Annotated in this window: 191 protein-coding genes, 3 tRNA genes, 5 pseudogenes and 1 riboswitch (1 of these 200 only partly in view); of the genes and pseudogenes, 124 read left to right on the top strand and 75 right to left on the bottom strand. The window is 67.1% G+C overall.

The window, feature by feature from the left end; all coding sequences use genetic code 11:
- From ACVWYS_RS03940 to ACVWYS_RS03970, 7 genes are all read right to left on the bottom strand, one after another.
- On the bottom strand, nt 1–393 hold the beginning of the coding sequence (locus ACVWYS_RS03940; protein ID WP_456510274.1) for a CpaF family protein. 921 nt of this gene lie to the left of the window's left edge; 393 of the gene's 1,314 nt are visible here — the first part of the coding sequence; the start codon lies at nt 391–393; its stop codon lies off the left edge, out of view.
- A gap of 152 nt (nt 394–545) precedes the next feature.
- Nucleotides 546–1,751 (bottom strand): AAA family ATPase, encoded by a 1,206-nt coding sequence (locus ACVWYS_RS03945; RefSeq protein WP_456509361.1) that lies wholly within the window; start codon nt 1,749–1,751, stop codon nt 546–548.
- Nucleotides 1,748–2,530, bottom strand: a complete 783-nt coding sequence (cpaB, locus tag ACVWYS_RS03950; RefSeq protein ID WP_456509362.1) for a Flp pilus assembly protein CpaB — start codon at nt 2,528–2,530, stop codon at nt 1,748–1,750. The genes ACVWYS_RS03945 and cpaB overlap by 4 nt, the downstream gene beginning before the upstream one ends.
- Before the next feature lie 20 nt (nt 2,531–2,550).
- On the bottom strand, nt 2,551–3,582 hold the full coding sequence (locus ACVWYS_RS03955; RefSeq protein ID WP_456509363.1) for a pilus assembly protein TadG-related protein: 1,032 nt from the start codon (nt 3,580–3,582) through the stop codon (nt 2,551–2,553).
- Nucleotides 3,570–3,977, bottom strand: a complete 408-nt coding sequence (locus tag ACVWYS_RS03960; protein WP_456509364.1) for a TadE/TadG family type IV pilus assembly protein — start codon at nt 3,975–3,977, stop codon at nt 3,570–3,572. The genes ACVWYS_RS03955 and ACVWYS_RS03960 overlap by 13 nt, the downstream gene beginning before the upstream one ends.
- 110 nt (nt 3,978–4,087) lie before the next feature.
- Entirely contained in the window at nt 4,088–4,291 is a 204-nt protein-coding gene (locus tag ACVWYS_RS03965) for a Flp family type IVb pilin (protein WP_456509365.1), read from the bottom strand.
- Nucleotides 4,292–4,562: 271 nt separating this feature from the next.
- Nucleotides 4,563–5,264, bottom strand: coding sequence for a prepilin peptidase (locus tag ACVWYS_RS03970; protein WP_456509366.1), 702 nt, complete (start codon nt 5,262–5,264; stop codon nt 4,563–4,565).
- Between the two features lie 316 nt (nt 5,265–5,580).
- Here ACVWYS_RS03970 and rplM point away from each other — a divergent pair, with 316 nt between their 5' ends.
- The 3 genes from rplM to ACVWYS_RS03985 all read left to right on the top strand — a co-directional run bounded on the left by rplM (nt 5,581) and on the right by ACVWYS_RS03985 (nt 7,310).
- Entirely contained in the window at nt 5,581–6,024 is a 444-nt protein-coding gene (gene rplM / locus ACVWYS_RS03975) for a 50S ribosomal protein L13 (RefSeq protein WP_015937805.1), read from the top strand.
- A 36-nt stretch (nt 6,025–6,060) separates the two neighbouring features.
- Complete coding sequence (rpsI, locus tag ACVWYS_RS03980; protein WP_018773707.1) at nt 6,061–6,570, top strand: 30S ribosomal protein S9; 510 nt, start codon at nt 6,061–6,063, stop codon at nt 6,568–6,570.
- A 257-nt stretch (nt 6,571–6,827) separates the two neighbouring features.
- Nucleotides 6,828–7,310, top strand: a complete 483-nt coding sequence (locus ACVWYS_RS03985; protein WP_456509367.1) for a hypothetical protein — start codon at nt 6,828–6,830, stop codon at nt 7,308–7,310.
- 132 nt (nt 7,311–7,442) lie between these two features.
- On the opposite strand, the gene ACVWYS_RS03990 is transcribed toward ACVWYS_RS03985, so the two are convergent.
- The 7 genes from ACVWYS_RS03990 to ACVWYS_RS04020 form a co-directional block, all read right to left on the bottom strand.
- The gene (locus ACVWYS_RS03990; RefSeq protein WP_456509368.1) at nt 7,443–8,531 is read right to left on the bottom strand and encodes a hypothetical protein; all 1,089 of its coding nucleotides are present in this window, start codon (nt 8,529–8,531) and stop codon (nt 7,443–7,445) included.
- Nucleotides 8,455–8,793, bottom strand: coding sequence for a hypothetical protein (locus ACVWYS_RS03995; RefSeq protein WP_456509369.1), 339 nt, complete (start codon nt 8,791–8,793; stop codon nt 8,455–8,457). Before ACVWYS_RS03995 ends, ACVWYS_RS03990 begins: the two co-directional genes overlap by 77 nt.
- 8 nt (nt 8,794–8,801) lie before the next feature.
- Nucleotides 8,802–9,467 carry a hypothetical protein gene (locus tag ACVWYS_RS04000; RefSeq protein WP_456509370.1) on the bottom strand — a complete coding sequence of 222 codons (666 nt, stop codon included), beginning with the start codon at nt 9,465–9,467 and terminating at the stop codon, nt 8,802–8,804.
- Nucleotides 9,468–9,484: 17 nt separating this feature from the next.
- On the bottom strand, nt 9,485–9,889 hold the full coding sequence (locus tag ACVWYS_RS04005; RefSeq protein ID WP_456509371.1) for a hypothetical protein: 405 nt from the start codon (nt 9,887–9,889) through the stop codon (nt 9,485–9,487).
- A 6-nt stretch (nt 9,890–9,895) separates the two neighbouring features.
- Entirely contained in the window at nt 9,896–10,180 is a 285-nt protein-coding gene (locus tag ACVWYS_RS04010; protein ID WP_456509372.1) for a hypothetical protein, read from the bottom strand.
- 143 nt (nt 10,181–10,323) lie between these two features.
- The gene (locus ACVWYS_RS04015) at nt 10,324–12,246 is read right to left on the bottom strand and encodes an ArnT family glycosyltransferase (protein WP_456509373.1); all 1,923 of its coding nucleotides are present in this window, start codon (nt 12,244–12,246) and stop codon (nt 10,324–10,326) included.
- 62 nt (nt 12,247–12,308) lie between these two features.
- A complete protein-coding gene (locus ACVWYS_RS04020; RefSeq protein WP_456509374.1) occupies nt 12,309–13,547 on the bottom strand; it encodes a glycosyltransferase in 1,239 nt (412 codons plus the stop codon).
- A gap of 208 nt (nt 13,548–13,755) precedes the next feature.
- Here ACVWYS_RS04020 and glmM point away from each other — a divergent pair, with 208 nt between their 5' ends.
- Nucleotides 13,756–15,117 carry a phosphoglucosamine mutase gene (gene glmM, locus ACVWYS_RS04025; protein WP_456508475.1) on the top strand — a complete coding sequence of 454 codons (1,362 nt, stop codon included), beginning with the start codon at nt 13,756–13,758 and terminating at the stop codon, nt 15,115–15,117.
- Between the two features lie 153 nt (nt 15,118–15,270).
- Here glmM and ACVWYS_RS04030 read toward each other — a convergent pair whose 3' ends face one another.
- Nucleotides 15,271–15,765, bottom strand: a complete 495-nt coding sequence (locus ACVWYS_RS04030; protein ID WP_456509375.1) for a M15 family metallopeptidase — start codon at nt 15,763–15,765, stop codon at nt 15,271–15,273.
- Nucleotides 15,766–15,826: 61 nt separating this feature from the next.
- On the opposite strand from ACVWYS_RS04030, the gene ACVWYS_RS04035 reads away from it, so the two are divergent.
- Nucleotides 15,827–16,243: a hypothetical protein gene (locus tag ACVWYS_RS04035; protein ID WP_456509376.1), complete on the top strand. Its 417-nt coding sequence runs from the start codon at nt 15,827–15,829 to the stop codon at nt 16,241–16,243.
- Between the two features lie 10 nt (nt 16,244–16,253).
- On the opposite strand, the gene coaA is transcribed toward ACVWYS_RS04035, so the two are convergent.
- The gene (gene coaA, locus ACVWYS_RS04040; RefSeq protein WP_091252054.1) at nt 16,254–17,219 is read right to left on the bottom strand and encodes a type I pantothenate kinase; all 966 of its coding nucleotides are present in this window, start codon (nt 17,217–17,219) and stop codon (nt 16,254–16,256) included.
- 189 nt (nt 17,220–17,408) lie between these two features.
- On the opposite strand from coaA, the gene glmS reads away from it, so the two are divergent.
- The 8 genes from glmS (at nt 17,409) to ACVWYS_RS04080 (ending at nt 30,364) form a co-directional block, all read left to right on the top strand.
- Nucleotides 17,409–19,301 carry a glutamine--fructose-6-phosphate transaminase (isomerizing) gene (glmS, locus tag ACVWYS_RS04045; protein ID WP_456509377.1) on the top strand — a complete coding sequence of 631 codons (1,893 nt, stop codon included), beginning with the start codon at nt 17,409–17,411 and terminating at the stop codon, nt 19,299–19,301.
- Between the two features lie 4 nt (nt 19,302–19,305).
- Nucleotides 19,306–19,653: a holo-ACP synthase gene (locus ACVWYS_RS04050; RefSeq protein ID WP_024366340.1), complete on the top strand. Its 348-nt coding sequence runs from the start codon at nt 19,306–19,308 to the stop codon at nt 19,651–19,653.
- Nucleotides 19,654–19,726: 73 nt separating this feature from the next.
- A complete protein-coding gene (locus ACVWYS_RS04055) occupies nt 19,727–21,253 on the top strand; it encodes an NAD(P)H-hydrate epimerase (RefSeq protein ID WP_456509378.1) in 1,527 nt (508 codons plus the stop codon).
- Nucleotides 21,254–21,344: 91 nt separating this feature from the next.
- On the top strand, nt 21,345–23,810 hold the full coding sequence (gene glgX, locus ACVWYS_RS04060) for a glycogen debranching protein GlgX (protein ID WP_456509379.1): 2,466 nt from the start codon (nt 21,345–21,347) through the stop codon (nt 23,808–23,810).
- Complete coding sequence (gene treY, locus ACVWYS_RS04065; RefSeq protein ID WP_456509380.1) at nt 23,807–26,134, top strand: malto-oligosyltrehalose synthase; 2,328 nt, start codon at nt 23,807–23,809, stop codon at nt 26,132–26,134. Before glgX ends, treY begins: the two co-directional genes overlap by 4 nt.
- 77 nt (nt 26,135–26,211) lie before the next feature.
- Entirely contained in the window at nt 26,212–28,038 is a 1,827-nt protein-coding gene (gene treZ, locus ACVWYS_RS04070; protein ID WP_456509381.1) for a malto-oligosyltrehalose trehalohydrolase, read from the top strand.
- Nucleotides 28,039–28,053: 15 nt separating this feature from the next.
- On the top strand, nt 28,054–29,091 hold the full coding sequence (gene mgrA / locus ACVWYS_RS04075; RefSeq protein WP_456509382.1) for an L-glyceraldehyde 3-phosphate reductase: 1,038 nt from the start codon (nt 28,054–28,056) through the stop codon (nt 29,089–29,091).
- Nucleotides 29,092–29,278: 187 nt separating this feature from the next.
- Entirely contained in the window at nt 29,279–30,364 is a 1,086-nt protein-coding gene (locus ACVWYS_RS04080; protein ID WP_116765062.1) for an inositol-3-phosphate synthase, read from the top strand.
- A gap of 104 nt (nt 30,365–30,468) precedes the next feature.
- On the opposite strand, the gene ACVWYS_RS04085 is transcribed toward ACVWYS_RS04080, so the two are convergent.
- Together ACVWYS_RS04085 and mshA are read right to left on the bottom strand one after the other, a co-directional pair.
- Nucleotides 30,469–32,214 carry a formate--tetrahydrofolate ligase gene (locus tag ACVWYS_RS04085; protein WP_456509383.1) on the bottom strand — a complete coding sequence of 582 codons (1,746 nt, stop codon included), beginning with the start codon at nt 32,212–32,214 and terminating at the stop codon, nt 30,469–30,471.
- 77 nt (nt 32,215–32,291) lie between these two features.
- Nucleotides 32,292–33,557 (bottom strand): D-inositol-3-phosphate glycosyltransferase, encoded by a 1,266-nt coding sequence (gene mshA / locus ACVWYS_RS04090; RefSeq protein WP_116765060.1) that lies wholly within the window; start codon nt 33,555–33,557, stop codon nt 32,292–32,294.
- Between the two features lie 207 nt (nt 33,558–33,764).
- Between mshA and ACVWYS_RS04095 the strand changes: the two genes are divergently transcribed.
- On the top strand, nt 33,765–34,292 hold the full coding sequence (locus tag ACVWYS_RS04095) for an N-acetyltransferase family protein (RefSeq protein WP_456509384.1): 528 nt from the start codon (nt 33,765–33,767) through the stop codon (nt 34,290–34,292).
- 73 nt (nt 34,293–34,365) lie between these two features.
- Here ACVWYS_RS04095 and ACVWYS_RS04100 read toward each other — a convergent pair whose 3' ends face one another.
- Nucleotides 34,366–35,811: a family 4 glycosyl hydrolase gene (locus ACVWYS_RS04100; RefSeq protein ID WP_456509385.1), complete on the bottom strand. Its 1,446-nt coding sequence runs from the start codon at nt 35,809–35,811 to the stop codon at nt 34,366–34,368.
- 207 nt (nt 35,812–36,018) lie between these two features.
- On the opposite strand from ACVWYS_RS04100, the gene ACVWYS_RS04105 reads away from it, so the two are divergent.
- From ACVWYS_RS04105 to tsaD, 6 genes are all read left to right on the top strand, one after another.
- The gene (locus ACVWYS_RS04105; RefSeq protein WP_456509386.1) at nt 36,019–37,110 is read left to right on the top strand and encodes a carbohydrate kinase family protein; all 1,092 of its coding nucleotides are present in this window, start codon (nt 36,019–36,021) and stop codon (nt 37,108–37,110) included.
- Nucleotides 37,111–37,423: 313 nt separating this feature from the next.
- Nucleotides 37,424–38,644, top strand: coding sequence for an alanine racemase (gene alr / locus ACVWYS_RS04110; RefSeq protein WP_456509387.1), 1,221 nt, complete (start codon nt 37,424–37,426; stop codon nt 38,642–38,644).
- The gene (gene tsaE, locus ACVWYS_RS04115; RefSeq protein ID WP_456509388.1) at nt 38,641–39,312 is read left to right on the top strand and encodes a tRNA (adenosine(37)-N6)-threonylcarbamoyltransferase complex ATPase subunit type 1 TsaE; all 672 of its coding nucleotides are present in this window, start codon (nt 38,641–38,643) and stop codon (nt 39,310–39,312) included. Before alr ends, tsaE begins: the two co-directional genes overlap by 4 nt.
- Nucleotides 39,312–39,983: a tRNA (adenosine(37)-N6)-threonylcarbamoyltransferase complex dimerization subunit type 1 TsaB gene (gene tsaB / locus ACVWYS_RS04120; protein WP_344368284.1), complete on the top strand. Its 672-nt coding sequence runs from the start codon at nt 39,312–39,314 to the stop codon at nt 39,981–39,983. The genes tsaE and tsaB overlap by 1 nt, the downstream gene beginning before the upstream one ends.
- A 53-nt stretch (nt 39,984–40,036) precedes the next feature.
- The gene (rimI, locus tag ACVWYS_RS04125; RefSeq protein ID WP_116765330.1) at nt 40,037–40,504 is read left to right on the top strand and encodes a ribosomal protein S18-alanine N-acetyltransferase; all 468 of its coding nucleotides are present in this window, start codon (nt 40,037–40,039) and stop codon (nt 40,502–40,504) included.
- Nucleotides 40,501–41,619 (top strand): tRNA (adenosine(37)-N6)-threonylcarbamoyltransferase complex transferase subunit TsaD, encoded by a 1,119-nt coding sequence (gene tsaD, locus ACVWYS_RS04130; protein ID WP_456509389.1) that lies wholly within the window; start codon nt 40,501–40,503, stop codon nt 41,617–41,619. Before rimI ends, tsaD begins: the two co-directional genes overlap by 4 nt.
- Nucleotides 41,620–41,716: 97 nt before the next feature.
- Here tsaD and ACVWYS_RS04135 read toward each other — a convergent pair whose 3' ends face one another.
- A complete protein-coding gene (locus ACVWYS_RS04135) occupies nt 41,717–42,868 on the bottom strand; it encodes a glutamate--cysteine ligase (protein ID WP_116765052.1) in 1,152 nt (383 codons plus the stop codon).
- 329 nt (nt 42,869–43,197) lie between these two features.
- Here ACVWYS_RS04135 and ACVWYS_RS04140 point away from each other — a divergent pair, with 329 nt between their 5' ends.
- On the top strand, nt 43,198–44,031 hold the full coding sequence (locus tag ACVWYS_RS04140) for a shikimate 5-dehydrogenase (RefSeq protein ID WP_456509390.1): 834 nt from the start codon (nt 43,198–43,200) through the stop codon (nt 44,029–44,031).
- A 15-nt stretch (nt 44,032–44,046) separates the two neighbouring features.
- Here ACVWYS_RS04140 and ACVWYS_RS04145 read toward each other — a convergent pair whose 3' ends face one another.
- Nucleotides 44,047–45,279 carry a THUMP-like domain-containing protein gene (locus ACVWYS_RS04145; protein WP_456509391.1) on the bottom strand — a complete coding sequence of 411 codons (1,233 nt, stop codon included), beginning with the start codon at nt 45,277–45,279 and terminating at the stop codon, nt 44,047–44,049.
- A 66-nt stretch (nt 45,280–45,345) separates the two neighbouring features.
- On the opposite strand from ACVWYS_RS04145, the gene ACVWYS_RS04150 reads away from it, so the two are divergent.
- The 4 genes from ACVWYS_RS04150 to ACVWYS_RS04165 all read left to right on the top strand — a co-directional run bounded on the left by ACVWYS_RS04150 (nt 45,346) and on the right by ACVWYS_RS04165 (nt 50,910).
- Nucleotides 45,346–45,858, top strand: a complete 513-nt coding sequence (locus ACVWYS_RS04150; protein WP_456509392.1) for a hypothetical protein — start codon at nt 45,346–45,348, stop codon at nt 45,856–45,858.
- Nucleotides 45,859–46,587: 729 nt separating this feature from the next.
- Nucleotides 46,588–46,884, top strand: coding sequence for a co-chaperone GroES (gene groES, locus ACVWYS_RS04155; RefSeq protein WP_028275747.1), 297 nt, complete (start codon nt 46,588–46,590; stop codon nt 46,882–46,884).
- A gap of 80 nt (nt 46,885–46,964) precedes the next feature.
- Nucleotides 46,965–48,575 (top strand): chaperonin GroEL, encoded by a 1,611-nt coding sequence (groL, locus tag ACVWYS_RS04160; RefSeq protein WP_091252087.1) that lies wholly within the window; start codon nt 46,965–46,967, stop codon nt 48,573–48,575.
- Between the two features lie 280 nt (nt 48,576–48,855).
- On the top strand, nt 48,856–50,910 hold the full coding sequence (locus ACVWYS_RS04165) for an acyltransferase family protein (protein ID WP_116765049.1): 2,055 nt from the start codon (nt 48,856–48,858) through the stop codon (nt 50,908–50,910).
- 108 nt (nt 50,911–51,018) lie between these two features.
- Here ACVWYS_RS04165 and ACVWYS_RS04170 read toward each other — a convergent pair whose 3' ends face one another.
- Nucleotides 51,019–51,981 (bottom strand): DUF389 domain-containing protein, encoded by a 963-nt coding sequence (locus ACVWYS_RS04170; RefSeq protein WP_344368293.1) that lies wholly within the window; start codon nt 51,979–51,981, stop codon nt 51,019–51,021.
- A 203-nt stretch (nt 51,982–52,184) separates the two neighbouring features.
- On the opposite strand from ACVWYS_RS04170, the gene ACVWYS_RS04175 reads away from it, so the two are divergent.
- The 3 genes from ACVWYS_RS04175 to ACVWYS_RS04185 all read left to right on the top strand — a co-directional run bounded on the left by ACVWYS_RS04175 (nt 52,185) and on the right by ACVWYS_RS04185 (nt 58,010).
- The gene (locus ACVWYS_RS04175; protein WP_456509393.1) at nt 52,185–54,269 is read left to right on the top strand and encodes an acyltransferase family protein; all 2,085 of its coding nucleotides are present in this window, start codon (nt 52,185–52,187) and stop codon (nt 54,267–54,269) included.
- 217 nt (nt 54,270–54,486) lie between these two features.
- Complete coding sequence (guaB, locus tag ACVWYS_RS04180) at nt 54,487–55,998, top strand: IMP dehydrogenase (protein WP_116765047.1); 1,512 nt, start codon at nt 54,487–54,489, stop codon at nt 55,996–55,998.
- Nucleotides 55,999–56,159: 161 nt separating this feature from the next.
- The gene (locus ACVWYS_RS04185; protein WP_456508493.1) at nt 56,160–58,010 is read left to right on the top strand and encodes an ABC transporter ATP-binding protein; all 1,851 of its coding nucleotides are present in this window, start codon (nt 56,160–56,162) and stop codon (nt 58,008–58,010) included.
- On the opposite strand, the gene ACVWYS_RS04190 is transcribed toward ACVWYS_RS04185, so the two are convergent.
- Nucleotides 57,997–58,617 (bottom strand): hypothetical protein, encoded by a 621-nt coding sequence (locus ACVWYS_RS04190; protein ID WP_456508494.1) that lies wholly within the window; start codon nt 58,615–58,617, stop codon nt 57,997–57,999. The two genes, ACVWYS_RS04185 and ACVWYS_RS04190, sit on opposite strands and share 14 nt — an antisense overlap.
- 86 nt (nt 58,618–58,703) lie before the next feature.
- Between ACVWYS_RS04190 and ACVWYS_RS04195 the strand changes: the two genes are divergently transcribed.
- From ACVWYS_RS04195 to ACVWYS_RS04230, 8 genes are all read left to right on the top strand, one after another.
- Nucleotides 58,704–59,840: a GuaB3 family IMP dehydrogenase-related protein gene (locus ACVWYS_RS04195; RefSeq protein ID WP_091252098.1), complete on the top strand. Its 1,137-nt coding sequence runs from the start codon at nt 58,704–58,706 to the stop codon at nt 59,838–59,840.
- A gap of 111 nt (nt 59,841–59,951) precedes the next feature.
- Nucleotides 59,952–61,703 carry a glycerol-3-phosphate dehydrogenase/oxidase gene (locus ACVWYS_RS04200; RefSeq protein ID WP_116765044.1) on the top strand — a complete coding sequence of 584 codons (1,752 nt, stop codon included), beginning with the start codon at nt 59,952–59,954 and terminating at the stop codon, nt 61,701–61,703.
- Between the two features lie 89 nt (nt 61,704–61,792).
- On the top strand, nt 61,793–62,281 hold the full coding sequence (locus ACVWYS_RS04205) for a PTS sugar transporter subunit IIA (protein ID WP_456508495.1): 489 nt from the start codon (nt 61,793–61,795) through the stop codon (nt 62,279–62,281).
- 428 nt (nt 62,282–62,709) lie between these two features.
- Nucleotides 62,710–65,064, top strand: a complete 2,355-nt coding sequence (locus ACVWYS_RS04210) for a DUF222 domain-containing protein (protein ID WP_456508496.1) — start codon at nt 62,710–62,712, stop codon at nt 65,062–65,064.
- A gap of 527 nt (nt 65,065–65,591) precedes the next feature.
- Complete coding sequence (locus ACVWYS_RS04215; protein ID WP_456508497.1) at nt 65,592–66,563, top strand: SURF1 family protein; 972 nt, start codon at nt 65,592–65,594, stop codon at nt 66,561–66,563.
- A complete protein-coding gene (locus ACVWYS_RS04220) occupies nt 66,560–67,069 on the top strand; it encodes a DUF3817 domain-containing protein (protein WP_116765042.1) in 510 nt (169 codons plus the stop codon). The genes ACVWYS_RS04215 and ACVWYS_RS04220 overlap by 4 nt, the downstream gene beginning before the upstream one ends.
- Nucleotides 67,070–67,201: 132 nt before the next feature.
- A complete protein-coding gene (gene guaA / locus ACVWYS_RS04225; protein ID WP_344362539.1) occupies nt 67,202–68,791 on the top strand; it encodes a glutamine-hydrolyzing GMP synthase in 1,590 nt (529 codons plus the stop codon).
- 356 nt (nt 68,792–69,147) lie between these two features.
- Nucleotides 69,148–73,467 carry an AAA family ATPase gene (locus tag ACVWYS_RS04230; RefSeq protein WP_456509129.1) on the top strand — a complete coding sequence of 1,440 codons (4,320 nt, stop codon included), beginning with the start codon at nt 69,148–69,150 and terminating at the stop codon, nt 73,465–73,467.
- 224 nt (nt 73,468–73,691) lie between these two features.
- Here the strand turns inward: ACVWYS_RS04230 and ACVWYS_RS04235 are convergent, their stop codons facing one another.
- The 3 genes from ACVWYS_RS04235 to ACVWYS_RS04245 form a co-directional block, all read right to left on the bottom strand.
- Entirely contained in the window at nt 73,692–74,321 is a 630-nt protein-coding gene (locus tag ACVWYS_RS04235) for an RcpC/CpaB family pilus assembly protein (RefSeq protein WP_456508498.1), read from the bottom strand.
- 500 nt (nt 74,322–74,821) lie between these two features.
- On the bottom strand, nt 74,822–75,079 hold the full coding sequence (locus ACVWYS_RS04240) for an FmdB family zinc ribbon protein (RefSeq protein WP_344362545.1): 258 nt from the start codon (nt 75,077–75,079) through the stop codon (nt 74,822–74,824).
- A 148-nt stretch (nt 75,080–75,227) separates the two neighbouring features.
- Nucleotides 75,228–75,866 carry a 5-formyltetrahydrofolate cyclo-ligase gene (locus ACVWYS_RS04245; RefSeq protein WP_456508499.1) on the bottom strand — a complete coding sequence of 213 codons (639 nt, stop codon included), beginning with the start codon at nt 75,864–75,866 and terminating at the stop codon, nt 75,228–75,230.
- A gap of 106 nt (nt 75,867–75,972) precedes the next feature.
- Here ACVWYS_RS04245 and galU point away from each other — a divergent pair, with 106 nt between their 5' ends.
- The 10 genes from galU (at nt 75,973) to ACVWYS_RS04295 (ending at nt 83,790) form a co-directional block, all read left to right on the top strand.
- Entirely contained in the window at nt 75,973–76,890 is a 918-nt protein-coding gene (gene galU / locus ACVWYS_RS04250; RefSeq protein ID WP_344362549.1) for a UTP--glucose-1-phosphate uridylyltransferase GalU, read from the top strand.
- A gap of 5 nt (nt 76,891–76,895) precedes the next feature.
- Nucleotides 76,896–77,516, top strand: a complete 621-nt coding sequence (locus ACVWYS_RS04255) for a GNAT family N-acetyltransferase (RefSeq protein WP_344362552.1) — start codon at nt 76,896–76,898, stop codon at nt 77,514–77,516.
- A gap of 118 nt (nt 77,517–77,634) precedes the next feature.
- A complete protein-coding gene (locus ACVWYS_RS04260) occupies nt 77,635–78,657 on the top strand; it encodes a hypothetical protein (protein WP_456508500.1) in 1,023 nt (340 codons plus the stop codon).
- Nucleotides 78,658–78,777: 120 nt separating this feature from the next.
- Entirely contained in the window at nt 78,778–79,641 is an 864-nt protein-coding gene (locus tag ACVWYS_RS04265) for an SDR family oxidoreductase (protein WP_456508501.1), read from the top strand.
- A gap of 46 nt (nt 79,642–79,687) precedes the next feature.
- Nucleotides 79,688–79,760 (top strand) — tRNA-Ala (locus ACVWYS_RS04270).
- A 134-nt stretch (nt 79,761–79,894) separates the two neighbouring features.
- Nucleotides 79,895–80,263: a hypothetical protein gene (locus ACVWYS_RS04275; RefSeq protein WP_456508502.1), complete on the top strand. Its 369-nt coding sequence runs from the start codon at nt 79,895–79,897 to the stop codon at nt 80,261–80,263.
- Between the two features lie 25 nt (nt 80,264–80,288).
- Complete coding sequence (locus ACVWYS_RS04280; protein ID WP_116767292.1) at nt 80,289–80,759, top strand: GatB/YqeY domain-containing protein; 471 nt, start codon at nt 80,289–80,291, stop codon at nt 80,757–80,759.
- Nucleotides 80,756–82,348, top strand: a complete 1,593-nt coding sequence (locus ACVWYS_RS04285) for an ABC-F family ATP-binding cassette domain-containing protein (protein ID WP_456508503.1) — start codon at nt 80,756–80,758, stop codon at nt 82,346–82,348. Before ACVWYS_RS04280 ends, ACVWYS_RS04285 begins: the two co-directional genes overlap by 4 nt.
- Nucleotides 82,349–82,543: 195 nt before the next feature.
- Nucleotides 82,544–83,308 (top strand): hypothetical protein, encoded by a 765-nt coding sequence (locus tag ACVWYS_RS04290; RefSeq protein ID WP_456508504.1) that lies wholly within the window; start codon nt 82,544–82,546, stop codon nt 83,306–83,308.
- A gap of 158 nt (nt 83,309–83,466) precedes the next feature.
- Nucleotides 83,467–83,790, top strand: coding sequence for a hypothetical protein (locus ACVWYS_RS04295; RefSeq protein WP_456508505.1), 324 nt, complete (start codon nt 83,467–83,469; stop codon nt 83,788–83,790).
- Between the two features lie 28 nt (nt 83,791–83,818).
- Here ACVWYS_RS04295 and corA read toward each other — a convergent pair whose 3' ends face one another.
- A complete protein-coding gene (corA, locus tag ACVWYS_RS04300; RefSeq protein ID WP_456509394.1) occupies nt 83,819–84,814 on the bottom strand; it encodes a magnesium/cobalt transporter CorA in 996 nt (331 codons plus the stop codon).
- A 7-nt stretch (nt 84,815–84,821) separates the two neighbouring features.
- Nucleotides 84,822–85,361, bottom strand: coding sequence for an Lrp/AsnC family transcriptional regulator (locus ACVWYS_RS04305; RefSeq protein WP_456509130.1), 540 nt, complete (start codon nt 85,359–85,361; stop codon nt 84,822–84,824).
- Nucleotides 85,362–85,536: 175 nt separating this feature from the next.
- On the opposite strand from ACVWYS_RS04305, the gene ACVWYS_RS04310 reads away from it, so the two are divergent.
- Complete coding sequence (locus ACVWYS_RS04310; RefSeq protein ID WP_456508506.1) at nt 85,537–86,778, top strand: MFS transporter; 1,242 nt, start codon at nt 85,537–85,539, stop codon at nt 86,776–86,778.
- An 87-nt stretch (nt 86,779–86,865) separates the two neighbouring features.
- Here the strand turns inward: ACVWYS_RS04310 and ACVWYS_RS04315 are convergent, their stop codons facing one another.
- Entirely contained in the window at nt 86,866–87,369 is a 504-nt protein-coding gene (locus ACVWYS_RS04315) for an Lrp/AsnC family transcriptional regulator (protein WP_091248924.1), read from the bottom strand.
- Between the two features lie 150 nt (nt 87,370–87,519).
- Between ACVWYS_RS04315 and ACVWYS_RS04320 the strand changes: the two genes are divergently transcribed.
- Nucleotides 87,520–88,665: a trans-sulfuration enzyme family protein gene (locus ACVWYS_RS04320; protein WP_456508507.1), complete on the top strand. Its 1,146-nt coding sequence runs from the start codon at nt 87,520–87,522 to the stop codon at nt 88,663–88,665.
- Between the two features lie 18 nt (nt 88,666–88,683).
- Here ACVWYS_RS04320 and ACVWYS_RS04325 read toward each other — a convergent pair whose 3' ends face one another.
- Nucleotides 88,684–90,054, bottom strand: coding sequence for an MFS transporter (locus tag ACVWYS_RS04325; protein ID WP_456509395.1), 1,371 nt, complete (start codon nt 90,052–90,054; stop codon nt 88,684–88,686).
- A 120-nt stretch (nt 90,055–90,174) separates the two neighbouring features.
- Here ACVWYS_RS04325 and ACVWYS_RS04330 point away from each other — a divergent pair, with 120 nt between their 5' ends.
- Nucleotides 90,175–91,239, top strand: coding sequence for a LysR family transcriptional regulator (locus ACVWYS_RS04330; RefSeq protein ID WP_344363108.1), 1,065 nt, complete (start codon nt 90,175–90,177; stop codon nt 91,237–91,239).
- Between the two features lie 152 nt (nt 91,240–91,391).
- Here ACVWYS_RS04330 and ACVWYS_RS04335 read toward each other — a convergent pair whose 3' ends face one another.
- Nucleotides 91,392–92,483 carry an NAD(P)H-dependent flavin oxidoreductase gene (locus tag ACVWYS_RS04335; protein WP_456509396.1) on the bottom strand — a complete coding sequence of 364 codons (1,092 nt, stop codon included), beginning with the start codon at nt 92,481–92,483 and terminating at the stop codon, nt 91,392–91,394.
- A gap of 36 nt (nt 92,484–92,519) precedes the next feature.
- On the opposite strand from ACVWYS_RS04335, the gene ACVWYS_RS04340 reads away from it, so the two are divergent.
- From ACVWYS_RS04340 to ACVWYS_RS04380, 9 genes are all read left to right on the top strand, one after another.
- Nucleotides 92,520–93,512, top strand: coding sequence for an N-acetylglucosamine kinase (locus ACVWYS_RS04340; RefSeq protein ID WP_456508511.1), 993 nt, complete (start codon nt 92,520–92,522; stop codon nt 93,510–93,512).
- Between the two features lie 50 nt (nt 93,513–93,562).
- The gene (locus ACVWYS_RS04345) at nt 93,563–94,018 is read left to right on the top strand and encodes an NUDIX hydrolase (RefSeq protein WP_091248929.1); all 456 of its coding nucleotides are present in this window, start codon (nt 93,563–93,565) and stop codon (nt 94,016–94,018) included.
- A 404-nt stretch (nt 94,019–94,422) separates the two neighbouring features.
- Nucleotides 94,423–95,607 (top strand): ribosome small subunit-dependent GTPase A, encoded by a 1,185-nt coding sequence (gene rsgA, locus ACVWYS_RS04350; protein ID WP_456509131.1) that lies wholly within the window; start codon nt 94,423–94,425, stop codon nt 95,605–95,607.
- A gap of 240 nt (nt 95,608–95,847) precedes the next feature.
- Nucleotides 95,848–96,951 carry an ABC transporter ATP-binding protein gene (locus ACVWYS_RS04355; protein WP_344362583.1) on the top strand — a complete coding sequence of 368 codons (1,104 nt, stop codon included), beginning with the start codon at nt 95,848–95,850 and terminating at the stop codon, nt 96,949–96,951.
- Entirely contained in the window at nt 96,951–97,685 is a 735-nt protein-coding gene (locus ACVWYS_RS04360; RefSeq protein WP_344362585.1) for an ABC transporter permease, read from the top strand. The genes ACVWYS_RS04355 and ACVWYS_RS04360 overlap by 1 nt, the downstream gene beginning before the upstream one ends.
- Nucleotides 97,682–98,428 carry an ABC transporter permease gene (locus ACVWYS_RS04365; RefSeq protein ID WP_456508512.1) on the top strand — a complete coding sequence of 249 codons (747 nt, stop codon included), beginning with the start codon at nt 97,682–97,684 and terminating at the stop codon, nt 98,426–98,428. Before ACVWYS_RS04360 ends, ACVWYS_RS04365 begins: the two co-directional genes overlap by 4 nt.
- Nucleotides 98,425–99,369 (top strand): ABC transporter substrate-binding protein, encoded by a 945-nt coding sequence (locus ACVWYS_RS04370; protein ID WP_456508513.1) that lies wholly within the window; start codon nt 98,425–98,427, stop codon nt 99,367–99,369. The genes ACVWYS_RS04365 and ACVWYS_RS04370 overlap by 4 nt, the downstream gene beginning before the upstream one ends.
- Before the next feature lie 237 nt (nt 99,370–99,606).
- Nucleotides 99,607–100,827, top strand: a complete 1,221-nt coding sequence (locus tag ACVWYS_RS04375) for a pyridoxal phosphate-dependent aminotransferase (RefSeq protein WP_456508514.1) — start codon at nt 99,607–99,609, stop codon at nt 100,825–100,827.
- A 71-nt stretch (nt 100,828–100,898) separates the two neighbouring features.
- Nucleotides 100,899–101,753 (top strand): polyphosphate kinase 2 family protein, encoded by an 855-nt coding sequence (locus ACVWYS_RS04380; protein WP_456508515.1) that lies wholly within the window; start codon nt 100,899–100,901, stop codon nt 101,751–101,753.
- A 25-nt stretch (nt 101,754–101,778) separates the two neighbouring features.
- Here the strand turns inward: ACVWYS_RS04380 and ACVWYS_RS04385 are convergent, their stop codons facing one another.
- Nucleotides 101,779–102,009, bottom strand: coding sequence for an exodeoxyribonuclease VII small subunit (locus ACVWYS_RS04385; RefSeq protein ID WP_116767306.1), 231 nt, complete (start codon nt 102,007–102,009; stop codon nt 101,779–101,781).
- A 158-nt stretch (nt 102,010–102,167) separates the two neighbouring features.
- Nucleotides 102,168–103,454 (bottom strand): exodeoxyribonuclease VII large subunit, encoded by a 1,287-nt coding sequence (gene xseA / locus ACVWYS_RS04390; protein ID WP_456508516.1) that lies wholly within the window; start codon nt 103,452–103,454, stop codon nt 102,168–102,170.
- Nucleotides 103,455–103,700: 246 nt separating this feature from the next.
- On the opposite strand from xseA, the gene ACVWYS_RS04395 reads away from it, so the two are divergent.
- Together ACVWYS_RS04395 and ACVWYS_RS04400 are read left to right on the top strand one after the other, a co-directional pair.
- Entirely contained in the window at nt 103,701–104,561 is an 861-nt protein-coding gene (locus tag ACVWYS_RS04395; RefSeq protein ID WP_456508517.1) for a hypothetical protein, read from the top strand.
- Nucleotides 104,562–104,570: 9 nt separating this feature from the next.
- Nucleotides 104,571–105,659 (top strand): 4-hydroxy-3-methylbut-2-enyl diphosphate reductase, encoded by a 1,089-nt coding sequence (locus ACVWYS_RS04400; RefSeq protein ID WP_091248953.1) that lies wholly within the window; start codon nt 104,571–104,573, stop codon nt 105,657–105,659.
- A gap of 39 nt (nt 105,660–105,698) precedes the next feature.
- Here the strand turns inward: ACVWYS_RS04400 and ACVWYS_RS04405 are convergent, their stop codons facing one another.
- Nucleotides 105,699–106,937: a DNA recombination protein RmuC gene (locus tag ACVWYS_RS04405; protein ID WP_456508518.1), complete on the bottom strand. Its 1,239-nt coding sequence runs from the start codon at nt 106,935–106,937 to the stop codon at nt 105,699–105,701.
- A gap of 242 nt (nt 106,938–107,179) precedes the next feature.
- Between ACVWYS_RS04405 and ychF the strand changes: the two genes are divergently transcribed.
- On the top strand, nt 107,180–108,265 hold the full coding sequence (gene ychF, locus ACVWYS_RS04410; protein ID WP_091249401.1) for a redox-regulated ATPase YchF: 1,086 nt from the start codon (nt 107,180–107,182) through the stop codon (nt 108,263–108,265).
- 136 nt (nt 108,266–108,401) lie between these two features.
- Here the strand turns inward: ychF and ACVWYS_RS04415 are convergent, their stop codons facing one another.
- Genes ACVWYS_RS04415 through ACVWYS_RS04425 form a run of 3 tightly spaced genes read right to left on the bottom strand, consistent with a single transcriptional unit; the run spans nt 108,402 to nt 112,971 of the window.
- Nucleotides 108,402–109,877: an aldehyde dehydrogenase family protein gene (locus ACVWYS_RS04415; RefSeq protein WP_456508519.1), complete on the bottom strand. Its 1,476-nt coding sequence runs from the start codon at nt 109,875–109,877 to the stop codon at nt 108,402–108,404.
- 42 nt (nt 109,878–109,919) lie between these two features.
- A complete protein-coding gene (locus tag ACVWYS_RS04420; protein ID WP_344362603.1) occupies nt 109,920–111,374 on the bottom strand; it encodes a carotenoid oxygenase family protein in 1,455 nt (484 codons plus the stop codon).
- A gap of 25 nt (nt 111,375–111,399) precedes the next feature.
- The gene (locus ACVWYS_RS04425) at nt 111,400–112,971 is read right to left on the bottom strand and encodes an FAD-binding oxidoreductase (RefSeq protein ID WP_456509397.1); all 1,572 of its coding nucleotides are present in this window, start codon (nt 112,969–112,971) and stop codon (nt 111,400–111,402) included.
- Between the two features lie 198 nt (nt 112,972–113,169).
- Between ACVWYS_RS04425 and ACVWYS_RS04430 the strand changes: the two genes are divergently transcribed.
- The gene (locus ACVWYS_RS04430) at nt 113,170–114,459 is read left to right on the top strand and encodes a PucR family transcriptional regulator (RefSeq protein WP_344362607.1); all 1,290 of its coding nucleotides are present in this window, start codon (nt 113,170–113,172) and stop codon (nt 114,457–114,459) included.
- Nucleotides 114,460–114,843: 384 nt separating this feature from the next.
- On the opposite strand, the gene ACVWYS_RS04435 is transcribed toward ACVWYS_RS04430, so the two are convergent.
- Nucleotides 114,844–115,758, bottom strand: a complete 915-nt coding sequence (locus ACVWYS_RS04435) for a DMT family transporter (protein ID WP_456508521.1) — start codon at nt 115,756–115,758, stop codon at nt 114,844–114,846.
- Nucleotides 115,759–116,190: 432 nt separating this feature from the next.
- Between ACVWYS_RS04435 and ACVWYS_RS04440 the strand changes: the two are divergent.
- The 5 genes and pseudogenes from ACVWYS_RS04440 to ACVWYS_RS04460 form a co-directional block, all read left to right on the top strand.
- Nucleotides 116,191–116,601, top strand: a pseudogene (locus tag ACVWYS_RS04440) (IS110 family transposase); the annotation flags it as partial.
- A pseudogene (locus ACVWYS_RS04445) lies at nt 116,584–116,950 on the top strand (cupin domain-containing protein). The pseudogenes ACVWYS_RS04440 and ACVWYS_RS04445, both read left to right, overlap by 18 nt.
- Nucleotides 116,951–117,433: 483 nt before the next feature.
- Nucleotides 117,434–119,215, top strand: coding sequence for an ABC transporter family substrate-binding protein (locus ACVWYS_RS04450; RefSeq protein WP_116767310.1), 1,782 nt, complete (start codon nt 117,434–117,436; stop codon nt 119,213–119,215).
- 177 nt (nt 119,216–119,392) lie between these two features.
- Nucleotides 119,393–120,939 (top strand): annotated as a pseudogene (locus tag ACVWYS_RS04455) (ABC transporter permease).
- A 26-nt stretch (nt 120,940–120,965) separates the two neighbouring features.
- Nucleotides 120,966–122,096, top strand: coding sequence for an ABC transporter permease (locus ACVWYS_RS04460; protein WP_456509132.1), 1,131 nt, complete (start codon nt 120,966–120,968; stop codon nt 122,094–122,096).
- 27 nt (nt 122,097–122,123) lie between these two features.
- On the opposite strand, the gene ACVWYS_RS04465 is transcribed toward ACVWYS_RS04460, so the two are convergent.
- Nucleotides 122,124–122,753 carry a PH domain-containing protein gene (locus ACVWYS_RS04465; protein WP_116767313.1) on the bottom strand — a complete coding sequence of 210 codons (630 nt, stop codon included), beginning with the start codon at nt 122,751–122,753 and terminating at the stop codon, nt 122,124–122,126.
- Nucleotides 122,754–122,832: 79 nt separating this feature from the next.
- On the opposite strand from ACVWYS_RS04465, the gene ACVWYS_RS04470 reads away from it, so the two are divergent.
- The 5 genes and pseudogenes from ACVWYS_RS04470 (at nt 122,833) to ACVWYS_RS04490 (ending at nt 130,459) form a co-directional block, all read left to right on the top strand.
- A complete protein-coding gene (locus ACVWYS_RS04470) occupies nt 122,833–124,659 on the top strand; it encodes an ABC transporter ATP-binding protein (RefSeq protein WP_456508523.1) in 1,827 nt (608 codons plus the stop codon).
- A gap of 292 nt (nt 124,660–124,951) precedes the next feature.
- A complete protein-coding gene (locus ACVWYS_RS04475; RefSeq protein WP_116767315.1) occupies nt 124,952–126,592 on the top strand; it encodes a peptide ABC transporter substrate-binding protein in 1,641 nt (546 codons plus the stop codon).
- Between the two features lie 224 nt (nt 126,593–126,816).
- On the top strand, nt 126,817–127,746 hold the full coding sequence (locus ACVWYS_RS04480; protein ID WP_116767316.1) for an ABC transporter permease: 930 nt from the start codon (nt 126,817–126,819) through the stop codon (nt 127,744–127,746).
- The gene (locus ACVWYS_RS04485; RefSeq protein ID WP_116767317.1) at nt 127,736–128,728 is read left to right on the top strand and encodes an ABC transporter permease; all 993 of its coding nucleotides are present in this window, start codon (nt 127,736–127,738) and stop codon (nt 128,726–128,728) included. The genes ACVWYS_RS04480 and ACVWYS_RS04485 overlap by 11 nt, the downstream gene beginning before the upstream one ends.
- An 11-nt stretch (nt 128,729–128,739) precedes the next feature.
- A pseudogene (locus tag ACVWYS_RS04490) lies at nt 128,740–130,459 on the top strand (dipeptide ABC transporter ATP-binding protein).
- A 210-nt stretch (nt 130,460–130,669) separates the two neighbouring features.
- On the opposite strand, the gene ACVWYS_RS04495 reads toward ACVWYS_RS04490, so the two are convergent.
- Nucleotides 130,670–131,560: an SGNH/GDSL hydrolase family protein gene (locus tag ACVWYS_RS04495; RefSeq protein ID WP_116767319.1), complete on the bottom strand. Its 891-nt coding sequence runs from the start codon at nt 131,558–131,560 to the stop codon at nt 130,670–130,672.
- Between the two features lie 293 nt (nt 131,561–131,853).
- On the opposite strand from ACVWYS_RS04495, the gene typA reads away from it, so the two are divergent.
- The 3 genes from typA (at nt 131,854) to ACVWYS_RS04510 (ending at nt 135,303) form a co-directional block, all read left to right on the top strand.
- Nucleotides 131,854–133,782: a translational GTPase TypA gene (gene typA, locus ACVWYS_RS04500; protein ID WP_116767320.1), complete on the top strand. Its 1,929-nt coding sequence runs from the start codon at nt 131,854–131,856 to the stop codon at nt 133,780–133,782.
- Between the two features lie 27 nt (nt 133,783–133,809).
- The gene (locus ACVWYS_RS04505) at nt 133,810–134,187 is read left to right on the top strand and encodes a hypothetical protein (RefSeq protein ID WP_456508525.1); all 378 of its coding nucleotides are present in this window, start codon (nt 133,810–133,812) and stop codon (nt 134,185–134,187) included.
- Between the two features lie 306 nt (nt 134,188–134,493).
- Entirely contained in the window at nt 134,494–135,303 is an 810-nt protein-coding gene (locus ACVWYS_RS04510) for a type IV toxin-antitoxin system AbiEi family antitoxin domain-containing protein (RefSeq protein ID WP_456508526.1), read from the top strand.
- 589 nt (nt 135,304–135,892) lie between these two features.
- On the opposite strand, the gene ACVWYS_RS04515 is transcribed toward ACVWYS_RS04510, so the two are convergent.
- The gene (locus ACVWYS_RS04515) at nt 135,893–136,141 is read right to left on the bottom strand and encodes a putative acetyltransferase (RefSeq protein WP_344362635.1); all 249 of its coding nucleotides are present in this window, start codon (nt 136,139–136,141) and stop codon (nt 135,893–135,895) included.
- A gap of 153 nt (nt 136,142–136,294) precedes the next feature.
- Here ACVWYS_RS04515 and fdxA point away from each other — a divergent pair, with 153 nt between their 5' ends.
- The 5 genes from fdxA (at nt 136,295) to ACVWYS_RS04540 (ending at nt 140,849) form a co-directional block, all read left to right on the top strand.
- Nucleotides 136,295–136,621, top strand: a complete 327-nt coding sequence (fdxA, locus tag ACVWYS_RS04520) for a ferredoxin (protein ID WP_091248992.1) — start codon at nt 136,295–136,297, stop codon at nt 136,619–136,621.
- Between the two features lie 12 nt (nt 136,622–136,633).
- Entirely contained in the window at nt 136,634–137,782 is a 1,149-nt protein-coding gene (dapC, locus tag ACVWYS_RS04525; protein ID WP_456508527.1) for a succinyldiaminopimelate transaminase, read from the top strand.
- Nucleotides 137,783–138,010: 228 nt separating this feature from the next.
- Nucleotides 138,011–139,294 carry a citrate synthase gene (locus tag ACVWYS_RS04530; RefSeq protein WP_116767324.1) on the top strand — a complete coding sequence of 428 codons (1,284 nt, stop codon included), beginning with the start codon at nt 138,011–138,013 and terminating at the stop codon, nt 139,292–139,294.
- Between the two features lie 217 nt (nt 139,295–139,511).
- On the top strand, nt 139,512–140,189 hold the full coding sequence (locus tag ACVWYS_RS04535; protein WP_456508528.1) for a TetR/AcrR family transcriptional regulator: 678 nt from the start codon (nt 139,512–139,514) through the stop codon (nt 140,187–140,189).
- Between the two features lie 48 nt (nt 140,190–140,237).
- Nucleotides 140,238–140,849, top strand: coding sequence for a hypothetical protein (locus ACVWYS_RS04540; protein ID WP_116767326.1), 612 nt, complete (start codon nt 140,238–140,240; stop codon nt 140,847–140,849).
- A 15-nt stretch (nt 140,850–140,864) separates the two neighbouring features.
- Here the strand turns inward: ACVWYS_RS04540 and ACVWYS_RS04545 are convergent, their stop codons facing one another.
- Together ACVWYS_RS04545 and dapD are read right to left on the bottom strand one after the other, a co-directional pair.
- Nucleotides 140,865–141,716 carry a hypothetical protein gene (locus tag ACVWYS_RS04545; RefSeq protein WP_456508529.1) on the bottom strand — a complete coding sequence of 284 codons (852 nt, stop codon included), beginning with the start codon at nt 141,714–141,716 and terminating at the stop codon, nt 140,865–140,867.
- 108 nt (nt 141,717–141,824) lie between these two features.
- Nucleotides 141,825–142,847, bottom strand: coding sequence for a 2,3,4,5-tetrahydropyridine-2,6-dicarboxylate N-succinyltransferase (dapD, locus tag ACVWYS_RS04550; RefSeq protein WP_344367178.1), 1,023 nt, complete (start codon nt 142,845–142,847; stop codon nt 141,825–141,827).
- Between the two features lie 139 nt (nt 142,848–142,986).
- Between dapD and dapE the strand changes: the two genes are divergently transcribed.
- The gene (dapE, locus tag ACVWYS_RS04555) at nt 142,987–144,153 is read left to right on the top strand and encodes a succinyl-diaminopimelate desuccinylase (RefSeq protein ID WP_456508530.1); all 1,167 of its coding nucleotides are present in this window, start codon (nt 142,987–142,989) and stop codon (nt 144,151–144,153) included.
- 109 nt (nt 144,154–144,262) lie between these two features.
- On the opposite strand, the gene ACVWYS_RS04560 is transcribed toward dapE, so the two are convergent.
- The 4 genes from ACVWYS_RS04560 to ACVWYS_RS04575 form a co-directional block, all read right to left on the bottom strand.
- Nucleotides 144,263–145,096 (bottom strand): amino acid ABC transporter permease, encoded by an 834-nt coding sequence (locus tag ACVWYS_RS04560; protein ID WP_116767330.1) that lies wholly within the window; start codon nt 145,094–145,096, stop codon nt 144,263–144,265.
- On the bottom strand, nt 145,093–145,743 hold the full coding sequence (locus tag ACVWYS_RS04565; RefSeq protein WP_091249013.1) for an amino acid ABC transporter permease: 651 nt from the start codon (nt 145,741–145,743) through the stop codon (nt 145,093–145,095). Before ACVWYS_RS04565 ends, ACVWYS_RS04560 begins: the two co-directional genes overlap by 4 nt.
- Nucleotides 145,744–145,842: 99 nt before the next feature.
- Nucleotides 145,843–146,727 (bottom strand): glutamate ABC transporter substrate-binding protein, encoded by an 885-nt coding sequence (locus ACVWYS_RS04570; RefSeq protein WP_116767331.1) that lies wholly within the window; start codon nt 146,725–146,727, stop codon nt 145,843–145,845.
- 63 nt (nt 146,728–146,790) lie between these two features.
- Nucleotides 146,791–147,546 (bottom strand): amino acid ABC transporter ATP-binding protein, encoded by a 756-nt coding sequence (locus ACVWYS_RS04575; RefSeq protein ID WP_091249018.1) that lies wholly within the window; start codon nt 147,544–147,546, stop codon nt 146,791–146,793.
- Nucleotides 147,547–147,763: 217 nt separating this feature from the next.
- Here ACVWYS_RS04575 and ACVWYS_RS04580 point away from each other — a divergent pair, with 217 nt between their 5' ends.
- The 4 genes from ACVWYS_RS04580 to ACVWYS_RS04595 all read left to right on the top strand — a co-directional run bounded on the left by ACVWYS_RS04580 (nt 147,764) and on the right by ACVWYS_RS04595 (nt 150,818).
- The gene (locus tag ACVWYS_RS04580; protein WP_237563450.1) at nt 147,764–148,663 is read left to right on the top strand and encodes an LOG family protein; all 900 of its coding nucleotides are present in this window, start codon (nt 147,764–147,766) and stop codon (nt 148,661–148,663) included.
- A 48-nt stretch (nt 148,664–148,711) separates the two neighbouring features.
- Nucleotides 148,712–149,068 (top strand): DivIVA domain-containing protein, encoded by a 357-nt coding sequence (locus ACVWYS_RS04585; RefSeq protein ID WP_456508531.1) that lies wholly within the window; start codon nt 148,712–148,714, stop codon nt 149,066–149,068.
- Nucleotides 149,069–149,169: 101 nt separating this feature from the next.
- On the top strand, nt 149,170–150,351 hold the full coding sequence (locus ACVWYS_RS04590; protein ID WP_456509133.1) for a hypothetical protein: 1,182 nt from the start codon (nt 149,170–149,172) through the stop codon (nt 150,349–150,351).
- 299 nt (nt 150,352–150,650) lie between these two features.
- A complete protein-coding gene (locus ACVWYS_RS04595) occupies nt 150,651–150,818 on the top strand; it encodes a DUF3117 domain-containing protein (RefSeq protein WP_079550332.1) in 168 nt (55 codons plus the stop codon).
- A gap of 126 nt (nt 150,819–150,944) precedes the next feature.
- Here ACVWYS_RS04595 and ACVWYS_RS04600 read toward each other — a convergent pair whose 3' ends face one another.
- The gene (locus ACVWYS_RS04600; RefSeq protein ID WP_091249026.1) at nt 150,945–151,577 is read right to left on the bottom strand and encodes an O-methyltransferase; all 633 of its coding nucleotides are present in this window, start codon (nt 151,575–151,577) and stop codon (nt 150,945–150,947) included.
- 292 nt (nt 151,578–151,869) lie between these two features.
- Between ACVWYS_RS04600 and sigE the strand changes: the two genes are divergently transcribed.
- The 3 genes from sigE (at nt 151,870) to ACVWYS_RS04615 (ending at nt 154,388) form a co-directional block, all read left to right on the top strand.
- Nucleotides 151,870–152,523 carry an RNA polymerase sigma factor SigE gene (sigE, locus tag ACVWYS_RS04605; protein WP_116767334.1) on the top strand — a complete coding sequence of 218 codons (654 nt, stop codon included), beginning with the start codon at nt 151,870–151,872 and terminating at the stop codon, nt 152,521–152,523.
- An 8-nt stretch (nt 152,524–152,531) separates the two neighbouring features.
- Nucleotides 152,532–153,911 carry a hypothetical protein gene (locus ACVWYS_RS04610; RefSeq protein ID WP_456508532.1) on the top strand — a complete coding sequence of 460 codons (1,380 nt, stop codon included), beginning with the start codon at nt 152,532–152,534 and terminating at the stop codon, nt 153,909–153,911.
- Between the two features lie 81 nt (nt 153,912–153,992).
- Nucleotides 153,993–154,388, top strand: a complete 396-nt coding sequence (locus ACVWYS_RS04615) for a twin-arginine translocase TatA/TatE family subunit (RefSeq protein ID WP_116767336.1) — start codon at nt 153,993–153,995, stop codon at nt 154,386–154,388.
- 106 nt (nt 154,389–154,494) lie between these two features.
- On the opposite strand, the gene ACVWYS_RS04620 is transcribed toward ACVWYS_RS04615, so the two are convergent.
- Genes ACVWYS_RS04620 through ACVWYS_RS04630 form a run of 3 tightly spaced genes read right to left on the bottom strand, consistent with a single transcriptional unit; the run spans nt 154,495 to nt 157,716 of the window.
- Nucleotides 154,495–155,622 (bottom strand): Mrp/NBP35 family ATP-binding protein, encoded by a 1,128-nt coding sequence (locus tag ACVWYS_RS04620; RefSeq protein WP_456509398.1) that lies wholly within the window; start codon nt 155,620–155,622, stop codon nt 154,495–154,497.
- A gap of 11 nt (nt 155,623–155,633) precedes the next feature.
- Nucleotides 155,634–156,440: a DUF1003 domain-containing protein gene (locus ACVWYS_RS04625; RefSeq protein WP_456509399.1), complete on the bottom strand. Its 807-nt coding sequence runs from the start codon at nt 156,438–156,440 to the stop codon at nt 155,634–155,636.
- The gene (locus ACVWYS_RS04630; RefSeq protein WP_091249035.1) at nt 156,433–157,716 is read right to left on the bottom strand and encodes a magnesium transporter MgtE N-terminal domain-containing protein; all 1,284 of its coding nucleotides are present in this window, start codon (nt 157,714–157,716) and stop codon (nt 156,433–156,435) included. Before ACVWYS_RS04630 ends, ACVWYS_RS04625 begins: the two co-directional genes overlap by 8 nt.
- A 77-nt stretch (nt 157,717–157,793) precedes the next feature.
- Here ACVWYS_RS04630 and ACVWYS_RS04635 point away from each other — a divergent pair, with 77 nt between their 5' ends.
- Nucleotides 157,794–158,681, top strand: a complete 888-nt coding sequence (locus ACVWYS_RS04635; protein ID WP_456509400.1) for a general stress protein — start codon at nt 157,794–157,796, stop codon at nt 158,679–158,681.
- Between the two features lie 156 nt (nt 158,682–158,837).
- Here ACVWYS_RS04635 and ACVWYS_RS04640 read toward each other — a convergent pair whose 3' ends face one another.
- Nucleotides 158,838–160,421: an aminopeptidase P family protein gene (locus tag ACVWYS_RS04640; protein ID WP_456509401.1), complete on the bottom strand. Its 1,584-nt coding sequence runs from the start codon at nt 160,419–160,421 to the stop codon at nt 158,838–158,840.
- A gap of 135 nt (nt 160,422–160,556) precedes the next feature.
- On the opposite strand from ACVWYS_RS04640, the gene ACVWYS_RS04645 reads away from it, so the two are divergent.
- Nucleotides 160,557–161,402 (top strand): PHP domain-containing protein, encoded by an 846-nt coding sequence (locus ACVWYS_RS04645; protein ID WP_456509402.1) that lies wholly within the window; start codon nt 160,557–160,559, stop codon nt 161,400–161,402.
- Nucleotides 161,403–161,506: 104 nt separating this feature from the next.
- Here ACVWYS_RS04645 and ACVWYS_RS04650 read toward each other — a convergent pair whose 3' ends face one another.
- The 3 genes from ACVWYS_RS04650 to ACVWYS_RS04660 form a co-directional block, all read right to left on the bottom strand.
- A complete protein-coding gene (locus ACVWYS_RS04650) occupies nt 161,507–162,388 on the bottom strand; it encodes a DNA-methyltransferase (RefSeq protein WP_116767341.1) in 882 nt (293 codons plus the stop codon).
- Between the two features lie 8 nt (nt 162,389–162,396).
- Complete coding sequence (locus ACVWYS_RS04655) at nt 162,397–164,163, bottom strand: DEAD/DEAH box helicase (RefSeq protein WP_456508537.1); 1,767 nt, start codon at nt 164,161–164,163, stop codon at nt 162,397–162,399.
- Nucleotides 164,164–164,466: 303 nt separating this feature from the next.
- Nucleotides 164,467–165,963 carry an RNB domain-containing ribonuclease gene (locus ACVWYS_RS04660; protein ID WP_456508538.1) on the bottom strand — a complete coding sequence of 499 codons (1,497 nt, stop codon included), beginning with the start codon at nt 165,961–165,963 and terminating at the stop codon, nt 164,467–164,469.
- 41 nt (nt 165,964–166,004) lie between these two features.
- On the opposite strand from ACVWYS_RS04660, the gene ACVWYS_RS04665 reads away from it, so the two are divergent.
- Nucleotides 166,005–166,676 (top strand): ferritin-like fold-containing protein, encoded by a 672-nt coding sequence (locus tag ACVWYS_RS04665; RefSeq protein ID WP_456508539.1) that lies wholly within the window; start codon nt 166,005–166,007, stop codon nt 166,674–166,676.
- 36 nt (nt 166,677–166,712) lie between these two features.
- On the opposite strand, the gene thiE is transcribed toward ACVWYS_RS04665, so the two are convergent.
- Nucleotides 166,713–167,420 carry a thiamine phosphate synthase gene (thiE, locus tag ACVWYS_RS04670; protein ID WP_456508540.1) on the bottom strand — a complete coding sequence of 236 codons (708 nt, stop codon included), beginning with the start codon at nt 167,418–167,420 and terminating at the stop codon, nt 166,713–166,715.
- A gap of 26 nt (nt 167,421–167,446) precedes the next feature.
- A riboswitch (TPP riboswitch) is annotated at nt 167,447–167,567 on the top strand.
- Between thiE and thiO the strand changes: the two genes are divergently transcribed.
- The 3 genes from thiO (at nt 167,561) to ACVWYS_RS04685 (ending at nt 169,985) form a co-directional block, all read left to right on the top strand.
- Nucleotides 167,561–168,922, top strand: coding sequence for a glycine oxidase ThiO (gene thiO / locus ACVWYS_RS04675; protein WP_456509403.1), 1,362 nt, complete (start codon nt 167,561–167,563; stop codon nt 168,920–168,922). (Overlaps the previous riboswitch by 7 nt.)
- A complete protein-coding gene (gene thiS, locus ACVWYS_RS04680) occupies nt 168,919–169,155 on the top strand; it encodes a sulfur carrier protein ThiS (protein WP_116767347.1) in 237 nt (78 codons plus the stop codon). The genes thiO and thiS overlap by 4 nt, the downstream gene beginning before the upstream one ends.
- A gap of 5 nt (nt 169,156–169,160) precedes the next feature.
- Complete coding sequence (locus ACVWYS_RS04685) at nt 169,161–169,985, top strand: thiazole synthase (RefSeq protein ID WP_116767348.1); 825 nt, start codon at nt 169,161–169,163, stop codon at nt 169,983–169,985.
- Nucleotides 169,986–170,274: 289 nt separating this feature from the next.
- Here ACVWYS_RS04685 and ACVWYS_RS04690 read toward each other — a convergent pair whose 3' ends face one another.
- The 4 genes from ACVWYS_RS04690 to ACVWYS_RS04705 form a co-directional block, all read right to left on the bottom strand.
- Nucleotides 170,275–172,221, bottom strand: a complete 1,947-nt coding sequence (locus tag ACVWYS_RS04690; RefSeq protein WP_456508542.1) for a DUF222 domain-containing protein — start codon at nt 172,219–172,221, stop codon at nt 170,275–170,277.
- 321 nt (nt 172,222–172,542) lie between these two features.
- Nucleotides 172,543–172,845 carry a cytochrome c-type biogenesis protein gene (locus tag ACVWYS_RS04695; protein WP_344367210.1) on the bottom strand — a complete coding sequence of 101 codons (303 nt, stop codon included), beginning with the start codon at nt 172,843–172,845 and terminating at the stop codon, nt 172,543–172,545.
- A gap of 58 nt (nt 172,846–172,903) precedes the next feature.
- Entirely contained in the window at nt 172,904–173,128 is a 225-nt protein-coding gene (locus ACVWYS_RS04700) for a DUF3107 domain-containing protein (RefSeq protein WP_091249068.1), read from the bottom strand.
- 61 nt (nt 173,129–173,189) lie between these two features.
- On the bottom strand, nt 173,190–173,909 hold the full coding sequence (locus ACVWYS_RS04705; RefSeq protein WP_425547217.1) for a TetR/AcrR family transcriptional regulator: 720 nt from the start codon (nt 173,907–173,909) through the stop codon (nt 173,190–173,192).
- A gap of 81 nt (nt 173,910–173,990) precedes the next feature.
- On the opposite strand from ACVWYS_RS04705, the gene moeB reads away from it, so the two are divergent.
- Both moeB and ACVWYS_RS04715 read left to right on the top strand, forming a co-directional pair.
- Nucleotides 173,991–175,214: a molybdopterin-synthase adenylyltransferase MoeB gene (moeB, locus tag ACVWYS_RS04710; protein WP_456508543.1), complete on the top strand. Its 1,224-nt coding sequence runs from the start codon at nt 173,991–173,993 to the stop codon at nt 175,212–175,214.
- 98 nt (nt 175,215–175,312) lie between these two features.
- Complete coding sequence (locus ACVWYS_RS04715) at nt 175,313–176,335, top strand: SDR family NAD(P)-dependent oxidoreductase (RefSeq protein WP_456508544.1); 1,023 nt, start codon at nt 175,313–175,315, stop codon at nt 176,333–176,335.
- Between the two features lie 158 nt (nt 176,336–176,493).
- Here the strand turns inward: ACVWYS_RS04715 and ACVWYS_RS04720 are convergent, their stop codons facing one another.
- Nucleotides 176,494–177,867 (bottom strand): glutamyl-tRNA reductase, encoded by a 1,374-nt coding sequence (locus tag ACVWYS_RS04720; RefSeq protein WP_344367217.1) that lies wholly within the window; start codon nt 177,865–177,867, stop codon nt 176,494–176,496.
- A 302-nt stretch (nt 177,868–178,169) separates the two neighbouring features.
- On the opposite strand from ACVWYS_RS04720, the gene hemE reads away from it, so the two are divergent.
- From hemE to hemL, 10 genes are all read left to right on the top strand, one after another.
- Complete coding sequence (hemE, locus tag ACVWYS_RS04725; RefSeq protein ID WP_456510275.1) at nt 178,170–179,207, top strand: uroporphyrinogen decarboxylase; 1,038 nt, start codon at nt 178,170–178,172, stop codon at nt 179,205–179,207.
- 4 nt (nt 179,208–179,211) lie between these two features.
- On the top strand, nt 179,212–180,753 hold the full coding sequence (gene hemG / locus ACVWYS_RS04730; protein WP_456509404.1) for a protoporphyrinogen oxidase: 1,542 nt from the start codon (nt 179,212–179,214) through the stop codon (nt 180,751–180,753).
- A gap of 417 nt (nt 180,754–181,170) precedes the next feature.
- The gene (locus ACVWYS_RS04735; protein ID WP_456508546.1) at nt 181,171–181,857 is read left to right on the top strand and encodes a hypothetical protein; all 687 of its coding nucleotides are present in this window, start codon (nt 181,171–181,173) and stop codon (nt 181,855–181,857) included.
- Nucleotides 181,858–181,978: 121 nt separating this feature from the next.
- A complete protein-coding gene (hemQ, locus tag ACVWYS_RS04740) occupies nt 181,979–182,725 on the top strand; it encodes a hydrogen peroxide-dependent heme synthase (protein ID WP_456508547.1) in 747 nt (248 codons plus the stop codon).
- Nucleotides 182,722–184,008, top strand: a complete 1,287-nt coding sequence (locus tag ACVWYS_RS04745) for a ferrochelatase (protein ID WP_344367224.1) — start codon at nt 182,722–182,724, stop codon at nt 184,006–184,008. Before hemQ ends, ACVWYS_RS04745 begins: the two co-directional genes overlap by 4 nt.
- On the top strand, nt 184,005–185,003 hold the full coding sequence (gene hemC, locus ACVWYS_RS04750) for a hydroxymethylbilane synthase (protein WP_116767359.1): 999 nt from the start codon (nt 184,005–184,007) through the stop codon (nt 185,001–185,003). Before ACVWYS_RS04745 ends, hemC begins: the two co-directional genes overlap by 4 nt.
- A 38-nt stretch (nt 185,004–185,041) precedes the next feature.
- Complete coding sequence (locus tag ACVWYS_RS04755; protein ID WP_344367226.1) at nt 185,042–185,959, top strand: uroporphyrinogen-III synthase; 918 nt, start codon at nt 185,042–185,044, stop codon at nt 185,957–185,959.
- Nucleotides 185,956–186,939: a porphobilinogen synthase gene (gene hemB / locus ACVWYS_RS04760; RefSeq protein WP_344367228.1), complete on the top strand. Its 984-nt coding sequence runs from the start codon at nt 185,956–185,958 to the stop codon at nt 186,937–186,939. The genes ACVWYS_RS04755 and hemB overlap by 4 nt, the downstream gene beginning before the upstream one ends.
- Nucleotides 186,936–188,042: an LLM class flavin-dependent oxidoreductase gene (locus ACVWYS_RS04765; RefSeq protein WP_344367231.1), complete on the top strand. Its 1,107-nt coding sequence runs from the start codon at nt 186,936–186,938 to the stop codon at nt 188,040–188,042. The genes hemB and ACVWYS_RS04765 overlap by 4 nt, the downstream gene beginning before the upstream one ends.
- Nucleotides 188,043–188,072: 30 nt before the next feature.
- Nucleotides 188,073–189,404, top strand: a complete 1,332-nt coding sequence (hemL, locus tag ACVWYS_RS04770; RefSeq protein ID WP_456508548.1) for a glutamate-1-semialdehyde 2,1-aminomutase — start codon at nt 188,073–188,075, stop codon at nt 189,402–189,404.
- A 96-nt stretch (nt 189,405–189,500) separates the two neighbouring features.
- Here the strand turns inward: hemL and ACVWYS_RS04775 are convergent, their stop codons facing one another.
- From ACVWYS_RS04775 to ACVWYS_RS04790, 4 genes are all read right to left on the bottom strand, one after another.
- Complete coding sequence (locus ACVWYS_RS04775; RefSeq protein ID WP_344367235.1) at nt 189,501–190,238, bottom strand: amino acid ABC transporter ATP-binding protein; 738 nt, start codon at nt 190,236–190,238, stop codon at nt 189,501–189,503.
- Nucleotides 190,235–190,999, bottom strand: a complete 765-nt coding sequence (locus ACVWYS_RS04780; RefSeq protein WP_344367237.1) for an amino acid ABC transporter permease — start codon at nt 190,997–190,999, stop codon at nt 190,235–190,237. Before ACVWYS_RS04780 ends, ACVWYS_RS04775 begins: the two co-directional genes overlap by 4 nt.
- Nucleotides 191,000–191,002: 3 nt before the next feature.
- The gene (locus ACVWYS_RS04785; RefSeq protein WP_456509135.1) at nt 191,003–191,938 is read right to left on the bottom strand and encodes an ABC transporter substrate-binding protein; all 936 of its coding nucleotides are present in this window, start codon (nt 191,936–191,938) and stop codon (nt 191,003–191,005) included.
- A 383-nt stretch (nt 191,939–192,321) separates the two neighbouring features.
- Nucleotides 192,322–193,032, bottom strand: a complete 711-nt coding sequence (locus tag ACVWYS_RS04790; RefSeq protein ID WP_116767366.1) for a 3'-5' exonuclease — start codon at nt 193,030–193,032, stop codon at nt 192,322–192,324.
- Between the two features lie 107 nt (nt 193,033–193,139).
- On the opposite strand from ACVWYS_RS04790, the gene ACVWYS_RS04795 reads away from it, so the two are divergent.
- The 3 genes from ACVWYS_RS04795 to ACVWYS_RS04805 all read left to right on the top strand — a co-directional run bounded on the left by ACVWYS_RS04795 (nt 193,140) and on the right by ACVWYS_RS04805 (nt 200,646).
- Nucleotides 193,140–193,556: an MGMT family protein gene (locus ACVWYS_RS04795; RefSeq protein WP_456508549.1), complete on the top strand. Its 417-nt coding sequence runs from the start codon at nt 193,140–193,142 to the stop codon at nt 193,554–193,556.
- A 125-nt stretch (nt 193,557–193,681) separates the two neighbouring features.
- Nucleotides 193,682–196,990 (top strand): ATP-dependent helicase, encoded by a 3,309-nt coding sequence (locus ACVWYS_RS04800; RefSeq protein ID WP_456509136.1) that lies wholly within the window; start codon nt 193,682–193,684, stop codon nt 196,988–196,990.
- Between the two features lie 110 nt (nt 196,991–197,100).
- The gene (locus ACVWYS_RS04805) at nt 197,101–200,646 is read left to right on the top strand and encodes an ATP-dependent helicase (protein ID WP_456509137.1); all 3,546 of its coding nucleotides are present in this window, start codon (nt 197,101–197,103) and stop codon (nt 200,644–200,646) included.
- A gap of 483 nt (nt 200,647–201,129) precedes the next feature.
- On the opposite strand, the pseudogene ACVWYS_RS04810 reads toward ACVWYS_RS04805, so the two are convergent.
- Nucleotides 201,130–202,320: pseudogene (locus tag ACVWYS_RS04810) on the bottom strand (macrolide 2'-phosphotransferase); the annotation flags it as partial.
- 210 nt (nt 202,321–202,530) lie between these two features.
- Here ACVWYS_RS04810 and nudC point away from each other — a divergent pair.
- The 3 genes from nudC (at nt 202,531) to ACVWYS_RS04825 (ending at nt 206,511) form a co-directional block, all read left to right on the top strand.
- The gene (gene nudC, locus ACVWYS_RS04815; protein WP_456508550.1) at nt 202,531–203,622 is read left to right on the top strand and encodes an NAD(+) diphosphatase; all 1,092 of its coding nucleotides are present in this window, start codon (nt 202,531–202,533) and stop codon (nt 203,620–203,622) included.
- A gap of 130 nt (nt 203,623–203,752) precedes the next feature.
- Nucleotides 203,753–205,891 carry an ATP-dependent DNA helicase UvrD2 gene (locus ACVWYS_RS04820; RefSeq protein ID WP_456509138.1) on the top strand — a complete coding sequence of 713 codons (2,139 nt, stop codon included), beginning with the start codon at nt 203,753–203,755 and terminating at the stop codon, nt 205,889–205,891.
- Nucleotides 205,891–206,511: a M48 metallopeptidase family protein gene (locus tag ACVWYS_RS04825; RefSeq protein ID WP_344367245.1), complete on the top strand. Its 621-nt coding sequence runs from the start codon at nt 205,891–205,893 to the stop codon at nt 206,509–206,511. The genes ACVWYS_RS04820 and ACVWYS_RS04825 overlap by 1 nt, the downstream gene beginning before the upstream one ends.
- On the opposite strand, the gene ACVWYS_RS04830 is transcribed toward ACVWYS_RS04825, so the two are convergent.
- Nucleotides 206,512–208,008 (bottom strand): zinc-dependent metalloprotease, encoded by a 1,497-nt coding sequence (locus ACVWYS_RS04830; RefSeq protein ID WP_456508551.1) that lies wholly within the window; start codon nt 208,006–208,008, stop codon nt 206,512–206,514.
- Between the two features lie 295 nt (nt 208,009–208,303).
- Here ACVWYS_RS04830 and ACVWYS_RS04835 point away from each other — a divergent pair, with 295 nt between their 5' ends.
- The 4 genes from ACVWYS_RS04835 to ACVWYS_RS04850 all read left to right on the top strand — a co-directional run bounded on the left by ACVWYS_RS04835 (nt 208,304) and on the right by ACVWYS_RS04850 (nt 213,205).
- On the top strand, nt 208,304–209,452 hold the full coding sequence (locus ACVWYS_RS04835; protein ID WP_344367249.1) for a YlbL family protein: 1,149 nt from the start codon (nt 208,304–208,306) through the stop codon (nt 209,450–209,452).
- A 214-nt stretch (nt 209,453–209,666) separates the two neighbouring features.
- Nucleotides 209,667–212,666: a UPF0182 family membrane protein gene (locus ACVWYS_RS04840; RefSeq protein WP_456508552.1), complete on the top strand. Its 3,000-nt coding sequence runs from the start codon at nt 209,667–209,669 to the stop codon at nt 212,664–212,666.
- 177 nt (nt 212,667–212,843) lie between these two features.
- Nucleotides 212,844–212,917: transfer RNA gene (locus tag ACVWYS_RS04845), tRNA-Met, on the top strand.
- Nucleotides 212,918–213,128: 211 nt separating this feature from the next.
- A tRNA-Met gene (locus tag ACVWYS_RS04850) sits at nt 213,129–213,205 on the top strand.
- A 130-nt stretch (nt 213,206–213,335) separates the two neighbouring features.
- Here the strand turns inward: ACVWYS_RS04850 and ACVWYS_RS04855 are convergent.
- The 3 genes from ACVWYS_RS04855 to ACVWYS_RS04865 form a co-directional block, all read right to left on the bottom strand.
- Nucleotides 213,336–214,760 carry a cryptochrome/photolyase family protein gene (locus ACVWYS_RS04855; protein WP_456509405.1) on the bottom strand — a complete coding sequence of 475 codons (1,425 nt, stop codon included), beginning with the start codon at nt 214,758–214,760 and terminating at the stop codon, nt 213,336–213,338.
- Between the two features lie 170 nt (nt 214,761–214,930).
- Nucleotides 214,931–215,719 carry a PspA/IM30 family protein gene (locus tag ACVWYS_RS04860; protein WP_344367256.1) on the bottom strand — a complete coding sequence of 263 codons (789 nt, stop codon included), beginning with the start codon at nt 215,717–215,719 and terminating at the stop codon, nt 214,931–214,933.
- 147 nt (nt 215,720–215,866) lie between these two features.
- Nucleotides 215,867–217,909 (bottom strand): TPM domain-containing protein, encoded by a 2,043-nt coding sequence (locus tag ACVWYS_RS04865; protein WP_456509406.1) that lies wholly within the window; start codon nt 217,907–217,909, stop codon nt 215,867–215,869.
- Between the two features lie 294 nt (nt 217,910–218,203).
- Here ACVWYS_RS04865 and ACVWYS_RS04870 point away from each other — a divergent pair, with 294 nt between their 5' ends.
- The 6 genes from ACVWYS_RS04870 (at nt 218,204) to ACVWYS_RS04895 (ending at nt 224,791) form a co-directional block, all read left to right on the top strand.
- Nucleotides 218,204–219,925 (top strand): trypsin-like peptidase domain-containing protein, encoded by a 1,722-nt coding sequence (locus ACVWYS_RS04870; RefSeq protein WP_456509407.1) that lies wholly within the window; start codon nt 218,204–218,206, stop codon nt 219,923–219,925.
- A gap of 257 nt (nt 219,926–220,182) precedes the next feature.
- Nucleotides 220,183–220,983, top strand: coding sequence for an electron transfer flavoprotein subunit beta/FixA family protein (locus ACVWYS_RS04875; protein WP_456509139.1), 801 nt, complete (start codon nt 220,183–220,185; stop codon nt 220,981–220,983).
- A 16-nt stretch (nt 220,984–220,999) separates the two neighbouring features.
- Nucleotides 221,000–221,953, top strand: coding sequence for an electron transfer flavoprotein subunit alpha/FixB family protein (locus ACVWYS_RS04880; protein WP_456508555.1), 954 nt, complete (start codon nt 221,000–221,002; stop codon nt 221,951–221,953).
- A 3-nt stretch (nt 221,954–221,956) separates the two neighbouring features.
- Nucleotides 221,957–222,736, top strand: a complete 780-nt coding sequence (locus tag ACVWYS_RS04885) for a PIG-L deacetylase family protein (protein WP_456508556.1) — start codon at nt 221,957–221,959, stop codon at nt 222,734–222,736.
- Between the two features lie 75 nt (nt 222,737–222,811).
- Nucleotides 222,812–223,342 (top strand): gluconokinase, encoded by a 531-nt coding sequence (locus ACVWYS_RS04890; protein ID WP_456508557.1) that lies wholly within the window; start codon nt 222,812–222,814, stop codon nt 223,340–223,342.
- A gap of 45 nt (nt 223,343–223,387) precedes the next feature.
- Nucleotides 223,388–224,791, top strand: coding sequence for a GntT/GntP/DsdX family permease (locus ACVWYS_RS04895; protein WP_456509140.1), 1,404 nt, complete (start codon nt 223,388–223,390; stop codon nt 224,789–224,791).
- 109 nt (nt 224,792–224,900) lie between these two features.
- On the opposite strand, the gene ACVWYS_RS04900 is transcribed toward ACVWYS_RS04895, so the two are convergent.
- From ACVWYS_RS04900 to ACVWYS_RS04915, 4 genes are all read right to left on the bottom strand, one after another.
- Nucleotides 224,901–225,785 (bottom strand): anti-sigma factor, encoded by an 885-nt coding sequence (locus tag ACVWYS_RS04900; protein WP_344367262.1) that lies wholly within the window; start codon nt 225,783–225,785, stop codon nt 224,901–224,903.
- A 10-nt stretch (nt 225,786–225,795) separates the two neighbouring features.
- Complete coding sequence (sigK, locus tag ACVWYS_RS04905; protein ID WP_091249146.1) at nt 225,796–226,401, bottom strand: ECF RNA polymerase sigma factor SigK; 606 nt, start codon at nt 226,399–226,401, stop codon at nt 225,796–225,798.
- A gap of 337 nt (nt 226,402–226,738) precedes the next feature.
- The gene (locus ACVWYS_RS04910; protein WP_344367396.1) at nt 226,739–227,206 is read right to left on the bottom strand and encodes a tRNA (cytidine(34)-2'-O)-methyltransferase; all 468 of its coding nucleotides are present in this window, start codon (nt 227,204–227,206) and stop codon (nt 226,739–226,741) included.
- Nucleotides 227,207–227,228: 22 nt separating this feature from the next.
- Nucleotides 227,229–228,215, bottom strand: coding sequence for a J domain-containing protein (locus tag ACVWYS_RS04915; RefSeq protein WP_456508558.1), 987 nt, complete (start codon nt 228,213–228,215; stop codon nt 227,229–227,231).
- Nucleotides 228,216–228,356: 141 nt separating this feature from the next.
- On the opposite strand from ACVWYS_RS04915, the gene ACVWYS_RS04920 reads away from it, so the two are divergent.
- Complete coding sequence (locus ACVWYS_RS04920; RefSeq protein WP_456508559.1) at nt 228,357–229,340, top strand: diacylglycerol/lipid kinase family protein; 984 nt, start codon at nt 228,357–228,359, stop codon at nt 229,338–229,340.
- Nucleotides 229,341–229,357: 17 nt separating this feature from the next.
- Here the strand turns inward: ACVWYS_RS04920 and ACVWYS_RS04925 are convergent, their stop codons facing one another.
- Complete coding sequence (locus ACVWYS_RS04925) at nt 229,358–229,789, bottom strand: hypothetical protein (RefSeq protein WP_456508560.1); 432 nt, start codon at nt 229,787–229,789, stop codon at nt 229,358–229,360.
- A 91-nt stretch (nt 229,790–229,880) separates the two neighbouring features.
- Here ACVWYS_RS04925 and ACVWYS_RS04930 point away from each other — a divergent pair, with 91 nt between their 5' ends.
- Entirely contained in the window at nt 229,881–230,651 is a 771-nt protein-coding gene (locus ACVWYS_RS04930; protein WP_344367265.1) for a helix-turn-helix domain-containing protein, read from the top strand.
- The last annotated feature ends 35 nt before the right edge of the window (nt 230,652–230,686 follow it).

Consider the following 230,686-nt stretch of genomic DNA (forward strand, 5'->3'; position numbering starts at 1 on the left):
GCGCTCGATGACCCGCCGGAGCGCTTCGTCCGAGGTGAACTTCGTGTCCGTCAGGAACAGTTGGCCCTCGCGCTCCACGTAGATCTGGTCGAAACGGTTGACCATGACTTCCGTGACGGCGGGGTCGTCCAGAAACCTCTGGATGGGCCCGTGCCCCAGGACATCATCGATGATCTCGCGAATCAGCCGTTGGCGTTCCTGGCCGGAGAGAGGAATCTGCTCCTCATCGACGACGGCCTTGAGTTCGTCTTTGACCGACTGATGGAGTTCAGCCTCGCCGATCGACGAATCGGTGATCCTGGACCCGAGCCGCTCAAACAGAGCCTGGCTGGCTCGCTCCTTGAGCGCATTGAGGGCCTCACTGGCGATCGAGGCGGTCTGCTGGACGTCCACGACGTCGCTGCGCGATTCCGCAGAGGTCTTTGCCTCGTGGATGCGGCCGAGTGTCGATGGGGCCTGGAAGACGTCGACCTGGGCAGGCTGCAATTCGGGTGACTTTCCTGCGGGGGACTCCCCCCGCAGTTGTGCGAATCTGTCCGTGAGGCTCACTGGAAAACCGCCCTTCTGTGCAGTTGCTTGTGTGGTCTTGCTTCCCACCCGGGTTTGAAGCGTTCCACCAGTTGTCGCAGTCCCTTGGACGCCGCATCCTTGCTTCCGTCCTGGAGAACGGGGACTCCCTTGTTGGTGGAGTAAGGAAGGTTTTTGGAACGCGGCAGCACCACATCCACCGGGGCACCGACTGTTGCTTCGACATCCTTTAGGGTCAGGCCGGCCCGTCGGTCCGCCATGTTCAAGACGATGTGACGGCGTTCGGGGGCCAGATTGAGCTCTTCCAGGATCTGGAAGCCGGTCCGCATTCCCCTGATGCTGGGAACGTCCATTCCGCAGATCCAGACAGCGTCCGTGGCCTGTTCGAGCGTCGCAAGGACGTGTTCTCCCAGACCCGGCGCCGTGTCCACCACGATGTAATGGAACTCCTGCCTCAGCTGATCCAGCAGGTGGGAGACATGGGCGGCCGTGATCCGATCCATCTCGATCGGACTTCGTGGGGCGCACAGGGCGTAGATGCCGGCCGGGTGAACGGTCAGGTAGGTCTTCAGGACCATCGAATCCTGGCTGGCAGCTCCCATCACGGCATCCGTGATGGTGAAATCCGGCTCCAGAAGCAGGCCGCTGGCCACATCACCGAACTGAAGGTCGAGATCGACGATCACTACGCCCATCGGAGACGTCTTGCCGAGCCCGACCGCGAGGTTGGTCGCCACCGTGGTCTTGCCGACGCCGCCCTTGGGTGACATCACAGCGATGACGCGGCCTGCGCCGCCGTGGTCAGCGTGTTCCGACGCCTGCGGGGCGAGCCCACGCCGCCGGCCTGCCGCTGCAAGGCTGGCCCGCTCAAGCATGACGCGGATCGTGTCGGTATCCGCGCCGGGATCCAGGAAGTCCCGGACGCCTGCCCGCATGGCCTGCAGCACCGTCTCAGGGTTGGCAGCAGCGGCCAGGACAACGCTGATTTCGGGATACTGGAGGTCCATCACTGAGGCCAGTTTGAGGGAACCTTCCACGGGAAGGCCGGGTCCGAGGATCAAGACCTCCGGAGGTTCTCCCTGCATCTGGCGAATGATATCCGCCGGGCCTTCCGGCAAATAGTCCGCTTGGAAGACGTGAAGTGCGCCGTGCATTCCGGTTACGGCCAGCCGGACCAGACGCTCGAAGTCGCCGTTTGGGGTGATGAGTACGTAGCGGCTCATCGGAACAGCCCTGCTGTGTCTACTGTGCCCGTGTTGGATTCGACTGCGTCGCCCGGCTCTTTGGACAGGTAGATTTTGCCGAACTCCGCGGCGAAGACAATCCGCTCCGCATCGGCGGAGTTCCTGGCCACGGTGATGAGGTAACTGCCGTCGCCCTGGGGCTTGCTGTTGGTCGTGGACGAGACCTGGCTGGCGCCGGATGCGGTGTCCGATGTGCCGGTCTGGGTGGCTGCGCCGTCGCTGAACTGCGCCGCCGTCACGAGTACCTTGTGGAAGCTCAGCTGGGTCTTGCTGGCTTTGCCTCCGGCCTGGCCGGCGCCGGTGTCTTCCACTGAGAGGAAGATACCCACGGTGTCCCCGGCCTTCAGGACGCCGCCGGCAACGCGCTCAATGGGAAGCTTCAGCGTGAGTTCCTGGAGCCCCGTGGGAACCTGGACCCGCGACGGGCCGAGGAAGGCGGTTTGCTCCACCAACCGCGAGGAAAGCAGTTGCTCTCCCGGCATGAGAGCTACGGCAGAGACCTTGGAGCCAAGGGACGAGAGGTCCGTCACGCTGTTTTCGGCAATGGCGAGCTTCGGTACGGACTTCTCTACCACCGAGCCGGCGATCGTCTCCGCGGAGGCACCGGCAGGAATGGTTTTCTGGACAACATAGACGTTTTCAGTCTCAGTACTGCCCAGCGCGCGTTTATCAGCATTTTGAACGTAGGTGACCAGCAATACGGTTCCAACAATTGCCACAAGTAATGCGGCGATGCCCCCCAGCAGGCGTGTCTTCATGATATCCCCTTAGAAATTTCCTATTTAATCAATTTGATTTCAACGGTTCCGAGATCTGTGCCTGTTCCAGGAGGGCCTCCAAAGGAATCAATGGATTCAAACTTGACGAACTGGCCGATAATGCAGCGATCACTTCCTGATGCACAGGCGAGTGACGCCGTCATTCCGGGGTCGCTGGAGGTGTTGCGGAACTCGTAGGAGTGGTTGTTGCCGAACTTCCAGCCCCAGATCTTGAAGGTGGCGTAGCCGATGATGTGGAAGGTGCCGTTCTGTCCCTGGTTGGTGGCGTCGTCGAAGATCGGGAAAGCTACGTTGACGTCGCCGCCGGCAAGGATGGTGGCTTTCCAGCCGTCAAGGATCGTGGCGCAGCCGCTCGGCGGATTGTTGCCTGGATCCGATCCCATGTTGTTGCTGCCGGTCTGCGTTGTTGCCTGGCAAGCGGAGCTTTGGTCCAACCAGCCCCAGCCGCCGGGGATCGCTGTTCCGGACGGGCCGGTGCAGGTGCCCCCCGGCTTGTATGAAATCTTCTGCACCGGGCCAGTAGGGCTCGCGCCCGAGAGGTTGTAACAGTTATCCGAGATCGCCAAGGGGAAGCCGGACCCGGCGTTCGGAGGGGCCATGGACGCCGTCGCGCCGGCCCGAACCGTCACCGGCGGGGCGTTCAGCGCACTCGCGAACATCTTGGTCAAGAACCCTGCCCCGTTGCTGCCGTTGACGGTGGACGTCACCACCGTGACTTGGCCCGGAACCGACAGATCTACGGAATCGACGGCGGTGGCTCCATCGTTGGAGTTCGCCCCGCTGAGTTCTTCCGCCCATAGCTTTGCCTGCGTGACAGTGCAAGTGCCGGCCTTGTGACACTGTTGCGCGGCGGCCATAGCGCCTGCATCTGCGGCGTTTTGGAGTTGTGCCCGCTCGGCGTAGATCTGTCCGGTGTCGACTGCCAACGCTCCGGCGCCGATCAGCACCAGCATCATGACGGCGACCAGGACGCCGGCAGCCCCGCGCTCGCGGCGGTCCGCTTGAGTCACTGATGTCCTTAGCCGCCGCATCGCATGGCTCCAGTCCCCTGAATGGTGACGGAACTGCCAAAAATCCCGGTCAGGGAGTTGGCGGTGTAGCCGACGGTGACCTGGGCGTTGCCAGTGGTTCCTTTCGGGCACGCGCCCGTAAAGGTGTACGTAAACCCGGCCGGACTCAGCCCCGGTGCTCCGGCCACGGCGGCCGCCCGCGCCAAGCCCTGATCGTTGCTGATGACCATTGACCTGGCTGCTTCGCGGGCAGCCTGGGTCACGGAAATCTGCAGGTTGTAGGTGTAGGAGAATTCAATGATCCCGCCAACGAGGGCGAGGAGAACGGGGGCGACGAGTGCGAACTCGACGGCTGCCGCACCACGCTGCCGGCCCTTACCTCGAGACCGGGGCGACGGTAAACTGCTGCGCTTCATGTGATCCCCCCAGGGATAGATGCAGCTGAATGATTAAGAGTGTGTGCCGCGTCCGCGAGACACGGACGCGGCACATTGGGTGTTGCTGAGACCTGCGGTTGACCTCGGGGTTACTTCCACCCTGCGACGGTGGTGCCGAGGTTGGTGAACCAGGTGTTGAGGGCGCCGCCGAAAGCGCCGACGCCGACAACGATGCCGAGAGCAATGAGCCCCACGAGGAGAGAGTATTCCGTCGCGGTCGCTCCCTTTTCGGATTCGAGCTTGTCCTTGACGCCGGCGACGAAAGCGAGCATTGAGACCATGAGACCAGTCATTTTAGTTTTTCCTTTTCCAGAGTTATGAGTGGTAAACGAATTTCCGGCAAATCCCCGATTGCTTATTTGCTGGAGCTTCGTTGGAACAACATTTGCACGGGCGCAAACGGCACGGCAATGAGGTTCGATACTCGACTTTCTGGAGGGAATTCATGGGTATCACCTAGCCCCAAACGGGGGTGTACTCACTTTCCAAGTAGGGGCATGGCTCTACTACTTGGTTTGATAAGCGGCCTTACTTAATCTGCGCGCGTGGTGGGGTGGTTGACACTTAGGGGAGCAGCAGGATCACGGCGAAGCCGGCCGCCAGCATCGAGGGCCCGTAGGGCACTTCCTCCGGCTTGTTTCCGCGGTTTTTGAGTACCAGGAGCATGGAAGCGACGCCACCTGCGACGAAACCCAGGGCACCCCCGTAGAACAAGTGGGACCAGCCTAGGTAGCCCAAGTACAGTCCAAGTGGTGCCGCAAGCTTCACATCCCCCATTCCGAGCCCATTTCGGCTGGTCAAAGCCAAAATCAGGTAGGAAATGAAGAGAATTAACCCACCGGCGACCGCCCGCAGGAGGTTTCCGGCCTCGCCGGCCACTCCCGCGGCGACCCCGAGCAGCACCAGCCCGGCGCCCAGGAGGGGCAAAACCACCCGGTTTGGCAGCAGATGGTGGATTAAATCGATCCGCGCCAGCTGGATGCCGGCCATGGCCAGCAGGACGTACGCGGGAAGCTCGGGCGAAAGTCCGAAGCGCCAAGCCAGCAGGGCGGACAATGCAAAAGTGACCGCCGCCGTCGCAAATCTGGTGCGTACCGCTGGGCTGCCGCCAAGGTGGGGGAGTGCGCGCTTGATGAAGAAGTCGGCCAATAGGCCAAGGCAAGCGCCCGCGAGGCCCACGCCCGCTATGAAGAAAACGCCAGTAGAGCGTCCGAGTGGCTGCGCGAACAGCAGTGAGACGGTGCCGGCAGCGGCGGGATCGAACACGGTTCCTCCAGTGATGCGACGGTCCGGCACGGGACAGTGTGCGAAACAGTGCGCACACAGGATGCATCCGGACACCCCATTTTGACCCAAGACCCCGTGGCAGGCTATTCTTGGTAGTCGTTGTGCGTGTCCTACTCGATGGTGCGTGCCCGCTTGAGAATCCGGTTGCAGGATAGCTACTCAACGTGCACATTCGAGACCTCAGGATGACTGGTTACATAGAGCCCTCACCTCTGTTCCGGTAGCGCATAGATAGTAGGTGCACCTTGAGTGACGCCTAAAACAAGAACGCCAGAACAAGAACGAGGCAAACACCGTGCGTACGTACACCCCGAAGCCCGGCGATATCAACCGCCAGTGGCACGTCATTGACGCCACCGACGTTGTCCTTGGTCGTCTCGCCAGCCAGACCGCAATCCTGCTGCGCGGCAAGCACAAGGCCACCTTTGCGTCCCACATGGACATGGGCGACTTCGTCATCATCATCAACGCTGAAAAGGTTGCCCTCACCGGCGCCAAGCTGGAGCAGAAGCGCGCATACCGCCACTCCGGTTACCCGGGCGGCCTGACCTCCGTCAACTACGCGGAGCTGCTGGAATCCAACCCGGTCCGCGCCGTGGAGAAGGCCATCAAGGGCATGCTCCCGAAGAACTCCCTCGCTGCACAGCAGCTGGGCAAGCTGAAGGTGTACCGCGGTGCCGAGCACCCCCACGCCGCCCAGCAGCCCAAGACTTTCGAAATCACCCAGGTCGCCCAGTAGTCCTGGCCACCAACCAACTTTTAATCAAGGAGAATCGTGGCTCAGAACGAAGAACTGACCACCGAGGCCGTCGAGGCTGAGGAAAACCTGACCAGCTACACCTCGGAGAGCGGTGCTGCAGAAGCAGCTGCGCCGAAGAAGGAACGCCCGGCACTGACCGTTGCCGGTGCTGCAGTTGGCCGTCGCAAGGAAGCCGTTGCGCGCGTTCGCGTTGTCCCGGGCTCCGGCAAGTGGACCATCAACGGCCGCGAGCTGGCGAACTACTTCCCGAACAAGCTGCACCAGCAGGATGTCAACGAACCCTTCAAGATCCTCGATCTTGACGGCGCTTACGACGTCATTGCCCGCATCCACGGTGGCGGCATCTCCGGCCAGGCCGGTGCCCTGCGCCTCGGCATCGCCCGTTCGCTGAACGAGATCGACACCGAGAACAACCGCGCCACCCTGAAGAAGGCCGGTTACCTGCGCCGCGACGCTCGTGTGATCGAGCGCAAGAAGGCCGGTCTCAAGAAGGCCCGTAAGGCTCAGCAGTACTCCAAGCGCTAATCCCGCTTCAGGCGCCAGAAAGCGCCTCTCCGAAAGCCCGTTCCGCCACTTGGCGGGGCGGGCTTTCGCCGTTCGGGTCCTAGTAGTCGTCGTTCAACCCGCCGCGTCGGACGAACGGTGCCAGAGCACCTGATTCATGGATCCTCATCCCGGGGCTTCTTGACCAGCGACGTCCTGAGGCCGACGAAAAACGCCCCGACGTGCTACGTTGACGCTGACTACGAGCAGTTCCGAGTGGCACTTATCAAGGGGACAGCATGGCAAACGTGACGGTCGATCCGGACATTTTTGACAGTCAAGGCGAAGCGTATGAGGAGCCCCTTGATGGCTGGTGGGGACCCTCGCCGTTTTTCCTGGTTATCTCGGAGGAAACCGACAAAGCAGCCGAGGCACTTCACGTTGCCGTAGGGCGGTGCATGCGCGTTGACGGCAACGGCAATGAGCTGACCGCCGCGGAGATGGCCGTCACCGGAGAGTACACAGCGAACTACTATTCGCCTGTCTACCTCACAGGCGATGGTCCAGTCGCATATCTGGATACGAAGGGTGAGCTGCCACGGGCCATGGCCGAGACAATGCTTCGCATCCTCGTGGAGGAAGTCCAGGCGCGGGGCATTACCGCCTATCTGACCACCCCGCCCCGAGGCGCCGAGTCAATGCAGGGCTATCCCGAGTGGGAGGCCTCTGAGGCGGGACTCGCCCGGCTGGCTTTCGAGAAGTCCAATATTGATCCGATCTAGGTTTGCGCTGCACCGGGTCGCGTAAAGTTGCCTCGTTAGACGCGGATTGTGAATCGCAGAGCTATTTGGCAGTGAATTCGCACTCGTTGCAGCCAGTAGGCTCACTCCCGCACCATGGTTTGCCGGAAGGGATTAGCCCTTTGATCTGACTTCTTCGGCCTGTGCGGTTGTCATGAGGAGGGGGTTGATGGATCTGCGGGCTTCCTCCAGTGTCTCGGGCTCGGGAAGAGGACCTTCAAACCAGGCCGGGAGGTCCGTGTGCTGAAGGATGGTTGAAGCGGCACCCGCGGGTTCGGCCTTCCAGATGGGCGCCAGCGGTGCGGGCAAACGGTGTCCGGGGCCGAGTAGCTGGACACCGAAGGCACCCGGAACAAGGCTCTTCATCAGGACGCGGCCGACGCTCGCGTACCTGAGGTGCGGCCGGGCGGGCCAGTCGTAGTCGTGGAAGACGTCCCAGAGCGCAGTTCCCAGCCTGGATCGTTTAATGCAGCCGTACTCTGCCTGATCCGCCAGGGATGCGAGGAGCTCTGTCAGATCAGCGACCGCCGGTTCCCATCTGCGGTCCGGATCCAGACGTCCGAAATAGACGGTGCCGCGATCGCCGAACTTAACACTTCTGATCTCATCCGGTCCCGTGACGCGGGCCGTCGAGTCCAAGTTGATGGGAGTCGTGCCCGTAGCCAGGAGGGCCTTGCGTTGTTCCGCGGTGCACTTCACATAAGACCAGGCGGTGCCGACGTAATGCGTGCCCGACGGCAGCCTGCACCATTCAAGCGCAGTGTCAATGACGGCATCCAGCACCTCCGGCGGGACGATGCGTCGGCTGATCTTTTCCGGGCCTGTCTGTCCAGGCAAACACACCCCGGCGGTGAATCCGAACATATCCAGACCAGGATCCCCCACGAGCGGGTCCTCATCGGGAGGAGGCTGAAGGGAGCCATGGATACCCTGCGCTTCCAGGCCGGAAGCCAGCGCGGCAAGAAGGCCCCGTGCCTCGGCCGCCGACGCTACTCCGTGGATCGCGACGACGGTCCCCAAGGGGCACGGCGCCACACCGCCCAGTCCCGTACCGGCGGCCGGCAGTTCCAGGGAAGCCCTGGCCCGCTCCAGAACCTCCACCGCAGCGGCTTCGGGCAGCTCCGACTCAAAATAGGCCCGTAGCACGCCGATCTTCGCCCAGGAACGCACGATGGGCTTGGCGAATAACCGTATAGATTCCATAGCACCAGCTCAAATTGAAGGAGTAGGGGCCGGAGGCATTGTTGCTCCCGGTCCATTCCAGCACGTACTGGCCCGCGGGCAGGTTGTTGATCTGCTGGTTCCCGTAGTAGCAGTAACCCGTTGCCGGAACTGCGCCCGTGGGCGTGTTGGTCAGGGTCCATTTCAGGTAATTGGGGCAGCCCTGGTCTGCCAGGAACACCGACTGGCCGCCGGCCTGGACGGTGACGCTGTGAGAGCCAGCTACAGGACGCCACAAGGTCATCGCGAGCCTTACTTCAGGCCCCGGGCGGCAAACACCTGCTCGGTGGTTATAAGGAGGGGACCAAGAGATCTGCGGGCCTCATCGAGGGTGTCCGGGTCGGGAAACTGATCTTCAAACCAGGACGGAAGATCCCTGTGTTGCAGAATGGCCGATGCGGCCCCGACTTTTTCTGCCGTCCATATGGGTAGGAGTGGATCTGGCAATTGGTGGCCGGGACCAAGGACCTGGATACCGTAAGCATCCGGTACTTTCCGCGGCAAAAAGAATGTTGCGAATTGAGAATCACTGAGGTGTGGCCGCGCAGGCCAGTCATAGTCCTGGAATATCTGCCATGAACCAGCCCCGAGTCTGGCCCGCTTAACGCACCCATACTCGATCTGATCGGCCAGGGACGCCAGCAGGTCGGCCAAGTCAGCCACCGCGCGCTCCCAACGACGATCCGGATCAATACGACCAAACTGAACGGTCCCCCAATCTCCGAATTCAACACTCCTGATTTCGTCAGGCCCGTTGACGCAGGCAAGGCAACTCGACGTGTAGGGGTCCCACCCGGTTTTGAGTACAGCTTTGCGCTGGCCGGCGGTGCATTTCACGTGGGACCAGGCCGTGCTCACATAATGTGTTCCGGAGGGTAGCTGGCACCATTCAAGAGCCACGTCGATCAAAGCGTCCATCAGTTCAACCGGCACAATCAGCCGGTTGATCGCCTCTGGGTCGGTTCCCCGATCAAACGCACCCCGGCCGCGAACCCAGCCATATTCAACCCAAGGCGGCCGACGATCCGGTGCTCCCGCGGAAGAGCCCGGAGGGCTCCGGTAGCGCCTTCGGCCTCGATGCCCGCGGCCAGCGCTTCCAGAAGGGATCGCGCTCTTGCCGTTGAGTCTGCACGGTGGATGGCAACGATGGGCCCCAAGGGGTATGGTGCGATACCGCCCTGGCCGGCCCCGGCAGCAGGCAAGTCCATTGTGGCCAGAACCCGTTCGAGAAGTGTCACTGCTTCGGGTTCGGGAAGGTCCGATTCAAAATAGGTCCGAAGGATCGGAACGTCCGACCACGACTTGAGGATGGCCTTGGTGTACACCTGAACAGATTCCATGAAGCCTCATCCCATATCAAAGGAGTAGGTGCCGCTGTTGTTGTTGGTTCCGACCCATTCCAGCACATAGGCGCCGGCCGGAAGGTTATTGATCTGTTTGTCTTCGCCGAAGCCGTAACCGGTGGCAGCAGTAGAACCGGTGGTGGCGTTCTTTAGTGTCCATTGGAGATAGCTGGGGCAAGTTTTCAAATGCAGCAGGACTGACTGGCCTCCTGCCGGCACGGTGAACCGGTACTGGTCATGGGCTCCCACGGTCTCCATATTCGCCGCACCGGCCGGCTGCTGGAACACCGTTGGACACCGACTCCGACTCTAGGAGTGGGACGTCGAAGGCGTCCACTCCGACGGGAATGAGTTGGAAAGAACACGGTCCCGAGGCATTGCTCGTGCCTGAAGATGTCGCCATCCCGAACTGTTAGTCACAGTCCAGCGCATCATTTGACGAGCCGGTATACGGTGACCCCGTCCATGTCCTCGGGCGCGAAGTTCCCGCGGACCCAGTTCCGGATAGCCAGAAGATCGGCACCGTTACCCGGAATTTCGAGTTGCGCCGGCTGCTCGACCAGATAACAGACACGCTTTGCTGCTACCAAGCGCTGAAACTGCTCGAGGCTGGGGCTCGGATCAACCGCTGCGAATCCGCCCACCGCCAAGATTGCCCGACCCGTTTCCAGCTGGAAGCGAGCCGCAGTCTGGCCCGGATACGTAGCGGCGGCCCAAGTGCAAGCCGGATCGGCTGACGTCAGGGCTTTGGAAAGTTTCACGCTCGGCGCGTTGCCGATCGCTATCCCTTTGGCCCATGCGGGCTCCCCCTGTTTGACGTCTCCCAGGAAGTGGCTGAGCGTATTTTCGGCCCTGGTGGCGCTGCCTGACAGCGGGTTGGAACCTGATTGCGGGGTCCCGGCCGTGACGAGAGCGGCGGACACCGGTCCAATCAGAAGGCCTGCCGCGGCGAGCCCGCCAGCTATCAGCTCAAGTCGCGGCCACGGGGCGGGGACCGCCAACATGGCAGCAGAAAGTAGGACGAGGACCAGTATCTCGTTTCCTATTGTCAACGGCATGGCGACGCTAAGCCCCCACATAGCGTAGGAACACGCTGCGCTGAGAACCAGCCCAAGCACAACGAGGATACGGCCTGGCGCCTGCTTCCGCAGGTCGACGGCCACGTGGGCGCCGATGCCGATGCAGAGTGCCAGCGGCGGAGCGAGGGAGGAACTGTAATACGAATGGAAGCTGTTCCCCATGAAGCTGAGCATGGCGTAAGTAGTGAACATCCATATGGCAGCAGCTCCGGCAACGATGGATTGTTGTCTGGTGAACTTCCGACGGAAGAGCTGCCACGAGACAGCAAGGAGGCTGACGAGGCCCGGAACCAGTAGCCAGCCAATTTCCTGGCCGTAATTCATGTTCAACAGCCTGAGGAAGCCAGCGTCGGATGCCGTTCCCCGAAGGCCCGCGGGGAGCAACGTAGCGGCTGGGTCTTCCTCGGCCTGAACCACGCGATTGATGCCGTTGTAGCCCAAGGTCAGCTCAAGCATGCTGTTATGCGTGGATCCACCCACGAACGGACGCTGATCGGCTGGTGTTAGATCAACAGCCAATGGCCACACCAACGAGACGCCCAGGAGGATGGCGCCGGCGGCGCCGACGGTGAGCAGCCGTCTCCGCAATGGAACACGGGCGAAGGCGAGAAACACTAAGACGAGCGCCGGGAGAACCAGGAATGCTTGGAGCTGTTTTGCCAGGAATCCCAGGCCCAGCAGGAACGCTGCAAGAAACAATAATCTGGGCGTGGCCCGTTCTGTTGCTCGGACACCGGCGTAAAGGGCCGACAACATCAGGAAGATCATCAAAGGATCGGGGTTGTTGTAGCGCGCCATCAGCACGGTAACGGGTGTGAACGCCATGATTCCGCTGGCCAGAAGTGCAACATGGGCGGGAAAGGACCTGCGGAGCAACGCATAGACAAGGCAGGTACTTCCAAGCGTCAGGAGGGCTTGCGGGAGCAGAAGTGCCCAAGAGTTCAAGCCGAACAGCCAAACAGAGACCCCCATGACCCACAGGCTGAGTGGCGGCTTGTCCACGGTGATTGAATTGCCCCAGTCCAAGGAACCGAAAAAGAAGGCAGCCGGATTATGTTGTCCGGCCTGGACCGCGGCTGAATAGTAGGCGTTGGCCCAGCCGTTTTGATCGAGCTTCCAGACATACACCAGTGATGCGCACAGCAACAGCACGAGGAGGGCCGGGCGCTCCCAGCGTGGATGCTCGGCCGGCCCCCGCCAGATGCTTCGAGTCGCGGCTTGGATTTGTGCAGGAAGTGAGGAAACGCTGGGCTCGGAATCCAGTGATACCCGCATGGTTGCGTCAGTGCCGCCCCGCGCCGGCCCAACTATCGCAGTCCAGAACCCCGTCAAGAGCGTCACTGGGCTGGCCCCCTGACCGGGGTGAAAGGAAGGCCGAAAGATGGCTCGTCGCTGCGGCGGACCCTGAACACCCAGACACGGAGGAGGACAAATCGTAGCAGGGTAGACAGCACGTTTGCTCCCGTGAGGACCAGGAGTTCCTGGCTGGGAGTGGCGTCAATATTGACGGCGTGGAGAATGGCCAGCGACGAAGACGTAATACTCCACGACAGCAGGAAGACCATTAGCCCTTGGAACTGCTGGGTGAACAGCCGCGCCGGGCCACTGATGCCAAAGGTGAACCGGCGGTTGGCTGCGGTGTTGCCGACGGCGGTCAGAAGCAGCGCCAAGAAGTTCGCCTGTTGGGCGCCGAAAGGGGCTTGAAGGACTAAGTAGAGCAACGCGAAGGCGATGGTGGAAGCCGCGCCGACCAGCCCGAACCGCAGCACCTGGCCAAAGAAGCTCGGCCGGCCCGGGGCAACGATGGGCCTGCGTCCCAGCTCAGCGTAAATCGCCTGAACTGGAATGCTCCCCTTCAACAGCGAGCCCGCAACGCGGACCAAACCGCGGAGATCATCCACCGCCGTCTGTCTGATATTGACCCTGCTGTCGGGGTCGTCGACCCAGTCCACGGGGATTTCATGAATCCGCAGACCGGAACGCTCCGCGATAATCAGCAATTCTGTGTCAAAGAACCATCCGTTGTCCTCGACGTGGGGAAGGAGCCTCCGGGCTACGTCGGCGCGGATCGCCTTGAACCCGCATTGCGCATCCGAGAACTTTACCTGCATGGTTCTCTTGAGCAGATAGTTGTATGACCGGGAAATGAACTCGCGCTTGGGGCCGCGGCTGACCCGGGAATTCTGCCCGAGTCTGGTCCCGATGGAAATATCCGAATGTCCGGATAGCAGAGGAGCTACCAGCGGCGGCAGTGCCGCCAAATCCGTCGAGAGGTCGACGTCCAGGTAAGCAAGCACTTTGGCCGACGATGCGGCCCAGGCATCGCGCAAGGCGTAACCGCGTCCTTTGATGTCAAGCCTGCGATAAACCACGTTAGGCAATTGGGCAGCCAAGCGCGTCGCAATAGCGGCAGTATTATCACTACTCGCATTGTCCGCTATTGTGATTTGCCACGTCGATGGCATTTCTTGCGTTAAGTACGTCGCGAGCTTAGTGATGCTGTTTTCGAGTACCAATTGTTCGTTAAAGACCGGTACAACGATTTCGAGCGCCAAGCCCCCAGAGCTAGGTGTCATGTCTCGAAGCATAAATGGACGCTGGAAGCGAGGCGAGAGCTTTCGGAAAAGTAGAGTACACGGATGTGCAAAACCAAGTAGTCGACCGGCGCCTCCAGCCGGACGTGGGCTGGTCCAGCCCTCCAGCCCGCCCGCACATGTGGGCCGACAAGGGGATCGAAACTGGCGCACCACCGGCTGCGGCCACCTATCGACTAAACTTGACCCGATGTCTAGATTATTTGGAACAGATGGAGTCCGGGGCCTGGCGAACGGCTTGCTGACCGCCGAGCTCGCTTTGCAGCTGGCGCAGGCCGCCGCCGTCGTGCTTGGCCACGACCGCAATACGAGCGGGGAGCGGCCGCGCGCCGTGGTGGCACGGGACCCGCGGGCCAGCGGTGAGTTCCTCGCCGCCGCCGTGGAGGCGGGGCTGTCCAGTTCCGGGATCGACGTCTACGACGCCGGCGTGCTTCCCACCCCGGCCGCCGCCTACCTCGTGGCGGACCTCGACGCCGACTTCGGCGTCATGATCTCCGCCTCACACAATCCCGCGCCGGACAACGGCATCAAGTTCTTCGCCCGCGGCGGCCAGAAGCTGCCCGACGACGTCGAGGATGCCATCGAAGAGCAGCTCGGCAAGGAACCCTTCCGGCCTGTCGGCGGCGAGGTGGGGCGGATCCAGCGCTTCTCCGACGCCGAGGACCGCTACATCGTGCACCTGCTCGGCACGCTTCCGCACCGTCTGGACGGCCTGAAGGTAGTCCTCGACTGTGCCCACGGAGCAGCCAGCGGCTGTTCCCCTCAGGTGTTCAAGGACGCCGGCGCTGACGTGATCCTCATCGGCGCCGAACCGGACGGACTCAACATCAACGACGGGGTGGGCTCCACCCACCTGGGCCCGCTCCAGCGGGCCGTCCTGGACCACGGGGCAGACCTTGGCATCGCCCACGACGGCGACGCCGACCGCTGCCTCGCCGTGGACCACGAAGGCAACGAAGTGGACGGTGACCAGATCATGGCGATCCTGGCCGTGGCCCTCAAAGCCTCCGGAAAGCTCAAGGACGATGTGCTGGTGGCCACCGTGATGAGCAACCTCGGCCTGAAGATCGCCCTGCGCGAGGCCGGAATCAGCCTGCGTGAAACCGGCGTGGGGGACCGCTACGTCCTCGAGGAAATGCGCAACGGCGGTTTCAGCCTGGGCGGCGAGCAGTCCGGGCACGTGATTTTCGCCGACCACGCCACCACCGGCGACGGTGTGCTGACCGGCCTGCAGATTGCTGCCCAGGTCGCTCTCACCGGGCGCCCGCTCAAGGAGCTGGCCACCGTGATGACCAAGCTGCCGCAGGTCCTCATCAACGTCCGGGGCGTGGACCGCACCCGCGTGAAGGGCGACGAAGCAGTGGCTGCTGCCGTGGCCGTCGCCGAAGCCGAACTTGGCGACACCGGACGCGTGCTGTTGCGCCCCTCCGGCACCGAGCCCGTGGTGCGCGTGATGGTCGAGGCCGGAGACCACCAGACAGCCCAGGACGTCGCGGAACGCCTGGCCCAGGTGGTTCGGACCGAGCTGGCCCTGGAACTCGTCGCCGACTAGGCCGCCGGAATGGTTCTGGCGCTGGGTTTCCCCACTTGCCCGGGTTTCGACGGCGTGTCGGCCGATAGCGCCGGCGTGTACCGCCGTCGTAGTGGCAAAGGTGGGGAAAATCGGCGCGGCCGTGTGCTGTGTCGGCAATCGTTGTAGATACCCCTAGAGATACCCCGGTGCGGCTTCCAGGCCGAAATACTGCTCCAAGGTGGCAATTCCACGGGTGGACATGTCCGTTGCAGCCGCGACGCCGATGTAGCGCAGGTGCCAGGGCTCGTAGTAGTAGCCCGTGATCTCGTGGAGCATCCACGGGTAGCGGACCACGAAGCCGAAGCGGTGCGCGTTGGCCTTGGCCCAGACCGCCGCCTGCTGCTGGGCGAAGCAGGGCTGGAAGCTGCATGCCCCGCCGCCGTCGCCGATGTCGAAGGACCAGCCGGTCTGGTGTTCGGAGTAGCCCGGCCGCGCCGAAGCGGTGTCGGCCTCGGCCCGGCCCCGGGTGCGCACGTAGCTGCCGTATGTTGCCGTTTGCGTCCTGAACGAACGGTACCCGCTGGCCAGGGTGATGATGACGCCGTCGGCAGCCGCGGCAGCGAACATCTTCTCCGCCGCTGCCGCCGTCGTGCTATTCAGCAGTGCCGCCTCGCCGGAAGTGGCCAAGCGGACGGCCGGCCGGACGAGGTCCGGCGGCACAAAGGTGGCGGGGAAGAGCGGCCGGTGCTTGTTGACGATTACCCACGGGCTGGCGGGGTCCGTCAGTGAATGCTGCGGCCCCCGCGCTGAGGCCGACGGCGGTGCCTTCGACGGCGCTGCCTTCGACGACGGTGCTGCCGCCGGCGTCGGAGGCGTGGCCGCCGCCGTCGTGCTTTCCGGAACGGGTGCCGCCGACGGCGCATTTGGCGACGGAGAGCTCGACGTCGCAGCTGTCGGCGCCCCGGTGCCGATGCCCGGGCTGAGCCCCGGCGTCGGTGCCGGTATGCCGGCCGGTGCTGAAGCGGGCGCGGATGCCGGGGCCGGAGTGCAGGCGCTCAGGGCCGTGAGGCCGGTGCCTGCCATCAGGAGGCGGTTGAACGCCCGGCGGCTTGGCGAATCCGGTCCGGCCGATTGCCGTCCGATCGATTCGCCCCCGCCGTCGTAGCACATGTGTGCTAGACCTTCCTCAGCAGCATCCGCCGGATGGAGTGGTCGGCATCCTTGGTCAGAACCAGTTGCGCCCGGCCCCGGGTCGGGAGGACATTTTCCTCGAGGTTGGGCTCGTTGATGCGCTTCCAGATCTCGCGCGCGGTCTGTTCAGCCTCGGCATCGGAGAGCGTGGCGTAGCGGTGGAAGTAGGATTCCGGCTGCGCGAAGGCGGTGCTCCGCAGCTTGCGGAAGCGGTCCACGTACCACTCCTCGATATACGAGGTCTTGGCGTCTACGTAAATGGAGAAGTCGAAGAAATCACTCAGGGCGAGGCCCTGCCGGCCGTCCTGCCGTGCCCGGGCCGGGGCCAGGACGTTCAGCCCCTCGACAATCAGGACGTCCGGCCGGCGGACCACCACTTCCTTGCCCGGGACAATGTCATAGGTCACGTGGGAGTACCACGGCGCCCGGACTTCCTCGGCGCCGCCCTTGATTTCGCTCACGAAACGCAGCAGAGCGCGGCGGTCGTACGACTCCGGGAAACCCTTGCGCTCCAGCAGCTGCCGGCGCTTGAGCTCGGCCAGGGGATAGAGGAACCCGTCCGTCGTGATGAGCTCCACGTTGGGGGTGCCCGGCCAGCGCCGGAGCATTTCCCGCAGCACGCGGGCGATGGTGGACTTGCCGACGGCCACCGAACCGGCAACGCCGATCACGAACGGCGTGCGCTGGGTGGTCTCGCCAAGGAACGTTGTGGTGGCGGCATGCAGTTGGCCGGCGGCCTCCACATACAGGTGCAGGAGCCTGGAGAGCGGCAGGTAGACCTCGCGCACTTCCTTGATATCGAGGGGGTCCCCGAGGCCACGAAGGCGGACCACGTCCTCTTCATTAAGGGGCTGCTCCATCTGGGCAGCGAGCCGGGACCAGGTCTGCCGGTCCAGCTCCACGAACGGGGAGACACCTTCCCCGGTCGCTTCATTGCGTTGCAAAGTCACCCTAGAGATTCTGCCCCTCACGACGCCGAGAGCGAAATGGACGGGCCGGTGGGAGCCGGAACGGGGCCGCCGCGGGCCCGCGGCGGCCCTGCCACGGCGCACCACCGGCGCAGCACCGGCCCCGCGTCGAAGCGTCCACACGGCCCTGTCCCACGTCCTCCCTCCCGGAAACCCGCTAGGCTTGACCCCATGTGTGGAATCGTTGGATATGTGGGCCACTCAGATGGCCGGGTAAATGCTGGACACAATGCCTTGGACGTTGTCCTTGAAGGATTGCGGCGCCTGGAGTACCGCGGCTACGACTCAGCGGGAATTGCAGTGGTTGCCGACGGCACCATTTCTTCCCGGAAGAAGTCGGGCAAGCTGAGCAACCTGATTGCCGAGCTCGAGACCAGCCCGTTGCCCGAATCGCTGACAGGCATCGGCCACACGCGCTGGGCAACGCACGGCGGCCCGACGGACCAGAACGCCCACCCGCACCTGTCCGACGGCGGCAAGCTGGCACTGATCCACAACGGCATCATCGAGAACTTTGCCGAACTCAAGCAGGAACTCCTCCGCAAGGGCGTCATCTTCCAGTCCGAGACCGACACCGAGGTGGCCGCCGCGCTGCTGGGCGACATCTACCGGAACCAGATCGGCGGTGACGCGGCCAAGGGCGGCCTCACCCGTGCCATGCAGCTTGCCTGCCAGCGGCTCGAAGGCGCCTTCACCCTCTTGGCCGTCCACGCCGACCAGCCGGACGTAGTGGTCGCAGCGCGCCGCAACTCTCCGCTCGTGGTGGGCCTGGGCGACGGCGAGAACTTCCTCGGCTCCGACGTCTCCGGCTTCATCGACTACACCCGGCGCGCCGTGGAACTCGGCCAGGACCAGATCGTCACGATCACCGCCGACTCCGTGGAGATCACGGACTTCTATGGCGCCCCCGCCGAAGGCAAGGAATACCACGTCAACTGGGACCCGGCCTCCGCGGAAAAGGGCGGCTTCCCGTCCTTTATGGAAAAGGAAATCCACGACCAGCCGGACGCCGTGCTGCAGACCCTGCTGGGCCGCTCCGACATCCACGGCCGGCTGACGCTCGACGAGCTCCGGGTCGACCCGGAACTGCTCAAGAACGTCAACAAGATCATCGTGCTGGCCTGCGGCACTTCCGCCTACGCCGGGCAGGTGGCGAAGTACGCGATCGAGCACTGGTGCCGGATCCCCACCGAGGTCGAACTCTCGCACGAATTCCGCTACCGGGATCCGATCGTGGACGAGAACACCCTGATTGTCTCCATCTCCCAGTCTGGTGAGACTATGGACACCCTCATGGCCGTCCGCTACGCCAAGGAACAGGGCGCCAAGACGGTCTCCATCTGCAACACCAACGGATCCACCATCCCGCGGGAATCGGACGCCGTGCTCTACACGCACGCCGGACCCGAGATTGCCGTGGCCTCGACCAAGGCCTTCCTCGCCCAGATCACCGCCGCCTATCTGCTGGGCCTTTATTTGGCACAGCTGCGCGGTAACAAGTTCCAGGGCGAGATCAAGGACATCCTGGCTGACCTCGGCAAGATCCCGGCCAAGATCCAGCGCATCCTCGACAACGAGGCAGAGATCAAGGAACTCGGCCGGTCCATGGCCGATGCCAAGTCCGTGCTGTTCCTGGGCCGCCACGTCGGCTTCCCGGTAGCGATGGAAGGTGCCCTGAAGCTCAAGGAGCTCGCCTACATCCACGCCGAGGGCTTTGCCGCCGGCGAGCTCAAGCACGGCCCGATCGCACTGATCGAGGAAGGCCAGCCGGTCTTCGTGGTGGTCCCGTCCCCGCGCGGCCGCGACTCGCTGCACTCCAAGGTGGTCTCGAACATCCAGGAAGTCCGCGCCCGCGGTGCCCGGACCATCGTGATCGCGGAAGAAGGGGACGAGGCCGTTAAGGCGTATGCCGAGCACGTCTTCTACATCCCGGAGACCCCCACGCTCCTGGCGCCGCTTCTCGCAACGGTTCCGCTGCAGATCTTCGCCCTCGCACTCGCCTCAGCCAAGGGATACGACGTGGACCAGCCGCGCAACCTGGCCAAGAGCGTGACCGTAGAATAACGCCATGATCGTTGGCATTGGCGTAGACGTCGTAGACATTGAGCGGTTCGGGCGGCAGCTCGAGCGCACCCCCGGGCTGCGCGACAGGCTGTTCGTTCCGGCCGAGCGGGAACTGAACACGCGGTCCCTCGCCGCACGGTTCGCCGCCAAAGAAGCCGTGGCCAAAGTGCTGGGGGCACCGGCCGGCATGAACTGGCAGGACTGCTGGATCGGGCTGGACCAGAACGGCCCCACGGTCCAGGTCAAAGGCACCGTGCTGGCCGTGGCGGAGTCGAAAGGCGTCAAGCGCTGGCACCTGTCGATGAGCCACGACGGCGGGATCGCCACTGCGACCGTAATCGCGGAAGGCTGAGCCGGCCGCCCGGGCAGCACCAGCCTGAGCGCCAGGCATTCCCCAGCGACCGCACCGCGAACGGACTGAAACCATGATCAGCGCCTACACCGGAACACAGGTACGAGAAGCCGAGAAACCATTTCTCGACGACGCACTGGGCCCCGGTGCGGGCGCTGTTCTCATGCAGCGGGCCGCCTACGGGCTCGCCAACGCCGTCATCAGCGCATTGCGCGGCCGCGGTCAGCGGCTGTACGGCTCCAGGGTGGCCGTGCTGGCGGGCAAGGGCAATAACGGCGGCGACGGGCTCTTCGCCGCCGCCCTGCTGGCCGGCCGCGGCATGCGGACGACGGCAGTGCTCACCGCCGGCGACGCCCACGACGCGGGGCTGGCGGCCTTCCGGAAGGCCGGCGGATACGCCGTGACCCTCACCGGGGATAACGCGGCCGAACTCGCCGCGATGGCCGGCGGCGCAGACGTCGTGATCGACGCAATCCTGGGAACCGGCGCCCAGGGCGGACTGCGCGGCCCGGCCGCCGCGCTGATCGAGGCCCTGAGCCGCTCCCGGCCGGACCTCGTGGTGGCCTGCGACATCCCCAGCGGCGTCGACGCGGGCTCCGGAGAGGCGCACGCGCCGGTCCTGGCCGCCGATCTGACGGTCACGTTCGGTGCCGCCAAGGCCGGCCTGCTCGCCGACCCCGGTGCCGACTTCGCCGGCCGCGTGCAGGTGATTCCGATCGGAATCGAAGGAGCGCTGCCATGGCCGGCCCTGCGACGGCTTGAGGCCCGAGACCTTTCCGCTCTCCTCCCGCGCCCGGAGCGGCGGGCCCACAAGTACTCCAGGGGAGTGCTTGGGGTGGTCGCAGGCTCCAGCGCCTACCCCGGCGCCGCCGTGCTCGCTTGCAAGGGCGCCCTGGCTGCCGGCGTCGGAATGGTGCGCTACCTTGGGCCGCCGGACGTCGCCGACCTCGTCCGGCAATCCTGCCCCGAAGTGGTGTGTAGCGCCGGAGCCGTGGCCGACACCCACGTTCAGGCATGGCTCGTTGGCTCCGGACTGGATGACTCCGATGAACAGCAGCTGCAGCGGGCCCGCGACGCCGCAGACTCGGGCCTGCCGACGATCGCCGACGCCGGCGCGTTGCCCGCCCTGCCTGAAGTGCTGGCCCCGCAAGTGATCCTCACACCCCACGCCGGCGAACTGTCCGCATTGCTTGAGCGCCTCGGGGTTTCCTTGGACCGTGCCGCGGTAGAAGCATCCACACTCAGCGCGGTGCGGCGGGCTGCGGGTCTGACCGAAGCCACGGTGCTGCTCAAAGGCGCCACGACCCTTGTTGCCTCCCCTTTCCAGGACTTCTTCAGTCAGGCGGAAGGCACCCCGTGGATGGCCACGGCCGGCAGCGGGGACGTGCTGGCGGGAGTTATCGGCGGGCTGCTGGCCCAGGTGGGTGCCGACGTCGGGCGATTCGGTGACTATGGCATCGATCCTGACGCCAGATGGGCCGCGATCGCGGCGATGGCGGCCAGCATCCACGGCCGTGCCGGCGTGCGTGACTCCGGCGGGGGACCGGTAACGGCCAGCGGCATTGCCGATGCGGCGCGGGAGGTGATGCGGGAGCTGTAACAATCGGGCGCGTTCAGTGCGCCCGGACAAATACTAATCTTACTTACAAGTAGTCTGTCTAGAGAATATTCGTCACGCACGAGGAGTACACATGGAAGTCTGGCCCGGAACGGCTTACCCGCTGGGAGCCACTTTTGACGGCACTGGCACCAACTTCGCCCTTTTCAGCGAGCGCGCCGAGCGCGTGGAACTGTGCCTCCTGACTGACGACCTGAGCGAAACCCGGATCGAACTGACCGAAGTGGACGGCTACGTGTGGCACTGCTACCTGCCGCAAGTCCAGCCCGGACAGAAGTACGGCTACCGGGTGTACGGAGAATACGATCCTGACAAAGGCAACCGGTTCAACCCCAGCAAGCTGCTGATGGACCCGTACGCCAAGGCCATCCAGGGCCAGATCGACTGGGACCCGGCACTGTTTTCCTATAACTTCGGTGACCCCATGTCCCGCAATGACACCGATTCGGCTCCGCACACCATGCACGGCGTCGTCATCAACCCGTTTTTTGACTGGGACGGCGACCGCCAGCTGCGCATCCCGTACCACGAATCGGTCATCTACGAAGCCCACGTCAAGGGCCTGACCGAGCTGCACCCGGAGGTCCCGGAGGAGCAGCGCGGCACCTATGCCGGCGTGTCCCATCCCGCCGTGATCGAGCACCTCAAGAAGCTCGGGATCACCGCGATCGAGCTCATGCCCGTGCACCAGTTCGTCAATGACGGCACCCTCGTGGAGAAGGGCCTCACCAACTACTGGGGCTACAACACCATTGGTTTCTTCGCCCCGCAGAACACCTACAGCTCCTCCGGCGACGTCGGACATCAGGTCCAGGAGTTCAAGGCGATGGTCCGGGACCTGCACAAGGCCGGCATCGAAGTGATCCTGGACGTGGTCTACAACCACACGGCAGAAGGCAACCACCTCGGCCCCACGCTGTCCTTCAAGGGCATCGACAACGCCGCCTACTACCGGCTGGTGGACGGCGACCTGAAGCACTACATGGACTATACCGGCACCGGAAACTCGCTCAACGTCCGGCACCCGCACTCCCTGCAGCTGCTCATGGACTCCCTGCGCTACTGGGTCACGGAAATGCACGTGGACGGGTTCCGCTTCGACCTCGCGTCCACCCTGGCCCGCGAGTTCTACGACGTCGACAAGCTCTCCACCTTCTTCGAACTGATCCAGCAGGATCCGATCGTTTCCCAGGTCAAACTGATCGCCGAACCGTGGGACGTGGGGCCCGGTGGCTACCAGGTGGGCAACTTCCCGCCGCAGTGGACCGAATGGAACGGCAAATACCGCGACACCGTCCGTGACTTCTGGCGCGGCGAACCGGCCACGCTCGGTGAGTTCGCCTCGCGGCTGACCGGTTCGGCCGACCTCTACGAGAGCTCTGCCCGGCGCCCGGTGGCTTCCATTAACTTCGTCACCGCCCACGACGGGTTCACAATGCGCGACCTCGTGTCCTACAACGAGAAGCGCAACGACGCCAACGGTGAAGGCAACAACGACGGCGAATCGCACAACCGCTCCTGGAACTGCGGCGCGGAAGGCGAGACCGAGGACGACGCCGTACTGACCTTGCGCGCCCGCCAGCAGCGGAACTTCATTGCGACCCTCCTGCTGTCCCAGGGCGTTCCGATGATCCTGCACGGCGACGAGCTGGGCCGCACCCAGCAGGGCAACAACAACACCTACTGCCAGGACTCGGAACTGAGCTGGGTGCACTGGGATGACATGGACCAGCCGCTGGTGGAGTTCACCGCCGTGGTCAACAAGATCCGCCGCGACCACCCGATCTTCCGGCGCAGCCGCTTCTTCGACGGCCGCCCCGTCCGCCGCGGCGAGGGCGAGAAGCTCCCGGATATCGTCTGGCTCAACACCGACGGCAAGGAAATGCTGCCGGAGGACTGGGACAGCGGCTTCGGCCGGACCATCGGCGTGTTCTACAACGGCCACGGCATCCAGGAACAGGACTCCCGCGGACGCCGGATCACTGACGACAGTTTCCTTCTGGCGTTCAACGCCCATGACGACCACGTCGACTTCCTGCTCCCGGCCGAGGAGTACTCGCCGTTCTGGGACGTCGTGGTGGACACCGCCGACCAGGCAGACACGGACCAGCCGCTTAAGGCCGGATCCGCACTGAAGCTGGCGGCGAAGTCCCTCGTGGTCCTGCGCGCCTACTCGGGCCCGGAGGTAGAGGTGGATTACTCCGCCGCGGCATCCCTGGCCGCCCGGGCCGAGGCCCCCGCGGAAGCGGCTCCGGCTGCACCCGCTGCTGCCCAGGTTCCGGCTCCGGAGGTTCCGGCGGCGCCTGCTGCTCCCGAGGCTCCGGCCGAGGAAGTCGCGGCCGCGCCCGAGCCTGAGGCCTCGCAGGCTGATCCGACGCCTGAGCCGGACCCGGCGCCCGAGCAGGATCCCGCTCCGGCCGAGCCCGATCCCGCACCGGCGAAGGCGGCCCCGGCCAAACGCGGCTCGTCCAAGGCGGCAGCGAACCCCAAGGCGGCCCCGGCCAAGAAGCCGCGGTCCAGGAAGGGCCCTGCCTCATGAGGACGCCCGTCTCGACGTACCGGCTCCAGATCCGTCCCGGCTTTACCCTGCAGGACGCCGCGCTGACCGTTCCATACCTGAAGTCCCTGGGTGTGGACTGGATTTATCTTTCGCCGATCCTGACGGCGGAAAAAGGTTCGGACCACGGCTACGACGTCACGGATCCTTCCGCCATCGATCCGGACCGGGGCGGCGCGGCCGGCCTGGTGGCGGCCTCCGCCGCGGCCCGGGAAGCCGGCATGGGCGTGCTCGTGGACATAGTGCCCAACCATGTCGGCGTCGCGACCCCGGCCCAGAACCCATGGTGGTGGTCCCTCCTGAAGGAAGGGCAGCAGTCCCGCTACGCCCAGGCGTTCGACGTCGACTGGGACTTTGGCGGCGGCCGGGTCCGGATCCCCGTGCTCGGGGAGGACTCGGACGTGGACGCGCTGGAGATCCGTGACGGTGAACTGCGCTACTACGACCACCGCTTCCCGCTCGCCGAGGGCAGTTACACGGAGGGGGATGATCCCCGGGAGGTCCACGACCGGCAGCACTACGAGCTGATCGGCTGGCGCCGGGCGGACAAGGACTTGAACTACCGCAGGTTCTTTGCCGTCAACAGCCTGGCCGGGATCCGGGTGGAGCTCCCCGAGGTCTTCGATGAAGCCCACGCTGAAGTTGTGCGCTGGGTCCGGGAGGGACTCGTTGACGGGCTGCGGATCGACCACCCGGACGGCCTCGCCGACCCGGAAGGCTACCTGCACCGGCTGCGCAAGGCCACAGACGGCAGCTACCTCCTGATCGAGAAAATCCTGGAACCGGGCGAGGTGCTGCCGGCAGGCTTCGAGTGCGAAGGCACCACCGGTTACGACGCCCTCGCGGACGTGGACCGGGTGTTCGTCGACCCCGCCGGCCAGGGGGCGCTCGACGCGCTCGACACCGAACTGCGCGGCGGGCAGGCTGCCGACTACGACGACATGATCCGCGGCACCAAGCGCAGGATCACCGACGGGATCCTGCACTCGGAAATGCTCCGGCTGGCGCGGCTGGTTCCGGCTGCTGCAGGGCTGGCCCAGGATGCCGCGGCGGATGCTCTCTCCGAGATCATCGCGGCGTTCCCCGTCTACCGCAGCTACCTGCCCGAAGGCGCCGACGTGCTCCGGGAGGCCAGCGAGCTGGCTGTCCGGCGCCGCCCGGACCTCGGAGACGCCGTCGGAATCCTCCTTCCGCTGCTGCTGGAGGCCGGCCCTGAACCCGACGCCGAGCTCGGCCTCCGCTTCCAGCAAACCTCCGGCATGGTCATGGCCAAGGGAGTGGAAGACACCGCGTTCTTCCGCTACACCCGGCTGGGAACCCTGACCGAAGTGGGCGCCGACCCCACGGAATTCGCCGTTGCCCCGGAGGAGTTCCACACCCGGATGGCCCGCCGCCAGGCCGAGCTCCCGCTGTCCATGACGACGCTCAGCACCCACGACACCAAGCGCAGCGAGGATACCCGCGCCCGGATCTCGGTCCTGGCGGAACTGGCGCCAGAGTGGCAGGCCTCCCTGAAGCGGCTGCAGAAGCTGGCGCCCCTGCCGGACGGGCCCCTGGCCAACCTGCTGTGGCAGGCCGTCGCAGGCGTATGGCCCGCGGACCGCGACCGTTTGCAGTCCTACGCGCAAAAAGCCGCCCGCGAAGCCGGTAACTCGACCAACTGGATCGATCCGGACGAGGCGTTCGAAGCGAAGCTGGCCGCCGCCGTCGACGCCGCGTTCGACACCCCGGAGGTGACGGCTGAGCTGGAGTCCCTGGTGGCGCTGCTGGCGCCGTACGGTGCCGTCAACTCGCTGGGCGCCAAACTCGTCCAGCTCACCATGCCCGGGGTGCCGGACGTGTACCAGGGCACCGAGTTTTGGGAGCGGTCGCTGACGGATCCGGACAACCGGCGGCCGTTCGACTTCGGTGAGCGCCGGCGTGCCCTCGCCGCCCTCGACGCCGGTGACCGGCCGGCGTCGTTCCTGGACGACGCGGCGAAACTCCTCGTCACCTCCCGGGCCCTGCGCCTGCGGCGGGACCGGCCGGAGCTGTTCACCGGGTACGTGCCGGTCACGGCCACCGGCGCCGCAGCAGCGCACCTGCTCGCCTTTGACCGCGGAACCGCCTCAACCCCGGGTGCCCTCACGCTTGCCACCCGGCTGCCCCGCGGACTTGAGCAGCGCGGCGGATGGCAGGACACGTCCGTCCGGTTCGCCGCCGCCATGACCGACGAACTGACCGGCAGGACCTTCGGCCCCGGCCCCGTAGCGGTGGGGGAGATCCTGCGGGACTACCCTGTAGCTCTGCTGGTGCCGGCGGCCTGACGTATTACTGCGACGGTATTCCTGAAAACGATCTTCCCGAAAAGCTGATTCCCCGGACAGCGGAACGGAGCATGACGATGACCTTGCCTGCACACGGAAGCGCGCGCTTCGACCTCTGGGCGCCGGAAGCGGGCACGGTGACGCTGCTTGCCGATGGTCGGGAGTACCCCATGACCCGGCGGCCCGGCGGCGGCACTGACAGCGGCGGCGGCACTGCCGGTGACGGGTGGTGGACCGTCCCCGGGGCGCCCGCCTCCGGGGACGTGGACTACGGGTACCTACTGGACGGGGACTCCATTCCGCTGCCGGACCCGCGCTCCCGCCGCCAGCCGGAGGGCGTGCACGCACTCTCGCGCACGTTCGACGCCGGCCATCACCAATGGGCGGACGGCCAGTGGGCGGGACGGGAGCTCAAAGGCGCCGTCATTTACGAACTCCACGTGGGCACCTTCACCCCGGAAGGAACGCTGGACGCCGCGGCAGGAAGGCTGCAGTACCTGGCGGAGCTGGGCATCGACTTCGTGGAACTCCTGCCGGTCAACGGGTTCAACGGCACCCACAACTGGGGCTATGACGGCGTTCAGTGGTACGCCGTGCACGAAGGCTATGGCGGACCCGCGGCGTACCAGCGCTTCGTGGACGCCGCGCACGTCGCCGGCCTTGGCGTTATCCAGGACGTGGTCTACAACCACCTCGGACCCAGCGGAAACTACCTCCCGCGGTTCGGGCCCTACCTGAAGTCGGGGGAGGGCAACACGTGGGGCGACTCCGTCAACCTGGACGGCCCGGAGTCCGACGAGGTGCGCCGCTACATCCTGGACAACGCCGCCATGTGGCTGCGCGACTACCATGTGGACGGCCTGCGGCTGGACGCCGTGCACGCCTTCAAGGACGAGCGCGCCGTGCACCTCCTGGAGGACTTCGGCGCCCTCGCGGACGCCGTCTCGGCGGAGACGGGCCGCCCGGCCACCATGATCGCGGAATCGGACCTGAACAACCCGCGCCTGCTCTACCCGCGGGACGTCAACGGCTACGGGCTGGCCGGGCAGTGGAGCGACGACTTCCACCACGCCGTCCACGTCAACGTCAGCGGCGAAACCACGGGCTACTACGCGGACTTCGACTCGCTGGGAGCGCTCGCCAAGGTTTTGGAACGCGGGTTCTTCCACGACGGCAGTTTCTCCAGCTTCCGCGGCCGGCACCACGGACGGCCCATCAACCCGGCCCTGGTCCACCCCGCTGCGCTGGTGGTGTGCAGCCAGAACCACGACCAGATCGGGAACCGGGCCACCGGGGACCGGCTGTCCCAGACCCTGGGCTACGGGCAGCTCGCGCTCGCCGCCGTCGCCACCTTGACGTCGCCGTTCACGCCCATGCTCTTCATGGGCGAGGAATACGGGGCCAGCACCCCGTGGCAGTTCTTCACCTCCCACCCGGAACCGGAACTGGGCAAGGCGACGGCCGAAGGCCGGATCAGGGAGTTCGAGCGCATGGGGTGGGACCCCGCCGTCGTGCCCGATCCGCAGGATCCGCAAACCTTCACCCGGTCCAAGCTCAACTGGGCCGAGGCCTCCGAGGGGGACCATGCCCGGCTCCTGGAGCTGTACCGGGCGCTTATCGCGCTGCGCCGCACGACGCCGGACCTGACGGAGCCCGGATTCCAGGACACCGTCACCGTAGTCAGCGAGGAAGAGGGCTGGCTGCTGTTCCGGCGCGGCGGCACCGAGGTGGCGATGAACTTCTCCGGCGAGGCGCGGCGCGTCCCGGTCAGCGCGGGCGCCATCGCCCTGGCGACCGACGACGGCGTGCGGCTGGATCCGGGTGCCGACCCGACTTCGGGCGGGGAGCCGGCCGCCGGACGCCTCCACCTCCCCGGCCACAGCGCCGCGATCCTTACAAACTAGGGCAGGATATGACGTATGACTTATTTGGCAGCTGATACCCGCTATGACTCCATGCCTTACCGCCGCGTGGGGCGCAGCGGCCTGAAACTCCCGGCCATCTCCCTGGGCTTGTGGCACAACTTCGGCGATGACAAGCCGTTCGAGATCCAGCGCGCCATCCTGCGCCGCGCCTTCGACCTCGGCGTCACCCACTTTGACCTCGCCAACAACTACGGGCCGCCCTATGGCAGCGCCGAGACCAACTTCGGCCGGCACTTCAAGGACGATTTCGCCCCGTACCGGGACGAACTGATCATCTCGAGCAAGGCCGGCTACGACATGTGGCCCGGCCCCTACGGTAACTTCGGCTCCCGCAAGTACCTGCTGGCCAGCCTGGATCAGTCGCTGGGCCGGATGGGCCTGGACTACGTGGACATTTTCTACAGCCACCGCCCGGACCCGGAGACGCCGATGGAGGAGACCATGGGCGCCCTGGACCAGGCCGTGCGCTCCGGCAAGGCGCTCTACGCCGGCATTTCCTCCTACACCCCGGAACAGACCCTAGAGGCAGCGCGGATCCTGAAGGAGCTGGGCACGCCGCTGCTGATCCACCAGCCCAGCTACTCCATGCTGAACCGCTGGACCGAGAACGGCAGCCCCAACCTCTTCGAGGCGCTGGAGCAGGTGGGCGCGGGTTCCATCGCGTTCTCGCCCCTGGCCCAGGGCATGCTCACCGACCGCTACCTCACGGGCATCCCGGCCGGCTCCCGCGCTGCCCAGGACAAGTCCCTGGACGAATCCATGATCACCACGGACAAGCTGGACCGCGTGCGCGGCCTCAACAGGATCGCCGAGGGCCGCGGCCAGACACTCGCGCAGATGGCCATCGCCTGGATCCTGCGGGAACAGGGCAAGGGCTCGCCCGTCACATCCGCACTCGTCGGCGCGTCCAGCGTCCGGCAGCTCGAGGACACCCTGGCCGCGATCAACAACCTGGATTTCGCGGCCGATGAGCTGGACGCGATCGATGAGTTCGCCGTCGAATCCGACATCAACCTGTGGGCCCAGAAGTAGCCCGGCCCGTCATGTAATCATGCGGACCAGTCCGCTCCGCCGGGGCCGCGGGAACAACCGCGGTCCCGGCGGTGTTGATTAGACTACTAAGGGCGCCTTACGGCGCCGTGTCCGCCTGCCGCCCGCACAACTGATGCAGTACAACAGAGTGCGGCCGCGCCGGTCACCCTTTCCTCAAAGGAGTTCCGTGTCTTCACATCCGATTCGTGTTGCAATCGTCGGCGTAGGTAACTGCGCCACTTCGCTGGTTCAGGGCGTCCAGTACTACAAGGACGCCGACCCCAAGGCCACAGTTCCCGGCCTCATGCACGTGCAGTTCGGCCAGTACCACGTGGGCGACGTGGAGTTCGTCGCCGCATTCGACGTCGACGGCAAGAAGGTCGGCCAGGACCTGTCCGCCGCCATCTTGGCCAGCGAAAACAACACCATCAAGATCGCCGACGTCCCGCCGACCGGTGTCACCGTCCAGCGCGGCCCGACCCTGGACGGCCTCGGCAAGTACTACCTCGAGACCATCGAGCAGTCCCCGGAGGAGCCGGTCGACGTCGTCCAGGCCCTCAAGGACGCCAAGGTTGACGTCATGGTCTGCTACCTCCCGGTCGGCTCCCAGCAGGCCGCCGAGTTCTACGCCCAGTGCGCCATCGACGCCGGCGTGGCGTTCGTCAACGCCCTTCCCGTGTTCATCGCCGGCACCAAGGAGTGGGCGGACAAGTTCACTGCCGCCGGCGTGCCGATCGTGGGCGACGACATCAAGAGCCAGATCGGCGCCACCATCACGCACCGCGTCATGGCCAAACTGTTCGAGGACCGCGGCGTCACGCTGGACCGCACGTACCAGCTGAACGTCGGCGGCAACATGGACTTCAAGAACATGCTGGAGCGCGACCGCCTCGAGTCCAAGAAGATCTCCAAGACCCAGGCCGTCACCTCCAATGTCGAGGCTGAGCTCGCAGCCAAGGACGTCCACATCGGCCCGTCGGACTACGTCCAGTGGCTCGATGACCGCAAGTGGGCTTTCGTCCGCCTCGAGGGCCGCAACTTCGGTGACGCCCCGGTGTCCCTGGAATACAAGCTCGAAGTCTGGGACTCGCCCAACTCCGCCGGCGTGATCATCGACGCCATCCGCGCCGCCAAGATCGGCCTGGACCGCGGCATCGGCGGCCCGCTGGTTTCGGCGTCGAGCTACTTCATGAAGTCCCCGCCGGAGCAGTTCAACGATGACCTCGCCCGTGAAAAGGTCGAGGCCTTCATCCGCGGCGACCTGGAGCGCTAACCCCTCCCGCACCTCCCCGTCCCCCGTTGCCCTATCACTTATGGCCCTTAAAACCCCGGTTTAGCCGCCATAAGTGATAGGGCAACAGGCGTTTAAGGGGCGGGTTAGAAGAGGCCGACGGGGTTGCCGGCGTCGTCGACGTCCATCCGCATCGCTGCCGGGACCTTGGGCAGGCCCGGCATGGTCATCACCGCGCCGGTGAGGGCCACGATGAAGCCGGCACCGGTCTTGGGGATGAGGTCCCGGACGTGGACGGTGAAGCCTTTGGGGGCGCCGAGCCGGGTGGCGTCGTCGGTGAAGGAGTACTGCGTCTTCGCCATGCACACGGGCATCCCGGACCAGCCGTTCTTCTCGATCTCGGCCAGCCGTTTGAGCGCCGGCACCGAGAAGTCAACGCCGTCGGCCCCGTAAACCTCCTGCACGATGGTCCGGATCTTGTCCTCGACGGACATGTCCAGCGGGTACAGGTGCCGGAAGGCGTGCGGGGCGTCCAGCGCGGCCGCCACCTTCGCCGCGAGCTCATCCCCGCCGTCGCCGCCTCCGCCGCGGCCCCAGACATCGGCCACCGCGGCCTGCACACCCTCCGCGGCGCACCACTCAATCAGCCAGTCCAGCTCCTCGGCGGTGTCCGTGGCGAATTTGTTGACCGCCACGACGGGCACGATGCCGAACTTCTCCACGTTGCGGATGTGGCGCTGGAGATTGGCGACGCCGGCGGCCAGCGCCTCCACGTTGGGCTCCTTGAGCCGGTCCTTCGCCACGCCGCCGTGCATCTTGAGCGCCCGGACGGTCGCCACGAGGACGACGGCGGACGGGGCGACGTCGGCCATCCGCGCCTTGATGTCCATGTACTTCTCGGCACCGAGGTCCGCGCCGAAACCGGCCTCGGTGACCACGATGTCCGCCAGGCTGCGGGCCGTCTGGGTGGCGATGAGGGAGTTGCAGCCGTGGGCGATGTTGGCGAAGGGTCCGCCGTGCACGAGTGCCGGTGTGCCGGCGATGGTCTGCACGAGGTTGGGCTTGATCGCGTCCTTGAGCAGCATGGTCAGGGCGCCCTGGACACCGAGATCGGCCACGGTGACGGGCTGGCGGTCGTAGGTGTACCCGAAGGTGATCCGGCCCAGCCGCTCGCGCAGATCGTTGAGGTCCGTGGCCAGGCAGAACACCGCCATGATCTCCGAGGCCACGGTGATGTCAAAGCCGTCCTGCCGCGGGATGCCCTGGGCCGGCCCGCCGAGGCCGATCACCACTTCGCGCAGGGAGCGGTCGTTCATGTCCAGGACCCGCTTGAAAGTCATCCGCCGCGGGTCGATGTTCAGTTCGTTGCCTTGGAAAATGTGGTTGTCCACGAGGGCCATGAGCGCGTTGTTGGCCGAGGTGATGGCGTGGAAGTCACCCGTGAAATGCAGGTTGATCTGGTCCATCGGCAGCACCTGGGAGTAGCCGCCGCCCGTGGCGCCGCCTTTCATGCCAAGGATGGGCCCGAGCGACGGTTCGCGCAGCGCGATCATCACTTGGTGCCCGGCCCGGGCCAGGGAATCGGCGAGCCCGACGGTGGTGGTGGATTTGCCCTCGCCGGCCGGGGTGGGGGACATCGCCGAGACGAGCACGACTTTTCCAGGGGTACGTGCGGGGGTGCGCAACTGAGTTCCAGCGGTTCCAGGGGCAGCGCCCGCTGCGACGTTTAGCTTCGAAGGGTCGATCTTGGCCTTATAGGGTCCATAGAGCTCCAGGGCCTCGGGGTTGATTCCGGCAGCCGCCGCGATCTCCCCGATGGGCTTCATGACGGCCCGCTGGGCAATTTCCAGATCGCTGGGTACGTTGTTCCCGGCAGTGGTGGTCTCAGACATCGTTGTCCTTCGGCTCGTGGCGTCGGCGGGTGTCCCGGCCCGGTGTTGCCGGCCCGGGTTCGGCGGAGGGGTCCGGTTCAGGGTGTGTGGCCCACCGGGATGGTCAGGGTACCAAAATACTGGCTCACTGCGGTGTGGTAGCTCTCCAGCGTAATCGCGGCGGTGCGCTGCCAGCCGAAATCCTGCGCATGGATCGCGGCGGCGCGCCCCATGTCGGTGCGCGTCTGGGGGTCGTCATAGAGAGCTTCAAGGGCATCCGCCCAGTCGCTGGCTTTGTGGCCCTCGACCAGCATCCCCGTGCGCCCGTCCTGCACGGCGCGGGACAGGCCGCCCACTTTCGTGGCAAGCACCGGTGTCCCGCAGGCCTGCGCCTCCAGCGCCACCAGGCCGAAGGATTCGCTGTAGGAAGGCATCACCACGACGTCGGCAGACCGGTACCAGCCGGCCAGCTCCGGTGCGTTGACCGGCGGGTGGTGGGTGGCGACGTCGTCCATTCCGGCGGCGCTGATCAGCGCTTTGAGATTGAAGTCCTTCGCGCCGCTGACGGCCCCCAGGATGGTCAGCTGCAGGTCGATGTCGGGGCGCCGGGACCGCAGGAGGGCGGCCGCCTTGATCAGGACCTGCGGCCCTTTGAGCCGCTGGATTCGTCCCGCGAACAGGAGATGGAACTTGCCCGGGGCCACGCCATGCCCGGCCCTGTCGCGGTTCCGGAACGCCGGCGTGAAGACGGCCAGGTCTACGCCCGGCGGCGCGACGTCGATGCGGTCGATGTCCGCGTTGTAGTGCGAGACCAGCTCCGCGGCTTCGGTGCCGGTATTGGCGATCAGCCGGGCGGCGCCGTCGACAATCTGCTGCTCGCCGTCCTCGCGCCGTCGCGGTTCGGGCTGTTCGCCGGACTCGAGGAGCTGGTTCTTGACCTTGGCCATGGTGTGCATGGTGTGGACGAGGGGGAGCCTCCACAATTCCGCGAGCTCGAGACCGGCCACACCGGAGACCCAGTAGTGGGAATGGACGACGTCGTACCGGCCGTGCGGCTGCAGGTGCCGGATGCGGTCGATCTCGGCGACCATGCTGTGCAGCAGTTCCGGGAGTTCCTCTTTGGGCAGCTTCCGCGGCGGCCCGGCCAGGACGTTGTGGACGCAGACGCCGGGGGAAGGATGTTCGACGGCGGGTTGCCCGGCTGCGGTGGACCGCGTGAAGATCTCCACTTCCACGCCGGTCTCGGCAAGGGCCGCGGCCAGCGCCCGGACGTACACGTTCATGCCACCGGCATCACCCGAGCCGGGCTGCTCCATGGGCGAGGTGTGCAGGGAAAGGAAAGCGACGCGGCGGATCAGCGACACGGTTCCCCTTTCCTCTGCAGATTTCTCTCTGCCAAATGCATGTCGATAAAACATTACTCCTGAAGTGGCGGCGGGTTCACAGCTCGTTTTGCGGCCCGGTTTCACAGTTCCTTTCGCGGGCCCGGTCAGGGGACGGTTCCGGGTTCCGTTCACCGTCCGGTTCACTGCCCGGTCCCCAAGTCACGGCCTCCTGCTAACGTGGCGGCTGTGAGCGCAACCACAGAACACGATGCTGCAGGCAGCTGGACAATCCGGCAGGCCCGATCGGAGGACTGGCCGGGCATCTGGGCGATCCTGGAGCCCGTCATCCGGGCGGGGGAGACCTTCACGTGGGACCGGGACACCACCGAGGACGAAGCCCGCGGGCGCTGGTTCAAGCAGGCGCCGGGGCAGACGTTCGTCGCGGTCGCCTCCGACACCAGCGCCATCCTGGGCACCGGCGAACTGCACCCCAACCAGGGCGGCGGCGGCAGCCATGTGGCCAACGCGGGCTACATGGTCCATCCCGACTCTGCCGGCCGCGGACTGGCCCGGGCCCTCTGCGCCTACTCGCTCGGCGCCGCACGCGACGCCGGCTTCCGGGCCATGCAGTTCAACGCGGTCGTGGAAAGCAATGTCCGGGCCGTCGCCGCCTGGAAGTCCATGGGCTTCGAGGTGCTCGCCACCATTCCCGAGGCCTTCAACCACCCGAAACTGGGCTATGTGGGACTCCACGTGATGTATCGGAAGCTCTAGCCGGGCTGGCCGTAGAAACCGGGCTGAACGGCCGTGCCGGGCTGCCAGCGGGTCTTCACTTACGGTGCGGTCGTCACGGCCCGCGGTGCCACAGGCGGCCCAGCTCCGGGAATGCGGTCTCGTACCCGGAGAGCAGTTTGCCGGCGAGGACCTCCGAATCCACGAGCGGATGGCGGGCGAACGCGGCGAGGGCTGACTCCCGGCGGCCGGTCGTCGCCGCCTCCACCACGAGCCGTTCGACGTCCTTGACCCGCCGCATCAACGCCAGCTGCTCCGGTCCCGGAAGATCCTGCGGAACCGGTACAGCGCCGTCGGGGGTCACCGTGCAGGGAACCTCGACGACGGCGTCCGCCGGCAGCCCCGGCACGGCCGGCACTGCGGACCCGGCCGCGCGGCCGGCGGCGGGGCTGTCCGGGGCCAGCCCAGCGACAGTGTTGACTGCGGTGTCGGCCGGGAGGGTGTTGACCGTGTTGAGGATCAGCTGGGCCTCGCCGCCCCCGGACAAGGCGCGCATGGCCGCCAGGGCCACCCGTTCGTAGCCGCCGCCGGCGAGGTCGGTCTCGTCACGGCGTTCGCCCCCGGTGCGGGCTTCCGCGAGATAGCCCTCTTCGCGTGACCGGCGGGCGGCCTCCCAGAGCGCAAAGGCCCCGGGCCCAGCGGCTGCGAGACGGGGATAGAGCTCGGCCTGCTGCCGGGCGATTGATTCCCCCCGGGTCAGGGCCGCGCCGCGCATGCCGGCCACTGCGCGTTCGGTGTCGTAGTAGTAGAAGAGGTACTCATTCGGTAGGCAGCCAAGGCCCCCAAGAAGCCCGGGCGCGAACAGCCGACCCTCTTCGAACTCCGCCAGCGCGGCCGGGTTCGCCAGGAGTTCCGCGAGCACATCGCGGCCCCCCGACTCCAGACGGCACAGCCAGCCGAGGTGGTTCAGGCCGTAGTAGCCCACGCCGTCGAGCCTGCCCTCGGACAGCGTGACTCCGGCAGCCCGGGCCGCGCGGTGCACCAGGCCGCCGGCGGAATCACAAATCCCGATCACCCTGTGCCCGAGTACCGGGACCAGGGCCTCGGTGACCATGCCGGCGGGATTGGTGAAGTTCAGCAGCCAGGCTTCGGGGCAGCGGTTCCGCATTTCCTCCGCGAGCTTCAGTATGGGCGGAATGGACCGCAGGGCATAGGAAATGCCGCCTGCACCGGTGGTTTCCTGGCCCAGGATGCCCAGGTCCAGGGCGATCCGCTCGTCCGCAGTCCGCCCGGCCGTGCCGCCGGGCCGGATCGCGGCGAAGACCATGTCGGCGCCGTCGAGGGCTTCGGCGAGCGACGATGCGGTACGGACCTGCGGCCCGGAACCGGGCGGACCCTGCTGTGCAAGGGAGGCCAGGACCGCTTCGATGGCGGCCAGCCGGCCGGCATCGACGTCGTAAAGCACCAGCTCCCGCACCAGCCCCGCGAAGGGGCCGGCAGAGAGCGCCCGGTAGACCAGGGGGACGCGGAACCCGCCCCCGCCGGCGATCGTGAGCCGCATGCGGACAGTCTATTCTCCGCGCTATTCTTCGCACGTCCCGGCGCGGCCGGTGTGGGCCAGTGCCGGCGGGTGTGGCGCGGGCCGGGGGCGCCACTGAGGTGCTGGACATGGCGCCGTCGGGCCGCTGCTGGCGGTCCGGTCATGCCGCCGTCGGGCCGCTGCTGCCGGCGGTTTCGCTCGGCTGCGGTACGGCGTAGTGTGCCGTATATGGACGCGATCCCGACGCGGCGCTTTGACCCGCTGTCTGCCGTCCGCAGCTCGGCCGCGGACGGGTTCGACCTGCTCCTGACCGGCACCGTATTCCAGGACATCATCTTCACCGGGCTGCCGCACGCACCCCAGCCGGGAACGGAAATCTGGAGCGACGGGATGGGCAGTTGCCCCGGCGGTGTCGCGAATCAGGCGATCGCCGCCGCCCGGCTGGGGCTGCGGACCGGGCTGGCCGCCGCGTTCGGCGACGACGGCTACGGCGACTACAACTGGAAGATCCTAGCCGGGCAGGAACATGTGGACCTGTCCCTGTCCCGGCGGGTGCCGGGCTGGCATTCGCCCGTCACGGTATCCCTGAGCGTGGAGAAGGACAGGTCCATGGTGACGCACGGCCACCCGGCGCCCGTCTCCGCCACCGAGCTGATCGGCTGTCCGCCGCCGGCGCTCGCGGCCGTGGCGGAGCTGGGGGAGGAACTCGAGCCCTGGGCCGTCGATGCGCATAAGAACGGCGTCCGGCTGTTCGGCGACGTCGGCTGGGATCCGTCCGGCGTCTGGTCCTCCACCCGGCTGGACAACCTGCAGTACTTCCACGCTTTCATGCCGAACCAGCACGAGGCGATGGCTTTCACTGGCCACGACAACCCGTGGGCGGCCCTCTACGCGCTGGCCGACCGGGTGCCGGTCGCCGTCGTGACCCTTGGACCCCAGGGGGCCATGGCCGTGGACTCCGAGACGGGCGAAGAGGAGTGGGTGCCGTCGCTGCCGGTGTCCGCCTACGATCCCACAGGCGCGGGGGACTGTTTCGGGGCCGCCTTCATCGTCGGCTGCCTGGCCGGCTGGCCGCTCGGGGACCGGCTGCGGTTTGCGAATCTCTGCGCGGCTCTGGCCGTTCAGGAGGTTGGGGGCTCGCTGGCGGCACCCGGCTGGGGGGACATTGCCGACTGGTGGCAGCGGGCCAACGCCCGGAAGGAGCGGCAGGCTAGTCAATGGCTGCGCCGCTACCGCTTCCTGGAAGAGATCGTGCGGGATGTTCCGCCCGAGGCGCAACGGCGGGCGACGGCGACCATCGCGCACCTGTCCGACGCGTAGGGGCTGCGGGAGGTGCCGGTGCGGGCGGTTGCCGCCACTGGACATGTCCTCCTCCCGGATCGTGGCGTGGACATAGACCCGGTGTGCCCGGTCCTGGGCGCGAGGAATGGGCATGTCCCATGGGCAGTGTCCGGTAGGTTCTCGTTGGCCACCGGACATGTCCTCCTCCCGGATCGTGGCGTGGACATAGACCCGGTGTGCCCGGTCCTGGGCGCGAGGAACGGGCATGTCCCGTGGGACGGGAGGACATGTCCAGCGGTGGGCGTGGCCCCGCGGATTATCCGGCCCGCGGCGGCGCCCCTAGAATCGTTAAGTGACTTACCAAGCAGCAACAGGCGATCTCCTGCCCGAATCGGCGGCAGTGCCGGCCCGCGCGGAGGAACGCTCCGCAGTAATCGACCTCGAGGCCATCCGGCACAACGTCCGCCACCTCGCGGCGGTGGCCTCACCGGCGAAGATCATGGCCGTGGTCAAAGCCGACGCCTACGGGCACGGCGCCGTCCAGGTGGCCCGGGCGGCCCTCGGTGCAGGAGCCAGCTGGCTGGGCACCGCCCACATCTCCGAAGCCCTGGCCCTCCGCGCCGCCGGCATCGAGGCGCCGCTGCTGGCTTGGCTGCACACACCGGACAGCAACTTCGCCGCCGCCGTGGCCGCCGGCATCGACATCGGCTGCTCGGGCTGGGAACTCGACCGGATCGTGGCCGCCGCCCGGGAGCAGGAACGGCCGGCCCGCATCCACCTGAAGGTCGACACCGGGCTCGGCCGCAACGGCGCGACCCTCGACGCCTGGGACAGCCTGGTGGGTGAAGCCATGGAGTACCAGGACCAGGGCCTGCTGCGGGTCGTGGGCATCTTCTCCCACCTCGCCGTCGCCGACGAACCCGAACGGCCCGAAACTGACGAACAACTTGCCGCGTTCCGCCAGATTCTCGCCGTCGCCCAGGACGCCGGCGTGGACCCGGAGGTCCGCCACCTGGCCAACACCCCCGCCACCCTGTCCCGTCCGGACACGCACTTTGACTTGGTCCGCGTGGGGCTGGGCCTGTACGGGCTGTCGCCCTTCGAAGGACAAAGCCCGGCCGAGCTCGGGCTGCGTCCGGCCATGACGGTCCGCACGGTGGTGTCGCACTGCAAGGACGTGCCCGCCGGGCAGGGCGTTTCCTACGGACTGAACTACCGCACGGACGGCGTCAGCACCCTCGGGCTCATCCCGCTGGGCTACGCGGACGGCGTCCCGCGCATCGCGACCGGAGGCCCGGTCCGCGTCGAAGGCGTCAACTACCCCGTGGTGGGACGCATCGCGATGGACCAGATGGTGATCGACCTCGGACCCCGCAACGTCACAGCCGGAGGGCCGAGCATCCTTGGCGCCGAGGCGGTGCTGTTCGGCGACGGCGCCGACGGCGGACCCACGGCCGACGACTGGGCCCGGGCCGCCGGCACCAACAACTACGAGATCGTCACCCGGATCAGCCCGCGGGTGCCCCGCCGCTACATCAACGAAGAGCCCTCGACCGTCGAAGAGCGGCCGTGAGCGGGCCCGCATGGGAACGGAGCGTTGAGGTCCGGACGGCGGCGGAGACGCACGCGCTCGCCTCGGCCCTCGGCGCCGACCTGGAGACCGGCGACCTGCTCATTCTCACCGGCGAACTGGGCGCCGGGAAGACCACCTTCACGCAGGGGCTGGGCGAGGGCATGGGCGTCCGGCCCGGCATCATTTCCCCGACATTCGTCCTGGTGCGCATCCACCCCAACCTGCCCGAGGGACCCCGGCCGGGCGGTCCGGACCTGGTGCACGTGGACGCCTACCGGCTGGAATCAGCCGCCGAAGTCGATGACATCGACCTTGAAAACACCATGGACAGCGCCGTGACCGTGGTCGAATGGGGCCGCGACCGGGTCGAACACCTGAGTGACAGCCGCCTGGAGGTGGAACTCCACCGCACCCGGGGAGGATCACCGGGCGCCCCAGGCGCCCCCGCCCCTGCCGCCGGTGTGCCCTCCGAAGCCGGCGCCGACCGCACGGCCGCTGACCCCGCCGTCGAACCCGGCGTGCTGGATTTCGACACGGACGACGACGACGAGCCCCGGACCGTCGTGATCCGCGGCTTCGGCCCGCGCTGGGCAGAACCCCCGGCGCTGCCGGGCTTCGAAGCGACGCCCGCCGACCCACTGCCCCAGACCCCGGAACGGAACTCCTGATGCTGATTCTCGCCATCGACACCTCGGCCGTCGCGAGCGCCGCGCTGGTCTCCGATGACGCGCCGGAGTCCGTGCTGGCCAGTTTCGCCACCGAGGATACGCGCACGCACGCGGAAGTCCTGGCCCCGGGAATCGACGCCCTCCTGGCCGAGGCCGGCGTCAGCGGCCACGACGTCGACGCAATCGTCACCGGCGTGGGTCCCGGACCGTTCACGGGACTGCGCTCCGGGATCGTCACCGCCCGCACCCTCGCCTTTGTCTGGGACAAGCCGCTGTACGGCGTCATGAGCCTGGACGCGATCGCCTTGGAAGTCGCCGAATCCACCGACTCGGCCGCGGAGTTCATCGTGGCCACCGATGCGCGCCGCAAGGAAGTGTACTGGGCCCGGTACACGCTCTCTGACGCCCAGTTGCCGCACCTTGCCGGCGGCCCGCACGTCGGATTCGCCGCGGATCTTCCGGATCTGCCCGTCTACGGCGCCGGAGCGGGAATTTACTCCGACGTCGTCAAAGCTGTCGCCGAATTCAGCACACGGCAGCCCGAGGCCCTCTCGCTGGGCCAGTTCGCGCTCGCGCGGCTCGCGGCGGGGGAGCAGCTCCTGGACTCCACCCCTTTGTACCTCCGCGAGTCCGATGCCCAGGTGCCCGGACCCCGGAAGCGTGCCCTGTGAACGCTGACCACACCACACCGCGCACTCTGCCCGGCGAGGTCACGCTGCGGGAGATGGACGCCGCGGACATCCCCGCCGTCCACGAGCTCGAATGCCGGCTGTTCCCGGTGGACGCATGGCCGCTGCAGATGTTCCGCGACGAGCTCGCGCAGACGGATACCCGCCGCTACCTCGTCGCGGAGTTCCACGGCCGGATCGTGGGATATGCCGGGCTGATGTGCATTGAACCGATCTCGGACGTCCAGACGATTGCCGTCGTGCCTGAACAGGAGGGCAAGGGCATCGGCTCGGCCCTGCTTACCGAGCTGATCGCGGAAAGCCGGGTCCGCGGCGCCCAGGATGTGCTGCTGGAGGTCCGGGCGGACAATCCCCGGGCCCAGCAGCTCTACCGGCGCTTCGGCTTCGAACAGATCCACATCCGTCCCCGCTACTACCGCGACGGCGTCGACGCCCTGATCATGCGGCTCCAGCTGCCCCGCGAACCACTCAGCCCCCAGCCCAAGGAAGCAGGCCGACCATGAACCGCACCCAGCCGCTCGTGCTCGGCATCGAGTCTTCCTGCGACGAAACCGGCGTCGGCATTGTCCGCGGGACCGAACTGCTGACCAACACCGTGTCCTCCTCCATGGAGGAACACGTCCGCTTCGGCGGCGTGATTCCCGAGATCGCCTCCCGCGCCCACCTCGACGCCTTCGTCCCCACCCTCCAGGAGGCGCTTGCGGAGGCGAACGTTCAGCTGGCGGACATTGACGCCATTGCCGTCACCTCCGGACCCGGCCTGGCCGGAGCGCTCATGGTGGGCGTCTGCGCGGCCAAGGCGCTCGCCGTCGCCACCGGAAAACCCCTCTACGCCATCAACCACCTGGTGGCGCACGTCGGTGTCGGGCTCCTCCAGCAGGGCACCGGCACTGCGACGTCGGTGTCGACGCCGCCCGCCGGGTCGCCGCCGGAAACCCTCCCGGACAACATGGGTGCGCTCCTGGTGTCCGGCGGCCACACCGAGATCCTGCGGATCCGGAGCATCACCGACGACGTCGAGCTGCTGGGCTCCACGATCGACGACGCCGCCGGCGAAGCCTACGACAAAGTGGCGCGGCTCCTGGGCCTGGGCTATCCCGGCGGCCCGGCCATCGACAAGCTCGCGCGCACCGGCAACGCCAAAGCCATCCGGTTCCCGCGCGGCCTCACCCAGCCGAAGTACATGGGCACCGCCGAGGAACCCGGCCCGCACCGGTACGACTGGTCCTTCAGCGGACTCAAGACCGCCGTCGCCCGCTGCGTGGAGCAGTTCGAGGCCCGCGGCGAGACGGTTCCCGTCGCGGACATCGCCGCGGCCTTCCAGGAAGCCGTGGTGGATGTGATCACGTCCAAGGCCGTGCTCGCCTGCCGCGAAAACGGCATCACGGAGGTCCTCCTGGGCGGAGGCGTTGCCGCGAACTCGCGGCTGCGCCAGCTCACCGAACAGCGCTGCAGCGCCGCCGGGATCCGGCTGACGGTGCCGCCGCTCTCGCTGTGCACGGACAACGGCGCCATGGTCGCAGCCCTCGGGGCGCAGCTGGTGATGGCCGGAGTGGAGCCGAGTGGGATCGGTTTTGCCCCTGACTCCTCGATGCCGGTCACCACTGTCTCCGCCTGAGGCGGCGTCCGACTGACGTTGGTGCGGCTGGGGCGCCGTTAGCGCCGGCGTCGCCTGCGATTGTCCGCTCCCGTGGACGCCACGCCCCGCGCCGGAGCTAGGCTTCCGGACCCTGCCGCATCTGCTTGACGAGGTCCAGGACGACGGCGCGCAGGTCCCCGCCGTGCTCGGCAGCCACCCGGCGCTGGCGCTGGTAGCCGGCGCCGCGCTGGATGATCTTCTCGACGTCGGCCAGTTCGGCGCTGCAGCCCAGTTTCGCTGCGACGGGTTCGAGCCGCTTGAGCGTCTCGCGGAGGTGCTCTGTGACGAGCTGCTCGTTGCCCTCAGCGTCGAGGATGATGATCGCGTCCAGGCCGTACCGGGCCGCGCGCCATTTGTTTTCCTGGACATGCCACGGCGGCATAGTGGGAATGGTGCCGCCGTTGTCCAGTGTCGTGGAGAATTCGTCGACCAGGCACTGGGTCAAGGCGGCGATGGCCCCGACTTCCTCAAGGGTGGCCAGGCCATCGCAAATGCGCATCTCGATGGTGCCGAAATGCGGGACGGGACGGATGTCCCAGCGGATCTCGGACAGGGTGTCGATCACCCCGGTGGTGAACATGTCCTGGACGTAGGCCTCATAGTCCTCCCAGCGGGCGAACTGGAACGGCAGCCCCGCGGTCGGCAGCTGCTGGAACATGAGGGCGCGTTGCGAGGCGTAGCCGGTGTCTTCGCCGCCCCAAAAGGGGCTGGAGGCGGAAAGGGCCTGGAAATGCGGGAAGTAGTTGACCAGGCCGTCCAGCACCGGAAGGACCTTGTCCCGGCTGTCCAGTCCGACGTGGACGTGGACGCCGTAGATGACCATCTGCCGGCCCCACCATTGCGTCCGGTCGATGAGCTTCGCGTAGCGTTCCTTATCAGTCACGGGCTGCAGCTGGGGCGGGCTGAACGGATGACTCCCGGCGCAGAAGACCTCCACGCCCATGGGGTCGGTGACCTCGCGGACCGCGGCCAACGAACTGTTCAGGTCGGCTTTCGCCTCCGCCACGGTGGTGCAGACTCCGGTGACGAGTTCCACGGTATTCAGCAGCAGCTCCTGCTTGATGTGCGGGTGCTCGTCGTCCTCGTTGAGTTCGGGATGCCGGGCAGCGACTCCGCGGAGCACCTGGTTCGCCACGGAGGCCAGTTCACCGGTCTCGGCGTCGACGAGGGCCAGCTCCCATTCCACGCCAAGAGTCGACTGCCTGGATGAAGCGAACTCGATCTTCATGTGGTCCCTTCACTGTTCTGCTGTCCTGGCCGTCGTCCTGGCGGGAATGCGCTGGCAAACACCCTCGGACGTGCCCCTGCACGCGGCACCGGCGGTGTCGCGTGCCATTTCCCGCCACAGCGCCGGGCGGGCGGCTGGCAGGGCTACGGGTGGTCCAAGTCTAGTGCAGGGGCTGGGCCCGGACGGTGCCAAAGTTACCGCTGATGCGTGAGTGTATTCACAAACGGCGCTGGTCAGGGGAGGCTCCGGCGCCGGGCGTCGTTGAGGTTCGGGCCCGGGCCCAGGCGGGGCTGCGGGGGAGCGGGCCGCTCCTGGCGTTTAATGGAGCTGTGCCCATTCTGAACAAAGACATGACCCTGTGCATCTCGCTCTCGGCCCGGCCGAGCAACAACGGGACACGCTTCCACAACCATCTGTACGAACAGCTGGGCCTGAACTGGATCTACAAGGCCTTCGCCCCCACCGACCTCGCCCAGGCCGTCGCCGGAGTGCGCGGACTCGGCATCCGCGGCTGCGCGGTGTCCATGCCCTACAAAGAGGACGTGATCGCCCTGGTGGACGTCATGGACCCCTCCGCGAAGGCCATCGATTCGGTCAACACCATCGTCAACGACGGCGGCCGGCTCACCGCCTACAACACCGACTACACGGCAATCGAGCAGCTCCTGCAGCGCAATGCCGTCCCGACGGACTACTCGGTGCTGGTCCTGGGCTCCGGTGGCATGGCCAAGGCCACTGTTGCCGCGCTGCGGGATGCCGGTTTCAAGGACGTGACGGTCGTGGCCCGCAACGAGGACACCGGACGCGGCCTGGCCGAGCTATACGGGTTCGCCTGGAGCCCGGATCTGGGCTCCGCAAGGTCCGGAACGGGCACGGCCGACATGATCATCAACGTCACCCCAGTGGGCATGGCCGGGGGCCCCGACGCGGAGGCGCTGTCCTTCCCGCAGCAGGCCATCGACGCAGCAAAGGTGGTGTTCGACGTCGTCGCCCTCCCGGCCGAGACGCCGCTCATCAAGGCAGCCCGCGCGGCCGGCAAGACCGTGATCACGGGAGCCGAGGTGGCCACGATCCAGGCGCTGGAGCAGTTCGTGCTCTACACCGGGATCCGGCCGACCGACGAGCAGGTCAAGGCCGCCGAAGAGTTCACCCGGGCTCAGTAGCCCCGGCCGCCCGAGTTAGACGGGCTCCACCGAGATGGCCACCCGGTCCTCGCCGATCCTGGTGAGGACCAGGGTGGCCGCTTTCTTGGCCTTGCTCTTGGACCCTGCCGGTTTTCCGCCGGGCAGGAGCTGCTTGCGCAGTTCTTCCGGGGTGACGGCCGTGCCGCGCTTCTTTATGTCCAGGACGCCGATCCCTTGGTCCTTGACCCAAGCCTTGAGCGCTTTGACGTTGAACGGCATCACGTCCAGGACCTTGTAGGCCTTGGCGAACGGGGTCTCGCGCAACTCCGGGGCGCAGATGTAGGCGATGTGCTCGTCCACGAGGTGCCCGCCCAGCTGGAGGGCGACGTCGGCCACGAGTCCGGCGCGGATGACCGCACCGTCGGGCTCGTACAGGTAGCCCTCCACCGGGCCCACGGGCGCCGCCGGGCCGCCCCCGAAGTCCTCGCCGCTGGTGAGTTCAGCGGCACCGAGCGGCCCGAGCACCAGGGCAGCACGCCGGACGCCGGGGCGCCGGACGGCGTTGAACCACAGCGCCACCTCGGTGACGTCCCCGCCGACGGAGACCCACTGGGCTTCGCAGTCCGCCGGCACGGAATCGTGCGGCATGCCCGGCCCCATCTTGACGCCGACGGCGCGCCCGGAGCCGGCCAGCGACTCGACGAAGGACAGCGGCGGGGAAAAGTCCTCCGGATCCCAGATCCGCTTGGTTCCCGAAGTGGACGTGGTGCGCCGGGCAGGGTCCAGCCAGACGCCGTCGACCCCCTCAAGGGAAACCGCGGTGGCATCGGAGTGGACCACGGTGGCGTTGCGGAAGGGGATCAGGTTCATCGTGGCGCAGGCAGCCGTGGTCTCGTCCATTTCCACCGCGGTGACCATGAGATCCATGGACGCCAGGGCCATGGCATCGGCTCCCAGCCCGCAGCCGAGGTCCGCGACATGGCTGATTCCGGCCTCGACGAACCGCTGCGCGTGCCGGGCCGCCACCGTGAGCCGGGTGGCCTGCTCCAGGCCGGCCTTGGTGAAGACCATCTGCCGGGCGAACTCACCGAACTTGGCCTCGGCCTTGGTCCGCAACCGGGACTGGGTGAGCACCGCCGAGACCAGCTCGGGGGAGTGGCCGGCCTTGCGCAGCGCCGCGGTGAGGCGGAAGGCCTCGTCCTCGCGGTACGGGCCCAGCGACGCCAGCAGCTCCCAGCCCTCGGGCGTGAGGATCGGGGCAATGTGTTCCTGCGGTGCGTCAGTCATGCCTTCCAGCGTAGTTCAGCGCCGCGGGCACGCTGCGACCGGACCACGGGGACTAGGCTTGACGACATGGAAGACAGCGGTACAGGCGGCAGCACGTCAGAGGAAACATCCGGGCAGAACACGGGCGGTCAGAATACGGACGGGCAGGACGACGCTGGGCAGGACGACGCTGGGCAGGACGTGGACGGGCAGGACGACGGCGGGCGGGACGACGGCGGGCGGGTGCGCCATAGCCATCAGCAGGGACTGGCCCGCTACGCACGGCCGGCGATCATCGCCGGAGCGGTGATCGCCGTCGTGTGTATCGCGTTGCTGGTGATCATCTTCTTCCTCGATTCCTTCAACGCGACGGTCTATTCCGTCGGCGGCAAGAACGTACAGGACGCCACGGACGAGGCCCGGGCCATCCGCGACACCTATGCCACGGCCAGGCTCGGTGGCATCATCTTCCTCATCGCCGGCGTCCTGCTGGCCGGCGGCGGAGCCCTGGTGATGTACCGGCATCGGAACGACGAAGGCAGTGACCGCGACGACGAAGAAGGCGAAGACGTGGACTTCGAGGACCTCGCCGGCGAGTAGGGCACGCGCCAGGCCCCATGGACCCAGCAGGCCCGGATGGACATGCCCCTCGCTTGGCGCGGGCAGGGAGCATGATGCCGAAGTGTCCGCTGGCTGCAGCAAAGAATGGGCATCTCCCACTGAGCAGCCTTCATCCGTTGGACATGTCCTCTCGGGCAGCCCGCATGCACTGGACATGCCCTGAGTGCCCGCTACCCGTTGGACATGCCCCTCGCTTGGCGCGGGCAGGGAGCATGATGCCGAAGTGTCCAATGAACGGTGCAGAGAATGGGCATCTCCCACTGAGCAGCCTTCATCCGGTGGACATGCCCCCCTTGGGCAGCCAGCATGCGCTGGACATGTCCCTTGCTTGGTGCAGACAGAGAGCATGATGCCGAAGTGTCCGGTGGCGGAAGCAAAGAATGGGCATGTCCTCCTGGGTAGCCGCTACCTGTTGGACATGTCCCTCGCTTGGCGCGGGCAGGGAGCATGATGCCGAAGTGTCCGCTGGCTGCAGCAAAGAATGAGCATGTCCCGCGCGGGGGAGCTGTTCACCCGAGATGAATTTCTGGCACTCGCCTTGACCGAGTGCTAACCATTTACATAGAGTCGTCATTAGCACTCTCCCTAGGAGGGTGCTAACACCTGAAGCTTCACAGCCAGGCTGCTGCCGGCACCGCGACGACGGTCTGTACGCCATGGCATCACCGCTTCATAGTCCACGAATTTGCTGACGAATAGGAGAGGTCCTTGTCGGTCTCTATTAAGCCTCTTGAGGATCGTATTGTTGTCCGCCCGCTCGAAGCCGAGCAGACCACGGCTTCAGGCCTGGTTATCCCGGACTCCGCACAGGAGAAGCCGCAGGAAGGCGAAGTTGTTGCAGTAGGCCCCGGCCGCTTTGACGACAACGGCAACCGCGTTCCCGTTGACGTTGCCGTCGGCGACGTCGTTATCTACTCCAAGTACGGCGGAACCGAAGTCAAGACCGGCGGCACGGAGTACCTCGTACTCTCCGCCCGCGACGTTCTGGCGATCGTCGTAAAGTAACTCTCTTGGTCCCCCGCGCAGCCGATCCTTCGCCATGAACGGATCAGTTGCGCGGGGTTCTGTCTTGAAAGGACAAAACCATGGCAAAGCAGCTTGCGTTTAACGACGCTGCCCGCCGGTCGCTTGAAGCCGGCATCGATAAGCTCGCCAACACCGTCAAGGTCACGCTGGGCCCGCGCGGCCGCAATGTCGTGCTGGACAAGAAGTGGGGCGCTCCCACGATCACTAACGATGGTGTGACCATCGCCCGTGAAATCGAGCTGGACGACCCCTACGAAAACCTTGGCGCGCAGCTTGCCAAGGAGGTCGCCACCAAGACCAACGATGTTGCCGGCGACGGCACCACCACCGCCACCGTGCTGGCCCAGGCCCTGGTCAAGGAAGGCCTGCGCAATGTTGCGGCAGGCGCCGCCCCGGGCGAGATCAAGCGTGGCATCGAGGTTTCGGTCGAGGCCGTCGCTGCCCGCCTGTTGGAAAACGCCCGTCCGGTCGAAGGCACGCAGGTTGCCAACGTTGCCGCCATCTCCGCCCAGAGCGACGAGGTCGGCGAGCTCCTGGCCGAGGCGTTTGGCAAGGTCGGCAAGGATGGTGTGATCACCATCGAGGAATCTTCCACCACACAGACAGAACTGGTCCTCACCGAGGGCATGCAGTTCGACAAGGGCTACCTGTCCCCGTACTTTGTCACGGACGCGGAACGCCAGGAAGCTGTCCTCGAGGACGCCCTGATCCTGATCAACCAGGGCAAGATCTCCTCGGTGCAGGAATTCCTGCCGCTGCTGGAAAAGGCGCTGCAGAGCTCCAAGCCGCTCTTCATCATTGCCGAAGACGTCGAGGGCGAGGCCCTGTCCACGCTCATCGTCAACCGCATCCGCGGCACCCTGAACGTCGTCGCCGTCAAGGCCCCGGGCTTCGGCGACCGCCGCAAGGCCATGCTGCAGGACATCGCGACTCTCACGGGTGCACAGGTTGTCTCCCCGGAGCTGGGCCTGAGCCTGGATTCCGTTGGCCTTGAGGTGCTCGGCACCGCCCGCCGCATCACGGTCACCAAGGACAACACCACGATCGTCGACGGCGCCGGTTCGGCCGAGGACGTCGCCGCGCGTGTTGCCCAGCTGCGCGCCGAGCTGACCCGCACGGATTCCGACTGGGACAAGGAAAAGCTGCAGGAACGCCTGGCCAAGCTGGCCGGCGGCATCGGCGTGATCAAGGTTGGCGCTGCCACCGAGGTTGAGCTGAAGGAAAAGAAGCACCGCATCGAGGACGCAGTGTCCTCGACCCGCGCCGCCCTTGAAGAAGGCATCGTCGCCGGTGGCGGGTCCGCCCTCATCCACGCGCTGAAGGCCCTCGACGAGGACGCAGCCGTCCAGGCTCTCGAAGGTGACGCGGCTGCCGCCGTCGGCATCGTCCGCCGGGCCCTGACCCAGCCGCTGCGCTGGATCGCCCAGAACGCCGGCTTCGACGGCTATGTGGTTGTTGCCAAGGTGGCAGAATCCGCCGTCAACCAGGGTTTCAACGCCAAGTCCGGCGAGTACGAAGACCTGATCGCCGCCGGCGTGATCGACCCCGTCAAGGTGACCCGTGCGGCCCTGCGCAACGCGGCTTCCATCGCTGCGCTGGTCCTCACCACGGAAACCCTCGTGGTGGAGAAGCCGGCCGACGAAGACGAGCACGCAGGCCACCAGCACTAATTTCGGCCCGCACAGGGGACGGCCCGGCAACTTGCCGGGCCGTCCCTTTTTTGTGCCCGGGTCCTGCTTTTGCGCCCGGGGACTGCCGCGAAAATGCTCCCGAAGTGCGCCAAGTCCTGGCGCGACTCAGCCGCGACGTGCTGCCTTCATGCTGACAATTCACTGGAAACTCACACCTTGGCATGACTGAATAGAGTTCTATGCCCGCCGCGACGATTGGCCATGAACATTACGGTTGGATAACATAGACGTTTTGGTTACCGGTTTGAGGGGTTTTTCTATGACACAGCAAAGAACCCTACCCGCACCTGCCCGATCCGACGGCGCGCCCCAGGCCGGCCGAAAGTCCACCTTCAGGCCCGAAATTCAGGGGCTCCGGTCCTTGGCCGTGCTGATGGTCATGAGCTACCACATCTGGTTGGGGCGGGTCTCCGGCGGTGTGGACGTGTTCTTGCTGATCTCGGCGTTCCTCATGACGCTGCAGTTCGTCGGCCGTTACGAGCAGGGCCGACCCATGGCCCTGCTCAAGCATTGGCTGCACCTCTTCCGGCGCCTCGTCCCGGCTGCCGTCACCGTCATCGTGGCCGTCATTGCCGCAAGCATCCTGTTCCTTCCCCGGACCCGCTGGCTGGAAGTGATCTCGCAGGGCTGGGCCTCCCTGTCCTATGTCGAGAACTGGCTCCTGCAGTCCCAGGCCACGGACTACTACGCCTCGGACCACAGCCAGGCCAGCCCCTTCCAGCACTTCTGGTCCCTCTCGATCCAGGGGCAGATTTTCATCCTGTGGCCGCTCATCTTCGCGGGAGCCGCACTCGTCGCCAGGCGCTTCCGGCTCCGCTACCGCGTGCTGCTGTGCTACATCTTCGCCTTGATTTTCCTCGGTTCGCTGATCTACTCCATCCTCTTCACCAAGGCGGAGCAGACGGAAGCGTACTTCGATACCGGCGCGCGGCTATGGGAGTTTGCGCTGGGCACCCTTGTGGCTCTGGCCCTTCCCTCCCTGCGGCTTCCCCGGAGCTGGCGCTTGGCGCTCGGCTGGCTGGGCATTGTGGCCATGCTCAGCTGCGGCCTCCTGCTCAATGTCCAGGCCTCCTTCCCCGGGTTCGTGGCACTCTGGCCCACCTTGGCCGCGGCCTGTGTGATCGTCGCCGGACAGACCGGCAGCAAGCTTGGCGTTGACCGGTTCCTCAGCTCGGGGCCTCTGGTCCGGCTGGGAGACATGTCCTACGCTTTGTACTTGTGGCACTGGCCGGTCCTGGTCATCTCGCTGACCGCGACGGACAAGGACCGCGCGGGGCCGATCACGGGCAGCATCATCGTGGCCGTTTCGATGGTTCTCGCCTACCTCACCACCCGCTTCGTTGAGAAGCCCTGGCGGGGGTGGAAGTGGCCGGAGCTCAAACGCCGCCGCGCCCTCATCGCCATTGCCGCGGCCGCGGCCATCGCCGCCGTGCCGCTGGCGGCCTGGCAACTCCAGATCAACTACGCCCTTGCCGCGGCGTCAAGCCAGGCCTGGGTCAATAATCCGGGTGCACGTTCGCTGGACCCGGCCTACGTCGGCGGGGCCGACAAATCCGCTCCTCTCCTTCCCACCCTCGCCACGGCGGCTGATGAATGGCCCCGCTACGCGGGCGGCTGCACGTCGGATGAGAAGGCCCTCACCAACATTTGCACCAACGGCAAACAGAACGCCGCCAAGACCGTGGTGATCATCGGCAACTCGCACGCCCACGTCTGGGCGACCCCCATTCTCACTCTGGCCGACAAGTACGGGTGGAAGGTCGAAGCCATCACCAAGGGTTATTGCCCTGTGACGGTCGGCCCGGCCCCGGGGCTCTCGGAAGGCTGCCTGGACTTCAACAAGGACACCCTCAAGAAGGTGCTGGCCATGAAGCCGGACCTTGTGGTGACAACCAGCACCCGGACCGACCCGGATCCGACGTCCACGGAGTTCATGGACCCGGGGTGGGTTCCGCCGATCAAGTCCATCAACGACGCCGGCATCCCCGTCGTGGCGTTGCGCGACACCCCGCGCATGCACGAGGCCGTCCCGGCCTGCCTGGAGAAGAACCCCAACAACTACGCAGCCTGCGGATCGAAGACGGCGGAGAACTACCAGCCCGCGTCGCCCGATGCCTCCGTGGCCGCGCAGTTGCCGGCCACCAAGTTTCTGGACTTCAGCCAGTACTTCTGCCAGGACGAGGTCTGCCCGGCCGTCATCGGCAACGTGATGGTCTACAAGGATGACAACCACGTCACCAGGACCTACATGGAGAGCCTCACGCCCTACTTTGAGGCCCAGTTCCTGGCGGCTACCGGGTGGGCCGCCGAGTGAGGAACCTGCTGCCGTTGCCTAACTGACTGGCTGACCCCGGCCCGGCCCGGCCCGGCCGCCAGCCAGTCTGGCGGTCAGTCCGTCAGCACCGGGCCGTCAGCCAGTCCGTCAGCGGCGGGTGCCCGCAGACTTGCGCCGCAGCGTAGCCTCCGGCGGCCGCCGTTTGGCCACCACCCGGTAGAAAAGCAACACCCCGACGCCGGACACCACAATCCCCACCAGGTTCAGGAACAGCTGAAGGGCGGAACCGGCCGCCTTCTGATACTCGCCCAGGACCAGTGCCACGGCCACAAACCCCGCCGCCGGCACCGTGGTGACGGAGATAAACACGCCAATCAGCGCCGCCGAGCGCCGGCTGATCACCGACAGCATCCCGGCCGTTCCAGCCAGCACCGCGACAATCAGCGAGTATGGCCCCGGATGGTAGATGAATTCAACCGCAGAACCGTGGTCCAGCGCGTCCTTGGGAAACAGTCCGAGCGGGACGGACAGCCACGCGGTCAGTGCCGCGGCCAGCATCGCGACCGGAAAGCCGACGCCGAGGGCCAGCGCCGCGTCGCGTCCGAGCCGTCGCTCGCGCCGGACCAGAGCCACAGCCAGCGCAGCCAGCGGGCCGAACTCAGGGCCCACGGCCATGGCGCCGACAATCGCGATTGTGGAGTCCGTGACGATGCCGATGGCCGCCAGCTGGGTGGCCAGGACCAGGAATGCCAGAAAACTCCACGTGAGGCGCGAATCTTCGCCGCTCTGGCGCGACACCTCTTCCCAGATGACCGCGTCTGCGCCCTCACCGGGGGCCTCGGCCTCCGCCCGGTCGGCCCGGTCCGAAAGCACAAGATCCGGCAGGTTGACCGAAATCGATCCGCGCTTCTGGATGTCGAGGACCTGGAGCTTCTCCATGAGCGTCTCCACGGATTCGCGGGCGAGCAGGACCTGGACAACGTCCCCGGGCGGCATGACCGAGGCGCCCTTGTCCACGGCGATTTCCGCGACGCCGAGATGATCGGCACATCTTTCGACAACAACTCCGGACAAATCACCCGGAACACAAATGCGCAGCTGCACAATCACTAAGCGGCCTCCTCAGACTCGCACCAGCCTAGCTTCCGCGCCGCGGCCGGTGGAGTCCAACGCCGCCCGCAGCCGCCCCAGGACTCCAACGAAGCACCCCGTGGACGCCCCCGCCGGCGCTCCCACTAGCGCCCTGTGACTGGCAAAGAAAGTTACGGTTCGGTAACATTGATCTTTTGGAAGCCGGCCTGAAGGGTTTTTTAGTGTCGAACGAGCGAACCATAGCCACCCCGCCATCAGCGGATGCGGGTTCTCCGGCGAGCCGAAAAGCCAGCTACCGACCCGAGGTCCAGGGCCTTCGCGCCCTTGCCGTCCTCATGGTGGTCACGTACCACGTGTGGCTGGGCCGGGTCTCCGGCGGTGTGGACATCTTCCTTCTCATTTCAGCATTCCTGATGACCCTCAGCTTCACGCGGAAGGTCGAATCCGGCGCCCCCCTGCGGCTCCTGAGCCACTGGCTGCACCTGCTCAAGCGACTGCTGCCCGCCGTCGTCGTGGTGGTGCTCGCCGTACTCGCCGGCACCTGGGCCATCCTGCCTCAGAGCCGCTGGCCGGACATCCTCGATCAGGCGTGGGCCTCCCTGCTATACCGGCAGAACTGGCTCCTGGCCGACAGCGCAGTCGACTACTACGCCCAGGACCATTCGGGCGCGAGCCCGCTCCAGCACTTCTGGTCGCTGTCGATCCAGGGACAGGTGTTCGTGCTCTGGCCCCTCGTATTTGCCGGCACGGCTCTTCTTTCCCGACTACTCCGGCGCTGGACCGGCGACGACCGCGCCCTGCTTAGTTACCGGTCCCTGCTGACCGCTGCCTTCGGCGCCATCTTCGCCGTGTCGCTCGTCTACTCGATCCAGCAGACCACCACCAACCAGGCCCACGCCTACTTCGACACCGGCGCCCGACTCTGGGAATTCGCCCTCGGCTCCCTCCTGGCCCTCGCCCTGCCATATCTGAAGCCCGGCAGGATCCTGCGCGTCGTGCTGGGCTGGGCCGGCTTGGTGGCCATGCTGTCCTGCGGGTTGCTGCTGACCGTGGACCGTTCGTTTCCCGGCTTCATCGCGCTGTGGCCCACGCTGGCCGCCGCCGCGATCATTACCGCCGGACAAAGCGGCAGCCGCTTCGGCGTGGACCGTCTCCTGACCTGGAAGCCGCTGGTGTCGCTGGGAGACAACTCCTATGCGCTGTACCTCTGGCACTGGCCGCTGCTGGTCCTGGCCCTTGCCGGGGCGGGCATCACGGCGCCGAACCTTGTCCAGGGGCTGTGCATCGTCGGCGTGTCCATCGTTTTGGCAGTTCTCACCACCCGTTTCGTCGAGAAGCCGCTGCGCGAATGGCACTGGCCGAAGCGCCGTGCCTGGCGCACCGCCGTCGTGATTGCCGCCTGCGGTGCCCTGCTGGCAGGTCCGGTCGCGGTCTGGCAGAGCAGGCTCGTGGCCGACGAGGCCGCGGCGGCGTCCCAGCCCAAGGAACTGACGCCCGGGGCGGCCGCCCTGGCGCCGGAGAACGCCGGCAAACCCACCCCGGACGCGAAGATCATCCCCGCGCCGGCGGCGATGAAGAATGAGTGGGCCGACATCGACGGGCTATGCACGGACGAGAACGTCCCCAGCGACCCCCTGCTGCAGGGCTGCCTGCAGAACAACAAGCCCGAGAAGGTCACGAAGCGGATTGTGGTGCTTGGCGACTCCCATGCCCAGCAGTACATGGCGGCGCTGGGCCCCATCGCGAAGAGCCACGGCTGGGAAGTCGTCACGCTCCTGAAAGGCAACTGCCGCTTCGGCGGGGAGTCACCGGAGCGGGACGCGGACTGCAACGCCTTCAACAAGGCCAGCGCGCAGTACGTCCTGGACCACCACCCCGACGCCGTCTTCACGGTTGCGTCCCTGACCCACAAGGAAGCGCCGTTCGAGACCGAGGTGCCGCAGTACCTTGAAGGCATCAAACCCTTCACCGACGCCGGCATGGACGTCGTGGGGATCCGCGACAACCCCCGCTTCAACATCAACATGCCCGAATGCGTCCAGAAGAACGGCGAGGGTGCCGCGGAGTGCAACGTGCCCGAGCAGGAGTCGCTCGCGGGGTCCTCGCCGTTGGACGCCTACCGTGGCAAGGTGCCCGGCCTGCACCTCATGGACATGAGCGATTTCATCTGCGCGAACGGGGTCTGCCCCGCGGTCGTCGGCAACGTGTACGTCTACAAGGACGACAACCACCTGACCAAGACCTACGTTCAGACCATGATCCCCATGTTCGAACAGCGGCTCCTGGCTGCCACCGGCTGGAAGTAGGGCCCCGCGCCGGGCCGGCACCGGGAGCCTCCGGCGGCCGCCCGGCATGGGGCGGCTCACATTGAGGCGCACATTACCGCCCCGGAATATGGCTATCGCCGCCAAGGTTCTACTATTTATTCAACCCTTCTGCACAGACCAGACCCGTAATGACTGGCTGGTCATCTGTTGCAACCCCTACCCGTGAACCCCGTAACCCAAGGTAAGAGGCGCACTCATGACCCAGCCCGAACACAACCCCTTCGGCTTTATCGGCCTGACGTACGACGACGTCCTGCTCCTGCCCGGCCACACCGACGTGATCCCCTCCGAGGCGGACACGTCCTCCCGGATTTCCAAGCGCATCACGGTCCAGACCCCGCTGCTGTCCGCCGCGATGGACACCGTCACGGAGTCCCGGATGGCCATCGCCATGGCGCGCCAGGGCGGCCTCGGCGTCGTGCACCGCAACCTTTCAATCGCCGATCAGGCCGACCAGGTGGACCGGGTCAAGCGCAGCGAATCCGGCATGATCACCAACCCCCTGACCATCGGCCCCGAAGCCACGCTGGCTGAGCTCGACGAGATCTGCGCACGCTACCGCGTCTCAGGGCTCCCGGTGGTGGACGAAGGCAACAGGCTGCTGGGCATCGTCACCAACCGCGACACCCGGTTCGTGCCGGAGTCGGACTTCCCGCTCCGGCTGGTCAGTGACGTCATGACCAAGATGCCGCTGGTCACCGGGCACGTCGGCATCAGCCGCGAGGAAGCCTCGCACAAGCTGGCCACGAACAAGATCGAGAAGCTCCCGCTCGTTGACGAGCAGGGCCGGCTCCAGGGCCTCATCACCACCAAGGACTTCACCAAGGCCGAGCAGTACCCGCTCGCCACCAAGGACGAGGCAGGCCGCCTGCGCGTCGGTGCGGCCATCGGCTTCTTCGGCGACGGCTGGGAGCGTGCCATGACGCTCGTTGACGCCGGCGTGGATGCCCTCTTCGTTGACACCGCAAACGGTCACTCCCAGGGCGTTCTGGAGATGATTCGCCGGCTCAAGGCAGAGCCCGCGGCAGCGCACGTGGACATCATCGGGGGCCAGGCCGCCACCCGCGAAGGTGCCCAGGCTCTGATCGACGCCGGTGCCGACGGCATCAAGGTGGGGGTCGGTCCCGGTTCCATCTGCACCACCCGCGTGGTTGCAGGCGTCGGTGTCCCGCAGATCACCGCCATCTACGAATCGGCGAAGGCGGCCATCCCGGCCGGCGTTCCGCTGATCGCCGACGGCGGCCTGCAGTACTCGGGCGACATCGGCAAGGCGCTGGTCGCCGGCGCCGACACCGTGATGCTTGGCTCCCTCCTGGCCGGCTGCGATGAGTCCCCGGGCGAGCTAATCTTCGTCAACGGCAAGCAGTTCAAGAGCTACCGCGGCATGGGCTCCCTGGGCGCCATGCAGACCCGTGGCAAGAACACTTCCTACTCCAAGGACCGCTATTTCCAGGCCGACGTGTCCGGCGATGACAAGCTCATCCCCGAGGGCATCGAAGGGCGGGTCGCGTACCGCGGTCCGCTGTCCTCGGTGGCGTACCAGCTGGTCGGCGGCCTCCGCCAGACGATGTTCTACACCGGCGCCCCCACCGTCGCCGAGCTCAAGGCCCGCGGCAAGTTCGTCCGCATCACCGCGGCCGGACTCAAGGAATCGCACCCGCACGACATCCAGATGACCGTCGAAGCCCCGAACTACGGTTCGCGCTAGGACTCTCCGCTGTGAAACGGGTAAGCCCGCCGAAACTGCAGTTTCGGCGGGCTTACCCGTTTGTGGGCGCCCGGCTTCACCCGGGGCGGCGCCGCCCCACCGGTGCCGCACCCGCAGTCTCCGTACCCGCCACCTCCGGGTCCCGGAACTAGGCTGGAGGCATGTCTGAACTCCTGCCCGCACGTGAGCCGAAACGCAAGCTTGCGCTGAAGCCCTACGCTCGCGCCGTGGCGCAGGTTCTGCGGGTGAGCTTCCAGGCCTCACCGGCCGCCGTCGTGATGAAAGTCCTCGGCTCGCTGATCTCGGCGCTCCTGCCGCTCGTCACGACCTACTTCGCCGCCCTGACCACGACGGCGCTGGCTGCCGCCTACGCGGGCAACACCGACGCCGGGCGGCAGGCCATCATTTACGTCATCATCACTGCGGCCCTCGGGCTCTTCTGGGGCGCGTTCAGCAGCGTGGACCGATACATCCAGCAGCTCATGAGCTTCCGGGTCGGCGCGATCGTCGGTGATCTGATGTACGAGCGATTCCTCACCCTGGACTTCTGGCGCTACGACGACAAAGAGACGGTGGACCTGTACGACCGTGCCAAGCGCTTCTCCGATTCCTACGCACGGGTCCTTGACCGGATCGCCGCGATCTTCACCCAGCTCGTCTCGGTGCTCCTCGCCATCGGCGCGCTGCTGCTGGTCAGTTGGTGGATAGCCGTGATCGTCCTGATCGCGATCGTCCCCAGCGTCTACCTGCAGTTCAAACTCTCCCGCGAACAAATCGCGCACTGGAACACGCAGGTGGACTCGCGCCGGCAGCGCAGGATGATTGAAACCAACCTCCTCCGCCCGCAGCACATCGCCGAGATGCGGCTCTACGGAATCGTCGGCTACCTGATGGGGCTGCGCTCCAGGCTCCGGGACGCCGACGAGAAGCGCCGGCTGGACTTCCAGAAGCGCTACATCCCCAAACAGCTCGCGGCCGATGCCCTCCAGTACGGTGCGGAAGTCGTTTCCCTGATCTGGGTAGTCGGCCAGATCATCGCCCACGCCCAGCCGGTGGGGCAGTTCCTCTATGTCCAGCAGATTGTCAGCCGCGCCCTGTCCACGGCCAACAGCCTGGTCTCCTCGCTCAGCTCGATCGACGAGGACCTGGCGAACCTCAAGGACTACGAACTGTTCATGGCACTGCCCGTGCATTCCAGCCACGCCCGGCCCCTGCTGGAGGCGCCGAAGAGTGTGGAACTGCGGGACATCCACTTCACGTACACCGGCAGCGACCTTGAAGTCATCCGCGGAATTTCAATGACCATCCGGCAGGGCCAGCACGTCGCCATCGTGGGGGAGAACGGCGCGGGCAAGTCCACCCTGATCCGCATCCTGGCTGGCCTCTACCGGCCCGATTCCGGGCAGGTGCTGCTCGACGGTGTCGACCTCGCCGCCGTCGACGTCAAGTCCTGGCACCGGCACCTGGCGGTGCTCAGCCAGGAATTCCTGAAGTACGAGTTTGCCACGGCGGCGGAGAACATCTTCTTCGGCGACGTCGATTCGCCCCGCGACGACGGCATGATCCGCCGGGCCGCCGCGGATGCGGAGGCCCTGGAGTTCATCAACAAACTGCCCAACGGCCTGGACAACCACGTCAGCAACTGGATGGAGGATCCGCGCGGACGGAAGGGAAGCGGGCTGTCCGGCGGGCAGTGGCAGCGCCTGGCGATGGCACGGAACTTCTACCGCAACGCCTCATTCATGGTGATGGACGAGCCGACGTCGGCCATCGACGCGCTGGCCGAACACCGGATCTTCACGAGGCTCTTCGCGGACCGCGGCAGCACCATCATCGCCATCAGCCACCGCCTGGCCACGATCGAGAAGGCCGACGTCGTCTACATGCTCGAGGACGGCCGGATCGTGGAACAGGGCACGCACCGCGAGCTCGTGGCCCTGCGCGGCCGGTATTTCCGGATGTTCGAATCCCAGCTGACGGTCCCGGACACGGAGGACATCAGCGGAGAGTGACTGGGGCGCCTTCCACAGTGGTGCGCACCCGGGCTATGCCCGGTTCGGGCGGGACGCTGCTGAAGCCGAAGCCGACGGCGGGCAGGACCTTTGCCAGCGCGCCGGCGTCGACCCCGTCCCAGCTGACCGTCGCCGCGTCGATGCGGTGGAGATCGGTGACGCCGTAGTACTCGCGCCGACCGCCCCCGGCGGTGCCGGCAGTGCGCACCCCGGGGCTGAGAAGTCCCGCGAAGGGGCTGACGGCGCGCAGCCAGCGCGGGTGCACGGCCAGGGGCCGGGGGATGAGCCGTGCCGCCGTGCCGAGCGCGGTCCGGGCGCCGAGGGCAACCTCCAACAGCAGGTGCCCGGCGTCCACCGTCAGCGTTCCGCCGGCGTGCCGAACGGCAATGTCCACCACACGGGTTTCATCGAAGCTGTAGACGGCGGCGATGAATCCTGCCACCTCTGCCGTCGGGGCCAGCAGGATGCGCCGGCCCGAGGGCAGTTCCACCATGGCGTCGGCGAAAGTGCCGAACGGGGACTCCTGCCAGAGCCCCACCACGGCACGAAGTCCCGACGTCGTGCCGATCCCGGCGATGTGCCCGTCGAAGATCCACCGCATACCCATGCGGCCACCTTACGTCGGCAGCGGTCGCTGCGCTGCCGTACGGTCACGTTCACGGGGAAAACCGCGCCCTGGGATAACCTAGAGCAGTGACTTACGAGATTGAGATTGGCCGAGGCAAGCGTGGGCGCCGTGCCTACTCCCTGGATGACATTGCGATCGTCCCCAACCGTCGCACGCGTGACCCGAAGGACGTATCCGTCTCCTGGCAGATCGATGCCTACAAGTTCGACATGCCGGTCATCGCGGCACCGATGGATTCGGCCATGTCACCGGAAACCGTCATCGCCCTGGGCCGCCTCGGCGGCCTCGGCGTCCTGGACCTCGAAGGCCTATGGACCCGGTACGAGGACCCGCAGTCCGTCCTGGACGAAATCGCGGTCCTCGCGGACGAGACCAACAGCCCCGCCGTCACCCGGCGCATGCAGGAGCTCTACCAGGCACCGATCCAGCCCGAGCTGATCACCTCGCGCCTGGCCGAGATCCGCGCCGCCGGCGTCACCGTCGCAGGCTCCCTCACCCCGCAGCGCACGCAGGAACACTACAAGACCGTGGTGGCTGCCGGCGTCGACATCTTCGTCATCCGCGGAACCACCGTCTCGGCCGAACACGTCTCCAAGGACCACGAGCCGCTGAACCTCAAGCAGTTCATCTACGAACTCGACGTTCCCGTGATCGTCGGCGGGGCGGCCGGCTACACCCCGGCACTGCACCTCATGCGCACCGGCGCCGCCGGCGTCCTGGTCGGCTTCGGCGGGGGAGCCACCACCACCACCCGCCGCGCGCTCGGCATCCATTCGCCCATGGCTTCGGCCATCTCCGACGTCGCGGCCGCCCGCCGGGACTACATGGATGAATCCGGCGGACGCTACGTGCACGTGATCGCCGACGGCGGCATGGGCACCTCCGGTGACATCGTCAAGGCCATCGCCATGGGCGCCGACGCCGTGATGCTGGGCAGTGCCCTGGCCCGCGCCGAGGAAGCACCCGGCAAGGGCTGGCACTGGGGCCAGGAAGCCCACCACCTCGAACTGCCCCGCGGCGACAGGGTCAACGTCGGAACCGTGGGTCCGCTCGAGGAAGTCCTGTTCGGGCCGGGCCACCACACCAACGGCACCTCGAACCTGATCGGTGCGCTGCGCCGTTCGATGGCGACCACCGGCTATTCGGACCTGAAAGAGTTCCAGCGCGTCGACGTCGTCGTCTCGCCGTACGCCGGTAACTGAACCCGGCGCCGGGAACTGAACCCCACGCTGGCAGGTGATTGGCCCTGCCCATCCGGAAGACTTGGACGTAGTCTGGTGCCCTACGAGGTTTGATCCGGATGGAGGCGTGACATGAACAGTTTTCCCGGCGGTTCTCCCGTGGCCGGAGGTGCTCTTGGCCCCGCAGAGCGCGATGCTTCGATCGCGCTTCTGAAGGGCACGGGCGACCCGGGCAAGGAACTTGACATCCTGATCGTGGGCGGAGGAATCGTCGGCGCCGGCGCCGCGCTGGACGCCATCACTCGTGGGCTCAGCGTCGGCATCGTCGAAGCCAACGACTGGGCGGCCGGCACCTCCTCCCGGTCCTCCAAGCTCATCCACGGCGGCCTGCGTTACCTGGAGATGCTGGACTTCGCCCTGGTCAAGGAGGCGCTGCACGAGCGCGGGCTCATCCTTTCCGTCCTCGCCCCGCACCTGGCCCGGCCGGTGCCGTTCCTCTACCCGCTGACCAAGCACTTCGTTGAGCGCCCGTACGTCGGTGCAGGGATCGCGTTGTACGACGTCATGTCCATCACCGGCGGACACAGCCGCGGCGTTCCGTTCCACAAGCACCTGACCCGCCGCGGCACCCTGCGGGCCGCGCCGAGCCTGAAGGATGACGCCTTCGTAGGCTCCATCCGGTACTACGACGGCCAGGTGGACGACGCTAAGTACGTTGCCAACCTCGTCCGGACCGCGGCATACTACGGCGCACACGCGGTCAACCAGATGTCAGTCGTGGCCTTCCTGCGCGAAGGTGAGCGCGTGGTCGGCGCCAAGGTGGTCAATCACGAGGACGGCTCGAGCTTCAACATCCGGGCCAAGCAGGTCATCAACGCCACCGGGGTCTGGACCGACGAGACCCAAGCCATGGTGACGGACCGCGGACAGCTCAAGGTGCGCGCCTCCAAGGGCATCCACCTCGTGGTACCCCGTGACCGGATCCAGTCCACGGTGGGGCTGATCCTGCGGACCGAGAAGTCCGTGCTGTTCGTCATCCCCTGGGGCCGGCACTGGATCATCGGAACCACGGACACCGACTGGCACCTCGACAAGGCGCACCCGGCCGCCTCCAGCAAGGACATCGACTACCTGCTGGAACACGTCAACAAGGTCCTCAAGCGGCCGCTGACCCGGGAGGACGTCGAGGGTGTCTACGCCGGACTACGCCCGCTGCTGGCCGGGGAAAGCGACTCCACCGCCAAGCTCTCCCGCGAACACGTAGTGGCCCACCCCGTGCCGGGGCTTGTAGTAGTAGCCGGCGGGAAATGGACCACCTACCGGGTCATGGCCAAGGACGCCGTCGACGAGGCAACGCGCAGCATGGACGAGCGTGTCCCGCCGAGCTGCACGGAGTCCATTCCGCTGCTTGGAGCCAGCGGTTTCAAAGCCGCATGGAACAAGCGGAACCGGATGGCGGAGGAGACCGGCGTCCACGTGGCCCGGATCGAACATCTGCTCAACCGTTACGGCGCCATGGCTCCAGAGGTGCTGGCCCTCATCGCCAGCAACCCGGAACTGGCCGAGCCGCTGCCGGGCGCGGATGACTACCTCGCCGCCGAGGCCGTCTATGCCGCCACGCACGAGGGCGCCCGCCACGTCCAGGACGTCCTGACCCGCCGCACCCGGATTTCGATCGAGGCGTGGGACCGGGGTGTGTCCGCCGCTCCGGTAGTCGCTAAACTAATGGGAGACGTTCTCGGCTGGAGTGATGCGCAGCGCGAGGGCGAAATCAAGCACTATCTGGCCCGGGTTGATGCCGAGCGCCTGAGCCAGCAGCAGCCGGACGACGAATCCGCCGATGCCGCACGGTTGGGTGTGGAGGATATCGTCCCCTTGCGCTGAGACTCAGCTCCGGCCGGCTGTGCGGACCACAACGCTAGTCATATGACTGCCGGCCGGCGTGCACTGACGCCACTTCGAAGGGACATCTCTTGGCGGAACCACTGGACCGGTACGACGCCGAGCTCACCACGCCCGAGATGGTGATCCTCGAACTGGACGCCACGGACAAGCTCGACGCCACGTCCCAGCTCGCAGGGCGCATGTATGAGGCTGGGCGCATTTCCGATCTGGAGGGCTTCCTCAAGCAGGTCAACGCCCGTGAGCACCAGCTCGCCACCGGGCTGCCCGGCGGGGTGGGACTGCCGCACGCCCGCAGCGAGCTCGTCTCGCAGACCTCCATCGCCGTCGGCATCACGAAATACGGCAGGGCACTCGACTTCGGCGCCGCTGACGGCCCGGCCACCGTGATTCTGCTCATCGCCACTCCGGCGAGCTCCTTTTCCGACCACCTCGAAGTGCTCGCGACCCTGGCACGCTCACTGTCGAAGGAATCCTTCCGCGAGTCGCTCCGCCGGGCTTACGACCCCGAAGTGATCGCCGAACTGATCAATTCGAGCCTGGTGTTCTTCGACCACTAGGGATTGGGGCGGGCTCTTGCGTGTCGATTCCGTCGCCACGCGGGGATTCGGCTGCCCCACTGTGGGGGCGGGCTCTTGCGTGTCGATTTCGTCGCCGCGAAGGGACCCGGCAGCCCCGCTAGTTTTCCAAGGGCACGGCGCATGGCCGTTGCACCGGTCGCGAGTGACCCGGCTGGAGGATCAGTTGGTGCGCGCTGCCGGCATTGAAGTCACCGGGGCGCCGGAGTCCGTGCTCTTCTCGCCCGGAGTGCGCACGTAGTTTGGCCGGCCGCGGGTCCTGACCCGCGCACCCTGACCCGCGCCTTTGACCCGAGGGCGTTGACCCATGTGCCGTGAGAACTTGGTGGCCGGGCAACCACTTCGCGGCGGCAGTTGGCTCGCGCACGGTTCCCGCTAAAACTGTCAGACCCCCGGAGGAGACTGGTGTCATGGAAGCCGCCAGGGATTTCATTGAGTTCGGGGACGACGGGCACGGCACGGACCGGTGCACCGGTCGCGCTGCAGGCTGCGGCGCGGATCCCGGCACGGACCGCGACGCAGGCGGCGGCATGGGCCCGGCCCGGTGGTCGGGTGTGGATGTTGCGCTGGCCGCGTTGGAGGCTGTGGGTTCGACGGTGCTTCAGGATGCGGCGTTGTGGGATTTCCGGGCCGCGTCGGACTTCGCCGGGCGGGTGGAGGAGCTCTCGCGCCGGGTGGAGTTTTTGCAGCTGGTGGCGGCCGGCGCGGTGGACCGGACCCGGAAGCAGGCCTCCGCGGCGGCGAGGACGGCGGCGGGGGCCGGCACGTCGTGGACCACGGGCTGGCGCGACGACGCCCCCGGAATCTCTGCGGCTGAGGCGTCGCCCGGTTCAGCGGCTTCGCCCGATGCGCTGTCCGGGGAGGGTGTGCCGTGGGATGCGGCCGGTGACGCGGCGGTGGTCGATGACGGGTACCGGAACACGGCGGAGTTCCTGCGGGCGCGGCTGCGGATCAGCGCCCCGGAGGCCAAGCGCCGGCTCGCCCTCGCCGGGGGCCTGCTGCCCCGCCGGGGACTCACCGGCCAGCCCGTCCCGGCCGTGCACGCGGAGCTCGGTGCGGCGGTCGCGGCCGGGCAGGTCGCGTCCGGGGCCGCGACGGTCATCACGGCGGCGCTGGAGAAGGTCCGGCACGCCTGTGACGCCGGGGCCCTGGCGCGGATGGAGCACGCCCTGACGCGCACGGCCGCGGAGAACGACGCGGACTTCGTGGCCCGGGTGGCCCGGGGCTGGGCGGATGCGCTGGATCAGGACGGTGCCGAGCCCTCCGAGGAGCTGCTGCGCCGGCTGCAGGGCGCCTTCATCCGGCGCCGGCGCCACGGCCTGCACCATCTTGAGATTTTCGCGACCACCGAACAGTTCGAATACGTCCTCACCGTCATGAACACCGGCACCAACCCCCGCACCGGCACCACGGACACCGCCGCCGCCGGGACCACGAAAGCCGCCGCCTCTGAGGGATCGGCCGCCGGCGCCGCTTCTGAGGACCCCACGGCCGGCGCTGAGGGCTCCGCCACCGGTGTCGCCGCCTCTGATGGCTGGGCCGCAGGTGCAGAGACGGTCGCCGGCCACGGCTGGACGGTTGATGCCACCGGCGGTGCCGCCGCTTCTGCTGGCTGGGCCGTGGGTTCCGGGGCTGCGGCCGTTCACGGCTGGGCAGGTGATGCCACCGACGCTGAGGCCACGCCCGTTTCTGCTGGCTGGGCCGCCGAGCCCGCCGGCACGGCTTTCGCCGTGGGGTGGGCTCCCAGTGCGGCCGCCGGCGAGCGTTCGAGCCTCGGACACGCCGACGCAGCCGGTGCCGGCGGTCAGTGGCCGGTCACGGATGCCGGGGCCGGCGTGTCGGCCTGTGATGCCCGGGCCGCGGGCGTGTCGACTCCGGCGGATGCCCAGGCTCCCGCCCCGGGGAATCATGCCGTTCCAGATGACGCCCCCGCAGCAGCGGGCCAGCCGGTCCCTGAGGAGGATCCGGGGGCGGCGGGGCTGGATCATCGGTCCCGGGCCCAGCGGCTGCTGGACGGCCTGGTCGGTGCCTGCGAAATCGCCCTCGCCACCGGCGGCCTGCCCGCCGCCGGCGGGCTCCGCCCCCAGGTCATGGTCACCATCGATTACCGGGACCTGCTGAACCGGCTCGGCACCACCCCCGACGCCCAGACCGGCCCGACAGAAGGTCAGGAAACGGCGGCTGGGGCGGGCGAAGCCGGTGAGGCCGCCGGCCAGGCCGGCCCGGCGGAAGCTCAGGAAACGGCCGGCGCGGGCGGCACCGCGGCCGCGGCGGCCGGCGTGGAGCCGGCCGGTTCGGTGTTCCGGCCCGCGGGAGGGGTGCGGGAAACGGGTGCGCTGCTGTTCACCGGTCCCGTCACGGCCTCCACGGTCCGGAAGATCGCCTGCGACGCGGACATCATCCCCGTCCTGCTCGGGGGTGAGGGACGGATCCTGGACATCGGCCGGGCCTCCAGGATCTTCCCGCCCCACCTCCCCAAGGCCCTCATCGCCCGGGACCGGGGCTGCGCGTTTCCCGGCTGCACCATCCCCGCGCCCTGGTGCGAAGCCCACCACATCACGTACTGGTCCCGAGGCGGGACCACGGGCACGGAGAACGGGGCCCTGCTCTGTTCCCATCACCACCACCTGATCCACAAGGAAGCGTGGACCATCCGGCTGCGGACCGGGGTTCCCTGGTTCATCCCGCCACCCCACATCGACCCCGGCCAGAAGCCCCGCCGCAACCACTACTTCACACCCGCCCGACTTGCCCGGGCCGCATGACCGCGGCCCGGAGAGTGGCACCGCAGCACCTCAACGCGGCCTATGGCGGCAGACCGGTCAGTGGCGGCGTCATCCGGGCTAACGTGCCGGCCGTGTAATCACGGAGCCGGCGGTGGCGGCGTGATCCGGGCTAACATGCCAGCCAAGTGGACCAGGCAGTGACGGCGTGATCAGGTCGGCGAAGGCGGCTCCCCACGAAGGACGCATAACCGAGTTCCGTGTTGTGGCCAGTGAACATGACCAGGACTTACGACAGTGGCCGGGACAGAGACGACGGCTCCTCATGACGGCCCTACGACCGAGTCCCAACCGGTGCCAGGGAACCTGACGACGGCCTACGACCGAGGCCCGGTTGGCGACGGCGGCTCCTCATGACGGCCGCATATCCGAAGCGCGGGGGACGGCAAGCGCGGCATCACCTCAACTAGGTCCGGTTGTCTCTACCTCGTCGTTGCCGGGTCAGGGAGGGGTGGGTCCGGCGTCGGCCCGTTTCGTTGTTCTACAGGGGGACGAAGTACGGTTAGGAGGTGCTGAAAACTGCCCTCAAACCCCGCTGGATCGCAGGACTCGTGTTCGCGATCGCCATTTCCGGGGTCTTTGTGCTGCTGAGCCAGTGGCAGTTTGGCCGCTCAACACAACCCGAAGCCCCGGTCTCCACCACAACCGAGGAAACTCGCCAGCTTACGTCGGTCCTGCAGCCGGGCGGATTTTTCCCTGGTTCGGTGGCTGATCAGATGGTCTCGGCCACCGGAAGTTATGACCCCCAGAAACAGGTCCTCGTCCCGGGGCGACTGAATGACGGGGCCAAGGGCTACTGGATCGTTTCCGCCTTCGCCGTCAAGGATGCTCCTGTCCTGAAGGGCGGCGGGGCCACACCGCAGACCTGGATTCCGGTCGCCCGCGGCTGGATCGCTGATCCCTCGGACGCCGTCGCGCCGCCGTCGGGCACCATCGCACTGACCGGGCGGCTACTGCCGTCCGAATCGCCGCTGGCGAATACCGACCCCGGACCCGGCCGCGCGAGTGCCGTTTCGGTCGCCGAACTCATCAACGACTGGAACGTCAGCAGCTACCCGGGATTTGTCGCGGCAAAGACGGAACTCTCCGGCAGCACCGACGTCGGTGCGCTTGCCACCGGAGGCGACGTCAAACCCCTTCTGATTGGCCCGCAGCCGCCTGCGCAGCAGGTCAACTGGCTAAACCTGTTCTATTCCGTGGAATGGGTGGTCTTTGCCGGGTTCGCGTTGTTCATCTGGTGGCGTCTGGTCAAAGACGACTACCGCCGCGACCTCGAAGACGCCCTTGACGCGGAATCAGCCGCGGAATCGGCCGCGCAACCGGACAAGGATCCGGTGGCGCAACTGGACTCGGACCCGGCCGAGGAGTCGGTCAAGGAACGGGCCGGACAGGTGCCCGGCACCTCCAAAGACCCGCAGCCGCCGGCAGCCGAAGCGCATCGCACAGCCCCCAATCCCACAGACCCGAGAGTGCAATCATGATCGAGCCCCAACCCGCCATCCAACCCCAGCCAACCAACGGCACGGGGACAACCGGCAAGAAGCGTCGCTTCGGCGGCACCGAGGCCCAAATCCGGTCCGCCCTGAAGTTCTACAAAGTGCTCGCCTACCTGACGGGCTCGATGCTACTCCTGCTGTGCGCCGAGCTGATCGCCCGGTACGGCTTCGGGCAGTACCTCTACGTCGGCGGCACCGACGCCGTCACCGGCCAGCCGTTCGGCCTGGGCTTCGCCGACGCCGAGCCGCCAGGAGTGATCGGGGGCGTCAACCTCTCCATAACGGTGCTGATCGTGCACGGCTGGATGTATGTCGTGTACCTGATTTCCAACTTCCGGCTGTGGTCGCTCATGCGCTGGCCGTTCAGCAAACTGGTGATCCTGGCCCTCGGCGGCGTCGTGCCGTTCCTGTCCTTCTTCGTCGAGAAGAAGTTCCACGCAGAGGTCGAGGCCGAACTCGCGGCGAACCCCCAGGCTCCCCAGCGCTACTGAGCCGGGGAGACGCCGCGAACAGCGGCAGCAGCCGCCGTCGGGCGTGTGAGTTCGCTTACCCGGGGCTTGATTCGAGGCCCACAGCGGCTTCTCAATGTGCGGGCGGGTAGCGGCGCAAAGTAGGCTAGTGGGGTGACTACTCCCACTGCATCCCAGACGTCCCACAGGCCGGTTCTGGTTGTTGACTACGGTGCCCAGTACGCGCAGCTGATTGCCCGCCGCGTCCGGGAAGCGAATGTGTATTCGGAAGTGGTTCCGCATACCTTCACCACCGAGCAGCTGCTGGCCAAAAACCCCGCCGCGATCATCCTCTCGGGCGGACCCGCAAGTGTTTACGCCGAAGGCGCCCCGAGCGTTGGCGCCGATCTCTTCGAAGCCGGTGTCCCCGTCTTCGGCATCTGCTACGGCTTCCAAGCCATGGCCAACGCCCTCGGCGGCAAGGTAGCCCAGACGGGTCTTCGCGAGTACGGTGCCACCGAGACCACCACCTTGGGTGAAGGCCGGTCCATCCTGGCTGGCATGCCTCAGCACCAGAGCACGTGGATGAGCCACGGCGACTCCGTCCATGAGGCCCCTGAAGGCTTCGAGGTTCTCGCGACGACGGCAGGCGCCGAGGTGGCGGCCTTCGCCAACGAAGAGAAATGCCTCTACGGCGTGCAGTGGCACCCCGAGGTCAAGCACTCGGCCTACGGCCAGCAGGTCCTGGAGAACTTCCTGTTCAAGGGCGCCAAGCTGGAACCGAACTGGACTGCAGGCAACATTCTCGAGGAACAGGTTGACCGGATCCGTGAGCAGATCGGCGATGCCCGGGTCATCTGCGGACTGTCCGGCGGCGTCGACTCTGCAGTGGCTGCCGCCCTGGTGCAGCGCGCGGTCGGCGACCAGCTGACCTGCGTTTTCGTGGACCACGGCCTGCTGCGCGAGGGCGAGGCCGAACAGGTCGAACGCGACTTCGTGGCCGCAACCGGCGTCAAGCTCTACGTCGCCAACGAGCAGGAGCGGTTCCTGAGCGCCCTGGCCGGTGTCAGCGATCCCGAGACCAAGCGCAAGATCATCGGCCGCGAATTCATCCGCGCCTTCGAGGAAGCCGAACTGGCGATCATCGCCGAGGCAGCGGCGCACGGCGAAAAGATCAAGTTCCTCGTCCAGGGCACCCTGTATCCCGACGTCGTCGAATCCGGCGGTGGCGAAGGTGCAGCCAACATCAAGAGCCACCACAACGTGGGCGGCCTGCCCGAGGACCTGCAGTTTGAACTCGTTGAGCCGCTGCGCGCCCTGTTCAAGGACGAGGTCCGCGCGGTCGGCGCTCAACTCGGCCTCCCGCAGGAAATCGTCGGCCGCCAGCCGTTCCCCGGACCCGGCCTGGGCATCCGGATCGTCGGCGACGTCACCAAGGAACGCCTCGACCTGCTCCGCAAGGCCGACGCGATCGCCCGCGCCGAGCTGACCGCGGCCGGACTCGACAACGAGGTCTGGCAGATGCCCGTCGTGCTGCTGGCGGATGTCCGCAGCGTAGGCGTCCAGGGTGACGGACGCACCTACGGACACCCGATCGTGCTCCGTCCCGTGTCCTCCGAGGACGCCATGACGGCGGACTGGTCGCGGCTGCCCTACGATCTCCTGGCCCGGATCTCCAACCGGATCACCAATGAGGTGGACGGCGTCAACCGTGTGGTGCTGGACGTGACCAGCAAGCCGCCGGGAACCATCGAGTGGGAATAGCAGTGTGAATGGCCGGCCTTTCGAGGCCGGCCATTTCATTTTGTTTCTGGCAATTCGGGTTGAATTTCGCACCGCTCAGTGTTGCGGCCCCGCAGGTGCCCCTGATTCGGGCTACCCTCGAAGGCATGCCGGTATGGTCCAAGGCGTCCCGCGCGAGCCAGGCAACCGCGAGCACACAAAACGCGGCCATGGAAAGCGCGGACGCAACACAGACACGCGTTGACACGTCGAACGCGCTAAAGGCGAGCCCGCCGCGGTCCGGCATGGAGGAATCCGGCCGGGAGAAATCCAGCCCGGAGAAGTCCGGCATGGAGACATCCAGCACAGAGAAGTCGAGCATAGAAAAGAAGGCAGCAGTGTCAGTTGGTCAAGGCCACCCCGAGGGCTCCGAGGAGTTCAGGAAATGGCTGTCGGGGCTCAAACCCGTCACCGGAGCAGATACGATGCTGCGCTTCACCAAGACGCCCGAAGGCTCGATTGACCTGACCCATGCCCATCCGTCGGGGCTTGCCCAGCTCATGGCAGGCCGGCGCACCCGGCTCTCAACCCTGATCCGGGACCGCCAGCAGTACGTGATTGCCGCCAGGGCCTCGCGCAACCTGCGCTCGAAAATCTTCGAACTCGCCAACGACCGCGGCATTGACGCGGGCTATTTCTCGGCCGGCACGGTCGTCTGGACGTCCGCCGTCGGAGGTAAACCGCAGCGAATTTCCGCCCCGGTCATGCTCACCGCCATTTCCCTCACGGTGCGCCCCGGCGAGGACGACTACGAACTGCAACTCACCGAACAGGCGCAGATCAACCCCGCACTGGTCCGGCACCTCAAGTCAGTCCACGGGATCGTCTTTGACGTCAGCGCGGTCACGCGGATGGCCTACAGCACGGCGCGTTATGACCCCCAGCCGGTCCTGGACCGCCTGGGCACGCTGATCCAGCCGATTGCCGGTGCCGAGATAGAGCACAACCTCCTCGTCTCCACGTTTGCCGACCTCTCCGGCAACCTGGATGACCCGTGGATCAACCCGAACAACCCCCTCGTCACCGCCCTGGCCCGGTCCGGTTCCGGCGAATTGGTCGAGGTGCCCGTGCTTGAACCTGGGCGTTTCCCCAGCACGGATAAGCGGGACCCCGCCGATGAGCTTCTGCTGCTCGACGCCGACACGGACCAGCAGTACGTCGTCGACGCCGTTCGGGCGGGCGACTCGCTGGTGGTCAGCAGCCCGCCGGGCACCGGCCAGACCCAGACCGCCATCAACACCATCGGCGCCCTCGTCGACGAGGGCAAAACCGTCCTGGTAGTGGGCGACAGGCGCGCCAGCCTCGCCGAAATCTCCGCCCAGCTGGAGAGCCTTGGCCTGGATTCCGTACTGCTGCAGCTCGCCGGCAATGCCAGCCCGCTGCAGCTCAAGGGCCAACTGGTCCGGGCGATCGTCCGCAACGAGAAGTCGCTCCAACCGCAGCTAAGCAACCTGCACGCCACGCTGACGGGGCACCGGCACGCCCTGATGGACCATGTTGCCTCGCTGCACAACGTCCGGGAACGCTGGGGCTGTTCCCCGTACGAGGCCATGCAGTCGCTGGCCGAACTGACCTCCATCCAGCCGGCGCCAGCCACGACGGTCCGGCTCAAGCGCAGCGTGCTGGATAACATCCGGGACCGCGAGGAGCTCGCCGGCAGGCTCCGCCGCGCTGCCGAACTCGGCGGTTTCAGCCGTGCGTCGACCACCAGCCCCTGGCACGGAGCACGGCTCCTGACCCGCAAGGAGACGCAGGAAGCGCAGGCGGTTGCACGGTCCGTCGCGGAGAAGCTGCCGCTGCTGCGCGGGCGAATGGACGAGGTGGCAGAACACGCCGAGATTCGCCTCGGCGGGACTTTCACCGAATGGGGCGAACAGATCGAACTGCTCGTGGCCGTCCGCGAAAGCCTGGACAAGTTCACTCCCGACATCTTTGACCGGCCCGTCCATGACCTCATCTCGGCCACGGCGCCCTCCGCCTGGCGCCGGGAACGGGGGATCGAGATGCCCTCCATGCAGCGGTCCCGCCTGCGCCGGGTGGCCAAGGAATATGTCCGTCCCGGCGTGCACATCGCGGACCTGCACAGCTCTCTGGTCCTCGTGCAGGAGCAGCGCGCCGCGTGGGCCGGGTATGCCACGACGCAGCGGCACCCTGCCGTGCCGTCCGGGCTGGCCGAAATCTCCGGCCTCTACCGGGAGCTTGAGTCAGAACTGGCCGAACTGGGCCAGGCAGTCAAGCACACCGCCGCAGGCGGCGATCTGGACCGCGTGCCCTATGCCGATCTCCTAACCCGCGTTCAGCGACTCGTCGCCGACACCGCGACACTCGAAACCCTCCCGGAGCGTACGCTGTTGGTCGAGAGCATGCGCGAGCACGGGTTGGGCGAGCTGCTCGCCGACCTGGCCGAGCGTGAGGTCCCCGAGGGATCTGTGACCGCAGAACTCGAGCTGGCCTGGTGGCAGTCGGCCCTGGAAGCCATGATTAGCGGCGATGACTACCTCGCCATGTCCGACGGCGACGCCCTGCGCCAGCTGGAAGCGGAGTACCGGCTCGCTGACAACGCCCATATCGCCAGCGGCGCTGCCCGGCTCCGGTGGAACCTGTCCGAGCGCTGGCGCACGGCCATCGAGGCATACCCGCGCCAGGCCGAGCTGCTGCGCAGTCTGCTGAAGGACGGCAGGGTTACCCTTGCGGCACTCAGCGGCCAGGCGCAGGAGCTGCTGCCCACACTCGTTCCTGTATGGTCCGTCAGCCCGTACCTCATGACGGGCCTCCTGCCGATCGAGCAGACCTTTGATGCCGTAGTGATCCTGGACGCCGAGACAACATCGCTGCAGGCCGTCCTCCCGGCTATCGCCCGGGCCCGGCAGGTCATAGCTTTCGGCGATGACCAGATCGCCAGCCCACGAACCTTCACCGTGGGGGTCGAACGGCTCGCCGCAGGGGAGAGCTCCTACCAGAGCGTCGAGAGTGCTTACCGTGCGCTGACTGCCGTACTGCCCGTGTGGAACCTGAGGACCGTGTACCGCGCGGTCGATGAAGACCTGGTGCGCCAGCTCAGCAAGGGATATTACGGCGGGGAACTCACACGGCTCCCGGAAGGGCAATCCGCCACAGGCCTCGACCGTGCCCTCAGCGTGGAATACCTTCCCGATGGCACAGGGCTGCCCAGCGCCGACCACGACGGCGTTGAATCGGTGGTTGCCGAGGTGAACCGTGCGGTGGAGTTAGTCTTCGAGCACGCCCGGCTCCGTCCCCGGACCTCGCTGGCTGTGGTGACCGGCAGCCTCCGTCACGCCGCCCGGATCGGCGAAGCCATCCGGGCCCAACTGCCCAACTACCCGATGCTCGGCAGTTTCTTCACAGCAGGGGAGGAATCCTTCCGCGTCGTGGATCTCGAACGGGCCCAGGGGCTAGTCCGCGACCACGTCATTTTCTCCCCGGGCTATGGGCGCACGCCGCACGGGCGCACGCTCCACAGCCTTGGCCCGCTCTCCGCCGACGGCGGACGCGCTAAATTCGCCTTGGCGATGACGCGTGCGCGGCGATCCCTGCACGTGCTCAGTTGCTTCCGCCCCGAGGACCTCGACGTCAGCCGCCTGAGCCATGGTGCCGTGGATTTCTACGAACTACTGGACCGCGAGATCGCGGGGAATACGGATCTGGGCAGCCCCGCATCCCGGGCGGCCGCCAGCGAGCAGGCGCTCGGCGCTGATCCGCTCGTGGCAGACCTGGGCGACCGGCTCCGGGCCCGCGGTGCGCGCGTGTGGCACCAGTACGACGGCGTCCTCAACATGGTGGCCGCCGCCGATCCGATGACCACGATCGGCCAGGAGGATGCGGAGATTCCCCGTCCAGTGGCGATTGAGTCCGATGGCACCGGCCACTACCGGCGAATGAGCGTCCGCGAACGGAGCCGGCTCCGGCCGCAACTGCTTGAGCGGCTTGGCTGGCGTTATATGCCGCTGTGGACCATCGAGGTCTTCACTGATCCTTCGGCCTGCGCCGACCGGATTGGCGGCTACCTCGGGTTGGAGAAGCCTGCCGTGTCCAGTCGGCTCCGGGCATCCCACGGGTTCTTCGACGACGACATTGAAAACCTGGCGATCAACGACGCCCGGGGCCAGGAAAGCCACGTCTTCTCAGGGCACGCACCGGCGGGAGATGATTTTCATGGGCGCGAGACCGCGTCCACTCAGTCTGCAGCGCGGCCGGGGGATGCGCACGAGTCAGGTGCTACGCCCCTGCTGAGGCCAGAGGCTGGGACCATAAACGGTGCAGCCACGACCGGCAACAATGGTATGACAGGCAGTACAGGCAGTAAGGAGTCCGGCGCCATGAGTGCAGACGGCGACATCCAGAACAGCAGCGGCGCTACCGCGGCTGAAGCGAACGGCGACTCCGGGTCGGCGGCCCGGGAACCGGCGGCGGGGGAGTCGGCAGCGGGGGAGTCGGCAGCGGGGCAGCCCGCCGGAGAAGCGCGGGAGCAGGCGACGCCAAAGGAGAAGTCCCGGCGCGCGGCGGCGCCAGCAACGGCTGCCGGGGCAGTGCTGCCGAACAAGGCGGCCGAAGACGACCCGCGGCGCTGGGGCGACCAGCCCGAGAACTACGACCACGATGCGTGGCTCCAGGAGCAGAAGCCTCCGCACTGGGGTTGAGATGTAAGGCCGGTGCCGAGTAGCCGGCGGCGCCGGCGACCGCAATCGGTCTCAGGGACTACCGGCCGGCGGTCGGGGACTTAGCCGGGCGCTCGGTTAGGGACTTAGCCGGGTGCTCGCCCTGAAGCCTGCGGTAATCCGATGCAAGGACTACCGCGCCGGCGGTCAGGCTCTTAGCCGGGCGCTCGCCATGGCGAGAGTGTGCACGCCAGTCACCCAGCCACTCACCCCGGCGCTGCCGCCACAAGCACGAAGAACAGCTTGCCTTGGGTTGATGCGCCGGCCAATCGCCGCGCCTGATCGGCCGCGGCTGCCACGACGATGAGCCCGTCCGCGTCAGCGTCCGCTGCGGGCAACCACTGGCCCGTCTTGCCGCCCTGCACGGAGGTCCACAGTACAGGGACGGCTTCGGCCAGGATTTGGCCTTCAGCGGCTTGTTCGAAGCCGCTGCCGACGGTGAGCACCACGTTGACGAGTTGTCCGGGGGAGAGCAGCCGGATAGACGCAGGATCCGCCATCCTGAGCGGTACGGCTGCGGAACCGGGCGGGCTTCCGGCCAGCAGGCCAGGGCCAAGGATCTGGGCGTCGGTGAGGAGCTGGCCTTGGCGCAGCGGTGCGGCCAACTGCTTGCCCTCGAACGCGTTTTCGCCGCCCGGGCTGCCGGCCGGCACTAGGCCGGGCGGGATGCTGATCATGCGGACGTCGCCTGGTTCCAGGGTTTTTCCGGCGGGAAGATCCGCTACGGCTGCGAACGCAGTGGCGGTGTCGGCGGGCGCAGGAGTTAGCTGCTGAACAGTCAGGCCAGCGGCGATGCACAACATGAGCGCCGCCAGTAGCCGGCGGTTCCGGCTCAACCAGTTGCCCAGGCGGCGTCGCGGCGGCCTGCCGCGCGGCAACCGCTGCCGGGGCGGTCTCCCGGGCCGGGTGTAATTCCGGATGGAGCTGCCGGCAGAAGGAAACGTGGGCGGAAGGAGGCCAGCGGAGCGGATCCCGGAGCGTGCCCAGCTGGCGGGCATCGCTCCGTTCCCGGGCCGGGGCGGCAGCGAAGAGGCCTTGAAAGACGGCCAGGAAGCCGGGTTGAGTGAGGGTGCCATGGCCGCCACGCTACGGACTCTGGCATGCTCGCGGGAGTCGCGGAACTGCTTATGTGGACAACGGGAGGCAGGAAGGACTGTGTAGGCTGCGGCATGCCGGCATTAGTGCGCGATTGCACGGCACAGGGACTGCGGCCACGGTGCTGCCTTGGCAGCGGTGTCTTTCGCGAACAACGCTCCGGGGCGGCGGCCGGAGGCTAGGCGGACGGTTCCGTCCGGAGACGGTGCACCAGGGCTGCACGGATGGCAGCCTTGGGACCCTAGCTGGCGGCGGCCGGGGCAGGCGCCGTTGCGGGTGCGGGAGCCGCAGCGGGGGCCGGGGCAACTGTGCTGCCCTTGGTGTCGCGCGAATCGGTCCGGTAGAAGCCGGATCCCTTGAATACAACGCCGACGCTGTTGAACTTCTTGCGCAGCGTGCCCTGGCACTCGGGGCAGGACGTCAGGGAGTTGTCGCTGAACGACTGCACGATCTCGAAGGCGTGGCTGCAGTCCTTGCAGGCATATGCATACGTGGGCACTGGAAATCCTCCTCTGGGACAAACGAGCAGGTCCCGTGCTGTCGAGTCGGGACCGGTCGATATATCTATCGATATACCTGTCGGCGGGTTCCGTCTTAGCAGTCGCAGGGCCTGAGTGCTAATTCTATCACCCCCGCAGGACCCCCGATCAGCGGAGCCGGATGATCCCGCCCGGTGTCAGCGCCGCGTCGACCTTCCGGTCGAAGGACTCGGCGGGAATACTGCCCGCGGGCAGTACCTCAGTGTCGTAGACGACGGCGACAGTCGGCAGCGGTACGGCGTCGGACGCCCTGCCGGCCGCGGACGAGCCGGACGCGGAGGACAGGGCGGCCAATGTGGCAAGGAACTTGTCGTAGTAGCCGCCGCCTTGTCCGATGCGGTTGCCCGAGAAATCCACTGCAGTGGCCGGCAGGAAGATTGCGGTGGCGTCCAGCGTCACCGCGGTGCTGTGGCGCTCGCCAACAGGCTCCTGGATGGGGGCGAACCGGCTGCGGACAAACCCGGATTCCGGAGTCCAGTACACCCAGCTGAGTTCGAGTTCGGGTTCGCAGACGGGAAGGAGCACCCGGTGCCCGGCATCGACCAAGGCTGACAGCAGCGGCAGCGTGGGCGGTTCGGCGCCCACGCCCAGATACGCGGCGAAGGTAGCCCGGCGGCCGCCGGTCAGATCGGATGCCCACTCGAGTCCGTGGCGGGTGATGCCTGCCGCTGCGGCATCGAGCGCGTCCAACGGGAGCGCCGCACGCCTTGCCCTGTGGCTGGAGCGTATTTCGTCTTTTGACGCCATGACTGGTCCGTCCTCTGCATCGTGCAGCCTGCTCCGCAACGTCAGGGGGCCCGCGGGGCAGGCCGAATAATTACGCAATGATTGGTCCCTCCGTTAGATTAGTCGAGTGAATACACCCAATGCTTCCGTCCGCAAGGCCGTCATCCCCGCCGCGGGCCTTGGTACCAGGTTTCTTCCGGCCACGAAGGCCATGCCCAAGGAAATGCTGCCTGTCGTTGACAAGCCGGCCATCCAGTACGTGGTCGAGGAGGCCGTGAATGTCGGCCTGAACGACATCCTGATGATCACGGGCCGCAACAAGCGGGCGTTGGAGGACCACTTCGACCGCGTTCCCACGCTCGAAGCCACCCTCCAAGCCAAGGGTGACACGGCAAAGCTCGAGTCCATCCAGGCCGCCAGCAACCTCGGCGACATCCACTACGTCCGCCAGGGCGACCCCATGGGCCTCGGCCACGCGGTCCTCCGGGCCAAGCAGCACGTCGGCCAGGAACCGTTCGCCGTGCTCCTGGGCGATGACCTGATCGACGCCCGCGATGAGCTCCTCAGCACCATGATCGAAGTACAGGCCAAGACCGGCGGGTCGGTGGTCGCGCTGATCGAGGTGGACCCGTCCCAGATCAGCGCCTATGGCTGCGCCGACGTCGAGGCGATCGCCGGTGAGGAGTACGTCCGCGTCAAGCAGCTCGTGGAGAAGCCCGACGTCGAGGACGCCCCGTCAAACCTCGCGGTCATTGGCCGCTATGTCCTGCACCCGGCCGTCTTTGAAGTGCTCGAGCGCACCGCGCCGGGCCGCGGCGGCGAAATCCAGCTGACGGATGCACTGCAGGAACTCTCCACCGGCACCGGCGAGGGCTACGGCGTGTACGGCGTCGTCTTCCGCGGCCGCCGCTACGACACCGGCGACAAGCTCAGCTACCTCAAGGCCTGTGTCCAGCTCGCCTGCGACAGCGAGGACCTCGGCCCGGGCCTGCGCGAATGGCTGCCCGGCTTCGCGTCCAGCCTTACCCCCAGCCTCGCCAAGTAATTCCCGTGGGGGGCAGCTTCACCTGGCCGGTGACTCTGGAGAGCGGCGACATCGTGTTGCGCCCTATCCGGTACCGGGACCGCAAAGAGTGGACAGCGCTTAGGTCACGCAACTGCGAGTGGCTTGCCCCTTGGGAGGCATCAAACCCGGTCCCCGGCGGCGGCCTGCCGGATTACCGGCAGATGGTGCGGTCGCTGAAGGCCCAGGCCGCACAGGCCACGGCCCTGCCGTTCGTGATCGCCGAATGGAGGCCTGGGCACGAGAAGCCAGTGATCGTGGGACAGCTGACCGTGTCCTCGATCGTTTGGGGATCGGCCATGATGGCGACGTTGGGCTATTGGGTCGATCAGGACCGGGCCGGCCGGGGGATTGCCCCCACCGCCGTGGCCATGGCGACGGACTACTGCTTCGGAACCCTTGGCCTGCACAGGATGGAAATCAACATCAGGCCGGAAAACGGGCCGAGCCTGCGAGTGGTGGAAAAACTCGGGTTCCGCGACGAAGGATTCAGGCCCCGATACCTGCACATCAACGGTGAATGGGCCGACCACCGCACCTTCGCGCTCACGGCTGAGGAAGTGCCGGAAGGCCTTCTCGCCCGGTGGTTGCGGAGCCGGCCGGCGTGAGCCCTTGATAGCCGCCTGACCAGCCACTACGCCCCGGCCCCCACCAATTGCCGGCGCGCCCGCGACACACCCCTGACAATGCGGCCTAGCACCCCATATACCTCATACGGTTTTGAGTGTGGACTTCCCTCTTAGCAGCTCTGTGATCCTTGTCATTGCTGTTGCGCTCTGGATCGTGTGGGTGGCACCCTACGTTCTGCGGAACGGGCGCCACCAGCTGCAGCCTGCAGGCGAATTCCTGGCGGACGTCATCGACATAGAACCAGTAGACCCACAAGCGGGGAAGGTTATGAAAATGGCGGCGCAGCAGGACAAGCCCATGAATATCACCCGGCGCGCAGAACCTGCCGGCGGCACCGCAGGGCCCCGGGATACGCCAAGGGAGACACGCGGTGCAAGCCCGCTGCCCGCAGCAGCCTCCCCGGCGTTCAGGATTCGCTGGGGCCGGCTGGTGCTTGCGCTGGCCGGGATGCTCTCCCTGCTCACCGGCGTGGTGTCTGCACTCCTTCGACTGTTCGGCGTCGGATCCGGCTGGCTGCCGGTGGCAGCCCTGGTGGGCGCCGTCGCGTCCGTGGCAATGCTTCGCCGTCTCGCTATCCGCGACCGCCGGCGGAGGATGAACGCCGCATTCCGTGCAGCCATGGGCAGCCCGGCGCAAAGGCCTGTGCGGCCGTCGGTGCCCGAAGAGACCCCGACCCTTCCTGCGGAGCGCCCCGGCGTGCGGCCCGAGAATCCGCTCTTCGACGCCGAAGCGGACCGCTCCACACCGGAACCTTCGCCCAAACCGCTCACCGCACTGGATCTCCGCCAGGCAGCCCTGGCCGAAGCGGCAGCCTCGGGCGACACCGCGGCAGCTGTGGCAGCCGCACCGGCGGCACCTGCGGAAGGCTCCAGCTGGGAGCCCGTGGACGTTCCCAAACCCACGTATGTCGAAGCGCCGAAGGCCGAACGCGCGGCCCCCAAGCCGCTGGACCTGCCCCAGGCACCGAAGGCCGTTGGCAAGCCGTCGCTCAAGCAGGCCTCGGCTCGGCCGGCCGCCTCCGATCCCCGGATCGCCGACGATCCCGAGACGAAGCAGCTCAGCAAGGCCCAGAGCGCGTTGAGCAACCTCGATGACGTTCTTCAGCGGCGACGCGCCTGACCCGTTCCGATCTTCCGGAGTCTTCGCCCCGGGCAGCCAGTGATGGCTGTCCGGGGTTTTGCATTCCCCGCAGCGCCCCGGCAGGGAGCGCTGCACGGGCCGCTGCGGTAGCCTCTGGTCATGACAAGGATCTGCGTCGCCGGTGGAACCGGCCAAGTGGGCCGTGAGGTGGTGCGTCAGGCTCTCGACGCCGGGCATTCCGTGGCCGTGCTGAGCCGCCGCCCGCCGGCGGCCGGCACCGGCGGCAGCGGCGGGGGAGCGGAGTACTTCCGCGCGGACGTGACGACGGGCGAAGGGCTCGCGGCCGCTGTGGCCGGGGCCGACGTCGTGATCGACTGCCTGGAGGGACGCTCCGGGAAAGCGCGCAAGAACTTCGCCGACGGCGGCGCGCGGCTCCTGGCCGCCGCCCAGGAGGCGGGCACGGCCAGGGCCGTGATGCTCTCCATCGTGAACTGTGATCACAGCAGCTATGCCTTCTACCGCTCGAAGGCGGCGAAAGAGCATGTCTACGAGCTGTCCGGGCTCGAGACGGTGGTGGTGCGGGCCACCCAGTTTCACTCGTTGCTGGCGATGATGTTCGGCGCCGGATCAAGGATCAGGGTCATCCCCGTGGTGAGGGGCGCCCGGTTCCAGCCCGTCTCACCGGCCGACGTCGCTGCGATGCTCCTGGAGGCCGCACTGGAGCCGGCACCGGATTCGGGGCGCGGCCCGGCGCCGGAGCCGGAGACGGCGACGGCGCCGGTGCCCGAACCGGCGCGCCCGCGGCACCGCGTGCTGACCATCGGCGGCCCGGAAGCCAAGGACATGGCCGACTTCGCCCGGGAATGGCAACGGGCCACCGGCGCGAAGGGCCGCCTGGTGCGCCTGCCGCTGCCGGGAGCGATGGGCCGCTACCTGCGCGCAGGGCTCAATCTGGTGCCGGAAGCGCGACACGGCACCGAGACATTCCGTCGCTGGCTGGCAAACCGCGCAGATAGTTTGTAGCCTAGGGACACCGGCAACGCCGTTCCGACAGGACCGGCGTTGCTTCGGGGCTATAGCTCAGTTGGTAGAGCGCTTCGTTCGCATCGAAGAGGTCAGGAGTTCGAATCTCCTTAGCTCCACAGCTTGTAAGGGGCCCGGCGGAACAGCTGCCGTGCTGGCCCTGTGAACGTTGCAGCCCGCGACAGCCACGCCAGTGCCGGAATCCAGTGCCGCAAACCAGGACGGAAATCCACTGTAGACAAGGCCACGAACCATGAAGAACACCCTCTCGCTCGCTCTGGTTCTGCTGACTCTTCTGTTGGCCGCCTGCTCCGTCGCCCCCACTTCAGAACCGACCGCCGGCAGCCCGTCCACGGGGCTGGCGGCGTCGCTTCCCAAACCGAACCCGGCCCAGCAGGATGCGCTCCTGGCCGCCTTCGCCCAGATCAACCCGCGCCTGTCGAACGATCACGCAGTCGAGACGGCCCGCGGCCTCTGCGGCCGGCTGCTGGGGCAATCGTCGGCGGACCAGCTCATCGCCGCGGCGAAGGCGGCATTCACTAACGGCGACGTCCCGGTTGTCTCGGACGAGGAAGCCCAGCGGATTCTCTCGGCGATCGGGGCCAACGGGTTCTGCCGTTAGCCTTGTAGGTGACACGAGGAGAACAATGACCACCCTGAAAGAACGACTGCACGCCGACGTCGTGAGCCACATGAAGGACCGTAACAAGGTTGCCCTCACCACTGTGCGCAACGTCCTGGGCGAGATCGAAACCCGGGAGAAGTCGGGCAAGACGCCGATCGTCCTGGACGACTCGCAGGTGACTTCCCTCCTGCAAAAGGAAGCCGCCAAACGCCGCGACACGGCCCGCATCTACACCGAAGCCGGAGAAACCGAACGTGCCGCCGCCGAGATCGCCGAGGCCGAAGTCATCGAGGCCTACCTGCCCAAGGCACTCACCGCGGCGGAGGTCGAGACGATCGTGGACGAGGCCATCGCCGCGCTCAAGGCCGAGGGCGTCGAACTGTCTCTTCGCCAGCTCGGGGCAGTCATGAAGCCTGTCACCGCCAAGGTGGCCGGACGTTTTGACGGCAAGGCCGTCAGCGAAATCGTGCGCAACCGTCTCGCGCAGCAATGAGCCTGATCCGCCTGCACGACGTCGGGGTCCGCTTCGAGAACGCACAAATCCTCCGCGAGGCGTTCTTCCGCCTCGAGCCGGGAGACCGGGTGGGCCTGATTGGCAAGAACGGCTCCGGCAAAACGACCATCCTCAAGCTGATCCTGGACCAGGTTTCCCCGGACACCGGAACGGTCACCGTGGAACAGGGAACCAGGGTGGGGTACTTCTCCCAGTTTTCCGAGCTCGACGGCGAGGCAACAATCCTTGAGGTGCTTGACGGCCTGTTCGTCGACATCAAGGCTGCCGAGGCCGAGCTCGCGGCCATTGACGCTGCCATTGCCGCGGATCCTGACGGCGCCGAACTCGACCGGCTGATCCGGCGTCAGGCCGAGCTGTTCGAGGACATGGACCGCCTCGACGGATGGGACTACACGCGGCGCATCGACACCGTCCTGACCACGCTGGGGTTCAGCGAGGCCCACCGCACCTGCTCGATTGACGAATTGTCCGGCGGCTGGCGAAACCGCGCCGCCCTGGCCAAGATCCTGTTGGAGGGCCCGGATGTCCTGCTCCTCGACGAGCCCACCAACTTCCTGGATGTGGCCGGCGTCGAATGGCTGGAAAGCTGGTTCCGCGACTTCAAGGGCGCCGCGATCATCGTCTCCCACGACCGGAAATTCCTTGACGCCGTCGTCACCCGGATCATCGAGGTGGAGAACTTCCACCTGCACGAGTACCCGGGAAATTTCGCCGAGTACGTTGTCCAGAAGCAGTTCCGGCTCAAGACGCTTGAGGCGCAGTTCGTCCATGAATCCGAGCTTCTGGCCTTCGAAGCAGAGGGCATCGCCGACCGCCGCGAGGCCACCAAGGCCGCCAGCCGCGGGCTTGGGAACCAGTTGGCCAAGATCAAGAAATCGCGCACGCCCCGGCCGGTTGACCAGATCGTCACGGAGATCTACGGCGGCCTGCACGTGAAGGATGTCCTTTGCCGTGTCGAAGCGCTGGGCAAGTCCTACGGCGACAAAGTGTTGTTCGAAGACCTGAGCTTTGAGATCCGCCGCGGCAACAGGATTGTGGTCCTGGGCTCCAATGGCAGCGGCAAGTCAACGCTGCTCAAAGTCCTGGCCGGCGAGGAACAGGCGGATTCCGGCGACGTGGCCTGGGCCAAGGGGCCGGGTTTTGTGTCATACAACCAAATGCTGGATGAGCTCGACGACGCCGACACCGTGTCCCACGCGGTCAACGCGCTGCCGGACAGCCTCGCCTTCAGCGCCACGAAGAAGTCCGTCAACAGGTTCCTCGCGATGTTCCAGTTCTCCGAGGCCGACCTCAACCAGAAGATCGGGAATCTCTCCGGTGGACAGAAAGCACGCGTCGCCATGGCTCAGTGCCTTCTGTCCGGGGCCTCGGTGCTGCTCCTGGATGAGCCCACCAACCACCTCGACATGACCAGCACCCAAGTGATGGAGCGGGCACTGCTCCACTTCCCCGGGGCGGTGGTGGTGGTCAGTCACGACCGCTTCTTTAGTGAGAAAATCGCCAACCGTCACCTGGTCTTCGGCAGTGACGGCTCGCAGCCCGGCGAGGTTGACGTCCGCGCCGCCTGAGTGGACGCCGGCTAAAGAACGCGACTTAAAGAACGCGGAGATGAACGGAAGCTCAGCGTTTGCCCAGCATTGGCTCAGGATGGGGCAGAAGTGGCTGATGAGCCGCAAAACGGCTGATTCTGAAGGGTAATGTGGCGCTGGCTGCCGGTGGGGGACCGGCAGCGGTCTCACTATCCGTTGTGAAAGGAATCTCCCATGGCAGGAATTTTCGGCTGGCTCAGCGCACTGGGCACCACCGGCAAGGCAGTAGTAGTTGCATCCGTCGTCGTCACCGGCGGGGCAGGCGCGGCGGCTGCTGCCGCGACCGCCGATTTCCCGGCTGACCCCACGTCGACGACGTCGACCGACTCCCCGACGGCGGAGCCGAGCGACAGCCCGACCGACACCCCGACGTCCGAGCCGAGCGACAGCCCGACTGCGGAGCCCAGCGACGGCCCCTCATCTGAGCCGAGCGACACCCCGACGTCCGAGCCCAGCGACACCGCGACCTCCGAGCCGAGCGATCCGGCCGGGTCGCAGACGCCTGGGGCCGACGGCCAGGAGTCCGCCGCGCCGAGCGATCCCACTGACTCGGAAACCCCGGCAGCGGATGACCAGGGTACGGACCAGAGCGGGAACGAGGGCAGCGACGACCAGGGCGAAGACCAGCAGAATTCCGCTGCGCCGAGTGCACCCGCCTCTGCTCCGGCGGCCCCCGCCACTCCCGAGTCGCCGGCTGCCCCGGCACCTGCTGCTCCCTCGGCACCGGCCGAAGATGACGGACAGGGTTCCGCCGACGCTCCGGAATCTGACGGTTCCCACGAAGGGAACGGCAACAGCGGATGGGCACACCAGAACGCTGACGCACACCGCGCTGCTGGCCAGGCCAACGCTGACGGACACCGCGGCGACGGTGGCGGCGACCACGCCGGCACGTCCAACGAACACGGCGGCTCCGGTAGTCACGGCCACGACGACTAATTAGAAAGCCCTGCAAAGCGGGGGCCCGGACCAGTGGTCCGGGCCCCCGCCGTCGTGACGGCCCGAAAACGCCACGGCCCGAAAACGACACCGCGGAAAAATGACACCGCAGGCCCGCCGCCGGGCGCGCGGTGCCGGGTCCGCGGGATAATGGAAGCATGACCGACCAGCAGCAGGACCGCGATCCGTGGGAGGAGTTCGACAGCCTCAAGCCGGCTGGCCCGGACCGCGTTGCCGGCTACCCCGGCGGGGAACCCCAAGGCTTCGGCTTTCGGACGGGCGTCCGCAGCGCCCGGGTGGCCTTCGGATTTGCCGTCTACTCCCTGGCGCTCGGCAGCATTCTGGTCCTCACCGGAGCCATCGTCTTCATCGGCAGCGGGAAGTGGCTGTTGCTCGGGCTCATGGCGGTGATAGAGGTCATCTTCGTCCTGGCGTTCCGCCGGCTCGTGGCCCAGGCTCGGAACCGGCGGACTTCGGGTTAGCTCCGGTCGTTCGCGGAACCGGATCGTCCTAGAGCCAGCCCTTCTTCTTGAAGATGGCGTACATGAGCGCCGCCGTGCCTGCCATGAGAGTGACTGCCATCGGGTAGCCCAGCGCCCAGTGCAGCTCCGGCATGTGGTCGAAGTTCATGCCGTACAGTCCGGCCACGAAGGTCGGGGCGAAAAAGATCGCGGCCCAGGACGAGATCTTCTTGACCTGCTCGTTTTGCTCCGCGCTGGCTTCATTCTGCCGGTTGGCAGTCAGGGTCCCGTCCAGGGTGAGCGCGTTCTGCAGCAGGTCCCGGAAGGAATCGGCGCGGGAAATCAGCCGCTCCACATGGTCCTCGACGTCGCGGAGGCTGTGCTGCAGTTCCGTGTCCACCCGGTACTTTTCGAAGCCCCGCCGGAGTTGCTGCATCATTGCCGGCAGCGGATGGATGGCGCGCTGGAAATGGATAACCTCCCGGGCAAGTTCGTAGATGCGCCGTGAGACCAGAGGGTCGCCGCTGAAGAGCTGGTCCTCGATCTCGTCGATGTCGTTTTCCAGTCCGGCGACCACGGGGCCGTAGTCATCCACCACCTGGTCCATGAGCGCGTACAGGACCGCCTCCGGGCCGTGGCACAGCAGGTCCGGGCGGCGTTCCATCCGGCGCCGGACCTGACCCACCACCCCCGTCTCGGCGTGCCGGACGGTGACCACGAAGTTACGGCCCGTAAAGACGTGCAATTCGCCGAACTCCACGGTTTCGGTCTCATCCAGGTACCGGGCGGGCCGGAGCACCGTGAACAGGTTGTCGTCATAGCGCTCCAGTTTGGGCCGCTGGTGCGCCGAAATCGCGTCCTCCACCGCCAGGCCGTGCAGGTCGAACTCCGCCGCGACGGCGGCCATCTCCTCCGGCGTGGGCCGGTAGAGACCAATCCAGGCCATGCCGCCGTGCTCGGTCAGGGTCTCGAAGGTCTGCTCGAGGTTCCGCGGCTCGACGGCACGGATACCGTCAACGTAGACGGCGTTGTCGATGATAGTCACCGGGACATTATCCAGTGTTCACCTGGAGTTCGTCGGCACCGCCCCGGCGCGACGCGGATCGGCCGGGAGCCAGGGCGCTGCTTTGGACAAGCCGGCTGATCAGCGGCTCGGTCCGGTAGGGGATATGGGTGTGCAGCGCCAGCACGGTTTCGGTGCGGATGACCCCCCGGATCCGCAGGATCGACCGCAGGGCTGCCTGAAGGTTATGCGTATCGGTCGCCACCACGCGGCACCAGACATCGCCCCGCCCGGAGATCTCATGGACTTCCAGCACCTGTGGAATCAGCCGCAACGCGCCTACGACGCCGTCGAGTTCCCGGTGGTTGACTTCGATCGTCACGAAGGCGACGACGTCGTAGCCCACCGCTTCGAGGTCGATCTCGCGGCCGCCGTCGTGGAGTATGCCCGAGCGCAGCATGCGCCGCACCCGCGACTGGGCGGTGTTCCGCGCGATGCCCAGGGCGTCACTGAGGTCACCGATCTGGATCCGCGGATCCCGGATCAGTTCCAGCAGGATTTTCAGGTCGGTGGGGTCCAGACTGTTCAAATCATCACTCCGGTTCACTTCGACAGCCTGAGAATGACTGTTTTGCTCAATTCTGGCACAAAACTTGGCCATGCAGCTCACTGGTGTCGCATCCTATAGATACCAATCTTCGACCGGGCCGGGCTGTTCCCCCACAAAGGGAAAGCCTGGCCCGATATTTTGCAAGGGCACGGACATGACAGTCTTCAGTGAACTCCGCATGCGCCCGGCCACAGCTGACCGCTGGGGCTGGGACGCGTCCACCACCGCACGGCTCGTGATGGCCGGAGTCGTGATTTTCACGCTGCTCGTCGGCGCGAATCTTGCCACGCCGTTGTACCCCCTGCTGCAGGCAAAGCTCGGAATTACGTCACTCGATGTCACGGTGGCGTTCTCGGCCTATGTCCTGGCGCTCGTGGCCACGCTCGTCCTGGCCGGCCACTGGTCCGACCACATCGGACGACGCGCCGCACTGATGCTGGCGGTCCTGGTGGGCCTGGCCGGCGGCTTTGTCTTCGCCACCGCGGGCAGCCTGGTGGCGCTCTCCGTCGGGCGCGCGCTGCAGGGCATCGCCGTAGCGCTTGCCACCGGCGCGAGTTCTGCCGCGCTCCGCGAACTCCTGCCCAGCAGGCCCGAGTGGGCCTCCCGGTTCACGCTCCTGGCCTCGGCGGGTGGCGTTGCCGCCGGCCCTGCGATCGGTGGAGTGCTGTCGCTGCTGCCCGGGCCGACCTCGACGCCGTACTACGTGCACTCCGTGGTCCTCGCCGCCGTCCTAGTGCCGCTCTACCTGCTCAAAGCGCGGCCCGCCATCAGCCTGCATGCGGGTCCTCAGCCGCTGCGGGTCCTGGCGCCACGGCGTCCGTCCGTCTCCAGCGAGGCGCGGGGCGCTTTCTGGCTGGCCTCGTCCGTGGGCTTCCTGAGCTTCACCGTCTTCGGCTTTTGCCTCTCGCTCGCGCCCGGTTATTTTGCCCAGATTGTCCACGCGGATTCACGGCCGCTGATCGGGCTGCTGGCCGGACTGACGCTGGGTTCCTCAGCCCTGAGCCAGCTGCTGGCGGTCCGGGGCAGGTTCGCCGTGCCCGCGGGCCTGGCCGTCCTGGGCATTTCAGTCCTGATGATCGCCGCAGCCGCCGCATGGAGCAGCCCGTGGCTGCTCATTCTGGCCAGCATCACTGCCGGCGTGGGGCAGGGCGTGGCATTCCGGACCGTCTTCAACGATGTTGCCGGCAAGGTGGAGGCCGCCCGGCATGCCCAGATCATCAGCACTGTCTACGTCATCACGTACCTCGGGAGCGCCATCCCGGTGATCGGTTTGGGACTCGCGACCGGGATGGTGGGGCTGCAGAGTGCCGTCGCCGGCTTTGTCGTGGTGTGCGCTGCCGCTGCGCTGACCCTGGCGGCGGTTACCCTGCGGAGCGCACTGCGCCGGCGGGCCTAGCGGCCAGGGGTCGGCCCGGAAACGGGCCCGGAAACGGGCCCGGAGAAGGCCCCGGAGAAGGCCCCGGCAACCCGGGAGGCAGCCAGCTTACGGCAGCGGGCCGTGGTTGCCCTGGATGTGGTCGAACACCAGGGTGGTCTCGGTGTGCCCCACGACGGGATCGGTGGCAAGGTTATCCAGCACCCAGTCCCGGAGGTCCTCGGTGGTGGCCACGGCGATGTGCAGCAGGTAGTCCACTGATCCGGAGGTGTGGAAGGTCGAGAGCACTGCCGGGAGCTTGGGGACCCGGGCCGTGAAGCGGTCGATCTGTTCGCGGTCGTGGGCGCGGAGCCGGACGGCGATGAGGGCCTGGACCGAGCGCCCGATCGCGGACAGGCTCAGCTTGGCCTCAAAGCCCTCGATGATGCCGCGCTCCGACAGGGCGCGGGTGCGCATCAGGGCCGTCGACGGCGCGATCCCCACGAGCTCTGCCAGTTGCTTGTTCGAGATGCGCGCATCCGCGACGAGGGCAGCTAGCAGGCGCTCGTCGATCGCGTCCAGCGGCTCGCTGGCACCCGCTCCCGGCCGAACATTCTTCGCACTGCTGCTCACGGATCCTCCTTGAAGTGTTGTCAGTTCATCATAAGCGGCACAATCCAACAGTTCCATTCAGAACCCCTACTAAACCTCGAATTATTGCCAGATACTTGCGGCATTCAATGGTGAATATTCGTAAGGAGTAAGGTGCTCTCTCAAGATTCAATGGCGGTACATGCAGGCCGGGACGGGCTCACCGAACTGGGCGTGCATGCGGTGCCGATCGATTTGTCCACGACCGCGCCCCTTCCCTCCGTGCACGACGGCGGCCTGGCTTACGAGCACATGGCCACGGGCGGCTCGCACGTGGAGGGTCAAAGTACCGTTTACCAGCGGCTGTGGAATCCCACGGTGGCAAGGTTCGAAGAGGGCGTCGCCGTCCTGGAAGGCACCCCCGAGTCCGTCGCCTTTGCCACCGGCATGGCGGCGCTGAGCGCGGTGCTCCTCGCCGTGGTCGCGGCCGGCAAGAAGCACGTCGTGGCCGTGCGGCCCCTATATGGCGGCAGCGACTATTTGCTCGCCTCCGGGGTCCTCGGCAACGAGGTCACTTTCACGACGCCCGATGGCGTTCGTGCGGCCCTCCGTCCGGACACGGGCCTGGTGATCCTGGAGACGCCGGCCAACCCGACCCTGGAGCTCGTCGATATTGCCCGGGTGGTTGCCGCTGCCGACGGCGTGCCGCTCCTGGTGGACAACACGTTCGCCAGCCCGGTGCTGCAGCAGCCCTTCAGGCACGGTGCCGCCATGGTGCTGCACAGTGCGACGAAGTTCCTGGGCGGCCACGGCGACGCCATGGGCGGCGTGGTGGCCACGGCCTCCGATTGGGCGGTGCGTCTGCGCCAGATCAGGGCCGTGACCGGCGGAATCCTGACCCCGTGGCCGGCCTATCTGCTGCACCGCGGACTGGCGACGCTTCCCGTCCGGGTCCGCGCCCAGCAGGCCAGCGCCGGAAAGGTCGCGGTTGCCCTGGCAGGGCACGGGCTCGTCAATCGGGTCTACTACCCGGGCCTGGCCGAATGCGACCCGCGGGGCCTCATCGGCACCCAGATGTCCGGCCCGGGATCGCTCATGGCCTTCGAGCTCGCCACCGCCGAGCACGCCGAGCGGATCCCGGCCGCCGTCGCCATGATCACGCACGCCGTCTCCCTCGGCGGCATCGATACCCTCATCCAGCACCCGGCCGGACTCACCCACCGTCCGGTCGAAGCCTCGGCCAAGCCCCACGCGAGCCTGCTGCGGATCTCCGTGGGGCTGGAAGACCCGGCGGATATCATCGCCGACCTCGTGCAGGCGATCGAGGCAACGCGGTAGGGTGCGGCCTTCTGGTGCCTACCGGGGTACGGCCGCCTGGCCGCCGACCGCGGCCGTCCCGCCGGGTGCCTCCGTGCTCCCGGCTGGGGCGGCTCCGGTTGCGGCGTCCACGGTTGCCGCGCCTCCGGGTGCCGGGGCCTGCGCAGGATGCGCGACGGCGGTGATCACCGCCGTCGCGCCGGCCAGTCCGATGACGGCCAGTGCCAGGGCCGTCCAGCCGAGTCCCTGGAAGAGCAGGCCGCCGGCCCAGCCGAGCACGCTGGAGCCGAGGTAGTACGCGAGGTTGTACAGCGAGGCCGCCTGCGCCCGGCCTGTCGTGGCGATGAGTCCGGTCCAGCCTGAACCGATGCTGTGCGCCGCAAAGAAGCCGCCGGTGAACAGCAGCAGCCCGATCAGGATCGGGACCAGCAGTTGCGTGAGCGTCAGGGCCAGGCCGCCGGCCATTAGCGCCGTCCCGGTGATCAGGACGGTGCGCCGGCCGAACCGCAGGGTCAGCCCTGCCGCCCACCTCGCCGAAACAGTTCCGGAGAGGTAGGCCAGGAAGATCAGGCTGATCGCCGTGGCCGGCAGGCTGAATGGTTCCCCCGAAAGCCGGAACCCGAGGTAGTTGTACACGGCCACAAAGCCACCCATCAGCAGGAATGCCTGGGTGTACAGGGCCAGCAGCCGGGGATTGCGGGCATGGCCGGCCAGGGTCCGGACGGCCCCGCGGAAGCCGCCCGCAGCCGCGGCCGTGAACCCCTGCGCCCGCGGCACGAGCACGAGGAACAGGACGGCGGCAGCGGTGGCCAGTACGGAGACGGCCAGGGCCGCGGCCCGCCACCCCCACAGTTCGCCGACCGGGCCCGCGACCAGCCGGCCGGCGAGGCCGCCCAGGGTGGTCCCGGCGACATAGCTTCCGGCGGCGAGCGCGGCATGGGCCTTGTAGACCTCCTCGTTGAGGTACGCGATGGCGATGGCCGGGATGCCGCCCAAGGCCATACCCTCAAGCATCCGCAGGCACAGCAGCATGGGGAAGCTGGAGGCCAGCGGGACCAGCAGGCCCAGGACCGTGGCCGCGGAAATGCCCCACATCATGGCCCGGACGCGGCCGATCCGGTCGGCCAGGAAGGACCACGGGAGCACCGTTACGGCCAGCCCCACGGTGGCCAGGGAGATCGTCAATGCGGCTTCGGCGGCCGCGACCTTCAGATCCGCCGCCAAAATGGGGAGGACCGCCTGGGTGGAGTAGAGCTGGGCGAACGTTGCGACGCCGGCGAAGGCAAGTCCGGCGAGGATCCGGCGGTAGGCCTCGGAGCCTTTCGGGTGACCCGCCCACGGGGCAGCCTTGGCAGCAGAGATGGCCGCGGGAGTGGGACCGGCTACGGAAGCCGCGGAAACGCGAGGCATGCCTTCAGGGTAGAACGTGCCTGAGGGATGCTTCCAATGCATGATTTCCATAGGATAGATAGCAAATATGGAACATTTATGGCAGAAATCCCGAAGAGAGCGGAAGAAGGCGGGCAGGGCGTGGATGTAGAACACAGGCAGTTGGTGCAGCTGCTGCCCCTCCTGCCGTTGCTGGCAGAACTCGGCCGGACCGAGCACATCACCGAGACCGCCGAGATCCTAGGGTTGCCGCAGTCGACCGTGAGCCGGGCGATTGCCCGCGCCAGTGCCATCGTGGGTACGGACCTGGTGATCCGGGACGGCCGCGGGGTGCGGCTGACTCCTGCCGCGAAGGCCCTCCTGCCCCACATCGATGCCGCCCTGGCAGAATTCCAGACCGGGCTGGATGTTGTCCGGCACGAATCGGAAGTGGTCCGTGGCAGGATTGCCGTGTCCTTCCAGCACACCTTCGGCGAGGCGATGCTGCCGCTGCTCATCAGTGCGTTCCGGAGCCGGCATCCGCAGACTGCCTTTGACCTCAGCCAGGGGGCCCGGGACGGCTGCCTCGCGGAACTGGCCGCAGGCTCCGCCGACCTGGCGCTCACGGCCCCGGTTGCCGCACCGGGCAGGAGCATCGGCTCGGCTGCCCTGTACCGGGAACCGCTGCGCCTGGTGGTGAACCACCGGCATCCGCTGGCCCGCCGCCTTCGGGCACGGGTTGCCGACATCCGGCACGAGCCGTTCGTGGCGATGGGAACCGGCTACGGCATGCGCTCGCTGACCGACGCGCTGTTCCGGGAGGCAGGATTCCGTCCCCGTATCGCCTTCGAGAGCCAGGACTCGCACACCGTCCGCGGGCTGGTCTCGGCCGGGCTCGGCGTGAGCATCCTGCCCCCTGGCGGCTCCGCGCCCGGGCGGCGCTACCCGTCAGACGGCAACGGCCAAGGCAACGGCGCCGACGACGGCGGTCGGGGACCCGCGCCGCACGTCCCCTCCGCGGGCAACGGCGTCGACGACGGCGGCCCCGGGTGGGTGGAAATTCCCCTGGATTCGGCCCTGGCGTTCCGCGAGATCGGCCTTGCCTGGCGGGAACGCCGTGGCGGGGCCGACGCCGAGCCGGACCCCGTGCGATTGTTCCGCGAACTCGTGCTGCGCGACGGGCCCGCCCTCCTGGCCGGTTTCGTGCGGGAACGCTCGGAAGGCTGAGCCTGGCCGAGGGGTGCCCGGCCGCCGGGTGCCGGTCCTGCGGGCGCGAGTTCGCCGGAAGGCTGCGAAGTCGCCGAAAGGTTACGGCGAAATGGGGCGCTTCCGGCGAATTCGGTGCGAACTGGGGTGACCTCGGCGCTGCGGCGGCCCGCTCAGCCCAGAAGACGCGCCAGGACCCCGGCCACCGGTCCGGCCTCTGCCTGCTGCCAGCCCGTGCCCGCCCACAGGTTCACTCGTTCCGCATCCCCGGCGGCGGCCGCCGCAGCCCGGAGGGGCGCCGTGAGGTGGTGGACAGCCGGATAGGCCTCCGGCGCCCCGGGATGGTCGCGGATAAATTCGTTATCCAAGGCCCGCGCCGCCCGGCCGGTGAAGGCACGCGTCAGGCGGGTCCGGGTGAAGTGCGGATCCGCCAGGGCATCCTTGTGCAGCTGCCGGGCCCCGCTTTCGTCCGTGCGAAGAAAGGCCGTGCCCAGCTGGGCCGCGACGGCCCCGGCGCGCAGCACGGCGTCGAGCCCTGCCGCGTCCATCACGCCGCCGGCCGCCACGAGCGGCAGGTCGACGGCGGACCGGACCTCCGCGAGCAGCTCCGCCGTCGTGCCGCCCTGCCGGGAGAAGTCATGCAATGACCCGCCCTGAGATGAGCCGAGAAGCGGGGAACCGGCCGGCCGCGCTGGCGGCGCCGGCGCCGGAAGGAACGCCGAGCTATGTCCGCCGGCGCTCGCGTGCTGCACCACCAGGGCGTCCACACCCTGTCCGGCCGCCTGCCGTGCCTCGGCCGCGGTGGTGACAGTGGCCAGCACCGCCGACCCGGCCCGCCGCAGGGCCCGGACCACGTCCGGGCCCGGGAGCCCGAAGGCGAAACTGACCAGCTCCACGGGATCTGCCAGCAGGGCATCAATCTTTGCCTGCCACTCGTCGTCATCATCCAGCCGCAACGGAGGGAGTTCCACACCGTACCGCAGAGCCTCGGTACGCAACTCCCGGCGGTACTCCTCAAGCTCCGCCACCACCGCCGCGGACGGCGTCAGCTGGCCCGGATCCGGGACAAACACATTCATGCCGAACCGGGCGCCGGATTCCCGGGTGGTGCGGACTTCCGCCTGCATGGCCTCTACGCTCTTGTAGCCTGCCGCCAGGAAGCCGAGGCCGCCGGCCCGGTGCACGGCCCCAACGAACGCGGGCGTGGACGTACCTCCGGCCATGGGCGCCGCAATGACGGGGGTGCCGAAAAGGTCGTGGGGCATTGCGGGCTCCTTGCAGCGATTCAGTACTCTGTTCCAGTGACTAACACTGACAACCCGCCGGCGGCGGACTCCGTCCCATCTTCCACCACCTCGACCGGCACTGCGGCCGGTGCGACCGTTCCGGCAACGGACGCCGCCCCGGCGGCGAAGGGTGCCGTGATCGGGCTGGATATCGGCGGGACCAAGACCCGGGGTGTCCGCTTCGAGGACGGCATCCCCGTCGCTGACGAATCCGTGGGCAGCTCCAACGTCCAGAACGTCACCCCCGAGGAAGCCGCCCGCAACCTGGCCGAACTCTTCGCCCGGATCGGCGGGGGAGAAGTCGCCCAGGTCTACGCCGGCGCCGGCGGCATCGACACCGACGACGACGCGGCGGCGCTCGCCGCGCTGATTGCCCCGCACGTGCCCGGGGCCCGGGTCACGGTGGTCCATGACTCCCGGCTGCTGCTCGCGGCAGGCGGGGCCAGCACCGGTGTCGCTGTGATCGCCGGCACCGGCTCGGCGGCGTGGGGCAGGAACAGCCGCGGCGAGGAAGCCCGGGCCGGTGGCTGGGGCTACCTGCTCGGCGACGAAGGCAGCGGCTACTGGCTGGGCCGGGAGGCCGTCCGGCACAGCCTGCGCCGGATGAACCAGGGGCTGGAACCGGACGAACTCACCAAGGCCCTCCTGGCATCCTGCGGGGTGGACCACCCGAACAAACTGATCGCGTTGTTCCATTCACCGGAGACCGGACGCCGTTTCTGGGCCCAGCAGGCCCGGCTGGTGGTGGAGGCCGCGGATGCCGGCCATCTGCCGAGCCAGGCATTGATGGACCAGGCCGGGCGCGACCTCGCCGACCTGGCGGAGCAGACCGTCAGGCAGCTCGGCATCGACGGACCCGTCATCCTGGGGAGCGGACTCGGCATGAACGTGCCACGGCTGCAGGAGTCGTTCCGCACGGCACTGGCCGCCGCCGGAATCACCGATGTGCGGGTCCTGCAACAGGAACCCGTGTTCGGGGTGCTGCAGCTGGTGGCAGAGCAGGACTAGGCAGAGCAGCGGTCGGCCGGCGGAAAACCGGCGGCTACTACGCTGGAGGGATGAGCATGCAATTCGATACCCGGCCCGCCGCCTACGCCGTCATCATCCGCGACGCCGAGATCCTGCTGGCGTACTGGAAACAGGACGGACGAGAGGGCTGGACACTGCCCGGCGGGGGCCTGGACCTGGCCGAACATCCGGTCGACGGGTGCCGCCGGGAGATCCAGGAGGAAACCGGCTACGACGCCGAGATCGGCGCCATGCTGGGGATCGACGTCGGGCACTGGCCTTCCGAGGTCCGGCTCGACGGCGGCGAGCGGGACTTCCAGTCGCTGCGGCTCGTTTACGACGCGACGATCACCGGCGGAGAACTCCGCCACGAGGTGAACGGGAGCACCACCCACGCGGCATGGATTCCGCTGGATGAGGTGGCAGAGCTGAACAGGGTCTCGCTGGTGGATGCCGGACTGCGCCTTTACCGCGAGCGGCCCTTGAACGGCAAACTTTCCGGCTGACTCCCTAGCCAGGCGCGGGCCCCTTGGCTATTGTGTAGAAATCGCCGGGCGGCCCTTGGTCCGGGAACTAGCCAGAATGGTTGGCCCGATTGACTGGCCGGAATAAACAGCCGCAGACAGCCGGCAAAGGACGGGGAGGTGGAAGCAATGAACGCGATATTTCTGAGCGCACAGCGCGCCGATACAAGCCATGTCATTATTCCTGCCCCGTCCCACGGCGCAGCCTAGCCGTTCCCGCTAGTCTCCCACGCATGCTCGGCTCCGCACGCCGCAGCGAGCGCCCATGTGCCGTACCACGGGGCCCCATCAAGGGTTTTTCGTTGACCAATCCTGCTGCATTCCCGGGCGCCCGTGGCGCCCTTGACACCAACTCATTCGGCACCACGTCGCTTGACACCACTTCACTGGACACCACGTCACCGGACACCACGTCACTGGACACGGGTCCTGTCCGCTACGGCTACACGGCCGGCGTCGCGGAGCGGTACGCGGCCCATCCCGTGCCGGGAGGCCGCCGCCCGGGCCGCGTCATCCGGGTGGACCGCAACCTCGTCCTGGTGGCCGAGGCTGGCGGCACCGCCCATCTGGCCTACCCCCGCGGCGGGGAGCCTCCCGCCACGGGGGACTGGGTCTGGATCGGTCCGAACACGGCGGGGGAGCCCGCCATCGTGGGCATCCTGCCGCGTCATTCGGAGCTGAGCCGCAAGCGTGCCTTCGAGTCATCCTCCGACGCGCAGGTGCTGGGCGCCAACATCGACGTGGTGGGCATCGTCGTCCCGCTGGATCGGCCATTAACGCACAACCGGCTGGAACGCACTCTCGTCGCGGCCTGGGACTCGGGGGCCACACCTCTGGTAATCGTCACGAAGGCGGACCTCGCGGACGTGGCGGACGACGTCGTGGGGACGGTGGTGCGCCAGGCGGCCGGCGTCGACGTCGTCACCACCTCGGCCGAGCACGGCGACGGCCTCGACGAACTGCTCGGCCATGTGCCGCCCGGCGGCACCCTGGTGCTGCTGGGGCCCTCGGGGGCCGGAAAATCCACGCTCATCAACGCCCTCGCCGGCGTTGCGGCCCAGGAGACCGGGGAAGTCCGGGCGGGCGACGGCAAGGGCAGGCACACCACCACGTCCCGCGAGCTCGTTCCCCTGCCCGGCGGCGCGGTTCTGATGGACACGCCGGGAGTGCGCGGCTTCGGGATCTTCGACGCCGGGGATGGAATGGAGGAGATGTTCGGCGACCTCGAGGAGCTCTTCGGGCAATGCCGCTTCTCAGACTGCGCCCACGGCCGGGAGCCCGGCTGCGCCGTCCAGGCCGCGCTCGTCGACGGCGTCCTCGATGACCGCCGCTGGTCCAGCTACCTCAAGCTGCAGCGCGAACTCGCCGCCCTCGCCCGGCGCCACGACGCGGCCGCGCGGCGGGCCTACCAGCGTGAATGGCACCAGAAGATCGCGACGGCGGGCAAGAGCCAGCGGTCGGCCGAACGGGACAGCCACGAGCAAGCGCGGGACCGCAGCGGCAAGAGCGCCCGCGGCAAGGACGGCACTGTCAGCAGTAAGGGCGGCAAAGCTGGCCGGCGCCCCCGCTGACGTGCACCGCGGCTTGCCGCCGCGGACCGGGTGGCGGGCCGGAAGCTTGTGCGGCCCGCCACCCATCCGGCGCCGCTGTGGTTCCGAAGCCTTACAGGAGCCGCTGCGCCGCTGGCCACATTTCCATGACTTTGTCATGAGTGCTGGTTAGTCTAAGTGCTAACTGCTTTATGGCCGGCACACTGACGAACAGTAGGCTGGTCCGTTCGATGTTGCGCCAACAGTTAGGTAAGCCCGGAAATGGCCGAAGCCATGATCGAGTTCCAAAACGTCACGAAGCAGTACCAGGGCGGCCAGGCCGCCGTTGACGGGCTGACCATGTCCATCGACAAGGGCGCCATCACGGTCTTCGTCGGACCCTCCGGCTGCGGGAAAACCACCTCCCTGCGGATGATCAACCGCATGGTCGAGCCCACATCCGGCACCATCACGGTCGACGGCGCCGACGTCACCTCCGTGCCGGCCGCTCAGCTGCGCCGGTCCATGGGCTACGTCATGCAGTCCTCCGGCCTGATGCCGCACCGCTCAGTGCTGGACAACATCGCCACCGTGCCCCGGCTCAACGGGGTATCCAAAACGGAGGCCCGCAGGCGCGCGCAGGAACTGCTCGACGTCGTCGGGCTGGCCTCCTCACTCGGCAAGCGCTACCCCTCCCAGCTGTCCGGCGGCCAGCAGCAGCGCGTCGGCGTCGCGCGGGCGCTGGCAGCCGATCCGCCCGTGCTGCTCATGGACGAGCCTTTCAGTGCCGTGGACCCCGTGGTCCGCGACGAGTTGCAGCAGGAGCTCCTCCGGCTCCAGCGCGACCTCGCCAAGACCATCGTCTTTGTCACCCACGACATCGACGAGGCCACCGTCCTGGGCGACAAGGTGGCCGTGTTCGGCATCGGCGGCAAGCTGGCACAGTACGCCGCCGCGGAAGAAATCCTGCGCGCCCCCGCCAGCGACTTCGTGGCGTCCTTCGTGGGCCGGGACCGGGGATTCCGGCACTTGGGATTCAGCCCGTCCGACGGCGTCACCATCCACCCCATCCGCACAGTCACGCCGGACCAGCTCCGGCAGGAGGGCAGCTCCGACGACTGGCAGTTGGTGGTCGACGGCGAGCTCCGTCCCCTTGGCTGGGCCGGCCCCCGCACCGGTGCCGGTGCCGCCCCGGCGATGGTGCCCGGCGGCTCGCTCTTCCGCAAGGGCGAGACCCTCCGCCGGGCCCTGGACGCGGCCCTGTCCTCCCCGTCGGGCCTTGGCGTCGCGGTCGACACCGACGGCCGGGTAGCCGGGGTCATCGCCGCAGCCGAAGTCCTCGCCGTGATCGAGTCCGACCGCAATGTCCGGCACGGAGGGCTCTGATGGAGTGGTTCCTGGCCAACAGCGCGGAGGTCTTCACGCTCGCAGGCCAGCACCTTGTCCTCGCGGTCCTGCCGATGATATTTGGCCTGGTGATTTCCATCCCTCTGGCCCAATTTGCCCGGCAGAACCGGGGACTCCGGTCCGTGGTGCTCACCGGGTCCTCGCTGCTGTACACGATCCCCTCGCTGGCGCTCTTCATCATCCTGCCCACCATCCTGGGAACCCGGATCCTGGATCCGGTCAACGTGGTGGTCGCCCTGACCATCTACGCGGTGGCGCTGCTGGTCCGCGCCGCCCTGGACGCCTTTGATTCGGTGGACGAGGACCTCCGCCAGGCCGCCGTCGCTATGGGCTTCACGCCGGTTGCACGGTTCTTCCAGATCGACCTGCCGCTGTCCTTGCCGGTCATGTTCGCCGGATTGCGCGTGGTCTCGGTCAGCAACATCTCGCTGGTCAGCGTCGCCGCCCTCCTCGGCATCGGGAACCTGGGGATGCTGTTCACCTCGGGCCTGCAGCGGGACTTCGTCACCGAAGTCGTGGTGGGCATCATCGCCATCCTGGTCCTCGCGCTCCTCATGGACTCGGTCCTGGTGCTGCTGGAACGGGTGCTGACGCCGTGGACGCGGGCGGCCGGCCCGGCAGGAGCCGCCAAACCCGGAGCCGGCGATGAAGCGCCGGGGCGGCGGGGCGTCGCGCGGCGCTTCTCTGAGTCCAAGGCCGGGGGCACCGCATGAGCAACGTCGTCACGGACACCTTCAACTGGCTCACCGATCCCGCAAACTGGAGCGGCAGCAACGGGATTCCGGTGCGGCTTGCCGAGCACCTGGCGTACACCGGGCTCGTCATGGTGATCGCCATCGCGATCGCTGTGCCGGTGGGCCTGTTCGTGGGCCATACCGGCCGCGGGCGGGTGGCCATCGTTGCCCTCGCCGGTGCGCTGCGTGCCCTGCCCACCCTCGGCCTGTTGACCTTGTTCGTCCTGGTCGCCGGGATCGGGCTGATGCCGCCGATCTGGGCACTGGTGATCCTGACGGTCCCGCCCCTGCTGGCCGGCACGTACGCCGGGATCTCCAGCGTCGACGCCAACGTCGTTGATGCCGCCCGTGCCATGGGCATGACCGAGATGCAAGTGCTGTTCCGTGCGGAATTCCCCAACGCGCTCCCCGTGATGTACGGCGGCTTCCGGACCGGCGTGCTCCAGGTGATCGCGACCGTCTCGGTGGTGGCCTACATCAATCTGGGCGGCCTGGGCCGCTACCTGTTCGACGGGCTGGTGCTCTCCGACTTCCCGCAGATGCTGGGCGGGTCCCTGCTGATCGCGGCCCTCGCCATCGCCGTCGACCTTGTCCTTGCCCTGATTCAGAGGCTCTTCCTGTCACGGGGCGCCTTTTCCCAGCCAGACCGCAGCCAGCAGGCTGCGGTTGATCTCACAGACCCCGTATTCGCGGGGACTGTTGTTCAAGGAGGTATGTCATGAAGGAATCCCGCCAACGAGCCCTCGGCCGGCGCGCATTCGGCGGCCTGGCCGCAGGCGTGGGCTTGGCCATGGCCCTGTCCGCCTGCGGAGGCTCATCCAATCCGCTGAGCTCGGCCCCGGCCAGCAGCGGCGCCTTGGTGATCGGCTCCGCTGACTTCCCCGAGAGCCAGATCCTGGGCGAGGTCTACGCCGGCGCCCTGAATGCCGCCGGCGTCACGGCCAGCACGAAGCCGAACATCGGCTCGCGCGAGGTCTACATCAAAGCGGTCCAGGACGGATCCGTGGACGTCGTACCCGACTACAGCGGCAACCTGCTGCTCTACGTGAACAAGGACGCCACCGAGGTCTCCGCCGAGGACATCGCGAAGGCACTCCCGACCAAGCTGCCGCAGGGCCTGGCGGTGCTCGACGCCTCCAAGGCCGAGGACAAGGATGCCATGGTGGTCACTAAGGCCACGGCCGAGAAGTACCAGCTGAAGTCGATCGAGGACATGGCGAAGGTCTGCGGAGACCTTGTCATCGGAGCCCCGGCAACCTTCGCCGAGCGCGCGTACGGGCTGCCCGGCCTGAAGAAGAACTACAACTGCGTGCCCAAGAGCCTTGAGCCGTTCAGCGACGGCGGCGGCGCGGTGACGCTCAAGGCGCTGCTCTCGGACCAGGTCCAGGTTGCGGATATCTACACCACCACCCCGTCCATCCCGGACAACGACCTCGTGGTGCTGGAGGACCCGAAGAACAACTTCATCGCCCAGCAGGTCCTGCCGCTGTACAACTCGGCCAAGATGACGGACAAGGCCAAGGAAACCCTGAACGCTGTGTCCAAGGTCCTCACCACGGATGACCTCATCAACCTCAACCGTGCCGTCAGCGGCAGCCAGAAGCAGAACCCGAAGGACGCCGCGGACGCGTGGCTGAAGGAGAAGGGCTTCGTCAAGCAGTAGCCGGCACGGCAGGGAATCGAGGCAAGGGGAGCGCGGCGGCAACATGCCGGAAGCGGACCCGCCCGACCCCCGCCGGGCCGTCGACGAACTGACGGCGACTTGATGCCGACGTGATGACATACCGGCGACGCCGGTGGACGGGCCAGAAGCCCGGCCACCGGCGTCGTTGTTACCGCCGGGGCCGGGTGTGAGTCATGTCTCAGCGGAAGTACATCCTCCATATGGCATATTTGATGGATGGCAGAATTCAAGCAGTCCACCAAGCTTCATAATGTCCTTTACGACATCCGTGGACCGATTCTTCAGGCCGCCCAGCAGATGGAGGCAGAGGGTCACCGGATCCTCAAACTGAATATCGGAAACCCGGCCCCGTTCGGGTTTGAAGCGCCGGACGCGATCCTGGTGGACATGATCCGCCACCTGCCGCATGCCCAGGGCTACAGCGACTCCCGCGGCATTTTCTCCGCCCGCACCGCGGTCTCGCAGTACTACCAGACCCGCGGGATCCAGAACATCCACGTTGATGACATCTATTTGGGCAACGGCGTCAGCGAACTCATCACGATGTCGCTCATGGCCCTGCTCGACGACGGCGACGAAGTCCTGATCCCTACCCCGGACTACCCGCTGTGGACTGCCTCGGTCGCCCTGGCCAGCGGCAAGCCCGTGCACTACCTCTGCGACGAGGAGTCCGGCTGGCAGCCCGACCTCGAGGACCTGGAAGCGAAGATCACGCCGCGCACCAAGGGCATCGTGGTCATCAACCCCAACAACCCCACGGGTGCGGTGTATCCGGAGGCGACGCTGAAGAAGATCGTCGCCCTCGCCGAGAAGCACGGGCTGGTTCTCTTTGCCGACGAAATCTACGAGAAGATCCTCTACGAAGACGCCGTGCACGTAAACCTCGCCTCGCTCACGGGCGACGACGTCCTGTGCCTGACGTTCAGCGGGCTCTCCAAGGCCTACCGGGTCTGCGGCTTCCGGGCCGGCTGGATGGCCATCTCCGGGCCGAAGAAGGCCGCGGCGGACTACCTTGAGGGCATCAACCTGCTCGCCAACATGCGCCTCTGTGCGAATGTTCCGGCTCAGCACGCGATCCAGACCGCCCTCGGCGGTTATCAGAGCATCAATGACCTGATCCTGCCCGGCGGGCGGCTCCTGGAGCAGCGAAACAAGGCCTACGACATGCTCAACGCCATCCCGGGCGTCAGCACCCAGCAAGCCCGCGGTGCCATGTACCTGTTCCCGCGGCTGGACCCTGAGGCCTATCACATCCGCGACGACGAGAAATTCGTCCTGGACCTGCTCCGCGAGCAGAAGATCCTCCTCTCCCACGGCAGGGCGTTCAACTGGGTCCGGCCTGACCACTTCCGGATGGTGACGCTGCCCAACGTCAAGGACCTCGAGGAAGCGATTAACCGGATGGCGGACTTCCTGAGCCGGTACAAGGGGAACTAGGCTTCGGTCAGCAGCGCAATGGGGCACTCGCCCCCCGCGGCCCGCGCTGCGCCAACCGGAAAGAGGCGTTGATGGCAGGCTCCGCGACATTCGATGACCACCCCTCGAAACTCCTGAAGGTCGGGAAGGGCTTCAGCCTGAAGGCGCTGGACCCCGACTCGACCCCCGGCTACGACGGCGAGAAGCCCGACGGCGAGGAGCTGCTGGACAGGCTGGACGACAAACTCGCCCGGCTCCAGGAGCAGCTCTTCGCCGAGTCCCGGTTCGGCGGCACCAAACGGATCCTGCTGGTCCTGCAGGCCATGGACACTGCCGGCAAGGGCGGCATCGTCACCCACGTCATGGGCGCCATGAATCCGCACGGCGTCCAGCTCAAGTCCTTCAAGGCACCCACCCAGGCGGAAAAGTCGTACGACTTCCTGTGGCGGATTGAGAAAGAAGTGCCTGCGTCCGGGATGGTAGGGGTCTTCGACCGCTCCCACTATGAGGACGTCCTGATTCACCGCGTCCACCGCTGGGCCAGCCCCGAGGAGCTGGAGCGCCGCTACCGGGCCATCAACGAGTTTGAAGCGCGGCAGACGGGGGCCGGGACCAAGATCGTCAAGGTGATGCTGCACATCAGCCGCGACGAGCAGAAGGCGCGCCTCCTGGCCCGTCTGGACGACCCCGCCAAGCTCTGGAAGTACAGCGGCGGGGACCTGAAGGAGCGGGCCTTCTGGGCGGACTACATGGACGCCTACCAGAAGGCCTTCGACAAGACCAGCACCGAGCTGGCCCCGTGGCATGTGGTGCCGGCCAACAAGAAATGGTACGCCCGCATCGCCGTGCAGCAGTTGCTCCTGGAAGCCCTCGAGAGCCTGAAACTTCAGTGGCCGGTTCCGGACCTCGACGTCGACATGGAACGCGAATTGGTGCTGCGGTCCTGAACTGCGGTCTCTAAGGGGCGGATTCCTAGCTCTCCTCCACGGCCTGGTCGCGGGCCGCGGCGAGCCGCTTGCGGGCGCCTTCGAGCCACTGTTCGCAGCGCTTGGCCAGCGCCTCGCCGCGCTCCCACAACGCGAGTGACTCCTCCAGGCTGGCGCCGCCGGCTTCCAGCTTGCCGACCACGCCGACCAGCTGCTCGCGGGCGTCCTCGTAGCTCAGGGCCTCGATGTCCGCGTTGGGGATTGATTCTGCTGCCATGCGGGTGGTGCTCCTTGGTTAGTGCGGGGTCTGGTTTTGTGCGAAATCTGGCTAGTGCAATGTCTGATGATTGCCGTGTCTGCTGACAGCAATGTCGGGTTGTTCCGGGGCCCGGCGATGCGCTCTGCAGAGTCGCTCCGCGGAGTCGCTCCGGCGGGTCACTCCTCGGCCGGTACCTGGCCGCCGGTGGACTGTGCGCTGAAGCGGCCCCCGGCCACCCGGACCGTCAGGTCCGTGCCGGCGGGCGCCTGCGAGGGGTGCCGCACGACGTCCCGGCGGGTCCCGGGGGCGGCGCCGGCGTCGGCGAGCTGGACCACCGCGTAGCCGCGATCGAGCGTCTTCTGCGGCGAGAGTGCCCGCACCTGGGCCTTGAGGTGGACCAGCTGGTCCGCGGCCCGGACCACAGCTGTGCTGATGGCCGAGTGCGAGCGGAGTTTGAGCCGTTCGACGTCGTCGTGGCGCTGGGTGATCATGACGTCGGGGGACAGCAGCACCGGGCGGGAGCGCAGGGACGCCAGCCGGTCGCCCTCGCGTTCGACGAGCCGGACGACCCCGCGGCGGAGCTGATCGCGCGCCTGCCGGACCCGGGCAAGCTCCTCGACGACGTCCGGAACGATCCTCTTCGCCGCGTCGGTGGGGGTCGAAGCCCTGAGGTCGGCAACATCGTCGAGGATCGGCCGGTCGGCCTCGTGTCCGATGGCGCTCACCACGGGGGTGGACGCGTCCACGACCGCCCGGATGAGTTCCTCGTTGCTGAACGGCAACAGGTCTTCGAGGGCGCCTCCGCCGCGGGCAATGACAATGACGTCGACCTCGGGATGGGCATCGAGATCGCGCAACGCCGCGATCACCTGGGCGACGGCGGTGTTGCCCTGGACCGCGACTTCGCGGATCTCGAATTCAACGGCCGGCCAGCGCAGGGCAGCATTGCGAAGCACATCCTTCTTGGCATCGGAATCACGGCCGGTGATCAGGCCGATCCGGTGCGGGAGCAGCGGGAGCCGCTTCTTGCGGGAATCGGCAAAGAGCCCCTCGGCGGCGAGGGCCTGGCGCAGCCGCTCGATCCGGGCGAGGAGGTCGCCCAGCCCCACAGGCCTGATGTCCTTCACGGACATGTTCAGCCGGCCCGTCTTGAGCCAGAATTCGGCCTTGAGCAAGGCCACCACCCGGGAGCCGCGTTCCAGCGGCGCGTCCTGGCGGTCCAGCACGGTGGTCCAGACCGACGCCGGCAACGAGATCTCGGCGTCGATGTCCCGCAGCGTCAGGTAGGCATTGCTGCCCCGCCGGTTCAGCTCGATCACCTGCCCCTCAACCCAAGCCGAGGGTGCGCGGTCGATATGCATCTTGAGCTTCTGGGACAGCAACTGCAGCGGCCAGGGATTGTCCGGGCTGGTCTCGGCCGCGGTGGCCGGAAGCGTGGTGGCCGCCGCCGCTTCCTCAGGCATGCGTGGGCTCCGTGGCGGAGAGTGCCTCGTGGAATGCCTTGTGCATATGCGTGCGTGTCCTTTGCCCGGGCGGGACTGCCGGCACCCGCTTCCCGTCGGGGAGCGCCGGCCGGCAGCCGGAAGTTATCGCTTTCAACTCTATCCATAGCTTCACTGTCCATAGCTTTACCAGCGGGGCCTGACTTTATGGTCATGCGCGGGACCGCCATAGGATGGGTGGGACCCCAACGACCTCCTAGGAATCCCTTGCGCACTTTTGTCTCCGCCGCCGCCGTCCTCGTCGGGCTCTTGATGGCCGCCGTCGCCGTTCCTGCCATGTGGGTGGACCGGAACATCGTCCAGGAAGACGGTTTCGTTGCCCTGACCGCGCCGCTGGGCAAGGACCCGGCCTTCCAGCAACGGCTGGCCACGGCCGCCGTCGACGCCCTGGCCTCCGGCGCCAACATCCCCGAAGCCCTCACCCAGCTTGCCCGGCCGGTCCTGGACAACGCGGCACAATCGCTGACCGCGCTGCCCGGCTATTCCGACGCCTGGGCGGAAACGTTGCGCAAGAGCCACCGCCTGACGTTCGCCGACCCCAGCACGGTGCCACCGGACGCGGACGTGACCTCGTCGCTGACTCTTGATGTGGCACCGCTCGTGGGACTCGTGGCACGTCAGGTTTCTGAGGCAACCACCCTGCCGCTGGAGGGCCCCGGCCAGGTGCTGATCCATATCGGGCAGTCCAACCAGCGCCAGCTCATCGAACGGGTCACCGTCTACGCCCCGATGGGATACGCCGTCGCAGTCGGCGCCTGCATCGCCTTCGTCATCGCGTTCGTTGCGGCCCGACGCCGATGGGCCGTTTTGGCAGGCATGGGCGTCGGGGCGCTGGTGCTCGCCGGGGTATGGAAACTTGCCAGCGACGCTGCCGGTGCAGCCATCGCCGCCACCTCGAGCGGCAACGATGTTGCGGAGCTCTTCAAGAGCGAGTTTGTCGCGGCGTGCTCAGCCGGTTTCGGGCAGTGGATCGTCGCTGCCGCCGTGGCCGGAGCGGCCCTGCTGGCCACGGGAATTGCCGTCCGCGTGACCGGGGCCCGCAAACGGGGCAACTTTGAACACCGGTAGCATGGGAGCATGACCTCCACCGCTGTATCCGTTCCGATGCCATCCGTTCCGCGCCGGCGGCGTTCACCGGAAGACGTTCTGGCAGCGGCCCCTGTCGCCGGCCCCAAAAAGGTTCTCCTGGCAGCCCCGCGCGGCTACTGCGCCGGCGTTGACCGCGCAGTCATCGCGGTGGAAAAAGCCCTTGAGCACTACGGCCCGCCCGTCTACGTGCGCAAGCAGATCGTGCACAACGTCCACGTCGTCAGCTCCCTGGAGGAGAAGGGTGCGATCTTCGTTGACGAAACCGACGAGGTCCCCGAAGGCGCCCTCGTGATCTTTTCGGCGCACGGCGTCTCACCGGCCGTCGTCCAGTCAGCGGAAGACCGCGGCCTTCGGACCATTGACGCGACCTGCCCGCTGGTCACCAAGGTGCACCGCGAAGCCGTCCGGTTCGCCAAAGACGACTTCGACATCCTGCTGATTGGCCACGACGGCCACGAGGAAGTGGAAGGCACCGCCGGCGAGGCGCCCGAGCACATCCAGATCATCAACGGCCCGCACGAGGTCGACAAGGTCACGGTCCGCGATCCGGAAAAGGTCATTTGGCTCTCGCAGACCACGCTCAGCGTTGACGAAACCATGGAGACCGTCCGCCTCCTCAAGGAGCGGTTCCCCACCTTGCAGGATCCGCCCAGCGACGACATCTGCTACGCCACCACCAACCGGCAGGTGGCCATCAAGAAGATCTCCCCCCAAGCGGACCTCGTGATCGTGGTGGGCTCCGCCAACTCGTCCAACTCCGTCCGCCTCGTAGAGGTGGCGCTGGAATACGGCGCCAAGGCCTCCTACCGTGTCGACTTCGCCAACGAGGTCGACGAGGCTTGGTTCGAGGGCGTCGCCACCGTCGGCGTGACATCGGGGGCCTCCGTCCCCGAAGTGCTCGTCAAGGACGTGCTGCGGCTCCTGGCCGACTACGGCTATGGATCGGTCGAGGAAGTCGTCACTGCCGAGGAAGACCTCCTCTTCTCCCTGCCGAAGGAACTCCGGGCCACCCTGAAGCAGGCCGGCGATGTCTCCCGCGCCCTCGGCGGCCGCGGCACCCGCCCCGAGCAGTCGTAGGGTCCGGGCCCAGAACCCGGGCCCGGAACCCGGCCCGGCTCAGGCCGCGGACTCTTCCGACTCGTCACGGGGCTGCAGCTCGGGTGCTGCGACCGCCCGCGGCGTGACCTCGACGGCCGGGGGAGTGACCAAGCCGGTGGCTTCGAGGGAGTTCAGCTTCCTGGCGGTGGGCAGGACCCGGGCTTCGAGGGTCCCGACCATGGAGTTGTACCGCTCCACCGAGGTCTTCAGCGAGGACCCCAGCTTGGTGACGTTCTCGCCGAGTGTGCCCATGCGGTCGTAGAGCTGCCGGGCGAGCTCGAAGAGTTCCCGGGCGCTGTCCGTCAATACGTCCTGCCGCCACGTGAACGCCACGGCCTTCAGCACAGCCAGCAGGCTCCCGGGCGAGGCCAGGACCACGTTCTTCGACAATGCATAGTCCAGCAGCGCCGGATCCGCCGAAAGGGCGGCGGCCAGAATGGACTCTGCCGGAAGGAAGCAGATCACCAGCTCCGGGGAGTTGCCGGGGATGTCCCAGTACTTCTTGCTGCCCAGCGCGTCGACGTGGGCCTTGAGGGCCTTTGCGTGGGCAGCGAGGTGCGCCTGCTGGCTGCCGGACGGCTGGGCGGCCTGCGGGCCCGCGGGCGCCGCGCCCAGCTCCTGGGCGGCGAGATAGGACGCGAGGGGTACCTTCGCGTCGACGACGAGCTGCTTATCTCCTGGCAGCTGCACGACGAGGTCGGGCCGGAGGCTGCCGTCCGTCCCGGCGCTATGGGCCTGCCCGCTGTGGACCTGTTCGTGGAAGTCCACGTGGCGCAGCATCCCTGCTGCCTCGACCACCCGACGCAGCTGAACCTCGCCCCACTGGCCGCGTGCGCTGTTGGACCGCAGGGCCGACTCGAGCGCATGCGTGGACCGCAAGAGCTGCTCATCAGACAGGCGGGCCTCCTGCAGCTGCTGGGCGAGCTGGCCGTACTGCTCCAGCCGGTCGCGTTCCAGCAGGGAGACCTGCTGCTGCACGGCCGTCAGTTTTTCCGCCACCGGTGCCAGCGCCCGGAGCACACTTCCGTCCTGGTTCCGGGACTCGCCCAGCTCCCGGTTCTGGGCCGCGAGAAGGCGCCGCTCGGCGTCGGCGGCGGCGAACTGCGCGCTGACCTCCGAAAGCCGGGCCGATACGCCGTCGAAGTCCTGTTCCACGGCGAGGTAGCGCCGGCGGAGCAGAACGAAAACGACGGCGGCGCCGGCAACGGCGCCCGTGAGCAGCATGAGCAGGGCAAGAATCAGTGCAAAAGCATCCATGACTTCACTGTTGCACGCCCCTGTGACAGTTTTTGGCGCCGACGCCCGGATGACGCCCCGAACGGGCCCGTAAGACCGCCCGTACGACGCCAGGAAGGCACCCGGCAGGTGCCCGGCAGGTGCCCGGAAGGCGCCCGGAAACGTCCCGGAACTGCGCTCCTGCCGGTTTCGGCCCGGCCGCCCTGACCCCCTGCCGGACCCGCCACGGCGATCCCCAGCCTGGGCGGGTAGAATATATGCTCGTGGCTCTTACTATTGGCATCGTCGGACTGCCCAACGTCGGCAAATCAACCCTTTTCAACGCACTGACCCGCAACCAGGTCCTCGCGGCGAACTACCCGTTCGCCACGATCGAGCCGAACATCGGCGTCGTGAACCTGCCGGATGCCCGGCTTGAAAAGCTGGCCGGCATCTTCGGCTCCCAGCGCCTGCTGCCTGCCGCCGTGTCCTTCGTGGACATCGCCGGCATCGTCAAGGGCGCATCGGAGGGTGAAGGACTGGGCAACCAGTTCCTCGCCAACATCCGCGAGGCCGAGGCCATCGCGCAGGTCGTCCGCGTGTTCGACGACCCGGACGTCATCCACGTCGACGGCAAGGTCGATCCCCGCTCCGACATGGAGACGATCAACACTGAGCTGATCCTGGCCGATCTGCAGACCATCGAAAAGGCCATCCCGAGGATCGAAAAAGAAGTCAAGATCAAAAAGCGCGAGGCGGCCGAACTGGCAGCCATCCTGGCGGCCCAGGCCGTCCTGGAACGCGGCGACACCATCTTCTCCTCGATCAAGAGCGACAAGCTGGAGATGGAGCACCTCAAGGAGCTCGGCCTCCTGACCGCCAAGCCCTTCATCTACGTCTTCAACGCTGACGAGGGGATTCTGGGCAGCCCGGAGAAGCAGGCCGAACTGCGCGCGCTTGTGGCCCCGGCGGACGCCATCTTCCTGGACGCCAAGCTCGAGTCCGATCTCGTGGAGCTCGACGAGGCAGAAGCCCGCGAGATGCTGGAAATGAACGGTCAGGATGAGTCCGGGCTGGACCAGTTGGCCCGTGTAGGCTTCCACACCCTCGGGCTGCAGACCTACCTCACGGCCGGTCCGAAGGAAACCCGCGCCTGGACCATCCGGCAGGGCGACACCGCCCCGCAGGCGGCCGGCGTGATCCACTCCGATTTCCAGCGCGGTTTCATCAAGGCCGAGGTCGTCTCCTTCGATGACCTGATCGAGGCCGGCTCCATGGCCGAGGCGAAGGCCCGCGGCAAGGTCCGGATCGAAGGCAAGGAATACATCATGGCCGACGGCGACGTGGTCGAATTTAGATTTAATGTATAGTTCCTGACCCGGTGGTGGCGCCTGCCTGAATATGTCCAATTGATTCAGTACCCCTCACCGACGGCTGCGCAGCACGAAAGTAGCCTGCCCGGACATGCTTGTCCCGGCAGGCTACTTTCGTATGTGCCCGCTTGGTTTAGAGGCGGGTGACGCCGATTGTGTGGTCGGTGGTGAACTCCTCAATGGCCCAGTCGCCGTTGAAACGACCCAACCCGGAATTGCGTTGGCCGCCGAATGCCACATGCGCTTCATCCTGGATTGTCATCTCGTTGATGAATGTCATACCGGCTTTGATCTTGTGGGCGAACTGCAGACCGCGGTCGAGGTTCTGGGTAAAGACCGCGCTGGAGAGGCCGAAGACGTGATCGTTGGCGAGCTGAAGGGCGTGAGTCTCGTCCTCGGCTCGCAGAATGGCGACCATGGGACCGAAGATCTCCTCGCGTGCGATCTCCATCTCGGCCGTGACGTCGGCGAAGACGTGTGGGGGCACGACCCTACCGTTGATCTCGCCTTCGACGACGGTGCGGGCGCCGGCCTCCCGGGCCCAGACGATTTTCTGCTTGAGTCCTGCAAGCTGGGAGTCGTTGACCACAGGGCCTACCAGGGTGCCTTCGGCGGCGGGGTCGCCGTATACAACCGACGCGGCAGCCTCGGCGAAGTGGGTGACGAACTCGTCGTAGACCGGGGCTTCGACGATGATCCGGTTGACGGACATGCAGATCTGGCCTGAGTGCAGGAAAGCACCAGGGACGGCGGCGGCTACGGCTGCTTCGAGGTTGGCGTCGTCGAGTACCACCAGTGGGGCGTTGCCGCCCAGCTCCAGGGCTACCCTCTTTAGGTGTTTGCCGCTGGTGGCGACGGTGCCTACGTTCTGTCCCACGGGGGTTGAGCCGGTGAAGGAAATCAGACCTGGGATAGGGTGGGCCACGAAGTCGTCGCCGATATCCGATCCGGCGCCGATAACAGTGGAGAGGACTCCGGCCGGCAGACCTGCTTCCTCGAAAATCCGTGCCAGGATGAGCGCGCCGGTAACAGGAGTGTCGCTGGCCGGTTTGAGGACCACGGCGTTCCCCAAGGCCAGGGCCGGTGCGACGGACCGCTGTGACAGGTGCAGGGGGAAGTTCCAGGGGCTGATGACGCCCACCACACCGATCGGTTTGCGGTAAACGCGCATCTCCCGGTTGGGGGTGTTGGAGTCGAAGATCCTGCCGTGGACGCGGGTGGGAAACGAGGCCGCTTCCTGGGTGATGCCGACGGCGAGTGAGACCTCGATGTTGGCCTTCAGCAGGGTGGAACCTGACTCGCGTACCAGCCAGTCAACTATCTCTTCGCGTCGCTCCTCGAGGATCTGCGCTGCACGGCGCATCACCTTCTGGCGTTCGGCCGGCGGCATGGCGGCCCACCCGGTCTGAGCTGCTTCGGCGGCGCGGTACGCCTCGTCGACGTCGTTGACGGAGGCCTGGCGGATGGTGGTCACTACGCTGTCGTCATAAGGGTTCGTCACGGTGAGTGTCTTCACGGACCGACCCTCACGCCATTGTCCGGCGATGTACTGGAGGGTGGTGTCCTGCCCGGCGAATCTCGCCGGTGCTTTGATGGTGGAGGTGGTCATGGGGTGTCGCTCCTGTTCAGATGTGCGGGACGTGCGGCTGGACTAGTTGGCATGTTCGCTGGCGAGGACCCGGAGGGAGTCTTCGATCTGCTCGCGGTCTGACCAGCTGCCGTGGAAGCCGAAGGGTACGCGGCCGGGCAGCTTCACCCGGGCGAGCGGGGTACGCCCGAATTCTGCTGTGTCATAGATGCACAGTTCGCTCAGCTCGGTCTGGCGGTTCCACCAGATGGAGAGCAGGTAGCCGTCGTCCTCGTTCACGGCCCCGGTCCGTGGGACGAAGATCGGTTCTGAGGGGTTGGTCAGGTCATCCAGCCCCTCGATCACCGTGACCGTTTCCTTAGTGAGGTCCGTCTTGGCCAGGCCGTCGCTCATGGTGTCGGCATCCCGGCCACGAGTGGTGGCGAAGTAGCCGAACTTGTGTTCCAGACCGACCTTGTTCGGGTTGATGGCCGGGAATTCACCCGCGATGTGGCTGGTGGCCTGGTTAGTGACGCGTCCGGTGTCGGTGTTGACGGTCCAGCGCCAGGGAATTGCGTTCATGAACCACTCGTGGGAGTCGACAGGGCGGGTGATGCGGTCCGCCGGCGTGCCAAAGCGCTCCTTGATGCGCGGAGCCTCAATGACGATTTCGTTGCCTCGCTCGTAGGCATTGAAGAAGTGGGTCGGGAAGAACGTCTCGTCGACCCGGTAGGTACGCACTTCATGGGTCGTCCGGTGCATGGTCACGATCTCGACGCCGTTGTTCGTGGCCGCGGGGTCCCACACCAGGCCCGGCTTGCCCTGGCCGATATTGGGTGCCAGGAACAGCCCCGGGGTTACAAAGAAGATCGCGTAGTTCTTGCTCACGGCGAAGTCATGGAACATCGACGGGGCGCTGGTGCTGAAGGCGAAGGTGTCGAGGACCTTTCCGTGCCGGTCTGCCTCGTACCAGGTGATGTTGTTCCCCATGTAGGAGTAGAAGAGCATGTTCCCGGTGTCCGGGTCGAGCTTGTAGTGGGCCGTGCAGGTGAATGGGACATCGCCGTTGAAGTCATATGTTCCGTACGTTTCCAGGGACTGCGGGTTCATCTGGTGCGGCAGTCCGCCCTCGAAGAAGACGAGCAGCCGGTCGGCGAGGACGCCGACGTTGGTGTTGGGAACGTTTTTCATGGGCGGGGCGCCGGCTGGAAGTGACGGGGCCGTGCCGCCGTTGACGAAACCGGAGTAGATAGCTTCTCCCGCCTCCATCTCGACCTTCAGCGCATCGGTCATGACCCATTTATTGCGGTATGCGGCCTTGCCGTCGCGGAGATATGTTGCGTAGACCATGCCGTCACCTTCGAACCAGTGGTAGCGGTCTGTGTTGCGGGGCTTGAACTTGGGGTTGGAGCCGGTTCGGAACAGGGCTCCGTCGAGGTCTTCGGGTATCTTGCCGATGACTTCGAGGTCGAAGGCGTCGGTTTCCTCGTGCCAGGGGGTGAAGGGGCCGTTGAGGAATTTGTTGTCTGTCTCCCACATGGTGGTGCCTTTCGGTGGTGGAGTTCTAGGATTTCTTGGCCGGGGAGGGCCAGATGCCGTGGTTGCCCGGTGAGAGCGTTCCGGCGGGATCCAGCGCGTCCTTGAGGGAGGTGTAGAGGCGGTTCAGGGCGTGGTCGTTGAAGTCGAAGTTCTTTGCCACGTGCCCGATCAGTGAGGGGTGGGCGCGGTATTCGCTCCAGCCCCATTCGGCAGCCTTTTGACACATGAGTTCGACGGCGGCGTGTGCGGCTGCCGCTTCGGCGGGGTTGTTCACGTCGAAGAAGACCATGCAGGCGCCCACGAGGCTGCGGGTGTTGGCGATCCAACCGAAGCCCGCGACCAGTCCGGCTTCTTCGAGGATGGTCCGGACCATGAGCTCGTGTTTGGCGGCGGATTCGCCGTCGAACGGGATCGCGGGCGAGAAGTCGATGTGGCCCACGTTTTCGCCCATGTGCTTCCTCATCATGTCCAGCAGGAACATGTTGGGAATGCCGGCCGGGACCAGGTCCAGGGGGTGAACATCCTCGGGACTGACGTCGCCGCGGTAGGAGCGTAGGTCGACGGTGACTCCGGGCAGGTGGGCCACGGCGTCGGTAACAATGCGGCGTCGCGCCTCCACGATGGCTTCGTGGCCGTAGAAGGCAATGCGGGCGTGCCAGCGTCCCGGCGGCAGCGTCGCGGACAGCTTGGCCGCCTTCGACATGCCGGCAGTGTCCTCCATCGGGTTGGCCCGGCCGTCCGCTGGTTCCGGTGAGCTTGTGATCAGCGGCAGGCCCTGGATGGTGCCATCCAGCACGAGGGGGCGGAGCGCGTCGATGAGCGGGGCGATGTCCTCGTCGTTGTGGCAGATGATTGCCCCGGTGGTGAATACCTCCGGTTCGGGCATGAGCCAGACACCCATTTTGGACACGATGCCGAAGTTGGACTGCATGAACAGGCTGTCCAGGGAGGGGCCGAAGCCGCGTTTGTGCCGCTGCCACATGGGGCTATTGCTGATTGCGCCCAGGCCGGTGCGGACCACTTCGCCGGAGGCGAGGACCACTTCCATGCCGCAGACGGCGCTGGCGTGGTCGCCGTTGACGGTGTAGCCGTAGCCGTGGTCGAGGGTGTTTCCGACGATGCTTCCCCAACCGAGGTCCGGGACGGAAATCCAGAGCTTCAGCCCGCGGGCCTTGATCTCGTTGTAGAGGTCGAAGAAGCTCACGCCGGGCTCGAGCAGGGCGTAGCCGGCAGCTTCGTTGATTTCCAGGATCTTGTTCATCCGGCGCAGGCTCAGGACCACGGAGCCGTTGACCACCGGCGCGGAGCCGCCGTAGCCGTAGTTGCGTCCGGTGGAGGAGGTCCAGAGCTGGATCTGCAGTTCATTGGCAATCCGGACCACAGCCTGGATTTCCTCAACGGTGGAGGGCTGGACCACGAAGGAGGGCTGGTAGTCCCCGGCGTCTGCGCCTTCGTAGGGGTCGTGGAACTCCTTGACCTGTCTCTCATCCAGCAGGACGGCGTCGGCGCCGAGGACGTCGGTCATGCGGGCGATGGCCTGGGTCAGGACCGACGGCGAAGATTTGAGTTCGGTGGATGTTGTCATGTGCTGTGTCACGCTCCGTTGCTTGACGGGTGTTCAACTCCGAACACCGGTTGCTTCAAGTGTGGTGTGGCACACAGGGTTGGCTCTTGGTGCCGGACGGCAAGAAAAGTCGCTTTGTATGGCGCCTGGGAGCAAAGACGTCCCGACGGATCCCTATACTTGGCTTCCGGTGGGCAAGACCAAGGGTGGTTTGTGACAGTGATGCAATGGATGGAAAGTCTCCGCCCGACAGGGGATGGTGCGGTGGATGGCCCGGCGTCGGATCCGGAGATCATTGCCAGCGCCGAGACGGAAATTGGCGCGCCAGCCACGGCATGGGCCGTCGAGGCTGCCGCGGAGATAGTCCGCCAAGTGGATGAGGACTTCAGGCTCGCCGGGACACCCGGCATGATGACCGGTACCGAGCGCGAGGGCTGTGAAGCGTCCCTCCTCACAACCTTGATCGGTTTGCACCGCGGCACCGCGGCAGCTGACATCGTGGCTCCGCGCGGCGCTCAGGAAAATGTGCGTTTGTCCGTGCGGCAAGGCGTCCCGATCGGGTCCGTGCTGCGCACCGTCTGGGCCTGCCACACCCGGGTCCAGGATGCGCTGCTGGCCGTCATCGAGCACGAAGTCCCAGCGGACCGCATGGTCGCTGAAGTGCGGGAGCTCAACGCAGCCCTTTTTTCTTACGTGAACTCCTACGTCAGCGACCTCATGCACGGCTACGAAGACGAACTCTCCCTGTGGCATGGCAGGCTTCCAGCCGAACGGCTGAGGGTTCTCACGGCAATCCTCGACGGCGAAGAGCCCGGCGCGGACGCCGAACGCATTCTCGGCATCCGGCTCGGCAGGCACCATCTGGTCGCCTTGGCCTGGCCCGCCACCAGCGGGCACATCCCGGACCGTGAGGCGGCGCGCCAGCGATTCGGCACCGACGCGGCGCAGGCGCTCGGCGCCGCCGGCTTCCTGACCGTCGAGTACCAAGGCACGACGCTCTTCTGGTGGGGGTTCAACACACGCCCGCATCCCTCAGTGGCGAATGTGCTTCGTGCTGTACCACGTGCCGATTGGATCCACCTCGCAGCCGGACGGCCCGGCTCCGGGCTAGCCGGTCTTCGGGACAGCCACTTTGAGGCACAACAGGCCGCGCGGGTCGCACGGCTTTCGCCGCGGCAGAAATTCTGGGACTACGACGACGCCGGCATGCTGGCCCTGCTCATTGCCGACCCGCAGGGGGCCGCAAGATTCGTGCAGGTCCAGCTCGGTGGCCTGCTGGGCACAGATCAAAAACTAACCGACGTCCGCGACACGCTACGCCACTTCCTGCTGGCTGGCAGCAGCCGCCTCGCCGCAGCCCAAGCCTTGCATTTGGCCACGAACACCGTGGCGTACAGGGTCAAACGAGCCGCCGAGCTACTCGGCCGGCCGATCAGCGAGAACCCAGCGGTGACCCTTGCGGCGCTGGAGATGGCGCATGCGTTCCCGCATCTAATGGACGCCCCGGCGCTTGGGCAGTGACGGAGCGGGCGGAGATACCGAGGTGGATGCCTGCTCGCAAGGTATGCGCCGACATCCACCTGACGTGATGGTTCTCGGCTACGTAACGTGGTGGAATTTAGACTGGCGCTCTAACGTCTGGCGAGACCTCGGCCCCCTCGGCGGTCGAGAGACCGAGTTCACTGCTGCATCTCAGGAGTGTGCGATCCGGCATGGGACGACACTATTAGGAGGCCGCAAAGCGCGCGGCGGCCATGCCCGGTTGCCATTACCTTAGGGTTCCGTTCACGCCCGACGGCGAAACGCACAAGGTGGGTCCGGCTCCGACCGTGGCAGACACCGCACTGATCTGCCCGGCCAGAGGCATCAAAGTCTCCACTCTGAAACAGTTGTGCCGGGTCCGGGCTATTTGGCCGTAGCGCTGGCCGGTGCTTTTTTGACAGTGGCCAGCAGGAGGACTCCGGCGACGGCTGTGGCGCCGGCAAGCAGGAATGCGATGAATGCTTCTGCCGGGGCTGTGTCGGCCTCACCGAGGACGGCAATGCCCAGGGTGACGGCGACGAGCGGATCGATTACTGTCAGGCCTGCGACGACGAGTTCGGATGTCCCTCGGGTGTGGGCGTTTTGGACCAGGAATGTCCCGAACAGGGCGGCGATGATTAGCCCTGCCAGACAGGTCAGGGACAGCCATTCGAAGTCGCCCTGGAAGAGCCGGGCAATGACGGTTTTGGCCAGGGCCGCGACAAACCCGAAGAGGATCCCGGCTCCGGCCGTGAACACGACGGCGCCCCAGCGGTGGCGCCAGAGACCGAAACCCGTCCCGAGCGCGGCGAGGACAGCGCCGAGCAGTATCAGAATAGTGATGAGGTGCCGGTCGTTGATTTCAACATCCCGCGCGGAAACTGCAGCGACTGCAACGAACACCCCCACACCGGCAATGCACAGGGCCACGGATGTGAGCGCGCGGCGGCCCGGGGACCTCCGGGTCGTTCTGGCGGTAGCCAGGGTGGTGACCACAAGGGCGACCGCCCCGATGGGCTGCACAACGATCAGGGGTGAGAATCTCAGGCTCGTGAGCTGCAGGAGGATTGCCGCTCCCAGCATGGCTGTGCCGGCGAGCCAGGCCGGTTTGCCCAGGAGGGCTTGCAACCGGCCCCCGCCCATGCTCCCGGCTGCGCGCCCCGGTGCGGGCCCCTGCTCGTCTACGGCTTTGTGTTGGAAGAGGGTGCCGAGGGCCAGCAGGATCGCTCCGGCGAGGGCGATCGGGATGCCAAGCCAGTGATACGACGACAAGGTCGGCACGGCGACAGTCTGGATCATGATCCGACCCTACAGGTGGCTTGCCGCGCTGACCGCACCGTCTCAGCGTCTTCCTGTGAACGCGCCCGAAGATCCCGAAGCCCTTCCAGAGTTTCTCGAGCTGGCCGGTTCCCGCGTGAGAACGCCCTCCGCTTTTCTCAAGGGGCAGGAATGGACATGGCCGCCGGTGAGTCGGTTGGGGAAGGGACGGCCGTCCCGGACGGGCTCGAAGTCACGGTGTCTGCCGGCGTGGGCGTTGCAGTTGGCGACGGAGTCGGCCGGGGCGGAAGCGGGATTGGCACGTAGTCCGGCGGGTACTCCGGCAGCGGGACAGCGGACCTGGAGTCACACTCGGGTACCCATTGGACGTGTCCATGAAGAATGTCGTCATCGATCTGTTCAATATGTATGCGGCCGCGTCGCTGCATTCTGGCCCTTTGGGCCGCTATGTAGGTGCGAGGAGCTTTGCCTGCAGGGATCAGCCACAAAGCCCATAATCGCTGCGTCGTGATCGACGCGGACGGAAACCGGCTGCTCTCGCAGAAAATCCCCAACGACGAACCCGCCCTGCTCGAACTCATCGCCACCGTACTGAAACTCGCCGAAGGCTACGACGTCATCTGGGCGACCGACCTGAACCACGGCGGACCCGCGCTTCTGATCGCCATCCTCGTCGCCCACGGCCAGACCATCCTCTACATCCCCGGCCGGATCGTGCACCACGCCTCCAAGCTCTACCGCGGAGAGGGCAAAACAGACGCGAAAGACGCAGCCGTCATCGCCGACCAGGCCCGGATGCGCAAAGACCTCCAAGCTCTACGGGCCGGGGACGAGATCAGAACGGGCCTGCGGATCCTCACCGCTGGCGACGTGTGGCTGGATCCGATCGCTCTTCCCCACGAGAGCAACCAGACTATGGTCGTCGCAACCGTCCGCTTCGCTCCCGGCGCGCGGACGGCCTGGCACTCCCACTAGCACGGCCAGTACTTGCGCGTCACCCAAGGCGTAGGACGTTTCGGTACCCGGGACGGAAGAATCATCGAAGTCCATCCCGACCAGACGCCTTACACCCCGCCCGGGGGAGGAGCATTGGCACGCCACCGCCCCCGGCTCCTTCATGGAACACATCGCCATGCTGCAAGACGGCGAGGACCCGGCCAAGACCACCACCTGGGGCGAACACATCACAGACGACGAGTACAATGGCCTCTAACCACCTACGCCATTCACGGCCCGAAAAGTTGAGGTCCGCATCTCACATCGAAACGGCACCCCGCATCTAGGGCAGCTCTCGCATACGACAGTTGAGCAGAGGTTAGTCGGCTACGGAACGTGGTCGAATTCCGCTTCAACGTCTGATGTCCTCCGCCCGGCAGTGCGGTAATTCTGCCAAGTAAAGACGGATTAACTGGAAGGCCCCGATTTTCGGATCGGGGCTTTTCCTGTGTCCGGATCTATTAATCTTTTCCATCCCGGCCGTCAATGTTTCTGTGGAACGATGGCCCTGCTGAGCCTGTCCAATGTTGCAGCTCGGTAACGAACTTTACAGTGAGTCAACTTTGGTGGCTCTTGGCCGCATTTGGGGTTTACGCTTCATGCCATGTGAGACGGCCCACACTGCCGCTGGGGGAGTGTGGACGTCTGTCCGGCGCTGTAGGCGCCGGTCTCACCCACACCACAGAAACAAGGAGGCGGAATGCGCTTGGGTCGTATTTCCAAAGCAGTGGGCGTGGCGGCAGTAGCTGCCATCGCCCTCAGCGCCTGCGCAGGCAACAGCGGCGGGACAACCCCGTCAACTGCGGCCGCAGCAGGCAAGCAAGGCGGATCGGCAACCGTAGTCGAGGTCAACGCGTTCAACACGTTCAACCCGAACACGGCTGACGGAAACACTGACATCAACTCAAAGATCAGCTACGCCACGCACTCAGGGTTCTTCTACATCGACAACAAGCTCAACGTCGTCCGCAATGAGAAGTTCGGCAAGATGGAAAAGGTCTCGGACGACCCCCTGACGGTCAAGTACACCATCAATGACGGCGTGAAGTGGTCAGACGGCACGCCTGTGACCTCGGCCGACCTCCTGCTGCAGTGGGCCGCCTTCTCCGGCTACTACAACGACGCCAATGCGGACGCCAAGACCGGAACGTCCTACTTCTCCTACGCCGGTGACCCCACCGGCCTGGCGCTTACCGACTTCCCGGAGCTCAGCGACGACGGCAAGTCCATGACGCTGAAGTACTCCAAGCCCTTCGCCGACTGGGAAATCGCCCTCGGCGGCCCCGGCGTCGACATCCCGGCCCACGTCCTCGCCAAGAAGGCGGGCCTGGCCGACGCCAAGGCATTCGTCGACCTCCTCAAGGGCACTCCCCGCGGCGACGCCAAGGCCCCCAAGCCGGCGAACGCTCAGCTCAAGGCCATGGCAGACCTGTGGAACACCGGCTTTGACACCAAGACCCTGCCGGCCGATCCGAGCCTCTACCTCTCCAACGGCCCGTTCATCGTCAAGAGCGTCAACCAGGACCAGTCCCTGACCATGGTCAAGAACCAGGACTACAACTGGGGCCCGACACCCAACCTGGACGAAATCACCGTCCGTTACATCGGTGAGGCCCCCGCCCAGGTCCAGGCCCTCAAGAACGGCGAAGCCGACATCATCGCCCCGCAGGCGTCCGCTGACACCGTGGAGCAGCTCAAGGCGCTTGAGAGCCAGGGCGTGACGGTCGACGTCGGCAACCAGCTCGCGTACGACCACATCGACCTGAACTACTCGGGCCCCTTTGCCGACAAGAACGTCCGTGAGGCGTTCATGAAGGCCGTCCCGCGCGCGGACATCGTCGACAAGATCGTCAAGAAGCTCGACCCGAAGGCTGCTCCGCTTGACTCGCAGCTCTTCGTGCCGGATCAGGCCCCCTATGCCGACTCCGTGAAGAACAACGGATCCTCCGCCTACCAGGGCGTGGACATCGACGGCGCCAAGAAGCTCCTCAACGGTGCCACCCCCACGGTCCGCATCATGTACAACAAGGACAACCCCAACCGTGTCGATGCTTTCTCCCTGATCAGCGAGTCCGCCACCAAGGCCGGCTTCAAGATCGTTGACGGCGGCCTCGGCAAGTCCGACTGGGGCAAGGCCCTCGGTGACGGCACCTACGACGCCACCATCTTCGGCTGGAGCAACTCCGGTGTCGGCGTGTCCGGCGTCCCGCAGATCTTCAAGACCGGCAACGACTCCAACTTCAACAAGTTCAGCGACCCGGCAGCGGACAAACTGATGGACGAACTGATTGTCACCACCGACAAGAGCAAGCAGGACGGCCTCGTAACGCAGATCGACAAGATGATCTGGGATTCGGCCTACGGCCTTCCGCTCTTCCAGTCGGTTGGCGTGGACGCATACAGCGACCGCATCACCGGTGTGAAGTACATGCCGAACCAGACCGGCGTTTGGTGGAACTTCTGGGAATGGGCACAGAAGTAGCCCGCGACCGCAAGTAACACTGCTGGAAAGGCGTCGGGACCACAGCTTTCGGTCCCGGCGCCTTTCTGGCGACCTCCCTGGCGATGCCGTGGTTCCGCCGCCACATCGGCGGGAACCGGCCAAACTCCGCGACCGGCCCGGGCAATCCCCGGGCCCGAACTCCGAGGTTCTATACCAATGGTGACCTACATCTTCCGGCGGCTTGTGACTGCCGCCCTCATACTTCTCGGCGCATCCTACTTCGTGTATCTCCTGACAGCGGCGTCCGGCGATCCCCTGGAGGAGTTCCGTGCCAGCAACTCGCCGCAGAAGCAGCAGCTCATGGACGCGAGAACCGAGCTCCTGCAGCTGGACACCCCCGCCCCGCTGCGGTATTTCAAGTGGTTCGGCGGCGCGGTCCAGTGCCTCGTTCCATTCGCCAACTCGTGTGACCTCGGAAAGAACATCGCCGGCCAGCCCGTCACCGAGGCTCTCGGCTTCGCGCTCGTGCAGACCCTGACGCTCGTCACCGGGGCCACCGTGCTTGCCATCCTGATCGGCATCACCCTGGGCATCGTCACCGCGCTGCGGCAGTACAGCACGCTGGACTACGGCGTGACCTTCATGGCCTTCCTGTTCTTCTCCCTGCCGATCTTCTGGGTGGCCGTCCTGCTCAAGGAATTCGGCGCCATCGGGTTCAACAACTTCCTGCGAAACCCCGAGGTTCCGCTGCCGACGGCACTCGGCATCGGCGTCGTCGCCGGCGCGCTGACGGCGGTCGCGGCGGGCGGGGCCATGAAGCGCCGGCTGCTGACCGGTGCCATCGTCTTCGCCTTCGTCACCGCGGTGCTGATCTACTTCTCCGCCACCGAATGGTTCAAGACCCCGGGCCTCGGTCCCGTGATCATCGCCATCGCATCGCCGGTGCAGGCATCGCCTTCGCCGTCACCCTGCTCTCCGCCGGACTGAAAAACCGCAAGGCCCTTCAGTCGGCCCTGATCTCCGTCGGCGTCGGCGTCGTGCTGTACTTCGTCCTGCAGCCGCTGCTCAACGATGCGACGTTCCTCATGATCGTGATCCTGGCGGTCGCCTTTGTCCTGATCGGCATGGGCATCGGCTACGTGGTGGGGGGCTACGACCGGGGGCAGTCCATGCGGGCCGCGGCGATCACCTCCTTCCTGGTCGGCTTCCTGATCCTGCTGGATCGTTACATGCAGGCCTGGCCCAGCTACTTCAACAACAGCCGTGTGCGCGGCCGGCCCATCGCCACTATCGGTGCCAGCACACCGAACATTGAGGGTGACTTCTGGGTCCTGAGCCTTGACTCCTTCACCCACCTGATCCTGCCCACCCTGGCCCTGATCCTCATCTCGCTGGCCAGCTACACGCGGTTCACCCGTGCCTCGATGCTGGAAATCATGAACATGGACTACATCCGCACGGCCCGGGCCAAAGGCCTGAGCGAGCGGACCGTCGTCATGCGCCACGCCTTCCGTAACGCCCTGATCCCGATCGCCACGATCGTCGCCTTCGATATCGGAGCACTGATCGGCGGTGCAGTCATCACCGAAACAGTCTTCTCGGTCCGTGGCATGGGCTTCCTCTTCCTGGACGGGATCGCTCATGTCGACCCCAACCCGGTCATGGGCGTCTTCATCTGCGTCGCCATCACGGCCATGGTCTTCAATCTGATTGCGGACCTGGCCTACTCCGCACTGGATCCGCGCGTAAGGGTAAAATCATGAGCCAGCCAAGTCAGCAGGAAGTAATCATGGCCGAAGACGGCTCGCGGATATCAGCCGCGGCAGGAATTGAGCCGGTCCTCGAGGCAAAGGGCCTCAGCCAGGGCCAGATCGTCCGCAAGCGGTTCCTCGGGCACTCCGGCGCCATCATCGGCCTCGTGGTCTTCGCCCTCATCTTTGTCATGGCCTTCACCTCGGTGGGCTACCTGGGCATTCCGGGCTGGTGGAAGTACACCCACGAGCAAGTCTCCCCGCTGGTCAACGACGGCGCACCGACGTCCTCGCTGTGGCCCCTGGCCTGGGGCGAACATCCGTTTGGCCAGGACAGGATCGGCCGGGACCTGTTCGCCATGACCATGCGCGGCGCCCAGCAGTCCATCACCATCATGCTCGTGATCGGCCTCATCGCGGGCCTGATCGGCGCGGTGGTCGGTGCCATCTCCGGCTACTTCAGGGGCTGGGCAGAGGCCATCCTGATGCGCGTGACTGACGTCATCATCATCATTCCGGCCCTGCTGCTAGCCGCCGTCATGGCGCAGCTCGCCGGCCGCCGGGACCAGGGGAGCTGGTTCGCCTCCTTCGCCAGCACCAACGGCGTCCTGGCCCTCGGAATCTTCCTGGGCCTGATCAGCTGGGTAAGCCTGGCCCGCCTGATGCGCGGCGAATTCCTGTCACTGCGAGAACGCGAGTTCGTGGATGCGGCCAGGATTTCCGGCGCCAGCAATGCCAGGATCATCTTCAAGCACATCCTGCCCAACGCCGTCGGCGTGCTGATCGTGAACGTCACCCTGACGATGTCCGCGGCCATCCTCACCGAAACGGCACTGAGCTACCTCGGCGTCGGCGTCAAGGCCCCGGACACTTCCCTGGGCCTGCTCATCTCGCAGAACCAGCAGGCCTTCGCCACCCGGCCCTGGCTCTTCTGGTTCCCGGGCATGTTTATCGTGCTCATCTGCCTCAGCATCAACTTCATCGGCGACGGCCTGCGCGATGCCTTTGACCCGCGGCAGAAGAAGTTCAACGCCAAGAAGGCGGTGGACCACAGGGGGACTGCCGTGCCGGCAAGTGCTGTCACAGCCCCCGACGGTCCCGGGTATGAGCAATCCGGGCCCGAGGGATCACGGTACGACGGACCTGCCGACGGAACACAGGGCAAGTAGATGCCGGCCCCCTGCGGCAGGTCCGCGCTAGCCGGCGGTAACCGCCAGGTAGCTCGCCGCCAGAAGCAGTACGACGGCGCCAATCGCCACCCAGCGGACGGTGACGGTCGCATCGGTGGCGGCAGCGTCGTCTGCGGCGAGCTGTCCGCTTTCCACCAGCTCATGCCACCGTGCCCGCACCAGCATGGCGGCCTGGCCGGAGTCCGTGGTCTTCAGGTCGCCGGGGCGGACCGACCTGCCGGGTCCGTAGGTGGTTGCCGGCAGGCCGTGGAGGTCTTCCGGGCGGCCATTGCGACCGCCCCAGATTCCGGGAGCGGGCGCGGCCCAGGAGACGTAGCTCTTCCGGGCCGTCACCAGGGTGAGTGCAAAGCGGGTATCAACGTGCACCAGCGCGGCCCACGGAACCTCGATCGAGCGGAACGGATTTTCCAGGGTGACGCCGGAATCGTGCACCACCACGGACGGCATCCAGAACAGTTGCCAGCCCATGAACGCAATGAAGGCCAGCGGGGCGACGCCCGCCAGCGCTCCCGGCCCTGCCATGACAACCGTGGCGACGACACCGAACGCGGCCACCGTCCACGACAGCCAGGCGAACCATTTGTTCGTCCGTGCCTTGAAGACTTCAACATTTCCGGCGTGCGGCGCAGTGCTCATGCCCCCAATAATTCAGTATTCCGAGCCGCAGCACTAATTCCCGGTGCACCGGCGGCTCGGGCGGAAGGATGGCCCCATCATGACTGACTTCATTACCCTCGATCCGCCGGCGGCACCCGCGCACGGCAAGGGGGAAATCGTCCTGGAGGTCCGGGACCTCAGCGTGGATTTCGGCGTGGACAAAAAATGGGTCCCGGCTGCGATCGGCCTGAACTACGAGGTGCGGGCCGGCGAAGTGCTCGCCATCGTGGGGGAGTCCGGTTCCGGAAAGAGTGCCAGTTCAATGGCGCTGCTGGGCCTGTTGCCCAGTAACAGCCGTGTGACCGGAAGTGTCAAGCTCGCCGGCCGGGAGCTGCTGGGAACCAATGAGGCCAATATCCGGGCCGTCCGCGGCAAGGACGTCGCGGTGATCTTCCAGGAGCCGATGACGGCCCTGAACCCGGTCTACACCGTGGGGTCGCAGATTGTAGAAACTGTGCGTCTGCACAACGAAGTTTCCCCGGAAGAAGCGCGGCGCAAGGCCCTGCGCATGCTGGAACTTGTCGAACTGCCCGATCCCGAGAAAGCCTTCCGGTCTTACCCGCACCAGCTCTCCGGCGGGCAGCGCCAGCGCGCCATGATCGCGCAGTCGCTCTCCTGCGACCCGAAGCTGCTGATTGCGGACGAGCCCACCACGGCCCTCGACGTGACCGTCCAGGCCGAAATCCTTGACCTCATGCGCAACCTGCGCAACAAGCTGGACAGCGCCATTGTGCTCATCACGCACGACATGGGCGTGGTGGCCGACCTCGCCGACCGGATCGCCGTCATGCGCCGGGGACTCATCGTGGAGACGGGCACCGCGGCGCAGATCTTCCACAACCCGCAGCACGAATACACCCAGGCCCTGCTGGCCGCGGTCCCGCACCTGGGCCAAGGCGGTTCGGATTCGGTGTCGGACGTCGATGTCACTGCCGCCCTCGCCGCCGCCACCCACGCCGAGATCCTCTCCATTCCGGAAGACGAGCTGATCCGGCGAGAGCGGGAGAACGCCGCTGCCCTGGCCGCGGCCGAGGCCGCCAAGCCAAAGGGTGAGCCGGTCCTGGAACTCACCGACGTCGCCATCGAATACCCCAAGCAGGGCCGGGTGCCGGCCTTCCGGGCTGTGGAGGGCGCCAACCTGGTCATCTACCCCGGGCAGGTGGTCGGCCTGGTCGGCGAGTCGGGCTCGGGCAAGACCACCATTGGCCGCGCCGCCGTCGGCCTGCTGCCGGTGGCGGCGGGCACCATGCGGGTCGTCGGGCAGGACATTTCTGCCGCCAAGAGGAACGGCCGGCAGCTCCACGCGATGCGCCGGCATGTCGGCATGGTGTTCCAGGACCCGTCCTCGTCCCTGAACCCCAGGCTTCCCATCGGGGAAAGCATCGGCGAGCCGATGTTCCTCGCGGGGGTCGCGAAGGGCGCCGAGCTGCAGCACCGGATCGAGGCACTCCTGGACCAGGTCGAGCTTCCGCGGGACTACCGCAACCGCTACCCGCACGAACTCTCCGGCGGCCAGAAACAGCGCGTCGGGATCGCGCGCGCACTCTCGCTCAAGCCGAAGCTCATGGTCGCCGACGAGCCCACCTCGGCCCTGGACGTCTCCGTCCAGGCCAAGGTGCTCGATCTCTTCCAGAACCTGCAAAAGGAACTGGGCTTCGCCTGCCTCTTCGTCACCCACGACCTCGCCGTGGTCGACGTGCTCGCGGACCGGATCTGCGTCATGCAACGCGGCAGAATCGTCGAACAGGGGACCCGGGACCAGATCCTGCGCAACCCGCAGGAGCCCTACACCCAGCGGCTTCTGGCCGCGGTTCCGCTGCCGGATCCGGACAAGCAGCGCGAGCGCCGTGAGCTGCGCGCGCAGCTGCTGTCGGGGGCCAGCTAAGGTGTGCCCCGGGGGCTGAAAACCGCCCGCTTCGAGTTAATCCGGAGTAACCCGGATCACAGTTCGGGCGAATACTACCAGCCGGTAGCGTGTGACTTGAAATACTTTGCGCATGACGCTTGCCGTCATGAGGTTGTCGGATCACGGTTTGGCAACGGAGTTCCAACATTTGGACATTTTGGGGCTAGGCTACTTCCTTATGTAGGCCACGTCACAGGGGATACCCCTGTGCCTGCCTTCGGGGAAGCATAAGTTTTTCCCTCACGAACTCCCACAACTCATAGGAGGCGGAATGCGTTTTTCGCGCACTTCCAAAGCACTGGGCATGGTGGCTATCGCCGCCCTCGCCCTGACCGGATGCGGTGCCAGCGGCTCCGCAACCGGTAGCGGCAGTAACGGCGGCGACACCAGCAAAGTGATCCTCGCCGACGGCTCCGAACCCCAGCGTCCCCTGATGCCGGCCGACACCAACGAGGTCGGCGGCGGCAAGGTCATCGACATGATCTTCGCGGGTCTGGTCAGCTACGACCCCAGCGGCAAGCCGGTCAACGAGCTCGCCGAGTCCATCGAGGGCAAGGACGGCCAGCACTTCACCATCAAGATCAAGAAGGACCAGAAGTTCACGAACGGCGAGGCCATCACGGCCAAGACCTTCGTCGATTCCTGGAACTTCGGGGCCGCAGCAAAGAACGCACAGCTCAGCGGAGGCTTCTTCGAAAGCATCAAGGGCTACGACGAGGCCAGCGCAGAAGGCTCCACCGTCGACACCATGTCCGGCCTGAAGGTCGTTGACGATCAGACGTTCACCGTCGAACTGAAGCAGCCGGAATCCGACTGGCCGCTTCGCCTGGGCTACACCGCGTTTGTTCCGGTTCCCTCCGGCGCCCTGAAGGACCCGAAGGGCTTTGGCGAGAAGCCGGTCGGCAACGGCCCCTACAAGCTTGCGGACGGCGGCTGGCAGCACAACGTGCAGATCCAGCTCGTTCCGAACCCGGACTACAACGGCCCGCGCAAGGCCAAGAACGCCGGCGTGACCTTCAAGATCTTCCAGAACGACGACGCCGCCTACCAGGATCTGCTGTCCAACAACCTGGACATCCTGCAGACCATCCCGACCAGCGCGCTGAAGAACTTCAAGTCTGACCTCGGCGACCGCACCATCAACAAGCCGTACGCCGGCAACCAGACCATCGCCATCCCGGAATACCTGCCGGAGTGGAGCGGCGACGCCGGAAAGCTCCGCCGCCAGGCGATCTCCATGGCGATCAACCGCGACGAGATCACCAAGGTGATCTTCAACGGTGCACGCCAGCCCGCCAAGGACTTCACCGCTCCCGTGCTTGACGGCTACAGCGACGCGATCCCGGGTGCTGACAACCTGAAGTTTGACGCCACCAAGGCCAAGGAAGCTTGGGCCAAGGCCGACGCCATCCAGAAGTGGGACCCCAACGAGACGTTCACCATCGCCTACAACGCCGACAAGGGCGGACACAAGGCGTGGGTTGAGGCTGTTGTCAACCAGCTCAAGAACACCCTCGGCATCAAGGTTGAAGGCAAGCCGTACTCCACCTTCAAGGAAGCCCGCAACGACGCCACCGCCAAGACCCTCACCGGCTCCATCCGCGCCGGCTGGCAGGCAGACTACCCGTCGCTGTACAACTTCCTCGGCCCGATCTACAAGACCGGAGCCGGCTCCAACGACGCCAACTACGCGAACCCGACGTTCGACAAGGCCGTCTCCGACGGCCTGAACGCCTCGTCCGTCAGCGACGGCAACAAGGCCATGAACAAGGCCCAGGAAATCCTCCTGAACGACCTGCCGGCCATCCCCCTGTGGTACCAGGTTGCCCAGGGCGGCTGGAGCGACAAGGTCACCAACGTTGACTACGGCTGGGACGGCGTCCCGCTGTACTACAACATCACCGGTAAGTAACACCTGAGCGACGGCGGGGGCCGCCCACACTGGGGCCTCCGCCGTCGTCGTGCTTTTCGCACGCCTAATTTTTCTTGATGCCCGACTCTTCGGGCGAACTTTTCGCAGCCCTGCCGCCGTGAGTGAACCGGCGCCGGTCTGCATCCATAGTGAAAAGGTTCTTTGATGAACAACTCCGCCGCATCCCTGGACAGGATGCCTGCCAACGAGGGTGTGACTCGCTGATGTCGACCTACATCCTCAAGCGTTTCCTGCAACTGATTCCCGTCTTCCTCGGCGCCACACTGCTGGTCTACTTCCTGGTCTTCAGCCTCCCCGGCGACCCCATCGTGGCACTGTTCGGCGACAAGCCGGTCAACGTGGCCGTCGCAGCCAAGCTGCGGGAGCAGTACCACCTGGACCAGCCGTTCTGGATGCAATACCTGCTCTACCTCAAGAGCATCTTCACGTTCGACCTCGGCCAGGACTTCTCCGGACGTCCCATTGCAACAGTGCTTGGCGAGGTCTTCCCCGTCACGGCGCGGCTGGCCATCATGGCGCTGATCTTCGAGGGTGTCTTCGGCATCGTCTTCGGCCTCATCGCCGGACTGCGGAAGGGCAAGTTGTTTGACGCCACGGTTCTGATCGCTTCACTGATCGTGATCGCTATTCCGATCTTCGTCCTGGGATTCCTGCTGCAGTTCACCATCGGCGTCCAGCTGGGCTGGGCCAAGCCCACAGTTAGTTCCGCCGCTACAATCCCGGACCTCATCCTGCCCGCGATCGTGCTGGGACTGGGATCCTTTGCCTATGTGCTGCGTCTGACCCGCACGTCGGTCATCGAAAACATGAACGCCGACTACGTGCGCACCGCCACCGCCAAGGGACTGTCCCGGTTTCAGGTGGTGCGCGTCCACATCCTGCGCAACTCCCTGATTCCCGTCATTACTTTCCTGGGCGCCGACCTCGGTGCCTTGATGGGCGGCGCGATCGTGACCGAGGGCATTTTCAACGTCCCGGGCGTAGGCAACCGGCTCTACCGGGCCGTCCTGTCGGGCGAAGGCCCCACCGTGGTCTCGATCGTCACCGTCCTGGTGCTGATCTACTGCCTGTCCAACCTGCTCGTTGACCTGCTTTACGGCTGGCTTGACCCGAGGATCCGTTATGACTCCTGAGAACACCACCGCACGCCACGCCGTCGCCACCCGTCCGGCCCGCCGGATGGAGCACTTCGTGGCCGATGTCTCCGAGACTCCGCTCCAGGCAACGGACCGGGTCAAGGACGAAGCCGCACCGCTGAGCCTTTGGGGCGAGGCCTGGAAGAACCTGCGCAAGCAGCCGCTCTTCCTCATCTCCGCATTCCTGATCCTGGTGGTAGTGGCGGTCTCCCTCTTCCCTGCTCTCTTCTCGCCGATCGACCCGACGTCGGAGGCATGCCAGCTGGCCAACTCCGACGCCGGCCCCGCCGCGGGCCACCCCCTGGGCTTCACCCAGCAGGGCTGCGACGTCTATGCCCGCGTCATCTTCGGCACACGCTCCTCGGTGACGGTGGGCCTCTTCACCACCATCGGGGTCCTCCTCATCGGCTGCATCCTGGGTGCTGTGGCCGGCTACTACGGCGGTTGGGTCGACTCCATCCTTGCGCGCATCAATGACATTTTCTTCGCGCTGCCGCTGATCCTGGGCGCAATCGTGCTCATGCAGCTGCCGATGTTCCGGACGAACCGGACGGTCTGGACACTTGTGCTTATCCTGGTGGTCTTCGGCTGGCCGCAGATCGCCCGCATCACCCGCGGCGCCGTCATCGAGGTCCGCAATGCCGACTTCGTCACGGCCGCCCGGTCACTCGGCGTCTCGAAGTTCGGTGCCCTCATGCGCCACGTCCTGCCGAACTCGCTGGCTCCGATCATCGTCGTGGCCACCATCTCTCTGGGCACGTTCATCGTGGCCGAATCCACGCTGTCGTTCCTCGGCATCGGGCTGCCGCCCAGCGTCATGTCCTGGGGCAACGACATCCAGGCGGCGCAGTCCTCGCTCCGGTCCAACCCGATGCCGCTGCTCTACCCGGCCATCGCGTTGTCCATCACCGTCCTGAGCTTCATCATGCTGGGCGATGCCCTGCGTGATGCGCTCGATCCCAAAGCCCGCAAGCGATGAAAGGGGACACCATGAGCGCCTCTGTTGAACTCCAGGAAGCGGAATACGCCACTGAGCTCCCGCTTCTTGAAATCAAAGACCTGGCAATCGGCTTCACCACCAGCAACGGCGCGGTTAACGCCGTCCGCAACGCTCACCTCACCATCATGCCGGGCGAAACCGTCGCGATCGTGGGCGAGTCGGGTTCCGGCAAGTCCACCACCGCCCTGGCCGCAATCGGCCTGCTCCCGGGCAACGGCCGCGTCTCGGCAGGCCAGATCCTCTTCGACGGGGAGGACATCTCCAACGCCAGCGAAAAGCGGATGATCGAACTCCGCGGCAACAGCATCGGCATGGTCCCGCAGGACCCGATGTCCAACCTGAACCCGGTCTGGAAGATCGGCGACCAGGTGCGCGAGACGCTGAAGGCCAACGGGCTGCCCAACGGCCCCGACGACGTCGCAAAGGTCCTGTCCCAGGCCGGGTTGCCGGACGCCGCCAGCCGCGCCAAGCAGTACCCACACGAGTTCTCCGGCGGCATGCGCCAGCGCGCGCTGATCGCCATCGGGCTCTCCTGCCAGCCCCGGCTGCTCATCGCGGACGAGCCCACCTCGGCGTTGGACGTCACCGTGCAGCGACAGATCCTCGATCACCTGGACAAGATGACCACCGAGCTGGGCACCGCCGTGCTGCTGATCACGCACGACCTCGGCCTCGCCGCCGAGCGCGCCGACCAGGTAGTGGTCATGTACCGCGGCCAGGTCGTCGAATCCGGGCCGTCGCTGGAGCTGCTGCAGAACCCGCAGCACCCGTACACCCAGCGGCTGGTCGCCTCGGCGCCGTCGCTGGCGTCCCGGCGCATCCAGGCCGCCAAGGAACTGGGCGTGGAAACGGACGACATGCTCGCCTCCGCCGAGACCGGCGTGGTTGAACCGTCAAAGACCGACGAGATCCTGCAGATCCAGGACCTCAAGAAGGTGTTCAAGCTGCGTTCGGGCCTGGGTAAGTCCACGGACTTCACCGCCGTTGACAACGTCTCCTTCAGCGTCAAGCGGGGAACCACGACGGCGATCGTGGGGGAGTCGGGGTCCGGCAAGTCCACGGTGGCGCAGATGGTTCTGAACCTCCTGTCGCCGACCTCGGGCAAGATCATCTTCGACGGCGTGGACACCTCCACGCTGAACAGCAAGGAACTCTTCGCCTTCCGGCGCCGGGTGCAGCCGATCTTCCAGGACCCGTACGGTTCCCTGGACCCGATGTACAACATCTTCAGGACCATCGAGGAGCCGCTGCGGACCCACAAAATCGGGGACAAGGCGAGCCGCGAGAAGAAGGTCCGGGAACTCCTGGACCAGGTGGCGCTGCCGCAGTCCACGATGCAGCGGTACCCGAATGAGCTCTCCGGCGCTCGGCCAGCGCCAGCGCGTCGCGATCGCGCGGGCACTGGCACTGGACCCCGAAGTGATCATCTGCGACGAGGCCGTCTCGGCACTGGACGTGCTGGTGCAGGCGCAGGTGCTGAACCTGCTCGCCGAACTGCAGTCCCGGCTGGGCCTGACCTACCTGTTCATCACCCACGACCTCGCGGTGGTCCGGCAGATCGCGGACCACGTGTGCGTCATGCAGAAGGGCAAGCTGGTGGAGACCGGTTCCACGGACGACGTCTTCGATGCGCCGCAGCAGGAATACACCATGGCCCTGCTCAACGCCATCCCCGGTGCCGGCCTCATCCTGCCGCCGGAAGTCGCCTGAGCCTTTAACACAGCTGACAGGTCCGGGCAGCAGATGCGCCTGGTAACAGCAAGCCTGCACCACCAAGTGCGCCTGTACGTCTGTAACAACAAAGGAGCCGGTGTCCGCCCGTAAAGGCGCGCACCGGCTCCTTTGTCGTGCAGGTTCCCTTGCTGCTTGCTGCTTGGTACTTGGTGCTTGGTGCTCCGGGCCGCCCTGACCGGGCCGGCGTTAGTGGGCCAAGCCGGAGACGAGGCCGGCGTCCTGGTATTCCAGTCCCATGGACTCAAGCCGCTGGCCGAAGACGGCGCCGAGAGCCGCATGGCCCTGCCTGTTCAGGTGAACCCCGTCCGCCATCGAACCCGTGAGGTTGTAGCGGGTGAGCCAGTCTCCGGCGCTGACGAACGGCAGTCCGTGCCGGCTCGCCACGGTCCCCAGCAGCGTGTCCACCTGGCTCCGGCGTCCTCCGCCGAAGCTGGCGCCGCGCGCGAGCGTGCCGACCATGAGCATCCGCGCCGCAGGATAGCGCTGGCGGATGCTGGCGATCAGCCGCTCGGCATTGGCGACGATCTGCGAGTCAGTGGCGCCGCGTGCGGCGTCGTTTCCGCCGCCTTCAATCACCACCAGGGGAGGGGTGCCGTAGGGGAGCTTCCAGTCACCGCGCTGGAGCGCGTCAATGTAGTTGCCGGTCTTGCCGTTCGACGCCACGTAACCGGTGCCGCCCCGGCCGCAGAAGAAGACTTTGTACCCCGCCGCGGCCAGGCCCTGTCTGGGCCAGCCGAAGGACGGCTCCGATTGGGAGTCGCCAATCAATACCGCGATGTTGCTGGTGTCCTTGACGATCACCTCGTCGCGGCCGTTGGCAGGATTGCGGTAGATCGAACCGCCGGCCAAGTCTGCGGGATTGATTCCGGAACCGACCCGGGTCTTTCCCGGCGAGCCTGCAGCCACCGGCACGCCTGCGCCGTTGGCTGCGCCACCGGCCTGGGCGGCCGCCCGTGGCGCGGCGGAAGTGCCCGCGTCGGACGCAGGTGAGGAAGAAGCCTGCCCGCAGCCGCCAAGAACTACGCCTACGGCGATCATCGTTGCGACAAAGCGGGACAGAGCCGAGGCGTTTCGCATGAATGTCTCCGGGCTTGCTTGCTGCTATGAGAGCAATGATGGGGCATGGGAGCGGGAAAATCCAGTGACTTTACTCACAGGTAACAATCGACTTTCGTGTGTCCTTCCGGCGCTGTCCACCTCGGCAGGGTCGGCCGCCGGATCATCGGACGTTCGCATTTTAGGCCAATAAATAGCCTAGCCCTTAGACTTGTATCAGGTGCCCTGTGTCGAAAGGGCGTATCCGTCGTGCGTTCCGGTTGGAAATGTCGCGATACCACAGCTGACTTCACCACTGAATCGAGCAATAACGCATGTCTGAAACCACCACCAACACCGCGGTAGCCACTGCATCGCGCAGTGACCTGCGCAACGTCGCGATCGTGGCCCACGTTGACCACGGCAAGACCACTCTGGTCGACGCCATGCTCAAGCAGACCAACTCCTTTGCCGAGCACAACCACCTCGAGGACCGTGTCATGGACTCCGGTGACCTCGAGCGTGAAAAGGGCATCACCATCCTGGCCAAGAACACCACGGTGGCCTACAACGGACCGTCCTCCCAGGGCGAGACCATCACCATCAACGTCATCGACACCCCCGGCCACGCCGACTTCGGTGGCGAGGTTGAGCGCGGTCTGTCCATGGTCGACGGCGTCGTCCTCCTCGTCGACGCATCTGAGGGCCCGCTGCCCCAGACCCGCTTCGTGCTGCGCAAGGCACTGGCTGCGCACCTGCCGGTGATCCTCCTCGTCAACAAGACCGACCGCCCGGACGCGCGGATCGAAGAAGTTGTCCACGAGTCCATGGACCTGCTCCTGGGCCTGGCCTCTGACCTCGCGGACGAAGTTCCGGACCTGGACCTGGACAAGATCCTGAACGTTCCGGTCGTTTACGCCGCAGCCAAGGTCGGCCGCGCTTCCCTCGAGCAGCCCGCCGACGGCACCGCCCCGGAGAACGAGGACCTCGAGCCGCTCTTCAAGGCCATCATCGAGCACATCCCGGCTCCGACCTACAACCCGGACGGTGTCCTGCAGGCGCACGTCACCAACCTGGACGCCTCGCCGTTCCTCGGCCGCCTCGCGCTGCTGCGCATCTACAACGGCACCCTGCGCAAGGGCCAGACCGTGGCCTGGGCCCGTGCCAACGGTGAGCTGAAGAGCGTCAAGATCACCGAACTGCTGGCCACCAAGGCACTGGACCGTGTTCCGGCCGAATCCGCCGGCCCCGGCGAGATCGTCGCCGTCGCCGGTATCGAAGACATCACCATCGGTGAGACCCTGACCGACGTCGACAACCCGCAGCCGCTGCCGCTGATCACTGTTGACGACCCGGCCATCTCCATGACCATCGGTATCAACACCTCCCCGCTGGCCGGCAAGGTCAAGGGCGCCAAGGTCACGGCCCGCCAGGTCAAGGACCGCCTGGACAAGGAACTGATCGGTAACGTCTCCATCAAGGTGCTCCCCACCGAGCGTCCTGACGCCTGGGAAGTCCAGGGCCGTGGCGAGCTCGCGCTGGCCATCCTGGTCGAGCAGATGCGTCGCGAAGGCTTCGAACTGACCGTAGGCAAGCCGCAGGTTGTGACCAAGACGGTCGACGGCAAGATCCACGAACCGATGGAGCACATGACCATCGACGTGCCGGAAGAGTACCTCGGCGCCGTCACGCAGCTCATGGCGGCCCGCAAGGGCCGCATGACCAACATGGCCAACCACGGCACCGGCTGGTGCCGCATGGAGTTCATCGTTCCGGCGCGTGGCCTGATCGGTTTCCGCACCAAGTTCCTCACGGACACCCGCGGCGCCGGCATCGCGGCCTCCATCTCCGAAGGCTACGAGCCGTGGGCCGGCCCGATCGAGTACCGTACCAACGGTTCGATGATCGCCGACCGCGCCGGTGTTGTGACCCCGTTCGCGATGATCAACCTGCAGGAGCGCGGCTCCTTCTTCGTCAAGCCCACCTCCGAGGTTTACGAAGGCATGATCGTGGGCGAGAACTCCCGCGCCGACGACATGGACGTCAACATCACGAAGGAAAAGAAGCTCACCAACATGCGTGCAGCTTCCTCGGACACCTTCGAGAACCTGACGCCGCCGCGCGACCTGACCCTCGAAGAGTCCCTCGAATTCGCCCGCGAGGACGAGTGCGTGGAGGTTACCCCGGATTCCATCCGTATCCGCAAGGTCATCCTGGACACCAACGAGCGTGCCAAGGCCAACCGCGCCCGCGCCAAGGTCTGATCCCGGTATACGGGCTTCGGCTGACACGTGACTAAGAGAGCTGCCGGTATGGCAGGCGGCATTGCCGCCGCCGTGCCGGCAGCTCTTTTTGTTGCCCTGGCCGGCACCGCCCTGCACCGGCACGATCTGCTTCTGGGCAGCCTGCAGGTTCCGTGGGGCGCGGCCGCGGCCCTGCTCCTGCTGGGCTCGGCCGAGGTCTGGCTCGGGGCCGCGTTCCGTTCCATCATTCCGATAGCCGTCTGCGGACTTCTCTGCTACGCACTGACCGGCTGGTGGTCCACCCTGGAAACGGGCAAGCGCCTGGTAATCGGCGACACCGCGGGCAACATCTGGGTCTTCGGCATCGCCGGCATCACCGTGGCCATGCTCGCCTGGTGCCGACGCTACCGGCTGCCTACGGGCTAAGCGCGACCCTCCTCGCTCCCTGCACCCGCTCCCTGCACCCGCTCCCTGCACCCGCTCCCTCCACGGGACATGCTCATTTTTCGCCCGCTCGAGTGGGCACAACGGCATCATGTCCAGCGCAAAGCCGGTTCGCGGGACATGCCTAGTCCTCACCGGTGGACATGCCCTGTGCTACCTCCGGTGCACGGACATGCCCACCGTCACTCCTGGTCGACGTCCTGGCAGCAATGGCTCTGCGGTTCCAAGTTCTCCACATAGCGCTGGATCGGACTTCTCGGGCGCGACGTGCGACTCCACCATGGGTGGATGGCCAACATCATCGAAGTGCTTTCCAAATACGACGGCGTCGCCCGCGCCAAATACATTGCAGCGGCGGGTGTCTCCGATTTCCAGCTCAAGTCCGCGATGGCCTCGGGAGCCGTATCCCGCGTCGCCCGTGGCGTCTATGCGCTGCCCGGGGCTGACGAGCAGCTGATTTCCATCCGCTCCCTTCCGGCAGAACCGGCCTGCATCACAGCGGCCCACTGCGGCGGCCTATGGGTTCTCTCGGCCCCTGCCCAGCCGCACGTAGCCCTCACCCACAGCCGGAGCTACCAGGGCTTCGTCTGTCACAGATCGGCCACACCGCCGACTCTCCTGGACACGGTCATCCAATGCCTGCGCTGTTTGCCGGAACCCGACGGGCTGATCATCGCCGAGTCCGCCGTCGTACTCAAGGGACTTCAGATTGGTGCCCTGCGCCGCCGGCTGGATGGCCGGAACGATGCCCGGGAGCGGCGGATCGTGTCGGCCATCGTTCCGCAATCGCAGTCGCTGATTGAGTGCTTGGCCCGGTTTCATCTGCGGCGTGCCGGCTTCCACGTCGAATCACAGGTCAACGTTCCGGGCATGGGGCATCTGGACCTGATGGTCGACGGCCGTCTTGGGATTGAGACCGACGGGGCTGGATTCCACATGGACAAAGCCAGCTTCGAGGAGGACCGACGGCGCTGGAACGTCACCACTCGCCGCGGAATCCCGACACTGATCGTGAGCTACCCGCTGCTGCGGGACCATCCCGAAGAATTCATCGCGATGGTCCGTGAAACCCTCAACAGGTTGTCCGCAGCCGCTTAGAGCCGGACGCAATTTCCGCCTTGATGCGTCCTGCAGGGCGCCCTTGAGATACGTCCTTCCATCATGGGACATGTCCTGCGCCGTGCCAGTCCGTCACTGGACATGTCCTGCGCCGTGCCAGTCGGTCACTGGACATGTCCTGCGCCGTGCCAGTCGGTCACTGGACATGTCCCTGGCTGCCTCGTTCCGCCGTTGGACATGTCCCGCACTGGCCTTCAGTGATGGACATGATGCCGGGATGTCCATGGCTGGCAACAAGGGGAGAGCATGTCCATCGGTTGCGGGCAATCAGGGAGGGCATGTCCGGTGGTCGGAGCGAGGGGAAGACATGTCCACGGGGTGCGGGCAGGTGAGAAGCGCGTGTCCACTGCCAGAGCCCGGGGGAGGGCATGTCCATTGGTAGAGAAGCTATGGCCGGATATGCACGCGGCTGGCAACAAGGGGAGGGCATGTCCATCGGTTGGGGCAATCAGAGAGGGCATGTCCATTGGTTGGAGCGTGGGGGGCACATGTCCATCGGCTGAGGTGTGGGGAGGGCACATGTCCATGGGCTGAGGTGTGGGGAGGGCATGTCCACTGGCCGGGCCGGTCAGGGCGCTTGCACCCGCGGGGCGCGGCGCGGCGGGGCCGGGGGGACTTCCTTGGCCGCCACGACGAGGGGGAGCGCAATGACGACGTCGGACCGGCGGGTGCGGACGGTGCACGCGCCGTCGGCCCGTTCCACGAGCTCGCCGAGCGCATCCGTCAGGCCGCCCTCGATCCGGTAGCGGACCACAACCCGGGTGCCGAGCGGGGCGCCGGAGAGGAACTGCTGGGGCAACGGCAATGGCGAGCTCATCAGATCATAGTAAGACGTGGACCGTGTATGACGTCCCGCTAGGTTCGCGGGAACAGGCTGGGAGATAATAGGCTCAGAAGTCAGCAGCCCGGCGCTCAGGCCGGGCAAACCATCCGGCCGGTCGCCGGGAACCAACGTGGAGAGGCCAGGGACGTGACGTACGTAATCGCGCAGCCGTGTGTAGATGTCAAAGACAAGGCATGTATTGAGGAGTGCCCCGTCGATTGCATTTACGAGGGTGAGCGTTCCCTGTACATCCACCCGGACGAGTGCGTGGACTGCGGTGCATGCGAGCCGGTCTGCCCCGTCGAAGCGATCTACTACGAGGACGACACCCCGGACGAGTGGGCCGATTACTACAAGGCCAACGTCGAGTTCTTTGACGAGCTCGGCTCGCCGGGCGGAGCCGCGAAGGTCGGGAACACCCACACGGACCACCCCATGATCGCCGCCCTGCCGCCGCAGAACCAAGACAACTAGGGCGGCGCTGCAGTGGCATCCGCGGTGCGCACTTTCGGCCTGAGCCTGCCCGACTACCCGTGGGAGGCCTTGGCGCCCTATCTCGCAACGGCGTCCCGGCACGCGGCAGGAACCGTCAACCTTTCCATCGGCACGCCGGTGGACCCGACGCCGGCCCTCATCCAGGACGCGCTGCGCGCCGCCGCGGACGCCCCCGGTTATCCCACGGTGCACGGAACGCCGGCACTGCGGGAGGCGATCGCCGGCTGGTTTGAGCGCCGGCGCGGCGTGCCCGGGCTGGATCCGCAGAACGTGATGCCGACGGTGGGATCCAAGGAACTCGTCGCGTGGCTGCCGTTCCTGCTCGGCCTGAAGCCGGGCGACGTCGTGGTCCGTCCCACGGTCGCTTACCCCACCTATGACATCGGCGCCACCTTCGCCGGTGCCGAGCACATCGCCGCCGACGACCTCGACGAGCTCGACGCCGGGACCCGCGCCCGCGTGCGGCTGGTCTGGGTCAACTCTCCGGCGAACCCCACCGGCAGCGTCCGGGACATCGCTTCGCTGCGACGGATCGTCCGGCAGGCCCGCGAGCTCGGCGCCGTCGTCGCATCCGACGAATGTTACGCCGAACTCGGCTGGGGGGAGTGGGACGTCCAGCGCGGCGGCACCCCGGTCCCCAGCATCCTGGATCCGCAGGTCGCCGAAGGCTCCCATGATGGTCTGCTCGCCGTCTATTCGCTCAGCAAACAGTCCAACCTTGCCGGTTACCGGGCCGCCTTCGTCGCCGGCGATCCGGCGATCATGGCGAATCTGGTCAACAGCCGCAAGCACGCCGGCATGATCGTCCCCTACCCGGTCCAGGAAGCCATGCGCGTCGCACTGGGCGACGACGCCCACGTCACGGCGCAGAAGGACCTCTACAGGGGCCGGCGGGAGCGGATCGTCCCCGCGTTGGAGAGCTTCGGGCTGACGATTCATGAGTCCCGCGCGGGCCTCTATTTGTGGGGCACCGCCGGCGAAGCGACGTGGGACACCGTGGGCAGGCTCGCGGACCGCGGAATCGTCGTTGGCCCCGGGGTTTTCTACGGCGACGCCGGCAACGGATTCATCCGGGTGGCGCTGACCGCAAGCGACGAGAGGATCGACGCCGCCGCGGCGCGGCTGGCCAGCGGAGCGTAACAATGCTGTGACGCCTACCACATGTGGCGTCTTTTCGGCGCTTTGGAGTCCTCTCGGATTAGTGCCACCCGCGAAGTGACGGTACTTTTTAACTGACGATCAATGGTGGCTTTCCACAAGAAGGCAGCGCAGCCTTTGGAAATCCTGTCCGCACAGGATCCGCGGGCAGCTTCACCAGATGTTGGACCAGCTTTCGACAGAGGCCCCGATGCCTCATGAGGAGACTCCATGACTGAAACCACCAGCGCAACCCTGCGCCATGCCGGCGGCGAGCTCGAGCTCCCGCGCATCAAGGTTGTAGAAGGAAACGAAGGCTACGACGTTTCCAAGCTGCTGAAGCAGACCGGCGCCGTCGCCTTCGACCCCGGTTTCATGAACACCGCGGCCACCACCTCGGCCATCACCTACATCGATGGTGACGCCGGCATCCTGCGCTACCGCGGCTACCCGATCGAGCAGCTGGCTCAGCACTCGAGCTTCCTGGAAGTTTCCTATCTGCTGATCTACGGCAACCTTCCGACCCCCACGGAGCTGGAGTCCTTCGACCAGCGGATCCGTCACCACACCCTGCTGCACGAGGAGCTCAAGGGCTTCTTCAGCGGCTTCCCGCGTGACGCCCACCCGATGCCGGTACTGTCCTCGGCCGTGTCCGCGCTCTCGACGTTCTACCAGGACTCGCTGGATCCGTTCAATGCCGAGCAGGTGGAAGTCTCCACCATCCGCCTCATGGCCAAGATGCCGGTCATCGCCGCCTACGCCCACAAGAAGTCGATCGGCCAGCCCATGCTGTACCCGGACAACTCGATGAACCTCGTGGAGAACTTCATGCGCCTCAGCTTCGGCCTGCCGGCCGAGCAGTACGAGGTTGACCCGGTTATCGCCAAGGCCCTGGACCTGCTCCTGATCCTGCACGCCGACCACGAGCAGAACTGTTCCACCTCCACGGTCCGGCTGGTCGGCTCCTCCAACGCCAACCTGTTCGCGTCCGTCTCCGCCGGCATCAACGCCCTCTTCGGACCCGCCCACGGCGGCGCCAACGAGGCCGTGCTGAAGATGCTGCGCCAGATCCAGGCCGACGGCATCAAGCCCGAGGACTACATGGAGAAGGTCAAGAACAAGGAAGACGGCGTCCGCCTCATGGGCTTCGGGCACCGCGTCTACAAGAACTACGACCCCCGCGCCAAGATCATCAAGGCCACCGCCCATGAGGTCCTCAGCAAGCTGGGCGGCAATGACGAGCTCCTCGACATCGCCATGCGCCTTGAAGAGAAGGCCCTGGGCGATGACTATTTCATCCAGCGCAAGCTCTACCCCAACGTGGACTTCTACACCGGCCTGATCTACAAGGCCATGGGTTTCCCCGAGAAGATGTTCACCGTGCTGTTCGCAATCGGACGCCTGCCGGGCTGGATCGCCCAGTGGCGCGAGATGATCAGCGATCCCAACACCAAGATCGGCCGTCCGCGCCAGCTCTACATCGGCGAACCGGAACGGAACTACCCTTCGGTGTAGCGCACCGGCCGTTTACGGCAGCGCCGCACAGCAAAGTACGACGCCGGCCGCGCACCTCTCGCTGAGGTGCGCGGCCGGCGTCGTGCTCGGGGCGCGCCGTGCCAACGCTCCATGCCAACGCTCCGTTGTGACCAGGGCCGTTGTGACCCGCGCCACGTGCACGGGGGAACCGGTGTGCCCCGGGGCGGCAACGGCACGGACGTGCTAAAAAAGACCAGTGCCTAAATTTGTCGACGCCGTAATCCGGCGCCAGGAAGTAGTAGACGCAGTCTTCAGGATCATTGCTACGGATGGTCTTGAGCGGGCCTCCCTGCGCGAAGTTGCCGACGAAGCGCAGCTGGCCGTCGGCTCGGTGCGGCACTATTTCGCCAGCAGTGACGAGCTGTTGTCCCACGCGTTCGCCATTGTGGTGGACCGGATTCTTGGCCGCCTTGCCGCTGCGGACGCCCGGGTGGGAGAACTGCCGCCCGGCTCGGCCGAGCACCACAACGCCGTAGCCGCGCTGCTGGATGAGTTTCTTCCGCTGGACGAGGAACGGGCCGTCGACGCATGCGTGTGGATGGCCTTCAAGAACGCCGCCCGGACCCGGCCGTTCCTGGCCGCCGAGGCCGACCGCAGCCATCGTGCCGTGGCCGCAATAGTCGGCGGCCTCATCCTCGGCCTGGCCGCCGGGGCAAAAGGCCGCGACAGTGACGACGCCGCGGCCGGGATGGACCAGCAGGTGCTCGTCACTGAAGCCGAGCTGCTGCTGGCCGTCCTGGACGGGCTGACGATGCACGCCCTCCTGCAGCCGGAGTGGATGACGGCCCGCATGTGCAAGGATGTGCTGGAGGCCCATCTCGAGGGCCTGAACCGCCGGATGGCGGACCGGGCCCCAGCCGTTAACGTGCACTAACAACAGGAATAGACTGAGATAGTACGTCTTGCCAAGGGAGGCAATTGGATGCACCACACCGGCGGACCGGGCTGGCGGATCACCATGGATACATCTGGTCCCATGCTCATTGCCCTCTACGTTCGTGACGCCGCCGGACTGGACACCGCGGGGCATCCGGCACTGTGTCACGTGGCGCCGAAGATCCGAGCCTCGGACCATACACACCTGATCGCAGAGGTGGGAGGCACGGCCGTGCTCAAGACCGAGTGGGAGGCCTGGTGGGAGCAGCTGCTGAAGGCCCACCCGGAAATGTCGCCCGAGCTAACCCCGCCGGGCTTCGGGTCGTTCAGCAATTCACCGGCGCTTCGCCGCGTGCTGCAGGCGCACTTCGGCGCCGCGCTGACGTGGGCCCGGGAACGCCGCGCGGAATACCTGGCCCTGGAAGCGGAGCGCGAATCCAACAGCAACAATGAGCTCCTGGCCGACATGGTGGAGGACCGGTTGCTGGAAGTGGGCCGCCCGGCCCGGGATTTCAGCCTGACGATCATCGAACTCCCGCTGGCGGAGCCGCGGGCCTGGTACCTCGAGCCGGACAAGATTCTCATGAGCCAGGAGCTTTTGTCCGAGCCGGAACTGTTCCGCAGCTATGTCCAGCCGGTGGTCGATCTCCTCGTGTGAGCCGGCCGGCCGCCGCTAGCTGGCGGGCGCGTCGGCGACGGTCACCCGGACCTGCCCGGCCGGGACCTGCGCCGGCTGCCAGCCATCGCGGGACTGCCGGTTCCATGCGCGGCCGTCCACCTCGACGCTGGTGATGGACAGCGCTTTGGCGTTGGCCACGGCCCATTGGGCTATAGTCCAGGCCTGGGTGCCGTCGGCCTCCACGATCAAGGTCCGGCCGTCCGTCGACGTCGGCACGTCACCGAGCGCCGCCGTCAGCTTTGCGGTGACGGCGGCAGGATCCCCGGCGGTGTCGGGAGACCGCAGCGAACAGTCCAGGCCGGCGGGCGTCTGGCCGCTCAGTGCCGAGGCGAACGCGCGGGCCATCCCCTCATGCTGGGCGTAGGCACCCGGGTAAGCCGAGTGCTGGACTTGCTGGGCGGCGTCGGTGATGTCCAGCGATTGGTAGCCGGAGATCTCCACGAGCGCATCGTAGAACGCATTGCTGGCGTGGTATGGGTCCATCACCTGCGCCGTGGTGCCCCAGCCCTGGGACGGCCGCTGCTGGAAGAGCCCCCGTGAGTCGGGGCCGGCCTGGTCGCCGTGGCCGATGTTGCGCAGCTTGGATTCCTGCATGGAGGTGGCCAGCGCGATGCTGGCGGCGCGGGCAGGAAGCCCGCGCCGGACCGCCACAGCCGTGATGAGGGAGGCGTTGGCCGCCTGGTCGGTAGCGAGGTCATCGCCTCCGCTGCCTACCGCCGTGCAGCGTTCGGTGATCAGCGTTTCCGAACGCTGCAGGAACGCCACCGCGGTGTAGATTGCTCCTGCAACCATCGCAAGGGTCAGCAGAAGGACGATCCGGCGTCGCCAGCTCCCACGTCGTGCCACGAAACTTACTCCCTCAGGCCCTAGCGGGCTGCGTCATCGGCTGCTTCATCGACGGGCGCCCCGCCGGAGCGGCCTTCACCGCCCGCCATACCGTACCAGCCGGTCCGGTCAGTTGGCGTGCAGGTCCGCGTTGAGCTCCACGGTCTGGCCCTTGCGGGGGAGCGCCTCGACGGCGCCGGTGGTCGAATTGCGGCGGAAGAGCAGGTTCGGAACCCCCGAAAGCTCCACGGCCTTGACTACCCGGCTGGTGTCCTCGCCTTCGGCATCCCGGGGGCTAATGACTCGCACGCGCGTCCCGGCGGTGACGTAAAGGCCTGCCTCCACCACGGAGTCGTCGCCCAGGCTAATGCCCACGCCGGAGTTGGCGCCGAGCAGGACCCGTTCCCCGAGGGCGATCTTTTCCTTGCCGCCGCCGGAAAGGGTGCCCATGATCGAGGCACCGCCCCCGACGTCGGACCCGTCACCGGCGACGACGCCGGCCGAGATGCGGCCCTCGACCATCGAGGTGCCCAGGGTTCCGGCATTGAAGTTCACGAAGCCCTCGTGCATGACCGTCGTGCCTTCGGCGAGGTGCGCGCCGAGCCGGACACGGCCGGCGTCGGCGATCCGGACGCCGGAGGGGACCACGTAGTCCACCATGCGGGGGAACTTGTCCACGCCGAAGACGGTGACGGCGCCGCGCTTGCGAAGGCGTGCCCGGGTGAGCTCGAAGTCCTCGACGGCCGCGGGACCGAAGTTGGTCCACACCACGTTGGGGAGCTTGCCGAAGATGCCGTCAAGGTTGATGCTGTTGGGCTGGACCAGCCGGTGCGAGAGCAGGTGCAGGCGGAGGTATGCGTCCGCGGTGTCAGCCGGTGCCTCGTCCAGGTGGATCTGGGCGAAGACGACCTTCTGCTCGGTGCCGCGGTCCGGGTCGGTGCCGTTGGCCGCGATATCGATCAGCGACTGGTCCGCATTGGCCACGTCACGCAGGCTCGGCGCCGCGACTCCCAGCGCCGGAGCCGGAAACCACACGTCCAACACGGTGGCTTCACCATTGCGGGTGGATACGGTGGCCAATCCATAGCCGTAGGCAGAGCGGGCGTCAGAGCGGGCGTCGGCGGGCACGGCGGAAGAAGCAGTTTCAGTCATGGCCCAAGTCTAACGAGAGCGTCCTTGCGCGCTGAAACGTGAGTCGCCCAAGTGACTCGCGGCAGGGGCCGTTATGACGCCTGAAACGGCCCCTGCTGCGGTCAGTTGGGAGAGGCAGGCGAGCAGATAAAGTGGGACGGTGACCCCGACGAACCCCCGCACCCCTGCCAGCGCCCTTGACCGCAGTTCAGGGCATGCCCCTGTCCACTTGGACCTCCGCCAGGATGTCGCCCTGCTCACGGCCGCCTTGATCGACATCAACAGCGTCTCCGGCAACGAAAAGGCGCTGGCCGACGCCGTGGAGCATGCTCTCGGGCTGCTGCCGCAGTTGGAGCTGGTCCGCGACGGCGATTCGATCATCGCCCGCACCAACCTCGGCCGTGCCGAGCGCGTGATCTTGGCGGGGCACCTGGACACCGTGCCGCTGCCCATCACGGAGGGCTCGCTTGGGACCGTGCCGGCGTACTGGCCCTCCGGGGCGCCGGGGGAGGGCATCCTCTACGGCCGCGGCGCCACCGACATGAAGGGCGGCGTCGCTGTGCAGCTGGCGCTTGCGGCCACCATGTTCGACGCCGGCGCGGAGCCGGACAAGGACGTCACGTTCGTCTTCTACGACCACGAGGAAGTCGAGGCAGTGAAGAGCGGCCTCGGCCGGCTGGTGCGCAATCACGGGTCCCTGCTCGGCGGTGACTTCGCGATCCTGCTCGAGCCGACCGACGGCACGGTGGAAGGCGGCTGCAACGGCACGATGCGCTTCGAGGCGACCACACTCGGGGAGGCCGCCCACTCGGCCCGGGCCTGGATGGGCAGCAACGCCATCCACGCGGCCGCCCCGATCCTGGCCCGGCTGGCGGCGTACGAGCCGCAGACCGTGACGGTCGACGGCCTCGACTACCGGGAAAGCCTCAACGCCGTGAAGATTCACGGCGGCACGGCCGGAAACGTCATCCCGGACAAGTGCGTCGTGGAAATCAACTACCGTTTCGCCCCGGACAAGACCCCGGACGGGGCCGAGGCCGTGGTGCGGGAGCTGCTGGACGGATTCGACGTCGTCCGCACCGACAGCGCTGCCGGGGCGCGGCCGGGACTGAACCACCCGGCCGCCGCGTCCTTCGTGGCCGCCGTCGGCGCGGAACCGAAGCCCAAATACGGCTGGACCGACGTCGCACGGTTCAGCGAGCTGGGCATCCCGGCGGTGAACTTCGGGCCCGGCGATGCTCTGCTGGCGCACAAGGACAACGAGCACGTCGAGGCGGACGCCATCCGGGAATGTCTGCGGGCGCTGCGGACCTGGCTCAGCGCCTAACCGCACAGCGCAACGCGCGCACGCGGCGGAGCACGCGGACCGCGCACGTCAGGACGCAGAAAAGGTCCGGAACCCGTGGGATTCCGGACCTTCTCAGCGTCTAAAGGCCTTACTTGGTCGGGATCCCGGCGACCGGGACGTGTGCCACGCCGCCGGCGGCACGCTTGGAGCCGCGGCGTTCGAGCCAGATGGCCAGGCGGGAGACCGCAAGGTCGATCGCGATGTAGATGGCCGCGGCGACGAAGAACACCGGGAACAGGTACTGCGGGCCGAGGAAGTCGGCCATGACCTGCACGGCCCGGAGCAGCTCGCCGTAGGCGACGATGTAGCCCAGCGAGGTGTCCTTGAGCAGCACCACGAGCTGCGCGACCAGCGAGGGCAGCATGCGGCGGATGGCCTGCGGCAGCTCGATGGTCAGCCGGGACTGGAAACTGGTCAGGCCGATCGCCAGGCCGGCCTCGCGCTGGCCCTTGGGCAGCGACTGGATGCCGGCGCGGATGATCTCGGCAAAAATTGCGGAGTTGTACAGGACCAGGCCGGCCACGACTGCGACGAACGAGCTCGTGGCAAAGACGAGCAGAACGAACAGCATCATGAGCACCACGGGCATGCCCCGCAGGAATTCCAGCACCACCCTGATGGGCATCCGCACCCAGGCGTTGTCCGAGATGCGCAGCAGGCACACGAGCAGGCCCAGCGGGAAGGCAATGACGGCCGCCACGGCCGCGGCGGCGAGCGTCGCGCCGATGCCGTTGCCGATCAGCACCCAGACATCGGGAATCTGGAAGACCGCCCAGCGTTTGGGGTCGAAGATTCCCTGCTGGGCCAGGGTCATGACCGCCAGGACGAGGAGGCCGCCGATCACGATGACGCCGATGATCGAGCCGATCAGCGAAATCCGGCGGGCTTTGGGGCCGGGGACGTCGTAGAGAACAGAGCTCATCGCGCGATTGCCACCTTTCGTTCAACGAAGTTGGCGAGGAAGCCAAGCGGGACGGTTATCAGCAGGTAGAAGAATGCGATGCCGACCAGGACCCACACGACGGCGTCGCCGTTGGCGTTGGCCAGCTGCTTGCCGTAGCCGAAGAGTTCCAGTACATAGAACGCGCCTGCAACGGAGGAGTTCTTGACCAAAGCGATCAGGATGTTGATCAGCGGCGGGATCACGGTGCGCAGGGCTTGGGGGAGGATGATGAGGGTGAGCACCTGGCTGAACTTCATGCCGATGCTGCGGGCCGCTTCGGCCTGGCCCACCGGGACGCTGTTGACGCCGGACCGCACGGCCTCGGCAATGAAGGCCGAGGTGTAGGCGCTCAGGGCGATGATGGCGGCGACCTCGAACTGTTGGAACGTGATGCCGAGGCGGGGCAGGACCACTGCCGCGAAAAAGAATGCAATGGTCAGCGGGGTGTTCCGGACGATCTCGACGTACACCATGCTGAAGCCGCGCAGCGCGGCGACGGGGGAGACTCGGGCCGCCGCGAGCACGGTGCCGACGATCAGGGCAATGATCCCCGAGACCACGGACAGGAAGAGGGTTCTGAGAAAACCGTCCCAATACTGGGGGAGGTTTTCAATGATGACGTCCATAAGTTCCTTCAGCTGCGTTGACGGGATTCCAGGCGAAAGACGGCAGTGGCGGCCGCCGGGCTGCGGGGTAACCGCGGGCCCGGCAGCCGCCAGAGTCGGCTAGTAGCGGTCGATCGTGGGAAGCTCGGGCGCGGTCTTGATGACGGTGCCGGCGGTGTCTTCCCAGGCCTTCTTGTAGGACCCGTCCTTGGCGAAGGCTTCCAGCTGGTCGTTGATCCACATGCGGAAGGCCGTGTCGTCCTTCTTCAGGCCGATGCCGTACGGCTCCTTGGTGAAGGTCTGGTCGGAGGCCAGCTTGAAGGCATCCGGTTCCTTGGATACGAATCCGGCCAGAATGACGTTGTCCGTGGTGACGGCTTCAACCTGGTGGTTGCGCAGCGGCTCAAGGCAGGCGGAGTAAGTCGCGGCAGGAACCAGGACTGCTCCGTACTTTTCCACGATCGTGGCGGCCGGGGTGGATCCGGTCACGGAGCAGACGTTCTTGCCCTTGAGGTCCTCGGGCTTGGTGATGGAGTTGTTGTCCTTGTTCACCATGAGGGCCTGGCCGGCCTCGTAGTACGGGCCGGCGAAGTCAACTTGGGTCTTGCGCTTGTCGTTGATGGTGTAGGTGGCGACGATCATGTCCACCTTGCCCTGCTTGAGGAACTCCTCGCGGTTGGCGGAGACCGTTTCAACCCACTCGATCTTGTCGGCGGGGATGCCCAGCTTGGCGGCAATCAGCTTGCCGATTTCGACGTCGAAGCCGACAGGCTTGCCGTCGAGGCCCTTCTGGCCGAAGAGCGGCTGGTCGAACTTGGTGCCGATGGTGATCTTTCCTGCGGATGAAAGCTTGGCCATGGTGGAATCGGCAGCAAAGCTCGGCTTCTCGGCTACAGGCGGGTTGGTGGTAGTGGAGGAGCTGCCGCCACAGGCGCTCAGGGTGAGCGCCAGTGCTGCGGATGCGGCAACCAGAAGGGATTTCCTCCGGGTCAAAAATGCCTTCATGACATTCCTTTCATTGGTCGGCCGCCTTCCGGCGGCCGGGGTGCGAACTCGCGAGCGATGAACTCAGTGCGTCAGAAGTTTGGACAGGAAGTCTTTGGCCCGGCTGCTCTTGGGGTTGGTGAAGAATTCCTCGGGGGTCGCGTCCTCGACGATCTGGCCGTCGGCCATGAACACGACGCGGTCGGCGGCCTTGCGGGCGAAGCCCATCTCGTGGGTGACCACGATCATCGTCATGCCCTCCTTGGCGAGCTGGACCATGACGTCCAGGACCTCGTTGATCATTTCCGGGTCGAGGGCGGAGGTGGGCTCATCGAAGAGCATCACCTTCGGCTTCATCGCCAGGGCGCGGGCGATGGCAACACGCTGCTGCTGGCCGCCGGAGAGCTGAGCGGGAAGTTTGGGGGCCTGATGCCCGACGCCGACCCGCTCCAGCAGTGCCATGGCGTCTTTGTCGGCCTCGGCCTTGGAAACGCCCTTGACCTTGATGGGGCCGAGGGTGACGTTCTCCAGGATGGTCTTGTGGGCGAACAGGTTGAAGGACTGGAAGACCATGCCGACGTCGGCGCGCAGCTTCGCCAGTTCCTTGCCCTCCGCAGGCAGTTCCTTGCCATCGATCCTGATGTCACCGTCGTCGATTGTCTCGAGGCGGTTGATGGCGCGGCAGAGCGTTGACTTGCCGGAACCCGAGGGGCCGATGACAACAACAACCTCACCTTTGCGGACATTCAGGTTGATGTCCTTCAGGACGTGCAACTGGCCGTAATGCTTGTTCACGGCCTTCAGGGAGACGAGCGCATCGCCGGGCACTTGAGTAGTCATATAAAGAATCTAACGAAGATTGACAAGATATGACGGCAATCACGCAGTTTGGTGCAGATCGTGATTCAAGAGATACCTGTACGCCCTGGTCCCCGGCGCGGCCACTGCCCGCTCTCCGGCCGCTGTTTTGCGCCTCCGGGCCGCAGGCGGTCGCAGCCTGCCGCCGGGCGTGGCGCCGCCGCACCGAAGCCGCGGGCGCGGTGTTCCGCGCTAGCCTATGGGCATGAGTACCGATCCGCAGCACGGCCCCGAGCAAAACCCCGAACAGAACCCCGCCGGAAAGCCGGCCCGCGAGGTCCGAAGCACCCCGGCGCCGAACGGGATCCGCCATAAAGGCCCGCTCGAGCTGCGCCGGAAGGCCGCCAAGGTCACAATGTCGGACCAGACCCTGCTCGACACCAAGGGGCCGGGCCAGTTCGTCCACACCGATCCCTGGCGCGTCCTGCGGATCCAGAGCGAGTTCGTGGAAGGGTTCGGCGCCCTCGCCGACCTGGGCCCGGCGGTCAGCGTCTTCGGCTCCGCCCGCACGGTGCCCGGAACCCTCAACTACGAGCTCGGCGTCGAGGTCGGGCGCAAACTGGCCGAGGCCGGACTGGCCGTGATCACGGGCGGCGGCCCGGGTTCGATGGAGGCCGCCAACAAGGGTGCCGTTCAGGGCAATGGCGTTTCGGTGGGGCTCGGGATCGAGCTGCCCTTCGAACAGGGCATGAACCAGTGGGTGGATCTGGGCATCAACTTCCGGTACTTCTTCGCCCGCAAGACCATGTTCGTCAAGTACGCCCAGGGCTTCATTGTCCTCCCCGGCGGCCTGGGCACCTTGGACGAGCTCTTCGAGGCCATGGTCCTGGTCCAGACCCGCAAGGTCACATCCTTCCCGATCGTCCTCGTGGGAACCGCGTTCTGGACCCCGATGCTCGACTGGGTCCGGGACACCCTCGTCACCGAGGGCATGGTGTCCGAGGAGGACCTTGACCTCGTGCAGGTGGTGGACGATCCCGCGCTCGCCGTCGAACTCGTCGTCGAGGGCGCGGCCCGTCACCGGAACCCGAACGGGGGCTCCACCAACGGGAACGGCACCGGAAACGGCAACGGAAAGGGCGGCGGAACGCGGGGCTGAAGCGCCGGGCTGAGCGCACCGGCGTCCGGCTTCTGGCACGATGGTCTAGTGAGTCTCTTTCTGGTCTTCCTTGCGATTGCGCTGACCGGCGTCGCCATCCTTCTGGGTACCGGCCTGGCGCCGAAAATCTTCCGCCGGGACACGGCCGGCGGCGCTGAGGTGCCCTTTGAGGACGGTTTCGACGAGCCGGTCGCGTCCCTGCCGCCGGTCCTGCTGCCAGACCGTGCGGCCGCGACGGACATCGACCATCTCCGATTTGCCGTCGGGCTCCGCGGCTACCGGATGGACCAGGTGGACCAGGTCCTTGACGATCTGCGGGACCAGATCACCGTCAAAGACCAAAAGATCGAGGCGCTGGGGGAGGAACTGGAACGCCTCCGCCGGCCGACAGAGCAGCGTCCGTGAGCCACGTGGAGGACCCGGAGGCAGTCCCGGCGCTTGACGCCGGGGGACAAAGGGGCCTGAACGCGGCGGCGTGGAGCAGCATCGCGGCGGCCGGCGCCCGGATGTCGCGGTGGCCGTGGTGGGTCCAGGTGGCCGGCCTGTACATCGCCGCCCGTCTGGTCAGCGCCTGCATCTTTATGGCCGCCGCGCTGCACCAGGGCGTGAATCCCTGGTTTCCCGCGAAACCGGACTACTGGAACTTCATCAACATCTGGGACGCCCGTTGGTACTCCGAAGCGCTGCAGAACGGGTATCCGGCGCTGCTGCCGACAGACGCGGCCGGCACCGTTCAGGAGAACGCGTGGGCTTTCTACCCGCTGTTTCCCGTGCTGGGCAGGGTGGTGTCCGGGCTGACGGGCACGGGTCCGGCGTGGTCGCTGACGGCCATTGCGCTGGCCGCCGGGCTGGGGGCAGCCCTCGTGGCCTACAGGATTTTCCGGCACCGGGCCTCCCACCGCACGGCACTCTGGGGGATCATCTTCCTGGCGGCATTCCCGGTGGCGCCGGTGCTGCAGGTGCCCTACGCCGAATCCCTCAACCTGCTGCTCCTTGGCGCCGCGCTGCTGCTGGTCATGGAGCGCCGATACCTGTGGGCCATGCCCGTGGTGCTCCTCATGTGCCTTTCCCGGCCTACCGGGGTCCCGTTTGCGGTGATGATGGGGCTGTTGTTCCTCTACCGACTCTGGCAGCGCCTGGCAGGGCGCCCCCCGCGCGGGGTTCCCGTCCACACCAACGCGCAGCTGTGGTCCCTGGGCGGGCTGACAGCCGTCAGCGGGGTCGGTGCGCTGCTGTGGCCGGCCATCGCCTGGGCCGCAACCGGTGATCTCGGGGCCTACACCAAGACCGAAACCGCATGGCGCGGCGATGACCTGGTGCCGTTCAAGCCATGGTTCGACACCGGCATCATGCTCTTCGGGCCGACGCTCGGAGTGCTGGCCCCGTTCCTTTTCGTGGCCGCCTTTACGCTTTTCATGATGTCGCGGCCCGTGGTTGCGCTGGGCGCTGAACTGAGGCTCTGGTGCTGCTGCTACATGGGTTACCTGCTGGCCTTCCTGCAACCGCAGACCAGCACGTTCCGGATGCTGCTGCCGCTGTTCCCGCTCGCCCTCAGCGCCGCACTGCTCTCGCGCTCCCGCGCCTACCGGGGAGCCGTGGTGGTCATGTTCGTCCTGCTGCAGATCGTCTGGATTGTGTGGCTGTGGGCGTGGGCGCCGCTGCCGGGCGGAGGGGACTATCCGCCGTGACCCACGGCACCATTTCGCGTTGCCGCCCCGGCTTTCCGGGGCGCGCTGGAAAGTCCAACGATTAGCTCCGGGCGCATTGTTACGCGATAATAGAGGATAAGCAAGGACAAGAAGCACACTGAGTTTAATCGCGAGCGGTTTGATGGCAAGCGGTTGATTCGCAAGCGGTTTATTCGTAAGCGGTTGTGAGCGGGTCTGTCACGGCGGCCTCCTGGAGCGCTGCCGGACGGCTTGATTGACCAAGCGGACGCAGCCCGGCCGGGCTGGTATGTCAGGGACTAATGGAGGGGATATTCCTTATGGCGGCAATGAAACCACGCACCGGCGACGGCCCTATGGAAGTGACGAAAGAGGGACGAAGCTTGATCATGCGTGTTCCGCTCGAAGGCGGGGGGCGGCTCGTGGTCGAGCTCAACGCTGCTGAGGCGACAAACCTCAAGGAATGCCTCGTCGGCGTCACCGAATAGCTTCACACCAAGAGCTTCGCAAGAGGGCGGGGTCCCAGCCACCAGGCTGCGGACCCCGCCCTTTTCTGCTTGTGCGTCCCCTGCTTGTGCGTCTCCTGCCTGTGCCTGGCGCGTGGTTCCTGACGCTTACTTCTTGACGGCTATGAGCAGGCCGTCGCCGGTGGGCAGCATGGCGGAGGCGAGTCGGTCGTCGTCGCGGATGGACTTGCCGATCTGGCGGAGCACCACGGTGGTGGCGTCCCGGGCGGCCGGGTTCGCCACACGGTCCTTGTCGAGGGCGTCGTTGACGATCAGCAGGCCGCCGGACTTGAGCAGCCGCACGGCCTGCTCCACGTAGCTGGGGTAGTTCGGTTTGTCGGCATCGATGAACACGAGATCGTAGGCCCCGTCCGTCAGCCGCGGCAGGACGTCGCCGGCGCGGCCCGAAATGGTGCGCGTGCGGTTGGCGGGGCTGCCGGCTTCCTGGAACGCTTCGCGCGCCGCCTTGAGGTGTTCGACGTCGACGTCGATCGTCGTCAGGACCGCCTGCGGACCGAGCCCGCGCAGGATGCACACGCCGGACACCCCGGCGCCGGTGCCGATCTCCACGGCGGTCTGTGCCTTGGACGCCGCTGCCAGCACCGTCAGCACGGCACCCACGCCTGGGCCGATCGGCGTCACGCCAAGCTCGAAAGACCGTTCGCGCGCGTGCAACAGGACCTCATCCTCGGCAGGCAGATCTTCTGCGTAGGACCAGCTCGTGGACTTATCGGCGCTCATGGGTAATCGCTTTCTGGGCGGCAGGGGAGTACTCCCTACAGCGTACTGTGTCCGACGGGACGCGACACGGAGGCGGCGGGGCCGTGGCCCCGGCAGACGGGCAGGCGATCCGCCTCGGGGCAGGCGTTCTGCCTTCGGCGGAAGACTGCGTCGCGTCAGGAAATTCCCAGCTTATTTTGAAATGATGGGTATCCGCTCATCCGCGTGGTGATCGGCGTCGAATGAAGAGTGCAGGAACCTGCGCGAGCAGGCACCGTTCAGGCGTAGGTACCATCCATGAGGGGAGCGGACGATGTCGGTTCTGACACCTGTCCCGGCAACTGAGGCAACTGATCCAACCGGCCAGCCCGGCACCGCGGCGGAAGCCGAATGGGTACGGCCCACCTGGGAGGAAGTGGTGACGAACCACTCCGCCAAGGTCTACCGCCTTGCGTACCGGCTGACCGGAAACAAGTACGACGCCGAGGACCTCACCCAGGAGGTGTTCGTCCGGGTGTTCCGTTCGCTGGAGAACTTCAGGCCGGGCACCCTGGACGGCTGGCTGCACCGGATCACCACCAACCTTTTCCTGGACCAGGCCCGGCGCAAGAGCCGGATCCGCTTTGACGCCCTGGCCGACGACGCCGAGTCGCGGCTCCCCGGCCGGGAACCCGGCCCGGAGCAGAGCTTCGAATTCAACAACCTCGACGTCGATGTTCAGGCCGCGCTTGAAGAACTGCCCCCGGACTTCCGGGCCGCCGTCGTGCTGTGCGACCTCGAGGGCCTGTCCTACGACGAAGTCGCCGCCGCGCTGGACATCAAACTCGGCACCGTCAGGTCCCGCATCCACCGCGGCCGGACGATGCTGCGCGAAAAGCTCGCGCACCGCGACCCGCGCCCTGCACAGCAGGCCAAGCAGTCCCTCAAGCCGCGGCTCAAAATGCCGCGCATCGCCGGCCTCCTCTGAAGCGGTCCATGGGTCTACTGAAACGTTTGCTGGGCGGTTCCGGCTGCAGGTTTTCGGGCAGGACCGGCCGTAGCCGCATCGGCGCCACCCGGAAGCTGTCCGCCGGCCACCACGATCACATGGAGACCTGCGCCGAATGCCGCGCCCGGCAGCAGCGCGAGCGCCAGTACCTGGAGAGGCTCCGCGGCGCCGCCGTGCCCGAGGCCAGCGAGGACCTGACCGCACGGCTCCTGGCACGGACCGGGCAGTTGGCCGCCGAACGCGCAGCTGCAGAAGGCACAGACTCAGCACGAACTGATACGGCACCGGCGGGCACAGCCCCTGCAGGCAGCGCGCGGGCGGACACGGAAGGCGCGGAATCGGCCTGGGCCGACACAGCGCCGGGAGGCACGCATCAGGCGCCAGGGCGTTTGCCCGCAGAAGACTTCACGACAGATCGGCCAGGGACGGACCGGCCGCTTGGCCGTTGGCCGGCGGAGGCCGCGCATCCCCAAGGCGGCCGCCGCCGCGGCCCGCGCCTGCCCGCACTGGCGGCGGGAGGGGCCGTAGCCGCCCTCGCCCTCATGGCCGGCACCGCATACTTCATGGGAGGCGACGCCACAGTCCTGGCCGACGGCGCAGAGACCTCCAAACTCTCCCACCCCGATACCGCAGGGCAGCTCGCCACCGGAGAGCCGCTTGCCACGGGGAACCTGTCTGATGTCGACGGCTCCAGTGCCGGCGGAACCGGCACCGCCGGCGTCCCGGGGGACGCGGGAAGCGGACCCTGGGTTGGACTCGGCCCGGGCGGCGAACCCGATTTCACCCCGGCCGGGGCGTTGAGCGCCGGGCAGCTTGCGGCTTTGCGGGCGCAGGGATGGACATGTCCGGAACTGCGGGACCTAGGATTCCACCTGATGTGGGCCCGGGCCGGTGTCATGTCCGGGGACGAGGTCCTGGAACTTCGCCTCACGGACGGCCGGCACTTCGCCACGGTCCTGGAACAGCACGATTCCGCGCCGCGGGTGCCCGGAACGCCAGCGGCACAGGCCCGGGCGGATGCTTCGCCAATCAACGTGCTGACGGGCCACACCGCCATGACGGACGGCTTCACGGTGGCGAAGGCCGGTACGGCCGCAGCCCCGGAATCCGGGCCTGACGCCCGGCCCGGGGCCGGACCCGGGGACAATGCGCTCTGGGTCAACCCCGGCCCGCCCTACCGGGCCATCTACCAGACCGCCGCGGCCACCTACACGTACGTGTCTGACCTGCCGGCCGATCAGGCCGGCGACGGCGCTGCCGCCCTCACCCGGGTAAGCAGCCCAGCCTCGGCGCCCGCGTCACGCGACGGAATCCCGGAACGGATCGAGCGCGGGCTGAGCCGAATCCTGGAGCACCTGGCCCCGTGAGGCAGCAACGGGGTCGACATCGTAGGCATCCCGACTTCGCGAAGTCGTCGCCAGCCCGAACGAGAGGGTAATCTTCCTAAAGTGCTTGGAATCAATGGACCGGAGTTCTTACTTCTGCTGATCATCGGCCTTCTGGTGATTGGTCCCAGCAGGCTGCCCGAATACACCCAGAAACTTGCCAATATCGTCAAGGAAGTGCGCCGGATGGCGTCGGGTGCGCGGGAACAGATCAAGGAAGAAGTCGGCATCGATATCGACGAGGTCGACTGGAAGAAGTATGACCCCCGGCAGTACGATCCGCGCCGGATCATCAAGGAAGCGCTCCTGGAGGACGACACCAAGCCGGTGAGCTCCGGGGCGCCCGTAACGGTTTCCGCGGCTGCGGCCGCCACTGCCGTCGCCGAACACCGCCCGGCCCGGGTCTTTGAGCGGCTGCCCGCGGGCGAATCAGCGCCCTTCGACTCAGAAGCGACCTAGGACCTCACGCGGCCCGGCCCAATATGCGGCCCGGCTCGAATGATCCTGCCCCGGTCTGAGGACGCCAACAGTGGCGCCAGCCGTCTGCCTCAACCTGCCGCCCCGGTCAGCGGGGCTGCAGACCCAGCGGCATGCCCTTGAGCCCGCGGGGCACCGACGCCAGCTTCCCGGCGATCCCGGCCAAGGCAAGGGCAGCCGGCGTCTCGGGACGGCCCAGCACGAGCGGCACCCCGGCATCTCCGCCCTCACGCAACAGGACTTCGAGGGGAATCTGGCCCAGCAACGGGACGTCCTCACCCACGGTGGCGGAGAGGCGCTCGGCGAGCACGGCGCCGCCGCCGCTGCCGAACAGTTCCATCCTGCCGCCGTCGGGCATTTCAAGATAGGACATGTTTTCCACGACGCCGGCCACGGTCTGGCCGGTCTGCGTGGCGATCGCCCCGGCCCGCTCGGCAACATCCGCGGCGGCCGCCTGCGGAGTGGTCACGACCAGGATCTGGGCCTTGGGCAGCAGCTGGGCTACGGAGATCGCGATGTCGCCCGTGCCCGGCGGCAGGTCCAGGAAGAGGGCGTCGAGGTCGCCGAAGTACACGTCCGTGAGGAACTGCTCCAGCGCCCGGTGCAGCATCGGCCCGCGCCATGCGACGGGCTGGTTTCCGGTGACAAACATGCCGATGGAGATGACCTTGACCCCGTAGGCCACCGGCGGCAGGATCATGTCGTCCACCCGCGTGGGGGCCTGGGTGATGCCCATCAGCGCCGGGACGGAGAAACCGTACACATCCGCGTCCACGATCCCCACGCGAAGCCCCTGGGCCGCCAGCGCGCACGCCAGGTTGACCGTCACCGAAGACTTGCCCACCCCGCCCTTGCCGCTCGCGACGGCGTACACCCTGGTCAGAGAGCCGGGAGCGTTGAACGGGATGCCGCGCTGGCCGCCGGAGCCGCGCAACTGCTCCTTGAGGGCGTCGCGCTGCGCCTGCGTCATGACTTTCAAGTCAACATCGACGCCGGTGACGCCCGGGACGGCGGACAGGGCAGCTTCGGCGTCCGCGGTGATGGTGCCGCGCAGCGGGCAGCCCGCAATGGTCAGAAGCACCACAAGCCGCACCCTGCCGCCGTCGGAGATCTGCACCGACTCCACCATGCCGAGCTCGGTGATGGGGCGGCGGAGTTCAGGGTCGATCACGGTGGCAAGTGCCGCGTGCACTGCCTGTTCCAGCGGGGTGCTCATGCGGGCGATGCTCAGCTTTCGGGGAAGGTGCGGTGTGCAGGCAGGCGGGCGGGGTCGGCAGCATCCGCAGCATCGGCCGTGAGGCTCGACGGCGGGTTCGCGGAGGGGTTCAATGGCGGGTTCGCTTTCCGGTCCTCCTGCGCGGTGTCCCGCTTGCCGCCGGTCTTGACGCGGGGGATCTGCTGGGTCCGGGGCCCGCGCTGCTTGTCGCGACGCTCCTTCAGCTTCTCCTTGACCTTGTCCCGCGGGGTCTCGTGGGCGCCGGCAGAAGGATCATGCGTGCGCAGTTCCTCCTGCGCCTCCAGCATGTCCTCCAGCAGGCTGCGCAGCTCGGCGCGGACGTAGTCGCGGGTGGCGACCTCGCGCAGCGCGATGCGCAGGGACGCAAGTTCCCGGGTCAGGTACTCGGTGTCGGAGAGATTGCGCTCAGCCCGCTGCCGGTCCTGCTGGAGCGAGACCTTGTCCCGGTCGTCCTGGCGGTTCTGCGCGAGCAGCAGCAGCGGAGCGGCGTAGGAGGCCTGGAGGGAGAGCATGAGGGTCAGCAGGGTGAAGCCCAGTGCCCGTGAATCGAACTGCCATTCAACCGGGGCCCACGTGTTCCAGCCCAGCCAAAAGACACAGAACACGGTCATGTAGAGCAGGAACTGCGGGGTGCCCATGAAACGGGCGAAGCCTTCCGTGGCATGGCCGAAGGCGTCCGGGTCGGGACGGAAATTGGGCAGGATACGTTGCCGGCCGCTGAGAGGCGTGTCCAGGCCGCCGGAAGTCCTGCTGCCGGGGCGGACGTTGGAGGTCCGGGGTGCGGTGGGATCAGCCAATGCGGCCTCCAAGCTTCCTTATCGGGGCGTCGTCCTCGTGGGCGCGCCAGTCGTCCGGCAACAGGTGATCAAGCACGTCGTCAACAGTCACCGCCCCCACAAGCCGTCCGTCCGAGTTGACCACGGGGAGCGAATTGAGGTTGTAGGTGGCCAGGGCCCGGGCCACCTCACTGATATGGGCCTGGTCGGAAACCGGTTCCAGGCTCTTGTCCACGAGGTTGCCCAGCGGCTCGGGCGGCGGGTAGCGCAGCAGCTGCTGGATATGCACGACGCCGAGGAAACGCCCGGTGGGAGTTTCCAGCGGTGGACGGGCAACAAAGATCGAGGACGCCAGCGCGGGCGAGAGTTCCTCCCGGCGGACGTGGGCGAGTGCCTCGGCGACGGTTGCCTCCGGGGGAAGGATCACCGGAACCGGCGTCATGAGGCCGCCGGCGGTGTCCTCGTCGTATTCGAGCAGGCGGCGGACGTCCTCGGCGCCTTCGGGTTCCATCAGCTGCAGGAGTTCCTCGGCCTGCGCGCTGGGAAGTTCGGCGAGGAGGTCCGCGGCGTCGTCGGGATCCATTTCCTCCAGGACGTCGGCGGCGCGGTTGATGTCCAGCGCGGAGAGGATCTCCACCTGATCGCCTTCGGGCATCTCCTGCAGGACGTCGGCGAGCCGTTCGTCCTGGAGTTCACTGGCGACCTCGAAGCGGCGCTTGTCGCTCATTTCCTGGAGTGCTTCGGCGAAGTCGGCCGGCTTGAGGTCCTCGTGCGTCGCCACGAACTGGGTGGCGGCCTGGGGCTCGGTCTTGGCGCCCTGTTGGGCATCGGCCCAGTCGATGATCATGGTTTCGTTGCGGCGCAGCCGGCTCAGCGGTGAGAGGGAGTGGCCGCGGCGTACGAAAAGCTTGCTCACGAACCAGTCGCCCGAGCGGTGCTTGTCCATGGCGATGTCCTCGATGGTCGCGTCTCCGCTGCCGTCCGCGAGGGTCACCCGGCGGTCGAACATTTCAGCGACCACAAGGGTTTCCGCACCGCGCTGTTCGAAGCGGCGCAGATTGACCAGGCCGGTGCAGATGATCTGGGTCTGGTCGATGGACGTAATCCGGGTCATCGGCACAAACACGCGCTTCTTCCCGGGGACTTCGACGACGATGCCCACCACGTGCGGGGCGCCCCTGGTTCCCCGGGAGAGCACCACGACATCGCGCAGCCGTCCCAGACGGTCGCCCAGTGGGTCAAAGACGTCCAGTCCGAGGAGGCGCGCGACAAACACCCGCGTAAGATTCGTGCTCACTCATACAGGCTACCCAGTCTGCTCTCTTTTAGCTGAATTTCCAGCCGTATACCAGCCGGATGGGTGAGAATGGGCGTATGTCAAACATTTTTGGTGCTCCCAGGGCCGGTGCCCCCAACGGCTCGGACGAGGCCCGCGCCGTCCCGAGAGGCGACGTCGTCGGTTCCTACAACTCCTACCTGGATGCCCAGAAGGCGGTGGACTACCTGGCGGACCAGCAGTTCCCCGTGCAGATGGTGTCGATCGTGGGCAACGATCTGAAGATGGTCGAGCGGGTGACCGGCCGCCTGACCTACCCGCGGGTCGCCTTGTCCGGCGCCCTCAGCGGCATGTGGTTCGGCCTATTCGTCGGCGTCATGCTCTCCTTCTTCTCCACGACCCCCGGGTATTTCTCGATTGTGACGTCCGTGCTGATGGGCGCCGCATTCTTCATGCTGTTTGGCATCGTCACCTACGCCATGCAGCGCGGCAAGCGCGACTTCACCTCAACCAGCCAGGTGGTGGCGACCAACTATGACGTGGTGGTCTCCTTCGAGGCCGCCGGCGAAGCGCGGCGCCTGCTTCACCAGTTGCCCATGACGCCGCATGACGCGTCCGGCTACCGGCAGCAGGAACCCCAGCAGCACAACCCGCAGCAGCCGGGCCCGCAGCAGCCGGGCCCGCAGCAGCCAGGCCAGCTGGGCCATGCACCCCAGCGCCCGGCGGGCTGGAACGATCCCTACGGCCAGAGAACGCCGGAGCCCGGCAGCGAGCCGGCCGGACAGTACCAGGGCGGCCAGCCCCAGCAGGCCGGGACCCCGGGCCACGCCCCGGCGGCCCCGGGCACGGAGGAAGAGCCGGCCCGCCCGGCAGGCCGGGTCTCCGGCGTGACCTACCCCGACCTCCCGGACGGCCGCCCGCAGTACGGGGTCAGGGTCACGGACAGCGACAAACCCGCGTCGGGCCACGACGGCCAGCAGCACTAACCCGCGGCAGAGGAAAGCTTCAGAAGAGGCCTGCACGAGACAATCGGCGAAAGAAGACTCACAAGAAGCTAGCCTCACAAGAAGCTGCAGACGCAGAAAAGGGAGGGTCCCAGGGACCCTCCCTTTTCTGTGCTTCTTCGGCTCGTCTGACGGACGCTACGGCGTCTGGCCGTCGAATTCCAGGTAGATGCCCGCCATCCAGGACTCGACGTCGTCCGCCTTGCGCGGCAACGCAGCGCTGAGGTTGACCGGGCCGTCGGCCGTCATGAGGATGTCGTCCTCGATCCGGACACCGATGCCGCGGTATTCCTCGGGGATGCCGATGTCCTCGTTCTTGAAGTACAGGCCGGGTTCGATCGTGAACACCATTCCGGGTGTGAGCACGCCGTCGAGGTACAGGTCCCGCTTCGCCTGCGCGCAGTCGTGGACGTCGAGGCCGAGGTGGTGGCTGGTGCCGTGCGGCATCCACCGGCGGTGCTGCTGCCCTTCGGCGCTGACGGCTTCCTCCACGGAGACGGGCAGGAGGCCCCATTCGGCGAGCCGCTCCGCGAGAACGGTGGTGGCTGCGGTGTGGATGTCCCGGAATTTGGTGCCCGGCTGGGCGGCCGCGAAGCCGGCGTCGGCGGCGTCGAGCACTGCCTCATAGACCTTGCGCTGGATCTCCGTGAACTTGCCGTTCGCCGGCAGGGTGCGGGTGACGTCGGCCGTGTACAGGGAATCGGCCTCGACGCCGGCGTCCAGGAGCAGCAGTTCACCGGCAGCGATCTTTCCGGTGTTCCGGGTCCAGTGCAGGATGGTGGCGTTGTTGCCGGACGCGGCGATGGTGTCGTAGCCGAGTTCGTTGCCGTCCTCGCGGGCCCGGGCGAAGAACGCCCCTTCGACGACGCGCTCGCCGCGGTGGTGGGTCAGCGCCCGCGGGAGTGCCTTGACGACCTCCGTGAAGCCTGCCACGGTCGCGGCCACGGCGGTCTTCATCTGTTCGATTTCCCACTCGTCCTTCAGCAGGCGCAGCTCGGAGAGGGCCTCGCTGAGCTTCTCGTCCAGGGCATCGAGGACGCTCAGGTCAAGGTTGTCAGGATCCTTGGCCGTGTTGTAGCGGGCGGTGTCCACGAGGGCGTCGATGTTCTCGTCAACCTTGCGGACCAGCCGGATGGAGATGCCGCCAATCTCGGGCGCACCGACGTTTTTGGTGATGGCGAGTTCGAGTTCGCTGATGTCCGCGGTGTCCAGCCCGAGCCGGGCCTTGAACTCGGCCAGGGTGGGGCGTGGGCCGATCCAGAACTCCCCGGAGCGGGAGTCGGCGTAGAACTGCTCGGTGTCGCGGCCGGCCAGCGGGCGGAAGTACAGCGTGGCGTGGTGGTTGCCGCCGTCGTCGCCAGTGCCGTCGGCCACCGGCTCCAGGATCAGGACCGCATCGGGCTCGTGGTCCACGCCGAGGCCGGTGAGGTGCGCGAAGGCCGAGTGCGGCCGGAAGCGGTAGTCGCAGTCGTTCGAGCGGACCTTCAGCGGGCCGGCGGGGATGACCAGGCGTTCACCTTTGAACTGGCCTGAAATCGCGCGGCGCCGGGCTGCTGCGTGGCCGGCGACGGCGTCCCGCTCGGGGAGCTGCTGCATGGCCGGCGCCCAGTTGCTGGCCATAAAAGCCTTGAAAGCGTCGGAACTGGGCCGCTGCGAGCGGTTGTTGACGCGCTCTTCGAGGGGCTGGGAAGCGGAGACTTGGGTGTTATCTGCATCGTTCACCGTCCAATAGTCTCACCAGCGCCGCGGCTTAGGCCAACGGCGCGCTCCCGCTGCACGGCAACTGCAACGCGCGGGCGCAGGGCATAGACGCGCGGGGCCGGGGCTTTGGACCGGGCCATCTACTAGGCTGGTGAGGTGAGAATTGACCTGCATGCGCACTCGAACGTTTCCGACGGCACCCAGGCGCCGGCCGACGTCGTTGAGTCCGCTGCCGGCGCCGGGCTGGACGTCGTCGCGCTGACCGATCACGACTCCACGGACGGGTGGGCGGAGGCCGCCGTCGCGGCCCGGAAAACGGGGGTCGCCCTGGTCCCGGGCATGGAGATCTCCTGCCGGACCCGGGAAGGCATCAGCGTCCACCTGTTGAGCTACCTGCATGACCCGGCCCACCCCGGACTCCTTGAGGAAATCACCAAGGCCAAGGACGCCCGGCACGCGAGGGCCCAAAAGATGGTCACCCTGCTGGCCGAGGACTACCCGCTGACATGGGACGACGTGATCCACCACGTCGCGCCGGGCGCCACCCTCGGCCGCCCGCACATCGCGGACGCCCTCGTGGCCGCAGGCGTGGTGGAGGACCGGGCCGAGGCCTTCAGCTCCATCCTTACCTCACACTCGCGCTACTGGGTCCAGCACTACGCGCCGGATCCGGCGCTCGCCGTCGAACTGGTCCGGGAAGCCGGTGGCGTGCCGGTTTTTGCGCACCCCGTCGCGTCTGCCCGCGGACGGATCGTGGGGGAGGGGACGTACCGGGAAATGATCGACGCCGGGCTGGCCGGCCTGGAAATCTACCACCGGGACAATCCGGAGGAGGGCAGGGTCTTCCTGCGCCGCATCGCCAAACGGTACGGCCTGCTGGTCACCGGGTCCTCGGACTACCACGGCGCCGGGAAGCCGAACCTGCTGGGGGAAAACCTGACCTCGCCCGAAGTCTTTGCCCGGATCGAGGAACTGGGCACCGGCTCCGCCGTGGTGCGCTGAGCCCTTCCCGAACCTGATTGCGCTATCACTTGTGGTCGGTCAGAGGCCCGGTTACCCGCCACAAGTGATGGCGCATCGCGACGAAAGGCGGGCGGGACCGCGGGTCAGGCCCCGGGGTCCGGCGGGAACGCGGTGAACTGCGCTTTCGCGGCCAGTCGTTTGGCCATGACGTCGACGGCCGCCTGGTTTTGGTCCACGCACACGAACCTGCGGTCGAGCTTCGCAGCCACGGCGCCGAGCGTGCCGGAACCGGCGAAGAAGTCCAGGCACCAGTCGCCCGGCCGGCTCGAGGCCGCGACCACGCGCCGGATGAGGCCCTCCGGCTTCTGCGTCGGGTAGCCGGTCTTCTCCTTGCCGGTGGGCGAGACGATGGTGTGCCACCACACGTCGGTGGGAAGCTTGCCGAGCTCGCGCTTGGCGGGGGTGACGAGCCCGGGTGCCATGTAGGGCTCACGGTCCACCTCGGCGCTGTCGAAGTGGTACTTCGCCGGGTTCTTGACGTAGACAAGGATGTTGTCGTGCTTGGTGGGCCAGCGGTATTTGGCCCGTGCACCGTAGTCGTACGCCCAGATGATCTCGTTCAGGAAGCATTCGCGGCCAAAGATCGCGTCCAGCATGACCTTCGCGTAGTGCACCTCGCGGTAGTCCAGGTGCAGGTACAGGGTGCCGTCGTCGGCCAGGAGCCGCCAGGCCTCCACGAGCCGGGGCTCGAGGAAAGACCAGTAGTCGCTGAAGGCGTCGTCGTAGCTGTGCAGCGCGCCCTTGATGGTGTCATAGGACCGGCCCTTGAACCCGACGCGGTCACCCTCGCCGCCGGCGTTGAGGACCATCCGGGTTTCCTGGCGCCGTTGCACCCGGCCGGTGTTGAAGGGCGGGTCCACGTAAATCAGTGTGAAGGCGCCGTCCGGCAGCGTGGGGAGGTATTCCGCGTTGTCCGCGTGAACCACCAGGTTGCTGCCGTCCGGCGCCCAGACGGTGTCAGTCATGGAGGGGATTAGGCCTCGGCGCCGCTCGGCTGTGCGTCGCCGCCGGCCACGACTTCACCGTTGCGGCGGCGCGTACGGGTGCGGCGACGCGCACGGGTTGCACGGTCCACCTCGGTCGGGGCCTTCGCCGGCGCGGCGCCGGCAGCAGCCTCGGGGCCCTGCCCGCCGGCAGTGGAAACGGTAGCGGCTTCGGCGTCGGCGGGACGACGACGGCGGTCGCCGGAGCGTCCGCCTGCCTCGGCGCCGCTGCGGCGGGTGTCCCGGCTGCCGGTGCGGCTGCCTTCGCGGGCGCCGTCACGGCTGGCGGTGCGGTTACCTTCGCGGGCGCCGGTGCGGCTGCCCTCACGGGTGCCGTCCCTTCCGCTGTCCTTTGCGCTGCTGCGGGTGTTCTTCTTGCCGGTCTCGCCGAGGTCCTCGAGAACCTCCGCGTCGACGCCGGCCAGCACGCGCTTGTCGCGGGGCAGGCGGCCCTTGGTGCCCTCGGGGATGTCGAGTTCCTCGAACAGGTGCGGCGAGGAGGAGTAGGTTTCCACGGGCTCGGGGAAGTTTAGGCCCAGGGCCTTGTTGATGAGCCCCCAGCGCGGCATGTCATCCCAGTCGACAAAGGTCACAGCGGTGCCCTTGTTGCCGGCGCGGCCGGTGCGGCCGACGCGGTGCAGGTAGATCTTCTCGTCCTCGACGCACTGGTAGTTGATCACGTGCGTGACGTCGTCGACGTCGATGCCGCGGGCGGCGACGTCGGTGGCAACGAGGACGTCCACCTTGTTGTTACGGAAGGCGCGCAGCGCCTGTTCGCGGGCGCCCTGGCCGAGGTCGCCGTGGATCGCGGCAGCCGCGAAACCGCGGTCCACGAGTTCCTCGGCCACCTTGGCAGCGGTGCGCTTGGTCTTGGTGAAGATGATGGTGCGGCCGCGTCCGCGGGCCTGCAGGATCCGGGCAACAACTTCGACCTTGTCCATGCTGTGGGCGCGGTAGATCAGCTGGCGGATGTCGCGCTTGGTTAGGCCTTCGTCGTCCGGGTCCGCGGCGCGGATGTGGGTCGGCTGGGTCATGTAGCGGCGGGCCATGGCGATGACCGGGCCGGGCATCGTGGCCGAGAACAGGAGCGTCTGGCGGACCGCGGGGGTACCGGCGATCAGGGTTTCGACGTCCGGCAAGAATCCGAGGTCCAGCATTTCGTCGGCCTCGTCGAGGATGACGATCCTGACGTTCTTCAGGCTCAGGTGCTTCTGCTTGTAGAGGTCGATCAGGCGGCCGGGGGTGCCGACGACGATCTCGACGCCGTTCTGCAGGGCATCGACCTGCGGCTCGTAGGCGCGGCCGCCGTAGATGGTGGCGATACGGGCGTTGCGCTTCTTGGCCGCGTTCTCGAGGTCCTTGGCTACCTGGACGGCGAGTTCGCGGGTGGGCACGATCACGAGGGCCTGCGGGGCGCCGGGCACGGCCAGCTTGTCGAAGCCGGCGTCGTCGCGGCCAACGACGCGCTGCAGCGCCGGGATGCCGAAGCCGAGGGTCTTGCCCGTGCCGGTCTTGGCCTGGCCGATGATGTCGTGTCCGGCCAGGGCGACCGGCAGCGTCATTGCCTGGATCGGGAAGGGGTGGGTGATGCCGGCGTCGGCCAAGGACTCCACGATGTCCGCGCGGACGTTGTAATCGGCGAACGTCTTTTCGGCAATCTCGTGCGGCTTTTCGTCCGAAATGATGGTTTCTTCGGGCTCGATGGTCTCCGTGCCCGACTCATCGGTCAGAAGCTGGTGCGTGTGCAATTCACTCACAGGTGAGTTTCCTTATTCATTTTGGGCTGCGCTGCTTGCTCAACGGGGCCGGCCGTGGCCGTTCCGGAGCACGCTCAGGCGCGCAAGCAATTCCAGTGGAAGCCGATCGCGGGCTATCTAAATGCTGGCACTGGGGACCAGCGGGTGTATCTCAAGATCGCGTAGGGGCGGGCTTGTTGAATTCGAAAATCATGGAAATCAACGACCGGGCATCCATATCTACCTCTCCAGTCTAGCTGTACGAGACCCGGATCCTCGACTGGAGGCGCGATCGCGCCGCAGAGGGGGCCCGGCGGCGGTCAGTCAGCCGACCAGCTCCAGCCGGATTTCGCGTGTGGCGATGTCCGAGGACACCACCCGGACCCGGACCTGGGTGCCCGGTTCGAGCTCGCCGGGGCACCTTGCGGTCACCGCGGGCTCGGCGATCTGCACGATTCCGGACGGGCCGTTCCCGTTACCGTTGGACTTGCCGCCGTTCCCGTTGGTGCCGCTGCCGCTGGCGCTCTTTGCCGGTCTGGAGCCGGAGATCACGACGGCGTCGAACTCCTGGCCGACGTGGTTGACGAGCAGCGCTGCTTCCACGGTGTCCAGTGCGAGCCGCTCCAGTCGTGCGGCCAGCTGGTCCGAGGTGGCCATGATGGCCGGGAGGGACGGCAGGGCTTCCCGGGCCCAGGACGGAACCTCGGTGCCGTTGCTCAAGGCCTCGCAGATCACCAGCACGAAACGGTCGATCAGCCGCCGCAGCGGCGCGGTGGAGTGGGCGTAGGCCGCGCCGATGGCGGACTGCACGGCGGCCTGCGGCACTGTGCCGTCGAAGGGCGTGTAGCCGGCCCCGCGGAAGAGCATGCCGGCCGAGTGCACGATGGCCAGCTGGCGGGGATCCGTGGGGTCGAGGGTCCGCAGGTACTCGCCGTAGGGCGTTTCGCCGTCCCAGGGCTTGCCGAGAGCGTGAGTCTGGCGGTGGAAGTGCCGCAGCGACGCCTCGTCCGGGGCTGGCATGGTGCGCAGGATGCCGACCTTGCCCTGGAGCATCAGCCCGGCCGCCGCCATCCCGGTCATGAGGGAAATCTGGGCGTTCCAGTCCTCCACCGGAAGCGGCGGGGCCGCCACGATCCGGTAGCCGCCGTCGGGCAGTTGTTGGATCTCCTGTTCCGGCATGTTCAGGCTCGCGCCGCCGCGGAGGCGTTCCAGCTCCACGCGCTTGGTGCCCACCTCCTTCAGCAGCTGCAGCAGGGGCGTTGCGGTGCCGGCGTCGAGCTCGGCCTGGACACCCTTGTAGCTGAGCTTCGCGCGGCTGCGGACCTGGGCCCGGCGCACCAGCACCGAGGTCACCTCCGCCGCGGCGTCGAGTTCGAACTCCCAGACGAATGCCGCGCACAGCTGCCCGGCGAGCAGGCTACCGGCAGCCTCGCTGATGACCTCCGGATGCAGCGGGATCCGCCCGTCCGGGGTGTAGAAGGTCTGGCCGCGGCGGCGGGTCTCGGCGTCGAGCGCCCCGCCCGGCGCGACGAAGGACGGGACATCGGCGATGGCGTAAAGCACGTTGTAGCCCTCGCCGTTGCGCTCGATATACAGCGCCTGGTCGAGGTCGGTGGAGGACGCCGGATCGATCGTCACGAACTCGACATGGGTGAAGTCCAGGTCCGGCAGCTTGTGCTCGGCCACCGCCGCCTGCGCGTCGCGCAGCACGTCCTCGGGGAACGGACCGGGCAGTTCCAGCGTGGTGCGCAACGCCTTGAGAGCCCCGGCAAGCTGGTTCTGCTGCTCGTGGATACTCGGGGTCAGGCGATGATGGGACACGAAAATCAGGTTAGCCCGATTTCCGCTATTAGTCTTGGATTATGAGCCCAATCCCGGACGATCCTGCCCGCTACAACAGCTTCCTCACGGATCTGCTGGGAGTCATGGCGTACGGCGAGCTTTCGGCCTTCGAACGGCTGTCCTCGGACGCCCGCTATTCACCCACGCTGCATGACCGTGCGGTGCTGGGCAGGATCGCGGTAGTCGAGTTCCAGCACTACGAACTCGTCCGGGCCCGGCTCGAGGCCATGGGCCTGGACACGGAGGCCGCCATGCTGCCGTTCCAGCCGTCCGTGGACCACTTCCATGAGCGCACACGCCCGGCGGACTGGTACGAATCCCTCATGAAGGCCTACGTGATCGACACCGTCTCCGCGGACTTCTACCGTGCCGTCGCCAGGCACGTCGACACCGCGACCCGGGAACTGATCGAGCAGATCCAGTCCGCCGAGGAGGCCACGGCCGTGCTGCAGGAGCGGCTCAAGGCGGCCCTGGCCGATGACCCCCGGCTGGCGTCGCGCCTGGCGCTGTGGGCCAGGCGCCTGCTGGGCGAGGCACTGACCCAAGCCCAGCGGGTCAGTCTCGAACACGCCTTCCTCGGCGGGCTCTCAGGCCTGGACGACGCCGGCGCCAGGGAACTGGTCAGGGCTCTGACGGCCGAACTCGCCACAAACCACTCGCGCCGGATGGCCGCGCTGGGACTGGCGGGGTAGCTCCGCCGCCGGGGCGGAAACCCGAACGGAACCTGTTCAGGAATCGGCGGCATCCAGCGCCGCCAGCAGTGCGCCGGCTGCGTGGGCCGGATCATCGGCGTCGGTGATTGCCCGGACCACGACGATCCGGCGGGCACCGGCGTCGACTACCTGCTCAACATTGCCGAGGTCGATGCCGCCGATCGCAAACCACGGCAACAAGCTTTCGACCCGGCCGTCGACCGTGCCGGCTCCCTCCCCATCCGCCCGGCCGGTCGCCTCGGCGGCGTAACGCACCAGGTCGAGGCCGACGGCGGCGCGTCCAGGCTTGGTGGGAGTGGCCCACACGGGTCCCACGCAGAAGTAGTCGAGTCCCTTGCGGCCGGGGGAGGACGCAATGGCGGCGTCCACCTGCTCCGGGCTGTGGGTGGACAATCCGACTATGGTTTTCTTGCCGAGGAGGCCGCGGGCGGCGTCGAGCGAAATATCCTTCTGCCCGATATGGAACACCGGAGCCCCGGACAAAGAGGCGATGTCCGCCCGGTCATTGACGGCCCAGAGCCGTCCGTGCCGCTGCGCTGCGGCGTGCAGGACCTCCAGGAGCTCCAGTTCCTCGGCCGCCTCAAGCGACTTGTCGCGCAGCTGGATGATGTCCACCCCGCCGGCGAATGCGGCGTCCACAAAGTCCTCGAAGTCGCCGCGGTCCTGCCGGGCGTCGGTGCACAAGTAGAGGCGGGCGGTGGTGTGGAGGGAGTCCTGGCTCATGACACCAGCCTAGTTCCTCTAAACTGGGCGCATACCGCGGGAGCCCGCAGCGGCCACGTCATCGCTGCACGGCTGAGAGGGCGTCAGAGCCGACCGCTTGACCTGATCCGGCTAGTACCGGCGTAGGGAAGGAATTTTTTATGGGCACAAGAACCAGCCGTGAAGCCGAAGCCGCAGATGACGCCGCCTACCGGGTTTGTGACACGGGCCCGGGTTCCGCAGAGGACCTCACCGCACAGGACACATCCGCACAGGACGTCGCTGTTGACGTTGCGGTGATCGGCGGCGGGGTGATCGGCCACGGCATCGCGTTCGAGGCCAGCCGTGCGGGCCGGTCCGTGGTGTTGATCGATGACGCGCCCGGCAGCGGGGCCAGCTGGGCCGCCGCCGGAATGCTGGCCCCCGTCAGCGAACTGCACTATCAGGAAGAACAGCTCCTGGAACTGATGCTCGAGTCCTCCCGGCTGTGGCCCGACTTCGTGGCCGGGATCGATGCCGGTGCCGGGATCGACGCCGATGCCAGTGCCGCCAGCGGCCCGGGATCCCGGGCAGGGTCCAGTACCGGCTACCTGACGACGCCGACCCTCGCCGTCGGTGCCGATGCGGCGGACCGGCGCGCGCTCGCGGACCTGAGGGAAGTCCAGCAGGACTCCGGCCTCACCGTGGAGCCCCTGACCGTGCGCGAGGCACGCAGCCGGGAACCTTTGCTCAGCCCCGGTATCTCGTGCGCATTCGATATCCCGGCCGACCACCAGGTGGACCCCCGCATGCTGATTGCCCGGCTCACCAGGCTGCTCGACGCGGAGGGCCGCTGCAGATTCGTCCGTCGGCGCGCGGCGGGGCTGCTGTGGGAGGACGGACGCATCGCCGGTGTCCGGCTCGCGGGCGGCGGTTCCGTGCGGGCCGCGGAAACCGTGGTCGCCAACGGGCTCGGCGCCCCCGACCTTGACGGGCTGCCCGCTGGACTGAAACTCCCGCTGCGGCCGGTCTACGGCGACATCCTTCGGCTCCGCGTGCCCGCGCACCTGCAACCACTGCTTACGGCCACCGTGCGTGGCATGGTGCGCGGGGTGCCGGTGTATATCGTCCCGCGGCAGGACGGCACTGTGGTGATCGGCGCCACCCAACGCGAAGACGGCCCGTCGGATCCGCACGCTGTTTCCGCCGGCGGCGTCTACCAGCTGCTCCGAGACGCTCAGCAGCTGGTGCCCGCTGTAGCCGAGCTGGAACTACTCGAAGCCACGGCGCGCGCCCGCCCCGGCACACCGGACAACGCCCCGATGCTGGGGCGCGTCTCGCGCCCGGAAGGCGGGGACGTCCCGGGCCTCATCATCGCCACGGGATTCTTCCGGCACGGCGTCCTGCTGACCCCGGCAGCCGCCGTCGTCTGTCGTCAGCTCATGGACGGTATGCCGGACCCGCGCTGGGCCGGGTTCCGCCCCGACCGTTTCTCCCGCACCCCGGATGCGTCCGGGGACAGCCCCAACAAGGAAGCAGCATGAACATCAGACTGAACGGAACGGAGCAGAGCGTCGCCGACGGCGCCTCCGTCAGCACACTCGTCAGCCAGCTCACGGGCCGGAGCATCGGCCCCGACGGCCGGGCTGCCGACGGGCAGAAGCTCGGTGTCGCGGTGGCCCGCAACGCTGAAGTGGTGCCCCGCAGCCAGTGGCACGCCACCGCGCTCGCCGACGGCGACGACGTCGAACTTGTTACGGCAGTCCAGGGAGGATGACCAGCATGAACGAAACGACTCTTGCAGGATCGCCGGCCCGGCCGGCTGCCGGGGCCCTCGCCGATCCGTTCGTGGTGGACGGCGTGACGCTCGGATCCCGGCTTATCATGGGCACCGGCGGTGCGCCGAGCCTGGACGGGCTGGGCGCGGCGCTTTTGGCTTCCGGGACGGAATTGACCACCGTGGCGATGCGCCGCTATTCACCGGCGGAAACGGGATCGCTGTTCCAGCTGCTCGTGGACCACAACATCCGAGTGCTGCCGAACACAGCCGGTTGCTTCACCGCCAAGGACGCCGTACTCACCGCCGAACTGGCCCGCGAGGCCCTGGAGACGGACTGGGTCAAGCTCGAAGTCATTGCCGACGAGCACACCCTGCTGCCGGACGCGGTCGAGCTCGTGGACGCAACTGAGCAGCTGGTGGCCCGCGGCTTCAAGGTCTTCGCGTACACCAACGATGACCCCGTGCTGGCCCTGCGGCTCGAAAACCTCGGGGCGACGGCGGTGATGCCGCTGGGTGCCCCGATCGGGACCGGCCTGGGCATCCTGAACCCGCACAACATCGAGCTGATCGTCTCGCGGGCGTCCGTGCCCGTGGTGCTCGATGCCGGAATCGGCACGGCCTCGGACGCGGCCCTGGCGATGGAACTTGGCTGCGACGCCGTGCTGCTGGCCACGGCCGTGACCCGTGCCCAGAATCCCGCGCTCATGGGGGAGGCCTTCAAACACGCCGTCATCGCCGGCAGGCTGGCGAAAGCGGCCGGCAGGATCCCGCGGCGCGAACACGCGCTGGCGTCCTCGGCGATGGAAGGCCGGGCCGAGTTCCTGTAACGTCTGCGTTCCTCTGAAAGGCCGGTGAGGCTGGCAGGTCTGACCTGGTTCCGCCAGCAGGACCGCTTCATCACAGATCCTCATCACCAGGCGGAGCCTTGCATCGCCCATCGGCGCCTGTCATCGCCGATATGCGCCTTGCAGGCCCGTGGCCGGCGAGGGAAGCCATAGCCCCTACGGCGTCCGCGAGGAACTCCGATGAGTCTGCGTCGAACTGCCGGGATACTGCCCCCGTTGCCAGGAACGCGCAGGGACAAACAGCGAACACCGACCTATGAGAGAACGACTACTAGTCGGGGCGGAAGTATTTGTTGCGTCGGGGTTTTTGGCGGGGGTCGACATGGGGTGGCGGGATGAACCAGGGGATGCCGCTGCGCATCTGGATGGTCCATTGTTCCTTGTGGATCAGATGGTGGTGGTGGGAGCACAGGAGGGTGCCGTTGTCCGTGCTTGTGGACCCGCCGCGGGACCAGTAGGTGATGTGGTGGGCTTCGCACCAGGGTGCGGGGATGGTGCATTGCGGGAAGGCGGCGCCCTGGTCCCGGGCGGTGAGGGCTTTGCGGATGTGGGGCGGGAAGATCCGTGCGGTGCGTCCGATGTCCAGGATCCGGCCTTCTCCGCCGAGCAGGACGGGGATGATGTCGGCGTCGCAGGCGATCTTCCGGATGGTGGAGGCGGTGACGGGTCCGGTGAACATCAGCGTTCCCGTGCCCGGGCCGGGCGTGGCGGTGGGGTCGTTGGGGGTGCCGGTGCGGTCGAGGCGGCCGAGGAGGTCCCGGTAGTCGATGGTGGCCATGACCTGGGGCCGGAGTCCGCCGGCGGCGGGCAGGGCCCCGGCGGCGAGGGCGGCGTCGCAGGCGCCGACCAGGCCGTCGAGCAGTCGTTGCGGCCGCGAGCGGCGGTCCAGGACGTCGGCCGCACCGGCCGTGGTGCTTACGGCCGCGTCAGACCGGGCGGCCGCTCCGACGGCGTGTCCGCTACCGTCACGGATCCCGCCGGCCGCGGCCACGTCAGTGACCGCGGCGTTGGTTTCCCGGCCGGCCCTGGCGGCGCCGTCCGTCGCCGCGTCGGTGGCCGCGCCGTCGCCGGTGCCGGGGTCGGCTGTTGGGTCCGGGCCGGGATCGGCTGCTGCGCTGGTGCGGGGGTTGGTGGCGGTGTTCATGGCGGTGATGAGGTGTTCGAACTGGTCGGTGGTGGCGAAGATTTCCAGGTGGTGCAGGCCGTGCCGGGGTTTGCGGATGAAGGCGCCCTGGAGCCGGCGGAGGGCTTCCTCGGTAGGTTCGGCGCCGTCCTGGTCCAGGGCGTCGGTCCAGCGCCGGGCGATCCGGGTCAGGAAATCGGGGTCGTTCTCGATCGCGGTCAGGGTCAGGGCGTGTTCCATCGCGGCGGCGGTCCCGGGCGGGCACAGGTGCCGGACCCGGTCCAGTGCGGTGGTGATGATGGTCGCGGTCCGGGACGCGATCTGCCCGGCGGCGACGGCGGCGCCGAGTTCCTCGTGCACGGCCGGCACCGGTGCTCCGGTGAGTCCCTGGCGGGGCAGCAGGTCCGCGGCCTGGGTGAGCCGGCGCCGGGCTTCGGGGGCGCTGATCCGCAGCCGTGCCCGCAGGAACTCGGTGGTGCTCTTGTAGCCGTCGTCGGCCGCGGCGCACACGCCGGCCGGTCCGCCGCTACGGTCAAATGCCGTCCAGCCGTTCGTCCCCACCTCAGATCCGGCCCCGGCGCCGTCGTCTCTCCCAACCCCGGATTCGCCGTCAGATCCGGTGACGGTTCCGGCGGGGGTGTTTTGTGTCCAGCCGGTGAGCCAGCCCGCCGGCGCGGTCTCGGCGGCCCGGCCCGCCGGCGCCGGCCGGGTCCAGGCTGTTTGTTTGCGGGTCCGGTCCACCGCGGCGGCGGCGATGAGTTGGAAGTATTCGACCGTCCGGGAGAGTTCCTCCACGCGGCCGGCGAAGTCCGCGGCTTCGACCAGGGAGAACCGGGCCGCCTCGGCAGCGGGCGGGCCCAAGGATCGCAGCAACGCCAGCGCCGATTCCACCGCGCCGCCGGCACCATGGCCTGCAGCGCCGTACACGGCAGCGTTCGCGGCGCGGCCCAAAGTACCGTTCCCGGCATGGTCTGCGCCACCGATGTGTGATGCTTCAGGCGCCCCGGCCTCGCCGGCCGGGCGGGAAAGCCGCGAGGACGTGACCGGGCCGGCCCACGGGGCCAGCTCCGGGATGAACGCTCCAACGGCTTTCATGTCTCAACGATCCCAGAGGGGTCCGACAAAAAAGACCGAACCGGTTCCGCACCGACGTGGCGCCGCATCCGGCTGCCGCCCCGGCAGGCAACGGCGGTACGATGCCGGGCAACGTAACTCCGCGTACGACAAGAGTGGACTTCATCAAGGCGGGCGGCCTGCCGAAGCCGCCGGTGCTCAACGAAACGTGACCACGCAACCTGCTGGGCGCGTGGTCACGGATGTGCAGGTAAACCGGCTGAGCCTGCCCAACGAGGGCGGACGAGGGCCGGCCCTGACGAGAAAATGGGCCCCGTCCTGCTGGCTGCCGGCCAGGACCCGCTAAAGCTTCAGGATGGCGGTGAGACGCTCGGTGTCGTGCCGGGCCCGGGTCCTGCCGAGGTACACCACGGCCGCGATGGAGGCTGCGGCACCGAGGATCAGCGGCAGGATCCACGGAATCCAGGTCAGGCCCGGCTGGTAGCCGAACCCGGCCGCCATGAAGATGATCCAGCTCAGCATGCCGACGAAGGCGGCCACTCCGGCCGGCACACTGATGCCGTACTTCGTGTGCCGCTTGTCGTTGGCCCACACCACAAAGCCCACAGCAACGGTGACCATGGCGACCACAATCAGGGAAAGCATTCAGGACCCCTCGGGCTAAGAAAACGACAGTGAAGGAAACCGCAGTGAAGAACGGGGGCTAGAGGGCGCCGAAACCGACGCGGCGGGCCTCTTCTGCGCCGATTTCCACGTAGCCCAGCACATTGGCGGGGACGATGACGAGGCGGCCCTTGTCGTCCGTCAGCCGCAGCTCGCTGCCCTTGGCGATCGCGTCGCCCACCACCTTGGCGACGGCGTCGGCGTCCTGAGCCGATTCGAGCACAATTTCGCGGCCAATGTTCTGAATACCAATCTTTACTTCCACAGCGGGGCCTCCCAGCCAGTCAAAGTCGAATAAATGTCTAAGGTCAATCTCTAGTTGTAGTCTAGGTCTCTTTGGGGAAGCGGGAGATTCCGCGCCAAGCTAAACGGTAGATGAGGTCGCTGGCCACATCGAGGTCCAGGTTTCCGTCGGTTTCCAGCCAGTACCGGGCACTCACATGGGCCATTCCGGCGAGTCCGCGGCCCAGGAGCTGGGCCTCGAGCTCCGGCAGCTTGGTGTCCTCCGCGATCACGCGGGCGACGGCGTCGGCAAAAGTCTTGTTGAACGTTTCCAAACGTGCGCTGACGTCGGGATCGTTGATCAGGTCCGATTCGAAGACGAGCCGGTGTGCCTGGTCGTCGTTGGCGATGAATCGGAAGTAGGCGCGCATGACCGCCTGGACGCGCTCGTCGTTGTCGCTGGTGGAATTCAGGGCGCCCAGCAGGAGATCGATCAGCTTGCTGAGATGGCTGTCCAGCAGGGCCAGGTAGAGGTCCCGCTTGGACGGGAAGTGCTGGTACAGGACAGGCTTGCTGACGTGGGCGGTCTCGGCGATCTCATCCATGGCGGCACCGTGGTAGCCGTTCGCCACGAAGACTTCCTGCGCCGCCGCCAGCAACTGCGCCCGGCGTTCGTCACGGGGGAGACGTGCCGAGCGCTGTCCGCTCCGCGTCTGCCCGGCCGGCGGCTTGCCGGTCTCGTCCCGCTCCACCGGTGCCTGATGAACCACTGTCGGCCTTCTTTCCCTCTTCACCCAATAACGCGCAAGTACACTCAGCTGCATTGCACTGAACTACATTGCACTGAACTACACTTTACGCGCGGGTAATATGACCTGGTGGTATCTTCGGGCATAGATTGAAGTATGGCTTCCAAGTTCACCGCCACCGGCGCCCCCGCAACCCTCCAGACGCAGCTGGATACGCAGCCTGGACCGCTGGTTGACCCGGCAATCGATCTCAGCCCGGACGAGGTGGAACGCTACTCGCGGCACCTGATCATTCCGGAAATCGGCGCAATCGGGCAGCGCCGGCTCAAGAACGCGAAAGTCCTGGTGATTGGAGCCGGCGGCCTCGGTTCTCCGGCCCTCCTCTACCTCGCCGCCGCCGGGGTCGGCACCCTCGGCATCGTCGATGACGACGACGTCGACCTCAGCAACCTCCAGCGGCAGATCATCCACGGCGTCGCGGACGTGGGCCGGCCCAAGATCGAGTCCGCCCGTGATGCCATCGCGGCCCTAAACCCGCTAGTGGACGTCCGGCTCCACAACGTCCGCCTCGACGCATCCAACGCCCTGGAGCTCTTCGCCGGCTACGACCTCATCCTCGACGGCGCTGACAACTTCGCCACCCGATACCTCGTGAACGATGCCGCCGCCATCCTCGGCAAGCCCTACGTCTGGGGGTCGATCTTCCGCTTCGACGGCCAGGTCTGCGTCTTCTGGGAACAGTACGGGCCCACCTACCGGGACCTCTACCCGGAGGCGCCGCCGGCCGGCTCCGTGCCGTCCTGTGGGGAAGGCGGAGTGTTCGGCATGCTGTGCGCCGCCGTCGGAGCGCTCATGGTGACCGAGGCCGTCAAGCTGATCACCGGCGTCGGGCGGTCCCTGCTAGGCAGGCTGGCGCTCTATGACGCGCTGGGCGGCACCTGGCGCGAGATCAAGGTGGCCCGGGACCCCGAAGCCGAGCGCATCACGGAACTTACCGATTACGAGGCGTTCTGCGGGATCACCCCCACGGCGGATGCGGGCACCGAACACACCGTGACGGCGACCCAGCTCGCCACGATGCTGGCCTCGCGCAAAGCCGGCCTCAAGGACTTCCACCTAGTGGACGTGCGGGAGAGCGGGGAGTACGAGATCGTCCGCATCGACGGCTCGGTGCTGATACCGCAGGGCCGCATCCTGGCCGGCGAAGCGTGGCAGGACCTGCCCCAGGACGCGGAAATCGTCTTCCACTGCAAGGCCGGAACACGTTCCGCGGCCGTCCTGGCCGCGGCCCGCGCGGCCGGGTACGAGCGCGTCAGCCACCTCGAGGGCGGCATCCTCGCCTGGGTGCGGGACGTGGAACCCGGGAAACCGGTGTACTGAGGCTTCCGGCCCTCAGGTGCCGCGGCCTTCGGGCCGTCCATCCACGGCACCTGACAAGCAGCGTCCGTCGAACGGCACCTCCAGCGAAAGGCTTGGTCATGAGCGAGGAAAACACCCTGACACCCCAGCAGAAGATCGGCTCCGGCTTCGGCCGGGATTCGACGGCGGCCGAGGTCATTGCCGGCATCGACCTGACCGGGAAGACCGCGATTGTCACGGGCGGCTACTCCGGGCTCGGCCTGGAGACCGTGCGGGCCCTGGCGTCGGCCGGCGCCACCGTTGTGGTGCCGGCCCGACGGCCGGAGCACGCCCGCGACGTCCTCGCTGCGGCCGGGCTGACGCCGGGAACCCGCGGAGGCGATGTCAGCGTGGCCGAGCTGGACCTTGACGACCAGGCCAGCGTGAAGGAGTTCGCCGCCGGCTTCCTGGCCGGCGCGGAACCCGGTACCCGGCGCAGCCTGGACATCCTCATCAACAACGCGGCCATCATGGCAAGTCCGGAGCACCGGGCGGGGCCCGGCTGGGAGTCCCAGTTCGCCACAAACCACTTGGGTCACTATGCCCTCACCAACCTGCTGTGGCCCGCGCTCACCGCGGCGGAGGGTGCCCGCGTGGTCTCGTTGTCCTCCACCGGGCACAAGCTCTCGGGGATCCGTTTCGATGACATCAACTTCGACGCCGGCTACGACAAATGGCGGGCGTACGGCCAGGCCAAGACGGCCAACGCGCTCTTCGCCGTCCAGCTCGACGCCCTGGGCCGGAACTTTGGCGTGCGGGCCTTCGCCGTGCATCCCGGCGGCATCATGACGGAACTGCAGCGGCACCTGCCGCGCGAGGAAATGATCGCCGCCGGCTGGATGGATGAGAACGGCAACGTCGACGCCCGGTTCAAGACCCCCGCGCAAGGCGCGGCCACCTCGGTCTGGGCCGCAACGTCACCGGCCCTTGAGGGCATGGGCGGCGTCTACTGCGAGGACTGCGACATTGCCGAACCCACCGTGCCGGGCTCGCCGGAGGCGAGGATCAGGGGCGTGGATGCCCATGCCGTGGACCGGGAGGCTGCCGCACAGCTGTGGCAAGTGTCGGCCGACATGACCGGCATTAACGCGTTCGCCGGGTAAGCCGCCTAAGGGATATGAGCCGTGGTGGCGCCGTCGGAAGCAACTAGCCCTACTGGCAACTAGCCAACGGGCAACAACGAGCGTCGCCATCACGAGCCAGCGCCGCGGGGCAATACGCGGGGCAATAACCGAGGGGCAGGAATGAGGGCCGCGGGCAGTTACGCGGTTTCGCGGATGTCGCCGGCGGCGGGGCCGTGCTCCGCGTGGCTGTGCTCCACAGGGCAGTCGGCCTCGGAGGCTGCAGAACCCGGGACCGTCGCAGCGGTCGTCGCGGTGGAGGGCTCCACCGTAATCCCGTACAGCGCCTCAAGACCGGCAACGTAGGCGTCCTGCTGTCCGTTGGCAGCGAGTTCGCGGGCCCGGACGGTGGGGACATGCAGCAATTGCTTCACCATGCGGCGCAGGGCGAACTCGACTTCCTCGGCGGCGGCGGTGCAGCCGTGCCGGGCGCGGACCTTTTCCATTTCCGCATCCAGGACGTTCATCGTGTGGCGCCGCAACGCGACGATCGCCGAGTCCACGGAGCGTGCCTCGCGCTCCTGCTCGAAGGCGCTGGCCGCACCGGACACAATGCTGCTGGCCTGCGCGAGCGACTCGGCCTGTTCCTGGGGCGCGGCGAGCCGGACGGATTCCAGCGTGAGGAGTTCGACGCCGTCGAGCTCGCCGACCGCGGGGTCGAAGTCGTGCGTCAGGGCGAGGTCGATCGCGATGAGCGGCTGGGCCGAGCCCGACCGGATCCGGGCGAGGTCGTCCGCTTCGACCCGGCTGTCCGAGCCGCTGCAGCCGATCATGACGTCGGCAGCGGCGACGGCAGCCGGAAGGGTGTCCTCATCCAAGGCGGCGCCGCCCCGGGTGGCGACGAAACCGGGCGCACGGCCGGAGGAGGAGTAGACCGAGACATCGGTGCAGCCGCGTTCGCGCAACAGTGACATGGTGGCCCCGGCGTAGGCGCCGGTCCCGAACACGACGGCCTTCTTGGCGGACCAGTCCGGGTTTTCCGACAGGTCGGTGGCAAGATCCAGTGCTACGGAGACGATGGAGAGGCCGCGGGAACCAAGCGCCGTCTGGGCGCCGACGTCCTTGGCGGTCTTGGACGCCGCCTGGAAGAGCCGCACCAGTCCGGAGCTGGCTGTGCCTTCATGCTGGGCCGTGATCAAGGCGCGGCGGACCTGGCCGGCGATTTCGCGTTCGCCCACCACGGCGGAGTCCAGTCCGGAGCTCACCGCGAAGAGATGCTGGCTGACTTCGGCACCCGTGCGGGTGCTGAAGGCGCGGGAGACCAGCTGGTCGTTGAGTCCGCTGGCTCCGCTGATCTGGGTGATGAGGGCAGCCCGGGCCGCGTCGACGGCGTCCGGATGCGGGGCTTCCCCGTAGATTTCGAAGCGGTTGCAGGTGGCAAGGACAACGGCACCCGCCACGGCCGGCGATCCGGCGAGGGCGGATGTGGCAAGCCCGGAAGCGCCGGTGCTCAACTGAGCAACGGTTTCGAGGTCGATGTCGGCGTGTGTAGCCACCAATGAGAAAAGAACCACAGCACGACCATCATAGCTTTTTCGCGTCCGTGTAGAACAACTATCCTGGCGTGGGGTCCGGCACCCAGGGCTGTGATCCCCGCCACGCCGCGGCCCTCGTGGCCAGTGTGACAGCCCGCGTGACAGGCTGTCGTTATCTTTTGGGCGCAAATTTGGGCACAATCGAAGTCATGACTCCAAGCGCTGCGGCACATGCCGGCACGACAAAATTCAGTACGTCCGATCATGGCGCAGCCGATGACGCCGCCGCAGTAGACGGCGCAGTGGCCGGCGCCGGCGGCCTAGACGCCGGACACCCGCTGATGGACGGCCGCACCGCGGACTCACCGCTAATCACCGCCTACCGCGGCGGCAAGCCTTCCCGCCGTCCCGTCTGGTTCATGCGTCAGGCGGGCCGCTCGCTGCCCGAGTACCTCAAGGTCCGCGAGGGCGTCGCCATGCTGGACTCGTGCCTGCGCCCGGAACTGGCTTCCGAGATCACCCTGCAGCCGGTCCGCCGTCACGACGTCGATGCCGCCATCTTTTTCTCTGACATCGTCATTCCGCTCAAGCTGGCCGGCGTCGGCGTGGACATCGTGCCCGGCGTCGGTCCTGTCCTGGACGTGCCGGTGCGCACGGCGGCGGACGTCGCCGCCCTGCCGCAGCTGACCTGGGAGGCCCTGGAACCCATTCGTGAAGCCGTCCGGCTGACCGTGGCCGAGCTCGGCAGCACTCCGCTGATCGGCTTCGCCGGCGCACCCTTCACGCTCGCCGCGTACATGGTGGAAGGCAAGCCTTCCCGCGACCACCTCGGCCCGCGCACCATGATGCACGCCGACCCGGAAACCTGGACGGCATTGGCCAACTGGGCCGCCGACGCCTCCGGCATGTTCCTTCGGGCGCAGTTGGAAGCCGGAGCCTCCGCCGCGCAGCTCTTCGACTCCTGGGCCGGTTCGCTGGGGTTGGCCGACTACCAGCGCTACGTTGCCCCGGCGTCGTCCCGGGCTCTGGACCACGTCCGGGACCTCGGCGCACCGCTCATCCACTTCGGCACCGGCACCTCGGAACTGCTCGTCGCCATGCGCGACGTCGGCGTCGACGTCGTGGGGGTCGACTACCGGCTGCCGCTGGACGAGGCCAACCGCCGCCTCGGCGGGACCGTTCCGCTGCAGGGCAACATCGATCCCGCACTCCTCTCCGCGCCCTGGGAGATCCTGGAAGCGCACGTCCGCGACGTGATCGCAGCCGGCTCCGCAGCGCCCGGCCACGTGTTGAACCTTGGCCACGGCGTGCCTCCGGAGACGGATCCCGAGGTGCTGACGCGCGTCGTCGAACTCATCCACTCCATTTCACCGGAGTAGGAACATGGACGCAGGCGCCGCCGTAACGTCCGGGGCGGGTACCGCCGCAGAAGGCACCTCCCGTGACGGGACCGCCGTCGTGGTCGGGGGAGGGATCTCCGGCTTGCTTGCGGCCAGGGAATTCGCCCGGGCGGGCCTCCGGACCACAGTGCTGGAAGCCAGCGACGCTTGGGGTGGCTGCGTCGGCAGCCATGCTGTGGCGGGGCTGACCCTGGACAGCGGGGCGGAGTCCTTCGCTACCCGCACGGCCGCGGTGGCCGATCTCGCCGCCGAGCTTGGGATTGCCGGCGACATCGTCGCACCGAACCCCGGCGGTGCCTGGGTGCAACTGCCCGACGGCCCGCGGGAACTGCCCAAGACCGGGGTGTTGGGCATCCCGGCCAGCCCATGGGACCCGGAAGTCCGCCGGTCCCTGGGACTGCTGGGCTCCCTCCGCGCCTCCATGGACGCCGTGCTGCCTGCCTCGCTTGGCACCGCCGACGAGGCCACCAGTGTGTCAGCCCTGGTCCGCGCGCGAATGGGCAGGCGCGTGCTGGACAGACTCGTTGCGCCGGTGGTCGGCGGCGTCCACTCGGCCGATCCCGCCGTGCTCGACGTCGACATGGTGGCCCCCGGGCTGCGGGCCGGTATCCGCCGGCACGGTTCCCTCGCCGCCGCCGTCGCGGCCCAACGCAGGGGAGGAGCCAACTCGAGCGCCGGCGCAGCCGCACCGGGGACGGGCAGCTCCGCCGGGCTCCAGAAAGCCGGCGCCGCCGTCGCCGGCCTGCGAGGCGGGATGCACACCCTGGTGACGGCCCTGCTGGCCGACCTGCGCCGGCGCGGCGTCACCCTGCTCAGCGCCACCCCGGCCCGGTCCGTTCGGCGCACAGCGGGCGGCTGGCGGGTGACCACGGATCAGGACACGTACGACGCCGGGTTGCTCGTGGTTGCGGTCGAAGGCCCCGCCGCCGCCGGGCTGCTTGAAGAATCCCTGCCGGAGCTTGCGGGCCTCCGCCCCGAAGCCGGACCCGATGTCAGCCTGGTCACCCTCGTGGTGGATCTCCCGGCGCTCGACGCGGCGCCACGCGGTACGGGAGTGCTCGTGGCCCCGCAGAGTCCCGGGGTACAGGCCAAAGCGTTGACGCACGGCACCGCCAAATGGGCTTGGCTGGCGGACCGGACCGGACCGGGCAGGCACGTGCTCCGGCTCTCCTACGGGCGGGGAGTTGCGCCCGTCGGGACCACGGAATACGGCAGCCCGGGAGCGGCTGTGCCGCGCTCGGAACCGCCGCGCTCAGACGAGGAACTGTTCCGCGCAGCCCTGGCCGACGCCTCGGCCCTGCTGTCGGTCCCGGTCACCGCCGGGGACGTGGTGGGCTGGGACGTGGTCCGCTGGGCCGGTGCGTTGCCGTTTGCGTCCCTCGGCCACAAACAGCGTGTCGCCGCCGTCCGGAGCGTCTGTGCCGCGGACGGCACCCTCGCCGTCGTGGGGGGATGGCTGTCCGGCAACGGGCTGGCCGCGATCGTGGCCGACACCCCCCGGCAGGTTCGCACCCTCCTGGCCTAAAGGGTGCCGCCCGACCACTGTTTCCATACACGCTGATGCCCCAAACGCCGCTGTCGAACCGTCGCCTGCAGCCACTTCGGGGACCCGCTCCGGAGTCCCTGACGCCCCCTCAGCCGCAGGAGTCACAGCGGCCCCAAATGCACCCTGAACCTCTCCAACCTCCTGGGTTACTAGCCGGTATTCCGCGGAATTCCGCCGGTTTTTCCTCGCGGTTGATTCCGGCTAGGCTCGATGACCATGGTTATTTTCAGGTCCAACGTGTCAACAACGACGACCCGGCGCCATAGGAGCCTTCGACGCGGCGCAGCAGCAGCCGCGCTCGGGGCGGTACTGGCTGTTTCCGCAGGAGTTCCTGCTTCGAATGCTGCCACCGGTTTATCCGCAGCGGCGTCCACCCCGCCGTCGACCCAGGGTTCCTTGACCCTCGGCCTGGGTGACGTGCTGGACAGCCTGCTCGGCTCCTCGCCGACGCGGAGTCCGTCGCCCACACCGAGCCCCTCGCCGTCCTCCGGCCCGGACGAAGTGGCCGAGCCGACGCAACCGCCGTCCCGCAGCAGCAGTCCGGAACCCACGATCCCCGAGTCCGGCAGCCCGGAGCCCAGCAACCCCGGGTCCACGGCTCCCGGCACCAGCGCGCCGCCATCCGGCACCCCGTCGGCCAACGTGGCCCCGCCCTCCGCGCCGCAAAACCCCGGCACGCCGGTCACGGCGCCGGGAGCGCCGGCCGCGGACGGGGCCGCAGCCGGATCGGTCCCCATCACTGGATCCGTGCCCGGCCAGCCGTCCGCAGGTGGCAACGCTGGCAGCGCTGCCGTCCCTGCCGCCGGGACCGGGCCAGGAACTGCCGGGCAAGCCGGAAGCGGCGCTGGCACGCCGGCGCCGGCATCGAATACTGCAACGCCCCGGCCCTCCTCCACCGGTTCGAACGCGGCCGGTTCGAAAACAGCACCGGCCACAGCCGCGGGCCACTCCGGCAGTACGTCGCTGCAGGCCACGTCCGCTGTGGAACCGGCCGGACCGTCCCCGCTGATCGGCTGGGGCATCGGCCTGGTGGCGCTGTCAGTCGGCGCCGGCGTCATCGCTGTCCGGATGCGCAGGACCTGACGGCATCCCGGCGGCCCGGATTCCAGGGCAGTCGCCCCCGGCTTGTGAAATAAAGCACTTCTACGCGTTGTAGAAGTGCTTTTTTTCGACTTAGCTGGAGAGAGGAGGCAGACTGGTAACCATGAGCCACACTTCTGCCGAATCTGTCACTAAAACCGGAATGCCCGTCCCCGGAGAATCAGTCGCCGGGGCCTCGGCGCCCGACGATTCAACCGAGCAGTTCTTCACCCTCTGGACCGTTTTCAAGCGGTCCGCGGACACCGCCCGCGACGCGGATGCTGCCCTGGACTTCGAGTCCCTGCTGGCACGCCTCGCTGACGCCGGCGTGGTCCACCGCGGCAGCTACGACGTTTCCGCCATGCGCGCGGACGCGGACATCATGATCTGGCTCCACGGGCCCAAGGCCGAGGCCCTGCAGCGGGCCGTCCGGGACATCCGCCGCAGCAAGCTCTTCACCGGGACCGAGATCGCCTGGTCCGCCATGGGCGTCCACCGCGAGGCGGAGTTCGCCAAGAACCACACGCCCGCCTTCTCCCGCGGCGTCGAACCGGCAGAGTGGCTGTGCGTCTACCCGTTCGTCCGCTCCTACGAGTGGTACCTCCTGCCGGACGCCGAGCGCGGCGCGATGCTTCGCGACCACGGCCTCCTGGGCCGCGACTTCCCGCAGGTCATCTCCAACACCGTCTCCTCCTTCGCCCTGGGCGACTGGGAATGGATCCTCGGTCTGGAAGCTCCGGAACTCGTGGACCTCGTCGACCTGATGCGCCACCTGCGCGCCACCGAGGCGCGTCACCATGTGCGCGAGGAAATCCCCTTCTACACCGGCCGGCGCGTCAGCGCCGCCGAGATCGCCGAGGTCCTTGCATGAGCCCGCTGGATCCCCAGGAGACCGCCACGGCGGTGACCGCCGTGAACCCCGTCACCGAGGCAGGCCGGATGGCTCCCAAGGAGTACGACGCCGTCCTCCTCGCCTCCTTCGGCGGCCCGGAAGGCCAGGAGGACGTCATCCCGTTCCTCCGCAATGTCACCCGTGGCCGCGGCATCCCGGACGAGCGGCTCGAAGCGGTCTCGCACCACTACCGCGCCAACGGCGGCATCAGCCCCATCAACCAGCAGAACCGCGCCCTCAAGGCCGCCATGGAGGCCGAACTTGCCACCCGCGGCATCGAACTGCCGGTCTTCTGGGGCAACCGCAACTGGGATCCCTACATCCCGCAGACGCTCCAGGAGATGTACGACGCCGGGCACCGCAAGGTCCTTATGGTCACCACGAGCGCCTACTCCTGCTACTCCAGCTGCCGCCAGTACCGCGAGGACATTGGCATGGCCCTGACCGAAACCGGGCTGGACGGAAAACTCGAAGTGGACAAGGTGCGGCAGTACTTTGACCACCCCGGCTTCGTCGAGCCGTTCATCGAGGGCACCGCCGCCGGCCTGGCCGACGTCCGCGCACAGCTCACCGCGGCCGGCACCCCCGACGCCCCGGTGCACATCCTGTTCGCCACCCACTCCATCCCTACCCGCGACGCCGAAGCCGCCGGCCGCTCCGAGGGCGAGCCCCGCCACTTCGAGGAAGACTCCGCCTACGTGGCCCAGCACCTCGCCACTGGAACCGAGGTCATCCGCCGCGTCGAGGCCGAAACCGGCCTGACCGCACCGTGGTCCCTCGTCTACCAGTCCCGCTCCGGCGCCCCGCACGTCCCGTGGCTCGAACCCGACATCAACGACGCCATCGAGGAGCTCGCCGGCCAGGGCGTCAAGGGCGTCGTGATCGTGCCGCTGGGCTTCGTCAGCGACCACATGGAGGTTGTCTGGGACCTGGACACCGAGGCACTGGAGACCTGCGGCAAGCTGGGCCTGGCGGCCACCCGCGTCCCCACCCCCGGGACGCACCGGAAGTTCGTCGGCGGGATCGTGGACCTGATCTGCGAACGGACCGCGGCGAACAACATCGCGGACCGGCCCCACCTGACCAAACTCGGCCCCTGGTACGACGTCTGCCGGCCCGGCTGCTGCGCCAACTTCCGCGGCGAAAAGCCCACCATCGCGGGCGCTGACACCAGCATCGGCACGGGCCACGATCCCTACCCCGCCGCAACGCCCGCAGCCGCGGATATGGCGACCCCGGCGGCTGGTCAGGCAACGCCGTGACCGTCCGGATCGGAACCCGCGCCAGCAAACTGGCCCTCACCCAGACGCAGCAGACCGCGGACCAGTTGGCCGCCGTCGGCGGGTTCGCCGTGGAGCTTGTCCACATCCGGACCGACGGTGATGTCCTCACCGGATCGCTGTCCCAGATGGGCGGAACCGGCGTGTTTGTGGCGGCCCTGCGCGACGCCCTGCTGCAGAACGCATGCGACGTCGCCGTGCACTCGCTCAAGGACCTGCCCACCGGGCCGGCGCTTGGCCTGACGCTCGCGGCGACGCCGAAACGCGTCGACGTCCGCGATGTGCTCTGCGCCCGCGACGGGCTCAAGCTCGCGGACCTGCCCGCCGGCGCCAGCGTGGGCACCGGTTCCCCGCGACGCGCAGCCCAGCTGCGCGCCGCCCGTCCGGACCTGGACATCCGGGACATCCGCGGCAACGTCGACACCCGGCTCGGACGCGTCCCCGGCTTGCCGGGCAACACGACCGACGCCATGGTGGACGGCAAGTCCTGCGACCTCGACGCCGTCGTCCTCGCCGCAGCCGGGCTGCACCGGATCGGGCGGCTGGACACGGTCAGCGAATACCTCGAGACGGACATTATGCTGCCGGCCGCCGGGCAGGGATCCCTCGCGATCGAATGCCGCACGGCCGACGCGCCCCGCAAGGCCGGGTCCACCGAAGGGTCCCAGGGCGTCCTCGCCCAGGCCCTCGCAGCCCTCGACGATCACGACACCCGGCTCGCCGTCACCGCCGAGCGGGCGCTCCTGGCCCGCCTTGAGGCAGGCTGTGCCGCACCGGTGGGCGCCTACGCCTACCGCAAGGGAAGCATGCTGCACCTCGAAGCCGTGGTCTGCGCCGTCGACGGCACCGCCACCGTCCGGGACCGGAAGGCCACCGACGGATTGACCGAGGTGGGGGCCACCCTGCTCGGGATCGAACTGGCGGAAGTCCTGCTGGCCCGCGGCGCCGCCGACATCGCGGACCTGACCGCATCCTGAACCGGGGGATCCAGCGCATTATGGGACGGGACCGCATCATGGGACGGGACAATGCCCTGAATGAGGGCAGCAGCGGGCCGGCCACCCACGACCAGGGGGCCCTCGCGGGAGCCCGGATCCTGATCGCCCGCAGCCCGGACCGCGCCGGCGAGCTGGTCGCGGCCCTGCGCCGCCTGGGCGCCGAGCCGGTGCTGCTGCCCCTGATCGACTTCGAGGTGGCACGCGACCAGCACTCCCTCGACGTCGCCTTCGATGCCTTGGGCGCCGGCGCCTACAACTGGCTCGTCATCAGCAGCGCGACCACCGTCCAGGTGCTGGAGGCCAAGGCCGCGGAGCGTGGCTCCACCTTGGGCGCCTGGCTGCCCGGGCACGTCCAGGTGGCCACGATCGGCCCCGCGACGCGGCAGATCCTCGAGTCCCGGGGTGTCAGCGTGGACCTCGCACCGACGGCACTGCAGTCGGGCGCCGGCCTGCTCGGCGTCTGGCCCGAAGGCCGCAACAGCGTGTTCCTGCCCCAGGCGGACATCGCCGATTCCAGGCTCCGCCGCGGGTTGGAAGCCCGCGGCGCGTCGGTGCAGGCCGTCACCGCCTACCGGACGGTGGACTACCCGGCCGATCCCGGCCTGAGCCTCCCGGCCTGCCGGCCCCCGCTGGAGGAAGCCGACGCCGGGCCGCCGGCCGAAGTCCTCACGGCCGCCGACGCGAAACGTGAGATCCGGGCCGGACGGCTCGACGCCGTCGTCGCCGCCTCGCCGAGCGCGGCCCGCCGCATCCACACGGACCTCGCCCCGCTCGGCGCGTGCCGGTTCGTTGCGATCGGGCGCTCGACGGCGGGCGAGGCGGCCGGTCTTGGACTCACCGTCGCCGCCGTCGCCGAAGCTCCCACCGCGTCAGGCCTCGTCGCCGCCGTCGTCCGCTCCCAACCATCCCAGCATCCAGCGAAGGACAACACATGAGCTTCCCGACCCACCGGCCCCGCCGGCTTCGCACCACCCCCGCCATGCGGCGCCTGACCGCGGAGCACCGCCTCTCCGCTGCGGAACTGATCCTTCCCGCCTTCATCCGCGAAGGCCTGACCGAGCCCAACCCGATTGCCTCGATGCCCGGCGTGCAGCAGCACACCACCGATTCGCTCAAGCGGGCCGCTGCCGAGGCCGTGCAGCTGGGGGTCGGCGGCATCATGCTGTTCGGTGTCCCCGCTGTCCGGGATGCGCGCGGCACCGCCTCCCTGGACCCCAACGGTGTGCTGAACAAAGCCATCAGGGACGTCCGCGCGGAAGTTGGCGACGAGCTCGTGATCATGAGCGATGTGTGCCTCGACGAATTCACCGACCACGGCCACTGTGGCGTCCTGGACGCCAACGGCTACGTGGACAACGACGCGACCCTGGAAATCTACGGCCAGATGGCCGTCGCACAGGCCGACGCCGGCGCCCACGTCCTGGGCCCGTCCGGCATGATGGACGGCCAGGTCGCCGTCATCCGGCAGGCCCTCGAGGAATCCGGGCACGCCACCACCGCCGTGGTCGCTTACGCCGCTAAGTACGCCTCGGCGTTCTACGGCCCGTTCCGCGAGGCCGTCGACTCGCAGCTGACCGGCGACCGCCGCACATACCAAATGGACGCCGCCAACCGCCGGGAAGCCATCCTCGAGGTGGACCTGGACCTGGCCGAAGGCGCCGACATGGTCATGGTGAAGCCCGCCATGAGCTACCTGGACATCCTCGCCGACGTCGCCGCCATGAGCCCGGTACCGGTGGCCGCCTACCAGATTTCCGGCGAGTACTCGATGATCGAGGCTGCCGCAGCGAACGGCTGGATCGACCGCCGGGCCGCCATCACCGAATCCGTCCTGGGCATCAAGCGCGCGGGCGCCAACATGGTGCTGACCTACTGGGCCAGCGAGCTGGCCGGCTGGCTGAAGGAATCCCGGTGAACACCGCGACTACGCCTGAGCCGGCACCCGGGGAGAACCCCACGGCCCCGGTCGGGCCGGAACGCATCCTCCTTGGCCTGAACACTTTCGGTGACGTCGGCGTGTTCCCCGACGGCCATCCCGTCCCGCACGCCCAGGTCCTGCGGCAGCTCTTGGAACAGGCCGAGCTCGCGGACGAGGTCGGCCTGCACGCCTTCGCCGTGGGGGAACACCACCGCCGCGACTTCGCGGTCTCGGCCCCGGAAGTCTTCCTCGCCGCGGCGGCTGCCCGCACCAAGCACATCCGGCTCGGCTCGGCCGTCACCGTCCTCAGCTCCGATGACCCCATCCGGGTCTTCCAGCGCTTTGCCACGGTGGACGCCATCTCCAGCGGCCGGGCCGAAATCATGCTGGGCCGCGGTTCGTTCATCGAATCCTTCCCGCTGTTCGGCCTGGACCTGGCCGACTACGACATCCTCTTCGAGGAAAAGCTCGAGCTCTTCGACAAGGTCCGGGCGCAGAAGCCGGTCCACTGGGAAGGGCGCACCCGGCCCGCCATCAACGGCCTGAGCGTCTACCCGCCCCTGGAACACCACCTGCTGCCAACCTGGATCGGCGTCGGCGGCACCCCCGAATCCGTGCTGCGCTGCGCAGAATACGGCTACCCGATCATCTTCGCCATCATCGGCGGCCAGCCGCGGTCCTTCGCCCCGCTGGCCGGCCTCTACCGCGAGGCCATGGCCAAATACGGGCACCCGATGCAGCAGATGGCCACGCATTCACCCGGCCACATCGCGGCTACCGACGAGGAAGCACGGGAGGAGTTCTTCCCGCACTGGATCGCGATGCGCAACCGGATTGGCGCGGAGCGGGGCTGGGGCCCAGGCAACCGGGCCGAGTTTGATGCCATGTGCACGCCCGAGGGAGCACTCTACGTGGGGTCTCCGGATACCGTGGCCGCAAAAATCGCGCTGCTGAAGAAGAACCTGGGCGTGGACCGCTTTGACCTCAAATACAGCAACGGCACCCTGCCGCACCCGGCCATGATGCGCTCGATCGAACTGTTTGGCACCGAAGTGGCGCCCCGCGTCACCGCACTGCTGGCCAAGGCCGCAGGAAAATGACTCGGCCGCAGAACTGAAAGAATAGGAACCATGACTTCCAGCATGCCTCGCAACGAGGAACTCTTTGACCGCGCCCGCCAGCTGATGCCGGGCGGCGTGAACTCACCCGTGCGCGCCTTCGGCTCCGTGGGCGGGACTCCGCGGTTCATGGTGTCCGCCAAGGGTGCCTATCTCACCGACGCCGACGGCGCGGACTATGTCGACCTCGTCTGCTCATGGGGTCCGGCGCTGCTGGGGCACGCCCACCCGGAGGTCATCGCCGCCGTGCATGCCGCCGTCGACCGCGGCCTGTCCTTCGGTGCGTCCACGCCCGACGAGGCCAACCTGGCCGCGATCGTCAAGGAGCGCGTCCCGGCCGCCGAACGCGTCCGGATGGTCTCCACCGGCACCGAAGCCACCATGACCGCCATCCGGCTGGCCCGCGGCTTCACCGGCCGGAACCTCGTCATCAAGTTCGCCGGCTGCTACCACGGCCATCTCGACGGCCTCCTCGCCGCGGCAGGTTCCGGGCTGGCGACCCTTGCGCTGCCCGGCTCGGCCGGCGTCACCGCCGCCACCGCCGCCGAAACCCTCGTGCTGCCCTACAACGACCTCGACGCCGTCGAGGCGGCCTTCGCCAAGCACGGTGACAGCATCGCCGCTGTCATCACCGAGGCCGCCCCGGCCAACATGGGCGTGGTCACCCCCGGCGAGGGCTTCAACGCAGGTCTTTCCCGGATCACCCGCGAGCACGGCGCCCTGCTGATCCTCGACGAGGTCCTCACCGGGTTCCGCACCGGCTACTCCGGCTACTGGGGCCTGACCGGCGGGGCCGCCGACGCCGCCGAGCCGTGGACCCCGGACCTGCTGACGTTCGGAAAGGTCATCGGCGGAGGCATGCCGACGGCGGCCCTCGGCGGACGCGCCGAGGTCATGGACTATCTGGCGCCGCTGGGCCCCGTCTACCAGGCCGGCACCCTCTCCGGTAACCCGGTGGCCATGGCCGCCGGCGTCGCGACGCTGACCCACGCAACCCCCGAGGTCTATTCCTTCGTGAACGCGCGCTCCCTGGAGCTCTCCGCGGCCCTCTCTTCCGCCCTCGACGCCGCCGGCGTGGACCACTCCATCCAGCGCGCCGGCAACCTGTTCTCCGTGGCCTTCGGCACGGGCGCCCGGGGCGTGCACAACTACGACGACGCCCAGGGCCAGGAAGTGTTCCGCTACGCCCCCTTCTTCCACTCGATGCTGGACTCGGGCGTCTACCTGCCGCCGTCGGTCTTTGAAGCCTGGTTCCTCTCCGCCGCGCACGACGACGCCGCGATGAACCGGATCTTCGACGCCCTGCCGGCCGCGGCGAAGGCGGCGGCCGCCGCGAAGGCGTAGCGTCCCTGATCGTTAGCCGACCGAAGCCTTAACGACTGATGGCACCCGCAGCGGCGGGTGCCATCAGTCGTTAAGGCTGCCGAAACGGCAGGCGGACTAGAGAACGTCAGAGAGGAAGCCCTGCAGCCGTTCGGTCTGCGGGTTCGTGAAGATCTGTTCCGGCGGGCCGGACTCCACGACGACGCCGCCGTCCATGAACGTGACCGTGTCCGAGACGTTGCGGGAGAATCCCATCTCGTGGGTCACTACCACCATGGTCATGCCGCCCTTGGCGAGGTCGGCCATCAGCGCCAGCACGCCCTTGACGAGTTCCGGGTCGAGGGCCGAGGTGGCCTCGTCGAAGAACATCACCTCCGGCTTCATGGCCAGGGCCCGCGCAATGGCGACGCGCTGTTGCTGGCCGCCGGAGAGGTTGGCGGGACGCGCGTCGGCCTTGTGCTTGAGCCCAACGAGGTCGAGCTGCTCGAGTGCCTCGGCCCGGGCCTGCTCGGCCGGCAGCTTGCGCAGCTTCCGCAGCGCGAGCGAGACGTTGTCCACGACGGTCTTGTGCGGGAACAGGTTGAACTGTTGGAACACCATGCCGATCCGCTGGCGCAGCTCGTCCGGGTTGTCCTTCAAGACCGAGCGGCCGTCCAGCAGGATGTCGCCCTGATCAGGTTCGATCAGGCGGTTCATGACGCGCAACAGCGTGGACTTCCCCGATCCGGAGGGACCGATCACCGAGGCGGTGGTGCCCTTCTCGACGTGCAGGTCGATGCCGCGGAGGACATGGTTCGAGCCGAAGGACAGGTGCAGATTCTTGCCGGTCAGAGAACCGGAGGCGAACTCGCTCATGGCTGTGCTCCCTTCCCGATCAGGGCCGCTGCATCGTCCGGTTGCCGTTTCTCCGGACGGCCGGTGCGCAGGCGGTTGTCGATGTAGTTGACCAAGTGGGTGAGCGGAACGGTCAGGATGAGGTACATGAACGCAGCGGCAACCAGCGGCGAAAGGTTCCCCGTGTTGGCGGCGGCATCGTTACCGATCCGGAAGATCTCACGCTGGCTGGCGATCAGGCCCAGCAGGTAGATCAGGGACGAGTCCTTGATCAGCGTGATGAACTGGTTCACCAGGGCCGGGAGCACCCGGCGGATGCCCTGCGGAATCACCACGAGGCGCATGGAGGAGCCATAGCTGAAGCCGAGGGCACGGGAAGCCTCCAACTGGCCCTTTTCCACGCTCTGGATGCCTGAGCGGAAGATCTCGCCGATATAGGCCGCCGCCATGAGGGTCAGGGCGAAGATGGCGAGCGGGAACGGGTTCGTGGAGCCGGTCGTTACCCGCACCACGGGTCCGAGCCCGAGGCCGATCAGGAGGATGACCACAATCGCGGGGACGCCGCGGAACACGTCCGTGTAGATCCGGGAGAGCCAACGCAGCGCAGTGATGCGTGACGTGCCCATGACGGCCAGGACCATGCCCAGGATGCACCCGAGCACACCCGAGGAAACCGCCAGGATCAGGGTGTTGGGCAGGCCGAACATAATCATGTTCGGCAGGACGGCTGCCATCGCCTCCCAGTCAAAGAAGGTCTTTACGAGTTGATCGAGTGCATCCATGGACTATGACTTCGGAACGGTGACGGCCTTGGAGCCCGGGGACCACGTGGCCGGGGTCTCGCGGTCCGGGTACCATTCCTTGGTCAGCTTGGACCAGGTGCCGTCGGCGATCACGGCGTCGAGGCCGGAGTTCAGCGCGTCGATGAGCGGCTGGTTTTCCTTGTTCACGGCGTAGGCGGTGAAGTTCTGGGTGTTCACAACCGACTCGGCGATAACCGTGCCGTCACCTTCCTTGACCTGGCCGGTGGCCTGCTGGGACGGTGCGACCCAGGCGTCAACCTGGCCGTTCTTCAGGTTGGCGTAGGCGGTGTTGTAGTCCTCGAAGCGGACGGGCTCGATCTGGAGGGTGTTGGTGACGTAGTCATCCTGCACCGTGCCCTGGACCACGGCGATGCGGGTGTCCTTGGTCAGGTCCTTGAACCCCTTGATCTTGGAGTCCTTCTTCGCCACCACGGCCATGTAGCCGAAGTCGTAACCGTTGGTGAAGCCCACGGTCTTGCGGCGGGCGTCAGTGGTGGAGATCGAGGAGGACCCGAGGTCGAACTGCTTGTTCTGGACCTGGGCGAGCAGCGAGGCGAAGCCGGTCGACTTGAACTCCACCTTGAGGCCCAGCTTGTCCGCGATGGCGCGCAGAAGTTCGTTGTCGTAGCCGGTGAATTTGCCGGACTTGTCGATGTAGATGTTCGGCGGGGCGTCCGAAAGGGTTCCCACGGTGAGCGTTCCGTCGCTGATCAGGCCGAGCTTGGCCTTGTCAATCTTGTCCAGGGGAGTGACGTCCTTGGTGGTGTACTTGTCCAGGGATTTCTGGTCACTGCCCTGGAGCGCATCCGTCGGTGACGCCGTGGTCTGCGCCGACCCGCCGCCGCACGCTGCAAGGGAGACCGCCACGGCGAGTGCCACGGGAACGGTTGTCAGCCACTTCAAGGCTTTGCTTTTCATCACGCAATCACTTTCGTCTGAAATTCAGTGGGCGCGGGGCGACTCATCGGGCCCCGGCTGCTGGCTTGGGCGCCGGATGGGCAGGCAAGCCGCGAAAGATAATTGTGTCATCCGGTGTGGACGCGGATTCAATCCGAATTAATCAGCGGGGGAGTGCGCCCACCGCGAAGTATCTTCATCTTCCTGTGTCATGGTCAGTGTTCCGGGTAGCGCCGGACGGGTACGGCGGAATCATTGGCGTGGAAGGGCCGGGCCGTTGGGGGCCCCGGGGCGTGTGAGTTCCGTCTCAATGGCTGGAATTGGGCGCCGGGGAAGACTAAGTAAGTCTTTTTGCCGCCCAACGTTTCGTATTAAGAAGTTTTCGCGAAGGGCAGACCGGCAGTTTAGAAGTCGCCGCGGCTGGCGTCTTCCGGGGGCAGGACGGGCCAGTCGCCTTCAATGACGGCGGCCGGTTTGGTCTTGCGCAGGTAACTCTGGAAATCCGCGGCCTGGGCCGAGGCCCATTCGACTTGGAGCTGGTGCAGGTTGGCCGCCGGCATCCTGAGCTTGGGGAATTTTCCGGCCATGGCGTCGAGCATGCGCAAGGTTGCCAGGGCGTCGGCGGCCGAGGTGTGGGCGTTGTCCAGATTGATGCCGTATTCCTCACACAGGGCGGTGAGCGTGCGCTTGCCCTTGCGGTACCGGTCCACCTGCTTGTTCATGATGTACGGGTCCAGGACGGGGAAGCGGCTCAACTGCGGGACGCCGTAGCGGGCCGACTCGGCCGCGAGCACGGTGAAGTCGTAGCTGGCGTTGAAGGCGATGACGGGTACGCCGTCATCGAACAGTTCCTGCAAGACGGCAGCGAGCTCGCGTGTCACCTCGGCGGCAGGTCTGCCCTCGCGGCGGGCCTGCTCCGTGGTGATGCCGTGGACGTCGCTGGCCTCGGTGGGAATCTCGACGCCGGGATCGGCGAGCCACTCATGCTCCTTGATCACCTCGCCGCCGGCGTCCACGACGGTGACGGATGCGGTGACGATCCGCGCCGAGCGGGAGTTGCGGCCCGTTGTTTCGAGGTCGAAGGCTGCGCGGGGAAGGCTGTTCCAGGTGCTCATGCTTCAACGCTACCTGCTGCCTCCGACAGTTCTTGACCGCTCCCGACGCGTGCCGTCCGGGTGCGGGGCCTGCACTGACGCGACCTGTGGCCAGCTAGGCTGGATCGATGCGAACGGAGTATGTGGAGGCGGTGCTGGAGCTGGTGGCGTTGATCCCGGCCGGCACCGCGGTGGCCTACGGCGACGTTGCGGAACTGCTTGGCTCCGGCGGTCCGCGCCAGGTCGGTTCTGTCATGAGCCACTATGGCAGCCACGTGCCGTGGTGGCGGGTCCTGAAGGCCAGCGGGGATGCGCCTCCCGGACATGAGCGCGAGGCATTGACGCTCTATCTGCAGGAAGGCACGCCGCTGATGGGGAGTCACGCCGATTTCCTCCGGACCGGCGAGGGACGCTGGCGCGTGAACCTGGCCGCCGGCCGATGGGTGCCCAGCGACGCCGACTTCGACCGGATAGATGCCATCGCTGAGCGGCTCGAGCGGGAGTTGCATAAATTGTCGGTGCCGGATGATGAGATGACTGTGTGAGTAAAGTGACCGAGGTTCAGCAGCCCGAAAGCTTCGATCCGGGCCTGCAGCGGTCCGCGTCCCGTCCCCATCAGGGAACTGGCACGGGAAACGGAACGGGAACGGGGCAGGCAGCGGGTGTGGGGCTGCGGTTGTTGCCTCCCCGGACCCACCACAGCGCGGTCCCGGTGCTGTCGCCCGACCAGCTCGCCGCCGTCGAGGTCCCGCCGGGCTCTGGCCCCGTTCTGGTGCCGGGCGCGCCGGGCACGGGCAAGTCGACGGTCCTCGTCGAAGCCGCCGTCCACCGCACCCAACGTGACGGCCTGGACCCGGAACGGATGCTCATCCTGGCTCCCGGCAGGCTCGCCGCCGATACTCTCCGCGACCGCTTCACAGCCCGCCTGGACCGGAGCCTGAGCACGACGCCGGCCCGCACCTGGGCGTCGTACGCCTTCGATCTGATCCGCCGCGCCAAAGCGGAAGGCATCCTGCCGCTGCCGCGCCAGCCGAAGCTGCTCTCCGGCCCGGAGCAGGACCTCATCATCAAGGAACTGCTCGAAGGGCATGCGATGCCCGGGCTCGAGCTGCCATGGCCGGAGGATCTGAGCGCCGCACTGCAGACCCGCGGTTTCCGGCAGGAAGTTCGCCAACTCTTCGACCGCATCATCGAATCCGGGCGGACGGCGGAGGATCTCGTGGCCCTGGCCCGGCGGTGCAACCGGCCCGACTGGATTCCGGCGGCCGCCCTGTACTCCGAGTACCGTGACGTCCTGGACCTGCGCATGCCGGAGGCCTTCGACCCCGCCGGCATCATCACCGCAGCACGCCAGATCTTCCAGGACGCCCCGGATTTCCTCGCGGCCGAACGCGAGCGCCTCCAGCTGATCCTCGTGGACGACATCCAGGAAGCGAACCCCGCGGTCTTCGAACTGCTTGCCGACATCGCAGCCGGCAAGGACGCCATTATCACCGCCTCGCCGGACACCGTGGTTCAGGGCTTCCGCGGGGCGCGCCCGGATCTCGTGGCCGAGCTTCCCCGTCTCCTGGCCGCCGACGGAGTGATCCTGGAACGTCCCCTCTGGATTGCGCATCGGCACGCCCCGGCCGTGGCGGAGTCGTGGCTATCGGTGGCCGGGCGCATCTCCCTGCGGTCCGGTGGCCTGTCCGCACGCCGGCTCGAACAGCCTGAGCCCCTTCCCGCGCCGGACCCCGCTCCGGATCCCACGCCGGACCCCGCTCCGGGCGGGCCGCCCCGTGGCGCCGACGTCAATCCGGGGACGGTCGAGGCACACCTGCTGCCGTCTCCGGTCCATGAACTGCGGTATGTGGCGCAGCGGATCCTCGAAGCCCAGCTGAACGACGCCCGGGACCTCGGGGACATCGCCGTGATCGTGCGCAACGGCGGCCAGTTGAGCCAGCTGCAGCGGTACCTGGCCGGCCAAGGCATTCCGGTCCGGATTCCCGTGGCCGAATCGGCGGTCCGGGACGAGGTCGCGGTGCGTCCGCTGCTGGATGCCTACGCCGTGGCCCTTGACCCGGCCGCGCTCACTCCAGAGTCGGCCGTGTCCTTGCTGACGTCCCGGATCGGCGGCGCCACCTCGATTGAGTTGCGGAGGCTGCGGCAATCGCTCCGCCGCGAGGAACTTCTCGGCGGCGGCGGACGGACCAGCGACGCCCTCCTTGTCGAGGCCCTGCTGGAGCCCGGAGCGTTGGCGACACTGGGCATCGAAGGGCATTCGGCCCGCCGCATTGCCCGGATGATCCGGGCCGGGCGCGACGCCGCCGAGGCCCCCGGCGGTAACGCCGAGACGGTGCTGTGGGCACTCTGGCATTCGACCGGACTGGCCGCCCGCTGGACCGAGGCCGCCCTGGCCGGCGGGTCAGCCGGTGCCAGGGCCGACCGTGACCTCGATGCCATGATGGCCTTGTTCCATACCGCGGAGCGCTTCGTCGACCAGCTGCCCGGTTCCGGACCGGAGCAGTTCCTCGAGTACTTGCTCAGCCAGGAGCTCCCCATGGATACCCTGGCCGCCAGGGCGCAGCTGGAAGACGCTGTGGAACTCATGACCCCTGCCAGTGCCGCCGGCCGGGAGTGGCCTGTGGTGATTGTGCCAGGGCTCCAAGAGGGCGTGTGGCCCAATACCCGGCTGCGTGGCGAACTGCTCGGCAGCACCTTGTTCGCCGACGCCGTCGAACACGGCGCCGAGTATGCCCTGCAACTGGATCCGCTGAGCCGGCTGCGCGAAATCCGTTATGACGAACTGAGGAGCTTTTCCACCGCGGTGTCCCGCGCCCGCGAGGTGCTGATCTGCACGGCGGTGTCCTCGGAGGACGAGCAACCGTCCTCCTTCCTGGACTATGTGGCGCCGCTGCGCCCGGGGCAGGACCGCCGGGGCTTCACCCCGGTGGAGCGTCCGCTGACCCTCAGGGCCCTGGTCGCAGAGCTGCGCCAGTATGCACAGCTGGACCCCAAAGCTGCCGAATCGGCCGAAGCCGCGGCCGTGCTGGGCGTCCTGGCCACCGCTCGGCCGCCGGTTCCGGGCGCACACCCGGCGAGCTGGTGGGGACTGGCCGGGTTGTCTTCCGACGAGCCGGTTGTTCCTGCCGGCGGAACAGTCTTCGTCTCGCCCTCGAAGGTCGAAACCGTGCAGAAATCGCCGCTCGACTGGTTCGTGCAGGCCGCCGGCGGAGAAGCCGCCACGGATTTTGCCCGCAGCCTGGGAACCTTGGTCCATGCCATCGCGCAGGACCTCCCCGACGCCTCTGGAAGCGAATACGTGGCGGAACTCGTCCGGCGCTGGCCCACCCTGGGGATGAAGGACAACTGGGAGGGCAAGCTGGATTTTCAGCGAGCCGAGTCCATGGTCCGCAAGCTCGCCCAGTATGTCCTGATCATGCGGAGCGAAGGCCGTAGTCTGGTCGGCGTCGAGCAGGACTTTGAGGTGAAGCTGCCGGACCTTCCGGCGGAGCCCGTCGCCGGACCTGAGTCCGGCGACGGCGGGAGCGCGGGCCCGGCCCGGCCCGCCGTGCTCCGGGGCCAGGTGGACAGGCTGGAGATCGACGCCGAGGGCCGCCTGGTGATCGTGGACCTCAAGACCGGTAAGCGCCAGCCGGGCAAGGCGGATCTGGAGCGTCATCCGCAGCTCGGCGCCTACCAGGCCGCCGTGCTGGCCGGCGGCTTTGCCGGCCCCGACGACGGTCCGCCGCCGCTGCCGGGCGGTGCCGTCCTGGCCCAGCTCGGCACGACAACCAAAAGCCCGGGCATCCAGGCCCAGGCCCCGCTCGACCCCCAGGACAACTGGGCGCTGGAGATGGTCGGCGACGCCGCCCAGGTGATGTCCGGCAGCACCTTCCAGGCCCGCCACGATCCGTCCAAGGGAGGCCACGGCGGCCACGGCTGCCGGCTCCCCGAAGTGTGCCCGCTGTGCGTGCGGGGAAAGCAGGTAACTGAATGACCCCCGAGGCGCCGCCGACCGGCCTGGCAGACCCACATGCGGCACCGGACGCGGCCCGCGATACCGGGCCCCTTCCCGACCCTCGGTTCAGCCCGGAGGAACTGTCTGCAATGCTGGGGGAGAAGAACAGCCCCACGGCCGAACAGTCCCTGATCATTTCCTCGCCCCTCACGCCGCGGCTCGTCATTGCCGGGGCGGGCTCCGGGAAGACCGCCACCATGGCGGACCGGGTGGTGTGGCTCGTGGCCAACGGCTGGGTCAGGCCGGAGGAAGTCCTCGGCGTGACTTTCACCCGCAAGGCCGCCGGTGAGCTCGCCTCCCGGATCCGGGCCAAGCTGGCCGCGCTGCAGCGCATCGCGGCGGCCGACACGGGGAATGCCGTTTTTCCTGCCGGGCTGCTGAGCGCAGATGCGCTCGAACCGAAGGTCTCCACGTACCACTCGTACGCGAGCGGCATTGTCTCCGACTATGGCCTCCGGCTCGGGGTCGAACGCGACGTCGTGCTGCTCGGCGGCGCGCAGTCGTTTCAGCTCGCCAGCGAGGTGGTGGAAGCCTTCGACGGCGACTACGAACACTTCCGGTCCGCCAAATCGACCCTCGTCAAGGCCGTGATCCAACTGGCGGGGGAGTGCGCGGAGCACCTGCAGGACCCGGCCGGGGTCCGGGGCTGGCTGCAGGAACGGATCGCCGCGTTCGAGTCGCTTCCCTACGTCGCCGACGCCAAGAAGAACCCCACCCAGGCCGCCGGCGACCTCAGCGCGATGCTGCGCACGCGGGCCAGCGTCGCGGATATGGTGGGCCGCTATTCCGAGGCGAAGCGGGCCCGCGGTGCACTGGACTTTGGCGATCTCGTGGCCCTGGCGGCACGGGTGGCCCGCGAGATTCCGGTCGCCGCCCAAACAGAGCGCCAGCGCTACAAGGTGGTGCTGCTTGATGAATTCCAGGACACGTCGCATGCCCAGCTGGTCCTCTTTTCCCGGCTCTTCGGCGACGGGCATGCCGTGACCGCGGTGGGGGACCCGAACCAGTCCATCTACGGCTTCCGGGGAGCATCTGCGGGACAGCTTTTCCACTTCGTCCGCGAATTCCCGATCCGTGTCAGCGGTGAAGATGCCGGCAGCGCAGGCTCCGGCGGAGACCAGGGCAGGGGCGCGGCCGGCGCGGCCCCGCGCTTTGCCGTGGCGCCGACGTCGTACCTGACCACCGCGTGGCGCAACGGGCGCAACATCCTCGCCACGGCCAACCTCATTTCGGCGCCGCTGAGCAAGGCCGCGGCCAGCCTCGGGCCTGCCGGGACCCGGGACACCCCCGACGCCGTCGAGGTCCCGCCCCTGCAGCCCAGCCCGGCCGCAGTCCAGGGCAGGGTCGTCATGGGACGGTTCGCCACGGACGAGGCCGAGGCGGCGGCCATCGCGGGGGACGTCCTGAAGTTCCGGGTGACGGACTTCGATGCCGCGCAGGCCGATCCGGTGCCTCCGGCCATGGCCGTCCTCTGCCGGCGGCGGGCACAGATGGAATGTATCCGGCGCGAGTTCGAACTTCGCGGCATACCCTACGAAATTGTCGGGCTCGGCGGGCTGCTGGACACCCCCGAAATCATCGATCTTGTCGCCACGCTCCGCGTCCTGGCCGACCCCGGCCGCTCGGACTCCCTCATGCGCCTGCTGGCCGGTGCGCGGTGGCGGATCGGCCCGGCGGACCTGATGGCACTGCGGGACTGGTCCAGTTTCCTGGCCCGCCGCCGGGGCCGCCCCGGCAGCCCCGATACCGACGACGCGGGGCATGCCGCCGAGGATACTGACGACGACGCCGTGATTGAAGGCGACATCACGGACTCCGCCAGCCTGGTCGAAGCTCTGGACTGGCTGCCCCGCGAAGGCTGGACCTCGGCGCATGGCCGCAGGCTGAGCCCCGAGGCCCGCGACCGCCTGCAGCGGCTCTCCGACGAGCTCCGGCAATTGCGCAGCTACATGGGGGACGACCTCACCACCTTGCTCGGCGAGGTCGAACGGGCCATGCTCCTGGACATCGAAGTCGCGGCGCGGCCCGGGATCAGCATCCACCAGGCCCGCCGTAATCTGGACGCCTTCCAGGACGCCGCCGCCGGGTTCCTGCACACCTCCCAGCGGGTGGACGTCCTGGCTTTCCTTGCCTGGCTGGAAGCCGCGGCTGCAGAGGAAAACGGTCTCGATGCCGCAGCGCCCGAGGTGAACCACGAAGCCGTCCAGCTCCTGACGGTGCACGCCTCCAAGGGCCTGGAATGGGATGTCGTGTTCGTTCCCGGGCTCAACTCCGGGGCGTTTCCCAGCAGCAGGGACTCGCGGTGGAGCAGCGGAAGCGCGGCGTTGCCGTGGCCGCTGCGCGGTGACCGCGCCGACCTCCCCCAATGGGACCTGGATCAGCCGGACCAGAAAGGCTGGCTTGACGCCGAGAAAGAGTTCAAGTCCGCCGTCCAGGTGCACGGCGAAGCCGAGGAACGGCGCCTGGCTTACGTGGCCTACACCCGGGCCAAACATGTGCTCTGGATTTCAAGTGCCGCATGGGTGGGATCGCGCGCCGGACTGGCTGAAATGTCACCCTTCCTTGCCGAGCTCGAGGGCCTCACGGCGGAAGGCGCCGCCGAAATTCATCCGTTGTCCGTCAGCGAGGACGCGCTGCCGGCGGAAAGCCCCCTGACCTCCGAACTTGAAGTCGCCGCGTGGCCGTACGACCCCCTCGAAGGGCCGGCTGACCCCCGGACGGGCAAACGGCTGAGGCTTGTCAGGGGACGCCGTGCGGCCATGGAATCAGCCGCGGCGCGGGTCCTGCAGGCGATGCTCGACGCCCCCGGGGCCGGCCCTGCCTTCGACCCCCATGACGGCCCTGACGGCGGCCCTGACGGCGGCCCGGAAAACGTCCCGGATCCGGTCCGGGAACGTTCCGGTGGTGACGAGGAACGGCGCCCTGCCCTGCGCGGACCGGCGGCCGGGTGGGCCAAGGAGGCGGCCACTTTGCTCGAACGACGGTCCCGGCGTTCGGTGGTCCAGGATGTGCATCTTCCCGGCCATATCTCGGCGTCCACCCTCGTGGACCTGGACGATGATGCGGACTCGGTTGTGGCCCGACTGCGGCGGCCGGTTCCGCGCGAACCGGGGATGTCAGCCCGAAAAGGCACGGCCTTCCACGCATGGGTGGAGGAATACTTCGGCGCAGCCGGCATGCTGGACCTGGGCGAGGCGGCCGGGGCTGATGACCACATCGACGAGGCCTACGGCCTGGATTCCATGGTGGAAACCTTCCGCCAGTCCGAATGGGCACACCGCGCCCCGGCCCATGTCGAGGTCCCGGTCGAGACTCGGATTGGCGACGTCGTGGTCCGGGGCCGGATCGACGCCGTGTTCCGCGATGCTGACGGCGGCTGGGACCTCGTGGACTGGAAGACCGGGCGTCGCCCGTCTGCAGCCCAGCTGAAGGTGAAGGCTGTCCAGCTCGCCGTGTACCGCCTGGCCTGGGCCCGGCTCAAAGGGGTCCCGCTCGAGGACGTTCGGGCGGCGTTCTACTACGTGGCCGACAACCAGGTGGTCCGTCCGCATGACCTCGGATCAGCGGAGAAGCTTGAGGAAATCGTGGCCGCGGCGCTGGGCAAGACAACGGTGGCGACGGCGAAGGATTCCTAGCCGGGATCCGCCACTGGTTCCGGCGCGGTCCTAGCGGGCCGTTACGTCCACTACGGTGATGGCGGCGGTTGACGTGTTGTCGCCGGACTCCGGCTCCTTCACTGAGTCCGGTTCCTTGCCCGAGCTCGGCTGCACGACGGCGATTGATTGCGTCGACGTGTCTCCGGTAGCGGGGGCTGCCGCCTGTGCGCCGTCGTACCCGGCCGCGCCGTCGTCCCCGGCCGCGCCGGCGTCGTCCCGGGTATCAGCTGTCGCCACATCAGCCTGCGGGACAGCTGCGGCGGTGTTGTCACGGGGGCTTGCGTCGTTCGGTGCGGCACTGGTGGCCGTCGTGCCCTCGCCGGCGGCCTGTCCGCCGGCGCCAGGCCCGGGCGCGTCCGGGGTGCTGGAAACGTCCGGGGTGTCGGCATCGGGCCGGGAGTCTGTTCCTGCGTTGGTGAGAGGCTGCACGGCCGGGCCCGGGGGAGCGGCGTCCGCATCGCGGGGGATGGGCGTGACGTGCACGGCGGGCTTGGCACCGGTCCCCGGACCAGGCGCCGAAGCACTGGGAGCGGGAGAGGCATCCGGGGCGGGTGCTGGCTCCAAAGGAAGCAGCGTGACCTTGCTGACGGCAGGCGCCGTTCCTGCGCCCGGCGCGGCAGGCGCGGCAGGAGCCGCTGACGCCGTCGTGGGCGCACCGGCACTGACGCCGCCTCGTTCCGCGCCCGTTTCGGGTGCCTCGACCGGCCGCGGCAGCGGTTCCACACTGATGGGCTGGCCACCGTATTCTGCGACGTCGTCGGCCAGCGCGGCGAGCATGGACTCTGCTTCGTCGATCATGTCCTGGTTGCCGGCCGCCATGCCCTTGACGAGGTACTGGGCCAAAGCGAATTCGGCGGACAATGCCGAACGCCGCAGCAGGTGGGCATCGGGTACGTCGCGCCGGCTGGAGGTGTAGTGATCCAGGACGGCGTTCACAAAGTCCTGTTCGTTCGAGGCGACCAGCCAGGCCATATCGTCAGCCGGGTCGCCGATGCGCAGGTCGGTCCAGCCCGTAACGGCGGTCACGCGGTCGCCGTCCACCAGCAGATTGTCCTCGTGGAGGTCCCCGTGAACAACGCAGGGATTGAAGCGCCAGAGGGAGACGTCTTCCATGGCGTGTTCCCAGCGCCGCAGCAGCAGCGGGGGGATCTTTCCCGTAGTGGCCGCCTGATCGAGTTCGTTGAGGCGCCGCTGGCGGAATTCGTTGGGCGTGTAGCTCGGCAGATCGGCATTGCTCACGATCGACCGCGGAAGGTCATGGATTGCAGCCAGTGCCGCCCCGATTTCCCGGGCGAGGGCGGGGGAGCCGCTGCTGAGGTCGTCAAGGGAGCGGGTGGCGCCGGCGAGGTGGGAGTACACGAACGTGCTGAGCTGGCCCTGCCGGACTGTCCCCGCCACCGTGGGCATGAGGAACGGCAGCTCGGCCCGGATACCGGGGGCGAAGGCCCGCAGCACCAGGAATTCCGTTTCCAGCCGGGCGCTGGCCTCGGCGTGCCGGGGGGAACGGACGCGCCAACGCTTGCCCTCCGAGTCCAGCAGGAGGGCCGCGTCAAAGTCTGCCGGATCGTCGGGCGCGGAGCTGACGGCGGTCGGGGTCAGGCCGGGTACCGCCGCAGTCGCTACAGCTGCCAGTTCGATTGGTTTCCTTCTCACCCTCCCACGGTAGATTGAGCGGCGCCCAAGACAGCGATGCCCTCCGGCGAGTCTTGAGATCGGTGCAAAAACAGGGATAAAACAGGGCCAAAACAGGGCCAAAACAGGGCCAGCACCGGGGCAAACGGCATATCCCGGGCGTCCCCCGGGAGTGCCCCGTCGCGTGGGCGGCAAATGTCAATTGTCGGCCCGAGTCAGTACGGTGGGTACATGAGTCTTGCGGAGTCACCAACCCCGTCCCCGAAGTCCGGGAATACGCCCACTGAACCCGCGGCACCCGAAGGTGCGGCACCCCCGGTGCAGCTTCTGCCGGCAAACCACCTGATGGATACGGTCCTTCCGGTGCGCCCGGCCCTGATCGACCGCGGGTCCGCGGCCCGGCTGAAACCCGGAATGCTCGCAGAGGTGCTCGGCACGGGGTCGGCGCGGGCCATGGTGCTCTCCGGCCGCCAGGCCCTGGTCAGCGACCACAGCCTCGTCCTGCTCAATGCGGCCGAACTCGCCGAACATCTGGCCAATACCCCGTATGCCCCGGAGCACGTCATCTACCTCGGCTCGGCCTTGGCAGGTTCGGACCTTGAAGCTGGCACGGAGCTGGTCCTGTTTGTACTGCCGGCCCAGTTCGAAGTGCGGGCCGAGGAATTCGAAACCCACATTAGCGGAATCCCCGCCGATGCTCAGTGGGCCGGCTTCCGCGAGGTCGCCGCACGCTTGAACCCCACGGACACGGCACTGTTCATCGAAGCCAGCGCCATCGCCAACTGGCATGCCACCCACACTCATTGCCCGCGGTGCGGCACGCCCACGCAGGCGGAAGCCGGCGGCTGGGTCCGCCGCTGTCCGGCCGACAACTCCGAGCACTATCCTCGGACGGATCCGGCGATCATCGTGACCGTGGTGGGGTCCGACGGGAGGCTCCTGCTTGGCGGCGGCGGTCCCCTCGACGCCAAGAACTATTCCACCCTCGCCGGCTTTGTCGAACCGGGGGAGTCGCTCGAACAGGCCGTGCGGCGCGAGATCGGCGAGGAAGTCGGGGTCCGCGTCACCGCCTCCCAATACCTCGGGTCGCAGTCCTGGCCATTCCCCGCCTCCCTGATGCTCGGCTTCACGGCCACGACGTCGGACACCGAAGCCCGGCCCGACGGCGTCGAGGTCACCCGGGCGCGCTGGTTCAGCCGCACCGAACTGCAGGAAGCCGTCCTCAGCGGCGAGATCGTTATTTCCAGCAGGCTCTCCATCGCCCGGTCCCTCATTGAACACTGGTACGGCGGCGTCATCCAGGACGCCGCAGACAGCGCCTGATAGGCCTGCCCTCATCCGCAGGACACCAACTACCGACTGAGCAGCAAAAGTGACCACAGAGAAATTGAACTTCAGCACCCTCCTCGGCGGCGAGACCACCGGATCCGGCGGCACTGTATCCGGCGGATCCATGTCCGACGCCCTGCCCGCAGCGGACACGCGCTCGCTCGAGGAACGGATCCTCGGTGGCCTCGACGCCGAACAGCGCGAAGTCGCCAGCACCCTGCAGGGACCTATGTGCGTGCTGGCCGGCGCCGGGACGGGCAAGACCCGCGCCATCACGCACCGGATCGCCTACGGCGTGCACTCGGGCGTGTACAGCCCGCAGCGGCTCCTGGCCGTGACCTTTACCGCCCGGGCGGCCGCCGAGATGCGCAGCCGGCTCCGTGACCTGGGCGTCGGAAACGTCCAGGCCCGCACCTTCCACGCCGCGGCGCTGCGCCAGTTGCAGTTTTTCTGGCCTCAGGCAGTCGGCGGAACGCTGCCCAACCTGCTGGACCACAAGGCGCAGATGATCGCCGAGGCCGCGCGGCGGCTCCGGCTCAGCACGGACCGCGCCTCCATCCGCGACCTCGCCTCCGAAATTGAGTGGGCCAAGGTCTCCATGCTCACCCCGGCGAACTACCTGGAAAACGCCCAGGGCCGCGGCACTCCGGGCGGCTTCGACCTGACCGCCGTGGCGAGGGTTTTCCAGTCCTACGAGGACGTCAAGACCGACCGCAACGTCATCGACTTCGAGGACGTGCTGCTGATCACCGTCGGCATTCTTCAGGAGGACCCCAAGGTGGCGGCGACCGTCCGGGAACAGTACCGGCACTTCGTCGTCGACGAATACCAGGACGTCTCGCCGCTGCAGCAGCGGCTCCTGGAGCTGTGGCTTGGAGGCCGCGACGACCTCTGCGTCGTGGGCGACGCCAGCCAGACCATTTACTCCTTCACCGGTGCCTCTCCGAAGCACCTGCTCGGTTTCAAGGCCATGTATCCCGAGGCTCACGTCGTCAAGCTGATCCGGGACTACCGCTCCACTCCGCAGGTGGTCAAGCTCGCCAACGACCTCCTTGCGGGCCGCCGCAGCGGCGGCCCTGTGGCCGACGCCGCATGGGCGACGCCGCTGCAGCTCGTGGCCCAGCGGCCCGCCGGCCCGGTTCCGCAGTTTACCGAATGCTCCGACGACGAGGCCGAGGCCGCCACGGTCGCCGCCCGGATCCGCGAACTGCTCGACGCCGGCACACCGGCCAGCCAGGTCGCCGTCCTCTTCCGCACCAACGGACAGTCCGAAGCCTACGAGCAGGCGCTGGCCGCGGCAGGAATCGGCTACCAGCTGCGCGGCGGTGAACGGTTCTTCGCCCGGAAAGAAGTCCGCGACGCCATCCTGCAGCTCCGGGCCGCCACCCGGGCCGCTGCCGAAACCGCCACTCCCGAGCCGCTCGGGCAGCTGGTCCGCGACATCGTGGCCTCCCTTGGCTACACCGACGCGGCGCCCCACAGCGGCGGCGCCCTGCGGGAACGCTGGGAATCGCTGGCCGCCCTCGTGGCGCTGGCCGACGAACTCGTCATCAGCCGCGGGGAGCAGTTCAGCCTCTCCGACTTCGTCAACGAGCTCCAGGAACGGTCTCTGGCCCAGCACGCACCGACCGTCCAGGGCGTCACCCTGGCGTCGCTGCACGCCGCCAAGGGCCTGGAATGGGACGCCGTGTTCCTGGTGGGACTCAGCGAGGGGCTCATGCCGATCTCCTTCGCGGACACTCCGGAATCGGTGGATGAGGAACGCAGGCTTTTGTACGTGGGCATCACCCGCGCCCGGGAACACCTGTCGCTGTCCTGGTCCACCGCCCGGACACCGGGCGGGCGGGCCAACCGCAAGCCCTCACGCTTCCTGGACGGCCTGCGACCCGATTCGGTGGCCAGTTCGCACCTCCGCGGCAAGGGGGCCGCGCCGCGCCGGAAAGCCGCCGTCCCGGCGTCGTGCCGGGTTTGCGGAAGCATGCTCTCCAGCGGCGCGGAACGCAAGGTGGGGCGTTGCAACCAGTGCCCGCCCACCTACGAGGAACAGACGTTCGACGCGCTGAGGCAATGGCGGAAGGACGTGGCCCTGGAAGCCGACGTCCCCGCGTTTGTCGTGTTCACCGACGCCACCTTGACCGCCATCGCCGAGGCCCGCCCCGAATCCCTGGAACAGTTGGCCAAACTCGCCGGCGTGGGCCCGTCCAAGCTGGAAAAGTATGGCGAGGCCGTCCTGACGGTCCTGGCGGAAAATACGGGGCACTGATGGCCGGCCCGACTGCACCGCTGACCACCGCCGACGGCGCCCCGGTGGTCGTCCGCCGGTCCGCCCGCCGCCGCCGGACTGTTGCCGCTTTCTGGGAAGACGGTACGGCGGTGGTCGCCATCCCCGCCTCGTTCACCAGGGCCCAGGAGCGGGAATGGGTCCACCGGATGCTCGAAAAGCTCCGGCGCCAAGGAGCCCGCGGCGCGGCCGGTGCCGGCCGGCGGCGCCCCCGCAGCGATGCCGATCTTGCCGCCCACGCCGCCGAACTTTCCGCTAAGTACCTGGGCGGGAGGGCGGTGCCGTCCTCCGTCCGCTGGGTCACCAACCAGAACTCGCGCTGGGGTTCGGCCACCCCGTCGGAAGGAACCATCCGGCTCTCGGCCAAACTTCAGCCCATGCCCCAGTGGGTGATCGACTATGTGCTGCTCCACGAACTCGCCCACCTGCTGGTGGCCGGCCACGACGCCGCCTTCTGGCGGCTGCTCACGGCCTACCCCGAGACGGAGCGCGCCAAGGCATTCCTTGAGGGCGTCTCGTTTGCGACGTCACGGGGCCTGGCGCCCGGCGGGGGATACGACGAAGCCCCGGACGGAACCGAAGTCCCGGCCGGGGCCAACTAGCTACGCTTTGGGGCTGCCACCCGTGTCCGGGCCGCCGTCGCCGCTCTGGTCTTCCTCAGTGGCTGCCGGTGGTACCTGACCGGAACCGGCGGACTCCTCCGGTGCGCTGGGGGCAGGTGTGTCGGAGGCGGCGGAACCAGTGTCAGCGGGCTCGTCGAAGCCTCCGTTCAGCAGCTTCTGCAGGGCGTCATCGACCTCGCTGTCGCTGGCTTCGGCAAGCTTGCGGCGTTCGCTGAAGCCCTGCGGATCATCCAGGTCCTCCGCTGTGGGCAGCAGATCAGGGTGTTGCCAGACGGCGTCGCGGCCCTCGATCCCGCGTTCGGCCTTGAGCAAAGCCCAGAGCGTGGCGGCCTCGCGGAGCCGGCGCGGCCGCAGCTCAAGCCCCACGAGGGAGGAGAACGCGTGCTCCGCGGGGCCCCCGGTGGCCCGGCGCCGCCGGACGGTCTCGCGCAGTGCGGCGGCGGAGGGCAGCAGCTTTTCGGTCGCGCCCCACGTGAGTTCGTCCACCCAGCCCTCCACTAAGGCGAGGGCCGTCTCCAGCTTCTCGAGGGCCTGTTCCTGGGCGGGCGTGCGCTGCGGCATGAAGACACCCTGGGAGAGGGCCTCCTGGATGCCTTCCGGGTTGCTGGGGTCGATATCCCGTGCCAGTTCCTCGATCTTGGACGTGTCGATGTGGATCCCGCGGGCGTAGGCCTCGATCGCGCTGAGGAGATGTCCGCGCAGCCACGGGACCTGCACGAACAGCCGGGCGTGGGCTGCCTCGCGCACTGCCAGGAACAGGCGGATGTCGTTCTCGGGCAGGCTGAGGCCCTCACCGAATTTCGCCACGTTGGCCGGCAGGAGCGCCATTTCGAGGTCGGCCAGGGGCACACCGATGTCCGTCGAGCTGACCACCTCGGCCGAGAGGGCACCGATCGCCTGACCCAGCTGCATGCCGAAGATCGCCCCGCCCATGTTCTGGATCATCGAGGAGGCGCCACCCATCATGGATTTCATTTCCTCGGGCATCTGCTCGGTCATGGCGGCGGAAAGCGCGTTGGCAATGCTGTTGGCGACGGGCTCGGTCAGCCGCTTCCACGTTCCAAGGGTTTCCTCGACCCATTCGGCACGGGACCAGGCCCGGCCGATCAGTCCCGTGGCCGGAAGCCCCGTGACCTGGTCGAGCCAGAGCTCGGCGAGCCGCAGGGCCTCGTCGACCTCGCGCGACTGCTGGGACGTGACCGAGGGGTCCGATCCGCTGGCGGCCACGCGACGGGCGTTCTCATGGGCCAGCTGCCAATTGACGGGCCCCTCCGACGGAGCGCTCATCATCGCCTGCACCTGCGAGAACATTTGGGCCAGGAGGTTTGGGTCGTCCGGGAGGCCTGCGGCCTTCGCCAGTTCAGCGGGGTCGATGTTGCCCATGCCCTGGCCGCCCATCAGGTTCTTGAGCATTTCTGCCAGGGGATCCTTGGGTTCCTCGTCGCCATTGGACGGATTGAGTGGGTTGGAGGTCATGATCCCGCCGATCGTCGGTGTGGCTGTTTCTCAACTTCACGGTACCCCCCTGCAAGAGCGGCTGTCTGCCGAAACCGCGCCACGTTCGCTGTAGGCAAAGAGCCTTCCGGGCCGCCCAACGCGTAGTCTTGGAAGTTGGAATATTTGCACGCGGCAGCCTCGGGTTAGGCTGTGGCCCCGGTGCTGGCTCAAGGCGTCCTGTCAGGATGCCTTGGCAGGCTTGTCCTGACAGGATTGTCCTGTCAGGAATCCCGTCAGGGCCGCCGCCCCCGCGCCGGCACGGAGAGGTCGTTCAATGACAATCACCCAAGGTGAGCAGCCCGCCAGCGACCCCGCGGCCGGGCCGGTCCGGGGCAGAAGGATCCGCCTTCCGGGCACCGGCGCCCCGCGGAAGCGCGACAACCGCTCGTCAGCCATGCTCGTCTCGGGGCTGCTGACCCTGGCGCTGGGCATCACCGCGGTGAGCCTGCCGGTGCCCTACGTGGTCGAGTCTCCCGGGCCCACGTTCAACACCATCGGCGAGGACAACGGCAAACCGGTCATCAGCGTCACCGGCCACGAGACCTTTCCCGCCAAGGGCAACCTGGATCTCACCACGGTCTATGTCGACGGCGGCCCCAACGGTCCGGTCAGCGTCTTCGAGGCGTTTTCGGCGTGGCTCAACGGCACCAAGGCCGTCTACCCCCAGGAACTGCTGTTCCCGACCGGGGTGACGAAGGAACAATCCCAGCAGGAGAGCGCCACGGCGATGACCACCTCCCAGGAGAACGCCGTGGCCGCAGCACTGAAAGAACTGAACATCCCGTTCGATCAGAAAATGCAGGTCGCCGGGCTCCCGGACGACTCCGCCTCGAAGGGGTTGCTGCAGTCGGGCGACGTTCTGGTCTCGATCAATGACAAGCCCATCACGTCCCTTGGCGTAGTCCAGGCAGAACTGGCCGCAGGCAACGGCAAACCCGTCAAGGTCATCGTGGACCGCGCCGGCAGCCAAGTGCCCGCCACCATCACTCCGGCCAAGAACAGTGCAGGCCGCTATATCCTCGGCGTCATACTGCAGTACAAGTTCACCTTCCCCTTTGACGTCAAAATCTCCCTCGACAAGGTCGGCGGCCCCAGCGCCGGCATGATGTTCGCCCTCGGCATCATTGACACTGTCACGCCCGGGGATCTGACCGGAGGCAAGCACATCGCGGGCACTGGAACCATTTCCCCCGACGGCGCCGTGGGGCCCATCGGCGGGATCGCCCAGAAAATGCAGGGGGCACGGTCCGGCGGGGCCACGCTGTTCCTGGCGCCGGCCTCCAACTGCGAGGACGTGGTGGGCCACATTCCCGGCGGCCTTCAAGTCGTCAAGGTGGAGAACCTCACGGACGCACGCAAAGCAGTTGAACTGGCCGCTTCAGGCGGCGACACATCAGGCCTCCCCGTGTGCACCAGCAACTAGACTGGCCGCGGAACTAAGCACCCGCGTCACTCGTGGCACTAATGACGGCCGCTGCCGTCCGTCCGGGACCCTGCTGTAGGGCACTGACGGAACGGCGGAGGAGGCCGTTAGAATGCATCAACCCTGCAATACGGCACTTTGTCGCAGGACTGAATCACAGCAGCGACGAATAACTAAAAACCCGCAGTAGACGACCAGCTATGAGGTACCGAGTTTGTCCCGTCCCGCCAGCACTGTCCCGCCCGGAAGACCCCAGACACGACGCGGCGCCCTGACGCCAACGCTGATCATCGTGGCCCTGATCGTGGTCGGATTCATCTTCTTCGCCAATGTCTGGACGGATGTCCTCTGGTACCAGCAACTGGGCTTCTTCGAAGTGTTCCTGACCGAAAACGTGTCCAAGATCGTGATTTTCCTGACCGGGTTCGCCGTCATGTTTGCCGCCGTCTTCTTCGCCATCCGCATTGCCTACCACGCGCGGCCGGTCTATGCCCCCGATTCGGAAATCCGGGACAACCTGAACCGCTACCAGGCCCAGCTCGAACCCATCCGGCGCGTGGTGATGGTGGGTATTCCCATCCTCTTTGGCCTTTTCGCCGGAAGCGCCGCCGCCAGCCAATGGCAAAAAGTCCTCCTGTTCCTGAACCAGGAGCCGTTCGGCCAGAACGATCCGCAGTTCAACCTGGACATCAGCTTCTACCTCATGACGCTTCCCTTCCTCGGCTTCGTCACCGGGTTCCTCATCAGCGTCACGGTGGTCGCGGGACTCGCCGGCATCCTGACCCACTACCTCTACGGCAGCATCCGGATCATGGAACGCGGGATATTCACCAGCCGTGCCGCACAGATCCACCTGGCCGTCACGGGCGCCGCCTTCCTCCTGCTGCTGGGCGTCAACTTTTGGCTGGACCGCTATTCCACCGTGCAAAACAACGGGGGCCGCTGGGCCGGTGCGCTGTACACGGACGTGAACGCCGTCATTCCGACCAAGTCCATCCTGGCTGTGGCCGCAGGTCTTGTGGCCGTGCTCTTCATCGTCGCCGCAGTGATCGGCAAGTGGCGTCTTCCGGTGATCGGCACCGCCATGCTGGTCATCACGGCCATCCTTGCCGGCGGTGTCTACCCGTGGGTCATCCAGCAGTTCCAGGTCCGGCCCTCGGAGCAGACACTGGAGAACGAATACATCAAGCGGAACATCGCCATGACCCGTGCCGCCTACGGCCTGGACAAGGTCCAGGAAAGTCGGTACAACGCCACCACCAACGCCACCACCGGTGCACTGGCCCCCGATGCCCAGACCACCGCCAACATCCGTCTGCTGGATCCGAACCTGATCTCTGATGCGTTCTCGCAGCTGGAGCAGTACCGGCCCTACTACCAGTTCCCCAAGGCCCTGAACGTGGACCGCTACCAGATCGACGGCAAGACCCAGGACACGGTCATCGCGGTCCGTGAGCTCAACCCGGACGGGCTCGCCACCAACCAGCAGTCCTGGCTGAACCGGCACGTGGTCTACACGCACGGCTATGGCGTCGTCGCGGCCAAGGGCAACACGTTCACCGTGGACGGCAAGCCGGACTTCCTGCAGGCGGGCATCCCGTCCACCGGCGTGCTCGGCAACGACACGACCTACCAGCCCCGCATCTACTTCGGCGAGAACTCGCCAGACTACTCGATCGTCGGCGCGCCGGAGGGTGCACCCCACCGTGAGCAGGACCGGCCCGCGGCCAAGGAAGGCGACGGCGAAACGCAGTACACCTTCACCGGCAACGGCGGCCCGAACGTCGGCAGCTTCTTCAACAAGATCCTTTATTCGATCAAGTTCCAGTCCTCCGACATGCTGCTCTCCGACGGCGTTAACGCCGACTCGCAGATCCTCTACGACCGCAACCCGCGGGACCGCGTGGAGAAGGTTGCACCGTACCTGACGGTGGACGGCAACGCCTACCCCGCCGTCGTCGACGGCCGGGTGAAGTGGATCGTGGACGGGTACACCACCAGCCCGTACTTCCCCTACTCCCAGCAGGAGCAGCTGTCCGCCGCCACGGCCGACTCCCAGACCGCCGCGAACCGGACGGTAGCCCTGCCGAACAGCTCGGTGAACTACATCCGCAACTCGGTCAAGGCCACCGTGGATGCCTATGACGGCTCCGTCACGCTCTACGCGTGGGACGACCAGGACCCCGTACTGAAGGCCTGGCAGAAGGTGTTCCCGACGGCCCTGAAGCCGTATTCCGAGATGTCCGGTGCGCTCATGAGCCACGTACGGTACCCGGAGGACCTGTTTAAGGTCCAGCGCGAACTTCTTGGCCGCTACCACGTGACCAACCCGGACGCCTTCTACACCAACAATGACGCGTGGTCCGTCCCGAACGACCCCACCGTCCAGGACGAGGTCAAGCAGCCGCCGTACTACATGTCACTGAAGATGCCCGACCAGGACAAGCCGGCGTTCCAGCTGACCTCGTCGTTCATCCCGCAGGTGGTCAACGGAAACGCCCGCAACGTGCTGTACGGCTATCTGGCCGCAGACTCCGACGCAGGCAACCAGAAGGGCGTCAAGGCGGCCAGCTACGGCCAGCTCAGACTCCTGCAGATCCCGCCGGAAACCCAGGTCCCCGGCCCGGGCCAGGCGCAGAACAAGTTCAACTCCGACCCCACCGTTTCGCAGGCCCTCAACCTGCTCCGCCAGGGTGCGTCCGCGGTGCTCAACGGCAACCTCCTGACCCTGCCGGTCGGTGGCGGCATGGTGTACGTCCAGCCCGTCTATCTGCGGTCTACGGGTGAAACCTCCTACCCGACACTGCAACGGGTCCTCGTGGCGTTCGGCGACAAGATTGGCTTCGCGCCGACGCTGAACGAGGCACTGAACCAGCTGTTCGGCGGAAACTCCGGGGCGGCGGCAGGGGACTCGGCGAACAAGGGACAAGCCCCGGCCACCCCGGGAGGCACCACGCCGGCTCCCGGAACCACGGATGCCAAAGCGGAGCTGAAGGCCGCCCTCGATGACGCCAACGCTGCCATCAAGGCGGGCCAGGACGCCCTCGCCAAGGGTGACTTCGCCACATACGGTGACCAGCAGAAGAAGCTCGCGGCGGCCCTGCAGAAGGCGCTCGAAGCCGAAGCGAAGCTGGAAGCGACGCCGACACCGGCACCGGCAGGCGTCGCGTCACCCACGCCGTCGGCCACCCCGTCAGCAACAGCCGGCGGCTAACGCTGCAATAGGACCGGGCGCACGTTGCCCGGAAGGCCACACAGGCCGGGACTGCCTTTCACTAAGAGGCTGTCCCGGCCTGTGGGCTTTCAGGGCGGCTCACACGGGCGGCGAGATGCACATCACGTCACCTCGATTTGGCCTCAAGTTCACCGGCAGGTAGAGTTGATAGTGCGACGCGGGGTGGAGCAGTTCGGTAGCTCGCTGGGCTCATAACCCAGAGGTCACAGGTTCAAATCCTGTCCCCGCAACTGGAGAAAAGGTCCGGAACACTGGAAACAGTGTTCCGGACCTTTTGTTTTAAGCTCCGGGCCGCTGTGTGGTGTCCCTCGGCCGCAAATCCCTCACCAGGCCCTGGTGCACGGCCACGTTCCGTGACTGTGCCGGATCGGCCCCGCGCAGGGGCCCGCGGGGGCAGGTGGTCATGGCGCCTCCGAAAGTACGGTAGTGTTGATCAAGCGACGCGGGGTGGAGCAGTTCGGTAGCTCGCTGGGCTCATAACCCAGAGGTCACAGGTTCAAATCCTGTCCCCGCAACCAGTAAGCACCAGCGGTGCACAGGAAAGGCCCGGATCATCAGATCCGGGCCTTTTCCGTTGCCTGCCTGTCCCGTCGCTTCACCTGTTGTCCGGCGGTCGCGCCCGGGCCCGGTAGCGGCAGGTGCCGGGCCTCAGCCGTCCTTGAGCCGCTGGTAGGTCGCCAGTGCCCTGGCCCGGGTTTCGGCAAGGTCCACGATGGGTGCCGGATAGCCGGGGGCGGCGCAGTCGGCATTCCAAGGCTCATGGACGGCCTTGTCGTCCAGTGCCGCGAGCTCGGGGAGATACTCGCGGAGGTAGCGGCCGGCCGCGTCGAACTTCTTGCTCTGGGTGACCGGGTTGAAGATCCGGAAGTAGGGCGAAGCGTCGGCGCCTGACCCGGCGACCCACTGCCAGTTCGCCGGGTTGCTCGCGGAATCGGCGTCCACCAGAGTGTCCCAGAACCAGGCCTCGCCCAGCCGCCAGTCGGCCAGGAGGTTCTTCACCAGGAAGGACGCCGCCGCCATCCGCACGCGGTTGTGCATCCAGCCGGTGTGCCAGAGCTGGCGCATGCCGGCGTCGACCAGCGGATAACCGGTGCCGCCCTGCTGCCAGGCCGCCAGCTCGGCTCCCGAGGGCGGCTGCCACTCGAAGCGGTCGAACTCGGGCCGGTAATTCCGGGTCGCCAGGTCCGGGTTCTCGTAGAGCAACTGCCAGCAGAATTCCCGCCAGCCGAGTTCGGAGCGGAAGATCCCGACGTCGGCCGGTGCTCCCGGCGCAAAGTGTTCGCGCAGTGTGTGCCAGATCCGGAACGGGCTGATTTCGCCAAAGCGCAAGTGCGGGGACAGCCGGCTGGTGCCTTCGACGCCGGGGATGTCGCGGCCGGTGCCGTATTCGGCCGCGGGCCCTTCCACGAAATCCGCCAGGCGGCTGTGGGCGCCGGCTTCTCCCGGTGTCCAGGTGGCGGCCAGGCCGGCGCTCCAGTCGGGTTGCCGGGGGAGCAGGCCCCAGTCGTCGAGCGGCTCGCTGGCAGGCAACTGCCCGTCGCCGGTGCGTGCCGGGGCCGGCAGGCGGCCCGGCGGCGCTAAGGGCAGGCGGGGTTCGGGGCCGGCTACGCAGGCCCTCCAGAACGGCGTGAAGACCTTGTAGGGCCCCCCGCTGCCGGTCCGCACGGTCCACGGTTCGAACATGAGGGTGGCCTGGAAGCTTGTGGCTCCGATGCCCTCCGCCGTGGCCCAGGTCTTCAGGCCCGCATCCACAGCGCGTTCGGGCGCACCGTAGCGGCGGTTCCACAGCAAGGTGTCGGCAGAGGTTTCCGCGGCGAGGTCCTGGATGATCTGCGCGGCAGGGCCGCGGCGGAGCACCAGCCGCGAACCCGCGGCCTCCAAATCGGCGGCGAGTGCGGCCAGGGAGTGATGGAGCCACCATTTCACGGCTCCGCCCAGCGGCCGGACGCCGGGCGATTCCTCGTCGAGGACATAGACAACGGTCAGGGGTGTGCCCCGGGCGGCGGCCTCCGTCAGCGCAGGATTGTCATCCAGCCGGAGGTCGTCACGGAGCCAGACAAGGGTCGCAGACATGGGTCCACGCTACACGCGGGAGCCACAGGCCCGGCACAACAGGCCCGGCACAACACGCCGGGCACAGCAAGGGCCGGATCCCGGCGGCAGCACCTGGTGTGTCAGGCTGGGCCGCCGGAGTCCGGCCCTGGTTCGTTCCTTGGCGCCGGCACTAAGCGCCGGGTGGCCGTTTAGAGCTTGTCGAAGTCGGCCTCGTCGACCGTGGAGCCGGAGGCATCACCGTTGCCGGTGCCGATGGCCGCGGGGGAGCCGCCGGACTTCATCGCGGCCAGCCGGGCCTCGATCTCGGTCTGCTCGCCCATGTCTTCCAGCGAATTGAACTGGGCGTCCAGGCTTGAGGCTGCAAGCTCCTGTTGGCCACGGACCTTGGCTTCCTCGCGGCGGATCTTCTCTTCGAAGCGGCCTACCTCGGATGTGGGGTCCATGATGTTGATGCTCTTGAGGGCATCATGGACCTGGCTCTGGGCCGCGACGGTCTTGGACCGGGCCACCAGCTCATTGCGCTTGCTGGTCAGTTCGTTGAGCTTGCCCTTCATCTGGTCAAGGCCGTGCTTGAGCTTGTCCACCACTTCGGTCTGGGCCGCGATGTTCGGCGCGGCGGACTTGGCCTCGTTTTCAGAGGCGATCTGGCGCTGCAGTGCAACCTTGGCGAGGTTGTCGAACTTCTCCGCGTCACCGACGTCGCCCTTGGCCCGGTACTCGTCGGCTTTGCGGGACGCGGCGAGGGCCTTGTTGCCCCAGTCCTGGGCGTTGCGGATGTCCTCGTTGTAGTCGTCCTGAAGCATACGCAGGTTGCCGATGGTCTGTGCCACAGCGGACTCAGCCTCCGCAATGTTGTTCGTGTAGTCACGGACCATCTGGTCCAGCATTTTCTGCGGATCCTCGGCCTGGTCCAGCAAGGAGTTGATGTTGGCCTTCGCCAGCTGCGCCATGCGGCCGAAGATGGACTGCTTAACCATGGTGTTACCTTTCGTCCTGCTCAGTTGTCTCACTGATTCCAGTGAACCGTTAATATGTCTCTTCTATCCGCTGCCCGGTCCGTTGCGCCCGGCACGTCGTCGCCAATGGTTCGGGGCTGTTGCCGTGCGGCACGTGGGCCAAAAAGGCTAGAAACTGCCGGAGTCGCCTCCACCAAAGTCGCCGCCTCCGCCGAAGTCGCCGCCACCGCCCCAACCGCCGCCGGAATCGCCGCCTCCGCCCCAGCCGCCGCCGCCACCCCCGCCTCCGCCATGAAGGATCGAGTTGATGAGGATTCCGCCGAGGATCGCGCCGCCGAGACCTCCGCCGCCGCTGCCGCCGAACATCCCGCCGCGCCCGTAGCCTTGGTTGGCGTAGCCGCCGAAGTGGTCAACATCGGACTGTGCCAGCTGCGCAGCCTGGGCCGCCAGAGCGTAGGCCTGCTGCGCGTACTGCAGTGCGGTCACGGGGTCGTTGCGGGAGATGGAAAGCGCGTAGTCCAGGTTCCGCTGGGCCTCGGCCAGGCGCGTGCGGGCCTCGGTGCCCACGCCGCCGCGGCGGGCGGTGATGTAGTCCGACGTCGCGCTGATCTGGGCCTGGGCCGATGTGATGGTCTGTTGCAGCGAGGCCTGAGCGCGGCGCGCCTGTTCCTGCTGGTCGCGGATTCCGCTGAGCGACTCATCGAGGGTCTGGTGCGCGGCTGTCACCCGTTCCAGCGTGGCGACGGGATCGATCTTGCCGCCCTGGATTTCCGCCTTGACCTGGGCAAGGGCTGCTTCCACGGCAGCGACCGGTCCCGAAAGTTCCGGATGGGCGCCGGACTGGATCATCGCCTTGGCCTGCGCCAGGTCCTGGGCGGTATCGACGACGGCGGTTTCCAGGCCGCTGCGCGCCTCGCCAAGGCTGTCGGCCACCTTGGTGATGGCGCCGATCAGCACGTTTGTCTGGTGCAGGCTTTCTTCCGCGGCGCGCACGGCCACGGCGGCGAGACTGTTTTCGCCAGCGGCGAGTTTTTCCTTCGCCGCGGTGGAAGCGTTCTGCACGAAGTCGAGGCGTTCCTTGGCCTGCTTGATATTGTCCGCCACCTGGACTAGGGCGCTCTCGGCGTACTTGGCGCGCAGATCCGTCAGCGACTGTTCGGCGCTGGCAATCTTTGCCTCGGCTTCCGCGGCTCCGGCGCCGACGGCGGCAAGGGCCTCGGGGGCGTTCTTCTCCAGCTCCCGCAGGGAATCGAAGTCCGCTTTCTGCTCCTGCAGCGATGCCAGGGCGGCTTCGGAACGGCGGATGATTTCCCCGAGCCAGCTCCGCTGCTGTTCCTCGGTATCGGGAATGTGGTCATCGAGCTGCTGCTGAAGCTTGAAGGACTCCGTCATGTGGGCCTTGGCCTCCTGCAGTGCCTTGGTGAAGTTACCCACCGCGGAGTCACCGTACTGGGCTTGGGCGAATCCAAGTTCCTGCTCGCTGGACTTGATGGCGTCGTCGGCCTCGATCAGCAGGGAATCGCTCTTGCGTCGCAACTCTGCCACGCTAAGGCCCGCCAGCGGGTCCTGCTGGGCACCTTGGGTTCCGCCGGAGGCGCCGGAACCTTGGGCGGACTTTTTGCGGCGGCTGCGGAAGTAAAGGTAGGCCCCCGCTCCGCCCACGGCCACGACGCCGACTCCCACCAGGACGCCGTTGCCCGCCCCCGCTTCGGACGGCACAGTGCCGCTGCCCCCGGCCGCAGCGTCGCCGACCGCAGCGGCGGTATCAATCGCCGCCTGCGCGAAGTCGCGCTTTCCGCCGGCCAGGTTCGGAACGATGGCGTTTTGGGTGATGTTGGACGTCTTGGAGTAGATGGCGCTGGCCGAGTTGGGAGAGAAATAGTACTTGCCGTCGTCGGACATGGTGAGGATGACGTCGGCCTTGCCCATGCCCTTGTTGGTCGCCACGGCCACGGCCCAGGCCTTAGGGTCCGAGGGGTTCTCGAACGTCTTTGCCGTAACGACGTACAGGTTGTACTTGTGGTCCTTCAGGAGCTTCTGGATGGCGTCCTGGACTTCGCCCTTGCGGCTGCCGAGCACGTTTGCGCTGTCAACGATGTTTTGCCCGGACGGGATGGTCACCGGGTCTTCGGCCAGGGCAGGAGCGGCGGGAAGCGCCAGCAATCCAGCCACGCCAAGGACGGCGAGGAAACGAATCAACTTAGACCGCATGTGCAACCCTTCAGCACTTCTGGGACCGGTTCGGTCGAACCAGCCGTCACAGAATGCAGCAGCGCCCCCACGCAGATGTAAAGCCGCAGGTCGCTGTGGCAATTCCATTTGATTCTATGGTGCACCCAAATGGCAGTCCACCTTGGGGAATATGCCACCAGCGAAAAGCGCTTAAGCTGGCAAACCGGCAATCAGGCCGCTGTCCATCCGTTCAGGAACCTCCCAGCAAATGTCCGCTCTAGTATCAGTCTGAGCGACCATAGTTATAGGCAGACGAGGATGAAAGGAAGTCTCATGACTGAGAACCCAGTGCCGGGTGCGTCACCGGAGCCGACACAACAGAACCGGGGACCGGCCGAACCGCAGGAGGGCGCCCCGGCGCAGCCGAATGCCTCCGCGCAGCCGAATGCCTCCGCGCAGCCGAATGGCGCGCACACCCCGGAGACGGCACCCGGAAGCCCGGCACCCGAGAACCCGACGCTTCGGCTGGACCGCGCCGAGGACGGCGCGCCGCGTCCGGTCTACCCGCAGCACCAGCCGGCCCAGGCCCAGACTTCCCAGCCACAGCACCCCGGTGCCGACACCCAGCAGTTCGGTGCCCCCGCGCCGCACGCAGGCCCGTACGGCGCTCCTGCCCAGCCCGGCCAGGGTCATGGCCAGCCCGCCCAGCCCCCGTACGGCCAGGCTCAGCAAGCACATTCCCCGTACAGCCAGGCGCCCTACGGCGCCCACCCCGGCAACCAGCCGACGTCGGCCTATGCCCCCGGCGCGAGCTTTGTGAACAACCCCGCTCACGCCCCCAAGCGCAAGGCAGCGTTCGGCGTCCCTGTCCTCATCGCCAGCATCGTGGCGGCCGGCCTGATCGGCGGCGGCGTGGTGGCGGGCGGCAACGCGCTGCTGGCCGACCGTACCTCCACAGCTTCCACGAGCAACACGAGCCAGGCCGGGCCGGTGATCGTCAACAACAGGGACGACGTCAACGCCATCAGCGCCGCCGCACTGAAAGCTTCCCCCAGCGTGGTGACCATCAAGGCCACCAGCGGCAGCGACGGCGGCACCGGCAGCGGCATCATCCTCGACACGGACGGCCATGTGCTGACCAACACCCACGTGGTAACCCTCGACGGCAAGGCCGCCAACGCCACCATGGAGGTCCGGACCAGCGACGGCAAGGTCTACTCCGCGAAGATCGTCGGTACCGACCCGCTCTCCGATCTCGCCGTGATCAAGATCGACAACCCCTCCGGACTCGTCCCGGCCACGCTGGGTGACTCGAACAAGCTGAACGTCGGTGACACCGCCGTCGCCATCGGCTCGCCGCTCGGCCTCACCGGAACCGTCACCGACGGCATCGTCTCCACCCTGAACCGGACCATCAGCGTGGCATCCTCGGCCGCGCCGAAGGGCGGGGCGGACAACTCCCAGGGCGGTGACCAGGGCTTCCAGTTCGCACCCCCGGGCGGCGGCCAGACCCAGAGCACCGCTGACCAGGGATCCATCTCGATCAACGTCATCCAGACGGACGCGGCCATCAACCCGGGCAACTCCGGCGGCGCACTGGTGAACACGAAGGGCGAAATCATCGGCGTCAACGTCGCGATCGCCTCCGCCGGCGGCGACTCGGCCACCGGCAGCAGCAGCGGCAACATCGGCGTGGGATTCAGCATCCCGATCAACAACGCCAAGCGCGTGGCCCAGGAGATCATCAGCAACGGCAAGGCCACCCACGCACAGTTCGGCGTGAGCGTGAAAGCCAAGGCGGCAGGAACGTCCTCCTCCGGATTCTCGGTGGGCGCCGAGGTCGCGACCGTCGAGCCCGGCTCGGCCGCTGACAAGGCCGGCATCAAGGTTGGCGACGTCGTGACGAAGTTCCAGGACCTGACCATCAGCGATCCCAACCAGCTGACCGCCGCGGTGCGCGAACAACCGGCCGGGGCCACGGTCAAGGTCACGGTGCTGCGCGGCGGGCAGCCGAAGGAAGTCGATGTAACCCTCGGTACCGCTGCCGACCAATAGAAGCAGTAGCCGACATACAGCAGAAAGGCCGGGCGGCACCGAAAGGTGCCGCCCGGCCTTTGCCGTTCCGGGAACCTGCACGACGCCTCCATGACGCATGCACGGTGCTGACACAGGCGTTAACCCAGGCCGCGCGGCCCGGCAGCTATATGGTTAGCTAGGAAGAGCCCGGCTACCGGGCGTTCCGTGGCCATGACCCCGTCAGGGGCGGCTATCCACCCGCATGGAAGGCTGCTGTAGACACAGTGGAAGAGACCCTGAAAATCATTGTGCTGGTCAAGCACGTCCCGGATGCGCAGTTCGACCGCCACCTCACTGGCGAGGGCAACACCGCGGACCGCTCCGAAAGCATCCTGTCCGAACTGGACGAGTACGCCCTCGAGGCGGCCCTGCAGCTGATCGAGTCCCGCGGCGGGGAAGCGGCCGGGAACAAGGTCATCGCCCTGAGCATGGGCCCGGCAGCTGCCGTCAACGCGGTCAAGAAGTCACTCCAGATCGGCGCCACGGAAGGCGTGCACCTCAGCGACGAGGCCCTGGCCGGGTCCGATGCCGCGGCCACCTCGCTGGCACTGGCCGCCGCCATCCGCCACCTCGGCGCGGACGCCCCCGCGGACCTCATCATCACCGGCATGGCTTCCACGGACGGCGAGACCTCGCTGGTCCCGGCGCAGCTCGCCGAGCGGCTGGGGCTTCCACAGGTGACTTTTGCGGCGTCTCTGGAGCTCGACGGCGGCAAGCTCACCGCCCGCCGCGACGGCGACACGCACGCGGACACCGTTGAGGCTGAACTGCCGGCCGTCGTCTCGGTTACGGACCAGATCAATGACCCCCGGTACCCGAACTTCAAGGGCATCATGGCGGCAAAGAAGAAGACCATCACCACCTTGAGCCTGGCCGACATCGGCGTCGACACGGCCCAGGTGGGCAAGTCCGGCTCCTGGACCGCCGTCGAGACCGCCGAGGCCCGCCCGCCGCGCACGGCCGGCACCATCATCACCGACGAAGGCGACGCCGGCATCCAGCTGGTCGAGTTCCTGGCCGCCCAGAAGCTGCTCTAAAGGGGAAAATCCGAACATGGCAAAAGTACTCGTTTTCATCGACAACCCCGGCCCGGCGCTAAAGAAGTCGAGCCTGGAACTGCTGACGATCGCCCGCTCCCTGGGCGAGACCGTTGCCGCTGTCAACGGAGAGCTGCATGCAGATGCCGCCGCGGCCCTGGCTGCCTACGGCACCGAGGCGCTGTACCGCCCGTCCGCCGCAGACCTCGACGACTACCTCGTGGGACCCAAGGCGGCGTTCCTGGCCGCAGCCGTTGACGCGGCCGGAGCCGACGTCGTCCTGACCGAGAACTCGGCGGAGGGCAAGGAGATCGCCGCCCGGCTCGGCATCAGGCTCGGCGCCGGCGTCATCACCGACGTCGTGGCGGTCGATCCGGACGGAACCGCGCACAAGTCGGTGCTGGCCGGGTCCTACACCACCACCGCGAAGGCCACGACGCCCGTTTCCGTGCTGACCGTAAAGCCCAACAGCGTCACGCCGGAGCCCGCGGTGTCCGCTACGACGCCGGACGCCGTCACAGTCCAGCTTCCGGCCGGCGCCACCGCGGCCGCCGCCCGCGTCACGGCACGTAACGAAAAGCCTGCCAGCGGGCGCCCGGATCTGACCGAGGCGCGCATCGTCGTGGCGGGCGGCCGGGGCGTGGACGGCAACTTCGGCCCGCTCGAGGAACTCGCCGACGCCCTGGACGCGGCCATCGGCGCTTCGCGGGCGGCCACGGACGCCGGCTGGATCGGCCACGACGCGCAGATCGGCCAGACCGGCAAGACCGTCTCGCCGCAGCTCTACATTTCCGCGGGCATCTCCGGCGCCATCCAGCAGAAGGCCGGCATGCAGACCGCCAAGGTGATCGTCGCCGTGAACAAGGACGCCGAATCGCCGATTTTCGAGATCGCGGACTTCGGCATTGTGGGCGACCTCTTCCAGGTGCTGCCCCAGGCCACCGCAGAAATCAAAAAGCGCAAAGGCTGACCCATGAGCCCCAACGCCGCCCCGGCGCAGAGCCCGCTCGATCCGGAGACTTCCCGGATCGAGCGGGTGCTTTGTTTCACGGCCCACCCGGACGACATTGATTTCGGCGCCGCCGGCACGATTGCGGCCTGGACCGCCGCCGGAGTCCAGGTCAGCTACTGCATCATGACCGACGGCGACGCCGGCGGCTTCGATCCCGCGCAGCGCGACGAAATCGTGCGGCTGCGCATCGAGGAGCAGCAGCGCGCGGCCGCCCTGGTCGGCGTCACGGACATCCACTACCTGCACCAGCGCGACGGCTATCTTGAACCCTCGCATGAGGTGATGCGTGAAGTGGTGCGCCTGATCCGGCAGCTCCGGCCCGACGTCGTGCTGTCGATGCATCCGGAGCGCAACTGGAACCGCATCCAGAAAAGCCACCCGGACCACCTGGCCGTGGGGGAGGCCGTGACCCGCGCCGTATACCCGGCCCTGGAAAACCCCTTCGCGTATCCGGAACTGGCCGAGTCCGGGCTGGAGGCTTACAAACTGCCCTGGCTCTGGCTCTTCGCCGGGCCCGAAGAACGCGAAAACCACTTCGTTGACGTCACGGAGCATGTCGACAGCAAGCTTGCCGCCATCCACATCCACGTCAGCCAGCACCCCGACGTCGATGCCATGGAGCGCACGGTCCGCGGCCTCATGCTGAGCACCGGGGCGCGCGGCGGGCTGCCGGCGGGGCGCAGCGCCGAGGCCTTCCACGTCGTCACAGTCAACGGCCCGGGGACCATCGCCGGATTCTAGTGTTGCCGCAGCACACCCTCTGCCATATGCTGGCCTCTGTTTAAATCATATTTATTTGATGGAAGGCAGACTTTGATGGCGAAGACTGCGCAACACCCCGTTCTCGTGATCATGGGGGTCTCCGGATCGGGCAAATCGACCGTTGCGGGACTACTGGCCGGCAGGCTGGGCTGGGATCTCGCCGAGGGCGACGACCTGCACCCTGAATCGAATGTGGCCAAGATGCATGCCGGCCAGCCGCTGACCGACGAGGATCGGTGGCCCTGGCTGGAAAGCATTGCCGACTGGATCCGCACCCACACAGAAGCCGGAGCTCCCGGAGTTGTGACCTGTTCGGCGCTCAAGAAGCGCTACCGGGACATCCTGCGCGGCGAAGGCGTGGTCTTTGTGTTCCTTGAGGGATCACGCGACAAGATCTCGGACCGGCTGGCTTCCCGCCACGGGCACTTCATGCCGCCCGCCCTGCTGGAGTCCCAGTTCGAGGCGCTCGAAGCGCCCACCGCGGACGAAAACTTCATTGCCCTGTCCGTCTCCGCAACGCCGGCGGAAGAGGCACAGGAAATCATCACCCGACTTAATCTCGACGCTGCCGACGCCAGGCCCTGAGCCTTCCCGCGTTCCGCAGCCGACCAAGGAATTTTTGTGAAATCTCTGATAGCAACGCAGCTTCCGGCTGCCGTCGAGGCCGGGACCGGCATCGACACCCAACTACTGATCGTCGCCGGTCTGGGCATCGCCCTGATCGTCGTACTGATCGCCAAGTTCAAATTCCACCCCTTCCTGGCCCTCGTGCTGGGCTCCGGTTTCGTGGGCCTGGCCGCCGGCGTGGACCCGGCCAAGGTGATCGCCAACTTCGAAGACGGCGTGGGCGGTGTCCTGAAGGAAGTCGGCCTGCTGATCGCGCTCGGCGCGATGCTCGGCAAACTGCTCGCCGACTCCGGCGGCGCCAACCGGGTGGTCGACACCCTCCTGGCCAAGGCCACCGGCAACAAGCTGGTCTGGATGATCACACTCGTCGCCGTGATCATCGGCCTGCCGATGTTCTTCGAGATCGGTCTCGTCCTGCTGCTGCCCGTGATCGTCCTGGTCACCCAGCGCTCGAAGATGCCGCTCATGCGCATCGCCATTCCGGCGCTGGCCGGCCTGTCCGTGCTGCACGGCCTGGTGCCGCCGCACCCGGGACCGCTGATCGCGATCAGTGCCGTCAAGGCTGAACTGGGCACCACCCTGGCCCTTGGCATCCTCGTCGCCATCCCCACGGTGATCATCTGTGGTCCGCTCTTCTCCCGGCTGGCAGCCCGGTGGGTGCCCGTGGGCGCCCCCGCCGTCGCCGGCGGCATCGACACCGTGCACGGCGCGGACATGGAAGGCGTCAAGCGCCCGCCGAGCTTCCTGGTCACGTTGCTGACCATCATCTTCCCCGTGGTGCTCATGCTGCTCAAGGCCGTCATGGACATCATCTGGCCTGACCCCAAGACCGCCCCGGCCATCCGTACGTTCTTCGACTTCGTCGGACAGCCGCTCGTCGCAATGACGCTTGCCGTCCTGCTGGCCATGGTGACCTTCGGCTACGCCGTCGGGCTCAACGGCAGCAAGATCACAAGCAGGATCAGTGCGAGCCTCGGCCCCATCGCGGGGATCCTCCTGATCGTCGGCGCCGGTGGCGGCTTCAAACAGACGCTGATCGGTGCCGGCGTGGGTGACTCTGTGAAGGCTTGGGCCGAGGGGACCAACATGTCCGTCCTCGTGCTCGGCTTCATCGTGGCAGTCGCCCTCCGGCTGGCGACGGGCTCGGCCACGGTCGCTACCGTGACGGCCGCCGGGATCGTGGCACCGCTGGCCAGTTCGCTGCCACCGACCCACGCCGCACTGCTGGCCCTCGCCATCGGTGCAGGATCGCTGTTCTTCTCGCATGTGAACGACGCCGGCTTCTGGCTGGTCAAGGAACTGTTCGGGCTGACCGTGGGCCAGACGTTCAAGACCTGGTCCGTCATGGAGACTCTGATCTCCGTGGTGAGCTTCGGCCTGATCATGCTGCTCTCGCTCGTCATCTAGCCGCGTCTGAATCCAGCTGCGCTGGACGCAGGAAGCCGCCCGGGCCCTGGCTCCTTCTACGGAAGGTGCCACGGCCCGGGCGGCTTTTGTTTCCTGCTCGATTGTCCTGCTACGCGCCCAGCGGTGCGGCGGCGACGGTCGGCAGGGTCGGCGACGCGGACCCGCCCGCGGGTTCCACGGTGATGCCGAGGGCCGCGGCGGAGCCAATGCCCTTGACGACGGCCGGCTTGGACAAAGCTTCGGCATCCATGAGGCCCTGGGACACCGGAGCCGAGCCGTCCTTGGGGATCAGCCACATCTGGTACACCTTGCCCGCGGGGGGAGCCGGAACGCCGTTCATCTTGATAACGGCGGCGTCCTTGGACGGCGAAATCGACAGGGTGGCGGTGCCGCCTCCGTTGACGTCAACCGTGGCCTGCCGGACGTCGCTGGCCTGCATCACCTGGTTCAGCGGGTCGTTTTGGTTCGCCACATACGCGCTGACGCCCACGCCCCCCAGGGCGATGACGGCCGCGGCGGCGACCCCGACAAGCCAGTTCCGCATGCCCTGCGGGCGGCGGCGTTCCTCCCTGCGCTTGCGGGCGGCGCCGAGTTCGTCAGTGACCGGAAGTCCGGTGGCGTCGCGTACCGGATGCGGCACCACAGGCGTCAATTGCGGCTCCGAACCGGCGCGGGTTACGACGGCGGGGGACTGCCCTGCCGCCTGCGCCGGCAAAGAGGACATGATCCGCTCCAGCAGCCCGGCCGGAGGCTCCTCCTCCGCGGTGAAGCTGGTGGCCAGGGTCTCCCGGGCCTGCCGGACGCGCTCGTTGAAGGCATCCCGGTCCGCGGCCGGTGCGGAGGCGAGGAAATGCTCGATCTCGGCGCGTTCGGCGTCGTCGACGGCGTTGAGGGCATAGACCTCGGCAAGATCCGCGACGCGGCCGGACGTCAGGTCGGTGGCGATGTGCTCCGTGAAGCCGCCGGGGAGGCGGTTGTTGTCATGTGCATTCATGTCGGCCAATTCAGCTCACCCCCAGGCAGGTCTTCAGTCTGATGAGTCCATCGCGGATGCGGGACTTGATGGTGGGAACCGCGGCATTCAGCCGCTCGGCGACTTCCCGGTAGGTGAGGCCGCCGTAGTAGGCCAGGCGCACGGACTCCTGCTGCGTATCGGTGAGGGTCTCCAGACACCGGACCACTGCCTCGGCCTCCAGCCGGCTGCCGACCTCGTCCGAGACGGAATCGTGCTCGATCTCCTGGCTGCTGGCACCATACTTGGCTTCGCGGTCCGTGGCGGACTGGGAAGACCGGACCTTGTCCACGGCGCGGCGGTGCGAGATGGTCATGAGCCAGGCGAGCGGGCTGCCGGCGGCGGCATTGAACTTGGCGGCGTTCTGCCAAACCTGAAGGAAGACTTCCTGGGTGGTGTCCTCGCTGAGCTCGGTGTCGATCAGGACCCGGCGTGCCATGCCGAATACCCGCCGGGAGGTGAGGCCGTAAAATTCCGCGAAAGCTGCCTGATCGCCTTGGGCAATCAGTTCCAGCAGACTGCCGAGCCGGCTGTTGATGTCGGCGGAAGTGCCGGCGGGGGCGGCGGCCTCGGGGTTCGGGGCGTTCGGAGTTTCCATCACCCCCAAGCATAAGGCGCCAGCCGCAGTGCGGGGGCCAGTATGGTCAGCCTGCGCCTCGCGGGCCGCCGTTGCCTCGTGGGCAGGGCGCCGCTCCAGATGTGTTGTTCTCACCCGCCGCTCCTCCCTCCCTTCCGTTGTCCCGCCACGATGTGCTGTGGCGATCGCTCGCGCGGCCGACTTCAGAAACCGCTTTGGCCTTCAGAAGAGATTCGGCGCAGCCGGAAGCCCGGATGGGCGGAACCTGCGGGATTCTTCGTGCGCGGGCTCCCGGTGGGGTTCCCTGCGGGTCGGCCGCCGGCCCTGACCGGCCGGCCGGCCGGTCGGGGGAGATCCGTTACAGCTTGGCCCCGGCGAACCCGTTTTGGCGCCACGCCTCATAGACGGCGATGGATGCCGCGTTGGCAAGGTTCAGTGACCGCAAGGCCGGCAGCATCGGCAGGCGGACCCGCGACGTCACATGGGGACTGTGCTTGATTTCCTCCGGCAGGCCCACGGACTCAGGGCCAAACAGCAGGACGTCCCCCGCGCGGTAACGGATGTCTGTGTAGGTGGTTTCGCCGTCGGACGTGAAGGCAAACACCCGCTCAGGCTTCAGCGCCGCCCAGGCCGCCTCGATGTCCGGGTGCACGGTCACCACGGCGAGGTCGTGATAGTCCAGGCCGGCGCGCCGGAGCTTGGCATCGGAAAAATCAAAGCCCAGGGGCTCCACCAGGTGCAGCTCGGCGCCCGTGATGGCTGCCAGCCGGATGGCGTTTCCCGTATTGCCGGGGATTTCGGGGGTGTGGAAGAGGATGCGGAACACCATCCCATCCTAGCCAGCCGGGCTAGTGCATTCCGCGCAGCAGCCGGGCCAGCACGGGAACGTTGACGGTGTTGGGGGCCGGGCCCGAGCTGAGGAACTGCTTCAGGCCGCGGGCCAGGCCTGCGGCGTTGACCACCTCGACCAGCCCCGAGCTCTCCCCGTAGGCGCCGCCTTGGCCGCTGGGCGCGCGGCGGTGCCGGTCGATGACCGGCTGGTGCAGATTGCCGTCCGTGCTGTGGACAACAATCCAGCCGGTCACATTGAGCTCGGGGAAAATGTCCTGCATCCGGCGCACAACGTGGGCCAGCTGGGGCGGGGCCACTGACCGACCGCCATGTGTCAATGTGCTGCCGTTCCACGCATAGGCCCCGGGCGGCAGCAGCATGGAACCGATGATCGCGAGCCGGTAGCCGGCCAGGAGCGCGTGGTCGATGTGGCTGTTGTCCGCAGGAGACTGCAGTCCGTTGACCAGACGCGCCGACGGAATGGCGGTCAGTACCTGCCGGCTGATGAGCTGCACCGTGCGCATCTCCCGCTGAATCCGGGCCTCGGCCCCGAAGATCCCGCGTTTGCGGGGCATCCCGTGGACCTGCTGCCGCGCCACGTCCGCGGGAATCAGCGGCACCGCGGTGCCGTCGCCATACTGGTCGAAGGGCGGAACATAGACGGGCGCGTCCGCCGCGGTATTCCGTGGCGTGTTCGGGCGGCGCACATTGGCCGAAGCCCTGCTGCCCGCGGCCGGGGCGTCGAAGTGGGCGCCCTCGTCGTCGGCGGCCGTCGCGTAGGGGCCGCCCGGGCCGCTGCCGTACGAGCGGTCGTAGTCTGCGCGGCGCTTTGCGTCGATGAGGGTCTCGTAGGCGAGGGTGACGCGCCGGAACGCTGCGGGATCGCCGCCGTGGTCCGGGTGGGCGAGCCGTGCGGCCCTGCGGTACGCGACCTTGATCTCCTTGTCCGTCGCCGTCACGGGGATCCTGAGGACCTGGTAATGCGAGCTGCTGCCCTGCGTCAAACAGAAATCCTTTTCATTGATGGTGCCGGCGGTCAAGACGCCGGACCGTTCGCGGGCGACCGACGTGGCCAGTTTAACCGGCTGGAGGAACAACGAGCGCGTGTACCGGGATGGTTCCCGGCGGCTGGCATAATTCAGCGCATGCTCATCGCCCTCGCCGTCAATCCCCGTGCAGCCTTTGGCCGGGCGCGGCATGCCGGGAGGGACGCCGCGGCGCACTTCCGCGCGGCCGGGGCGGATGTCCTGCTGCTGTGCGAGGACAGCTATGCCGGACTGGCCCGGGCCGTTGACCGGGCGCTGGACTCAGGCGTGGATGCCCTCGTGGTGGTGGGCGGCGACGGCATGGTCCACCTCGGCCTCAATGCGCTCGCCGGTGCCGGGGCCATCCCCGGCGCCCGCGTCGAGGCAGGCGTCGCGGACGGCGCCGGCGCGGGGACCCACGCCGGAGCCGATGCAGGGGGCGGAATCGGCGGCCATGTGCCGCTTGGCATCATTCCGACCGGAACGGGCAACGATACGGCCCGGGCGCTGGGTCTGCCGCGGCACAACCTCCCGGCGGCCTGCGAGCGGGTGCTGGAGTCCCTGGCCGGCGGCGGAAGGATGATCGACGCCGGCCGGGTTACCGCCGGGGGAACATCCCGCTGGTTCGCGGGCGTGGTTTCGGCCGGCTTCGATGCCGCCGTCAACGAGCGGGCAAATGCCTGGCGCTGGCCGCGCGGCACGATCCGCTACCAGCTCGCCATGCTCCGTGAGCTGGCGTCGTTCCGGGCCATCAATTACACGGTGACGGCCGACGGCGAAAGCTGGCAGCAGGGCGCCATGCTGATTTCCGTGGCCAACGGCCAGTCGATCGGCGGCGGGATGAGGATCACCCCGGAGGCCGTCCTGGACGACGGGCTCCTGGACCTGTTCATTGTCAGCCGCGTGTCCCGGACCGGCCTGCTGGCCGTGTTCCCCAAGGTGTTTTCCGGCCGGCACGTGGACCACCCCGCCGTGCACCTGCGCCGGGTCCGGAAGGTGGAACTCACCGCCGGCAACGTCGTGGCCTACGCCGACGGCGAGCGGATTGGCGCGCTTCCCGTGACCATCGAGGTGGTTCCGCGCGCCCTCCGCGTGCTGGCGTAGGGTCGTTGCGCAGCGGCCTACACGGTAGCTGTGGCCTTTGGGGCCTTGCGCGCGGACAACCTGTTCAGCGCCAAGGCGGCCACGAGCAGCCCGAAGTCACGCAGTGCGACGTCGTAGAAGCTGCCGAGCACGATCAGGTTGATGATGATGCCCAGGAGCCAGACAGCCACGACGGCCGATCCCAGGCGGGGGTGCAGCGCCACCAGCACGCCGGCGAGGATTTCCACCCCGCCCACGACGTACATGATGCTCTGGGCCGGCAGGGGGACGACCGAGGTCGCCACGGGGGCCAGATACATGGTCCAGTCGGTCAGCAGGTTCGTGAATTTGTCCAGGCCGAACAGGATCGGCGCAACCGTAAAGACGGTCCGCAACAACAGGAAGGCCTGGCGGTGCGGGTCCGCCTTGAGCTGCTGTGCCGGAGTGGCGAGTGCTGGGGAAGCTTTCATGGCATGCTCCTTCTAAAGTTGGATATTCCGATTTTAGAACGCCTCGATCCGATTAAGCAACGGTTCTTGTTTTTAGAGATATCCTTGTCTCATGACCAAACTTGCGTGGAGCCGCCGACTTGCGGCGGTCGCGTCCCTGGGGGATGAGAACCGCAGAAGGCTGTTCGACTTCGTCGCCTCGGCGCCGGACGCCGTCGGCCGGGACGACGCCGCGAAGGCTCTTGGTCTGGCCAGGAGCACCGCCTCGTTCCATCTGGACCGGCTCGTCAACGACGGGCTGCTGATCGCGGAGTTTCGCAAGCTTGGGGGGCGGGAGGGTCCCGGTTCCGGCCGGCCCGCGAAGCTGTACCGTTCCGCCGTGGACGAGGTGGCAGTGTCGGTCCCGGACCGCCACTATGACCTCGCCGCGGAGCTGCTGGTTTCCGCGGTCGAAGCCGCAACACACGACGGCGGATCGCCCCGGGATGCCCTGCTCGCGGCTGCCCGGGCCAGGGGAAAGTCAGCCGGCGCAGCGGCAGTTCGCGCCGCGGACCGCGCGCCGGACGGGCCCGGAGCCGCGGGGGAGCCGGAAGCCGCCGGCGGTCCCGGCAGCGCCGAACCCTTCGCGGACTTCCTGGCGGGGCACGGCTACTGCCCGGCGGACGACGGCGCCGGAGGCCTTCTGCTGCTGAACTGCCCATTCCATCGCCTCGCTGCCGGCCACGCGGACGTGGTCTGTGCGATGAACGGCGCCTTCCTCGGCGGGGCTTCGGCAGCCTTGGGTATCGACCCTGGGCGGGTGGAAGCGCTCGCCATCGAAGACCTCAGGGCGCAGGGGAGTGCGCGGCCCGGTCAGTGCTGTGCCCGGATCCTGCCCTCGTGACCGGGCCCGCGGCAAGGATTCTGAATCGGAGGAGT

The sequence above is a fragment of the Arthrobacter sp. TE12231 genome (genome assembly GCF_054062895.1).

What these genes read in the sequence shown, in the direction of transcription:
- tsaD (WP_456509389.1), top strand. Translation starts at nt 40,501, where the DNA reads ATGAACCGCACCCAGCCGCTCGTGCTCGGCATCGAGTCTTCCTGCGAC.
- ACVWYS_RS03955 (WP_456509363.1), bottom strand. Translation starts at nt 3,582, where the DNA reads ATGCGGCGGCTAAGGACATCAGTGACTCAAGCGGACCGCCGCGAGCGC.
- ACVWYS_RS04285 (WP_456508503.1), top strand. Translation starts at nt 80,756, where the DNA reads ATGAGCCTGATCCGCCTGCACGACGTCGGGGTCCGCTTCGAGAACGCA.
- ACVWYS_RS04685 (WP_116767348.1), top strand. Translation starts at nt 169,161, where the DNA reads ATGAACGAAACGACTCTTGCAGGATCGCCGGCCCGGCCGGCTGCCGGG.
- glmS (WP_456509377.1), top strand. Translation starts at nt 17,409, where the DNA reads ATGTGTGGAATCGTTGGATATGTGGGCCACTCAGATGGCCGGGTAAAT.
- ACVWYS_RS04210 (WP_456508496.1), top strand. Translation starts at nt 62,710, where the DNA reads ATGGAAGCCGCCAGGGATTTCATTGAGTTCGGGGACGACGGGCACGGC.
- ACVWYS_RS04435 (WP_456508521.1), bottom strand. Translation starts at nt 115,758, where the DNA reads ATGATCCAGACTGTCGCCGTGCCGACCTTGTCGTCGTATCACTGGCTT.
- ACVWYS_RS04370 (WP_456508513.1), top strand. Translation starts at nt 98,425, where the DNA reads ATGAAGGAATCCCGCCAACGAGCCCTCGGCCGGCGCGCATTCGGCGGC.
- ACVWYS_RS04150 (WP_456509392.1), top strand. Translation starts at nt 45,346, where the DNA reads ATGGAAGACAGCGGTACAGGCGGCAGCACGTCAGAGGAAACATCCGGG.
- sigK (WP_091249146.1), bottom strand. Translation starts at nt 226,401, where the DNA reads ATGGAAACTCCGAACGCCCCGAACCCCGAGGCCGCCGCCCCCGCCGGC.
- ACVWYS_RS04335 (WP_456509396.1), bottom strand. Translation starts at nt 92,483, where the DNA reads ATGCCCCACGACCTTTTCGGCACCCCCGTCATTGCGGCGCCCATGGCC.
- ACVWYS_RS04290 (WP_456508504.1), top strand. Translation starts at nt 82,544, where the DNA reads ATGGCAGGAATTTTCGGCTGGCTCAGCGCACTGGGCACCACCGGCAAG.
- ACVWYS_RS04775 (WP_344367235.1), bottom strand. Translation starts at nt 190,238, where the DNA reads ATGAGCGAGTTCGCCTCCGGTTCTCTGACCGGCAAGAATCTGCACCTG.
- ACVWYS_RS04190 (WP_456508494.1), bottom strand. Translation starts at nt 58,617, where the DNA reads ATGGGTATGCGGTGGATCTTCGACGGGCACATCGCCGGGATCGGCACG.
- ACVWYS_RS04595 (WP_079550332.1), top strand. Translation starts at nt 150,651, where the DNA reads ATGGCGGCAATGAAACCACGCACCGGCGACGGCCCTATGGAAGTGACG.
- sigE (WP_116767334.1), top strand. Translation starts at nt 151,870, where the DNA reads ATGTCGGTTCTGACACCTGTCCCGGCAACTGAGGCAACTGATCCAACC.
- ACVWYS_RS04100 (WP_456509385.1), bottom strand. Translation starts at nt 35,811, where the DNA reads ATGCGGCTCACGATCGCCGGCGGGGGCGGGTTCCGCGTCCCCCTGGTC.
- ACVWYS_RS04860 (WP_344367256.1), bottom strand. Translation starts at nt 215,719, where the DNA reads ATGGTTAAGCAGTCCATCTTCGGCCGCATGGCGCAGCTGGCGAAGGCC.
- ACVWYS_RS04405 (WP_456508518.1), bottom strand. Translation starts at nt 106,937, where the DNA reads ATGGATGCTTTTGCACTGATTCTTGCCCTGCTCATGCTGCTCACGGGC.
- mgrA (WP_456509382.1), top strand. Translation starts at nt 28,054, where the DNA reads ATGACTTATTTGGCAGCTGATACCCGCTATGACTCCATGCCTTACCGC.
- ACVWYS_RS04415 (WP_456508519.1), bottom strand. Translation starts at nt 109,877, where the DNA reads ATGACCACCTCCACCATCAAAGCACCGGCGAGATTCGCCGGGCAGGAC.
- ACVWYS_RS04865 (WP_456509406.1), bottom strand. Translation starts at nt 217,909, where the DNA reads ATGCGGTCTAAGTTGATTCGTTTCCTCGCCGTCCTTGGCGTGGCTGGA.
- nudC (WP_456508550.1), top strand. Translation starts at nt 202,531, where the DNA reads ATGAGTCTTGCGGAGTCACCAACCCCGTCCCCGAAGTCCGGGAATACG.
- ACVWYS_RS04600 (WP_091249026.1), bottom strand. Translation starts at nt 151,577, where the DNA reads ATGAGCGCCGATAAGTCCACGAGCTGGTCCTACGCAGAAGATCTGCCT.
- ACVWYS_RS04420 (WP_344362603.1), bottom strand. Translation starts at nt 111,374, where the DNA reads ATGTGGGAGACAGACAACAAATTCCTCAACGGCCCCTTCACCCCCTGG.
- ACVWYS_RS04375 (WP_456508514.1), top strand. Translation starts at nt 99,607, where the DNA reads ATGGCAGAATTCAAGCAGTCCACCAAGCTTCATAATGTCCTTTACGAC.
- guaB (WP_116765047.1), top strand. Translation starts at nt 54,487, where the DNA reads ATGACCCAGCCCGAACACAACCCCTTCGGCTTTATCGGCCTGACGTAC.
- ACVWYS_RS04200 (WP_116765044.1), top strand. Translation starts at nt 59,952, where the DNA reads ATGAACAGTTTTCCCGGCGGTTCTCCCGTGGCCGGAGGTGCTCTTGGC.
- ACVWYS_RS04785 (WP_456509135.1), bottom strand. Translation starts at nt 191,938, where the DNA reads ATGAAAAGCAAAGCCTTGAAGTGGCTGACAACCGTTCCCGTGGCACTC.
- ACVWYS_RS04265 (WP_456508501.1), top strand. Translation starts at nt 78,778, where the DNA reads ATGACAAGGATCTGCGTCGCCGGTGGAACCGGCCAAGTGGGCCGTGAG.
- cpaB (WP_456509362.1), bottom strand. Translation starts at nt 2,530, where the DNA reads ATGAAGACACGCCTGCTGGGGGGCATCGCCGCATTACTTGTGGCAATT.
- ACVWYS_RS04890 (WP_456508557.1), top strand. Translation starts at nt 222,812, where the DNA reads ATGGCGAAGACTGCGCAACACCCCGTTCTCGTGATCATGGGGGTCTCC.
- ACVWYS_RS04475 (WP_116767315.1), top strand. Translation starts at nt 124,952, where the DNA reads ATGCGTTTTTCGCGCACTTCCAAAGCACTGGGCATGGTGGCTATCGCC.
- tsaB (WP_344368284.1), top strand. Translation starts at nt 39,312, where the DNA reads ATGCTGATTCTCGCCATCGACACCTCGGCCGTCGCGAGCGCCGCGCTG.
- ACVWYS_RS04530 (WP_116767324.1), top strand. Translation starts at nt 138,011, where the DNA reads ATGACTGAAACCACCAGCGCAACCCTGCGCCATGCCGGCGGCGAGCTC.
- ACVWYS_RS04400 (WP_091248953.1), top strand. Translation starts at nt 104,571, where the DNA reads ATGACCTCCACCGCTGTATCCGTTCCGATGCCATCCGTTCCGCGCCGG.
- thiE (WP_456508540.1), bottom strand. Translation starts at nt 167,420, where the DNA reads ATGAGCCAGGACTCCCTCCACACCACCGCCCGCCTCTACTTGTGCACC.
- ACVWYS_RS04650 (WP_116767341.1), bottom strand. Translation starts at nt 162,388, where the DNA reads ATGACTGACACCGTCTGGGCGCCGGACGGCAGCAACCTGGTGGTTCAC.
- ACVWYS_RS04185 (WP_456508493.1), top strand. Translation starts at nt 56,160, where the DNA reads ATGTCTGAACTCCTGCCCGCACGTGAGCCGAAACGCAAGCTTGCGCTG.
- ACVWYS_RS04920 (WP_456508559.1), top strand. Translation starts at nt 228,357, where the DNA reads ATGCTCATCGCCCTCGCCGTCAATCCCCGTGCAGCCTTTGGCCGGGCG.
- ACVWYS_RS04690 (WP_456508542.1), bottom strand. Translation starts at nt 172,221, where the DNA reads ATGAAAGCCGTTGGAGCGTTCATCCCGGAGCTGGCCCCGTGGGCCGGC.
- ACVWYS_RS04165 (WP_116765049.1), top strand. Translation starts at nt 48,856, where the DNA reads ATGACACAGCAAAGAACCCTACCCGCACCTGCCCGATCCGACGGCGCG.
- ACVWYS_RS04495 (WP_116767319.1), bottom strand. Translation starts at nt 131,560, where the DNA reads ATGCGAAACGCCTCGGCTCTGTCCCGCTTTGTCGCAACGATGATCGCC.
- ACVWYS_RS04295 (WP_456508505.1), top strand. Translation starts at nt 83,467, where the DNA reads ATGACCGACCAGCAGCAGGACCGCGATCCGTGGGAGGAGTTCGACAGC.
- ACVWYS_RS04000 (WP_456509370.1), bottom strand. Translation starts at nt 9,467, where the DNA reads ATGGACGCTTTGATCGACGTGGCTCTTGAATGGTGCCAGCTACCCTCC.
- ACVWYS_RS04245 (WP_456508499.1), bottom strand. Translation starts at nt 75,866, where the DNA reads ATGGCGTCAAAAGACGAAATACGCTCCAGCCACAGGGCAAGGCGTGCG.
- ACVWYS_RS04145 (WP_456509391.1), bottom strand. Translation starts at nt 45,279, where the DNA reads ATGACTGACGCACCGCAGGAACACATTGCCCCGATCCTCACGCCCGAG.
- thiS (WP_116767347.1), top strand. Translation starts at nt 168,919, where the DNA reads ATGAACATCAGACTGAACGGAACGGAGCAGAGCGTCGCCGACGGCGCC.
- hemL (WP_456508548.1), top strand. Translation starts at nt 188,073, where the DNA reads ATGACTTCCAGCATGCCTCGCAACGAGGAACTCTTTGACCGCGCCCGC.
- ACVWYS_RS04365 (WP_456508512.1), top strand. Translation starts at nt 97,682, where the DNA reads ATGAGCAACGTCGTCACGGACACCTTCAACTGGCTCACCGATCCCGCA.
- hemE (WP_456510275.1), top strand. Translation starts at nt 178,170, where the DNA reads ATGGACGGCCGCACCGCGGACTCACCGCTAATCACCGCCTACCGCGGC.
- ACVWYS_RS04015 (WP_456509373.1), bottom strand. Translation starts at nt 12,246, where the DNA reads ATGCGGGTATCACTGGATTCCGAGCCCAGCGTTTCCTCACTTCCTGCA.
- ACVWYS_RS03985 (WP_456509367.1), top strand. Translation starts at nt 6,828, where the DNA reads ATGGCAAACGTGACGGTCGATCCGGACATTTTTGACAGTCAAGGCGAA.
- ACVWYS_RS04280 (WP_116767292.1), top strand. Translation starts at nt 80,289, where the DNA reads ATGACCACCCTGAAAGAACGACTGCACGCCGACGTCGTGAGCCACATG.
- ACVWYS_RS04855 (WP_456509405.1), bottom strand. Translation starts at nt 214,760, where the DNA reads ATGTCTGCGACCCTTGTCTGGCTCCGTGACGACCTCCGGCTGGATGAC.
- ACVWYS_RS04055 (WP_456509378.1), top strand. Translation starts at nt 19,727, where the DNA reads ATGATCAGCGCCTACACCGGAACACAGGTACGAGAAGCCGAGAAACCA.
- ACVWYS_RS04900 (WP_344367262.1), bottom strand. Translation starts at nt 225,785, where the DNA reads ATGAATGCACATGACAACAACCGCCTCCCCGGCGGCTTCACGGAGCAC.
- ACVWYS_RS03945 (WP_456509361.1), bottom strand. Translation starts at nt 1,751, where the DNA reads ATGAGCCGCTACGTACTCATCACCCCAAACGGCGACTTCGAGCGTCTG.
- ACVWYS_RS04345 (WP_091248929.1), top strand. Translation starts at nt 93,563, where the DNA reads ATGAGCATGCAATTCGATACCCGGCCCGCCGCCTACGCCGTCATCATC.
- ACVWYS_RS04275 (WP_456508502.1), top strand. Translation starts at nt 79,895, where the DNA reads ATGAAGAACACCCTCTCGCTCGCTCTGGTTCTGCTGACTCTTCTGTTG.
- ACVWYS_RS04835 (WP_344367249.1), top strand. Translation starts at nt 208,304, where the DNA reads ATGACAATCACCCAAGGTGAGCAGCCCGCCAGCGACCCCGCGGCCGGG.
- ACVWYS_RS04870 (WP_456509407.1), top strand. Translation starts at nt 218,204, where the DNA reads ATGACTGAGAACCCAGTGCCGGGTGCGTCACCGGAGCCGACACAACAG.
- dapD (WP_344367178.1), bottom strand. Translation starts at nt 142,847, where the DNA reads ATGACTGAAACTGCTTCTTCCGCCGTGCCCGCCGACGCCCGCTCTGAC.
- ACVWYS_RS03995 (WP_456509369.1), bottom strand. Translation starts at nt 8,793, where the DNA reads ATGACCTTGTGGCGTCCTGTAGCTGGCTCTCACAGCGTCACCGTCCAG.
- ACVWYS_RS04480 (WP_116767316.1), top strand. Translation starts at nt 126,817, where the DNA reads ATGTCGACCTACATCCTCAAGCGTTTCCTGCAACTGATTCCCGTCTTC.
- ACVWYS_RS04380 (WP_456508515.1), top strand. Translation starts at nt 100,899, where the DNA reads ATGGCAGGCTCCGCGACATTCGATGACCACCCCTCGAAACTCCTGAAG.
- ACVWYS_RS04745 (WP_344367224.1), top strand. Translation starts at nt 182,722, where the DNA reads ATGAGCCCGCTGGATCCCCAGGAGACCGCCACGGCGGTGACCGCCGTG.
- ACVWYS_RS04580 (WP_237563450.1), top strand. Translation starts at nt 147,764, where the DNA reads ATGGGCATGAGTACCGATCCGCAGCACGGCCCCGAGCAAAACCCCGAA.
- ACVWYS_RS04610 (WP_456508532.1), top strand. Translation starts at nt 152,532, where the DNA reads ATGGGTCTACTGAAACGTTTGCTGGGCGGTTCCGGCTGCAGGTTTTCG.
- ACVWYS_RS04510 (WP_456508526.1), top strand. Translation starts at nt 134,494, where the DNA reads ATGGCCAACATCATCGAAGTGCTTTCCAAATACGACGGCGTCGCCCGC.
- ACVWYS_RS04135 (WP_116765052.1), bottom strand. Translation starts at nt 42,868, where the DNA reads ATGAAGATCGAGTTCGCTTCATCCAGGCAGTCGACTCTTGGCGTGGAA.
- ACVWYS_RS04465 (WP_116767313.1), bottom strand. Translation starts at nt 122,753, where the DNA reads ATGAGCACTGCGCCGCACGCCGGAAATGTTGAAGTCTTCAAGGCACGG.
- xseA (WP_456508516.1), bottom strand. Translation starts at nt 103,454, where the DNA reads ATGCCTGAGGAAGCGGCGGCGGCCACCACGCTTCCGGCCACCGCGGCC.
- ACVWYS_RS04085 (WP_456509383.1), bottom strand. Translation starts at nt 32,214, where the DNA reads ATGTCTGAGACCACCACTGCCGGGAACAACGTACCCAGCGATCTGGAA.
- ACVWYS_RS04715 (WP_456508544.1), top strand. Translation starts at nt 175,313, where the DNA reads ATGAGCGAGGAAAACACCCTGACACCCCAGCAGAAGATCGGCTCCGGC.
- hemQ (WP_456508547.1), top strand. Translation starts at nt 181,979, where the DNA reads ATGAGCCACACTTCTGCCGAATCTGTCACTAAAACCGGAATGCCCGTC.
- ACVWYS_RS04485 (WP_116767317.1), top strand. Translation starts at nt 127,736, where the DNA reads ATGACTCCTGAGAACACCACCGCACGCCACGCCGTCGCCACCCGTCCG.
- ACVWYS_RS03990 (WP_456509368.1), bottom strand. Translation starts at nt 8,531, where the DNA reads ATGGAATCTATACGGTTATTCGCCAAGCCCATCGTGCGTTCCTGGGCG.
- ACVWYS_RS04515 (WP_344362635.1), bottom strand. Translation starts at nt 136,141, where the DNA reads ATGAGCTCGCCATTGCCGTTGCCCCAGCAGTTCCTCTCCGGCGCCCCG.
- ACVWYS_RS04320 (WP_456508507.1), top strand. Translation starts at nt 87,520, where the DNA reads ATGGCGGTACATGCAGGCCGGGACGGGCTCACCGAACTGGGCGTGCAT.
- ACVWYS_RS03965 (WP_456509365.1), bottom strand. Translation starts at nt 4,291, where the DNA reads ATGACTGGTCTCATGGTCTCAATGCTCGCTTTCGTCGCCGGCGTCAAG.
- glmM (WP_456508475.1), top strand. Translation starts at nt 13,756, where the DNA reads ATGTCTAGATTATTTGGAACAGATGGAGTCCGGGGCCTGGCGAACGGC.
- ACVWYS_RS04755 (WP_344367226.1), top strand. Translation starts at nt 185,042, where the DNA reads ATGGGACGGGACAATGCCCTGAATGAGGGCAGCAGCGGGCCGGCCACC.
- ACVWYS_RS04825 (WP_344367245.1), top strand. Translation starts at nt 205,891, where the DNA reads ATGGCCGGCCCGACTGCACCGCTGACCACCGCCGACGGCGCCCCGGTG.
- ACVWYS_RS04930 (WP_344367265.1), top strand. Translation starts at nt 229,881, where the DNA reads ATGACCAAACTTGCGTGGAGCCGCCGACTTGCGGCGGTCGCGTCCCTG.
- groL (WP_091252087.1), top strand. Translation starts at nt 46,965, where the DNA reads ATGGCAAAGCAGCTTGCGTTTAACGACGCTGCCCGCCGGTCGCTTGAA.
- ACVWYS_RS04780 (WP_344367237.1), bottom strand. Translation starts at nt 190,999, where the DNA reads ATGGATGCACTCGATCAACTCGTAAAGACCTTCTTTGACTGGGAGGCG.
- ACVWYS_RS04790 (WP_116767366.1), bottom strand. Translation starts at nt 193,032, where the DNA reads ATGAGCACCTGGAACAGCCTTCCCCGCGCAGCCTTCGACCTCGAAACA.
- ACVWYS_RS04695 (WP_344367210.1), bottom strand. Translation starts at nt 172,845, where the DNA reads ATGCTTTCCCTGATTGTGGTCGCCATGGTCACCGTTGCTGTGGGCTTT.
- ACVWYS_RS04050 (WP_024366340.1), top strand. Translation starts at nt 19,306, where the DNA reads ATGATCGTTGGCATTGGCGTAGACGTCGTAGACATTGAGCGGTTCGGG.
- ACVWYS_RS04360 (WP_344362585.1), top strand. Translation starts at nt 96,951, where the DNA reads ATGGAGTGGTTCCTGGCCAACAGCGCGGAGGTCTTCACGCTCGCAGGC.
- ACVWYS_RS04885 (WP_456508556.1), top strand. Translation starts at nt 221,957, where the DNA reads ATGAGCCCCAACGCCGCCCCGGCGCAGAGCCCGCTCGATCCGGAGACT.
- glgX (WP_456509379.1), top strand. Translation starts at nt 21,345, where the DNA reads ATGGAAGTCTGGCCCGGAACGGCTTACCCGCTGGGAGCCACTTTTGAC.
- ACVWYS_RS04220 (WP_116765042.1), top strand. Translation starts at nt 66,560, where the DNA reads ATGATCGAGCCCCAACCCGCCATCCAACCCCAGCCAACCAACGGCACG.
- typA (WP_116767320.1), top strand. Translation starts at nt 131,854, where the DNA reads ATGTCTGAAACCACCACCAACACCGCGGTAGCCACTGCATCGCGCAGT.
- ACVWYS_RS04820 (WP_456509138.1), top strand. Translation starts at nt 203,753, where the DNA reads ATGTCCGACGCCCTGCCCGCAGCGGACACGCGCTCGCTCGAGGAACGG.
- ACVWYS_RS04450 (WP_116767310.1), top strand. Translation starts at nt 117,434, where the DNA reads ATGCGCTTGGGTCGTATTTCCAAAGCAGTGGGCGTGGCGGCAGTAGCT.
- ACVWYS_RS04620 (WP_456509398.1), bottom strand. Translation starts at nt 155,622, where the DNA reads ATGAGCACCCCGCTGGAACAGGCAGTGCACGCGGCACTTGCCACCGTG.
- ACVWYS_RS04470 (WP_456508523.1), top strand. Translation starts at nt 122,833, where the DNA reads ATGACTGACTTCATTACCCTCGATCCGCCGGCGGCACCCGCGCACGGC.
- ACVWYS_RS04575 (WP_091249018.1), bottom strand. Translation starts at nt 147,546, where the DNA reads ATGACTACTCAAGTGCCCGGCGATGCGCTCGTCTCCCTGAAGGCCGTG.
- thiO (WP_456509403.1), top strand. Translation starts at nt 167,561, where the DNA reads ATGGGCACAAGAACCAGCCGTGAAGCCGAAGCCGCAGATGACGCCGCC.
- ACVWYS_RS04385 (WP_116767306.1), bottom strand. Translation starts at nt 102,009, where the DNA reads ATGGCAGCAGAATCAATCCCCAACGCGGACATCGAGGCCCTGAGCTAC.
- ACVWYS_RS04460 (WP_456509132.1), top strand. Translation starts at nt 120,966, where the DNA reads ATGGCCGAAGACGGCTCGCGGATATCAGCCGCGGCAGGAATTGAGCCG.
- ACVWYS_RS04830 (WP_456508551.1), bottom strand. Translation starts at nt 208,008, where the DNA reads ATGACCTCCAACCCACTCAATCCGTCCAATGGCGACGAGGAACCCAAG.
- ACVWYS_RS04880 (WP_456508555.1), top strand. Translation starts at nt 221,000, where the DNA reads ATGGCAAAAGTACTCGTTTTCATCGACAACCCCGGCCCGGCGCTAAAG.
- ACVWYS_RS04925 (WP_456508560.1), bottom strand. Translation starts at nt 229,789, where the DNA reads ATGAAAGCTTCCCCAGCACTCGCCACTCCGGCACAGCAGCTCAAGGCG.
- ACVWYS_RS04560 (WP_116767330.1), bottom strand. Translation starts at nt 145,096, where the DNA reads ATGAGCTCTGTTCTCTACGACGTCCCCGGCCCCAAAGCCCGCCGGATT.
- rimI (WP_116765330.1), top strand. Translation starts at nt 40,037, where the DNA reads ATGGACGCCGCGGACATCCCCGCCGTCCACGAGCTCGAATGCCGGCTG.
- ACVWYS_RS04310 (WP_456508506.1), top strand. Translation starts at nt 85,537, where the DNA reads ATGACAGTCTTCAGTGAACTCCGCATGCGCCCGGCCACAGCTGACCGC.
- ACVWYS_RS04635 (WP_456509400.1), top strand. Translation starts at nt 157,794, where the DNA reads ATGTCAAACATTTTTGGTGCTCCCAGGGCCGGTGCCCCCAACGGCTCG.
- hemG (WP_456509404.1), top strand. Translation starts at nt 179,212, where the DNA reads ATGGACGCAGGCGCCGCCGTAACGTCCGGGGCGGGTACCGCCGCAGAA.
- ACVWYS_RS04795 (WP_456508549.1), top strand. Translation starts at nt 193,140, where the DNA reads ATGCGAACGGAGTATGTGGAGGCGGTGCTGGAGCTGGTGGCGTTGATC.
- ACVWYS_RS04105 (WP_456509386.1), top strand. Translation starts at nt 36,019, where the DNA reads ATGGACGCGATCCCGACGCGGCGCTTTGACCCGCTGTCTGCCGTCCGC.
- ACVWYS_RS04325 (WP_456509395.1), bottom strand. Translation starts at nt 90,054, where the DNA reads ATGCCTCGCGTTTCCGCGGCTTCCGTAGCCGGTCCCACTCCCGCGGCC.
- ACVWYS_RS04355 (WP_344362583.1), top strand. Translation starts at nt 95,848, where the DNA reads ATGGCCGAAGCCATGATCGAGTTCCAAAACGTCACGAAGCAGTACCAG.
- ACVWYS_RS04540 (WP_116767326.1), top strand. Translation starts at nt 140,238, where the DNA reads ATGCACCACACCGGCGGACCGGGCTGGCGGATCACCATGGATACATCT.
- ACVWYS_RS04565 (WP_091249013.1), bottom strand. Translation starts at nt 145,743, where the DNA reads ATGGACGTCATCATTGAAAACCTCCCCCAGTATTGGGACGGTTTTCTC.
- ACVWYS_RS04430 (WP_344362607.1), top strand. Translation starts at nt 113,170, where the DNA reads ATGGAAAGTCTCCGCCCGACAGGGGATGGTGCGGTGGATGGCCCGGCG.
- ACVWYS_RS04665 (WP_456508539.1), top strand. Translation starts at nt 166,005, where the DNA reads ATGAGCCCAATCCCGGACGATCCTGCCCGCTACAACAGCTTCCTCACG.
- treY (WP_456509380.1), top strand. Translation starts at nt 23,807, where the DNA reads ATGAGGACGCCCGTCTCGACGTACCGGCTCCAGATCCGTCCCGGCTTT.
- hemB (WP_344367228.1), top strand. Translation starts at nt 185,956, where the DNA reads ATGAGCTTCCCGACCCACCGGCCCCGCCGGCTTCGCACCACCCCCGCC.
- ACVWYS_RS04590 (WP_456509133.1), top strand. Translation starts at nt 149,170, where the DNA reads ATGTCGCGGTGGCCGTGGTGGGTCCAGGTGGCCGGCCTGTACATCGCC.
- ACVWYS_RS03960 (WP_456509364.1), bottom strand. Translation starts at nt 3,977, where the DNA reads ATGAAGCGCAGCAGTTTACCGTCGCCCCGGTCTCGAGGTAAGGGCCGG.
- ACVWYS_RS04705 (WP_425547217.1), bottom strand. Translation starts at nt 173,909, where the DNA reads ATGCAGCTGAGTGTACTTGCGCGTTATTGGGTGAAGAGGGAAAGAAGG.
- moeB (WP_456508543.1), top strand. Translation starts at nt 173,991, where the DNA reads ATGGCTTCCAAGTTCACCGCCACCGGCGCCCCCGCAACCCTCCAGACG.
- ACVWYS_RS04020 (WP_456509374.1), bottom strand. Translation starts at nt 13,547, where the DNA reads ATGACACCTAGCTCTGGGGGCTTGGCGCTCGAAATCGTTGTACCGGTC.
- treZ (WP_456509381.1), top strand. Translation starts at nt 26,212, where the DNA reads ATGACCTTGCCTGCACACGGAAGCGCGCGCTTCGACCTCTGGGCGCCG.
- ACVWYS_RS04805 (WP_456509137.1), top strand. Translation starts at nt 197,101, where the DNA reads ATGCTGGGGGAGAAGAACAGCCCCACGGCCGAACAGTCCCTGATCATT.
- ACVWYS_RS04570 (WP_116767331.1), bottom strand. Translation starts at nt 146,727, where the DNA reads ATGAAGGCATTTTTGACCCGGAGGAAATCCCTTCTGGTTGCCGCATCC.
- ACVWYS_RS04005 (WP_456509371.1), bottom strand. Translation starts at nt 9,889, where the DNA reads ATGGAATCTGTTCAGGTGTACACCAAGGCCATCCTCAAGTCGTGGTCG.